The 226224-nt window shown below is 73.3% G+C and carries 210 protein-coding genes, 2 tRNA genes and 3 pseudogenes (2 of these 215 cut by a window edge); 96 read left to right on the forward strand and 119 right to left on the reverse strand.

The genetic code is table 11. The features are described from left to right. Together ACQPZO_RS25665 and ACQPZO_RS25670 are read right to left on the reverse strand one after the other, a co-directional pair. Positions 1-489 carry the start of a bifunctional polysaccharide deacetylase/glycosyltransferase family 2 protein gene (locus tag ACQPZO_RS25665; protein ID WP_433344515.1) on the reverse strand. The gene continues 1722 nt to the left of window position 1, outside the view, so 489 of the gene's 2211 nt are visible here — the first part of the coding sequence; it begins with the start codon at positions 487-489; the stop codon falls past the left edge of the window. Position 490: 1 nt separating this feature from the next. After that, entirely contained in the window at positions 491-1144 is a 654-nt protein-coding gene (locus ACQPZO_RS25670; RefSeq protein WP_433344516.1) for a hypothetical protein, read from the reverse strand. 124 nt (positions 1145-1268) lie between these two features. Between ACQPZO_RS25670 and pta the strand changes: the two genes are divergently transcribed. After that, positions 1269-3338 carry a phosphate acetyltransferase gene (pta, locus tag ACQPZO_RS25675; RefSeq protein ID WP_433344517.1) on the forward strand — a complete coding sequence of 690 codons (2070 nt, stop codon included), beginning with the start codon at positions 1269-1271 and terminating at the stop codon, positions 3336-3338. Further along, complete coding sequence (locus ACQPZO_RS25680; protein WP_433344518.1) at positions 3335-4453, forward strand: acetate/propionate family kinase; 1119 nt, start codon at positions 3335-3337, stop codon at positions 4451-4453. Before pta ends, ACQPZO_RS25680 begins: the two co-directional genes overlap by 4 nt. Positions 4454-4583: 130 nt before the next feature. Here ACQPZO_RS25680 and ACQPZO_RS25685 read toward each other — a convergent pair whose 3' ends face one another. Beyond that, the gene (locus ACQPZO_RS25685) at positions 4584-4760 is read right to left on the reverse strand and encodes a hypothetical protein (protein ID WP_433344519.1); all 177 of its coding nucleotides are present in this window, start codon (positions 4758-4760) and stop codon (positions 4584-4586) included. A gap of 187 nt (positions 4761-4947) precedes the next feature. Here ACQPZO_RS25685 and ACQPZO_RS25690 point away from each other — a divergent pair, with 187 nt between their 5' ends. The 3 genes from ACQPZO_RS25690 to ACQPZO_RS25700 all read left to right on the forward strand — a co-directional run bounded on the left by ACQPZO_RS25690 (position 4948) and on the right by ACQPZO_RS25700 (position 7600). Next, positions 4948-5808: an alpha/beta hydrolase family protein gene (locus tag ACQPZO_RS25690; RefSeq protein WP_433351254.1), complete on the forward strand. Its 861-nt coding sequence runs from the start codon at positions 4948-4950 to the stop codon at positions 5806-5808. A 216-nt stretch (positions 5809-6024) separates the two neighbouring features. Further along, entirely contained in the window at positions 6025-6567 is a 543-nt protein-coding gene (locus ACQPZO_RS25695) for a nucleotidyltransferase domain-containing protein (protein WP_433344520.1), read from the forward strand. Between the two features lie 64 nt (positions 6568-6631). Further along, positions 6632-7600 carry an alpha/beta hydrolase family protein gene (locus ACQPZO_RS25700; RefSeq protein ID WP_433344521.1) on the forward strand — a complete coding sequence of 323 codons (969 nt, stop codon included), beginning with the start codon at positions 6632-6634 and terminating at the stop codon, positions 7598-7600. A 69-nt stretch (positions 7601-7669) separates the two neighbouring features. Here ACQPZO_RS25700 and ACQPZO_RS25705 read toward each other — a convergent pair whose 3' ends face one another. The 3 genes from ACQPZO_RS25705 to ACQPZO_RS25715 form a co-directional block, all read right to left on the reverse strand. Then, positions 7670-8632: a zinc-binding dehydrogenase gene (locus ACQPZO_RS25705; RefSeq protein WP_433351256.1), complete on the reverse strand. Its 963-nt coding sequence runs from the start codon at positions 8630-8632 to the stop codon at positions 7670-7672. Between the two features lie 75 nt (positions 8633-8707). Beyond that, positions 8708-9886 (reverse strand): NAD(P)-dependent malic enzyme, encoded by a 1179-nt coding sequence (locus ACQPZO_RS25710; protein WP_433344522.1) that lies wholly within the window; start codon positions 9884-9886, stop codon positions 8708-8710. A 157-nt stretch (positions 9887-10043) separates the two neighbouring features. Then, positions 10044-10448 carry a S24/S26 family peptidase gene (locus ACQPZO_RS25715; protein WP_433344523.1) on the reverse strand — a complete coding sequence of 135 codons (405 nt, stop codon included), beginning with the start codon at positions 10446-10448 and terminating at the stop codon, positions 10044-10046. 25 nt (positions 10449-10473) lie between these two features. Here ACQPZO_RS25715 and sodN point away from each other — a divergent pair, with 25 nt between their 5' ends. Genes sodN through ACQPZO_RS25730 form a run of 3 tightly spaced genes read left to right on the forward strand, consistent with a single transcriptional unit; the run spans position 10474 to position 11859 of the window. Further along, a complete protein-coding gene (sodN, locus tag ACQPZO_RS25720; RefSeq protein ID WP_387015535.1) occupies positions 10474-10878 on the forward strand; it encodes a superoxide dismutase, Ni in 405 nt (134 codons plus the stop codon). Continuing rightward, positions 10875-11420, forward strand: coding sequence for an N-acetyltransferase family protein (locus ACQPZO_RS25725; protein ID WP_433344524.1), 546 nt, complete (start codon positions 10875-10877; stop codon positions 11418-11420). The genes sodN and ACQPZO_RS25725 overlap by 4 nt, the downstream gene beginning before the upstream one ends. Before the next feature lie 31 nt (positions 11421-11451). Beyond that, positions 11452-11859 carry an ATP-binding protein gene (locus ACQPZO_RS25730; protein WP_433344525.1) on the forward strand — a complete coding sequence of 136 codons (408 nt, stop codon included), beginning with the start codon at positions 11452-11454 and terminating at the stop codon, positions 11857-11859. A 15-nt stretch (positions 11860-11874) separates the two neighbouring features. On the opposite strand, the gene ACQPZO_RS25735 is transcribed toward ACQPZO_RS25730, so the two are convergent. Next, entirely contained in the window at positions 11875-12261 is a 387-nt protein-coding gene (locus ACQPZO_RS25735; RefSeq protein WP_433344526.1) for a hypothetical protein, read from the reverse strand. A 43-nt stretch (positions 12262-12304) separates the two neighbouring features. Between ACQPZO_RS25735 and ACQPZO_RS25740 the strand changes: the two genes are divergently transcribed. Both ACQPZO_RS25740 and ACQPZO_RS25745 read left to right on the forward strand, forming a co-directional pair. After that, positions 12305-13255, forward strand: coding sequence for a diacylglycerol/lipid kinase family protein (locus ACQPZO_RS25740; RefSeq protein ID WP_433344527.1), 951 nt, complete (start codon positions 12305-12307; stop codon positions 13253-13255). A 449-nt stretch (positions 13256-13704) separates the two neighbouring features. Then, positions 13705-13962 (forward strand): WhiB family transcriptional regulator, encoded by a 258-nt coding sequence (locus ACQPZO_RS25745; RefSeq protein ID WP_433344528.1) that lies wholly within the window; start codon positions 13705-13707, stop codon positions 13960-13962. A 159-nt stretch (positions 13963-14121) separates the two neighbouring features. Here ACQPZO_RS25745 and ACQPZO_RS25750 read toward each other — a convergent pair whose 3' ends face one another. The 4 genes from ACQPZO_RS25750 to ACQPZO_RS25765 all read right to left on the reverse strand — a co-directional run bounded on the left by ACQPZO_RS25750 (position 14122) and on the right by ACQPZO_RS25765 (position 17654). Continuing rightward, positions 14122-14883: a sirohydrochlorin chelatase gene (locus ACQPZO_RS25750; protein ID WP_433351258.1), complete on the reverse strand. Its 762-nt coding sequence runs from the start codon at positions 14881-14883 to the stop codon at positions 14122-14124. 65 nt (positions 14884-14948) lie between these two features. Further along, the gene (locus ACQPZO_RS25755) at positions 14949-15710 is read right to left on the reverse strand and encodes a phosphoadenylyl-sulfate reductase (protein ID WP_433344529.1); all 762 of its coding nucleotides are present in this window, start codon (positions 15708-15710) and stop codon (positions 14949-14951) included. After that, entirely contained in the window at positions 15707-15865 is a 159-nt protein-coding gene (locus ACQPZO_RS25760; RefSeq protein ID WP_433344530.1) for a hypothetical protein, read from the reverse strand. Before ACQPZO_RS25760 ends, ACQPZO_RS25755 begins: the two co-directional genes overlap by 4 nt. A gap of 76 nt (positions 15866-15941) precedes the next feature. After that, positions 15942-17654, reverse strand: coding sequence for a nitrite/sulfite reductase (locus ACQPZO_RS25765; protein ID WP_433344531.1), 1713 nt, complete (start codon positions 17652-17654; stop codon positions 15942-15944). 542 nt (positions 17655-18196) lie between these two features. Here ACQPZO_RS25765 and ACQPZO_RS25770 point away from each other — a divergent pair. Continuing rightward, the gene (locus ACQPZO_RS25770) at positions 18197-19798 is read left to right on the forward strand and encodes a glycosyltransferase family 39 protein (protein ID WP_433344532.1); all 1602 of its coding nucleotides are present in this window, start codon (positions 18197-18199) and stop codon (positions 19796-19798) included. 78 nt (positions 19799-19876) lie between these two features. Here ACQPZO_RS25770 and ACQPZO_RS25775 read toward each other — a convergent pair whose 3' ends face one another. Together ACQPZO_RS25775 and ACQPZO_RS25780 are read right to left on the reverse strand one after the other, a co-directional pair. Then, the gene (locus ACQPZO_RS25775; protein ID WP_433344533.1) at positions 19877-21538 is read right to left on the reverse strand and encodes a histidine kinase N-terminal domain-containing protein; all 1662 of its coding nucleotides are present in this window, start codon (positions 21536-21538) and stop codon (positions 19877-19879) included. Positions 21539-21563: 25 nt separating this feature from the next. Next, positions 21564-22595 carry an SIS domain-containing protein gene (locus ACQPZO_RS25780; protein WP_433351260.1) on the reverse strand — a complete coding sequence of 344 codons (1032 nt, stop codon included), beginning with the start codon at positions 22593-22595 and terminating at the stop codon, positions 21564-21566. 258 nt (positions 22596-22853) lie between these two features. Here ACQPZO_RS25780 and ACQPZO_RS25785 point away from each other — a divergent pair, with 258 nt between their 5' ends. Next, positions 22854-24683 carry a tetratricopeptide repeat protein gene (locus ACQPZO_RS25785; protein ID WP_433344534.1) on the forward strand — a complete coding sequence of 610 codons (1830 nt, stop codon included), beginning with the start codon at positions 22854-22856 and terminating at the stop codon, positions 24681-24683. Positions 24684-24796: 113 nt separating this feature from the next. Here ACQPZO_RS25785 and ACQPZO_RS25790 read toward each other — a convergent pair whose 3' ends face one another. After that, positions 24797-26392, reverse strand: a complete 1596-nt coding sequence (locus ACQPZO_RS25790; RefSeq protein ID WP_433344535.1) for an MDR family MFS transporter — start codon at positions 26390-26392, stop codon at positions 24797-24799. Between the two features lie 78 nt (positions 26393-26470). Here ACQPZO_RS25790 and ACQPZO_RS25795 point away from each other — a divergent pair, with 78 nt between their 5' ends. After that, positions 26471-27067 (forward strand): TetR/AcrR family transcriptional regulator, encoded by a 597-nt coding sequence (locus ACQPZO_RS25795; protein ID WP_433344536.1) that lies wholly within the window; start codon positions 26471-26473, stop codon positions 27065-27067. 38 nt (positions 27068-27105) lie between these two features. On the opposite strand, the gene ACQPZO_RS25800 is transcribed toward ACQPZO_RS25795, so the two are convergent. Both ACQPZO_RS25800 and ACQPZO_RS25805 read right to left on the reverse strand, forming a co-directional pair. Beyond that, the gene (locus tag ACQPZO_RS25800; protein ID WP_433344537.1) at positions 27106-27627 is read right to left on the reverse strand and encodes a GNAT family N-acetyltransferase; all 522 of its coding nucleotides are present in this window, start codon (positions 27625-27627) and stop codon (positions 27106-27108) included. Further along, on the reverse strand, positions 27624-27839 hold the full coding sequence (locus tag ACQPZO_RS25805) for a biotin/lipoyl-binding carrier protein (RefSeq protein ID WP_161685399.1): 216 nt from the start codon (positions 27837-27839) through the stop codon (positions 27624-27626). Before ACQPZO_RS25805 ends, ACQPZO_RS25800 begins: the two co-directional genes overlap by 4 nt. 282 nt (positions 27840-28121) lie before the next feature. On the opposite strand from ACQPZO_RS25805, the gene ACQPZO_RS25810 reads away from it, so the two are divergent. Beyond that, positions 28122-28196, forward strand: coding sequence for a 50S ribosomal protein bL37 (locus ACQPZO_RS25810; protein ID WP_387016047.1), 75 nt, complete (start codon positions 28122-28124; stop codon positions 28194-28196). Positions 28197-28329: 133 nt separating this feature from the next. Here ACQPZO_RS25810 and rsrA read toward each other — a convergent pair whose 3' ends face one another. The 5 genes from rsrA to ACQPZO_RS25835 form a co-directional block, all read right to left on the reverse strand. After that, positions 28330-28617, reverse strand: a complete 288-nt coding sequence (gene rsrA / locus ACQPZO_RS25815) for a mycothiol system anti-sigma-R factor (RefSeq protein ID WP_387015500.1) — start codon at positions 28615-28617, stop codon at positions 28330-28332. A 1-nt stretch (position 28618) separates the two neighbouring features. Further along, positions 28619-29443, reverse strand: a complete 825-nt coding sequence (locus ACQPZO_RS25820; protein ID WP_433344538.1) for a sigma-70 family RNA polymerase sigma factor — start codon at positions 29441-29443, stop codon at positions 28619-28621. A gap of 249 nt (positions 29444-29692) precedes the next feature. Continuing rightward, positions 29693-30310, reverse strand: coding sequence for an alpha/beta hydrolase family protein (locus ACQPZO_RS25825; RefSeq protein WP_433344539.1), 618 nt, complete (start codon positions 30308-30310; stop codon positions 29693-29695). Positions 30311-30412: 102 nt separating this feature from the next. After that, a complete protein-coding gene (locus tag ACQPZO_RS25830) occupies positions 30413-30805 on the reverse strand; it encodes a WhiB family transcriptional regulator (protein WP_350886993.1) in 393 nt (130 codons plus the stop codon). 199 nt (positions 30806-31004) lie between these two features. Further along, on the reverse strand, positions 31005-31712 hold the full coding sequence (locus ACQPZO_RS25835) for an SOS response-associated peptidase (RefSeq protein ID WP_433344540.1): 708 nt from the start codon (positions 31710-31712) through the stop codon (positions 31005-31007). 103 nt (positions 31713-31815) lie between these two features. Between ACQPZO_RS25835 and aroA the strand changes: the two genes are divergently transcribed. The 4 genes from aroA to ACQPZO_RS25855 all read left to right on the forward strand — a co-directional run bounded on the left by aroA (position 31816) and on the right by ACQPZO_RS25855 (position 36045). Then, complete coding sequence (aroA, locus tag ACQPZO_RS25840) at positions 31816-33117, forward strand: 3-phosphoshikimate 1-carboxyvinyltransferase (protein ID WP_433344541.1); 1302 nt, start codon at positions 31816-31818, stop codon at positions 33115-33117. Then, the gene (rsgA, locus tag ACQPZO_RS25845) at positions 33087-34238 is read left to right on the forward strand and encodes a ribosome small subunit-dependent GTPase A (RefSeq protein WP_433344542.1); all 1152 of its coding nucleotides are present in this window, start codon (positions 33087-33089) and stop codon (positions 34236-34238) included. The genes aroA and rsgA overlap by 31 nt, the downstream gene beginning before the upstream one ends. Before the next feature lie 62 nt (positions 34239-34300). Then, on the forward strand, positions 34301-35119 hold the full coding sequence (gene hisN, locus ACQPZO_RS25850; RefSeq protein ID WP_433344543.1) for a histidinol-phosphatase: 819 nt from the start codon (positions 34301-34303) through the stop codon (positions 35117-35119). Between the two features lie 59 nt (positions 35120-35178). Next, a complete protein-coding gene (locus tag ACQPZO_RS25855) occupies positions 35179-36045 on the forward strand; it encodes a hypothetical protein (RefSeq protein WP_433351261.1) in 867 nt (288 codons plus the stop codon). Positions 36046-36123: 78 nt separating this feature from the next. Here ACQPZO_RS25855 and ACQPZO_RS25860 read toward each other — a convergent pair whose 3' ends face one another. Further along, positions 36124-37326, reverse strand: coding sequence for a glycosyltransferase (locus ACQPZO_RS25860; RefSeq protein WP_433344544.1), 1203 nt, complete (start codon positions 37324-37326; stop codon positions 36124-36126). A 191-nt stretch (positions 37327-37517) separates the two neighbouring features. Here ACQPZO_RS25860 and ACQPZO_RS25865 point away from each other — a divergent pair, with 191 nt between their 5' ends. From ACQPZO_RS25865 to ACQPZO_RS25875, 3 genes are all read left to right on the forward strand, one after another. Beyond that, a complete protein-coding gene (locus ACQPZO_RS25865; protein WP_433344545.1) occupies positions 37518-38516 on the forward strand; it encodes an SDR family oxidoreductase in 999 nt (332 codons plus the stop codon). Beyond that, positions 38516-39298: an ATP-binding protein gene (locus ACQPZO_RS25870; RefSeq protein WP_433344546.1), complete on the forward strand. Its 783-nt coding sequence runs from the start codon at positions 38516-38518 to the stop codon at positions 39296-39298. Before ACQPZO_RS25865 ends, ACQPZO_RS25870 begins: the two co-directional genes overlap by 1 nt. 114 nt (positions 39299-39412) lie before the next feature. Next, positions 39413-39982 carry a DUF5709 domain-containing protein gene (locus ACQPZO_RS25875; RefSeq protein ID WP_433344547.1) on the forward strand — a complete coding sequence of 190 codons (570 nt, stop codon included), beginning with the start codon at positions 39413-39415 and terminating at the stop codon, positions 39980-39982. A gap of 52 nt (positions 39983-40034) precedes the next feature. Here ACQPZO_RS25875 and ACQPZO_RS25880 read toward each other — a convergent pair whose 3' ends face one another. Further along, entirely contained in the window at positions 40035-40688 is a 654-nt protein-coding gene (locus tag ACQPZO_RS25880; RefSeq protein ID WP_433344548.1) for a response regulator, read from the reverse strand. Next, the gene (gene macS / locus ACQPZO_RS25885) at positions 40685-41812 is read right to left on the reverse strand and encodes a MacS family sensor histidine kinase (RefSeq protein ID WP_433344549.1); all 1128 of its coding nucleotides are present in this window, start codon (positions 41810-41812) and stop codon (positions 40685-40687) included. Before macS ends, ACQPZO_RS25880 begins: the two co-directional genes overlap by 4 nt. A gap of 121 nt (positions 41813-41933) precedes the next feature. Here macS and ACQPZO_RS25890 point away from each other — a divergent pair, with 121 nt between their 5' ends. Continuing rightward, positions 41934-42389: an ATP-binding protein gene (locus ACQPZO_RS25890; protein ID WP_433344550.1), complete on the forward strand. Its 456-nt coding sequence runs from the start codon at positions 41934-41936 to the stop codon at positions 42387-42389. Between the two features lie 114 nt (positions 42390-42503). On the opposite strand, the gene ACQPZO_RS25895 is transcribed toward ACQPZO_RS25890, so the two are convergent. Continuing rightward, positions 42504-43442 carry a ribose-phosphate diphosphokinase gene (locus ACQPZO_RS25895; protein WP_405104856.1) on the reverse strand — a complete coding sequence of 313 codons (939 nt, stop codon included), beginning with the start codon at positions 43440-43442 and terminating at the stop codon, positions 42504-42506. A gap of 63 nt (positions 43443-43505) precedes the next feature. On the opposite strand from ACQPZO_RS25895, the gene glpK reads away from it, so the two are divergent. After that, a complete protein-coding gene (gene glpK, locus ACQPZO_RS25900) occupies positions 43506-44990 on the forward strand; it encodes a glycerol kinase GlpK (protein WP_433344551.1) in 1485 nt (494 codons plus the stop codon). A gap of 36 nt (positions 44991-45026) precedes the next feature. Here the strand turns inward: glpK and ACQPZO_RS25905 are convergent, their stop codons facing one another. Beyond that, on the reverse strand, positions 45027-45860 hold the full coding sequence (locus tag ACQPZO_RS25905) for a phosphoribosylaminoimidazolesuccinocarboxamide synthase (protein WP_433344552.1): 834 nt from the start codon (positions 45858-45860) through the stop codon (positions 45027-45029). A gap of 296 nt (positions 45861-46156) precedes the next feature. On the opposite strand from ACQPZO_RS25905, the gene ACQPZO_RS25910 reads away from it, so the two are divergent. Continuing rightward, the gene (locus ACQPZO_RS25910; protein ID WP_433344553.1) at positions 46157-47485 is read left to right on the forward strand and encodes an ABC transporter substrate-binding protein; all 1329 of its coding nucleotides are present in this window, start codon (positions 46157-46159) and stop codon (positions 47483-47485) included. 56 nt (positions 47486-47541) lie between these two features. On the opposite strand, the gene ACQPZO_RS25915 is transcribed toward ACQPZO_RS25910, so the two are convergent. From ACQPZO_RS25915 to ACQPZO_RS25935, 5 genes are all read right to left on the reverse strand, one after another. After that, positions 47542-47787 carry a hypothetical protein gene (locus ACQPZO_RS25915; RefSeq protein ID WP_433344554.1) on the reverse strand — a complete coding sequence of 82 codons (246 nt, stop codon included), beginning with the start codon at positions 47785-47787 and terminating at the stop codon, positions 47542-47544. Positions 47788-48016: 229 nt separating this feature from the next. Then, positions 48017-48090 (reverse strand) — tRNA-Met (locus ACQPZO_RS25920). Between the two features lie 254 nt (positions 48091-48344). Continuing rightward, a tRNA-Met gene (locus tag ACQPZO_RS25925) sits at positions 48345-48418 on the reverse strand. Positions 48419-48489: 71 nt separating this feature from the next. Beyond that, the gene (locus tag ACQPZO_RS25930; RefSeq protein WP_433344555.1) at positions 48490-51462 is read right to left on the reverse strand and encodes a UPF0182 family membrane protein; all 2973 of its coding nucleotides are present in this window, start codon (positions 51460-51462) and stop codon (positions 48490-48492) included. A gap of 105 nt (positions 51463-51567) precedes the next feature. Continuing rightward, on the reverse strand, positions 51568-52581 hold the full coding sequence (locus ACQPZO_RS25935) for a YlbL family protein (RefSeq protein ID WP_433344556.1): 1014 nt from the start codon (positions 52579-52581) through the stop codon (positions 51568-51570). A gap of 182 nt (positions 52582-52763) precedes the next feature. On the opposite strand from ACQPZO_RS25935, the gene ACQPZO_RS25940 reads away from it, so the two are divergent. Then, positions 52764-53996 carry a zinc-dependent metalloprotease gene (locus ACQPZO_RS25940; protein WP_387015448.1) on the forward strand — a complete coding sequence of 411 codons (1233 nt, stop codon included), beginning with the start codon at positions 52764-52766 and terminating at the stop codon, positions 53994-53996. 60 nt (positions 53997-54056) lie between these two features. On the opposite strand, the gene ACQPZO_RS25945 is transcribed toward ACQPZO_RS25940, so the two are convergent. Further along, positions 54057-54656 carry a hypothetical protein gene (locus ACQPZO_RS25945; RefSeq protein WP_433344557.1) on the reverse strand — a complete coding sequence of 200 codons (600 nt, stop codon included), beginning with the start codon at positions 54654-54656 and terminating at the stop codon, positions 54057-54059. Between the two features lie 67 nt (positions 54657-54723). Beyond that, positions 54724-55254, reverse strand: a complete 531-nt coding sequence (locus tag ACQPZO_RS25950) for a M48 metallopeptidase family protein (RefSeq protein WP_433344558.1) — start codon at positions 55252-55254, stop codon at positions 54724-54726. Positions 55255-55768: 514 nt separating this feature from the next. On the opposite strand from ACQPZO_RS25950, the gene ACQPZO_RS25955 reads away from it, so the two are divergent. From ACQPZO_RS25955 to ACQPZO_RS25965, 3 genes are all read left to right on the forward strand, one after another. Continuing rightward, the gene (locus tag ACQPZO_RS25955) at positions 55769-55936 is read left to right on the forward strand and encodes a DUF5679 domain-containing protein (RefSeq protein WP_198347997.1); all 168 of its coding nucleotides are present in this window, start codon (positions 55769-55771) and stop codon (positions 55934-55936) included. A 205-nt stretch (positions 55937-56141) separates the two neighbouring features. Continuing rightward, positions 56142-57194: a hypothetical protein gene (locus ACQPZO_RS25960; protein WP_433344559.1), complete on the forward strand. Its 1053-nt coding sequence runs from the start codon at positions 56142-56144 to the stop codon at positions 57192-57194. A 122-nt stretch (positions 57195-57316) separates the two neighbouring features. Then, entirely contained in the window at positions 57317-58648 is a 1332-nt protein-coding gene (locus ACQPZO_RS25965; RefSeq protein ID WP_433344560.1) for an ABC1 kinase family protein, read from the forward strand. Positions 58649-59023: 375 nt separating this feature from the next. Here the strand turns inward: ACQPZO_RS25965 and ACQPZO_RS25970 are convergent, their stop codons facing one another. The 3 genes from ACQPZO_RS25970 to ACQPZO_RS25980 all read right to left on the reverse strand — a co-directional run bounded on the left by ACQPZO_RS25970 (position 59024) and on the right by ACQPZO_RS25980 (position 62068). Then, positions 59024-59389 (reverse strand): WhiB family transcriptional regulator, encoded by a 366-nt coding sequence (locus ACQPZO_RS25970; protein ID WP_433344561.1) that lies wholly within the window; start codon positions 59387-59389, stop codon positions 59024-59026. Positions 59390-59518: 129 nt separating this feature from the next. Continuing rightward, on the reverse strand, positions 59519-59773 hold the full coding sequence (locus ACQPZO_RS25975) for a hypothetical protein (protein ID WP_433344562.1): 255 nt from the start codon (positions 59771-59773) through the stop codon (positions 59519-59521). Between the two features lie 123 nt (positions 59774-59896). Continuing rightward, positions 59897-62068, reverse strand: coding sequence for an ATP-dependent DNA helicase UvrD2 (locus tag ACQPZO_RS25980; RefSeq protein WP_433344563.1), 2172 nt, complete (start codon positions 62066-62068; stop codon positions 59897-59899). Positions 62069-62158: 90 nt separating this feature from the next. Between ACQPZO_RS25980 and ACQPZO_RS25985 the strand changes: the two genes are divergently transcribed. Next, positions 62159-62401, forward strand: a complete 243-nt coding sequence (locus tag ACQPZO_RS25985) for a mycoredoxin (RefSeq protein ID WP_433344564.1) — start codon at positions 62159-62161, stop codon at positions 62399-62401. A gap of 106 nt (positions 62402-62507) precedes the next feature. On the opposite strand, the gene ACQPZO_RS25990 is transcribed toward ACQPZO_RS25985, so the two are convergent. Then, the gene (locus ACQPZO_RS25990) at positions 62508-63773 is read right to left on the reverse strand and encodes an MFS transporter (RefSeq protein WP_433344565.1); all 1266 of its coding nucleotides are present in this window, start codon (positions 63771-63773) and stop codon (positions 62508-62510) included. Between the two features lie 202 nt (positions 63774-63975). On the opposite strand from ACQPZO_RS25990, the gene ACQPZO_RS25995 reads away from it, so the two are divergent. The 3 genes from ACQPZO_RS25995 (at position 63976) to ACQPZO_RS26005 (ending at position 65783) form a co-directional block, all read left to right on the forward strand. Continuing rightward, positions 63976-64953: a helix-turn-helix domain-containing protein gene (locus ACQPZO_RS25995; RefSeq protein WP_433344566.1), complete on the forward strand. Its 978-nt coding sequence runs from the start codon at positions 63976-63978 to the stop codon at positions 64951-64953. Between the two features lie 76 nt (positions 64954-65029). After that, positions 65030-65269 carry a DUF397 domain-containing protein gene (locus ACQPZO_RS26000; protein ID WP_387015417.1) on the forward strand — a complete coding sequence of 80 codons (240 nt, stop codon included), beginning with the start codon at positions 65030-65032 and terminating at the stop codon, positions 65267-65269. A gap of 244 nt (positions 65270-65513) precedes the next feature. Continuing rightward, the gene (locus ACQPZO_RS26005) at positions 65514-65783 is read left to right on the forward strand and encodes a hypothetical protein (protein ID WP_433344567.1); all 270 of its coding nucleotides are present in this window, start codon (positions 65514-65516) and stop codon (positions 65781-65783) included. A gap of 156 nt (positions 65784-65939) precedes the next feature. On the opposite strand, the gene nudC is transcribed toward ACQPZO_RS26005, so the two are convergent. The 4 genes from nudC to ACQPZO_RS26025 all read right to left on the reverse strand — a co-directional run bounded on the left by nudC (position 65940) and on the right by ACQPZO_RS26025 (position 70899). Continuing rightward, positions 65940-66905, reverse strand: coding sequence for an NAD(+) diphosphatase (nudC, locus tag ACQPZO_RS26010; RefSeq protein ID WP_433351263.1), 966 nt, complete (start codon positions 66903-66905; stop codon positions 65940-65942). A gap of 14 nt (positions 66906-66919) precedes the next feature. Then, positions 66920-68263, reverse strand: coding sequence for a M16 family metallopeptidase (locus ACQPZO_RS26015; protein WP_433344568.1), 1344 nt, complete (start codon positions 68261-68263; stop codon positions 66920-66922). Between the two features lie 174 nt (positions 68264-68437). Continuing rightward, positions 68438-69748: a M16 family metallopeptidase gene (locus ACQPZO_RS26020; protein ID WP_433344569.1), complete on the reverse strand. Its 1311-nt coding sequence runs from the start codon at positions 69746-69748 to the stop codon at positions 68438-68440. A gap of 56 nt (positions 69749-69804) precedes the next feature. Then, complete coding sequence (locus ACQPZO_RS26025) at positions 69805-70899, reverse strand: LLM class flavin-dependent oxidoreductase (protein WP_433344570.1); 1095 nt, start codon at positions 70897-70899, stop codon at positions 69805-69807. Positions 70900-71083: 184 nt separating this feature from the next. Between ACQPZO_RS26025 and ACQPZO_RS26030 the strand changes: the two genes are divergently transcribed. The 4 genes from ACQPZO_RS26030 to ACQPZO_RS26045 are packed head-to-tail and all read left to right on the forward strand — an operon-like array spanning position 71084 to position 74318. Then, positions 71084-72148, forward strand: coding sequence for an ABC transporter substrate-binding protein (locus ACQPZO_RS26030; protein ID WP_350889414.1), 1065 nt, complete (start codon positions 71084-71086; stop codon positions 72146-72148). Then, positions 72145-72924, forward strand: a complete 780-nt coding sequence (locus tag ACQPZO_RS26035; RefSeq protein WP_161685524.1) for an ABC transporter ATP-binding protein — start codon at positions 72145-72147, stop codon at positions 72922-72924. Before ACQPZO_RS26030 ends, ACQPZO_RS26035 begins: the two co-directional genes overlap by 4 nt. Beyond that, positions 72914-73798: an ABC transporter permease gene (locus ACQPZO_RS26040; protein WP_433344571.1), complete on the forward strand. Its 885-nt coding sequence runs from the start codon at positions 72914-72916 to the stop codon at positions 73796-73798. The genes ACQPZO_RS26035 and ACQPZO_RS26040 overlap by 11 nt, the downstream gene beginning before the upstream one ends. A 1-nt stretch (position 73799) precedes the next feature. Next, entirely contained in the window at positions 73800-74318 is a 519-nt protein-coding gene (locus ACQPZO_RS26045; protein WP_433344572.1) for an RrF2 family transcriptional regulator, read from the forward strand. Between the two features lie 47 nt (positions 74319-74365). Here ACQPZO_RS26045 and ACQPZO_RS26050 read toward each other — a convergent pair whose 3' ends face one another. The 7 genes from ACQPZO_RS26050 to ACQPZO_RS26080 form a co-directional block, all read right to left on the reverse strand. After that, entirely contained in the window at positions 74366-74587 is a 222-nt protein-coding gene (locus tag ACQPZO_RS26050) for a hypothetical protein (RefSeq protein ID WP_387015396.1), read from the reverse strand. Between the two features lie 168 nt (positions 74588-74755). Further along, positions 74756-76129, reverse strand: coding sequence for a DEAD/DEAH box helicase (locus ACQPZO_RS26055; RefSeq protein WP_433344573.1), 1374 nt, complete (start codon positions 76127-76129; stop codon positions 74756-74758). Between the two features lie 230 nt (positions 76130-76359). Further along, entirely contained in the window at positions 76360-76563 is a 204-nt protein-coding gene (locus tag ACQPZO_RS26060) for a cold-shock protein (RefSeq protein ID WP_161685538.1), read from the reverse strand. A gap of 249 nt (positions 76564-76812) precedes the next feature. Then, positions 76813-80193, reverse strand: coding sequence for an ATP-dependent helicase (locus ACQPZO_RS26065; protein ID WP_433344574.1), 3381 nt, complete (start codon positions 80191-80193; stop codon positions 76813-76815). Further along, on the reverse strand, positions 80190-83945 hold the full coding sequence (locus tag ACQPZO_RS26070; protein WP_433344575.1) for an ATP-dependent helicase: 3756 nt from the start codon (positions 83943-83945) through the stop codon (positions 80190-80192). The genes ACQPZO_RS26065 and ACQPZO_RS26070 overlap by 4 nt, the downstream gene beginning before the upstream one ends. An 88-nt stretch (positions 83946-84033) precedes the next feature. Continuing rightward, positions 84034-84579 (reverse strand): TIGR00730 family Rossman fold protein, encoded by a 546-nt coding sequence (locus tag ACQPZO_RS26075; RefSeq protein WP_387015384.1) that lies wholly within the window; start codon positions 84577-84579, stop codon positions 84034-84036. Positions 84580-84583: 4 nt separating this feature from the next. Then, entirely contained in the window at positions 84584-85435 is an 852-nt protein-coding gene (locus ACQPZO_RS26080; RefSeq protein WP_433344576.1) for a TIGR00730 family Rossman fold protein, read from the reverse strand. Positions 85436-85613: 178 nt separating this feature from the next. Here ACQPZO_RS26080 and ACQPZO_RS26085 point away from each other — a divergent pair, with 178 nt between their 5' ends. Further along, positions 85614-85781 carry a hypothetical protein gene (locus ACQPZO_RS26085; RefSeq protein ID WP_433344577.1) on the forward strand — a complete coding sequence of 56 codons (168 nt, stop codon included), beginning with the start codon at positions 85614-85616 and terminating at the stop codon, positions 85779-85781. 167 nt (positions 85782-85948) lie between these two features. Here the strand turns inward: ACQPZO_RS26085 and dapE are convergent, their stop codons facing one another. Beyond that, positions 85949-87022 carry a succinyl-diaminopimelate desuccinylase gene (gene dapE / locus ACQPZO_RS26090; RefSeq protein WP_433344578.1) on the reverse strand — a complete coding sequence of 358 codons (1074 nt, stop codon included), beginning with the start codon at positions 87020-87022 and terminating at the stop codon, positions 85949-85951. 24 nt (positions 87023-87046) lie between these two features. Between dapE and dapD the strand changes: the two genes are divergently transcribed. Next, the gene (gene dapD, locus ACQPZO_RS26095; RefSeq protein WP_433344579.1) at positions 87047-88006 is read left to right on the forward strand and encodes a 2,3,4,5-tetrahydropyridine-2,6-dicarboxylate N-succinyltransferase; all 960 of its coding nucleotides are present in this window, start codon (positions 87047-87049) and stop codon (positions 88004-88006) included. 122 nt (positions 88007-88128) lie between these two features. On the opposite strand, the gene ACQPZO_RS26100 is transcribed toward dapD, so the two are convergent. Beyond that, the gene (locus ACQPZO_RS26100; RefSeq protein ID WP_433344580.1) at positions 88129-91506 is read right to left on the reverse strand and encodes a S8 family serine peptidase; all 3378 of its coding nucleotides are present in this window, start codon (positions 91504-91506) and stop codon (positions 88129-88131) included. A 142-nt stretch (positions 91507-91648) separates the two neighbouring features. On the opposite strand from ACQPZO_RS26100, the gene ACQPZO_RS26105 reads away from it, so the two are divergent. Continuing rightward, on the forward strand, positions 91649-92206 hold the full coding sequence (locus tag ACQPZO_RS26105) for a sugar O-acetyltransferase (RefSeq protein WP_433344581.1): 558 nt from the start codon (positions 91649-91651) through the stop codon (positions 92204-92206). Positions 92207-92275: 69 nt separating this feature from the next. On the opposite strand, the gene ACQPZO_RS26110 is transcribed toward ACQPZO_RS26105, so the two are convergent. From ACQPZO_RS26110 to ACQPZO_RS26120, 3 genes are read right to left on the reverse strand one after another with little or no spacing between them, the layout of a single operon-like run. Continuing rightward, positions 92276-92920: a nucleoside/nucleotide kinase family protein gene (locus tag ACQPZO_RS26110; protein WP_433344582.1), complete on the reverse strand. Its 645-nt coding sequence runs from the start codon at positions 92918-92920 to the stop codon at positions 92276-92278. Continuing rightward, the gene (locus ACQPZO_RS26115; protein WP_433344583.1) at positions 92920-93564 is read right to left on the reverse strand and encodes an SIMPL domain-containing protein; all 645 of its coding nucleotides are present in this window, start codon (positions 93562-93564) and stop codon (positions 92920-92922) included. Before ACQPZO_RS26115 ends, ACQPZO_RS26110 begins: the two co-directional genes overlap by 1 nt. A 9-nt stretch (positions 93565-93573) precedes the next feature. Next, positions 93574-94581: a prephenate dehydrogenase gene (locus ACQPZO_RS26120; protein WP_433344584.1), complete on the reverse strand. Its 1008-nt coding sequence runs from the start codon at positions 94579-94581 to the stop codon at positions 93574-93576. A gap of 213 nt (positions 94582-94794) precedes the next feature. On the opposite strand from ACQPZO_RS26120, the gene ACQPZO_RS26125 reads away from it, so the two are divergent. Next, the gene (locus ACQPZO_RS26125) at positions 94795-96678 is read left to right on the forward strand and encodes a M48 family metallopeptidase (protein WP_433344585.1); all 1884 of its coding nucleotides are present in this window, start codon (positions 94795-94797) and stop codon (positions 96676-96678) included. A 48-nt stretch (positions 96679-96726) separates the two neighbouring features. On the opposite strand, the gene dapC is transcribed toward ACQPZO_RS26125, so the two are convergent. Continuing rightward, the gene (gene dapC / locus ACQPZO_RS26130; protein WP_433351265.1) at positions 96727-97842 is read right to left on the reverse strand and encodes a succinyldiaminopimelate transaminase; all 1116 of its coding nucleotides are present in this window, start codon (positions 97840-97842) and stop codon (positions 96727-96729) included. Further along, positions 97839-98165 (reverse strand): ferredoxin, encoded by a 327-nt coding sequence (gene fdxA / locus ACQPZO_RS26135; protein ID WP_387015356.1) that lies wholly within the window; start codon positions 98163-98165, stop codon positions 97839-97841. The genes dapC and fdxA overlap by 4 nt, the downstream gene beginning before the upstream one ends. A gap of 79 nt (positions 98166-98244) precedes the next feature. Here fdxA and ACQPZO_RS26140 point away from each other — a divergent pair, with 79 nt between their 5' ends. Beyond that, positions 98245-99192: a GNAT family N-acetyltransferase gene (locus ACQPZO_RS26140; protein ID WP_433344586.1), complete on the forward strand. Its 948-nt coding sequence runs from the start codon at positions 98245-98247 to the stop codon at positions 99190-99192. Positions 99193-99702: 510 nt separating this feature from the next. Here ACQPZO_RS26140 and ACQPZO_RS26145 read toward each other — a convergent pair. The 3 genes from ACQPZO_RS26145 to mshB form a co-directional block, all read right to left on the reverse strand. Continuing rightward, positions 99703-100167, reverse strand: coding sequence for a hypothetical protein (locus ACQPZO_RS26145; protein WP_433344587.1), 465 nt, complete (start codon positions 100165-100167; stop codon positions 99703-99705). 81 nt (positions 100168-100248) lie between these two features. Then, positions 100249-100689 carry a hypothetical protein gene (locus tag ACQPZO_RS26150; protein ID WP_433344588.1) on the reverse strand — a complete coding sequence of 147 codons (441 nt, stop codon included), beginning with the start codon at positions 100687-100689 and terminating at the stop codon, positions 100249-100251. 17 nt (positions 100690-100706) lie between these two features. Further along, positions 100707-101636, reverse strand: coding sequence for an N-acetyl-1-D-myo-inositol-2-amino-2-deoxy-alpha-D-glucopyranoside deacetylase (gene mshB, locus ACQPZO_RS26155; RefSeq protein WP_433344589.1), 930 nt, complete (start codon positions 101634-101636; stop codon positions 100707-100709). Positions 101637-101723: 87 nt separating this feature from the next. Here mshB and ACQPZO_RS26160 point away from each other — a divergent pair, with 87 nt between their 5' ends. Together ACQPZO_RS26160 and ACQPZO_RS26165 are read left to right on the forward strand one after the other, a co-directional pair. Further along, positions 101724-103868, forward strand: coding sequence for a prolyl oligopeptidase family serine peptidase (locus ACQPZO_RS26160; protein WP_433344590.1), 2145 nt, complete (start codon positions 101724-101726; stop codon positions 103866-103868). Between the two features lie 250 nt (positions 103869-104118). Then, positions 104119-104433, forward strand: coding sequence for a hypothetical protein (locus tag ACQPZO_RS26165; protein WP_433344591.1), 315 nt, complete (start codon positions 104119-104121; stop codon positions 104431-104433). A gap of 150 nt (positions 104434-104583) precedes the next feature. Here ACQPZO_RS26165 and ACQPZO_RS26170 read toward each other — a convergent pair whose 3' ends face one another. The 5 genes from ACQPZO_RS26170 to ACQPZO_RS26190 form a co-directional block, all read right to left on the reverse strand. Next, on the reverse strand, positions 104584-106326 hold the full coding sequence (locus tag ACQPZO_RS26170; RefSeq protein ID WP_433344592.1) for an ABC transporter substrate-binding protein: 1743 nt from the start codon (positions 106324-106326) through the stop codon (positions 104584-104586). Positions 106327-106460: 134 nt separating this feature from the next. Beyond that, positions 106461-107447 (reverse strand): ABC transporter permease, encoded by a 987-nt coding sequence (locus tag ACQPZO_RS26175; RefSeq protein WP_433344593.1) that lies wholly within the window; start codon positions 107445-107447, stop codon positions 106461-106463. Positions 107448-107456: 9 nt separating this feature from the next. Then, positions 107457-108464: an ABC transporter permease gene (locus tag ACQPZO_RS26180; RefSeq protein ID WP_433344594.1), complete on the reverse strand. Its 1008-nt coding sequence runs from the start codon at positions 108462-108464 to the stop codon at positions 107457-107459. Further along, a complete protein-coding gene (locus tag ACQPZO_RS26185; RefSeq protein ID WP_433351267.1) occupies positions 108461-109462 on the reverse strand; it encodes an ABC transporter ATP-binding protein in 1002 nt (333 codons plus the stop codon). The genes ACQPZO_RS26180 and ACQPZO_RS26185 overlap by 4 nt, the downstream gene beginning before the upstream one ends. Before the next feature lie 56 nt (positions 109463-109518). Continuing rightward, positions 109519-110571 (reverse strand): ABC transporter ATP-binding protein, encoded by a 1053-nt coding sequence (locus ACQPZO_RS26190; protein ID WP_396670742.1) that lies wholly within the window; start codon positions 110569-110571, stop codon positions 109519-109521. Between the two features lie 276 nt (positions 110572-110847). Here ACQPZO_RS26190 and ACQPZO_RS26195 point away from each other — a divergent pair, with 276 nt between their 5' ends. The 6 genes from ACQPZO_RS26195 (at position 110848) to ACQPZO_RS26220 (ending at position 118481) form a co-directional block, all read left to right on the forward strand. Beyond that, positions 110848-111396 (forward strand): Uma2 family endonuclease, encoded by a 549-nt coding sequence (locus ACQPZO_RS26195; RefSeq protein WP_433344595.1) that lies wholly within the window; start codon positions 110848-110850, stop codon positions 111394-111396. Positions 111397-111428: 32 nt separating this feature from the next. After that, a complete protein-coding gene (locus ACQPZO_RS26200) occupies positions 111429-112865 on the forward strand; it encodes a TldD/PmbA family protein (protein WP_433344596.1) in 1437 nt (478 codons plus the stop codon). Next, positions 112862-114382, forward strand: coding sequence for a TldD/PmbA family protein (locus ACQPZO_RS26205; RefSeq protein WP_433344597.1), 1521 nt, complete (start codon positions 112862-112864; stop codon positions 114380-114382). The genes ACQPZO_RS26200 and ACQPZO_RS26205 overlap by 4 nt, the downstream gene beginning before the upstream one ends. A 286-nt stretch (positions 114383-114668) precedes the next feature. Then, positions 114669-115475, forward strand: a complete 807-nt coding sequence (locus ACQPZO_RS26210; protein WP_433344598.1) for a hypothetical protein — start codon at positions 114669-114671, stop codon at positions 115473-115475. A gap of 10 nt (positions 115476-115485) precedes the next feature. Continuing rightward, positions 115486-117417: a fumarate reductase/succinate dehydrogenase flavoprotein subunit gene (locus ACQPZO_RS26215; RefSeq protein WP_433344599.1), complete on the forward strand. Its 1932-nt coding sequence runs from the start codon at positions 115486-115488 to the stop codon at positions 117415-117417. Beyond that, positions 117417-118481, forward strand: coding sequence for a succinate dehydrogenase/fumarate reductase iron-sulfur subunit (locus ACQPZO_RS26220; protein ID WP_433344600.1), 1065 nt, complete (start codon positions 117417-117419; stop codon positions 118479-118481). The genes ACQPZO_RS26215 and ACQPZO_RS26220 overlap by 1 nt, the downstream gene beginning before the upstream one ends. Before the next feature lie 79 nt (positions 118482-118560). On the opposite strand, the gene ACQPZO_RS26225 is transcribed toward ACQPZO_RS26220, so the two are convergent. Beyond that, positions 118561-119001 carry a (deoxy)nucleoside triphosphate pyrophosphohydrolase gene (locus ACQPZO_RS26225; protein ID WP_433344601.1) on the reverse strand — a complete coding sequence of 147 codons (441 nt, stop codon included), beginning with the start codon at positions 118999-119001 and terminating at the stop codon, positions 118561-118563. A 183-nt stretch (positions 119002-119184) separates the two neighbouring features. Here ACQPZO_RS26225 and ACQPZO_RS26230 point away from each other — a divergent pair, with 183 nt between their 5' ends. From ACQPZO_RS26230 to ACQPZO_RS26240, 3 genes are all read left to right on the forward strand, one after another. Continuing rightward, positions 119185-119493: a 4a-hydroxytetrahydrobiopterin dehydratase gene (locus tag ACQPZO_RS26230; RefSeq protein WP_433344602.1), complete on the forward strand. Its 309-nt coding sequence runs from the start codon at positions 119185-119187 to the stop codon at positions 119491-119493. A gap of 118 nt (positions 119494-119611) precedes the next feature. Next, complete coding sequence (locus ACQPZO_RS26235; protein ID WP_433344603.1) at positions 119612-119941, forward strand: hypothetical protein; 330 nt, start codon at positions 119612-119614, stop codon at positions 119939-119941. Between the two features lie 139 nt (positions 119942-120080). Beyond that, the gene (locus ACQPZO_RS26240; RefSeq protein WP_387015306.1) at positions 120081-120443 is read left to right on the forward strand and encodes a PH domain-containing protein; all 363 of its coding nucleotides are present in this window, start codon (positions 120081-120083) and stop codon (positions 120441-120443) included. A 301-nt stretch (positions 120444-120744) separates the two neighbouring features. Here the strand turns inward: ACQPZO_RS26240 and ACQPZO_RS26245 are convergent, their stop codons facing one another. Then, positions 120745-121188, reverse strand: coding sequence for a hypothetical protein (locus ACQPZO_RS26245; protein WP_433344604.1), 444 nt, complete (start codon positions 121186-121188; stop codon positions 120745-120747). A 142-nt stretch (positions 121189-121330) separates the two neighbouring features. Here ACQPZO_RS26245 and ACQPZO_RS26250 point away from each other — a divergent pair, with 142 nt between their 5' ends. Further along, complete coding sequence (locus ACQPZO_RS26250; protein WP_433344605.1) at positions 121331-121540, forward strand: hypothetical protein; 210 nt, start codon at positions 121331-121333, stop codon at positions 121538-121540. A gap of 90 nt (positions 121541-121630) precedes the next feature. Here ACQPZO_RS26250 and ACQPZO_RS26255 read toward each other — a convergent pair whose 3' ends face one another. Further along, positions 121631-121888, reverse strand: a complete 258-nt coding sequence (locus tag ACQPZO_RS26255) for a hypothetical protein (RefSeq protein WP_433344606.1) — start codon at positions 121886-121888, stop codon at positions 121631-121633. Further along, positions 121888-122118: a DivIVA domain-containing protein gene (locus ACQPZO_RS26260; protein WP_433344607.1), complete on the reverse strand. Its 231-nt coding sequence runs from the start codon at positions 122116-122118 to the stop codon at positions 121888-121890. Before ACQPZO_RS26260 ends, ACQPZO_RS26255 begins: the two co-directional genes overlap by 1 nt. A gap of 269 nt (positions 122119-122387) precedes the next feature. On the opposite strand from ACQPZO_RS26260, the gene ACQPZO_RS26265 reads away from it, so the two are divergent. Both ACQPZO_RS26265 and ACQPZO_RS26270 read left to right on the forward strand, forming a co-directional pair. Further along, positions 122388-122801, forward strand: a complete 414-nt coding sequence (locus ACQPZO_RS26265; RefSeq protein ID WP_433344608.1) for a GntR family transcriptional regulator — start codon at positions 122388-122390, stop codon at positions 122799-122801. A gap of 251 nt (positions 122802-123052) precedes the next feature. Beyond that, positions 123053-123772, forward strand: a complete 720-nt coding sequence (locus ACQPZO_RS26270; RefSeq protein ID WP_433344609.1) for a SanA/YdcF family protein — start codon at positions 123053-123055, stop codon at positions 123770-123772. A gap of 273 nt (positions 123773-124045) precedes the next feature. On the opposite strand, the gene ACQPZO_RS26275 is transcribed toward ACQPZO_RS26270, so the two are convergent. Together ACQPZO_RS26275 and ACQPZO_RS26280 are read right to left on the reverse strand one after the other, a co-directional pair. Beyond that, a complete protein-coding gene (locus ACQPZO_RS26275) occupies positions 124046-125032 on the reverse strand; it encodes an alpha/beta hydrolase (protein WP_433344610.1) in 987 nt (328 codons plus the stop codon). Between the two features lie 191 nt (positions 125033-125223). Next, positions 125224-125850, reverse strand: coding sequence for a histidine phosphatase family protein (locus ACQPZO_RS26280; protein ID WP_405104737.1), 627 nt, complete (start codon positions 125848-125850; stop codon positions 125224-125226). A 171-nt stretch (positions 125851-126021) separates the two neighbouring features. On the opposite strand from ACQPZO_RS26280, the gene ACQPZO_RS26285 reads away from it, so the two are divergent. Both ACQPZO_RS26285 and ACQPZO_RS26290 read left to right on the forward strand, forming a co-directional pair. Then, positions 126022-126453 (forward strand): DUF6234 family protein, encoded by a 432-nt coding sequence (locus ACQPZO_RS26285; protein ID WP_433344611.1) that lies wholly within the window; start codon positions 126022-126024, stop codon positions 126451-126453. A gap of 131 nt (positions 126454-126584) precedes the next feature. Continuing rightward, positions 126585-126914: a hypothetical protein gene (locus ACQPZO_RS26290; RefSeq protein WP_433344612.1), complete on the forward strand. Its 330-nt coding sequence runs from the start codon at positions 126585-126587 to the stop codon at positions 126912-126914. Between the two features lie 349 nt (positions 126915-127263). On the opposite strand, the gene ACQPZO_RS26295 is transcribed toward ACQPZO_RS26290, so the two are convergent. From ACQPZO_RS26295 to ACQPZO_RS26310, 4 genes are all read right to left on the reverse strand, one after another. Beyond that, a complete protein-coding gene (locus ACQPZO_RS26295; RefSeq protein WP_433344613.1) occupies positions 127264-127617 on the reverse strand; it encodes a hypothetical protein in 354 nt (117 codons plus the stop codon). Between the two features lie 66 nt (positions 127618-127683). Then, on the reverse strand, positions 127684-128769 hold the full coding sequence (ychF, locus tag ACQPZO_RS26300; protein WP_433344614.1) for a redox-regulated ATPase YchF: 1086 nt from the start codon (positions 128767-128769) through the stop codon (positions 127684-127686). Positions 128770-128808: 39 nt separating this feature from the next. Next, a complete protein-coding gene (locus tag ACQPZO_RS26305) occupies positions 128809-129543 on the reverse strand; it encodes a Type 1 glutamine amidotransferase-like domain-containing protein (protein WP_433351270.1) in 735 nt (244 codons plus the stop codon). A gap of 81 nt (positions 129544-129624) precedes the next feature. Then, positions 129625-130077 (reverse strand): hypothetical protein, encoded by a 453-nt coding sequence (locus ACQPZO_RS26310; RefSeq protein ID WP_433344615.1) that lies wholly within the window; start codon positions 130075-130077, stop codon positions 129625-129627. Positions 130078-130299: 222 nt separating this feature from the next. On the opposite strand from ACQPZO_RS26310, the pseudogene ACQPZO_RS26315 reads away from it, so the two are divergent. From ACQPZO_RS26315 to ACQPZO_RS26340, 6 genes and pseudogenes are all read left to right on the forward strand, one after another. Next, positions 130300-131329 (forward strand): annotated as a pseudogene (locus tag ACQPZO_RS26315) (bifunctional transcriptional activator/DNA repair enzyme AdaA); the annotation flags it as partial. A gap of 113 nt (positions 131330-131442) precedes the next feature. After that, positions 131443-131811, forward strand: a pseudogene (locus ACQPZO_RS26320) (DNA-3-methyladenine glycosylase family protein); the annotation flags it as partial. Continuing rightward, complete coding sequence (locus tag ACQPZO_RS26325; protein WP_433344616.1) at positions 131808-132320, forward strand: methylated-DNA--[protein]-cysteine S-methyltransferase; 513 nt, start codon at positions 131808-131810, stop codon at positions 132318-132320. The pseudogene ACQPZO_RS26320 and the gene ACQPZO_RS26325, both read left to right, overlap by 4 nt. 116 nt (positions 132321-132436) lie before the next feature. Further along, on the forward strand, positions 132437-134317 hold the full coding sequence (locus ACQPZO_RS26330) for an ABC transporter ATP-binding protein (RefSeq protein ID WP_433344617.1): 1881 nt from the start codon (positions 132437-132439) through the stop codon (positions 134315-134317). 149 nt (positions 134318-134466) lie between these two features. Further along, on the forward strand, positions 134467-136299 hold the full coding sequence (locus ACQPZO_RS26335; RefSeq protein ID WP_433351272.1) for an ABC transporter ATP-binding protein: 1833 nt from the start codon (positions 134467-134469) through the stop codon (positions 136297-136299). Between the two features lie 141 nt (positions 136300-136440). Further along, positions 136441-136815, forward strand: coding sequence for a hypothetical protein (locus ACQPZO_RS26340; protein ID WP_433344618.1), 375 nt, complete (start codon positions 136441-136443; stop codon positions 136813-136815). A 39-nt stretch (positions 136816-136854) separates the two neighbouring features. On the opposite strand, the gene ACQPZO_RS26345 is transcribed toward ACQPZO_RS26340, so the two are convergent. Continuing rightward, positions 136855-138393 (reverse strand): hypothetical protein, encoded by a 1539-nt coding sequence (locus ACQPZO_RS26345; RefSeq protein ID WP_433344619.1) that lies wholly within the window; start codon positions 138391-138393, stop codon positions 136855-136857. A 139-nt stretch (positions 138394-138532) separates the two neighbouring features. Between ACQPZO_RS26345 and valS the strand changes: the two genes are divergently transcribed. Further along, positions 138533-141202, forward strand: coding sequence for a valine--tRNA ligase (valS, locus tag ACQPZO_RS26350; protein WP_433344620.1), 2670 nt, complete (start codon positions 138533-138535; stop codon positions 141200-141202). A 13-nt stretch (positions 141203-141215) separates the two neighbouring features. Here the strand turns inward: valS and ACQPZO_RS26355 are convergent, their stop codons facing one another. The 4 genes from ACQPZO_RS26355 to ACQPZO_RS26370 form a co-directional block, all read right to left on the reverse strand. Next, positions 141216-141863 (reverse strand): hypothetical protein, encoded by a 648-nt coding sequence (locus tag ACQPZO_RS26355; RefSeq protein ID WP_433344621.1) that lies wholly within the window; start codon positions 141861-141863, stop codon positions 141216-141218. Positions 141864-142033: 170 nt separating this feature from the next. Continuing rightward, a complete protein-coding gene (locus ACQPZO_RS26360; protein ID WP_433344622.1) occupies positions 142034-143764 on the reverse strand; it encodes a CotH kinase family protein in 1731 nt (576 codons plus the stop codon). Next, entirely contained in the window at positions 143764-144441 is a 678-nt protein-coding gene (locus ACQPZO_RS26365) for a DUF4956 domain-containing protein (protein WP_433344623.1), read from the reverse strand. The genes ACQPZO_RS26360 and ACQPZO_RS26365 overlap by 1 nt, the downstream gene beginning before the upstream one ends. A 6-nt stretch (positions 144442-144447) precedes the next feature. Then, positions 144448-145371: a polyphosphate polymerase domain-containing protein gene (locus tag ACQPZO_RS26370; RefSeq protein WP_433344624.1), complete on the reverse strand. Its 924-nt coding sequence runs from the start codon at positions 145369-145371 to the stop codon at positions 144448-144450. Between the two features lie 302 nt (positions 145372-145673). Between ACQPZO_RS26370 and cysC the strand changes: the two genes are divergently transcribed. Continuing rightward, positions 145674-147203, forward strand: coding sequence for an adenylyl-sulfate kinase (gene cysC, locus ACQPZO_RS26375; RefSeq protein ID WP_433344625.1), 1530 nt, complete (start codon positions 145674-145676; stop codon positions 147201-147203). A gap of 35 nt (positions 147204-147238) precedes the next feature. Further along, positions 147239-148315 carry a galactose-1-phosphate uridylyltransferase gene (gene galT, locus ACQPZO_RS26380; protein ID WP_433344626.1) on the forward strand — a complete coding sequence of 359 codons (1077 nt, stop codon included), beginning with the start codon at positions 147239-147241 and terminating at the stop codon, positions 148313-148315. 320 nt (positions 148316-148635) lie between these two features. On the opposite strand, the gene ACQPZO_RS26385 is transcribed toward galT, so the two are convergent. Continuing rightward, positions 148636-149853 (reverse strand): NADP-dependent isocitrate dehydrogenase, encoded by a 1218-nt coding sequence (locus tag ACQPZO_RS26385; RefSeq protein WP_396670245.1) that lies wholly within the window; start codon positions 149851-149853, stop codon positions 148636-148638. A gap of 137 nt (positions 149854-149990) precedes the next feature. Here ACQPZO_RS26385 and ACQPZO_RS26390 point away from each other — a divergent pair, with 137 nt between their 5' ends. Next, a complete protein-coding gene (locus ACQPZO_RS26390; RefSeq protein ID WP_433344627.1) occupies positions 149991-150812 on the forward strand; it encodes an MBL fold metallo-hydrolase in 822 nt (273 codons plus the stop codon). Positions 150813-150872: 60 nt separating this feature from the next. Here the strand turns inward: ACQPZO_RS26390 and mdh are convergent, their stop codons facing one another. Next, on the reverse strand, positions 150873-151823 hold the full coding sequence (gene mdh / locus ACQPZO_RS26395; protein WP_433344628.1) for a malate dehydrogenase: 951 nt from the start codon (positions 151821-151823) through the stop codon (positions 150873-150875). A 165-nt stretch (positions 151824-151988) separates the two neighbouring features. Beyond that, positions 151989-152849 carry a bifunctional methylenetetrahydrofolate dehydrogenase/methenyltetrahydrofolate cyclohydrolase gene (locus tag ACQPZO_RS26400; RefSeq protein ID WP_433344629.1) on the reverse strand — a complete coding sequence of 287 codons (861 nt, stop codon included), beginning with the start codon at positions 152847-152849 and terminating at the stop codon, positions 151989-151991. A gap of 466 nt (positions 152850-153315) precedes the next feature. Here ACQPZO_RS26400 and ACQPZO_RS26405 point away from each other — a divergent pair, with 466 nt between their 5' ends. The 5 genes from ACQPZO_RS26405 to ACQPZO_RS26425 all read left to right on the forward strand — a co-directional run bounded on the left by ACQPZO_RS26405 (position 153316) and on the right by ACQPZO_RS26425 (position 158995). Further along, positions 153316-154920: a peptide ABC transporter substrate-binding protein gene (locus ACQPZO_RS26405; RefSeq protein ID WP_433344630.1), complete on the forward strand. Its 1605-nt coding sequence runs from the start codon at positions 153316-153318 to the stop codon at positions 154918-154920. A gap of 83 nt (positions 154921-155003) precedes the next feature. Then, the gene (locus ACQPZO_RS26410) at positions 155004-155942 is read left to right on the forward strand and encodes an ABC transporter permease (RefSeq protein WP_350881764.1); all 939 of its coding nucleotides are present in this window, start codon (positions 155004-155006) and stop codon (positions 155940-155942) included. A gap of 36 nt (positions 155943-155978) precedes the next feature. Next, complete coding sequence (locus ACQPZO_RS26415) at positions 155979-156935, forward strand: ABC transporter permease (protein ID WP_387015239.1); 957 nt, start codon at positions 155979-155981, stop codon at positions 156933-156935. A 7-nt stretch (positions 156936-156942) separates the two neighbouring features. Beyond that, positions 156943-157980, forward strand: a complete 1038-nt coding sequence (locus ACQPZO_RS26420; protein WP_433344631.1) for an ABC transporter ATP-binding protein — start codon at positions 156943-156945, stop codon at positions 157978-157980. Next, positions 157964-158995: an ABC transporter ATP-binding protein gene (locus ACQPZO_RS26425; protein ID WP_433344632.1), complete on the forward strand. Its 1032-nt coding sequence runs from the start codon at positions 157964-157966 to the stop codon at positions 158993-158995. Before ACQPZO_RS26420 ends, ACQPZO_RS26425 begins: the two co-directional genes overlap by 17 nt. Before the next feature lie 43 nt (positions 158996-159038). On the opposite strand, the gene purH is transcribed toward ACQPZO_RS26425, so the two are convergent. Beyond that, entirely contained in the window at positions 159039-160610 is a 1572-nt protein-coding gene (gene purH, locus ACQPZO_RS26430; RefSeq protein WP_433344633.1) for a bifunctional phosphoribosylaminoimidazolecarboxamide formyltransferase/IMP cyclohydrolase, read from the reverse strand. Then, positions 160607-161227 (reverse strand): phosphoribosylglycinamide formyltransferase, encoded by a 621-nt coding sequence (purN, locus tag ACQPZO_RS26435; RefSeq protein ID WP_433344634.1) that lies wholly within the window; start codon positions 161225-161227, stop codon positions 160607-160609. The genes purH and purN overlap by 4 nt, the downstream gene beginning before the upstream one ends. 274 nt (positions 161228-161501) lie before the next feature. On the opposite strand from purN, the gene ACQPZO_RS26440 reads away from it, so the two are divergent. Further along, on the forward strand, positions 161502-161756 hold the full coding sequence (locus ACQPZO_RS26440) for a CD225/dispanin family protein (protein ID WP_433344635.1): 255 nt from the start codon (positions 161502-161504) through the stop codon (positions 161754-161756). A gap of 26 nt (positions 161757-161782) precedes the next feature. Next, positions 161783-162397 (forward strand): DUF4190 domain-containing protein, encoded by a 615-nt coding sequence (locus ACQPZO_RS26445; protein ID WP_433344636.1) that lies wholly within the window; start codon positions 161783-161785, stop codon positions 162395-162397. Between the two features lie 60 nt (positions 162398-162457). On the opposite strand, the gene ACQPZO_RS26450 is transcribed toward ACQPZO_RS26445, so the two are convergent. Next, a complete protein-coding gene (locus tag ACQPZO_RS26450) occupies positions 162458-163750 on the reverse strand; it encodes a cell division protein PerM (protein ID WP_433344637.1) in 1293 nt (430 codons plus the stop codon). Between the two features lie 204 nt (positions 163751-163954). Between ACQPZO_RS26450 and ACQPZO_RS26455 the strand changes: the two genes are divergently transcribed. Continuing rightward, the gene (locus tag ACQPZO_RS26455) at positions 163955-164215 is read left to right on the forward strand and encodes a DUF4190 domain-containing protein (protein ID WP_433344638.1); all 261 of its coding nucleotides are present in this window, start codon (positions 163955-163957) and stop codon (positions 164213-164215) included. Between the two features lie 57 nt (positions 164216-164272). Here ACQPZO_RS26455 and sucD read toward each other — a convergent pair whose 3' ends face one another. From sucD to ACQPZO_RS26470, 3 genes are all read right to left on the reverse strand, one after another. After that, a complete protein-coding gene (gene sucD, locus ACQPZO_RS26460) occupies positions 164273-165160 on the reverse strand; it encodes a succinate--CoA ligase subunit alpha (RefSeq protein ID WP_433344639.1) in 888 nt (295 codons plus the stop codon). 2 nt (positions 165161-165162) lie between these two features. Further along, positions 165163-166341: an ADP-forming succinate--CoA ligase subunit beta gene (gene sucC, locus ACQPZO_RS26465; protein ID WP_433344640.1), complete on the reverse strand. Its 1179-nt coding sequence runs from the start codon at positions 166339-166341 to the stop codon at positions 165163-165165. A 491-nt stretch (positions 166342-166832) separates the two neighbouring features. After that, on the reverse strand, positions 166833-167237 hold the full coding sequence (locus tag ACQPZO_RS26470) for a cobalamin B12-binding domain-containing protein (RefSeq protein ID WP_433344641.1): 405 nt from the start codon (positions 167235-167237) through the stop codon (positions 166833-166835). A gap of 389 nt (positions 167238-167626) precedes the next feature. Between ACQPZO_RS26470 and ACQPZO_RS26475 the strand changes: the two genes are divergently transcribed. Continuing rightward, a complete protein-coding gene (locus tag ACQPZO_RS26475) occupies positions 167627-168340 on the forward strand; it encodes a M23 family metallopeptidase (protein WP_433344642.1) in 714 nt (237 codons plus the stop codon). Positions 168341-168613: 273 nt separating this feature from the next. Beyond that, positions 168614-169405: a M23 family metallopeptidase gene (locus ACQPZO_RS26480; protein WP_433344643.1), complete on the forward strand. Its 792-nt coding sequence runs from the start codon at positions 168614-168616 to the stop codon at positions 169403-169405. A gap of 105 nt (positions 169406-169510) precedes the next feature. Here the strand turns inward: ACQPZO_RS26480 and pcrA are convergent, their stop codons facing one another. After that, positions 169511-171907 carry a DNA helicase PcrA gene (pcrA, locus tag ACQPZO_RS26485; RefSeq protein ID WP_433344644.1) on the reverse strand — a complete coding sequence of 799 codons (2397 nt, stop codon included), beginning with the start codon at positions 171905-171907 and terminating at the stop codon, positions 169511-169513. Positions 171908-172101: 194 nt separating this feature from the next. Here pcrA and ACQPZO_RS26490 point away from each other — a divergent pair, with 194 nt between their 5' ends. Together ACQPZO_RS26490 and ACQPZO_RS26495 are read left to right on the forward strand one after the other, a co-directional pair. Then, positions 172102-173952 carry a bifunctional metallophosphatase/5'-nucleotidase gene (locus ACQPZO_RS26490; protein ID WP_433344645.1) on the forward strand — a complete coding sequence of 617 codons (1851 nt, stop codon included), beginning with the start codon at positions 172102-172104 and terminating at the stop codon, positions 173950-173952. A 290-nt stretch (positions 173953-174242) separates the two neighbouring features. Further along, positions 174243-174635, forward strand: coding sequence for a chorismate mutase (locus ACQPZO_RS26495; protein WP_433344646.1), 393 nt, complete (start codon positions 174243-174245; stop codon positions 174633-174635). Positions 174636-174757: 122 nt separating this feature from the next. Here ACQPZO_RS26495 and ACQPZO_RS26500 read toward each other — a convergent pair whose 3' ends face one another. The 5 genes from ACQPZO_RS26500 to ACQPZO_RS26520 all read right to left on the reverse strand — a co-directional run bounded on the left by ACQPZO_RS26500 (position 174758) and on the right by ACQPZO_RS26520 (position 180594). After that, entirely contained in the window at positions 174758-175771 is a 1014-nt protein-coding gene (locus ACQPZO_RS26500) for an ABC transporter ATP-binding protein (protein ID WP_433344647.1), read from the reverse strand. Then, positions 175764-176792 carry an ABC transporter ATP-binding protein gene (locus tag ACQPZO_RS26505; protein WP_433351274.1) on the reverse strand — a complete coding sequence of 343 codons (1029 nt, stop codon included), beginning with the start codon at positions 176790-176792 and terminating at the stop codon, positions 175764-175766. Before ACQPZO_RS26505 ends, ACQPZO_RS26500 begins: the two co-directional genes overlap by 8 nt. A gap of 26 nt (positions 176793-176818) precedes the next feature. Continuing rightward, positions 176819-177802 carry an ABC transporter permease gene (locus tag ACQPZO_RS26510; protein ID WP_433344648.1) on the reverse strand — a complete coding sequence of 328 codons (984 nt, stop codon included), beginning with the start codon at positions 177800-177802 and terminating at the stop codon, positions 176819-176821. 75 nt (positions 177803-177877) lie between these two features. Further along, entirely contained in the window at positions 177878-178804 is a 927-nt protein-coding gene (locus tag ACQPZO_RS26515; protein ID WP_433344649.1) for an ABC transporter permease, read from the reverse strand. A 149-nt stretch (positions 178805-178953) separates the two neighbouring features. After that, positions 178954-180594 (reverse strand): peptide ABC transporter substrate-binding protein, encoded by a 1641-nt coding sequence (locus tag ACQPZO_RS26520; RefSeq protein WP_433344650.1) that lies wholly within the window; start codon positions 180592-180594, stop codon positions 178954-178956. 435 nt (positions 180595-181029) lie between these two features. Here ACQPZO_RS26520 and ACQPZO_RS26525 point away from each other — a divergent pair, with 435 nt between their 5' ends. Further along, positions 181030-181365 carry a PIG-L deacetylase family protein gene (locus ACQPZO_RS26525; protein WP_433344651.1) on the forward strand — a complete coding sequence of 112 codons (336 nt, stop codon included), beginning with the start codon at positions 181030-181032 and terminating at the stop codon, positions 181363-181365. Here ACQPZO_RS26525 and ACQPZO_RS26530 read toward each other — a convergent pair. Together ACQPZO_RS26530 and ACQPZO_RS26535 are read right to left on the reverse strand one after the other, a co-directional pair. Further along, positions 181265-181945, reverse strand: a complete 681-nt coding sequence (locus ACQPZO_RS26530) for a response regulator transcription factor (protein ID WP_350882108.1) — start codon at positions 181943-181945, stop codon at positions 181265-181267. The two genes, ACQPZO_RS26525 and ACQPZO_RS26530, sit on opposite strands and share 101 nt — an antisense overlap. 2 nt (positions 181946-181947) lie before the next feature. Continuing rightward, positions 181948-183144, reverse strand: coding sequence for a PspC domain-containing protein (locus tag ACQPZO_RS26535; RefSeq protein ID WP_433351276.1), 1197 nt, complete (start codon positions 183142-183144; stop codon positions 181948-181950). A gap of 234 nt (positions 183145-183378) precedes the next feature. Here ACQPZO_RS26535 and ACQPZO_RS26540 point away from each other — a divergent pair, with 234 nt between their 5' ends. From ACQPZO_RS26540 to ACQPZO_RS26550, 3 genes and pseudogenes are all read left to right on the forward strand, one after another. Further along, positions 183379-185223, forward strand: a complete 1845-nt coding sequence (locus ACQPZO_RS26540) for a PspC domain-containing protein (protein WP_433344652.1) — start codon at positions 183379-183381, stop codon at positions 185221-185223. Beyond that, a pseudogene (locus ACQPZO_RS26545) lies at positions 185220-185498 on the forward strand (hypothetical protein); the annotation flags it as partial. The gene ACQPZO_RS26540 and the pseudogene ACQPZO_RS26545, both read left to right, overlap by 4 nt. Positions 185499-186032: 534 nt before the next feature. After that, positions 186033-187286 carry a phosphatidylserine decarboxylase gene (locus tag ACQPZO_RS26550; protein WP_433344653.1) on the forward strand — a complete coding sequence of 418 codons (1254 nt, stop codon included), beginning with the start codon at positions 186033-186035 and terminating at the stop codon, positions 187284-187286. Between the two features lie 60 nt (positions 187287-187346). Here the strand turns inward: ACQPZO_RS26550 and ACQPZO_RS26555 are convergent, their stop codons facing one another. The 3 genes from ACQPZO_RS26555 to ACQPZO_RS26565 all read right to left on the reverse strand — a co-directional run bounded on the left by ACQPZO_RS26555 (position 187347) and on the right by ACQPZO_RS26565 (position 190666). After that, positions 187347-188267: a CDP-alcohol phosphatidyltransferase family protein gene (locus tag ACQPZO_RS26555; RefSeq protein WP_433344654.1), complete on the reverse strand. Its 921-nt coding sequence runs from the start codon at positions 188265-188267 to the stop codon at positions 187347-187349. A 345-nt stretch (positions 188268-188612) separates the two neighbouring features. Beyond that, positions 188613-189527, reverse strand: coding sequence for an NUDIX hydrolase (locus tag ACQPZO_RS26560; protein WP_433344655.1), 915 nt, complete (start codon positions 189525-189527; stop codon positions 188613-188615). Positions 189528-189718: 191 nt separating this feature from the next. Then, positions 189719-190666 carry an NUDIX domain-containing protein gene (locus tag ACQPZO_RS26565; RefSeq protein ID WP_433344656.1) on the reverse strand — a complete coding sequence of 316 codons (948 nt, stop codon included), beginning with the start codon at positions 190664-190666 and terminating at the stop codon, positions 189719-189721. Positions 190667-190810: 144 nt separating this feature from the next. Between ACQPZO_RS26565 and ACQPZO_RS26570 the strand changes: the two genes are divergently transcribed. After that, positions 190811-191182: a PspC domain-containing protein gene (locus ACQPZO_RS26570; protein WP_350881819.1), complete on the forward strand. Its 372-nt coding sequence runs from the start codon at positions 190811-190813 to the stop codon at positions 191180-191182. A gap of 7 nt (positions 191183-191189) precedes the next feature. On the opposite strand, the gene guaA is transcribed toward ACQPZO_RS26570, so the two are convergent. Both guaA and ACQPZO_RS26580 read right to left on the reverse strand, forming a co-directional pair. Then, entirely contained in the window at positions 191190-192746 is a 1557-nt protein-coding gene (gene guaA / locus ACQPZO_RS26575) for a glutamine-hydrolyzing GMP synthase (protein WP_433344657.1), read from the reverse strand. 120 nt (positions 192747-192866) lie between these two features. After that, positions 192867-194564, reverse strand: a complete 1698-nt coding sequence (locus ACQPZO_RS26580) for an FAD-dependent oxidoreductase (protein ID WP_433344658.1) — start codon at positions 194562-194564, stop codon at positions 192867-192869. 138 nt (positions 194565-194702) lie between these two features. Between ACQPZO_RS26580 and ACQPZO_RS26585 the strand changes: the two genes are divergently transcribed. Then, positions 194703-195821, forward strand: coding sequence for an LCP family protein (locus tag ACQPZO_RS26585; RefSeq protein ID WP_433344659.1), 1119 nt, complete (start codon positions 194703-194705; stop codon positions 195819-195821). 49 nt (positions 195822-195870) lie between these two features. Here ACQPZO_RS26585 and ACQPZO_RS26590 read toward each other — a convergent pair whose 3' ends face one another. The 4 genes from ACQPZO_RS26590 to guaB all read right to left on the reverse strand — a co-directional run bounded on the left by ACQPZO_RS26590 (position 195871) and on the right by guaB (position 202196). Continuing rightward, on the reverse strand, positions 195871-197331 hold the full coding sequence (locus ACQPZO_RS26590) for a M1 family metallopeptidase (RefSeq protein WP_433344660.1): 1461 nt from the start codon (positions 197329-197331) through the stop codon (positions 195871-195873). Positions 197332-197458: 127 nt separating this feature from the next. Next, positions 197459-198832: a M1 family metallopeptidase gene (locus tag ACQPZO_RS26595; RefSeq protein ID WP_433351278.1), complete on the reverse strand. Its 1374-nt coding sequence runs from the start codon at positions 198830-198832 to the stop codon at positions 197459-197461. Positions 198833-199484: 652 nt separating this feature from the next. Further along, positions 199485-200603 carry a GuaB3 family IMP dehydrogenase-related protein gene (locus ACQPZO_RS26600; RefSeq protein WP_433344661.1) on the reverse strand — a complete coding sequence of 373 codons (1119 nt, stop codon included), beginning with the start codon at positions 200601-200603 and terminating at the stop codon, positions 199485-199487. A gap of 30 nt (positions 200604-200633) precedes the next feature. Next, positions 200634-202196, reverse strand: coding sequence for an IMP dehydrogenase (guaB, locus tag ACQPZO_RS26605; RefSeq protein ID WP_433344662.1), 1563 nt, complete (start codon positions 202194-202196; stop codon positions 200634-200636). A 237-nt stretch (positions 202197-202433) separates the two neighbouring features. On the opposite strand from guaB, the gene ACQPZO_RS26610 reads away from it, so the two are divergent. After that, a complete protein-coding gene (locus ACQPZO_RS26610) occupies positions 202434-202844 on the forward strand; it encodes a DUF5319 domain-containing protein (protein ID WP_387015152.1) in 411 nt (136 codons plus the stop codon). Positions 202845-202990: 146 nt separating this feature from the next. Here the strand turns inward: ACQPZO_RS26610 and ACQPZO_RS26615 are convergent, their stop codons facing one another. After that, entirely contained in the window at positions 202991-203809 is an 819-nt protein-coding gene (locus tag ACQPZO_RS26615) for a response regulator transcription factor (RefSeq protein WP_433344663.1), read from the reverse strand. 253 nt (positions 203810-204062) lie between these two features. Here ACQPZO_RS26615 and ACQPZO_RS26620 point away from each other — a divergent pair, with 253 nt between their 5' ends. Both ACQPZO_RS26620 and ACQPZO_RS26625 read left to right on the forward strand, forming a co-directional pair. Then, a complete protein-coding gene (locus tag ACQPZO_RS26620) occupies positions 204063-204446 on the forward strand; it encodes a WhiB family transcriptional regulator (protein WP_350881838.1) in 384 nt (127 codons plus the stop codon). A gap of 107 nt (positions 204447-204553) precedes the next feature. Beyond that, positions 204554-205786: a hypothetical protein gene (locus ACQPZO_RS26625; protein WP_433344664.1), complete on the forward strand. Its 1233-nt coding sequence runs from the start codon at positions 204554-204556 to the stop codon at positions 205784-205786. 102 nt (positions 205787-205888) lie between these two features. Here the strand turns inward: ACQPZO_RS26625 and groL are convergent, their stop codons facing one another. Both groL and groES read right to left on the reverse strand, forming a co-directional pair. Next, positions 205889-207532: a chaperonin GroEL gene (gene groL, locus ACQPZO_RS26630; protein WP_433344665.1), complete on the reverse strand. Its 1644-nt coding sequence runs from the start codon at positions 207530-207532 to the stop codon at positions 205889-205891. A gap of 70 nt (positions 207533-207602) precedes the next feature. Next, positions 207603-207917 carry a co-chaperone GroES gene (gene groES, locus ACQPZO_RS26635; protein ID WP_350881844.1) on the reverse strand — a complete coding sequence of 105 codons (315 nt, stop codon included), beginning with the start codon at positions 207915-207917 and terminating at the stop codon, positions 207603-207605. Between the two features lie 410 nt (positions 207918-208327). On the opposite strand from groES, the gene ACQPZO_RS26640 reads away from it, so the two are divergent. Both ACQPZO_RS26640 and ybaK read left to right on the forward strand, forming a co-directional pair. Beyond that, positions 208328-209539, forward strand: coding sequence for a THUMP-like domain-containing protein (locus tag ACQPZO_RS26640; protein WP_433344666.1), 1212 nt, complete (start codon positions 208328-208330; stop codon positions 209537-209539). 75 nt (positions 209540-209614) lie between these two features. Continuing rightward, positions 209615-210094, forward strand: coding sequence for a Cys-tRNA(Pro) deacylase (ybaK, locus tag ACQPZO_RS26645; RefSeq protein ID WP_433344667.1), 480 nt, complete (start codon positions 209615-209617; stop codon positions 210092-210094). A 96-nt stretch (positions 210095-210190) separates the two neighbouring features. On the opposite strand, the gene ACQPZO_RS26650 is transcribed toward ybaK, so the two are convergent. The 7 genes from ACQPZO_RS26650 to ACQPZO_RS26680 form a co-directional block, all read right to left on the reverse strand. Beyond that, on the reverse strand, positions 210191-210448 hold the full coding sequence (locus ACQPZO_RS26650; RefSeq protein ID WP_433344668.1) for a hypothetical protein: 258 nt from the start codon (positions 210446-210448) through the stop codon (positions 210191-210193). An 89-nt stretch (positions 210449-210537) separates the two neighbouring features. After that, a complete protein-coding gene (locus ACQPZO_RS26655) occupies positions 210538-210852 on the reverse strand; it encodes a hypothetical protein (RefSeq protein ID WP_433344669.1) in 315 nt (104 codons plus the stop codon). After that, positions 210849-211391 (reverse strand): hypothetical protein, encoded by a 543-nt coding sequence (locus tag ACQPZO_RS26660; protein ID WP_433344670.1) that lies wholly within the window; start codon positions 211389-211391, stop codon positions 210849-210851. The genes ACQPZO_RS26655 and ACQPZO_RS26660 overlap by 4 nt, the downstream gene beginning before the upstream one ends. A 13-nt stretch (positions 211392-211404) precedes the next feature. After that, on the reverse strand, positions 211405-211833 hold the full coding sequence (locus tag ACQPZO_RS26665; protein ID WP_433344671.1) for a hypothetical protein: 429 nt from the start codon (positions 211831-211833) through the stop codon (positions 211405-211407). Next, positions 211830-212402: a hypothetical protein gene (locus tag ACQPZO_RS26670; protein WP_433344672.1), complete on the reverse strand. Its 573-nt coding sequence runs from the start codon at positions 212400-212402 to the stop codon at positions 211830-211832. Before ACQPZO_RS26670 ends, ACQPZO_RS26665 begins: the two co-directional genes overlap by 4 nt. Before the next feature lie 125 nt (positions 212403-212527). Then, on the reverse strand, positions 212528-213055 hold the full coding sequence (locus tag ACQPZO_RS26675; RefSeq protein WP_433344673.1) for a hypothetical protein: 528 nt from the start codon (positions 213053-213055) through the stop codon (positions 212528-212530). 11 nt (positions 213056-213066) lie between these two features. Then, the gene (locus ACQPZO_RS26680) at positions 213067-213606 is read right to left on the reverse strand and encodes a MauE/DoxX family redox-associated membrane protein (protein WP_433344674.1); all 540 of its coding nucleotides are present in this window, start codon (positions 213604-213606) and stop codon (positions 213067-213069) included. A 422-nt stretch (positions 213607-214028) separates the two neighbouring features. On the opposite strand from ACQPZO_RS26680, the gene ACQPZO_RS26685 reads away from it, so the two are divergent. From ACQPZO_RS26685 to ACQPZO_RS26705, 5 genes are all read left to right on the forward strand, one after another. After that, on the forward strand, positions 214029-215117 hold the full coding sequence (locus tag ACQPZO_RS26685) for a sugar ABC transporter substrate-binding protein (RefSeq protein ID WP_433344675.1): 1089 nt from the start codon (positions 214029-214031) through the stop codon (positions 215115-215117). A 122-nt stretch (positions 215118-215239) separates the two neighbouring features. Next, a complete protein-coding gene (locus tag ACQPZO_RS26690; protein ID WP_433344676.1) occupies positions 215240-216046 on the forward strand; it encodes an ATP-binding cassette domain-containing protein in 807 nt (268 codons plus the stop codon). Next, on the forward strand, positions 216043-217305 hold the full coding sequence (locus tag ACQPZO_RS26695; protein WP_433344677.1) for a sugar ABC transporter permease: 1263 nt from the start codon (positions 216043-216045) through the stop codon (positions 217303-217305). Before ACQPZO_RS26690 ends, ACQPZO_RS26695 begins: the two co-directional genes overlap by 4 nt. A 7-nt stretch (positions 217306-217312) precedes the next feature. Further along, positions 217313-218494 (forward strand): ROK family protein, encoded by a 1182-nt coding sequence (locus ACQPZO_RS26700; RefSeq protein ID WP_433344678.1) that lies wholly within the window; start codon positions 217313-217315, stop codon positions 218492-218494. 54 nt (positions 218495-218548) lie between these two features. After that, entirely contained in the window at positions 218549-218839 is a 291-nt protein-coding gene (locus ACQPZO_RS26705) for a DUF1707 SHOCT-like domain-containing protein (RefSeq protein ID WP_433344679.1), read from the forward strand. Between the two features lie 27 nt (positions 218840-218866). Here ACQPZO_RS26705 and ACQPZO_RS26710 read toward each other — a convergent pair whose 3' ends face one another. From ACQPZO_RS26710 to ACQPZO_RS26725, 4 genes are all read right to left on the reverse strand, one after another. Then, positions 218867-220630 (reverse strand): ABC transporter ATP-binding protein, encoded by a 1764-nt coding sequence (locus ACQPZO_RS26710; protein ID WP_433344680.1) that lies wholly within the window; start codon positions 220628-220630, stop codon positions 218867-218869. Next, a complete protein-coding gene (locus ACQPZO_RS26715) occupies positions 220630-222333 on the reverse strand; it encodes an ABC transporter ATP-binding protein (protein WP_433344681.1) in 1704 nt (567 codons plus the stop codon). Before ACQPZO_RS26715 ends, ACQPZO_RS26710 begins: the two co-directional genes overlap by 1 nt. Before the next feature lie 316 nt (positions 222334-222649). Beyond that, a complete protein-coding gene (locus ACQPZO_RS26720) occupies positions 222650-223798 on the reverse strand; it encodes a helix-turn-helix domain-containing protein (RefSeq protein ID WP_433344682.1) in 1149 nt (382 codons plus the stop codon). Between the two features lie 129 nt (positions 223799-223927). After that, the gene (locus tag ACQPZO_RS26725) at positions 223928-224248 is read right to left on the reverse strand and encodes a hypothetical protein (protein WP_433344683.1); all 321 of its coding nucleotides are present in this window, start codon (positions 224246-224248) and stop codon (positions 223928-223930) included. Between the two features lie 112 nt (positions 224249-224360). Here ACQPZO_RS26725 and ACQPZO_RS26730 point away from each other — a divergent pair, with 112 nt between their 5' ends. After that, positions 224361-225803 carry a helix-turn-helix domain-containing protein gene (locus ACQPZO_RS26730; RefSeq protein WP_433344684.1) on the forward strand — a complete coding sequence of 481 codons (1443 nt, stop codon included), beginning with the start codon at positions 224361-224363 and terminating at the stop codon, positions 225801-225803. Here ACQPZO_RS26730 and ACQPZO_RS26735 read toward each other — a convergent pair. Then, positions 225782-226224, reverse strand: partial view of an NUDIX hydrolase gene (locus ACQPZO_RS26735; RefSeq protein ID WP_433344685.1) — the 3' portion only. Its footprint extends 124 nt past the window's final position; the window shows 443 of its 567 coding nt (coding positions 125-567); its start codon lies off the right edge, out of view; it ends in the stop codon at positions 225782-225784. The genes ACQPZO_RS26730 and ACQPZO_RS26735 overlap by 22 nt on opposite strands.

A 226224-nucleotide genomic window follows, 5' to 3' on the forward strand; every position in this document is an offset into this window, starting at 1 on the left:
CAGGTCGGGATGGGTGAAGGTGTGCACGCCGACCTCGTGCCCGCCGGCGACCAACTCCCGCACCAACTCGGGGTGCCGGGCGGCCTGCGACCCGACCACGAAGAAGGTGCCCTTCACCTGGTGGGCGTCGAGGACCCGCAGCACCTCGCGGGTCCACTTCGGGTCGGGACCGTCGTCGAAGGTGAGCGCGACGGTGCGTGCGGGCAGTCGGTAGGAGCGGTTCTGGCCGTCGGCGGCGTTGATGATCGGGCCGCCGTTGACCACTTCGGCGGGCACCCGGTCCTGGCCGTCGTCGTGCTGCGCGCGGTCGGGGACGAAGGCGGCGTTCGCGTACGCCCCGACGACGAGCACGCCGGCCAGGACGACGAACAGGACGCCCAGCAGGGCCCAGCTCGGCGGCGGCGCGGACCGGCGGGCCCGCCGGGTGCGGCGGGTGCGGCGGGCCGGCGGCGGGGGCCGACCGGTGGACGGGTTGGCGGCTGTCCGCACGCTACTCGCCCTGTTCCGGTAGGCCCGGTGGGTCGACGACCGGGGGCGGGACGGCCGTGGGCGGCGCGGTGCTGGGCGGCACGGTCGTCGGAGGCGCGGTGGTGCCCGGGGGCGACGCCGCGCTCCGGCTGGGACTCGGGCTGCCGGCCGACGGGGACGACGGCCGGGGCGAGGACGTGGCGGCGGGCGCGCTCCGGGTCGCCGTGGCACGGGTCGGGCCGGGGGTCGGCGTGGTGGGTTTCGCGGTCGTCGGGGTGGGGGCGGGGGCCGGGGCGGCTGGCGGCACGGGCGCTTTCCAGGGGCGCTGCGTCGACTCGACGAAGGGCAGCACGTTCTCCGGGCGCACCGGCCCACCGGCGAAGCTCACCCCGACCAGCGCGGTGTACGCGAGCCCGGCCAGCCCGGCGACGTACGCGATCCGCCGCAGCCGGGTCCCGCGCCGCCCGCTCGGGTCGACGAAGACCGGCGGCAGGTCGGGAACCGCGGCCAGGAGGGCCGTCGGACCGTCGGTGACGGCCGGCACCACGACCGTCGGACCGTCCGTCACGGAGAGTGGAACCGTCGGACCGTCGGTCACGGGCCGCACGACGGCCGGCTGCTCGGTCGGCTGCTCGGGCAGGGGCGAGGGCGGGACGATGGTCCGACGGTCGGTCACGAGTGGCGAGTCTAGGAGCGAGGAAAACTGAAGTGCCTGGTCAGAGGCCTGAGTGAGACGAGGATCCCCCAAGGTCGGAGAGGGGACGGCGGCACCGCAGGCAGCGATCTTGTAGCGTGGAGGCGTGGCCCGGAGCGTGTATCTGACCAGTGTGGGTTCCGGCGGGGGGAAGTCGACCATCGCGCTCGGCCTCGCCGAACTCCTTTCCCGACAGGTCGAGCGGATCGGCGCGTTCCGGCCCCTGGTCGCCGGGCGGGGCCCCGACCCGATCCTCACCCTGCTCACCGACCGCTACCGGATCGACCTGCCGATGGCCGACCTGCACGGCGCCACCTACGCGGAGGCCACCGAGCTGGTCGCCGACGGCCGACGCGAGGAGCTGATCTCCCGGCTCGTCGAGCGGTACCGGGACGTCGAACGGCGCTGCCCGGCGATGGTGGTGGTGGGCAGCGACTTCGCCGACGGCGGGGACGGCGCGGGCCCCCGCGAGCTGGCCTTCAACGCCCGGCTGGCCACCGAGTTCGGCAGCGTGGTGGTGCCGGTGATCGACGGCTTCGGGCAGGAGCCGGAGGCGATCGCGGCAGCCGCGCGCGGGGCGTACCACGACCTGGAGGACCTGGGCGCGACGGTGCTGGCGGTGATCGCCAACCGGGTGCCGGGGGCGATGACGATGCCCGAGCTGCCCGTCCCCGCGTACGCCATCCCGGAGGTGCCGACCGTGTCGGCGCCGACGGTGGCCGAGGTGGCAGCGGCGCTCGGTGCCACCCTGCTGGCCGGCGACGACGCCGCGCTCGGCCGCGACGTGTTGGACTACGTGGTCGGCGCGGCACACGTGCCGACGCTGCTCGACCACCTGACCGAGGGCGCGCTGGTGATCACCCCGGGTGACCGGGCGGATCTGCTGGTGGCGGCGTGCGCCGCGCACGTGGCCGGCCAGGTCTCCGTAGCCGGGGTGGTGCTCACCCTCGGGGAGCGGCCCGACCCCAGGGCGATGCGCCTGGTCGAGGGGCTGAACACCGGCCTCGCGGTGCTGTCGGTGCCCAGCGACAGCTACGACACGGTGGCCGCGTCCAGCCGGATCGAGGGGCGGCCAAGCGTCGCGAACCCGCGCAAGGTGGAGGCCGCGCTCGGCGCGTTCGAGGCCAACGTCGACACCGACGACCTGGCCCGCCGGCTGCGGGTCAGCCGCTCCGAGCGGGTCACCCCGCTGATGTTCGAGTACGACCTGATCGACCGGGCCCGGGCCACCCGCCGGCACCTGGTGCTGCCCGAGGGCACGGAGGAGCGGATCCTGCGCGCGGCGGAGATCCTGCTGCGCCGGGGCGTGGTCGACCTGACGCTGCTCGGCCGCACCGACGACGTCGCCCGGCGCACCCGGGAGCTCGGCATCGACATCACCGGGGCGACCGTGGTCGACCCGGCGGCCAGCGAGTGGCGCGACGAGTTCGCCGAGGCGTACGCGAAGCTGCGCGCCCACCGGGGCATGACCGCCGAGCTGGCGCACGACGTGGTCGCCCAGCCGAACTACTTCGGCACGATGATGGTGCACACCGGGCACGCCGACGGGATGGTCTCCGGGGCCACCCACACCACCGCCGCGACCATCCGCCCCGCCTTCGAGATCATCCGCACGGTGCCCGGGCTCTCGGTGGCCTCCAGCGTCTTCTTCATGCTGCTCGCCGACCGGGTGCTGGTGTACGGCGACTGCGCGGTGAACCCCGACCCGGACGCCGCCCAGCTCGCCGACATCGCCATCTCCTCGGCCGACACCGCCGCCCGGTTCGGCATCGAGCCGCGGGTGGCGATGCTGTCGTACTCGACCGGGGACTCCGGGGCGGGGGCGGACGTGGAGAAGGTCGCGGCGGCCACCCGGCTGGTCCGCGAGCGCCGCCCCGAGCTGCTGGTAGAGGGCCCGATCCAGTACGACGCGGCGATCGACCCGAAGGTCGCGGCCACCAAGCTGCCCGACAGCGCGGTCGCCGGGCGGTCCACGGTGTTCATCTTCCCGGACCTGAACACGGGCAACAACACGTACAAGGCGGTGCAGCGCTCGGCCGGAGCGGTGGCCGTCGGCCCGGTGATGCAGGGCCTGCGCCGGCCCGTCAACGACCTGTCCCGGGGCGCCACCGTTCCGGACATCGTCAACACCGTCGCGATCACCGCCATCCAGGCCGCCGCCGGGGAGTCGTCATGAGTCGGGTGCTCGTCCTCAACTGCGGCTCGTCGTCGGTCAAGTACCGGCTGTACGACGGCGACGAGGTGCGCGCCTCCGGGACGGTGGAGCGGGTCGGCGAGCCGGAGGGCGGCCCGGCCGACCACGAGACGGCGGTCCGGGAGATCCTCGGCCGGCTGGACCTGGCCGGGCTGGTCGCGGTCGGGCACCGGGTGGTGCACGGCGGGCGGCGCTTCGCCGAGCCGGTGCTCATCGACGACGCGGTGTTCGCGGCGATCGAGGAACTCGTGCCGCTCGCCCCGCTGCACAACCCGGCGAACCTGGCCGGCATCCGGGTGGCCCGCGAGGCGCTGCCCGGCGTGCCACAGGTCGCCGTCTTCGACACCGCGTTCCACCACACCCTGCCCGAGGCCGCCGCGACCTACGCGATCGACCGGGACACCGCCCAGCGGTACGACATCCGCCGGTACGGCTTCCACGGCACCTCGCACGCGTACGTCTCCCGGCGCACCGCCGAGCTGCTGGGCCGGCCGTACGAGGAGCTGAACACGATCACCCTGCACCTGGGCAACGGGGCGAGCGCCTGCGCCGTGCAGGGCGGGCGCAGCGTGGCCACCTCGATGGGGATGTCCCCGCTGGAGGGCCTGGTGATGGGCACCCGCAGCGGCGACCTCGACCCGACGATCATCTTCCACCTGCGCCGGGAGGCCGGGATGGGGGTGGACGAGATCGACGACCTGCTCAACCACCGCAGCGGCCTGCTCGGCCTGACCGGGGTCAACGACATGCGCGAGGTGCTGTCCCGCCGCGACGCCGGGGACCCGGCCGCCGCGCTCGCCTTCGACGTCTACCGCCGCCGGATCACCGGGTACGTCGGGGCGTACTACGCCCTGCTCGGGCGGGTGGACGCGGTCACCTTCACCGCCGGGGTGGGCGAGCACGCCGCGGCGGTGCGGACCGCCGCGCTGGCCGGACTGGACCGGCTCGGCATCGCCGTCGACCCGGGGCGCAACGCCGGCAGCGGTGACCGGGTGATCTCCCCGGACGGCGCGGAGGTCGCCGTCTGCGTGATCGGCACCGACGAGGAGCGCGAGATCGCCCGGGAGACCCGCGCGGTGGTCGAAACGACCCACTGACCCCGACCGGCCAGGCCCAGCCTCCGCTGGACCGGCTCGCTTGAGATCGGCTCGCTCAAGGCCGCTCGAGGCCGGCTCGCTTGAGGCCGGCTCGTTTGAGGCCGCTTGAGGCCGGCTCGCTTCAGGCCGGTCAGGCCAGGGCAAGCCAGGCGACCAGGGCCACCAGCACCACTGCGACGGCTGCGGCGCCGACGGCCAGGGGCGCCCGGGACGCTGCCGTGGTGGTCGGGGCGCCGGCCTCCGGGGCATGGGCGAACGCCCGGAACTGCTCTGTGTTGCCGCTCGGGTCCAGGTACTTGTCAGACATGGGCCAGACCATAGCCAAGGTGGTCCGGCCGAACCGCCCCCACGCGGGCGAAACGCCGCAGGACCGCCCGATGGGGGGAGCCGCCCCTCCGGGTGGCTTCGCCGACCGATCCGGACGGCGGGGCCGCGCCGGTCCCGGGCCGCCTAACGTAGGTGGCGTGGGGGTTCGACGGCTGGTCGCCGTGCTGATGACGGCGCTGCTGGCCGGCTGCGGCCCGGCCACCGCCGCCGCTGGCGGCGGGGAACCGCCCGCCCGGTCCGCGCCCGCCGGGGCGTACCCGGTCGGGATGCGGACGTTCACGCTCGACCCGGCCGGCGCACGCCCACTGCCGGTGACCGTCTGGTATCCGGCCGGCCCCGGCGGGGTCGCCCGGGGCCGGTTCCCGGTCGTCGTGTTCAGTCACGGGCTGCACAGTCTCCCCGAGCTGCACGCCCCGCTGACCACCCGGTGGGCCGCCGCCGGGTTCGTGGTGGCCGCTCCGGCGTACCCGCACACCCGGCGCGGTGCGGTCCGGTTCACCCGGGCGGACGTGCGCAACCAGCCGGCCGACGGCTGGCGGCTGATCCGACACCTGGTCCGCCTCGACACCCGCCGGGGCGACCCGCTCGCCGGCCACCTGGACGTCGCCCGGTTCGCCGCGGCCGGGCACTCGGCGGGCGGTTTCACCACCGCCGGGATGCTCACCTCCGGGCACTCCCCCCGGCTGCGGGCGGGCGTCGTGATCGCCGGGGGCGGCCTGGCCGGCGCGTTCGCCGGTCCCGCCGCACCGGTGCTGTTCGTGCACGGCAGCGCCGACCCGGTGGTGCCGGTGACCGTCGGCCGGGCCGCGTACGCCCGGACGCCCGGCCCGGCCGCGTTCCTCACCGTCACCGGCCAGGGCCACGGCGCGTACCTGACCCCCGGCCACCCTGGATTCCCCCAGGCCCTCGCCGTCACCACGGACTTCCTCCGCTGGACCCTCTACGGCGACCCCACCGCCCTCCACCGCCTCCCCACCCTCGCCCGCTCCCCCGACACCACCTGGCTCTCCCGCCTCCCCACCCCCTGACCCACCCACCGCCCCACCCACCCGCAGCCCCGCCTCGCCCGCGATCTTGCAGTTGGGGCCCCGGCATTTAGGGCCGAGGGTGCATTTCCCGGGCCCTAAGTGCAAGATCGCGGCGAGCGGGAGCAGGGTGGGAGCGGGAGCGGGGGCAGGGTGGGAGCGGGAGCGGGGGCAGGGTGGGGTGGGGCGACGGGAGGGGTGGGTGTGGAGGGGCGGCAGGTGAGGGCTATCGGCGAGGTGCTGGAGGTGGCGCTGGAGGGTGGGATGGGGGTGTGGCTGCGGGGTGGGTGGGCGATGGACTTCCACCTCGGCGAGGTGACCCGGCCGCACCTCGACGTCGACTGGTACTGCTGGCGCGACGACGTCGACCGGCTGTCCGCCGCGCTGCTCGGGCGGGGCTGGCGGGTGGATCCCCGGGTGCCCGTCGACACGCAGCTCGACCTGCTGCGGAACGACGTCGAGCTGAGCTTCGCGTACCTGGCTCGGGACGCGTCGGGGCGGGTGGTCGTGGGCGGCGGGCCCTGGGCGGGGACGCCGCTGCCGGAAGGCATGCTCGACGGGCCGCCCGGCCGGATCGGCGACCTGACCGCGCCGATCATCTCCGTGGCCGCCCAGATCGAGTTCAAGGAGATGTACCCGATCTGGATGCCGCAGCGGCCCCGTCGCGCGAAGGACGTCGTCGACATCGCCCGCCTCCGCGCCGCCGCCACGCGCCCGGCGGGACCGACCGGCCCGGCGGCCCCGCCCCCGCACCCCGGGTGATCGTCCGCTCGCCTGCGTTGCGATGCCGGCCGACGGCCCCGCTCCGCGAGGCACAATCGGGTTCATGCCCCGCCGTCGCACCGCCGGCCTGCTGGCCGCCGCCCTGCTCGCCGCAGTCCTGAGCGGCTGCTCGGGCGACGCCGGGCCGGCCGGGCGCGGCGTTGATCCGGTGGTGCCGCCGAAGGCCACCACCCCGGCGCCGAGCGTGCCCGCCGGCACCGCGCCGAGCGGGTCCTTCGCGGTCGGCGTACGCCAGCTCAAGCTCAACCGCGGCGGCGACCGGCCGCTGCCGGTGACCATCTGGTACCCGGCCCGGGGCGCAGCCGGCGGGACGCCCGACCGGTCCACGCCCGCCGCCACCGGCCGGTTCCCCGTGGTGATGTTCAGCCACGGCCTCAACGGCCGGCCGGACGACTACGCCACCCTGCTCGCCCGGTGGGCGGCGGCCGGTCTCGTGGTGGCCGCGCCGGCCTTCCCGCACACCGCCCGGGGCGGCGACGGCAACGTGCTGGACGTGCTCAACCAGCCCGCCGACGTGTCGTACGCGCTGACCCGGGTGCTCGCCCTGGACGCGAAGGCGGGCGACCCGCTGCGCGGCCGGCTCGCCACCGACCGGGTGGCCGCGGCGGGGCACTCGGCCGGCGGGGTGACCACGATCGGCCTGTTCACCGCCGGGCGGGACGACCGGCTGGACGCCGGGGTGGTCTTCGCCGGCACCGCCCTGGGCGTGGGCACGGCGTTCGCCGGGGCCGCCGCGCCGCAGCTGTTCGTGCACGGCGAGGCCGACGAGGTGGTCGGCTACGCGTCGGGCCGGGCGGCGTACGACAGGGTGCCCTGGCCCAAGGCGATGCTGAGCCTGCCGAAGGGCGACCACGGCCGCGCCCTGCTCACCGACGGCGCGGCCCTGCGGGTGGTCTCGGACACCACCGTCGAGTTTCTCCGCTGGACCCTGTACGGCGACGCGGCGGCCAGGGGCCGGCTGCCGGCCGAGGCCGTCCGGGGTGGCCTCGCCACCCTCGACGACCGGCTGTGAGGCCCCTGCTGGCTGCGAGGCCAGTCGTTCGCCCCCGGGTGCCCGGGCCCGTCCCGGCCGGAGGGCCGATCAGGCCGTGTGGTCGATGACGATCTTGCCGAAGACGTCGCCCGAGTGCAGTCGGGCGAAGGCGTCCTCGACCCGGCTGAACGGCACCACGCTGTCCACCACCGGGCGCACGTCGTGCTCGGCACAGAAGGCCAGCAGCTCGGTCAGCTCGCCCGGGGTGCCCATCGAGGTGCCGAGGATCTCCAGTTGCATGGCGAAGACCCGGCGCAGGTTGACCTTCGGCTCGTGCCCGGCGGTCGCCCCGGAGACCACGATCCGGGCCATCGGCGCGGCCGACTTCAGCGAGTGGTCGAAGGTGGCCGCCCCGACCGTCTCGACCACCACGTCGACCCGCTCCGGGAGCCGGGCGCCGGGCTCCAGCGCGGTCGCCCCCAGTTCGGTGATCCGTTCCCGCTTGCCGGGGTGGCGGCTGGTCGCGTACACCCGCTTGCCGAGCGCGACGGCGAGCGCGACGGCCGCCGTGGCGACGCCGCCGCCCGCGCCCTGGACCAGCACCGACTCGGCGTCCTCCACCCGGCCCTTGGTGGTCAGCATCCGCCAGGCGGTGAGCCACGCGGTGGGCAGGCAGGCGGCGTCCGTCGCGGACACGCCGCCCGGCAGGGGCAGCAGGTTCATCCGGGGTACGGCCACCCGCTCGGCGAGGGTCCCCTGAAAGTGCTCGGAGAGGATGGAAATGCCGCGCGGGTCGTCCGGGTCGGCGACCAGCGGGTAGACCACGACCTCGTTGCCGTCCGGGTCGGTGCCGACGGCGTCGCAGCCGAGGATCATCGGCAGCCGGTCCGCGCCGAGCCCCACCCCGCGCAGCGACCACAGGTCGTGGTGGTTGAGCGAGCTGGCCCGCAGCTGCACGGTGACCCAGTCGTCCTCGGGGTGGATCGGCTCGGGACGCTCGCCGACGGTCAGCACGGAGAGCGGATTGTCGGCGTCGAAGCTCGACGCGAAGGCGGCACGCATGATCCGCACCGTAGCAAGGAGCGGGGGTGTCAAGAAGGGCCCCTTCTCAGACCGGACGGCGGCGAAGGGGCCCGTCGTCCCGTCTCAGGCGCGGGCGACGCCGTCGCGGCGGGCGGCCTCGGCGACGGCCTCGGCCACCGCGGGGGCGACCCGCGGGTCCAGCGGGGACGGCACGATCGCGTCGGCGGTCAGCGCCTCGGCGACCACGCCGGCGATCGCGTCGGCGGCGGCCACCTTCATCCCCTCGGTGATCCGGGTGGCCCGGGCGTCCAGCGCGCCCCGGAACACCCCGGGGAAGGCCAGCACGTTGTTGATCTGGTTGGGGTAGTCGCTGCGGCCGGTCGCGACCACCGCGACGTGCCGGGCGGCCACCTCGGGGTGCACCTCGGGGGTCGGGTTGGCCAGCGCGAAGACGATGCCGCCGGGCGCCATTGCGGCCACCGCCTCCTCCGGGATCTGCCCGCCGGAGACGCCGATCAGCACGTCCGCGCCGCGCAGGGCCTCGGTGACGTCGCCCCGGCGGCCCGCGGCGTTGGTGTCGGCCGCGAGGGCGGCCTTGGTGCCGGTGAGCTCGGTCCGGTGCCGGCCGATGATCCCCTTCGAGTCGCAGACCACCACCCGCGCCGGGTCCACTCCCCCGGCGATCAGCATCCGGGTCACCGCCACCCCGGCCGCGCCCGCGCCGCTGACCGTCACCCGAAGGTCGCCGAGCTTGCGGTTGAGCAGGGTCGCCGCGTTGCGCAGCGCGGCGAGAACGACGATCGCGGTGCCGTGCTGGTCGTCGTGGAAGACCGGGATGGGCAGCGCCTCGTCGAGCCGGCGCTCCACCTCGAAGCAACGCGGCGCGCTGATGTCCTCCAGGTTGATCCCGCCGAACGAGGGGGCCAGGGCCTTCACCACCGCGACGATCTCGTCCACGTCCTGGGTGTCCAGGCAGATGGGCACCGCGTCCACGCCGCCGAACTGCTTGAACAGCACCGCCTTGCCCTCCATCACCGGCAGCGCCGCGCGCGGGCCGATGTTGCCCAGCCCGAGCACGGCCGATCCGTCGGTGACGACCGCGACGGTGTGCCCCACCCAGGTGTAGTCGTCAACCAGGGCCGGGTCGGCGGCGATCGCCTCGCACACCCGGGCCACCCCGGGGGTGTACGCGAGGGAGAGGTCCTCCCGGCTGGTCAGCGGGACGGTGGAGGCGACGGCCATCTTGCCGCCGGCGTGCAGTCGGAAGACGGGATCGGCGGGATCCACGATGGACGAAGACATGGTGACTCCAGGATCTGTCGAGCAGATGGAGCGTCCGGCTCGGCGCGAGGTGAGGCGACAAGCGGCGGTACGCGGTGCGGGGGGTCACCCGGGCACCCGCCGAGCATAGTGTCGGCGATGTACCCCTGATGTGAGTAGGGTCATACTCAGGAGTAGCTCAGCGACGGCTCAGACGGCCCGGCCGGGGCCAGTACCGGGCCACCACCCGGCCCTGCACATCGGCCACGCCGTAGGCCCGGGAGTCGTCGGTGATCAGGTCGTTGTCGCCACGTACCCACCAGCCGCCGTCCTGCGGACGGACCGCGCGCTTGACCACCAGCAGCTCCGGGCGACTGCGGAAGACGGCGACCACGACGTCGCCGGCGCGGACCGGGCGGCCTCCCCGGCGGACCAGCACCGCGTCGCCGTGACGCAGGGTGGGGACCATCGACGGGCCGACCACCAGCACGGCGGCGAGCGGCCCGCGCAGGCGGTCCACGGCCCGGGGTTCGTCGGGGCGCACCCGGGTTTCACCTCCGCCCCGCTGGGGAGCATGTCCAGGAGTAATGTCGTCTTGGATCATCGCAAACTTCACATGGAGGATCCCGATGCGACTTCTGCGCATCTTCACGCCGAGCGTCACCGCCAGCGCCCACTGCGACCTGCCGTGCGGCATCTACGACCCGGCCCAGGCCCGGATCGAGGCCGAGTCGGTCAAGGCGATCGCCGAGAAGTACCAGGCGAACACCGACGCCGAGTTCCGCACCCGGGCGCTGATCATCAAGGAGCAGCGCGCCGAGCTGGTCAAGCACCACCTGTGGGTGCTGTGGACGGACTACTTCAAGCCGGCCCACTTCGAGAAGTACCCGAACCTGCACACCCTGTTCAACGAGGCAACCAAGCTGGCCGGTGCCAGCGGCGCCAAGGGCAGCGTGGACCCGGCCAAGGCCGACGAGCTGCTGACGAAGATCGACGAGATCTCGAAGATCTTCTGGGAGACCAAGCAGGCGTGACCGCCGGCCTCACCCCGACAGTACGGCCGGCACGTCCTCGGGACGTGCCGGCCGTCGTCGCAATGGTGCACGAGCTGGCCGAGTACGAGCGGGCGCCCGACCAGTGCCAGCTGAGCGCCGAGCAGCTCGACGCGGCCCTCTTCGGCCCGACACCGGCGCTGTTCGGTCACGTGGCGGTGGACGACGCCGACCGGCCGCTCGGCTTCACGCTCTGGTTCCTCAACTTCTCCACCTGGGCCGGCGTGCACGGCATCCACCTGGAGGACCTGTACGTCCGCCCGGAGGCTCGGGGCAGCGGCGCGGGCCGGCGGCTGCTGGCCACCCTGGCCGCGATCTGCGTGGAGCGGGGCTACCGGCGGCTCGACTGGTCGATGATCGACTGGAATCCGGCCGCCCGGTTCTACGCCGCGGTCGGCGCCGCGCCGCTGGCGCAGTGGGTGCCGTACCGGCTGACCGGGCCCGCCCTGCACGCGCTCGCGGCGCAGGCGGGCGGCGGGGCCCCGGACGCCACCGGCGGCGCGCCCACGCGCCCGTCGGCCTGACGGGGTAGAGTCCCCGCCGGGGGGATGAGGCGTGACTCAACTGACCGGCCAGCCAGCGACTGACGACGATGTGGTGCACCTGACCGTGCCCGCCGACGGCGGCTACCTCGGCGTGCTCCGTACTGCCACGGCCGGCCTCGCCGCCCGTCTCCAGTTCGCCCTCGACGAGATCGAGGACCTGCGGATCGCCGTGGACGAGGCGTGCGCCATGCTGCTCGCGATCGCCACCCGGGACGCCGATCTGGAGTGCCGGTTCGCGGTGACCGACGACGCGCTCACCGTCGAGGTGACCGTGCCGACGGTGCGCGGCGCGACACTGCCCTCCGAGTCGTCCTTCGCCTGGAAGGTGCTGACCGCGCTGACCACGGCTGCGGCGGCGAACGCGGCGAACGGCCGGGCCACCATCTCCCTGCTCACCCGGCGCGCGTCCCGCTACTGACCCGCCGCCGGCCGGCTAGAAGCCGAGGGCCCGCGTGGTGGGCGGGCTGACCAGCAGGGCGGACACCCCGAGGCCGAGCGCCATCAGCGGGAGGCCCAGCCACCCCAGGCCGCCCTGAATCATGTACCAACCGACCGGCAGCAGCATGAGCTCCAGGACGATCGCCGGGGCACGGGCCCCGGCCCGGCGCCGGCTCAGGGCGCCGCCGAGCATCCACAGCGCCGCCGTGCCGCCGAGGGCGAACGCGGTCACCAGCAGCGCCGACGGCAGGTCGGTGGTCTCGGCGGTGAGATCGGCCCAGACCAGCCAGGCGGCCACCAGGGCCAGCGCGACCGCCTCCGCCCGGAGCAGCCGGACCGCCCATTGCAGCGGGGTCGGATTCCGGTCCGAGTCGATGGTCACGCGCGACACGATACCCGTGGGGGATCGCGGTACAGTGCCGCCCATGCGGGCCGTCCTGGTCGTCAATCCGAAGGCCACCACCACCAGCGAGCGCAGCCGGGACGTCCTGGTCCGGGCGTTGCGCAGCGAAGTCGACCTGTCGGTGCGGTACACCCGCCGGCGGGGCCATGCCACCGACCTCGCCCGGGAGGCGGCCGAGGAGGGCGTCGACCTGGTGGTCACGCTCGGTGGTGACGGCACGGTCAACGAGGTGGTGAACGGCCTGATGACGGCCGACCCGCCGACCATCCGCACCGGGGAGACGCCCGCCGAGCGCCTACCGGCGCTGGCCACCGTCCCCGGCGGCTCGACGAACGTGTTCGCCCGGGCGCTGGGCCTGCCCCGGGAGTGGCCCGAGGGCACCAGCATGATCCTCGAAGGGCTGCGGCTGGGCCGGTCCCGGACGGTCGGGCTGGGGCGGGCCGACGACCGCTACTTCACCTTCTGCGCCGGCTTCGGCATCGACGCGGCGGTCATCCACCGCGTGGAGCAGGCCCGCCGGCGGGGCCGGGTCTCCACCCCGGCGCTCTACCTGCGGTCGACGGTGAACCAGTACTTCCTCCGCTCGGACCGGCGCCACCCCGCGATCACCCTGGAGCGGCCCGGGGAGGCCCCCGAGGGCGAGCTGGCCACCGTCATCATCCAGAACACCGCGCCGTGGACGTACCTGGGCGAGCGGGAGATCAACCCGAACCCGGAGGCGTCCTTCGATCTCGGGCTGGACGTGCTGGCGATGCGTCAGCTCCGCGTGGCGAGCACCGCACGCACAGTGACCCAGGCGTTCTCGCGGGCTCCGGATCCTCGGGGCCGCCAGGTGCTGCGGCTGCACGACGTGAATGAGTTCACCCTGTTCACGAGCCGCCCGCAGGCCTTCCAGCTGGACGGGGACTACCTCGGCGAACGAGAGAAAGTTAGATTTGCATCCGTTCCGGCCGCACTGAGAGTAATCTGTTAGGTCTCGGGTACAGCCCTTGGTCAAGCGGTCCCCCACACCGTGCCGACACGGTGGCCGCACACCGAGGGCGAGGTGCCGGAAATGTCAGCAATGTCACGCGGACTGTACTATATTGATCCTCGACTGTGGTACGGCGGGTATCTGGATCACCTCTAGAACCCGGACAAAAGGGTCGTGAGCTTGCTCACCCGCTCGGAGTTTTTCCGAGCGTCACCCTTGACATCGCGTAAGTTCGTGAAAGTATTCACAAGCGAACTTGAGCTATCGGAACATTGCCTGGATACGCTCGCCGTGTTGAGCTGTTCCAGCAGGTCCCAAGGGCAACAAGAGCCTGCTCACGCAGCGCCGAATTGATGGACGCGAACCGTAACCATTCGGCGTGCGGACGTTTATAGGAAAAGCACCAAAAGCAAATCTGCCACCCATCCAGAATGAGGAGTGTTGCCGCCATGGACTGGCGTCACCATGCTGTCTGCCGCGATGAGGACCCGGAGCTGTTCTTCCCGATCGGGACGTCCGGTCCGGCTCTCCTGCAGGTCGAGCAGGCCAAGGCCATCTGCCAGCGCTGCTCCGTGACCGACCAGTGCCTCCAGTGGGCGCTCGAGTCCGGTCAGGACGCTGGAGTCTGGGGCGGAATGAGCGAGGAGGAGCGGCGCGCCGTCAAGCGCCGCGGTGGCCTCCGGGTGCTGCGCGCTCACTCCGCCTGACCACACAGAACCAAAGGCTTCACGCCCCGGCAGGGCAACCCCTGCCGGGGCGTTCTGCCGTCCGGGCCGGGCCAGCCGAGGCCGAAAGCCAACGGGCCGCGCCGGTCAGGGCCGAAAGCCGACGGGCCGCGCCGGCGGTGGGCGTCGAGCCCCGGCCGGTCACCGCGCCGCGGCGTCCACCCGGCGCAGCACCAGCGCGGCCAGCTCCGGGGCGTCGGCGAGCGGCCCGGACACCGTCACGGCACCGGCCGACCGGGCCCCCGCCAGCACGGCGTCGTGGAAGAGGCCGGCGGCCAGGAAGTACGCCGACACGGCCACCCGGCGGGCGCCCGCCGCGCGCAGCCGGGCCACCGCCGCGCCCGTGAGCGGCGGGGCTGCCGAGGCGTACGACACCCGGCAGGGCACCCCGAGTTCGGCGCCGAGCGCTGCCGCGACCCGCCCCACCGACCCGCGCGCCCGGGGATCCCGGGTGCCCGCCGCCGCCAGCACCAGCGCGTCGAACCGCCCTGGCTCCGCCTCGGCCAGCCGGCGCCGCAGCCCGGCCAGCAGCGCGGCGTCGACCACGCCGTCGGCGGGGCCCAGCACGTCGGAGACGCGTACGTTGATCGGCGGGCCCGAGTCCCGGGCCGCCGCGACCGCCGCCGGGATGTCGACCCGCCGGTGGTAGGCGGCGGTGAGCAGCAGCGGCACCAGCACCGCCCGGGGATGACCGGCCGCCGCCAGCGACCGCAGCACGGCCGCCGGCCCCGGTTCGGTGTGGTCCAGCCAGCTTGTCGACACGGACAGGCCGGGACGGGCGGCGGCGACCGCCCGGGCCAGCGCCCGGGTCGCCGCTGCCGCCCGGGGATCCCGGCTGCCGTGCGCGACCAGGACGACCGGGGCCGGGGCCAGCGGTGCGGGGGCCAGCGGGGCCGGGGCCAGCGGGGCCAGGACCGGGACAGCCAGGGTCGGGGGCGCGGGCGACAGCCCCGCGATCCCGGCGACGGTCAGCCGTGCAGCCCGCACTCGGTCTTCTCGAACATCGCCCACCGGCCCGCCCGGGGGTCCTCCCCCGCCGTGGTCCGACGGGTGCAGGGCCAGCAGCCGACCGAGCCGTAGCCCCGCTTGAACAGCTCGTTGACCGGGATGTCGTGGCGGGCGACATAGGCGTCCACGTCCGCCTGGGTCCAGGCGGCGATCGGGTTGACCTTCACCTTGCCGCGCCGGGCGTCGAAGGTCACCACCGGCGTGTTGGCCCGGGTCGGCGACTCGTCGCGGCGCAGCCCGGCGGCCCAGGCGTCGTACCCGCTCAGCGCACGCTCCAGCGGCTCGACCTTGCGGAGCTGGCAGCAGTCGTCCGGGGACCGGTTGAACAGCCGGGGACCGTACTCGCCGTCCTGCTGGCCCACGGTGAGCCGCGGACGGATCGAGCGGACGTTGACGGGCAGCCGTCGGGCCACCTCGTCGCGGACCCGCAGCGTCTCCGGGAAGTGCAGGCCGGTGTCGAGGAAGACCACGTCGACCCCGGGGGCGACGCGGGAGACCAGGTGGGCCAGGACGGCGTCGGCCATCGAACTGGTGACGCAGAGCCGTTCACCGAACGTATCGGCCGCCCAGCGGGCGATCTCCAGCGCCGGCGCGCCCTCCAGCTCCCGCCCGGCCCGCCCGGCCAGGGCGCGCAGCTCCTCCGGGCCGCGCCGGGCCGGGTCGGCGGGTGCCGCGCCGCCGAGCCCGACCAGCCCGAGGCCCGCCGCCGACACGACGCTCACCGGGTCACCGCCCGGCCGAGCAGCCCGGTGAACTTCACCGCGAAGACCCGGGCGCAGGCGTGGCACTCCCAGGCGCCGTGGCCGGCCTCGCTCGGCCGCAGGTTCTCCTCGCCGCAGTACGGGCAGTACAGGGGTGCCGATCGGGTCTCGCTCATCGCGACACCTCGCCGCGCTCGGCATCGCGACGAGGCTCGACCGCACTGGGCCTGCCGGTTCGCTCGCTGTGCTCGCTCATCGCAGTTCCTCCTCGTCGGCCCTGATCACCCAGTTGGCGAACGTCTCGCCCTGGGTCCGGCCGGCCAGGTAGCGGCGGGCCAGTCGCTCCACGTACTCGGGAAGCTCGTCGGCGGTGGTCTTCAGGCCACGCAGCTTGCGGCCGAAGCCGGCGGTCTGCCCCTGAGCCATGCCCAGGCCACCGCCCAGGTGCACCTGGAAGCCCTCCACCTGGCGGCCGTCCGGGCCGACCACGAGCTGGCCCTTGAGCCCGATGTCGGCGACCTGGGTGCGGGCGCAGGCGTTCGGGCAGCCGTTGATGTGGATGGAGATGTCCGCGTCGAAGTCGCGCAGCCGCTCCTCCAGCCGGGCCACCAGCTCCTCGCCGCGCGCCTTGGTCTCGACGATGGCGAGCTTGCAGTACTCGATCCCGGTGCACGCCATGGTGCCGCGCCGCCAGGCCGACGGCCGGGCCGCCAGGCCGATCCCGCGCAGCTGCGCCACCAGCGAGTCGGTCCGCTCCGCCGCCACGTCCAGCACCAGCAGTTTCTGGTACGGCGTGAGCCGTACCCGGTCGCTGCCGTGCGCCTCGACCACGTCGGCCAGCCGGGCGAGCTGTGGACCGGAGACCCGGCCGACCACCGGGGCGGCCCCGACGTAGTAGCGGCCGTCGCGCTGCGGTTGCACCCCGATGTGGTCGACCGGCCGCTCGGGCAGCTCGGGGGCGGGACCGTCGAGCAGCGTACGACCCAGGTACTCCTTCTCCAGCACCTCGCGGAAGCGCTCCACGCCCCAGTCGGCGACCAGGAACTTCAGCCGGGCCCGGTTGCGCAGCCGGCGGTAGCCGTAGTCGCGGAAGATGCCCACCACGCCGGCCCAGACATCCGGGATCTCGGCCAGTGGCACCCAGACGCCGAGCCGCTTGGCCAGCATCGGGTTGGTGGACAGGCCGCCACCAACCCAGACGTCGAAGCCAGGGCCGTGCTCGGGGTGGTCGACGCCGAGCAACGCGAGGTCGTTCGTCTCGTACGGGGTGTCCACCAGCCAGGAGATCGACGTCTTGAACTTGCGCGGCAGGTTGGAGTACTGCTTGTCGCCGACGTACCGCCGGACGATCTCGTCGATCGCCGGGGTCGGGTCGAGCAGCTCGGCCTCGGCCACCCCGGCGACCGGGCTGCCGAGCACGATCCGCGGGCAGTCGCCACACGCCTCGGTGGTCTGCAGGCCGACAGCCTCCAGCCGACGCCAGATCTCCGGCATGTCCTCGACCCGGATCCAGTGGAACTGGATGTTCTGCCGGTCGGTGATGTCGGCGGTGTCCCGGGCGAACTCCCGGGAGATGTCGGCGATGACCCGCAGCTGGGCCAGGTTGAGCTGCCCGCCGTCGATCCGGACCCGGAGCATGAAGAACTCGTCCTCCAGCTCGTGCGGCTCCAGCACGGCGGTGCGCCCGCCGTCGATGCCCGCCTTGCGCTGGGTGTAGAGCCCCCACCAGCGGAACCGGCCGCGCAGGTCCAAGGGGTCGATCGAGGCGAAGCCCCGGTGGGCGTAGATGTTCTCGATCCGGGCCCGGACGTTCAGCGGGTCGTCGTCCTTCTTGATCCGCTCGTTGGGGTTGAGCGGCTCGCGGTGGCCGAGCGCCCACTGCCCCTCCCCACGCGGACGGCGGGGGGCCCGGGCGGCGGGTGCCGCGGGAGCGTCGGGCCGGGCGGGGGTGCTGCTGACCGCCATCGCGGCGTCCTCCGTTGTCTGCTGTGCCTCAGTGCGCGGGCGCGCGGCCGGCCCGTGGGACGGGGCCATGGACAGCGGTGTCGGACGGCCGGCGCGGGAACGCGCGCCCGAGACGAGTGGTCGGGCGTCGTCAGTAGGCCGGACAGATGGCGCTGCGCACGCGGCCGTAGTCGACGTGGCGACGGGCCACGAAGCGACGGACGACAGCGGCAAGCATGCAGCCATGCTCCCACATGCTCAGGGGCCCTACCAATGACAGCGTGGGTGATCCCACATCACGGGCCGCCGATGCGAGCGGAAGCCAAGATCGCCCTCGATCAGGGAAACTGTCCCCTCCCCGCACGCCGAGGCAACTATTTCCGTGTTCGAGCGTGCCCCTCCCAGCGGGCGGGCCGGGCCGGGGCAGGCCGAGCCGGGCGGGCCGAGCCGGGGCAGGCCGAGCCGAGCGGGCGGGTCGGGCGGGGCGGGCCCGGCTTCCGGGGCGGCCCGGGAGCGACCCTGACGCGTCCCCGGGGCGGCCGACGTGTGGAAGGCTCGACGGCGTGGACGAATTGCCCGGAAGGCGGCATTCACCGGGGTGGTTCGGTGCGGTCTGGGGGTGGCCGGCGCTGGTGGCCCTGGCGGTGACCGGCGCGGGGGTGGGCTCCGCCCAGCCGTGGCGGGACGAGTTGGCCACCTGGAGCGCGGCCACCCGCCCGCTCGGCGCCCTGGCCCGGATGGCCAGCGTCATCGACGCGGCGAGCTGGCCGTACTACCTGCTCATGCACGGCTGGGTGGCGGCGTTCGGCGACTCCCCCACGGCACTGCGGCTGCCGTCGGTGCTGGCCACGGCCGGGACAGCCGGGCTGACCGCCGCACTCGGGTGCCGGCTGTTCGGCCGGCGGGCGGGGCTGCTGGGCGGGCTGCTGTTCGCGGTCCTGCCCGGCACGTCCCGGTACGCCCAGGAGGCCCGCCCGTACGCGTTCGTCGCCCTTTTCGCCGTGCTGGCGACGCTGCTGCTGACCTGGGCCCTGGACCGGCCGGGGTGGCGTCGCTGGGCCGGGTACGCCGCTGCCGTCGCCGGGCTCGGCCTGGCCCACCTGGTCGCCCTCACCCTGCTCGCCGCCCACGCCGCGACCGCGCCGTACGCCCACCGGGCCGCCGCCGCCCCGCACCCGGTCGGGGCGCCACGGTCAGCCCCCGCGCGCGCCCGTCGACGCTGGCCGCCATGGGGCTGGCTGGTCGCGGTGCTGGCCGCGCTGGCCGCGCTGACCCCTCTGGTGCTGCTGGCCGTCGGCCAGCGTGGCAGGCAGCTCGACTGGGTCGACCGCGCCCGACCGGCCGACCTGGCCGCCCTGCCGGGCGCGCTGGCCCAGAGCGGCGAGGTGGGCGGGCTGCTGCTGGGGCTCGCCGCGCTCGGGGCCGCCCGGTTGGGGCGGCGCGCCCTGCTCCCGGCCGCGTGCGTGGTGCTGCCGGTGCTGCTGGTGTTCCTGGCCGGGCTGGCCGGGCCGCTCTGGGTGCCGCGCTACCTGTTCTTCACCGTCCCGTTCGCCTGCGTCCTGGCCGGCGCGGCACTGGGCGCAACGGACCCGGCGGCAAAATCGGGCCCGGCGGCGCGGACGCCGGAAAGGGGCGAGGCGGCGCGGACGCCGGAAAGGGGCGAGGCGGCGCGGACGCCGGAAAGGGGCGAGGCGGCGCTGCCAGCGGCGCTGGGCGTGGTGCTCCTCGCCGGCCTGCTCGGCCTGCCCGACCAGGCCGCGCTGCGGCGCAGCCACGAGTGGCCGCGCGGCGCGCTGGTCGACTACCGGGGCGCGGCCCAGGTCGTCGACGAGGGACGCCGCCCCGGGGACGTGATCGTCTTCTCCCCCCGGGACGGCTGGCTCTTCCTCGATCTCGGCGTCCGCTACCGCCTCGGCGACCGGCAGCCCCGGGACGCCCTGGTCGTCCGGGACCGGGACGCGCGCGGGGACTACTGGGCCGACGAATGCCCGCACCCGGCCGAGTGCCTGGCCGGCGTCGACCGGGTCTGGCTGGTGGTCGCCGGCCGGCGGACCGACCCGGTCGACGCCGTGTCCGGCGCAGCCGGGGACGCGCTGCGCGACGACTTCACCGTCGAGCGGGTCCACCCGCGACCGGGCCTGACCGTGGCGCTGCTCACCCGGTGACCCGGGAAAGACCCGGTCCCCGCGTCGTGGGCCTCCCAGGGCCGGTCGCGGTTACCCCGTGGCCGGCGAGCCGGCCGGTCAGGAGCGGGCCAGGGGGACCACCAAAACCGCCTCGGTGCCACCCTCGGCGCCGTTGCGCAGCTCGATGGTGCCGCGCAGCTCCCCGGTCACCAGCGCCCGGACGATCTGAAGGCCGAGCCGGCCGCCGCGCTCGGCGTCGAACTCGGCCGGTAGACCGCGCCCGTTGTCCGCGACGGTGACGTGCAGTTGCTTGCGGAACCGGTGCGCCGAGACGACCACCAGCGGCGCGGCCACGGGGCCGGGCCCCGAGACGGCCGGCAGGACACGGTCCGCCTCGGGCCGAGCGGTCCCGGCCGCCGACGGGGTACCGGCCGCCGACGGGGTACCGGCCGCCGACGGGGTACCGGCCGCCGACGGGGTACCGGCCAGCGGGGCGGGACCGGCCGAAGGGGCCTCCGTGGTCGGCGGAAAGCCGTGCTCGACCGCGTTGAGCAGCAGCTCGTTGAGGACCATCACCAGCGAGGTGGCGATCTCGGCGGGCAGCACCCCGAAGCTGCCCCGGCGGCGCATCCCGACGGTCTGCTCGGTCGCCGCGACCTCGGTCGCCGCGCTGGCCACCCGGTCGACGATGCCGTCGAACTCGACCGCCTCGTCGCTGGACATGGAGAGCGTCTCGTGCACCAGGGCGATGGAGGCGACCCGGCGTACCGACTCCTCCAGGGCGACCCGGGCCTCCGGCATCGCGACCCGGCGGGCCTGGAGTCGCAGCAGCGCGGCGACGGTCTGCAGGTTGTTCTTCACCCGGTGGTGGATCTCCCGGATGGTGGCGTCCTTGGTGATCAGGGCGCGGTCGCGGCGGCGTACCTCGGTGATGTCGCGGACCAGGACCAGCGCGCCGATCGGCACCCCGGCGGGCATCAGCGGCAGTGCCCGGGTGAGCATGGTCGCGCCCCGGGCGTCGATCTCCCGCCGGGGCGGCGCCTCGCCGCGCAGCGCGGCCAGGATGGCGTTTCCGGCGTCGGTGCCCTCCAGCGGGTCGCCGGCCAGCCGGCGGTGCAGCTCGGCCAGGTCCTCCCCGCCCAGGTGCGAGGCGTAGCCGAGGCGCCGGTACGCGGACTGGGCGTTCGGGCTGGCGTAGGTGACCTTGCCGCCCGCGTCCAGCCGGACCAGGCCGTCGCCGACCCGGGGCGCGGAGGTGGTCTCCCCCGGATGCCGGGGCGGCGGGAACGTGCCATCGGCGATCATCTGGGCCAGATCGTCGGCGGTGGTGAGGTAGTTCAGTTCGAGCTGGCTGGGCGTGCGGGCGGTGGAGAGGTTGGTGTCCCGGCCGACCACCGCGATCACCTCGCCGGACTCCCCGTCGGCGGTGCGCAGCCGGACCGGGATCGCCTCGTGCCGGGCCGGCACGTCGCCGTACCAGACCGGGTCGCCCTCCCGCCAGATCCGGCCCTGCACATACGCGACGTCCAGGTGGGACACCTCCGGCCCGCCGACGATCCGCCCCACCTGGTCGTCCTGGTACGCGGTGGGGGCGGTCGTCGGGCGGACCTGGGCCACGCAGAGGAAGCTGCCCTCGGCATCCACCGGCACCCAGAGCAGCAGGTCGGCGAAGGACAGGTCGGACAGCAGCTGCCAGTCTCCGGCGATCCGGTGCAGGTGGTCGATGTCGGCGGGGCGGAGCTGGGTGTGCTCCTCGGCGAGGTCGCGCAGCGTGGACACGCTGACCAGCCTGCCACGCCGGATCTCACATCGTCGCGGTGACCTTCTTCAGGCCGCGCGGGGCGTCCGGGTTTTCGCCCCGAGCCAGCGCCAGCGCCAGCGCGAGCCGCTGCAACGGCAGGATGTCCAGCAGCGGGGCGTACCGCTCGTCGACCTCGGGGACGGCCATCCGGGTGGCCCCCTCCACCTCGGCGGAGCCGACCACCACCACGTCGGCGCGGCGCTCGCCGAGCCGGGGCAGCACCTCCCCCATGGACCGACCGCCGGGGCCGGAGCCGACCACGGCCAGCACCGGGACGTCCGGGTCGGTCATGGCGAGCGGGCCGTGCAGCAGGTCCGCGCCGGAGAAGGCGAGCGCCGGCAGGTACGACGTCTCCATCAGCTTCAGCGCCGCCTCCCGGGCGGTCGGGTACGCGTACCCCCGGCCGGTGGTGACGAGCTGGGCGGCGAACCGGTAGCGCGGGGCGAGCTGGGCCGGGGTGGTGTCGTCCAGGGTGCGGGCGGCCAGCTCGGGCAGGGCGGCCAGCGCCGACCGCTCCTCGGCGGGCAGCACGCCGTCACCGGCCCGGATGCCCTCCACGAGCAGCAGCAGGGCGAGCAGCTCGGCGGTGTACGTCTTGGTGGCGGCCACCGCCCGCTCGTGCCCGGCGGCGATGTCGACGCTCAGCTCGGCCACCTCGGCCAGCGGGGAGTCCGGGTTGTTGGTGAGGGCGAGGGTCAGCGCGCCGGAGGCGCGGGCGCTGCGCAGCACCTCTGCCAGGTCGGGTGAGCCGCCGCTCTGGCTGACCCCGACGACGAGCGCGTCGGACAGGTCGGGCCGGGCGCCGAAGAGGGTGACCGCGCTGGGCGAGGCGAGCCCGGCGGGCAGGCCGAGCCGGATCTCGGTCAGGTACGCCGCGTAGAGGGCGGCGTGGTCGGAGGTGCCCCGGGCGGTGAAGACCACATGCCGGGGGCGGCGCTCGGCGACGGCGGCGGCCACCCGGGCGATCGCCCCGGTGTGCTCGGCGGAGAGCAGCCGCTCGTAGCCGGCCGGCTGCTCGTTGATGTCGGCGGCCATCCCGGCCCCTGAATGTGTCACGGACACCCCTTTCCCTGCGCGATAGCCGCGCATTTCCTGCTCAGTCTTGCACTCTTCTTCCACCACCAGCAATCTAGCGAGCAGGATTGCGCAGCGGATCACCATGTCGCCGCAACATCACCTACGCTTGCCCGGCCCGGCGCCGCACCGGCGAGCGGGGCCCGCCCGCCTCTGGCGAGCGCCCTTCGCGCGGACGATCCCGCCGGCGGGCGAGGCACCTACGAGCGGGAGGCCCACGTGTCCGAGGGAAGGGACGATCCCCCGCTGTCGGCGGAGGAGGAGCTGACCCTGGCCCGGCTCGCGCTGGACGAGGGCGACCTGTCGCACGCCGCCGGGCACGTCGCCGGCGCGCTGACCCGGGCGCCCACCCTGCCCGAGGTGCACGAGACGCTGGCCCGGCTCGCCGCCGCCAGCGGCGGGGGCGTCGACCTGTTCCCGCTGCACCAGCGCGCCTTCGTCGGCGTCGTGGTGGCCCGCGCGCACCTGCTCGCCGCGACCGGGCGGCCCGACGACGGGCTGGAGCTGCTGGCCGCCGCCACCGGGCACGACCCCCACGCCGACTGGGCCGGGGTGCCCTGGGTGACCTCCCCCGAGCTGCCCGAACGGCTCGACCCCGAGCGCATCGCCCGGGTGCTGATGCAGGTCTGCGCCACCGTGGGCGACCCGGTGCCGCGCGCCGACCGGGGGCCGCTGTCGCCGTACCTCGCGCTGGCCCGCAACGCGGTCACCGTCCACCCCGACCACGGCCTGCTGCTCGGGGCGGCGTCCGCGCTGGCCCGGCGCCTCGGCGAGGTCACGCTGGCGATCCACTGGGCCAGCCGGGGGGTACGCGTCGCGCCGTCGAAGCTCGGCGAGGTCTGGCTCGGGTACGCCTACCGCAGCGCCGGTCGGACCCGGGACGCCCTCGCGGCGCTCGGCCGGGCCGTCGAGCACGACCCGACGGATCTCGCCGTGTACGCCGACCTCGCCGGCACGCTGGCCGACAACGGCCGGCTCGACGAGGCCCTGGACTGGATCGACCGGGCCCTGGCCCGGGACCCCACCTTCGACTGCGCCGTGCACACCGCGCACCGGCTGCGCTTCCAGCGCGACGGCGACGTGGCGCACCTGGTGGCGCTCGCCGACTTCGTCCGCGACCACCCCGACGACTCGCACGAACACGGCGACCTCGCCGAGGGCTGCCGCAGCCGGCCCTGGCTCGGGCAGGTCACCCCGGCCGCCGGGGCGGCGGTGGCCGTGCTGCGCCACGCCCTGACCGAGGAGAACCGCGGCCGCGGCGCGACCGTACGGCTGGAGACGCTGGAGACGCCGAGCGCCATGCGTACCGTGGCGACGGCCGCGCCCGGGCTGCGGGTCGAGGTGGCCGCGGTCGGCGACCCGGACCCGCGCGAGCCCCGCTGGGCCAGCGACCGGCCGCTGTGGCGCTGGGAAGGCACTGTCCCCGCCCCGACGGTGCCGGCGCCCTCGGCCGAGGCCGCGGACCGGATCCGGCAGCTCGCCCACCCGGCCTGGCCGCACCCCCCGGCGGCGTACGACGCGGCGGTCGGCCTGGCCACCCTGAGCCTGACCGACCTGCTCGGGCTGCTGGTGCACCCGCCCGCGGCGCCCGCCACCGGGATGGGCCGGCTGCTGGCCGGCCAGGACCCGTCGCTGTGGGTGCGCTGCGTGCAGGTCTGGGCGTGCCTGGGCCTGCTGCACCACCGCACCGACGAGCCGTGGCCGGAGTCCACCCGCCGTCGGGTGCTGGTCGACCTGGTCTGGGGGGTGGAGGACTGGATCACCGAGGCGGCCCTGTTCGCCCTGGTGACCGCCGCCTGGGTGGACCCGCTCGTCCGGGCCGACGTGGCCCGGGTGGTGGCCGAGCGGCTCGCCGACGCGGCGGCGGTGGCCCGGGAGCGGCCGGTGCCGATCGCTGTGTCCCTGGCGTACCTGGCGCTGGCCACCCCGGCCCTCGACGCGGGCACGGCCACGCTCGCCGGGGAGCTGATCTCCGGGCCGGGACCGCGCCGGCCGGGACCGCTGCGCCGGCTCTGGGCCCGGCTCACCCGTTCCCGACGCCGCCCCTGACCGACCCGGCTCACCGCCGAACCAGCGCCCCCGGCACCGACCCGGAGCGCAGCGACCGCGACCGGCCGCGCCGCACCCCGGAAGGTGGGCGCGGCCGGCGGGGCTGGCGGCGGTCAGGCCGTGGGGGCCCGGCCGAGGGCGACCTCCGCCTGCTCCTCCCCGACGGCCCCGGCGGGCGGGGCGTCGTTGGTCGAGCGCAGCGGGACCTCCCGGATGAACCAGGCGAGCACCGGCACCAGGACGGTGAACAGCACCGCCCACCAGAAGACGTGCGAGATCGCGTCGGAGAGGCCACCGAGCACCAACTCCCGGGCCTGCGCCGGCAACTCCTGGAGCTTGTCCAGGTCGAGCTGGCCACCCTCGCCGCCCCCGCCACTGAACGCGGGCCCGGCGGACGAGTCGGCGAGCCGGTTGGCGAAGATCGCGCCGAACAGCGAGATGCCGAACGAGCCGCCGATGGAGCGGAAGAAGGTGGCCGCGCCGCTGGCCGCGCCGAGGTCCTTCTGCTCGACGCTGTTCTGCGCGACCAGCATCGAGGTCTGCATGAGGAAGCCCATGCCGACGCCGAGGACGATCATGTAGAGCGAGGACTCCACCTTGCCGGTGCCGACGTCCAGGCGGGTCAGCAGCGCCATGCCGGCGGTCATCACCACGCCGCCGACGATCGGGAACATCCGGTACCGGCCGGTCTTCGTGATCGCCCGGCCGACCACCAGCGAGACCACCAGCATGCCGAACATCAACGGGAGCAGCAGCAGGCCGCTGTTGGTGGCCGAGGCCCCCTGGACGGTCTGCTGGTACAGCGGCAGGAAGTTCATCGCGCCGAACATGGCGAAGCCGAGCAGGAAACCGATCGCCGAGATCAGCGCGAAGTTGCGGTTGGCGAAGAGCCTCAGGGGCAGGATCGGCTCGGGGGCGCGCCGCTCGACGAGGCCGAACACGACGAGGGTGACCAGGGCCAGCGCCGCCAGGCCGAGGATCTGCGGGGAGACCCAGTCGTAGGAGTTCCCGCCCCAGGTGGTGATCAACACGATCGCGGTGATGCCGACCGAGAGCAGCCCCGCGCCGAGCCAGTCGATCCGGTGCTCGGTGCGGTACTTCGGCAGGTGCATGGTGGTGGCGAGCAGCACCAGCGCGACGCCGCCGAGCGGCAGGTTGACGTAGAACGCCCAGCGCCAGGAGAGGTTGTCCGTGATGAACCCGCCGACCAGCGGGCCGGCGACCATGGCGATGGCCATGATGCCGGCGATCATGCCCTGGTAGCGGCCCCGCTCCCGGGGCGGGACCAGGTCGCCGATGATCGCCATCACGCCGACCATCAGCCCGCCCGCGCCGAGGCCCTGGACCGCCCGGAAGGCGATCAGCTCGACCATGCCGCTGTCCGCCCCGCCGAACAGCCCGGAGCCGGCCATGCCGCACAGCGCCGAGCCGACCAGGAAGACGACCACCGAGGTCAGGAAGACGACCTTGCGGCCGTAGATGTCGCCGAGCTTGCCCCAGATCGGGGTGGAGACCGTGGTGCCCAGCACGTACGCGGTGACCACCCAGGTGAAGTGGTCCACCCCGCCGAACTCGCCAACGATCCGCGGCAGCGCGGTGCTGACGATCATGTTGTCGAGCATCGCGAGCATCATCGCGATCATCAGGCCGAAGAGCACCACCCGGATGTTGGGTCGTCGCTCCACAGTCTGCTGTTGCGCCTGAGTCATCAGTAGGCTCCCCGAGGTTTGACTGGCTTACTTGCCGGCCGGTCAGCTTACTAGCCGCACGGTAGGTTGGACAGCAAGATGACGTCAAGCGAGTTGGGTGGCAAAACGGTGACAGAGAGCACAGGCGGCACGCGGGAGCGAATCAAGACCGTGGCCCTGGAACTCTTCACCGAACACGGGTACGAGAAGACGTCGCTGCGCGAGATCGCCGAACGACTCAACGTGACCAAGGCCGCGCTCTACTACCACTTCAAGAGCAAGGACGAGATCGTCAGCAGCTTCGCCCACGACCGGCTGGACCGGATGGACGCGCTGATCGCCTGGGCCGAGGGGCGGCCGACCACGCTGGCGACCCGGCGGGAGCTGATCACCCGGTACGCCGACACGATGTTCGCCACCGAGGAGCACTCGGTGATGCGCTTCTTCGAGCAGAACCAGACCGTGCTGAAGAGCCTCACCGCAGGGCAGCGGATGCGCGACCGGATGATGCGGCTGGCCCTGGCGCTGGCCCGGGGCGACGACTCACCGGGCGCCCAGCTACGCGCCGCGCTGGCCCTGTACGCCGTACACAGCAGTTGGTTCGGGATCCGCAGCCCGCAGGTCACCGACGCCGAGCGGCGCAAGCTCGCCCTGGAGGTGGCCGACGAGTTGCTCGCCAAGATCGGCGAGGGCTGAGCGCGCGGCCCCGGGCCTGCCGGGCGGACAGTCGCGGATCAACCCCCAGGGGTCGCCACGGGCAGTTCCCGGCGCATGCCGAGCAGTTCCACCCCGGGCAGCGGGGACCAGTCCCGCTCCGGCGTGCGGACGAAGCCCAGCCGCTCGTAGAGCCGCCGGCCGACCTCGGCGAACCCGTCGCGGACGCAGATCACCACCGCCGAGCAGCCCAGCTCGGCGGCCCGGGACAGGCAGGCCCGCGCCAGCGCCGCGCCGGCGCCCCGGCCCTGCGCGGCCGGGTCCACCGCGAGCATCCGGAACTCGGCCTCGCCGGGACCGCACAGCTCGGCGTACGGGGTGCCGGGCAGCACGAACGTGACCGACCCGAGCAGCTCGCCGGTAACCTCGTCCACGGCGACCAGCACCTCGCCGCTCATCGCCCGGCTCGCCACGTCGGCGAGCGCGACGGCGTAGCCGTTCTCCCCCTTGAGCTGCCCGTCGGCCTCGTACGCGGCCACGGTGATCCGGGCCACCGCCGCGAAGTCGACCGCGGCGGCCCGCCGGACCAGCAGGCCGCTCAACCGATCACCGCGATCAGGTCGCCATCCTGCACCACATCGCCCTCGTTGACCGCGAGCTGTTCGATGACGCCGTCGGACTCGGCGACGACCGGGATCTCCATCTTCATCGACTCAAGGATCACCAGCGTGTCCCCCTCGGAGACGGCGTCCCCGGCCGACACGACGATCTTCCACACGTTGGCCACCATCTCGGCGCGGATCTCCTCGGCCATGTCGGCCCTCCCTCTCCACCGGCGTCTCTGCGATCGGTATCCAATCATGCTCCGGCCCGTCCCGGGCCCGGAGCGGGCGTGAGCGTGCGACACGCGGCACGCCGAGTCGACGAAACAGGGGGCAGCCCGGGTGGGCGCGGCGCCAGCACCGCCCCGGCGGACCACGGCGGACGCCGCCCGCACTAGCATCAGCGGGTCGGCCCGCGTGCGCCCGAGGGCCGGTAGCCGACCACCGCCGCGCTCTCGCGCGGGCGGAAGTGACCAGCACCTGAGGAGGTCGACATGGCGAAGAAGTCCCGGAAGAAGAAGGCCCGGAAGAAGAACAAGGCGAACCACGGCAAGCGCCCCAACTCCTGACCGGCGCGGCGGCCTGCCCGCCGACCGTCCAGCGGCCCGGTCCACCCGCCCAGCGGGGGCCGGAGAACGACGGTGGCCCGGGTCGATCGACCCGGGCCACCGTCGTTTCGTTGCGGCGCGTAACCCCGCCGGGTCAGTCCGCCAGCTCGCGCGACTCCCTCGTCTCGAAGACGACCAGCTCGGTGAGGCGGACCCGCAGCCGTTCGCGCAGCTGCTCCGGCGCGGTCTCGTTGCCGCAGCACCGGGCCACCAGCGCCTTCACCTCCTGCTCGAGGCCGTACTCACGCAGGCAGGGCCCACACTCGTCGAGGTGGTGCCTGATCAGCAGGCGACGCTCCTCGGCACACTCCAGGTCGAGGTAGAGGTAGACCTCGGCGAGCACCTCGCGGCAATCCGTCCTGTGCGGCTTCCCACAGCTCACGTCACACCTCCCGGCCGGCGGCGGCGGTCGAACCCTTGGCCGGCTGCGCGGCGGAGAAGCCGCGCTCGGCGGCGTACCGTTCGAGCAGCTTGCGCAGATTACGTCGGCCGCGGTGCAACCGCGACATCACCGTGCCAATGGGGGTGCCCATTATGTCGGCCACCTCCTTGTAGGAGAAGCCCTCGACATCGGTGAGGTAGACGGCCATCCGGAACTCCTCCGGCAACTGCTGGAGGGCCTCCTTGACGTCGCTGTCGGGCAGTTTGTCCAGCGCCTCGGTCTCGGCCGAGCGGAGCCCGCTGGAGGTGTGCGACTCGACCGCGGCGAGCTGCCAGTCGGTGATCTCCTCAGTGGGCGCCTGAATCGGCTGGCGCTGCCGCTTGCGGTAGGAGTTGATGTAGGTGTTGGTCAGGATCCGATACAGCCAGGCCTTCAGGTTGGTGCCCTGTTCGAACTGGTGGAAGGCCGCGTACGCCTTCAGGTACGTCTCCTGGACCAGGTCCTCCGCGTCCGCCGGATTGCGCGTCATGCGCAGCCCGGCGGCGTAGAGCTGATCGACGAAGGGCATCGCGTCCCGCTCGAAACGGGCCCTGCGTTCGTCCGTCTTCTCGGTGGTCAACCGCACATCCCCTCGCGTCGGATGCTTTCCCGCCGAGGATACGCGCCAGAACCCCGGCGCAGATTCGGTTCCGGCCGGTGTGCTGGTCCTCACCGCCGCCGGCCCGTCCGGCCGCGCCCCGGCGGGCCAATCCGGTGCGTCGAGCAGCCGTCTGAGCTGCCCCGCCTCCCGTTCGTCCCGTTCCCGGCTCCGTGTCTCGGTCGGCACCGGTCACACCCCCCCTGAAGCAGAAATTTCGTCCATGGGGGGTAACGCGGACCGCCAGGCCCGGCATTCCGGCCGACCGGCCCCCGTTCCTGGCCCCGGCCCCGGCGGACGCCGGCGCTGGGACCAGGAAGGGCCTGGGCGGGACGGCGCCGGTCGCCCGGATCGGCACCCGACACCAACGGAGACAACGACGCGTGCCGTGCCCCGGTCACGGCCGCGCCGGCCCCGCCCGCCGCGACGGGGCGCGGGTCAGGGCGACGCCCAGCCCCGCCCGCGCAGCCAGTCGACCACCACGCCGGCCGTGCCGGCCGGATCGTCGCGCAGGTCGTGCCGCTCGCCGGGGCGGACCACCACCCGGACCGGCGGGCCCGCAGCGGGCACGCCGAAGGGATCGCGGTCGCCGTTGACAACCAGCGTCGGCAGCCCGGTGGCCAACTCCGCCGCCCGGGAGCGCTCCGGCCGACCCGGCGGGTGCAGCGGGAAGGCCAGCGCAAGCACCGCGTCGGCGCCGACGGCCACGGCGGTACGGCAGGCCACCCGGGCACCGCTGGACCGGCCGCCGACCACCAGCGCGGGCCCCGCGGGGTGCCGTCGGCGCACCTCGGCCACGACCGCCGTCCACGCCTCGTCGAGGTGCCCGGCGGGGGCCGGGGCGCGCCGGCCGGCGACCCGGTACGGCTGGGTCACCCGGACCACCGCCACCCCGGCGGCCACCGCCGCATCCCGGACCGCGACCAAATCGGGCGCGTCGACGTCGCCGCCCGCCCCGTGCCCGAGCACCAGCAGGGCGAACGGCGGACCGGCCGGCAGGTCGGTGTCGACCCGGGCCGGCCCGCGTGGTGTCCCGATCTCCTCGTCATGGCGCACGGGCCCATTCTGCGGGTCGGCCGAGCGCGGCCCGGGGACCGCCCCGGCCCGTACGCCGAGCGCGGCCGTCCTCCCGTCCGGACGGGAGGACGGCCGGCTGGGTCAGCTCAACGGGACCAGCGTGAGCAGCCGGTCCCGCACCGGAGGGCCGGCCTCGTCGGCCGCACCCGGGTCCGGGTCCACCTCGCTGCGCCAGGCCACCAGCATCGCCCGGCGTTCGCGCGGCGTGGTGCCGCCCCAGACGCCGTGGCAGTCGCCGACATCCAACGCCCAGGCCAGGCAGGGCCCCTGCACATCGCAACTGCGACAGAGAGCCACGGCCGCGTCGGCCGGTTCGTTGGGTGCCGGAAAGAATGTCTCCGGGTCCACGCTCTGGCAGGTCCCTCTGGTTCGCCAGGCTTCGTCCTGTTGCCGTTCACGCAGCGCCCGCAGCAGTCGCGGATCTCGTCGTGCGGCGGCCACCTCATGCGGGCGGGGCATACGCGCCCGTGTCATCCACCCACCTCCCCCGTGGGACCGGCATGATCGATGGACGTCGTTCGCACCGTGCGAATCGTCGTCCACTACCGGCGCTGTGTTGTATCGCACTTTGGGACACGGAGACAAGAGCCTCGCAAGAAGAATCCCTAAACAGCGGGCGACGATTCACCGCAACCCTGGCGAATCAGTGCGCGACAATGCGCTTCGTCGGCTGTCAGAAAAGCGTCATGTCTCCGGTCGGCGCGGCCTGTGCCGGCACCCGGGCGGTCAGTTCCGGCCCGTCATTGCGCACGTTGCCGACCGCCGCCCCGACCGGGCGGATCTCCAGGCCGGCCAGCCACCCGGCGGCGGGCGGGGCAAGCAGCGCGGCCGGGTCGTCCACCGGGCCCAGCCAGGACGCCCAGCGCTCCCGGGGCAGCAGCAGCGGCATCCGCTCGTGCACCTCGGCCAGTTCACCGACGGCTGCGGTGGTCAGCACGCTGAACGTCAGCACCGGACCGGCCGGGCCCTCCCAGGTCGTCCAGATGCCTGCCAGGGCGAGCACCGAGGCGTCGGCCGGGGTCATGTAGTAGGCCTGCCGGCCGCCCTCCGGCCGCCGGACCCACTCGTACCAGCCGTCGGCGGGGACCAGGCAGCGGCGGCGGGCGAACGCGGGCGCGTACGCCCGACTGGTGGCCACCGTCTCGGCCCGCGCATTGATCATCCGGGCCCCCTCGCCCGGCGAGCGCGACCAGGGCGGCAGGAACCCCCAGCGGCCGGCGGACAGGGCACGGTGCCCCTCGGCGGAGAGCCGGACCATCGGCACGGCGGAGGTGGGCGCCACGTTGTGGCTCGACCGGACGCGGTCGTCGGTCTCGTCGGACGACTCGAACAGCCCGCTCAGGTCACCCGCGCTCCGGGTCGTCGCGTACCTCCCGCACATGCGGCACACGCTAACGTCCCGCGGCGCGTTCGGCTGTCCCGCCAACCGGGAGCGGACCCGCCGGCCCGTCGCATCGGGGCCGGGAGGCGGCAGAATGTGAGCCGTGGGGATTCCGACCGCGACCCGGCCGCTGAGGCCGTGGACCGCTCCGACCGCGTCCGACCCGGTGGTGGCCACGCTGCGGCTGCCCGGCTCCAAGTCGATGACCGCCCGCGCGCTGGTGCTCAGCGCGCTGGCCAGCGGTCCATCCACGCTGGCCGGGCCACTGCGGGCGCGGGACACCGAGCTGATGGCCGGCGGGCTACGGGCACTCGGCGCGCACATGTCGATCGCGGACGACGACCGGTGGCTGGTCCGGCCGCACCCGCTCGCCGGCCCGGCGCACGTCGACGTCGGCCTGGCCGGCACCATCATGCGGTTCGTGCCGCCCGTCGCCGGTCTCGCCGACGGGCGGGTCACCTTCGACGGCGACCCGCACGCCCGCACCCGGCCGCTCGGCCCGCTGATCGGGGCGCTGCGCGCCCTCGGGGTGCGGGTCGACACCCCGGCCAGCGGCAGCCTGCCGCTGACCGTGTTCGGCGCCGGCCGGGTGACCGGCGGCGAGGTGGTGATCGACGCCTCCGCCTCCAGCCAGCTCGTCTCCGGCCTGCTGCTCGCCGCTCCCCGCTTCGACCGGGGTGTGGTGGTCCGGCACGTCGGCCCGCCGGTCCCGTCCGCGCCGCACCTGCGGATGACCGTGCAGATGCTCCGGGCCGCCGGGGCGGCCGTCGACGACAGCGTCGCAGACGTCTGGGCCGTCGAACCGGGACCGCTGACCGGGCGGGGCTGGGAGATCGAGCCGGACCTCTCGGGTGCGGTGCCGTTCTTCGCCGCCGCGCTGATCACCGGCGGTGAGGTGACGCTGCGGGGCTGGCCACGCAGCAGCGCCCAGCCGGTCGAGCAGCTCCGCGCCCTGCTGTCCCGGATGGGCGGCGAGGTGACCCTCACCACCACCGGCCTGACCGTACGCGGCACCGGCACGGTGCACGGGATCGACGCCGACCTCTCCGACGTCAGCGAGCTGACCCCGGCGCTGACCGCGCTCGCCATGCTCGCCGACTCGCCGTCCCGATTCACCGGCGTCGCGCACATCCGGGGGCACGAGACCGACCGCATCGCCGCGCTCGCCCGCGAGTTCGCCGGCCTCGGCGCGGACATCGCCGAGTCCGCCGACGGGCTGGAGATCCGCCCCCGCCCGTTGCACGGCGGAATGTTCCGCACGTACCACGACCACCGGATGGCGCACGCCGCCGCGGTGACCGGGCTCGCCGTCCCCGGCGTCGAACTTGACGACGTGTCGTGCACCTCGAAGACCATGCCGGAGTTCCCGGCGCTATGGTCGGCGATGGTGACCGGAAAGAGCTGACACGGCGGGGGGACGTCCTGACGACCAAACGGCGGGAGTACGACGAGGACGACGTGCGGGTCCGGCCCGGAAAGTCCTCGCGCCCACGCACCCGGACGAGGCCCCAACACGCCGACGCCGTCGACGGTTTCGTGATCGCCGTCGACCGGGGCCGTTACACCTGCGTGCTGCCCGACCCCGGCCCGGACGCCCCGCTCGTCACCGCGATGCGGGCCCGGGAGCTGGGCCGCAAGTCCGTGGTGGTGGGCGACCGGGTGGGCCTGGTCGGCGACACCTCCGGGGCGGCCGGGGCGCTGGCGCGGATCGTCCGGATCGCCGAGCGCAGCTCGGTGCTGCGGCGCACCGCCGACGACGACGAGACCACCGCCGAGGGGCGGCTGGAGCGGGTCGTGGTGGCCAACGCCGACCAACTCGTGATCGTCAGCGCGCTGGCCGACCCGCCGCCGCGCACCGGGTTCATCGACCGCTGCCTGGTGGCCGCGTACGACGCGGACATCGAGCCGCTGCTCTGCCTGACCAAGGCCGACCTGGCCGGCCCCGAGCAGGTGCTCGGGTACTACGCCGAGCTGGAGCTGCCGTACGTGCTGATCCGGCCCGACTCCGACCTCGACGCGCTGCGCGATTTGCTGGCCGGCCGGGTGTCGGTCATGGTCGGACACTCCGGGGTGGGCAAGTCGACGCTGGTCAACCGCCTCGTCCCGGACGCCGACCGGGCGGTGGGCGTGGTCAGCGCGATCGGCCGGGGCCGGCACACCTCGACCAGCGCGGTGGTCCTGCGGCTGCCGCCCCGCCCGGGCGCACTCCGGTCCGGCGCGGCCGGCGCCGACCCGGGCTGGATCGTCGACACCCCCGGGGTACGCAGCTTCGGGCTGGCGCACGTCTCGGCGAACAGCCTGCTGCACGGCTTCCCCGACCTGGTGGAGGGGACGGTCGACTGCCCGGTGAACTGCCAGCACACCGCCGACGAGGCCGACTGCGCGCTGGCCGCCTGGGTGGCCGCCGGCAAGGCCGACACCCGCCGACTGGCCTCGTACCGCAGGCTGTTGGCCTCCCGGTCCGGGGAGGGCGACGCGCGCGAGCCCGACCAGCGCAACCCCGGCGACCCGCTCGCCGGATCGTGAGCCGCGAGCCGGGCGCGACCCGCGCGACGGGGCACGACCCGGCCGCCGTTACCGTCTCCGGCATGACCGGGTACGCCGACGACCTCGCCCTCGCCCACCTGCTCGCCGACCGGGCGGACACCATCTCAGCGGCCCGGTTCCGCGCCCTCGACCTGCGGGTCGAGACGAAGCCGGACCTGACCCCGGTCTCCGACGCCGACACGGCCGTCGAGCGGGAGATCCGCGCGGTGCTGGCCGAGCGGCGCCCCGGCGACGGCCTGCTCGGCGAGGAGTACGGCGAGCAGCCCGCCGCCGGGCCCGACGGGCGGCGCTGGGTGCTCGACCCGATCGACGGGACCAAGAACTTCGTCCGGGGGGTGCCGATCTGGGCCACCCTGATCGCCCTGCTGGAGGGGGACCGGCCGGTGCTCGGGCTGGTCTCCGCCCCGGCCCTGGGCCGGCGCTGGTGGGGTGCGGTCGGCGAGGGCGCGTACGCCGGCCCAGACGCCGCGCACGGCACCCCGATCCGGGTCTCCGGGGTGGGCCGGCTCGCCGATGCCAGCTTCTGCTACTCGTCCCTGTCCGGCTGGGAGGACGCCGGCCTGCTGGAGCCGGTGCTCCAGCTCATGCGGGACACCTGGCGCAGCCGGGCGTACGGCGACTTCTACGGCTACATGCTGCTGGCCGAGGGGGCGCTGGACGTGATGGTCGAGCCGGAGCTGTCCCTGTGGGACGTCGCCGCGCTGGTGCCGATCGTCACCGAGGCGGGTGGGACGATCACCGACCTGACCGGCCGGCCCGCGCCCGGTGGCGAGGCATCCGGGGAGCACAGCGCGGTGGCCAGCAATGGGTCGCTGCACGCCGACGTCCTCGCGAGGCTGGGTCGGCCCCCCGCGCGCTGAGCGCCGTCAGCCTCTATCCTCGCCAGGTGGTGTCCTCCGGTTGGTGCTTCCTCGCGGCGATGATCGTCGCGTACGGCATCGCCAACCTCCTGCAGTCCGTCGCCGCGGCGCGGACCACCCTGCACCACAACTTCGATCCCGGGCTGCTGCTGCGGCTGGCCGGCCACCGCACGTACCTGATCGGCGTGGCCTGCCAGGTGGGCGGCTTCGTGCTGGCCTTCCTGGCCCGGCGGGACCTGCCGCTGTTCCTGGTCCAGGCGAGCGTGGCGGCCGGGCTGGGGGTGACCGCCATCCTCGGCGTGCTGGTGCTGAAGTGGCGGCTGCCCACCGCCGAGGTGGGGCTGCTGGTGTTGCTCTTCGCCGGGATCGCGGGGCTGGTCCTGTCGGCGCAGCCGGCCCAGTCCGGGCCGCTCGGCACCGCCGGCCTGGCCGCGCTGGCCGTGGCCCTGGCGGTGATCGCCGTGGTCAGCTTCTTCGCGGTACGGCTGCACGGCGCACCCGGGTCGGTGGCGCTCGGCTCGCTGGCCGGGCTGGCCTTCTCGGCCGCCGCGGTGGCCGCCCGCCCGCTGGCCGCCGTGACGAGCGTGGAGGGGTTCGTCCGCGACCCGCTGCTCTACCTGCTGGTGGCCCACTCGGTGGTCGGCCAACTGCTGCTCGGCCTGGCCATGCAGCGCGGCTCGACCACGGCGGCGGTCGCCGCGATGGACGCGGCCGGGGCGGTGCCCGCCGCGATCGTGGGGCTGCTGCTGCTCAACGACAAGATCTGGCCCGGCCGGGAGTGGCTGGCCGCGCTCGGCTTCCTGACCACGCTGGCCGCGGTGATCGGCCTGACCAGGTACGCCGAGCCACAGCACCACCACAAGGTGGTTCGGGAACGCGACCGGGCGATACTGCCCGCTGCCGCCCCGGTCCACCCCCGCCGCTGAGCAGCAGCGCCCCGGCCCGGCCCCCGCCGCTGAGCCAGCCACGCCCCGGCCCCCGCCGCTGAGCAGCCGCCCTGGCCGCTACGCCGCCTCGACCGGCCGGCGTCGGCCGACGACCCGCTCGTAGAGCCGCTCCAGCGCGCCGGCCGTCCGCTCCCAGGTGTAGCTGCACCGCACCCGGTCCACCGCGGCGTGCCCGTAGGCGAACCTGCCGGCGTTGTCGGCGAGCAGACGGCGCAGGGTCACCCCCAGGGCCCGGACGTCGCCGGGCGGCACCAGCTTCCCGGTGACCTCGTCGACCACGGCGTCGGCGATGCCGCCCATGGCGTACCCGACGACCGGCACGCCGCACGCCATCGCCTCCAGCGACACCCGGCCGGCCGAGGAGTAGCGCGGGGTGCAGGCCACCACGTCGGCCGAGCGGTACCAGGTGGCCATCTGGTCGTGCGGCACCGCGCCGACGAGCTTCACCTGGTCGGCCACGCCGGTGCGCTCGGCCAGCTCACGCAGGCGGCGGGCCTCGGCGTGGTGCGTGAGCTGGTCGACCGGCGGCCCACCGGCGATCACCAGCTCGGCGTCGCCGACCAGCCGCATCGCGCGGATCAGGTCCTCCTGCCCGTGCCCGGGCGACAGGCCGCCGACGGAGAGGATCCGGGGGCGCTGGTCGCGCGGGGCCGCCTCCCCGTCGGGGTGGAAGTGCTCGATGTCCACCCCGGCGGGCACCATCGCCACCGAGGTGCGTTGCAGCCCCATCCGGGTCAGCTCGTCGACCTCGTCGTTGCACTGGGCGACCGCGATGTCCACCGCCCGGGTCAGGGCCCGCTCCAGCGGGATCCGGGTGCCCGGGCCGTCGTACTGGGGGCCGAGGTGGCGAAGCTGCTCCACGCCGAGGGAGTGGAAGGTCTGCACGACCGGGATGTCGGTCTCCCGTACGGCCTGCGCGGCGGCCAGCCCGCCGACCCAGTAGTGCCCGTGCACCACGTCGGGGGCCCACTCGCCGGACCACCGGTCGGCCAGCCAGCGGCCGAACTCGGCCACGTGCGGAACCAACTCGGCGGTGGGCGTCAGGGCGGCCGGGCCGACGGCGGCCCGCTCCACCCGGTAGCCGTCCCGCTCCAGCGTCGCCGGCAGCGCCGGATCGTCGAGGCGCTCGTACACGTGCACGTCGTGGCCCCGGCCGGCCAGTTCGGCGGCGACCCGCGCGATGTGCTCGCGCGTGCCGACGACCGGACCGTCGACGGCCCGCGACGGTCCGGAATGCGCGCACACTAGGCCGACGCGCATGGGTCACCTCCACGCGTTTCCCGAGCTGGTGGGTCCTCCCGGTCAGAGGGTCCCATTAACCGCGACCCCCGGGTGCGAAACCTGGCAAGTCGGAAACGTACGACCGGTCGGGCCGGGGTCGGGCCAGGGCGTGGCCGCTATTCGACCAGGCTCGGCGGCATGAGCGGGCCCGCCGAGGGTACGGGCGAGGAATGCCTCTCACCCGCAGTCTCGATGACGCGAGCGTCGTGCTCACCGGCGCCTCCAGCGGCATCGGCACGGCGACCGCGTACGCGCTGGCCCGTCGCGGCGCGGCCGTGGTGCTGGCGGCCCGCAGCGAGGAGGCGCTGGAGCGGGTGGCGTCCCGCTGCCGCGCGTTGGGCGGCCGGGCGCTGGCCGTACCCACGGACGTCACGGACCCGGTGGCCGTCGAACGCCTCGCGGCCCGCGCGGCGGAGGAGTTCGGCCGCATCGACGCCTGGGTCAACAACGCGGCGGTCAGCGCGGTGGGCCTCTTCGACGAGATTCCCGTCCGGGAGTTCAGCCGGGTGCTGGAGGTGAACCTGCTCGGGGCCGTGTACGGGATGAAGGCCGCCCTGCCGTACCTCGATGCGGCCGGCGGCGGGGTGCTGGTCAACAACGCCTCCGTGCTGGCCGAGGTGGCGATGCCCTACCAGTCGGCGTACAACGCCACCAAGCACGGGATCCGAGGGCTGGCTGACACGGTCCGGCAGGAGCTCCGGGTCACCGGGCGGGGCAACATCTCGGTCTGTACGGTGCTGCCGGCCACCATCGACACCCCGTTCTTCCGGCACGCCGCCAACCACACCGGCCGGGAGCTGGTGCCGCCGCCACCGGTGTACCCACCCGAGGTGGTGGCCGAGACCATCGTGCGGGTGCTGCGCCGGCCCCGCCGGGAGGCGTACGCCGGGGGCGCCGCCCGGCTGATCGGCGCGCAGTGGCGGCTCGCCCCGGCGCTGGCCGAGCGGGTCCTCGGCTGGTACGCCCACCGCACCCAGTTCGGGCCCGCCGGCCGGCTGGACAGCACCGGCAACGTCTTCACCGCCGACGCGGCGGCCGAGCGGGACGGCGGGTGGCACGGCCGGCGGCGGCAACTCGTCCGGATGACCGCCGCGTTCGGGCTCGCCGCCGCCGGCACCGCGGTCGGCACGATGGCGGCGATGAACCGCCGGGCCCGGACGGATCGCTGATGAACCGCCCCGACCGACCGGATGCGCGCGACACCACCGACGTGCAGAATGGGGCGGTCATGCCGACCGACGTGCGCTGCCTGGTGGAGACGGACGAGTCGTCCGGCTTGCTCCGGCTGTCCGGCGTGCTCGATTCGGCCGCCACCGGCGCCGTGCGCGACGCGCTGCTCCTGCGGCTCTGCGAGCGGCCCGGCCCGGTGGTGGTCGACCTGTCCCGGCTGCGGGTGGCCGATCCCGCCGCCCGACGGGTCTTCGCCGAGGTACGCCGCGAGATCGCCGACTGGCCGGCGGCGGACGTGCTGGTCCTCGACCCCGGCGAGGCGACGGCCGGCGACGGGCTGGCGGTGTGCTCGACCCTCGACGAGGCGATGGCGGCGCTGGCCCGGGCCCCGATGACCGCGGCGGCCACCACGGAACTGGCCCCGGTCGTCGGGGCCGCGCGGCAGGTCCGGATGCTGGTGACCAACGGCTGCGCCCGATGGGGGATCGACGCCCTGGCCGAGGTGGGCTGCATCGCGGCGACCGAGATGGTCAACAACGTGGTCGCACACGCCCGCACCGGGATGACCGTCCGGCTGGCACCCCACGGCGACACGTTGCACATCGGCGTACGCGACCACTCCCGGCAGCAGCCGTCGTACCGCGGGTTCGCCCCGGTGGACACGGCGGGCGGCCGGGGCATGCTGCTGATCGACACCGTGGCCCAGCGCTGGGGCAGCACCCTCCTGCCCGACGGCAAGCTCGTCTGGGCCGTCCTGCATCCCCCCATCTACACCGTTTAGCGGCTTTTGCAGGGGCGATTCGACTCCGTGATCGACGGGTGCGGGGCGGGCCTGGCAGGGGAGATCGGGCGGGGGCGTCGGTTACGGGCGGTGGGCAGCGGGTAGTGATCAGCCATGCGCGACAACGAGTACCCGACCCCCGTTTCCGATCCCGAGGCCGAGGGCCTGCCCGACACCGCCGACGACGACTCGACGGCCAACGACGACGTCCTGACCGGCCGGGAGGCGGACGGCCCGGAGCCGGCCCAGCTGCCCGGGGACCGCACGCCGGTGGCGGTGGACCGGTTCGGCACCACCGCCGAGGAGCAGCTCGACGGCGAGTCGCTGGACTACAAGCTCCAGCGGGAGAGCTACGAGCGCCCCGCCGACGACCCGCTGGCGGCCCCGGTCGACCCGGGCATCGCGGCCGAGGCGGACAGCGAGGAGCAGGCCGCCCAGGCGCAGCTCGACGCCGACGTGCTCAACCCGGGGCCCACCTCGGACCCGCACTCCCCCGTCTCCCTGTACGACCACGGCCAGCTCGGCGCCGCCGACGCCCAGGTCGGCCGGCTGGTCGAACCGGACGAGGGGTCGCACACCGACCTGGAGCCCGACAACGTCGCGTACGACGCCGGGTCGGCCGGCGGCGGGGCGACGGCCGAGGAGCTGGCGGTCCACGAGACCCGCCCGCCCGACTCGCACTAGCGCGGACCGCCGGAACGCGCCGGCGGGACCGCACTGCCGCGGCCTCGGGCAGTCAGTCGTCCAGCCCCCGCTCGATGGCGTAGCGGGTCAGCTCGACGCGGTTGTGGAGTTGGAGCTTGCCGAGCGTGCTCTGCACGTGGTTCTGCACCGTCCGGTGGGAAAGCCGGAGCCGCTCGGCGATCTGCTTGTACGACATCCCCTTGGCGACCAGCCGCAGCACCTCGGTCTCCCGGTCGGTCAGCCGGGGCGCGGCGGCGTCCGGGGTCGCCGGTCCGACCGCCAGCCGCCGGTACTCCCCCAGCACCAGCCCCGCCAGGCCTGGCGTGAAGACCGGTTCGCCGGCCGCCGTCCGGCGCACCGCGTCCAGGAACTCGGCCGGGGCGGCCGACTTGACCAGGTAGCCGGTGGCGCCGGCCTTCACCGCGTCCAGCACGCTCTGCGGCTCGCCGCTGGCCGACAGCATCAGCACGCGCACCTCGGGCAGCACGGCGCGCAGGCCGCGGATCACCTCGACGCCGGAGATGTCCGGGAGTTGCAGGTCGAGCACGACCACGTCGGGCCGGGCCGCGGCGGCCACGCGGACGGCCTGCCGCCCCTCCCCGCTGGTCGCGACCACCAGGTGCCCGGCCTCGGTGAGGTCGCGGGCCACCCCCTCACGCCACATCGGGTGGTCGTCGACCACCATCACCCGGACGCCGGTGCTCATCGCCCACTCCTCGGCACGCTCAGTTCGATCTCGGTCCCCGCACCGGCGGTGGAGACGATCCGCGCCTCGCCCCCCAGGTCGGCTAGCCGTCCCCGGATGGACTGCGCCACTCCCAGCCGCCCCTGCGCCGCAGCCTCGGCCAGCCGGCCCGCCGAGATCCCCGGCCCCTCGTCGCGTACCGAGACGGTCACCTTCTCCCCCTCGTCCTCGATCAGCACCCAGGCCCGCCCGCCGGCGTGCCGGGTCACGTTGTCCAGCGCCGCGCCGACGGCGGCTGCCAGCTCGGCGGCCACCCACCCGGGCAGCGGCACCGGAGTGGCCGGCGCGGAGACCGCGACCGTCGCCGAGGCGTACCGGTCGAGCATGGCCCGCAGGTCGCGGGTGTTCCCGTCCCCGGCCGGACCGACGACGCCCGCCCGCCCGATCAGGGCACGCAGGGCGGCCTCCTGCTCCCCGGCCAGCCGGGCCAGCTCGCCGGCCTCCCCGTCGAGGTGCGCGCCGCGCCGCTGCACCAGCGCGAGCACCTGGAGCACCGAGTCGTGGATGTCCCGGGCCAGTCGCTCCCGTTCCCGGGTGGCCGCCTCCAGCTCCACCGCCCGGTGCAGCCGCTGCTCGGCCGTCACCGCGAGCCGGGCGACGTGGCCGACCACCGCGCCGGCCAGCAGCAGCAGGATCGCCCCGGTGAAGGTGGACTGGCCGATCCGGTCCCGGGTCGCCAGGTCGACCCCGCCGACCAGCAGCGCGGCCACCGTGCCCCGGCGCCGGCCGCCGGAGACCGCCCAGGCGAGCACCGGACCGGCCAGCCAGACCACCGCGAGGCTGGGCGCGCCGGTGGCGAGCGCCGACCGCCCCTGCACCCACGGGCTGACCAGCAGGACCCCGAGCACGACCGCGAGGTCGGCCACCAGCAGCGGCCAGCGCCGCCGGGCCGGGCGGGCGTAGCCGTACGCGGTGGTCACCGTCCAGCCGAGCATCGCGAGCAGGAGCACCCCGGCCGGCACCGGGTGCGCGTACCGGTCGGCGTCGCGCAGGGCCAGCAGGCCGACGTACGCCAGGGCCGCGAACCGGAACACCGCTACGGCCCGCCAGAGCGGGACCTCGAATCCACCGGGCGGCGACGGCACGCCCGTCACGATGCCACAGCCCGGCACGGGGCCCGCAGAGGTGGCGGATGCGCGACCACCAATCCTGGCGTACGGTGGAAAAGCCGCAAATCAGGTCCGCGACCCACCCCCGGACGGGGCCATGACGAACGTAGAACTGCCCGCACCGCGTACGGTTGTGCCCATCGACACTTCCCCCCTGATCGCCGAGGCCTTCGAGCAGGCACAGGTGACCGAGCTGCGTCACTCGGTCACCTCCTGCGCGCACGCGGCCGGCCTGGACGGGCAGCGCCTCGACGACTTCGTGCTGGCGGTCAACGAGCTGATCACCAACGCGGTACGCCACGGCGGCGGGCAGGGCTGGCTGCGGATGTGGCGCCACCCGGAGCGGCTGGTCTGCGAGGTCGCCGACCACGGGCGGGGAATCAGCGTCCGACGGCTCGACGACCGCGACCGCCCCGCGCCCGACACCGCCGGTGGCTGGGGCCTCTGGCTGGCCCGCGAGCTGAGCGACGCCATGGAGGTCGAGACCGGCACGGCCGGCACCACGGTCCGGATCAGCGCCACCCTCGGCGCCCTCCGGCGCGCCGGGGGCTGACCCGCGCCGGCACGCCACCGGGCCGGGCCGGGCCGGGCCGGGCGGACGCCGGGCCTGGCCCCGGGACCGGCGGACGCCGGGGCCGCGACGGGACGGCCCGGACGCCGCGCCGGCTCAGCCGAAGAGCGCGCTGACCGACTCCCCGTTGTGAATCCGACGCATCGCCTCGGCCAGCGCCGGCGCGACCGAGAGCACCTCCAGCTTGGGCACCCGCTTCTCCGCCGGGATCGGCACCGTGTTCGTGCAGACGATCTCCAGCACCCCGTCCTGCCCGCTGAGCCGGTCCAACGCGCCGCTGGAGAAGAGGCCGTGGGTGCAGGCCAGCCGGATCGAGCGGACCTTCAGCTCGCGCAGGTGGGCCATCAGCTCGATCACCGTGCTGCCCTTGGCGATCTCGTCGTCGAGCACGATCACGTCCCGGTCCGCCACCTCACCGATCACGGTGCTGATCTTGACCAGGTCGTCGCTGAACCGCTGCTTCGCGCCGGCCGCGACCGGGGTGCCGAGCATCCGGGCGAAGGCGGCGGCCTCCTTCGCGTTGCCCAGGTCGGGCGAGACCACCACGGTGTTGCTCAGGTCGTACCGCTGGAAGTGGCCGGCCAGCTCGCGCAGCGCGTGCAGGTGGTCCACCGGGACGCTGAAGAACCCGTGCACCTGCGGCGAGTGCAGGGTCATCGCCAGCACCCGGTTCGCGCCGGCCGAGGTGAGCAGGTCCGCGACCAGCCGACCGCCGATCGAGATGCGCGGCGCGTCCTTCTTGTCCGACCGGGCGTACGCGTAGTGCGGCAGCACCACCGTGATCCGGCCGGCCGACGCGCCCCGGGCCGCGTCGATCATGAGCAGCAGCTCGACCAGGTTCTCCTGCACCGGCGGCACCAGAGGCTGGATCAGGAAGACGTCCCGTTCCCGGCAGTTCGCCTGCAGCTGCACCTCCAGGCAGTCGTTGGCGAACCGGGACACCCGCACGGGGTGCAGCGGCACCCCGAGATGGGCACAGATCTCGGCGGCGAGGTCGGGATGGGCAGTTCCACTGAAAACGGCGATGTCGCGCACGTTGACTGATCGTACGGCCGGTGGTGGCCGGCGGACGCGCGGCCGGCCGGGTACGGTGCTGCCGTGACCGGAGAGTACGTCGCCGCCATCGACCAGGGCACCACCTCCTCGCGGTGCATCGTGTTCGACCGGGCCGGGGAGATCGTCGCCGTGGCCCAGCGCGAGCACCGGCAGATCTTCCCCCGGCCCGGCTGGGTGGAGCACGACGCCGAGGAGATCTGGGACAACGTCCAGCTCGTGGTGCAGGAGGCGCTGGACGCCGCCGGCATTGGCCCGGAGGGGCTGGCGGCGGTCGGCATCACCAACCAGCGGGAGACCACCGTGGTCTGGGACCGGGCCACCGGCCGCCCGGTCGCGCACGCCATCGTCTGGCAGGACACCCGCACCGGGCCGCAGCTGCGCGCGCTGGCCGACGCGTACGGCGAGGAGCGGCTGCGCGCCCGCACCGGGCTCACCCTGGCCACCTACTTCGCCGGCCCGAAGCTGCGCTGGCTGCTCGACCACGTCGACGGGCTGCGTGAGCGCGCCGAGCGGGGCGAGGTGCTGTTCGGCACCATGGACAGCTGGCTGATCTGGAAGCTGACCGGCCGGCACGTCACCGACGTGACCAACGCGAGCCGGACCATGCTGATGGACCTTGCGACCCTCGACTGGGATCCGGAGTTGCTCGACGCGCTCGGCGTGCCGGCGGCGATGCTGCCGGAGATCCGCTCCTCGGCCGAGGTGTACGGCACCGCCGACGGGCTGCTCGCCGGGGTGCCGGTGGCCAGCGCCCTCGGCGACCAGCAGGCCGCCCTGTTCGGGCAGACCTGCTTCCAGCCGGGCGAGGCGAAGTGCACCTACGGCACCGGCAGCTTCCTGCTGCTGAACACCGGGGCCAGCCCGGTCACCTCGACGCACGGCCTGCTGACCACGGTGGCGTACCGGATCGACGGCCAGCCGGCCGCGTACGCCCTGGAGGGGGCGATCGCGGTCACCGGCTCGCTGGTGCAGTGGCTGCGGGACAACCTCGGGCTGATCGCCACCGCCGCGGAGGTGGAGGACCTGGCCCGCACGGTCGACGACAACGGCGGCTGCTACGTGGTGCCGGCGTTCTCCGGGCTGTTCGCCCCGCACTGGCGCAGCGACGCGCGCGGGGTGATCGCCGGGCTGACCGGCTACATCACCAAGGGGCACCTGGCCCGGGCGGCGCTGGAGGCGTCCGCCTGGCAGACCCGCGAGGTGGTCGACGCGATGAACGCCGACTCGGACGTGGCGCTGCGCCGGCTGCGGGTGGACGGCGGCATGACCGCGAACGGCCTGCTGATGCAGTTCCTCGCCGACGTGCTGGACGTGCCGGTGGTCCGCTCCCGGATCACCGAGACCACCTGCCTCGGCGCCGCGTACGCGGCCGGGCTCGCCGTCGGCTTCTGGCCGGACCTGGCCACCCTGCGTGCCCAGTGGCGCTCCGACGCCCAGTGGACCTCCGCCATGGACGCGGAGCACCGCGAGCGGGAGCTGCGCCAGTGGCGCAAGGCCGTACAGCGCACCCTCGACTGGGAAGACTGACCGAGCAGGAGCGGCGGAACGGGCTCCGGGTCGCCGTCAGGCCCAGGTGCTACCGGTGAGCTTCTCGTAGACCTCGACGTAGCGGGCCCGGGTCGCCTCGATCACCTCGGCGGGCACCTCGGGGGCCGGCGGCTGCCTGTCCCAGCCGCCGCCGGTCGCCCAGTCCCGGACGTACTGCTTGTCGTAGGAGAACTGCGCCCGGCCCGGCTGGTACGACTCGGCCGGCCAGAACCGGGACGAGTCGGAGGTGAGCACCTCGTCGCCGAGGACCAGCGTGCCGTCCGCCGCCCAGCCCAGCTCGATCTTGGTGTCGGCGACCAGGATGCCCCGCTCGGCGGCGAGCTCGGCACCACGGCAGTAGACGTCGATGGTGATCTGCCGCAGCCGCCCGGCGGTCTCCGCGCCGACCTTGTCCGCCACCTGCTGGTAGGTGATCGGCTCGTCGTGCTCGCCCTTGGGCGCCTTCGTCGACGGGGTGAAGATCGGCTCGGGCAGGATCGACGCCTCGACCAGCCCGCGGGGCAGCTCGACGCCGGAGACCGCGCCGGTGCGCTCGTACTCGGTGAGGCCGCCGCCGGTCAGGTACCCCCGGGCGACGCACTCGACCGGGACCATCTCCAGCCGCCGGCAGCGGATCGCCCGGCCGGCGAACTCCGCCGGCACGTCGGTGGCGGAGACGACGTGGTTCGGCACCAGGTCGGCGAGCTGCTCGAACCACCACAGCGACAGCGCGGTCAGCAACCGGCCCTTGTCCGGTACGGGGGTCGGCAGCACCACGTCGTAGATCGAGATCCGGTCCGAGGCGACCAGGATCAGGTCGTCGCCGTCGGCGTAGACGTCCCGGACCTTGCCCGAGTGCAGAAGTTCCACGCGGCCTAGTACACCACGGCCCCCGAAACGGCCGGGCCGGCCACCCGGGAGGGTCCACCGGCCGCAGCCGGCCGGCCCGGGATCTCGGGCCGTCCGCGCGAGCCCTGGCCCTGGTCTCCCGGGCGATGCAACCGCACGCCGAGGGACGCCGGGCGGAACGGGCCGACGAGCCGCCCGGCGATGCCGGTCGATCTCCGGGTCGCCTCGGCCCGATCCCGGCCGGACGGCCGTTGACACCCGCCCGCGCCGGCTGTGTAAATGGTCCGACCGCCCGCCGGACGCCCAGGAGAATCCCCGTGCCCACCGCCCGTCCCCCGCTCCCCCACGCCGGCGCCGACCCGGGCCGCCGGCGACTGCTGGGGGCGCTGTTCGGGGCGCCGCTCGCGGCGACCGGCCTGACCGGGTGCGGCGACGCGGAGGAGACACCCGTCGACGACGGGCTGATCGAGCTCTCCGTCTTCTGGTACGGCAGCACGAAGCGGGCCGAGCTGACCGAGAAGGCGCTACGGCTCTACTCCGCGCGCAACCCCCGGGTCAGTTTCCGGGTCACCTGGCAGGGCCTCGACGGCTACTACGACCGGCTGGCCACCCAGGCGGCCGGCGGGAACGTGCCCGACCTGATCCAGGTCGACGACACCGTCCTCACCGAGTACGCCCGGCGGGGCATCCTGCTCGACCTCGGCGGGTACGTCGCCGACAACCGGCTCGACCTGCGCGGGCTCTCCCCGGGCCTGGTCCGCTACGGCGAGGTCGACGGCCGCACCGTGGGCGTGGCGGCGGCCCAGACCACCGCCGCCGTGGTCTACAACCGCGCCCTGCTGCGCCGGCTGAAGGTCCCGGAGCCCCGCACCGGGATGTCCTGGCAGGAGTACGTCGACTGGGCTGCGCGGGTCACCCGGGCGGCCGACGACCGGGTGGCCGGCACGATGGACCCGTCCGGGGACCACCGGGCGCTCTGGCTCTGGCTGCGGTCCCGGGGTGGCGAGCTGTACCAGGGCCGGCAGCTCGGCTTCACCGCGGCCGACCTGGTCGACTGGTTCGAGCTGTGGCAGACCGCCCGGACCCGTCGGGCCACCCCGAGCGCCGCCCTGGTCGACCAGGCCGACAGCGGCGAGCCGAGCCGCCAGTTGGTGGTGACCGGGCACACGGCCGCCTCGTTCGCGTGGGCCCACCAGCTTCCCGAGCTTCAGCGCTACACCGACGACGAGCTGGCCCTGGCCGCGTTCCCCGGCCCGCCTGGCGCGCAGTGGGCCCGGGCGTCGATGTACTGGGCGGCGTTCCGTGGCACGCGGCGACCCGACGTGGTGGCGGAAGTGATCAACTTCCTCACCACGAACATGGAGGCGGGCGTGGCCCTGGGCCAGGAGCGGGGGGTCAACCCGAACCTCGCCAACCGCCGGTACGTCAAGGAGAGCGTCACCGACGCCGGACAGCAGCGGGCCGCCGCCCTCGCCGAGTCCCTCGCCGACGCCCTCGGCCCCGCGCCCAGCCCACCCCCGAAGGGGCACGCCCGGGTGCGGGCCCTGCTCGTCGCCACGGCTGAAGGGGTCCTCTCCGGCCGCTCCGGCATCCGCACGGCAACGTCCCGGTTCATCGCCCAGGCCAACGCCGCGCTGGCCGAGTGACCCGACCCGCCGCCCCGAGCGTGACGGGTCGGCCCCACCCGATCAGCGCGAACCGGTCAGCGTGGCGGCCGGTTGCGCCGGTTGCGCATCAGCATCAGCACCAGTAACACGATTCCGCCGACGACGACGAGGCAGCAGAGCAGCCCCAGGAAGCCGCCACCGCCACGGCGTTTCCTGGCGGCCTCGACCACCAGCTCACCGGGACCGGTGGACGCCCAGGCCGCGACCGGGACGAAGACCGACAACACGACCGCACCGAGGACCGCGCTCAGCCGGCCCCACCACTTGTTCAATGAAGACATGCCCCCCATCCTCGCCGAGCGGCGCAACAGCGGCACCCGGACGGACCGGATTCACCGGCATCCTCCGGACGCGCCGCCCCAGGACGGGGGAGACCGGTCGCGAACAGGAACCGGAACCCGGGCGGGACCAGGAAGGCCGACCCGGACAGCGACGCCGGAAGCCGGCCGGCGGGCGGGAGAATGGGAAAAGCAGAAGGGCCCGGAGTTTCCTCCGGGCCCTTCTGGCTCGTAGCGGGGACAGGATTTGAACCTGCGACCTCTGGGTTATGAGCCCAGCGAGCTACCGAGCTGCTCCACCCCGCGTCGGCTTCTAAAGCTTAGCGCACCCCCTGGGCGGAGATCAGCCGGCCCCCCGGGTCGGGCGGATGAGACCACCCACGGGGGCGTCGCGTCACACCTCCGGGCGCCGGGCAGCCCTCCACATCCGGCACGGTGCCGAACAGCGCAGCCGCCGTGCCGGGCATCGCAGGCGGAGGAGCCCGGGTCGAGCGCCGAGGCCCGAACCCTCCCGGCAACGCGAAAGGCCCCGGAGTAACCTCCGGGGCCTTTCCGACGAGTAGCGGGGACAGGATTTGAACCTGCGACCTCTGGGTTATGAGCCCAGCGAGCTACCGAGCTGCTCCACCCCGCGTCGACTGGTTAACCCTAGCGCACCGCCCGGGCGGACCGCAAAACGGCCCCACCCGGGCGGCTCCGCGCAGGTCAGCCGCCCGCCGAGGGCGACGGGGCGGGACTGCCGCTCGGCGAGACGCCCGGCGCCGGCGAGGCCGGCGTGGCCGCCTGCTGCGCCCGCTGGAACGCGGTCATCGCGTCGTCCAGGGCCTTGAGCGCCCGGCCGTACCGCTCGAAGTCACCGGACGTCTGCGCGGCCTTGACCTCGGCGATGGCCGCCTGCACCTTGCCCGCGGCCTCGGCCAGCTCGCCCGTCAGCGGCGGCGCGTTGCTCCCGCCGCTGGGCGGCGGCGTGCCGCCGGACGGCGGGGTGCCACCCTGGGCGGCCTCCTTGCCCTGCTCGACGAGCTGCTTGATGCCGTCGGTGATGTTGTTGGCCAGCACCACGTACGAACCGCCGTCGCCGTACGACAGCAGCACCTTCTGCAGCAGCGGGTACGCGTCCTGCTGGTTGCTCTTCACGTACACCGGCTCGACGTAGAGCATCCCGTTGCCGAACGGCAGCGAGAGCAGGTTGCCGTACTGCACCTGGGCCTGGTTCGAGGAGAGCAGGTTGAGCTGCTGCCGGATGTTGGCGTTGTTGGTCATCTGCTGGTGCACCTGCACCGGGCCGGAGATCCGGGTCTGGTCCGGCAGCTCCAGCACCTCCAACTGCGGCTTGCCGTCCACGTACGAGCCGGAGATCAGCGCGGCGAGGTTCTGCCGGCCGTTCGGGGTGACCGCCGAGGTGAGCTGGAAGCGCGGCGCGTCCTGGCCGGGGAACTGGGTCCACAGGTAGAACGGCGGCTGCTTCTGCCCGCCGTCCGGGTTGTCCGGCACGTTCGGCACCTGCCAGAAGTCCTGCGCCGAGTAGAAGTCGCCCGGGGCGGTGACGTGGAACTTGGTCAGCAGGTTGCGCTGCACCTTGAACAGGTCGGCCGGGTAGCGGAGGTGCTCCCGCAGCTCGGCCGGGATCTTGTCGTTGGGCAGCACCAGGTCACCGCCGAACGCCTTGTTCCACGCCTTCAGCACCGGGTCCGTCTGGTCGAACTCGTACAGCCGGACCGTGCCGTCGTACGCGTCGACCGTGGCCTTGACCGAGTTGCGGATGTAGTTGACGTTCTCCCGGGCGAGCTGGAACGTGCCCCGTCCGGTCAGCTCGTCGGTCGTCTCGGCCTGGAGGTTCACCCGCTCGGCGTACGGGTAGGTCGCGGCCGTCGTGTAGCCGTCGACGATCCACTGCACCCGGCCACCGACCACCGCCGGGTACGGGTCGCCGTCGACGGTGAGGAACGGCGCGACCTTCTCCACCCGGTCCCGGGGGTTACGCACGTAGAGCAGCTTCGAGTTGTCGTTGACCGCCTCGGAGAGCAAGAAGTTCGACTCCTGCTGCTTGATCGCGTACAGCAGCCGGCGGGTGAACGAGCCGATCTCGACGCCACCCTCACCGGTGTAGGTGTAGTACTGCTCGCCGCCGGTCTGGGTCGGCCGGTCGAACTCCGCGTTCCGCTCCGGGTTCGCCTGCCCGACGATCGCGTAGTCGTCCGGGCCCATCCGCTCGCCGTAGTAGATGCGCGGCTGGCTGGCCGGGATCTGCTCGACCTGCGAGGAGCACGCCTCCTGGGTCTTCTCGCCGAGGAAGCCCGAGACGAAGTACGGCTGACCGCCGCAGACCACCTGGTTGGCCGGAGCGGCGACCAGGCCGTAGCCGTGGGTGTAGACGGTGTGCCGGTTGATCCAGGTGTTCTGCTGGTCGGTCAGCTCGTTGTAGTTGACCTCCCGGACCCCGACCACGTAGTCGGAGGTCTTGCCGGACACGGCGTACCGGTCGATGTCCAGTTTGGGGCCGAAGTCGTAGAAGCCCCGGACCTGCTGGAGCTGGGTGTACGTCTCGGAGACGAGCTGCGGGTCGAGCAGCCGCACGTTCGGCACCACGGAGGTGTCGGTGGCCAGGGTCCCCGGTGGAACGAGGTTGCTCGCCGCGTACGGCGAGTTCTTCGTGTCGGCCAGCCCGAACGCCGACCGGGTGGCCCCGATGGCGCGCTCGATGTACCGGGCCTCCTTGTCCTTGGCGCTCGGCTTGACCTCGAAGGTCTGCACCGCCCAGGGGTAGATGCCGCCGATGGCGACCGCGGAGACGCCGAGCAGGGCCAGCGAGATGCCCGGCCAGACCAGGTTCCGCATCACCGCGTTGGAGAACACGATGATCGCGATGGCCACCACGACCGAGATGTAGGCGAGGATCTCCTTGGCCGGCAGCAGGGCGTTGATGTCGGCGTACCCGGCGCCGTAGAGCTTCGCCCCCTCGTTGTAGTCCAGCAGCATGGAGCGCCGGTCCAGCACGTACGCGACGGCCTTGAGCAGGACGAAGACCGCCACGAGCGTGCTCAGGTGGGCCCGCGCGGCGTTGGTCATCCGGTCCCCGACGCCCTGCAGCCGCACGCCGCCGAAGATGTAGTGCACGGCCAGCGCGCCGAGCAGGGCGAGCACGACGGCGGTGAAGCCGACGCCGAGCACGTAGCGCCAGAACGGCAACTGGAAGACGTAGAAGCCGATGTCGATGCCGAACTCGGGGTCCTTGACGCCGAAGTCGCCGCCGTTGCGGAACAGCAGCCACTGGTTCCACCGGCTCTGCGCCGAGAGCCCGGCGAAGAGCCCGACCACCACGGCGACCAGGCTGATCCACAGGCCGAGCCGGGGGCCGAGCACCATCCGGTACCGCTCCAGGGTGGCCTGCTCCAGCGAGTGCGGGCGCAGCCGGGGCCGCAGCCGGTGGGCCAGCCACAGGTTGCCGCCGACGATCACCGCCATGGCGAGGCCGACGACGAGGAAGAGCAGCACCCGGGTGGTGAGCACCCCGGTGAACACCTGGGTGTAGCGGACCTCGTCGAACCAGAGCCAGTCGGTCCAGGCCTGCACCCCCCAGCCCAACAGGGTGAAGAGCACGAACACCCCGATCAGCACCCCGATCGTGACGCGTCCGCGTCGGCTCATCCTCGGCAGGGGGCTGCTACGCATGACCACTCTTGGCTCCGCACGCTCGATGTGATCGGCTCCGACCAGGCACCCAGCGTACGGGGTGTTCCTGAAAGCGGCGGCCCACGGTCACGCCGGGCAGCGGCGGATCGGTCAGCAGCGGGTCGGCTCACCGCCCTCGCGCAGCGCCGCCAGGGCCGTCAGCGCGTCGTCGATCGTGCCCACCTTGAGCAGCGGAAGGCCGGGCTGCGGGTTGCGGACCGCCTCGGCGCAGTTGGCCTCCGGCACCAGGAACACCTTGGCCCCGGCCTGCTTCGCGCCGACCAGCTTCTGGGCGATCCCGCCGATCGGGCCGACCCGCCCCTCGTCGTCGATCGTGCCGGTGCCGGCGATGATCTTCCCGCCGGTCAGGTCGGCCGGCTCCAGCTTGTCCACAATCCCCAGGGCGAACATCAGGCCGGCGCTCGGGCCGCCGATGTCGTTCAGGTCGATGGAGAGGGTGAACGGGTGCGGCTGCTGCTGGTCGATCTCGACCCCGATACGCGGCCGGCCGTCCTGCTCCCGGCTGGTGACCTGCGCCGTGGCGGCGGCGCCGTCGCGGGTGTAGCCGATGGTCAGCACGGTGCCCGCCGACTTGGCCCGGATCAGCTCGGTGAGCCGGCCGGCGCTGGTCACCGGCGTGCCGTCGACCGAGGTGACGACGTCGCCGACCCGCAGCGCCCCGGCCGACGGGCCGCCCGCCGTCACGGTCTTCACCTGCACCTGGACCGGGTACCCCAGCTCCCGCAGGGCCGCCGTCTCGGCGCTGGTCTGGGAGTTGCGGAAGTCCTCCTCGTTGCGCTGCTCCACCTCCTGCTGGCTCTCCCCCGGCGGGTAGACCAGCTCGCGCGGCACCACGGCCTCGTCGGAGGAGAACCAGCCGGACAGCGCCGAGCGCAGCCGGACGGTGGGCTGCACGCCGACCGTGGTCAGCCGGAGCTGGCCGGCGGAGGTGGACGTCGCCCGCCCGGACACCTGGATGACCTCCTTGCCGTCCGAGGTGCCCAGCGTGTTCACCGTCGGCCCGGGGCCGAGCACCACGTACGGGATGGGCGCGTTGAGCACACCGAAGCTCAGCAGGGTGGTCAGCAGGGCACCCAGGAGGACGGTCACGCCACGACGTCTCATGGCGCAGAGCGTACCGACCGGTCCGGCGAGGCCCCGGACGGTGACGACGACTTCGCCCTCAGCGCAACGCCGGTGGCGGCTACCTGGGGCGCAGCCCGCGTACCGTAGACGTCGTGCCTGATATTCCGTTCGGTTTCGCGCTCCCGGGTGGGCAACCACCAGATCCCAACGATCCCGCGCAGATGCAGCAGTTCATGTCGCAGCTGCAGCACCTGCTCTCCGCGCCGGGCAGCGGGCCGGTCAACTGGGACCTGGCCCGGCAGGTGGCCGCCAGCCAGCTCGCCGCAGCGGGCGACCCGGCGGTCTCGCCGCACGAGCGGCACTCGGTCGAGGAGGCGCTACGCCTCGCCGACCTCTGGCTCGAGCCGGTCACCGCCTGGCCGACGGGCATCCGCACCTCGCTGGCGTGGAACCGCAACGAGTGGATCTACAAGACCCTGGACGTCTGGCGCAAGCTCTGCGACCCGGTGGCCAGCCGGATGGTCGGCGCGATGGGTGACCTGGTGCCGCCGGAGGCGCGGGCCCAGCTCGGCCCGATGCAGTCGATGATGGCCACCCTCGGCGGCGCGCTGTTCGGCGGGCAGCTCGGGCAGGCCCTCGGCTCGCTCGCCGCGGAGGTGCTCTCCGCCGGCGACATCGGGCTCCCGCTCGGCCCGGCCGGCACCGCCGCGCTGATCCCGGCCAACATCCGGGCGTACGGGCAGGGCCTGGAGCTGCCCGAGGACGAGGTACGCCTCTACGTGGCCCTGCGCGAGGCGGCCCACCAGCGGCTCTTCGAGCACGTGCCGTGGCTGCGCGGGCACGTGTTCAACGCCGTTGAGACGTACGCGTCGGGCATCCGGGTCAACCGGGAGGCGATCGAGGAGGCCATGGGTCGGGTCGACCCGACCGACCCGGAGTCCATGCAGGCGATCGCCCTGGAGGGCATCTTCACCCCGGAGGACACTCCGGCGCAGAAGGCGTCGCTGGCCCGGCTGGAGACCGCGCTCGCCCTGGTGGAGGGCTGGGTCTGCCACGTGGTCGACAACGCCGCCGGCGAGCGGCTGCCCAACGTCGTCCGCCTCGGCGAGGCGTTCCGGCGGCGGCGGGCGGCCGGCGGGCCGGCCGAGCAGACGTTCGCGGCGCTGGTCGGGCTGGAGCTGCGCCCGCGCCGGCTTCGCGAGGCGGCGGCCCTGTGGGCGGCGCTGACCGAGCACCGGGGCATCTCCGGCCGGGACGCCGTCTGGGGCCACCCGGACCTGCTCCCCTCCGACGACGACTTCGCCGACCCGGCGGCGTTCGCCACGGCCCGGCTCGACCTCGACGACGAGCTGGCCAACTTCGACTTCAGCGCGCCGGGCGGCCCGGAGGAGCAGGCCCCGGGCTCCCCCCGTCCGCGCCCCGAGGGCACCGGGGACGACGCCGAGGAGTCCTGACCCCGTTCTCCTGAGCACACCCGAGGGCCGCCGGCGCACCGCGTCGGCGGCCCTCGGGTGTCAGCGGCGGCCGGAGAGCAGGGCGCGGGTCGTCTCCCAGCCCTCGACGGCGGGGTCGAGGGTGGCCAGGTCGGCTGGGCCGCGCAGCCGTCGCCAGGCGGCGGTGACAGCCACGTCCCCGGGTTGCGGGGCGACCCGCCGCACGTCTGCCGGGAGCGCGGTGTCCAGGTCGATCTCCGGCAGCCATCCCGGCACGGGCAGCCGGGACGCGACGCCGAGCAGGCCGGGGCCGACCCCCTCGGCGGGGGCCACCGCCACCGACCGGGTGGTCAGCGGGCGGAGCAGCTTGCCGACGGTCAGGCCGGGCAGGTCCGGGGCGTCGGCGGCGACGACGGCCGCCTGGTCGTAGCCGGTCAGCGCAGCCAGGACGGCGGTGACGGTGGCCTCGGGCACCTCGTACACGGCCATCCCCGGCCAGACGACGGCCTCGGCCAGCGACCTGTCCTGCGGGGTGGCCGCGATCGCCGTCTCCACCTCCTGGAGCGTGGCGAGCAGGTCCACCACGTCCTCGGCGAGCGCGGCCCGCCAAGCCACCGGGTCGATCCCCGGCGGCGCCCACGCCACCGGTCCGAGCAACGCCACCACCACACGTCGGGCCACGCCCCGACCCTAGGCCGTCGGCCACACCACCGCGCGCCCGGTGCCGGGCCGTGGCTGACCGACCCGGTCAGTCGGTCAGCGGGCCGCCGGAGGCGGCGGCGACGCCCTCCAGGTACCCACGGGCCCGCTCGGCCTTGGGATAACGCCCGACCAGCGCCCAGAACCGGGCGTTGTGGCTGGGCACGATGAGGTGGGCCAGCTCGTGCAGCAGGACGTAGTCGATCACCCAGTCGGGCATGTCCTGGATCCGGTGCGAGAGGCGGATGGTCCGGTCGGCCGGGGTGCAGGAGCCCCAGCGGCCGTTCTGGTTGGTCACCCAGCGGACGCTCGACGGCACCGCCCGGTCGCCGTACTCGGCGAGGTAGAGGCTGCGCAACCGGGTGGCGCGGTCGAAGAGCTCGTCGTCGGAGCGGGCGAGGCGCCCTTCCCGGGCCTCCAGCCGGGCCAGCATCCGGTCGACCCACTCGGTCTCCTCGGCCCGGGAGAACTGGTCGGGGATGAGCACCACGACCCGTTCACCGTCGCGGTAGGCGGACACCGTGCGTCGCCGGCGCTGGCTGCGCCGTACTTCGACGACGGGCTTCCGCACCCCTGCCATCAGTGGGCCGCGCAGCCTCGTTTTGCTGTCACGAAGGAAAGCTAATGGGTACTGACCAGGGGTCCGCAAGAGTCAACACCACGACACGCGCCTGGAAAGTCATGGTTGGTGGTCAGAAGTCCCGAAAAAAAACCTTGCAGACTGTCACGAAGACGCTCCGTCACGGTCCTGAGGACCGTGACGGGCAGCCCGAGGGCTCGATCCCCACCGTAGATGATCACCGTCCCGAACGCCTCCCCAGGGCCTCCTCGTGGGGCATCTGGGTGCTTTCACCCGGCGTGTCCCCGCCAAACTGACTTATCCGACCTAATTCGGCATGCACACTCTCGACGTCGACTTGCTCACAGTGTCGAAGCACAGCTGACATGGAACCGCCCGTACCTGGGTAGGGTCCGCGGACCAGCGGTCACGAGGGTGGCCGCGGAGAAAGACCCAGCGTCGGCGCCCCGCGTGGCCCGCCGCCGGGCAACCGCCGGAGCCAGATCGACCGGCGGACGAGACGAGGAGGGCACCCGTGGCCGACAAGGCCCAGACCTACAACGGTTACTGCGTCAAGTGCAAGGAGAAGCGGGACTTCGAGGGGCACGTCGAGGTCTCGAAGACCGGGATGAACATGGCCAAGGGCAAGTGTCCGGTATGCGGCACAACAGTGAACCGCATCCTGGGCAAGGCGAAGGTCTGACCCGTACGGGTCCGGTACGGGGGAGGGCGGCTGCGGCCGCCCTCCCCCGTACCGTTTCGGTGCCCGCCCGGGTGTCGGCTGACCGACACGGTTACCGGCCGGTTGTGGATAACCCGGCTTTTTCTGTGGAAAACCCCGGGCAGGGCGGTGCGCACCTGTGGACAACGATCGACGGACAGCGGGGACTCGGTGACGATTCGTCATCATGAGCCGTCCCGCGCTGCCCCGGCCCGTTCTGCTTCCCGGCCTGACCCGCCTGTGGCGGGACCGGCACACCCTCCAGCTCGGGCTGGGGTCGAGCCGCGCCGTCCTCGTCGAGGTGGCCAACCCCCGCGCCGTTCGGGTGCTCGACCTGCTCGACGGCTCCCGCAGCGAACGCCTCGTCCTGGCGCACGCCGCCGGCGTCGACGTGCGCCAGGACGAGGCGCGCGGGCTGCTCGACGCGCTGCGCGACGCCGGGCTGGTCGTACCAGCGCACACGCTGCTCCCCCGCGACCTCGCCGGCCCGGCGCGGCACCGCCTCGCCGCGGAGGCCGGGGCGCTGGCCCTGGCCGCGCCCGACCTGCCCGGCACGCCGGCCCAGGTGCTGCGGCGACGCCGGGCCGCGCGGGTGCTGGTGACCGGCGGTGGCCGGCTCGGCGCTCCCGTCGCCGTCGCGCTCGCCCAGGCCGGGGTGGGACACGTACACGCGAACCTCGCCGGGTCGGTGCGCCCGGCCGACCTGGTCGGCACGGGGCTGGCCGCCACCGACCTGGGGCACCCGCTCGCCCCGGCGGTACGCGCCGCGGTGGACCGGGCCGCCCCCGGCACCGCCACCCGCCCGCTGCCCCGTAACCGGCCCGACCTCGTGCTCCAGCTCGGCATCGACCGGCCGGCAGCCCTGCTCGCGGCCGGCTTCGCCCAGCGTCGCCAGCCGCACCTGCTGCTCACCCTGCGCGAGGGGGTGCCGACGATCGGCCCGCTCGTCCGGCCGCCCGTCGGGCCCTGCCTGCGCTGCGTCGACCTGTACCGCACCGAGCGGGACCCGGGCTGGCCGGCGCTCGCGGCCCAGCTCGCCGCCGATGCCTCGGACCAGTCCTGCGGCACGGCCACCCTGCTCTCGGCAGTCGGGTACGCCGTCGCCGAGGCGCTGGCCCACCTCGACGGCGGCACGCCGGAGACCCTGGGCTGCGCCGTGGAGGTGACCAGCCCCGGCCGACTACGCCGGCGCACCTGGCCGCCCCACCCGTCCTGCCGCTGTGCCGGACAGGGCCGCTGACAGGCCACGACGGCTCCCTGGGGGATCGGCGGGCAGGCACGGCGGCCGCCGATCCGGGGGTCGGGCGACCCGGCCCGGCCACGGAGCAGCCGCGAGGCCGCCGAGTCGGTCACAATGGCCGAGTGACCGACATCCCGCGCCGGGCCGTGTCCCGGACCGCCAAGCTCGCCGCTCTGCCGCTCGGCTTCGCCGGCCGGACCGTCCTCGGCATGGGTAAGCGCGTCACCGGGCTGGCCTCCGACGTGATCTCCGCCGAGATCCAGCAACGCACGGCCGAGCAGCTGTTCAGCGTCCTCGGGCAGCTCAAGGGCGGGGCGATGAAGTTCGGCCAGGCGCTGTCGGTGTTCGAGGCGGCCCTGCCCGAGGAGGTCGCCGCCCCCTACCGGCAGGCCCTCACCAAGCTCCAGGAGGCGGCGCCGCCGCTGCCCGCGGCCACCGTGCACAGGGTGCTCGCCGAGCAGCTCGGTCCGGCCTGGCGGGAGCGCTTCGACAGGTTCGACGACACCCCCGCCGCCGCGGCCAGCATCGGGCAGGTGCACCGGGCCGTGTGGCGGGACCCGGACGGTGGGGCGTCCCGCGACGCGGCCGTCAAGATCCAGTACCCGGGGGCCGGCGACGCGCTGCTCACCGATCTCAAGCAGCTCTCCCGCCTCGGCGGGATGTTCCGGGCGATCCAGCCGGGGCTGGACGTCAAGCCGCTGCTGGTCGAGCTGCGCGAGCGGATCACCGAGGAACTGGACTACGAGCTGGAGGCCGAGTCGCAGCGCGCCTTCGCCGCCGCGTACGCGGACGACAGGGAGATCTTCATCCCGGCGGTGCTCGCGGCCACCCCCCGGGTTCTGGTCACCGAGTGGATCGAGGGTACCCCGCTGGCCGAGATCATCCGGGCGGGCACCGAGGAGCAGCGCGACGAGGCCGGGCGGCTGATGGCCATCCTGCACCTGTCCGCGCCGGCCCGGGCCGGCCTGCTGCACGCCGACCCGCACCCGGGCAACTTCCGGCTACTGCCGGACGGCCGGCTCGGCGTGATCGACTTCGGGGCGGTGGCCCGGATGCCGGAGGGCACGCCCGAGCCGATCGGCCGGCTCGCCGGGCTGGCCCTACGCGGCGAGGCCGCCGGCGTGGTCGAGGGGCTGCGCGAGGAGGGCTTCGTCAGCCCCACCGAGCCGATCGACGCCCAGGCCGTACTGGACTTCATCCGGCCCATGCTGACCCCGGTCGCGGAGGAGGAGTTCCGGTTCACCCGGGCCTGGCTGCGGGCCGAGGCGACCCGGCTGGCCAGCCCCCGCTCACCGGCGTACCAGCTCAGCCGGCAGCTCAACCTGCCCCCGTCGTACCTGCTGATCCACCGGGTGACGCTCGGCTCGATCGGGGTGCTCTGCCAACTCGAGGCCAAGGCGCCGTACCGGTCGATCCTGGAACGCTGGCTGCCGGGCTTCGCCCCGGTGGCCTGAACCGGCCGCGCAAACGAGCGCCCGGAGCCGGCGACGCGAACCACAGGCCGGAATCCGCGGGCCGGGCCGGACCGGCCGACGACGCGGGGGCGTGTCGGCCGGTCGGCCGACACGCCCCCGCGTGTGTCGTGTTCGGTTACAGAACGCCCAGGTCGCGAGCCGACTGGCTGCGGCTGCTGATCGCGACGGTACGGGCGGATCGGGTTGCCTCAGTGCTCGTGGTGGTGCGACCGGCCTGAGGCCGGGGCATTCGGGCCCGGGACAACGCTTCGGGAAGTAGTTGCATCTCGACGGCTCCAATGGACAGGTGCATCATGCGTCTCAACTCTCTCGTGGCCGGTGTGGCACCGGCGGGGATGGTGCGGATCGGGTGTGTCAGGCAGCAAGCCGGACGGTGTTGCGCGACGAGGACAGCCCACTGGCCGCCAGGCGCGCCTCGGCCTCGACCTTCAACGCGGCGTCACGGGCGACATCCTCCTTGCGCGGGCGGCCCCGGGGCCGCTTGCGCGGAACGACCGCGCCACGCTCGAAGATCTCGCCGCCCCAGACGCCCCAGGGCTCGGCCCGCTCCACCGCCCCGGCGAGGCACTCGACGCGCAGCGGGCAGTCCCCGCAGAGCGACTTGGCCACCTCAAGCTCGGTGGGTGAGTCGGAAAACCACAGGTCGGGGTCGAACTTCCGGCAGGACAGGTTCGCCTCCACTTCGACGTTCACGTCGATGGGGGCCAACGCCAGACTCATCTCCCGGTCACCTCTCTCTCACATCGATCTCGTGGATCGGACTTCCGACGTACTACGGCAGGCAAAAAACTGAGGCCGCGGATCCCAGTAGCGGGTTCCGCGGCCTCGAGGTGAGCCGGTGTCTGAGGATCAGACCGGTCTACCTCGAGGTGGAACGCCGCGGACATCCGTGCGCTTCTTGGCGCCATCGATATCCATGCCCGTGAATCCACTGGCCCCCTCGACTCCGGTCAGCGGCACGACGGTCAGATTCAGCTCGGCCTGAACCCGGACCTGGTGCGCTTGCGGAGCCGACGGTCGAGCGGCAAGGGCCACCCGGACAGCCGACAGCGGGGCAACGGTTGCGGGCATCCCCGCCGGGGGCTCATAGGTGAAGATCTCCATTGGTGACACCTCCCTCACGTTCCTCGAAGCCGACTGGTCTCTACCCCCTGAGCAGCCGGAATGGCGCTGCTCGCGAGGTGTGTCCCGAGGCTATTCCTCGCCCGGGGGCGAGGGCAAACGATTTTACGGCTCGATTTCGAAAGTTTTCTCAGGGCAGACGTCGTCGACCGCCGCGCCCTCCACGAGGGCCAGCACCGGCTCGCCGTACAGGCCGAGTTTGCGGGGGCCGATGCCGGCGATCGCGATCAGCTCCTCGGGCCGGCCTGGTCGCCGTTCCGCCAGCGCGACGAGGGTGGCGTCGGTGAACACCACGTACGCCGGGACCTTCTGCGACCCGGCCACCCGCGCCCGCCAGTCGTGCAGCCGCTCGTACAGGCCCTGGTCGATGTCGGACGGGCAGGTCGGGCAGCGGCCGAGCTTGCGGTCCGGGCCGGCGAGCAGGGTCGCGCCGCAGATCCGGCAGGGGACCATCTGGGGACGGCGGCGCTCGACCCGCCGGGTCGCCGGGCCGGCCCCGGCCCCGGCCCGCTCGGTCCCGCCGCCGGAGCGGTCGAGCTGGGGCAGGAACCGCGACGGCCGCCGGGCCCGCCCACCGGGCGAGCGGGCCACCGCGTACGACAGCCAGAGCCACTCACGGGCCCGGGTGATCCCGACGTAGAGCAGGCGGCGCTCCTCCTCCACCTGCTCGGCGGTGCGGGCGTACGTGGTGGGCAGGGTGCCCTCGGAGAGCCCGACCAGGAAGACCGCGTCCCACTCCAGGCCCTTGGCCGAGTGCAGGGACGCCAGGGTCACCCCCTCCACCGTCGGCACGTGCTGCTGGGCGACCCGGCGGGCCAGCTCGTCGTTGAAGTCGGCCAGCGTCACCGGGCGCTCCACGGCGGCGGCCTCGCCGATCGGCAGCACCGGCGGGCTGGCCCCGTACTCCTCGGCGAGCTGGACCAGCGCGGCCAGGGCCTCCCACCGCTCCCGCGCCGCGCCGCCGGCCGGGGCGGCGTCCGGGGCCCAGCCGACCGCCGACAGGCCCTCCACCACGGCGTCACGCAACGGGGTATCGCCGGGAATCGAACGGGTCGCGGCCCGCAGCGCCACCATCGCCTGGCGCACCTCGGGCCGCTCGAAGAAGCGCTCGGCGCCCTGCACCACGTACGGCACCTCGGCGTCGGTGAGCGCCTTCTCGTACGCCTCGGACTGGGCGTTGGTGCGGAACAGCACGGCGATCTCCCGGGCCGGGGTGCCGGCGTCGACCAGCGCCCGACAGCGGGTCGCCACGGCGGCGGCCTCGGCCGGCTCGTCGGTGAAGATCCGCAGCTCCGGTTCGGGGCCGGTCGGGCGCTGCCCGCGCAGCTCCAACCGCAGCCGGGCCTCGGTGCCCCGGGCCTGGGAGATGACGGCGTTGGCCAGCCCGACCACCTGCGGGGTGGAACGGTAGTCCCGGACCAACCGGACCACGGTGGCACCGCGGTGCCGGCGGGGGAAATCGACCAGGTACGCCGAGGTGGCCCCGGTGAACGAGTAGATCGTCTGGCTGGCGTCGCCGACCACGGTCAGGTCGTCCCGGCCGCCGAGCCACGTCTCCAGCAGCCGCTGCTGCAACGGGTTGACGTCCTGGTACTCGTCGACCACGAAGTGCCGGTACTGGCCGCGAACCTGCTCGGCCACGTCTGGATGCTCCTCGATGCCCCACACGGCGGCGCGCAGCATGTCCTCGAAGTCGATCACCCCGTTGGACCGCTTGAGCCTCTCGTACGCGGCGAACACCTCGGCCACCTTCGCCGGCTCGTGCGGCGTGTCGCGCAGCGCCTTGGCCGCTGCGACGACGTACTCCCCTGGCTCGACCAGGGACGACTTGGCCCACTCGATCTCGCCGGCCAGGTCCCGGGCGGCGGCCCGGTCGGTCCGCAGGCCGACCCGGGCGGCGGCGAGCGTGACCACCCGGGCCTTGCTGTCCAGCAGCTCGGGCATCGCCCGGCCCGCCAGCAGCCGGGGGGCGAAGTAGCGCACCTGGCGCAGCGCGGCGGCGTGGAAGGTGCGCGCCTGCACGCCCTGCGCCCCGAGGGCGGTGAGCCGGGCCCGCATCTCGGCGGCGGCGCGGGCGGTGAAGGTGACCGCGAGCACGTGCCGGGGGGACACCTCGCCGGTCAGCGCCCGGTGGGCGATGCGCGAGGTGACCGCCCGGGTCTTGCCGGTGCCGGCGCCGGCCAGGACGCAGACCGGGCCGGCGGGGGCGGTCACCGCGGCGCGCTGCTCCGGGTCCAGCCCGGCGAGCACCAGTTCCGACGCTGAGTGAACCCCCACAGCGAGGAATCATCTCAGCTCCATCTGATGTTGCAACGGTTAGCCTGGCCTGACCGGACGGGCTGAACGGACCTTGGAGGACACCCGATCATGTTGACGATGTACTCGACCCCGTGGTGCGGCTACTGTCACCGGCTCAAGTCGCAGCTCGACCGGGAGGGCATCGCGTACCAGGTGGTCGACATCGAGCAGGACACGAAGGCCGCCGAGTTCGTGATGAAGGTCAACGGTGGCAACCAGACCGTCCCGACGCTGCACTTCGCCGACGGGAGCGCCCTCACGAACCCGTCCATCACCCAGGTGAAGCAGCACCTGGCCGCCCTACCCAGCTGACCATCACACCGCGCCCCTCCGATGGGACGCGCGCACTTTCCCGGCAAGAGTGGCCGTTCCTCCTGGAACGGCCACTCTTGCCGCATATTTGCCGGGTGGGTGGGGGTCAGGGAGTGAGGCGGCGGTCGGGGGTGGCTGGCGCGGGCGGGCGGCGTTGGAGCGGGATGCGGGCCATGGGGGCGGGAGTGGGGGTGGGGGTGGAGAGGCGACGGCCTCGCCACAGGAAGACGCCGGCTGCCGTGGTGGTCAGGCCGACCAGCGCGAACAGCAGCCGGTAGTCGAACACGCCGACGAGCAGTGCGCCGGTGCCGATGGAGACCGCCTGAGGGCCGCTGACCAGGGCCTCCGACGCCGCCGAGACCCGACCGAGCAGGCCCGTCGGGGTACGCCGTTGGATGAGCGTGTTCAGCCCCACCGTGATCAGCGGAAGCGCGGCTCCGGCCAGCAGCAGCGCCGCGCAGCCCAGCCAGAGGGTCGGGTACGCCAGGGCCAACGCGGCCGGGCCGAACAGGGTCACCCCGGCGGCCAGCGTGCCCACCTCGCCCGCGCGGCGTACCACGGCGGCGGAGAACAGGCCACCGACCAGCCCGCCGACGCCCTGCACGGTGACCAGCACGCCGACGAACGCGGCGTCGCGGCGCAGCCCGTGGTCGACGTACGCGAAGATCAGTGACTCGGTGAAGCCCATCACCAGCGAACCGAGGCCGTAGCCGAGCAGCGCCCGACGCAGCGCCGGCTCGCCGGCCAGGTGGCGCAGTCCGGCCCCCAGCTCGGCCGACCACCGCAGCTCGCCGCCGGCCGACGGCGTCTCGGGCACCCGGAGCAGGACGACCACGGCGGCGGCCACGACGAACCCGGTCATCGCCAGCGCGGTCAGCAGCCAGCCGCCGACGGCGGCGTAGAGCGCGGCCCCGGCGAGCGGCCCGATCAGCCGCAGCCCCTGGCGCACGGTCTGCAGCACGCCGTTGGCGTCGGCGAGCAGCTCGACGGGGACCAGTTGCCGGATCAGGCCGCTGACCAGCGCGCTCAGCGTCAGGTACGACAGCCCGTACAGGGCCGCCACCACGTAGATGATCCGGACGTCGGCGCTCTCGGAGACGGTGAACAGCGGGGTGAGCAGGGCGGCGGTGGCGAGGTTCGCGACGATGAAGAAGGGCCGCCGGGGGTACCGGTCCACCGCCCAGCCGACCAGCGGCGCGAGCACCATCGGCGCGATGATCGCGAAGATCGTCGCCCCGGCCAGCCCGTCGGAGCCGGTCAGGTCCTTCACCCAGATGGCGAGGGCGAGCAGCAGGATCGACTCGGCTGCCATGCTGGCCAGCAACCCGCCGAACAGCAGGCGGAACTCGGGGCGGCGCAGGACGGTGCGCATCGGGTTTCCTCTCGGAGGGTGGCCGGGGGCCACGGGGGTCGACGGCGACGTCGTCGGGATCGCTCGTCTGCGGTCCTCTTTTCTGCGAGACACGCCCCTGTCGGGGCGTCCGACTCCAGTCGCGCCGTCCATACTGACCGTGGGGGGCGAGTTTCATACAGTTACCGTCGCGTCTGCGGCGGTCGACGGAAAAGAGGACACCGTGCCTCCAGCCGGATTCAGCCCGATCATGCGTCGCCGCAGGTTGGGCAATGCGCTGCACCAACTGCGCGAAGCCACGGGCCTCACCGGGGACCAGGTCATCGCGCGAATCGGCTGGGCCTCCGCGTCCAAGCTGTCCCGCTTGGAGAACGGCCGCAGCCGTCCCGACCCCGACGACGTCCTCGCTCTGCTGGATCTCTACGGCGCCGACGGCGAGTCACGCGCGGAGCTGCTGGGCATCGCCCGGGAGGCCGGTGACATGCGGGGCTGGCTGAAGAAGTACCCGGTGATGACACCGCAGCAGCGCACCTTCGCCGAGTTGGAGGCGGGCTGCACCGAGATCCAGGAATACAACCCGGTGCTGGTCCCGGGTTTGTTGCAGACCCAGGGGTACGCCCGGCTGCGAATCGTCTCGGCCCAGCAGGTCGAGTCCGGTGCGGGGGCCCCGGAGCCCGGCGAGGCCCCGGAGACCGAGGTGGCCGCCCGGTTGGCCCGCCAGTCGCTGTTGGACCGCACCGACGCGCCGCGCTACACGGCGGTGTTGGAGGAGGCGGCGTTGGGCCTGCGGGCCGGACCGCCGGACGTGCTGTGGGAGCAGCTCCGGCAGCTCTGCGAGCTGGCCATGCAGCCGCACGTCACCCTGCACGTGCTGCCGCGGGACACCCCGATCGGCGACTGGTACCTCCCGCCGACCGCTTTCTCGATCTACCTGTTCGCCGACCCGCTCGACCCGGAGACGCTGGCCATAGAAGGTGGCTTCACCAACGTCATGTCCACCGAGGTAAACGTACTAAATCGCTATAAAGTGGTCTTCGAGTGGTTGCGCTCGGCCGCGCTCTCCGAATCGGACACCATCACCTGGCTCTTCGAGGCTGCGGGGCGGCTGGCCGAGGCGGTGGGCCCGTCCGCAGTCGGCCACGGGCCGGCAACGGCGCCGGCCCAGCGCCGCCGACACTCCGGACGACTGACGGAGCGGTGACCCACCGCGGGACCCGCCCCGTCCGGGCGTGCGGCGCCACTCGTCCCGTCGGAGCAGTTCCAGTCAGGAGCAGACCATGAACGACATCCGCAACACGCCGTCCGCACTCGCCGGGCAGCTGGCCGATCTGCCGTGGCGGACCAGCACCCGCAGCCAGACGTCGAACTGCGTCGAGGTGGCCCCGCTGAGCGTGGGCCCGGCCGCGGTCGCCCTGCGCGACAGCAAGGACCGCGGCGGCCCGGTGCTGCTGTTCGACCGCGCCGGCTGGCGGGGGTTCATCGCCGGGACAAGGGCCGGGCAGTTCGATCTGACCTGATCCGGTGATCTGTCGGGGCCGTCGGCGGTGTGCCGGCGGCCCCGACGCGTACCCGGCGTGCCCGGCGGCCCCGACGCGTATCCGGCATGCCACCCCTGCTGAGCAGGGTTCATCCGATCGGGCGACCCTGCGGACCGATCGGCGGGTTTCACTTGCTGGGACGCCGTCCGGGCGTAACATGTCGACAGAGTGACGTGGAACTTCCACGGAGTACCGTCCGTCACGGTCGCATCCGGAGTTACCCATGCGGTTCCTGATCGTTCGCACCGACATCCGCGCCGCCGCCGACATCGACATCGCCGCGGCCTGGGCCGGCGGGGGTCGGGTCCGGGACGAGACGACCAGCCCGGAGCCGCGCCGCCAAGTGGTACACGCCGAGGACCGGGACGCCGCCCTGATGCTGGCCCGGGCCCTGTCGACGGTGGGCGCGGTCCGCTACGGCAGGCAACGGGTGAAGGTGCTTCCCCTCAACGACTCCGCTCCCCGCCGCCGCCGGCTCGGCTCCGGCGGCTGACCCACCCGACGTCCGTCGTGGTCGGATCGGCTCCCCCGCCGTTTCCTTGCCTCACCCGACCAGGGCGGCCCGTGTTCCCGGCCCGAGACCCGTCGCGGCAACGGCGGTCCCGGGCCGGGACCGTGTCCGGCACCGGCCGGAGCCGGGCCGGGATGGTCAGCAGTGGCCGTCGAGCCAGCGGTGGATCAGGAAGAGCGCGATCGACGAGGGCGGGGGCAGCGCCAGCCGGTCGCCGCCGCCCACGCCCACCGGCCGCCCGGCCAGCGCCGCGCCGATCTCCCGCCGGGTGAACCAGCGGGCGTGCGCGATCTCGGCCGGGTCCAGGTGCACGGGGTGCTCCGGATCGGCCAGGGCGAGGAAGCCGAGCATCAGCGAGCCGGGGAACGGCCAGGACTGGCTGCCCGCGTACACGATCTCCTCGACCGCGACGCCGACCTCCTCGCCGACCTCACGCAGCACGGCGGCCTCGGCCGACTCGCCCGGCTCGACGTACCCGGCGAGGCAGGAGTACCGACGCTCGCCCGGGATACTCGCCCAGGCGGCGTTGCTGCCGAGCAGGCAGCGCCCCTGGAGCCCGGCGACCCCGTCGTGCACCAGGACGATCATCGCCGGGTCGGTACGCGGCCAGACCCGGTCGCCGTCCGGGTCGGTCCGGGACCAGCCGGCCTCGTCGACCCGGGTGGGGTGGCCGGTGGCCGAGGAGTAGCCGTGCCGGACATGCCAGTTGGTCAGCGCCAGCGCGGTGGTGAAGATGCCGGCGTCCCGGTCGAGCAGCAGGTGGCCGACGTCGTGCAGGCGCACCGCCCGGGTGCCCGGCAGCTCGGGCAGCGGGCTGTCCACGGCGAACACCGGCACCCCGTCCGGCTCGACGCCCAGGAACATCGGGACCGAGCGGGGCACCTCGGGCAGCTCGCCGGGGCCGAGCAGCACCAACTCCGGCGGGGAGGCGTCGGCCCGGACCAGGGTCCGCCCGTCGCTGGCCGAGTCGAGCACCAGCACCCGGGCCCGTTCCCAGGCCTCGGCCAGCCACGCCGGATCGGCCCGCCGGTGCGCGGCCCGGTCGAGGGTGGACCGGGCCAGCGGCGGGGCGGTCTCCCCGCTCGTGCCGGAGCCCCGGACCAGCCCTCGCCCGGCGGTCACGGCCTGGCCGGCTCGGTGCGCACCGGGGCGAGCGCGGACAGGGCGGGGGCGATCCGCTCGGCGTCGCCGAGCACCACGGTGACCGCCCGCGCCGGGGCCAGGTAGCGCCGGGCCGCCTCGGCCACGTCGGCGACGGTGGCCTTCGCCAGTCGGGCGGCGTGCTCGGTGAGGAAGTCCAGGCGCAGCCCGTTGGCCGCGAACACGCTGGTCAGCGACGCCAGCCCGGCCTGGGTGGACATGCCGAGCTGGAGGGTGCCGAGGGCGTACTGGCGGGCCTGCTCCAGCTCGTCCGGCTTCGGCGGCAGGGAGGCCAGCCGACCCAACTCGTACGTCGTCTCCAGCAACGCCGGACCGGTGACCTCGGTGGCCACCTCGGCGGCGGCGATCAGCACCGACCCGGCCACCGAGTGCTCGACCAGGGAGTGCGGGCCGTACGTGTAGCCCTTGTCCTCGCGGATGTTCTCCACCCAGCGGGAGGAGAAGTAGCCGCCGAAGATCAGGTTGGCCAGTTGCAGCGCGGCGTGGTCGGGGTGGGTGCGGGGCACCGCCGGCAGGGCGATACGCAGCGAGGACTGCACCGAGCCGGGCCGGTCGACCAGCAGCAGCGGGCCGGGCTCCAGCGGCGGGGCGGGCGGCAACTCGCCGTCGTGCCCGGCGCCGCTCCAGCCCGACAGGGCCTTGTCGGCGGCGTCCAGCGCCCGCTCCGGCTGCATGTCGCCGACCAGCACCAGCACCGCGTCGGCCGGGTGCACCCGCTCGGCGTGCAGCCGGCGCAGCGCCGCCGGCCGGACCGCGTGCACCTGCTCCGGCTCGGGCGTCTGCACGGCGTACGGGTGCTTGCCGTAGACCCGCCGGAGCAGGGCGTTGCGGGCCAGGTGGGCCGGCTGGCTCTGGGCCACCTGGATCCGGTCGACCAGCCGGTCCCGCTCGGTGCCGACCTCCTCGCCCGGGTACGTCGCCCCGGTCAGCACCTCGGCGAGGATCTCCAGCATCCGGTCCAGCCCGGTGACCAGGCCGGCGCCGGAGAGCATCAACCTGTCCGGGTCGATGCCGGCGGAGAGCCCGCCGCCGACCGCCTGGAGTTCGGCGGCGATCTGCACGCTGGTCATCGACGCCGTGCCGGAGAGCATGGTCTGCGCGAGCATCGCGCCCCGGGCCAGGGGTATCCGGCCGGCCGGCATCCACAGCCGCAGCTCGACCAGGGGGATGGTCGGCCGGCGGACCGCGATGACGGTCAGGCCGTTGCCGAGCCGGCGCTCGACCTGCTTGGGCACCTTGAACCTGCGGTTCGGGCCGAGCGGCGGCAGCACCCGCGCCCCGGCCTGGGCGGTTGCCGTCATCTGACCCTCCCTCGTTCGCGACTGCGGGCTCGCAGACCCGGCTCACTCCTCGCGCTCACATGTCCACCTTCGTTCGCGGACTGCGGGGCTCGCAAACCCGGCTCACTCCTCGCCCTCACAGGTCCACCTTCGTTCGCGACTGCGGGGCTCGCAAACCCGGCTCACTCCTCGCCCTCACCGAGCCCCTCCTGCAATGACCTCGACCGACGCCCGGCGCTCCGGCCGCAGGGTGGCGGCGGCGGCCCGGACCTGCTCGTCGGTGACCTCGCCGACCAGTCGGGGCAGCTCGTTGAGCAGGCCAGGCTCGCCGCGCTGCTGTTCCAGCACCGCCATCTGCAGCGCCCGGCCGAGCACCGCGTCGGTGTCGCGCAGCAGGTGGGTGGCCATCCGGGCCTGGGTACGGGCCAGCTCACCGTCGGTGGGACCGTCGGCGGCCAGCCGGTCCAACTCCTCGTCGACGGTGCGCAGCACCTTGTCCACGTCGCCGCCCGGTGGCAGGTGCGCCTGGAGCAGCAGCGCGGTGGGGCCACGCACGTCGAACGGGTCGCCCATGAAACCGACGTACCCGCCGAGGCTGGTCACCGCGCGGTCCCGCTGGACCAGCCGCTCGACCAGCCGGGACGCGTCGCCGTCGGTGAGCACCTCGGCGAGCACCACGTACGGCAGGTAGCCGGCGAAGTCGGTGATCGGGTCGGGCACCCGCCAGGCGGCGGCCACCGCGGGCAGCGGGGCCAGCGCGTCGGTGTACGACGAGCGCCGCTCGGCGGTCAGGTCGGGCTCGTCGAAGTCGGGGCGCTGCGGGGCGGGGCGGGCCGGCACGTCGCCGAAGTGCCGCTCGATCAGCGCGGTGGCCTCGGCCACGTCGACGTCCCCGCTGACCGCGAGCACGGCGTTGCCGCTGGCGTAGTAGCGGCGGAAGAAGTCCGCCGCGTCGGCGACGGTGGCCGACTCCAGGTCGTCGAAGGAGCCGTAGCCGTCGTGCGCGTTGGGGAAGGTGTCGAACATGACCGGCGGCAGGGTCAGCCACGGGAACCCGCCGTACGGGCGGTTGAGCACGTTGACCCGGATCTCCTCCTTGACCACGTCGACCTGGTTGCGCAGGTTCTCCTCGGTCAGCCGGGGGCCGCGCATCCGGTCGGCCTCCAGGAACAGCGCCCGTTCCAGGGCGTTGCTCGGCAGGGTCTCGTAGTAGTCGGTGTAGTCGTGATGGGTGGAGCCGTTGAAGGTGCCGCCCGCCCCCTGCACGTGCCGGAAGTGGGCCAACTTCTCCAGGTTCTCCGAGCCCTGGAACATCAGGTGCTCGAAGAGGTGGGCGAAGCCGGTACGCCCCTCGGGCTCGGACCGGATGCCGACGTCGTAGATCACCGCCACCCCGATCACGGGAGCGCTGCGGTCGGGGGTGAGCACCACCCGCAGGCCGTTGTCGAGGGTGAACCGCTCGACCGGATACTTCGTCGCTGGAATTCTCGATCTCCGCGCCGCCACGGAACCGACCCTAGCGCGTCGACGCCCCCGACGGCGGCGACCTCCCGCAGGGCGGCTCAGCCCACCGGGGCCGGGGCGACGGCGAGGGGCGCGGTCACCCGGGGCAGCACCTCCGCGCCGACCCGTTCCGCCTCCTCCCGGTGCGGCCAGCCGGAGAGGACGAACTCGTCGACGCCGTGCGCGGCGTACTCGTCGATCCGGGCCGCGACCTCGGCGTAGCTGCCGACGAGCGCGGTGCCGGCGCCCTCGCGGACCAGGCCGACCCCGGCCCAGAGATTCGGCGCGACGGTGAGCCCGTCGGCGCTCCCGCCGTGCAGGGCGGCCATCCGGGACTGGCCGACCGAGTCCATCCGGCGGTACCGCGCCTGCGCGGCGGCGATCCGCTCAGGACTCATCCCGGCCAGCAGGCGGTCCGCCTCCGCCCACGCCTGCGCGGCGGTCGGGCGGGCGATGACGTGCAGCCGGATCCCGGTGCGCAGGGTTCGCCCCTCCTCGGCGGCCCGGCCGCGGACGCGGTCCACCCGGGCGGCGATCGCGGCGGTCGGCTCGCCCCACATCAGGTACGTGTCGGCCTGTCGGGCGGCCACCGCCTCGGCGGCTGGGGACGCACCGCCGAAGTAGACCGGGGGCGGGGCCACGAGCGGGGCGGCCAGCCCGCCGCCGGTGACCTGGTAGTGCTCGCCGGCGAAGTCGAACGGGCTCCCGCGCCAGGCCCGGCGGAGCACCTCGACGAACTCGCCGGTCCGCGCGTAGCGGGCGTCGTGGTCCAGGAAGTCGCCGTACGCCCGCTGCTCGGCCGGGTCGCCGCCGGTGACGACGTTGAGCGCGAGGCGTCCCCCGGACACCGACTGGAACGCCTCGGCCTGCTGGGCGATCAGGGTGGGCAGCGCGAATCCGGCCCGCACGGCGACCAGCATGCCGATCCGGACGGTGTGCTGGGCGACGGCCGCGCAGACGATCCAGGGGTCGGGGCAGCCGGAGCCGACAGGGGTGAGCAGCGCGGCGAAGCCGGCCGCCTCGGCGACCCGGGCCACCTCGGTCAGGTAGCCGACGGTGGCCGCCCGGTCGTGCCGCGCCGCGCCGGCCGCGACGGTGGCGGCGCCGGCCTGATGTCCGTCGCCGGAGGTGGGAAGGAACCAGTGGAAGGTCATGCCGACCGCCTCTCCGCCGCCCCCGCCACCCGGCCGAGGGACGCCGGAGAACCTACCAAGAAGGTAGGAAAACCGGGAATAACTTCGAGCGCGAATCCCGCGATGTGGACGGGTCTTGACGCCGCCCGAACGCTGCCCCACTCTTCCTACCAACTCAGTAGGAATACTTCGGATTGGACAGACGATGAGACGGCTCCCCTTCCGTCGGATGCTCTCCCTGGCCACCCTCGCCGTGGTGGGCACGGCGACGCTGGGCGTCACCGCCGCGTGCGGCGAGGACGACGGCGCGGCCGGGGGCGACTCCGGCCCGGTGACGCTGCGGCTGGGCTACTTCCCCAACATCACCCATGCCCCGGCCGTGGTCGGGGTGGAGAAGGGCATCTTCGCCGAGAAGCTCGGCGGCGACGTCAAGCTGGACACCAAGACCTTCAACGCCGGCCCGGCGGCGATCGAGGCGATCTTCTCCGGCGCGCTCGACGCGACGTACATCGGTCCGAACCCGACGGTGAACGCCTTCTCCAAGTCCAAGGGCGAGGCGGTCCGGGTCATCTCGGGCGCGGCGTCCGGCGGCGTCGCGCTCGTCGTCAAGCCCGGGATCACCTCGGTCGAGCAGCTGCGCGGCAAGAAGATCGCCACCCCGCAGCTCGGCAACACCCAGGACGTCGCGCTGCGCTACTGGCTCAAGGAGAAGGGCCTGACCGCCACCAAGGAGGGCGGCGGCGACGTCAAGGTGGTCCCGCAGGAGAACGCCCAGACCGTGGAGACGTTCAACAGCGGGGCGATCGACGGCGCGTGGGTGCCCGAGCCGTTCGTCTCCCGGCTGGTCAACGCCGGCGGCAAGGTGCTCATCGACGAGCGCGACCTGTGGCCGGACAAGAAGTTCGTGATCACCAACCTGATCGTCTCCACCAAGTTCCTCAAGGCCCACCCCGATGTGGTGAAGAAGCTGGTCGAGGGTCAGGTCGCGGCGAACGAGTTCGTCAACACCAAGCCCGACGAGTCGCAGCAGGCCATCTCCGAGCACATCGGCAAGATCAGCGGTAAGCCGCTGGACGTGAAGCTGATCAAGCAGGCGTGGCCGACGTTGGAGTTCACCAACGACCCGATCGCCTCGTCGCTGAAGACCGGCCTGGACCACGCGGTCGCCGTCGAGCTGACCCAGCCGGTCAGCCTGGACGGCCTCTACGACCTGAAGTACCTCAACGAGGTGCTCAAGGCCCAGGGCAAGCCCGAGGTCGCCCAGCCATGACGTCGACCACGACGACGCCACGCAGCGCGACCGGCTCGGTCGCGCTGCACGGCGTCACCAAGGTGTACGGGCACGGCGAGAGCGCCGTCCTCGCCCTGGACGGGGTCTCCCTCGACGTCGCGCCCGGCGAATTCGTCTGCCTCGTCGGCGCCTCCGGCTGCGGCAAGAGCACCCTGCTCAACCTGGTCGCCGGCCTGGACCGGATCAGCGGCGGGCGGATCGAGCTCGGCGACGGGGTCAACCCGGGGCTGATGTTCCAGGAGTCCGCCCTGTTCCCCTGGCTCACCGTCGAGGGCAACGTGGAGGTGCCGCTGAAGCTGCGCGGCATGCCCCGGTCCGCGCGCCGGGAGCGGGTCGCCGAACTGCTGCGCACGGTGCACCTGGCCGACTTCGCCCGCAAGCGCCCGCACGAGCTGTCCGGTGGCATGCGGCAACGGGTGGCGCTGGCCCGCACCCTCGCGCTGGACACGCCGGTGCTGCTGATGGACGAGCCGTTCGGCGCGCTCGACGCGATGACCCGGGACCTCCTGCACGACGAGCTGGAGCGGATCTGGACCGAGCGCAAGCTCACCGTCCTCTTCGTGACCCACAACGTCCGGGAGGCCGCGCGGCTCGCCGACCGGATCATCCTGCTCTCCAGCCGGCCCGGCCGGATCATCTACTCCACCCGGGTCGACGTACCCCGGCCGCGACGCATCGACAGCCCGGAGATCGCGTCCATCGCCGCCGAGGTCACCGACAAGCTCCGTACGGAGGTGGGCCGCCATGGCCAGTGACACGATCGCCGGCACCCCGCGCGCCGACGCGGAGATCTCCGGGCTCGACGCGCTGGAGATCGCCGGCCGGCAGAAGACGACGACCCGGGCCGCGACGATCTGGGCGTCCACCTGGCCGAAGCTGGCGGCGCTCGCCATCGCCATCGGCACCTGGCAGGCCGTGGTGTGGGCCGGGTTCTGGCCACCGTACTCGCTGCCCGGGCCGGCCGCCGTCGGGCAGGAGCTGCTCCGACAGGTCAGCGGTCCGCAACTCTGGGAGGGGATGGCCACCACCCTGCGCCGGGCGGCCCTCGGCTACATCTTCTCCGTCGGAGTCGGCCTGCTGCTGGGGCTCGCCGTGGCCCGGTCCCGGGTGCTGCGGGCGGCCATCGGCTCGATGATCACCGCGTTGCAGACCATGCCGTCGATCGCCTGGTTCCCGCTGGCGATCCTGCTGTTCGAGCTGAGCGAGAAGGCCATCTTCTTCGTCGTGGTGCTCGGCGCGGCGCCGTCGATCGCCAACGGGGTGATCAGCGGCGTGGACTACGTCCCGCCGCTGCTGCTGCGCGCCGGGCGCAACCTCGGTGCCCGGGGGCTGAACCTCTACCGGTACGTGATCGCCCCGGCCGCCCTGCCCGCCATCGTCGCCGGGCTCAAGCAGGGCTGGGCCTTCTCCTGGCGCAGCCTGATGGCCGGCGAGCTGATCGTGGTGGGCATCTCGCAGACCTCGCTCGGCGCGCAGCTCACCTACTCGCGGGAGCTGTCCGACGCGCCCTGGCTGCTCGCCACGATGATCGTGATCCTGGTCGTCGGCCTGGTGGTCGACGCCGCGTTCGGGGTGGCGGACCGGACGATCCGCCGCCGCTGGGGCGTGCTGGACCAGGCCGGGCAGTGACGTGTACGTCTCCGCGCGCAGCGACTACGCGCTCCGGGCCATGCTCGCCGTCGCCGCCGCCGCGACCGACGGCGACCGGCGGGCCGACGGCTCGGGCGGCCCTCCCGAGCCGGGCGGCGAGCTGGTCAAGGCGGCGGCCCTGGCCGAGAGCCAGGCCATTCCTCTGAGCTTCCTCCAGGGCATCCTGCTGGACCTGCGCCGGGCCGGGCTGCTGCACAGCCACCGGGGCACCGAGGGCGGCTACGCCCTGGCCCGCCAGGCCGCCGAGATCAGCGTCGGGGACGTGCTCCGCGCGGCCGGCGGGTCACTCACCTCGGTACGGGGCCTACCGGCCGGGCACTCCGGCTACCACGGGGTGGCCACCGGGCTGCGCGACGTGTGGCTGGCGGTGGACGGGGCCATCGCCCTGGTGGTGGACCGGACCACCTTGGCCGACCTGCTCACCCGCGAAGGCCGCGCCGACGGGCCGAACCGGGACAGGCCGGACGCACTGAGGGCCCGCCCCGTCGGCGGCCCCTGACCGACCCTGGTTGGCCCGACAGAGTCCGCCGGCTGAGCGATGCGGGCTCAGCCGGCGGACTCGTCGGTCGTCTCAACGATGGAGGCGGTGAGGTCGCTGCCCGTTCCCCCCGGAACGTGCAGCCCCACCACCCCCGCCGGTGTCCGGCCGTTGCGGGTGGGATGCCACGGCGAGAACGCCGCGACCGTGGCGAGCGCCAGCCCCGCCCCCGCAACCGCCAGCACCACCGTCAGCTCCCGCAGCGCCCCCGACTCGGCGTTGCACGCCATGGTCAACCCCTCCCCCAGTGGGCCGACCCGCCGACCCGCGTTCCCCCCACGGGCAAGCATCGACTACATCGGGGCCGCCGAACAGTCACCGATCGGACCCCACCCTGCCTGATTCCCGACTCAGCGAAGGGCCGGCGCAGGTGCCGATCGGTGACCGTGGAGAGCCGTTCAGGCCATCCGGGGACGACGCGGCCGGCGCGACCGACCCGAGGCGCGGTGCCCGTCCTCGGACGGGCGGGCGGCGCGCGCACCCCCGGTCGCGGCGGTCCCCGCAGCGTGGGACTGGCCGGCGCCGCGGGACGAGCGCGGGCCCCGGCCACCGCCCGAGGCGGACCGCTCCGGAGCCGGGACGGCGATGGTCACCGGCACCCCGGACGGTTCCCGGGCCCCGGTGACCCGGGCCAACGCCCCGTCGCCCGGCCGGACCTGGGTGGACTGCGGCCGGATTCCGGCGGTCGCCATCAGCCGGGACACCTCGCGGCGCTGCTCGGGCAGGACCAGGGTGACCACGGTGCCCGACTCGCCGGCCCGTGCGGTACGCCCACCCCGGTGCAGGTAGTCCTTCGCCTCCGTCGGCGGGTCGACGTTGACCACCATGTCGAGGCCGTCCACGTGGATGCCCCGGGCCGCCACATCGGTGGCGACCAGCGCGGTCACCTGGCCGGTGCGGAACTGCTCCAGGATCCGGGTGCGCTGCGGCTGGGACTTGCCGCCGTGCAGCGCCGCAGCGCGCACCCCCTTGGACAGCAGCTGGCGGGCCAGCCGGTCGGCGCGGTGCTTGGTGCCCATGAACAGGATGGTGCGGCCCTCCCGGGCCGCGATCTGGGTCAGCGCGTTCGGCTTGTCCTCCGCGTCGACGTGCAGCACGTGGTGCGTCATCGCGGTCACCGTGGCGGTGCCGGGGTCGACGGAGTGCGAGACCGGGTTGGTGAGGAAGCGGCGGACCAGCTTGTCGACGCCGCCGTCCAGGGTCGCGGAGAAGAGCATCCGCTGGCCGTCGCCGGCCACCTGCTCCAGCAGCTTGGTGACCTGCGGCAGGAAGCCCATGTCGGCCATCTGGTCGGCCTCGTCGAGCACGGTCACGGCGACCTGGTCGAGCCGGGCGTCCCCGCGGTTGATCAGGTCGTGCAGCCGGCCGGGGGTGGCCACGACCACCTCGGCGCCGGCGCGCAGCGCGTCCGCCTGCCGCTGCAGGGACAGGCCGCCGACCACGGTGGTGACGCGCAGCCCGACCGCCCGGGCGTACGGGGCCAGTGCGGTGGTCACCTGCTGGGCCAGCTCCCGGGTCGGCACGAGCACCAGGGCCAGCGGACGCCCCGGGCGGGCCCGGCGGCCGACGGTGCGGTGCACCAGCGGCAGCCCGAACGCGAGGGTCTTGCCCGAGCCGGTGCGGCCCCGGCCGAGGACGTCCCGGCCGGCCAGCGAGTCCGGCAGCGTCGCCGACTGGATCGGGAACGGCTCGGTGATGCCCTGCGCGGTCAGCTCGGCGAGCAGCTCCGGCGCGAGGCCGGTGGTGGAGAACGAGGGAATGACAGTGGTCATGCGAAAGCCTTCCTCGACGCGGCACGTGTCGAGGAGGCGCCAGAGTGGCGCTGCACCGGCGGCAGGGCCGCGGTGGTCACAAGCACGAACCGAAGGTGGGGTGCGGCCGGCCCGCACGGGGCGGACCGGCCGCGACACCGCGCCTGAGGCGCGATGGGGTGTTCCGAAGAACGGTGGTGCCTGTTCAGATGAACAGTCGTGCCTGTTCCGAGGAACAGTGCTGCCGACGATCAGATCGGGCGGATGTTCTCCGCCTGCGGGCCCTTCTGGCCCTGGGTGATCTCGAACTCGACCCGCTGGTTCTCGTCCAGGCTCCGGTAGCCGGAGGACTGGATCGCCGAGAAGTGGGCGAAGACGTCAGCGCCGCCGCCGTCCGGGGTGATGAAGCCGAAACCCTTGTCAGCGTTGAACCACTTAACGGTGCCAATTGCCATGTGTTCTGTCTCCTTGACGGAACGTTCGGCCTCGCACTTGTTGCGAGCCGAAGAGGGAGGAGCGGACCGCGCCCGGTATGCGCGGACCACCTGTCGCTTCTGGTCGCCCCGCCCGGAGAGCCCCGGACACAACAAAGAGCGCCTGGGGCTACAATCCGCCAGGCGCACACAGAGTCTCTGGTAACCAAAACTGCAACCCGGTTACCGTACCACGGTTTCGGCCCGCGGGAACCCCAACGCCGGAAATTCTCATCGCCCGGGGCGCCGGACCGCAGGCGGCACCTCCGGCACTCCCGCGATCAACGCGGTGAGCCCGTCGGCGTCGAGCAGGTCCGCCGGGCGGACCGTCGCCCCGTCCCGCACGTAGTGGAAGGCCGCGCCGACCTGGTCGACCGGCACCCGGGCCAGTTCCGCCCAGGCCAGCCGGTAGACGGCAAGCTGCACCGCCGCCGCCTCGGCCTCCTCGCCGACGGGCTGCCGCCCGGTCTTCCAGTCGACCACGTCATACCGGCCGCCGGGCCGGGCGAAGACCGCGTCCATCCGGCCGCGCACCACCACCCCGGCGATAACTGTGGCGAACGGCACTTCCACCTCCACCGGCACCCGGTCGGCCCACTCCCCGGCCAGGAAGCGCGCCTGGAGTTCGGCCAGCGCCTCGTCGGGCGCCGCGTCGGCGTCGGCCGCGCCCGGCAACTCGTCGACGTCGAGCAGCCGGTCCGCGCCGAAGCGCCCCTCCAGCCAGGTGTGGAACGCGGTGCCGCGCCGGGCGTACGGGTTCGGCTCGATGGGCATCGGGCGGCGCAGGGCGCGGGCGAGCTCCTCCGGGTCGCGGCGCAGCGCCACGAGCTGGGTGACCGAGAGCTGGCCGGGCAGGGACACCTCGACCGCACCCGCCCCGGCGGCCAGCTCGGCCCGCTCGGCGAGCAGCAGGTCGGACTCCCGCCGCCAGCGTGTCACCTCCGGATCCTCGACCTCGGCCACCCCGACGGCCGAGGCCGGAGGATCCTCGGCGAGGAAGCGGCGAACCAGCGCGGCGGCCTCGGCCAGCGCCGGGCGGCGCCCGCCCAGCGGGTCGGCCGGCCACTCGGCGCGCAGCACCACCTCGGTGGTGGGGTTGGTGGCGTCACCGGCCGGCTCGGGGGTCCACCGGTCGACCAGGTGCCCGGCGTCGCCGTCCAGGCACACGTCGTGCACCTCGCGCAGGAACACCGACGGCCCGCGCGGGCGCTTCGTCCCCTCGCCCCACCAGTAGCCGGAGCAGAGCAGCAGCCGCCGGGGGCGGGTCACCGCCACGTACGCCAGCCGGCGCTCCTCCCGTTCGTCGTGCGCCCGCCAGTCGTCGACGAAGTCGGTCAGCGCCCGGGCCACCGCGCGCTGGTCGGCCGCCTCGGCCAGGCCCAGCTCCGGCAGCCCGTCGGCGTCCCCGCGCAGCGGGAAAGGCAGCACGCCCAGCCCGCCGAGCCAGTGGTCGGAGTTGCGCACCGGCCCCGGCCAGCCGCCCCGGCTCAGGCCGGCGACCGCGACCACGTCCCACTCCAGGCCCTTCGCGGCGTGCGCGGTGAGGATCTGCACCGCGCCGGAGACCACCTCCACCTCGCCCGGGGCGAGTCCGCGCTCCTCGTCCTCGGCCGCGGTGAGGTAGGCCAGGAACCCCGACAGGGTGGCCGCCGGGGACTCCCCGCTGAACCGGGCCGCCACGTCGCCGAGGGCGTCCAGGTGGCCCCGGGCGAGGCCGGCGTCGCCGGTGCCGTCCCGACCGGCCCGGACCGCCACCTCCACGTCCAGGCCGATGGTCCGCTCGACGTCCGCGATCAGCTCCGGCAGCGTCTGGTCCAGCCGGTAGCGGAGCAGGGCCAGCTCCTCGCCGTACGCGCGCAGCCGGGCATAGCCCTGGACCGAGTACGCCTGGGCGGGCCCCAGGTCCGCCAGCGCCTCCACCAGGGTGGCCTCGTCGAGCAGGTCGACGGCGATCTGCGGCTCCTCGTCGGCGGCGAGCCGGCGGCGGCCGGCGGCGATCGCCCGGGCCCGGCGGTGCAGGGCCACCAGGTCACGCGGCCCGATCCGCCAACGCGCCCCGGTGAGCAGCCGCAGCAACGCCGCCCCGTCGGTCGGGTCGGCGAGCACCCGCAGGGTGCACACCACGTCCCGCACCTCGGGGGTGTCCAGCAGGCCACCCAGGCCCACCACCTCTACCGGCAGTCCCCAGGCCCGCAGCGCGGTCGAGAGCGCCGGGATCTGGCTGCGCAGCCGGACCAGCACGGCGGTGGTGGGCCGCTGCGGCACCGGGATGTGCTCGGGCAGCGCCTCCGGCATCCGGGCCGCCCCGCGCCAGGCGGCCAGCACGCTGTCGGCGATCCAGTCCGCCTCGTCCGCGTACGTCGGCAGGAGCGCGCAGTGCACGGTGCCGGCTGCCAGGCCACCCGGGGTGCGGTGCGGGATCGGGTCGGCGACGCTCAGCGCGGCGCGCAGCTCGGGCACCCGGGCACCGGCCGCCCGCAGCGGGGTGGCCAGGGCGTTCGCCACGCCGAGGATCTCCGGCCGGTTGCGCCAGCTCGTGGTGAGGCCGAGCACCGCCGCCGGCTCGCCGTCGGGGCGGGCGAACTCGGCGGGGAAGCGGTCCAGGGTGCCGGCGCTGGCCCCGCGCCAGCCGTAGATGGACTGGCAGGGGTCGCCGACGGCGGCCACCGGATGGCCGCCCCCGAACAGCGCGTTGAGCAGCACCACCTGCGCGTGGCTGGTGTCCTGGTACTCGTCGAGCAGCACCACCCGGTAACGGTCCCGCTCGATCGCGCCGACCGCCGGGTGATCCCGGGCCACCCGGGCCGCCCGGGCGAGCTGGTCGGCGAAGTCCATCGCCTCGAAGTCCGCCTTGCGCCGGGCGTACGCGCGGACCAGCGGCAGCAGCTTCAGCCGGGTCTGCTGCAGGGCGAGGGACTTCCGCACGTCGGCGTAGACCCGGCCGGGGCGGGACTGCACGTCGGCGAAGAACCGGCCGGTCCAGGCGGCCAGGGCGTCCGGGGCGACCAGGTGCTCGTCCAGCTCGCCGGCCAGGGCCAGCACGGCGTCGGTGATGGTGCTGGGCATCCGGTCGACGCTGGTCATGTCGCCGTCGTAGTTGCGCACCAGCAGGTCGACGAGCTGCCAGCGGGACGCCTCGGTGAGCAGCCGGGTGGACGGCTCGTACCCGGCGCGCAGCCCGTGCTCGGTGACGATCCGCCCGGCGTACGAGTGGTAGGTGGACACGGTCGGCTCGCCCGCGAACGGGTCGTCGAGCGGGTCCCGCCCTCGCCGCCCGACCCGGCGCACGAGCTGGTCGAGCCGGGTACGCACCCGGTGGCCCAGCTCGCCGGCCGCCTTGCGGGTGAAGGTCAGCCCGAGGATCTGCTCCGGCCGGACGTACGCGTTGGCGACCAGCCAGACCACCCGGGCCGCCATCGTCTCGGTCTTGCCGGACCCGGCGCCCGCGACCACCAGCAGCGGCTCGACCGGCGCGGCGATGATCGCCGCCTGCTCCCGGGTGGGCGCGGGCAGCCGGAGCAGCTTCGCCAGCTCGACCGGCGTGTACCGGGGGCCGGAGTCGGCGGCCCGGGGCGCCGGGGTCGCGGCGCTGAACAGGGCGGGCTGCGTCACGGGTTCTCGTTCTCCGGGCGGCGGGGAATCGGCGGCTCGACGACCTGGCGCCCCTGCCCGGACACCGGGCAGCTCGTACGCACCGGGCAGACCCGGCACTTCGAGTTGGCGACCGCGGCGAAGGTGGCGGCGGCCATCGTATCGGCGGTGCGCCGCACCAGCGCGGTCGCCCAGCCCGCCTCCGGCCCCTGCCCCGCTGCCGACTGGCTCTGCTCCTTGGCGTCCTTCGCGCCGGTGCCGAGCTGTACCAGGGCCGCGCCCCCGGACTCGTCGCCGAACTCCGGGAACGCCCCCGACTCCACCGCCGCCTGGTACGCCCCGAGCTGCGGATGCTCGCCGATCTCCTGCTCGGTGACGGCGGTGGACTTGCCGGTCTTCAGGTCGACCACCACCAGCCGGCCGGCGTCGTCCACCTCCAGCCGGTCCACCCGGCCGGTCAACTCGACCGGCCGGTGCGGGTCGTCGAGCCGGACCGCGAACTCGTGCTCGATGGCGAGCAGCCGGCGCGGGTTGCCCGCCAACCAGCGCAGCAGCTTGTCCACCATGGCCTCGGCCCGCTCCCGCTCCGGACCGACCATCCACCGGGCGGCCAGCTCGATCGCGTCGAACCGGGCGGCCACGTACTCCAGCAGGGCGGAACGGTCCGCGCTGGCGTCCTCGGCGAGCATCGCGGCGGCGTGCACCAGGTTGCCCACCCCCTGCGCGGCGCTGGCCGGGCCGCTGCCGCCGTGCCGCTCCAGCAGCCAGCGCAGGCTGCACCGTAGGGCGCTCTCCATCGCCGACGGGGTGACCTTCACCGGCTGCCCCTCGTCGACCAGCGGCCGGTCGTCGGAGAGGCCGCGCAGCCCCCACCAGTCGTCGGGGTGCGCGCCGGGCACCCCGGCGGCGGACAGGCGGGCCAGCTCAGCCGCCGCCGCGCGCCGCCGGTGGTGCGGCGCCGCCGGGTCGGCCACGGCGGTACGCAGCTCCGCGACCAGGGCCGGCAGAGTCAGCGCCCGGGGCGGCCCAGCCACCGGCAGGGTGATGGGCCGGTACTCGCCCCCGCCCTCCGGGTCACCGCCCTCCGGGTCACCGCCCTCCGGGTCACCGCCCTCCGGGGCTGCCGGCCCGGCGTCGCCGGTCGGGCCGGCACCGGGACCGTCCACCGAGCCTCCACCGGGACCACCGGTCGGCTCGGCGGGGGCCGGGTCGACGTCGACCGGGCCGGGCGGCTCGGTCGGATCCAGCTCGTACAGGAACCGGCTGGGCTGCTCCTCGTGGTCGTCGCCGCCGACCGCGGCCGAGGCGACCGCGCTGACCAGCAGCCGGCGACGGGCCCGGGTCACCGCCACGTGGAAGAGCCGGCGCTCCTCGTCCAGCAGCGCGGACGTCTGCCCGATCAGGACCGCCCGCCCGCCGTCGCCCTGGCCGCGGCCGGCAAGCACATCGACCAGCCGCTCGGAGCCGAGCAGGCTGCCGCGCAGCCGCAGGTCCGGCCAGACGCCCTCCTGCACCCCGACGATCGCCACCAGGTCCCACTCCAGCCCCTTGGCTGCGTGCGCGGTGAGCAGCCGGACGGCCTCGCCCCGGTCGGCCGTCGCGGCCAGGGTGTCCGCCGGCAGGTCCTGGCCGAGCACGTGGTCGAGGAAGACCTCGGTACGGGCGCCGGGCAGCCGGTCGGCGAACCGGGCCGCCGCGTCGAAGAGCACCAGCACGGCGTCCAGGTCCCGGTCGGCGGCCTCGGCCCGCCAACGCCGTGCGGTCTCGTGCTCGCCGGTCGCCGCCTGCCCCCGGGTGATCGCCCCGGCCCAGCGCTCGGCCAGGCCGCTGGCGTTCCACACCTCCCAGAGCACGTCCTCGGCGGTCGCCCCGGGCCGATCGGCCGCCTCCCGGGCGATGGCGAGCAGGCCCGCCACCGCCTGCGCCGGCTCCGCCCAGCGCCGGTCGATGGCCGCCAGTTCCTCCGGGTCGCGCAGCGCGTCGACGATCAGCTCGCCGGAGGGACGGCGGTCCCCACCGGCCAGGGCGAGGGCGCGCAGCCCCTGGCGTAGCCGCCGCTCGGCTAGCGGATCGGCCCCGCCCAGCGGCGAGTGCAGCAGCGCCACCGCCGCCTCCTCGTCCAGCCGCTCCGGCTCGAGCGCGCAGCGCAGCAGGAGCAGCAGTGGGGCCACCGCCGGCTGCAGATGCAGCGGCAGGTCCTCGCCGTGCACCACGGTCGGCACCCCGGCGGTGTGCAGCGCCCGGCGTAGCACCGGAAGCTGCCGCGCGGTCGAGCGGACCAGCACCGCCATCGCCGACCAGGGCACGCCGCCGAGCAGGTGCGCCGCGCGCAGGGCCTGGGCCAACCAGGCGGCCTCGCTGGTGGCCGAGCGGAAGGTACGCACCTCGACCGAGCCGGCCGGGGCTGCCGGCATCGGATGCAGCCGGCGGTGGGCCGCCGGGCCGCGCAGCCGGCCGGTGAGCCGCCGGGTCGCGGTGAGCAGCCCCGCACCGGCCCGGTACGACGTACTCAGCACGACCTGCGCGGCCGGCGCCCCGGAGACGGTGCGGAACCGGTGCGGGAAGGCGCTCACCCCGGCCGGGTCCGTGCCCCGGAAGGCGTACGTGGCGGAGTCCGGGTCGGCGAAGGCGACGAGGGACTTTCCCCCGCCGGCCACCACGGCGAGCAGGTCGAGCTGGGCCGGGTCGGTGTCGGCCAGTTCGTCGACGTACACATGGGCGAGGCGGCGGCGCTCGGCCTCCAACAGCTCCGGGTCGTCGAGCAGCAGCCCGGTGGCGGCCCGGACCAGCTCCGCCGGGTCGTACGCGATCGAGCCGCGGTTGCTGACGTCACGCAGGGCGAGCACGGCGACGTACTCGCGGAGGAAGCGGGCGGCGGCCGGCCAGTCCGCGCGGCCCAGCCTCTCCCCCAGCCGGGCCAGCTCCACCGGACCCACCCCGCGCTCCGCGGCCCGCATCAGCAGGTCGCGGAGCTGGGCCGCGAACGCCCGGGTACGCAGGGCGGGGCGCAGGTCCTCCGGCCAGCCGACCGGGTCGTCGTCGGGCTCCTCGCCGACGACGTCGAGCAACTCCCGAATGATCAGATCCTGCTCGGGGCCGGTGAGCAGCCGCGGGGACGGCTCCCCCCGCTCGGTGGCGGCCCGGCGCAGCAGCCCGTACGCGTACGCCGGGAAGGTGCGCACCAACGGCTCGCGCAGCACGCGGTGCCCGTCACCGGCCACCCGGGCCTCGATCTGGCGGCGCAGGTCGGTGGCCTGCCGGCGGCCGAAGGTGAGCACCAGGACCCGCTCGGGGTCGACGCCCTCGGCCACCCGCGCGGCGACCGCCTCGACCAGCGTGCTGGTCTTCCCGGTGCCCGGCCCGCCGACGACGAGCATCGGCCCACGGGTGTGCGCCACGACCTCGGCCTGGAGCGAGTCGTCCCGCCACCCCCGGCCCCGCCCGGTTCCCTCGGCAGGCCCAGCCCCTTCGGCGGGCTCAGCCCTCTCGGCCGGCTCAGCCCTCTCTGCCGGCTCCGCAGGCGGCTCCTCGGCGTGCGCCCGCCCGGCGGGAGGCTCCTCGGCGCGCGTCAGACCGCCGACAGGCTCGTCGGCGTACTTCTCATCGCCCCCGCGGCCCTCACCAGCCTGCGCGTCATCGCCGCCCGGCCCTCCGGCCCGATGATCCCGCCCGGTCGCGCCCTCGGGCCGACCGTCCCCCCGCGCCGCCCCACCCGACCCGCGGTCCCCCCGGACCGCCTCGGCAGGCCGACGCACCAGCCGGTACGCCTGCATCCCCCCATCCCACCACGCCCCTGCGACACCCCACCCACCCCACACCCCCGCCCTGGGGGTGGGGCGCGGGGTGTGGCTGGGGTGGGGGTCAGGGGAGGTTGGGGGTGAGGGCGTCCAGGGCGGCGGGGATGCTGTCGACGACCGTGAGGAGGCCCAGGCCGGCCGGCTTGAGGAAGTTGCGGTCGGCGAGGCCGGCCAGCCAGTCGATCAGGGGGCGGTAGAAGCCGTCCACGTCGACCAGCACCATCGGTTTGGTGTGCAGGGCGAGGGTGGCCGTGGTCCAGACCTCGAACAGCTCGTCCAGGGTGCCCAACCCGCCGGGCAGGGTGAGGAACGCGTCCGACTTGTCGATCATGAGAGTCTTGCGGTCGGCCATGCTGCCGGTGACCAGCAGCTCGTCCGAGGCGAGGTCGGCCACCTCCAGGTCGACCAGGGACTGCGGGATCACCCCCAGGGTGGTCCCGCCGGCGGACCGGGCCCCGTCCGCCACCGCACCCATCATCCCGACGCAGCCGCCGCCGCTGACCAGCGTGTGGCCGCGGCGGGCGATCTCCGCGCCCGCCTCGGCGGCGAGGTCGAGCCAACGCCGGTCGAGGGTACGGGACGACGCGCAGAACACGCAGATCGCCGCCACCGGCTCAGCGCTCCCGGCCCTGCTCGGCGGCGGCCTGCTGGTCCGCCGCAGTCTGGGCGACGGACTCCTCGCGGACCGCCTCCTGCTCGGCGGAGAGCGCGGCCTCGGCCTCAACGATGTGCCGGACCGCCGCGTCGACGTCGTCGGTGAGGCAGATCAGCTCCAGGTCGACCGGCCCGATCTTGCCCTCGACCGCCATCGTGTCGCGCAGCCAGTCGAGCAGCCCGTGCCAGTAGTCCGTCCCCATCAGCACCACCGGGAACCGGGTGACCTTGCCGGTCTGCACCAGGGTCAGCGCCTCGAACAGCTCGTCCATGGTGCCGAAGCCGCCGGGCAGCACCACGAACGCCTGGGCGTACTTGACGAACATGGTCTTGCGGGCGAAGAAGTACCGGAAGTCGATGGCCAGGTCGACCCAGTCGTTGAGGCCCTGCTCGAACGGCAGCTCGATGCCGAGCCCGACGGAAAGCCCGCCGGCGTCGCTGGCGCCCCGGTTGGCCGCCTCCATCACGCCGGGCCCGCCGCCGGTGATCACCGCGTACCCGGCCCGGGCCAGGGCGGCGCCCAGTTCCTCGGCCATCCGGCACTCCGGGCTGTCCGGCTTGCTCCGGGCCGAGCCGAAGACGCTGACCGCCGGCGGCAGGTCGGCCAGGGTGTCGAAACCCTCCACGAACTCCGACAGGATGCGCAGGGCCCGCCAGGCGTCCTTGGTCTTCCAGTCGCCGCGCCCCCGGGAGTCCAGCAGCCGCTGGTCGGCGGTGCTCGTCGGGATGGCCTGGCGGCGCAGCGTGACGGCGCCCCGGTGCCGTTCCCGCCCCCGCTCGCGGCCCGGGTCTCGTCCGTTGCTGTCGCTCATGGGAGCAACCGTAGTGGAGGGGCACCCCATCGGGTGTGGCACCTGTACCGGGTGGCGGCAGGACAGCGGCGGGGCGGACAGATTTTCCACGACCGGGGCAACTAATTCGGTCGCACGCACGTCTTACTATTCACATACCGGGTATGCCCCGGCACGCGCCTTCGGGGGAGGAGCCAGCGTGATCAGCAACAGCGAGATGATCCGGATCCGTCGGCAGATGCAGCGACGGATCCACGACGTGGTGGCCGAGCGCCGCCGCGCCCGGCAGGTGGAAGCCACCACCGCCGACCTCACGGGCGACCCGGCCGACACCCGCGCCGAGTCGTCCCTGTCCCCGACCGCCTGACCGACCGTTCGGCGGCCGGGCGGGCGGGCCGCCCGCCCCGGCCGCCGAACCAGGGTGGCGGGCCGCCGGGCCGGACCACACGCCCGGCCGAATCATGCCCCCGGCCAGACCATGCCCCGGCCAGACCGAGCCCCCGGCCAGGCCGTCAAGCCCTGGGCGCGGCGGGTTCAGGCGGGGGTGAGCCAGCGGTGCAGGGTGGCCGCCCCGTCGCGGATCTTGCTGATCTCGACGTGCTCGTCCGGGTGGTGGGCCAGGTTGGGATCCCCCGGGCCGAAGTTCAGCGCCGGGATGCCCATCGCGGCGAACCGGGCCACGTCCGTCCAGCCCAGCTTGCCGATCGGCGCGGCACCGACCGCCGCCAGGAACTCCTTCGCCGGGGGCGCGTCCAGCCCGGGTGCCGCCCCGGCCGCCATGTCGGTCACCCGCAGCTCGAAGCCCGCGAACACCTCACGCAGGTGCGCCTCGGCCTCGGCCGGCGTCCGGTCGGGCGCGAACCGGTAGTTCACCTCGATCTCGCAGTGGTCCGGCACCACGTTGCCGGCGACCCCCCCGCCGACCCGGACCGCGTTCATGCCCTCGCGGTAGTCGCAGCCGTCGATGGTGACCCGCCGCGCCTCGTACCCGGACAGGCGGCGCAGCACCTCGCCGGCGGCGTGGATGGCGTTCACCCCGTGCCAGGAGCGCGCCGAGTGGGCCCGGACGCCGGTGGTGGTCACCACCGCACGCATGGTGCCCTGGCAGCCGGCCTCCACGATCCCGTGCGTCGGCTCCAGCAGCAGCGCGAAGTCCGCCTGGAGCCACTCCGGGTACGCCTCGGCGACCAGGAAGAGGCCGTTGTACTTCGACTCGATCTCCTCGGCCTCGTAGAAGAAGTACGTCACGTCGTACTTCGGCTCGGGCAGGGTCACCGCCAGGTGCAGCGCGTACGCCACGCCGGACTTCATGTCCGAGGTGCCGCAGCCGTACATCAGGTCGCCGCGCGTGGTCGACGGGAAGTTGTTGTTCAGCGGAACGGTGTCCAGGTGCCCCGCGAGCACCACCCGGGAGTCCCTCCCGAGGTCGGTACGCGCCATCACGGTGTTGCCGTGCCGGAACGTGGTCAGGTGCGGCACCCGACGCAGCACCTCCTCGACGAAGTCGGCGATCACCTTCTCGTTGAGGGAGACGGACTCGATGTCGACCAGTACGCGGGTCAGCTCCACCGGATCGGCGAGGACCTCGGGGGTCAGCGGGTTCTCCATGGTTCGCACGGTACCGTCACAGAGGTGACGACTGCACAGCCTGCGTGGGGCATCGGCCTGGCCACCATCACCGCTGACGAGCAGGTGCTCGACACCTGGTACCCGACGGGCAAGCTGGGGCTCGGCGAGCTGCCGCTGGTCGCCGGCGAGGACGAGGCGGACGTGCTGGACCTGCCGCCGGGGGCGGTCGGCGAGCGGGCGCTGCCCGGCCTGCGTACGGTCCAGGTGGTCACCGTGCTCGGCTCGCTGGACGACCCGATCAAGGATGCGGCCGACGCGTACCTGAGGTTGCACCTGCTCTCCCACCGCCTGGTGCGCCCCAACGAGCTGAACCTCGACGGCATCTTCGGCCAGCTGGCGAACGTGGCCTGGACGTCGGCGGGGCCGTGCCCGCCGGAGCGGGTGGACGAGCTGCGGGTGATCGAGCGGGCCGCCGGCCGCCACCTGAGCGTGTACGGGGTGGACAAGTTCCCCCGGATGACCGACTACGTGGTCCCCGCCGGGGTGCGGATCGCCGACGCGGACCGGGTCCGGCTCGGTGCCCACCTCGCCGCCGGCACCACCGTGATGCACGAGGGCTTCGTCAACTTCAACGCCGGCACGCTCGGCACCTCGATGGTCGAGGGGCGCATCGTGCAGGGCGTACTGGTCGGCGACGGCTCCGACATCGGCGGCGGCGCGTCGATCATGGGCACCCTGTCCGGCGGCGGCACCGAGAAGATCAGCATCGGCGAGCGCAGCCTGATCGGCGCGAACGCCGGCGTCGGCATCTCCCTCGGCGACGACTGCGTGGTCGAGGCCGGCTGCTACGTCACCGCCGCCTCGAAGATCGCCCTCCCGGACGGCCGGGTGGTCAAGGCCCGCGACCTGTCCGGCGTCGACGGCCTGCTGTTCTGGCGCAACTCGGTCACCGGCGCGCTGGAGGCCCGCCCCCGCACCGGCCGGGGCATCGAGCTGAACGCCGCCCTGCACGCCAACGACTGACGACCGTCGGCGGTGCCGCGCGGCCCGGCCCCCGGGTCACGGAGGCCGGGCGACGGCACCGCCGACGGAGGACAACACGGGTCCGGGCCCGGCGGGACGTGCCGCCGGGCCCGGACGCCGGTTCAGCGCAGCCGGTACGCCTGGATGATCCGCGTGGTCACCGTGTTTCCGGCGGTGTCCTTCGCGGTGGCCCGCAGCGAGACGTGACCGGCGTCGGCCGGGTGTCTCAGCGTGGCCGCCCAGCCGGAGCCCTGGCGGCGCAGCTCCGCCTTGTGCCAGGTCTTCCCGCCGTCGTACGAGGCGTCGACGGTCAGCGCGGCGACCTTGGCCGCCGGTGCCCCGTCCTGCCGCTCCACCCGCACCGGAACGGTGAAGGACCGCCCGGCGGGGGCGCTGTTGTCGACGCGCAGCGCCGGGGCGAAGCGCACCGCCATCGCCGGCAGCGCCGCGAAGTCCTCGCCGGGTACGTGCCGGGACCGGAACGTCCAGGCGCTGGTGACCTCGGTGCTCAGGTCGGTGAAGCCGCGCTTCGCCGAGGTCTCAAGCCGGTAGTTTGCCGCGCCCGCCGGCACCTCGAACTCCCCGTACCCGGCGTACTCGCCCTCCCCGACCAGCTTGCCCTCGCGGTACAGCCTGGTCCACTGGGGGTCGTTGAGCGACCCGCCGGCGTGCCCGGCCGCGTCGCTGTGCACGGGCAGGTCGACCACGACGGTGTCGCCCGTGCGGGTGATCCCCTCGTGCGGCCAGCGCCGCGCCGGGAAGGACGGCGCGAACGGGGCCTCGCCCCAGGTCTCGTGGTGCGTCCGGCCGCCCCGGTACGCCGTCGTCGGCGTGCGCAGCATTGCCTGCGTCTCCAGCCAGCCCTCGGGGGTGCGGGCGCCGAAGTCCAGCTCGCTCCCCCACCGCACGTGGTTGGTGCTGTAGTGCTCGACCCGGCGGCCGGGCGTCGCGGTGCGCAGGATCAGGGCGGAGCCGCCCGTGTTGTACTCCACCTCGCCCATGACCATCCGCTCGGCCTCCAGCCCCGGGTAGGCGTCCCGGAAGGTGTGCACGACGGTGGCCAGGTCCCGGCTGCGGTAGTGCTTGACGAAGCCGGTCGGCATCCGGCCGGGGAACGCCTCCAGCAGCGCGTACAGGTACGGGCTGCTGGCCGCCTGCCTGTCGGCCCACTGGCTGCCGATCGTGGCGACGAACCGCTCGGGAGTGCTGGCCGGGCCGACCTGCCCGCTGGTCAGCCCCTCGAAGCCGTCGCTCCACAGGCCGAACGAGTACACGCTCGTGTCCTCTGCGAAGAAGATCGCGCTGACGTCCACCAGCAGCGGGGTCGCGCCGCGCTGCGGCACCGTGTTCAGCACCGGCTTCGCGGTGCGGGCGTCGAGGGTGAGCCGGAGCGCCCGGTCGACGACCAGCTCGGGCCGGGCGAGCATGGTGGCCCCGGCGGGCTCGCCGTTCGCATCCGTGGCGAACAGGTAGCTGGCCAGCCCGTACCGCCCCTTCGGGACGCGCACGGTCGCCGTGCCGTCGGCGTCGTAGACGTCCGTGGGAAACTCGAAGGTTTCCAGGTCGACCAGGCTGGTGCCGTACTCGGTGGCGGGCCTGCCGTCCCGGCCGACGTGGGCGATGGTGACCTCGTAGCTCTCCACCTCGCGGTGCACCGCGATCGGGGTGACCGCCACCGTCGCGCCGGACCGGGCGACGACCCGGCCGGTGTAGTAGCCGTCCGCGCCCTGCACCCGGGTGTCGGCGGTGACGGTGGCCTGCGCCTGGCCGCCGGCCGGCACGGTGACCTGGGTCGCGCCGAGCCGGAACAGGCCGGCCGGGGCCGGCACGCCACCGGGCCCGGTGGCCTCGACGGCGAGGTCGAGGGTGACCGGTGCGGACCCGGAGTTGCGCCAGGTCACCGTGCGGGCGAGCGTGGGGTCGTCGCCGTGCGGCCACTGCGCCCGGCCGAAGGACACGCTCGCCGGGTCACTGGTGACCTGCTGGCCGATCGCCCGGGCCACGTCGACCCGGCCCGCGCCCTGCTGGTAAGCGGTCTGCCCGGGATGCGGCTTGGCCGAGGCCATCAGGGTCGACTTGAGCGCGCCGGCCTGCCAGTCGGGGTGCCGCTGGGCGAGCAGTGCCGCCGAGCCGGCGACGTGCGGGGTGGCCATCGAGGTGCCGGAGAGCGTCATGTAGTTCTCGCCGACCGGCTCGCCGAGGTCGCTGCCGGCCGCCCGAGCCGCGACGATCTCCACGCCGGGGGCGGTGATGTCCGGCTTGAGGGCGTCGTCGCCGACCCGGGGGCCCCGGCTGGAGAAGTTGGCCAGTTCGTCGTCGCGGTCGACCGCGCCGACCGCCAGGGCGGCGTCCGCGCTGGCCGGGGAGCCGACCGAGCCGTCGGAGCCGTCGTTGCCGGCGGCGATGACGAAGAGGGTGCCGGTCTGCGCGGTGAGGGTCTGCACCGCCTGCTCCAGCGGATCCACCTCGGGGGTGTCCATTCCGCCGAGGCTCAGGTTGACCACGGTGGCGTGCTTCTCCGCCGCCGCCCACTGCATGCCGGCGAGGATCGCCGAGTCGGTGCAGCTGGAGCTCTCGCAGACCTTGCCGGAGAGCAGCGTGGCGTCCGGGGCCACCCCCCGGTACTTCCCGCCGGAGGCGGCGCCGCTGCCCGCTATGGTCGAGGCGACGTGGGTGCCGTGGCCGACCGTGTCGCCCGGCTCGGGCGCCTCGCTGAAGTTGCGCGACTCGGCGAGCCGGCCGGCGAAGTCGGGGTGGTCGGGGTCGACGCCGGTGTCCAGCACCGCGACGGTGACGCCCTTGCCGGTGATCCCGGCCGCGTGGGCGGCGGGCGCGCCGATCTGGGGCACGCTGTGGTCCAGGGTCACCTTGCGCTGGCCGTCCAGCCAGAGCCGGTCGACACCCTCCGCCGTGTCGACCCGGGCGGACGCCCGGCCGATGGTCATCGCGCCCCACACCGCGCCGGCGCGGGCCTTCTCGGCCGTCACCGCCGCGCCGCCGATCGCGGGCAGATCGCGGGTCACCCGGGTGCCGGCGATGCCGGCGACGGCCCGGCGGGCCTCACCCGAGCGGTACGAGACCAGCAGCGGGAGGCTGTCCCGGTGGGCGTCGTCGTAGCCGGCCTCGATCAGCCCGGTGACGTCGAAGAGCCGCCGGTCCACCTTGCCTGAGCGGAGCAGGGGCAGCGCGTCCTGGGGCAGCACGGTGACGTGGCCCCGGTCCCGCTGGACCAGGAACCGCAGGTCGTCGCGGCCGGAGCCGGGCCGGACGGACACCGCGCCGGAGGCCGCGACGGTGACCCGGTCACCGGTGACCAGCGTGACCGTGGCCGGGCGTCCGGCGGCCCGGCCGGCAGGCTCGGCCCCGGCGGTCGCGGAGGCGGGGGTGGCGGAGGCGGGGGACGTGGCCGGGGCGGCCCCGGCCGGGGCGGTCAGCGGCGCGGCGAGCACCAGACCGAGGGCCAGCGCCAGGCCGGCCGATTTTCTTCCTGTTCGATGCAACGGATTCCTCCTTGTGAGGCGTCATCACTGACAGAGGTCACACAGGCACAGAGAAGAATTGCATACTCGGTATGCGGAAGAGAAGTCAGTAAAGTGACAAACTTGGCACAAAGTGGAGGCCCGGCCGGGGGATGATCGGCCCATGACCTCCATGAAGGACCGCATGCTCGCCGGCGAGTTGTACCGCGCCGACACCCCGGAGATCCTGGCCGACCTGGACCGGGCGGCCCGCCTCAACGAGGCGTTCAACCGCAGCTCGGCGGCCGACCCCGAGGCCCGGCTGGCCGCGCTGCGCGAGCTGCTCGGCTCGGTCGGCGAGGGCGCCTGGGTCCGCCCGCCGTTCCACTGCGACTACGGCTGGAACATCCACCTGGGGCCGCGCGGATTCGTCAACTTCAACGCGGTCTTCCTCGACGTCGCCCGGATCACCGTCGGCGCGGACGTCCAGATGGGACCGAACGTGCAACTCCTGACGGCCACCCACCCGGTCGACCCGGAGCCCCGGCGGGAGAAGTGGGAGGCGGCGCAGCCGATCACGATCGGGGACAACGTCTGGCTCGGCGGTGGGGTGATCGTGCTGGCCGGGGTGAGCATCGGCGACAACACGGTGGTCGGTGCGGGCGCCGTGGTGAACCGCGATCTGCCGGCGAACGTCGTCGCGGTGGGCAACCCCGCGCGGGTCGTACGCGAGATCGCCTGACCCGTCGACCCGGGCCGTGGCTCGCGGTGCGGGACGCCGCCCACGGGGCACCGCCGCCGGCCCCGTGCCTCAGGCGGGCGGATCGGCCAGCCGGACCACCAGATCGGCGCGCACGGCGGTGCCTGCCACCAGAGCCGCGTTGGCCTCGTCGCTGCCCAGCGCCCAGGCCCGCGCCTGCTCCGGCGACCTCCCGTACGACTGGTGCCGGGCGGTCAGCCGGCGGTGCCGCAGCTCGGCGTCCAGGTCGAGGAACCACACCTCGTGCAGCAACTGCCGCACCTCGTCCCACAGGTCCCCGGACAGCAGCAGGTAGTTGCCCTCGGTCACCACCAACCGCACCTCGGGCGGCACCTCGACCGCACCGGCGACCGGCTCCTCCAGGTCCCGACGGAACCCCGGGGCCCAGACCGAGATCGGCTCCAGCCGGTGCAACCGGCGCAGCAGCGCGACGTACCCACCGACGTCGAAGGTGTCCACCGCGCCCTTGCGCGCGTCCCGGCCGAGCCGGCGCAGCTCCGCCTGGGCCAGGTGGAAGCCGTCCATCGGCACCAGCCGGGCGGTCGCACCCACCTCGGCGACGACCCGCTCGGCCAGGGTGGACTTGCCCGCCCCCGGCGCTCCGGCGATGCCGAGGAGCTGACGGGGCCCGGCCTCGGCCAGGGCCCGGGCGCGGGCCACCAGCTCTCCGAGGGAAAGGACCCGGGCGTCCGGCATCAGCCGAGGACCGGCGCGGTGATCGTGAACCGGGCCTCCACCGCCGCGTGCACGCTCTGCGGCTGCGGGTCCAGTTCCAGCTCCGGCGGGGCGTCCGCGAGCCCGCCGGACTTGAACGCGGCGCGGGTCATCATCGGCTGCGGGGCCAGCCCGTTGTCGGCCAGCTCCAGCAGCGCGGTCACCCGGGAGCCCAGCGCCTCGGCGTACTCCCGGGCGCGGGCCAGCGCGTCGGCGATGGCGGCGTGCCGCGCCTCCCGGTACGCCGGGCTGTCCGGCCGCAGCGACCACCACGGGCCGGCGACCTCGACCTGGTCCTGATCGGCCAGGCGGAGCATCAGCTCGCCCAGCGCGGTGAAGTCGGTGACGGTGACAGTCGTGGCGACGCTGCCGTGCCAGGCCACCACCCGCTCGCCGGAGCGCTTCGTCTCCGGCCAGACCCGCAGGTCGCCGGTCTCCCGGCGGTCCACGGCCGGGTCGGCGGCGTCGAGCAGCACCCGCACGGCGGCGGCCCGCTCGGCGAGCCGGGCCAGAACGGCCTCCCGGTCCCGGTCCCGCGCCGTCGCGGTCACCGTGAACCGGGCCAGCTCGGGAGCTACTTCCCGGTACGCCTCGCCGCGTACCGCAACGACCGGTCCGTCCACCATGCCCTCACCCTACGGGAGGTGGCCGGTGTAGGTCACCGTCCCCGCCGCCACCCGGCAGCCGGTCAGGTGCCCGCCGGCAGCGCCGAGCGACAGCAGGTACGCCAGTTCGCCGTCGACATCCCCACCGAGCGAGAAGTCACGGACGACCGGGGGCAGCTCGCGGTCGAGCAGGGCCAGCCTCAGCCCTCGCGCCCGCTCGTAGTGCCCCACGAGGGCCGCCGCGTCGCCGGACCGCAGCGCGGCGGCGAGTTGGTCGAGGTACCCGGTCACCCGGCCGAGCTGGGCGAGCACCTGGTCGCGGTTGTTCAGCAGCATGTCCGCCGTCCGGGCAGCCGGGGTGCCGGCGACCCGGGTGCCGTCCCGGAAGCTGCCGGCGGCCAGGCCCAGCACGGCGTCCCGCAGGTCGGCGTCCGCCACCGCGCCGGCCAGGCTGCCGGCCAGCAGGTGCGGAATGTGCGACGCGAGGGCCGCCGCCGCGTCGTGCGCGTCCGGCGCCATCGGGACGACCCGCGCGTCGAAGACGTCGATGATCAGGGCGGCGAGCGTACGGAACCGCTCGATGCCCTGCGCCGTGGGGCAGAGCACCCAGGCCGCGCCGTCGAACAACTCGGAGACGGCGGCGGTCAGCCCGGCGCGCTCCGCCCCGGCCATCGGGTGCCCCGGGACGAAGCGGTCGGTCAGGCCGTGCGCCGCGGCGAACCCGGCGATCCCGCCCTTGGTGCTGCCCACGTCGGTGAGCACGCAGTCGGGACCGGTTTGCCTGGCGACGATGAGGAGGGTCTCCGGCAGGCTGGACAGCGGGCCGCAGAGGAACACCACGTCCCGGTCGCGGACGGCGTCGGCCAGTTCGTCGGGGAAGGTAATGCCCCGGGTGCGTCCCTCCGCGCGGGTGGCGGCGTCCGGGTCCCAGCCGGTGACGTCGGTCCCGCGCTCGTGCAGGCGGAGCAGGACCGAGCCGCCGATGAGCCCGGTGCCCACCACCGCGGCCCGCGGGTTGCCACCGGGCCTGTCCACCATCACCCACCTCGGCGTCTCGGTCGGTACGCGTCGAGGTCACCTCGGCCCGTTCGGCCCCGAGGATATCGCCCGCCCGACCCCGGCCCCCTCGTGTGCCCGTCTCCCGGAACGAGCGCCCGGCGTCCTGGATCTCAGGCCGCCCGGCGCTGACCGGACGGGGGATGCTCAACGAAGATCGACGAAGTACGGTCCCTCCCGCCGGATACCACATCGGTGTCCGTACGGGGAAAGGGCAACATCATGTCCGCCGCGACGTACCGGGCTCTCGCCTCGGTGCTCATGCTGATCGGCTTCTACGTCGTCGCGCTGCTCCAGCTCGCCGCCGTCGTCGCATTCGGCTTCTGGATCCACCAGTGGGCCAGCGGTCTCGCCACCGCCAAGCTCATAATCCCGCTCTTGCTGGCGCTCGGCGCCGTACTGGTCGGGCTCTGGCGAGCCGTCCGCACCAAGAGCGAGCCCGCGCCGGGCCTGGTCCTCGACGAGCGGGCCGCCCCTGCGCTCTGGGCCGCCGTGCGTGAGCTGGCCGCCGAGGTCGGCACCCGCGCCCCGGACGAGATCCGGCTGGTGCCCGAGGTGAACGCGGCCGTCGCCGAACAGAGCAGCATGCTCGGACTGGTGGGCGGCCGGCGGACCATGTACGTCGGGTTGCCGCTGCTCCAGGCGATGCGGGTCGACCAGTTCCGCGCGGTGCTGGCACACGAGCTGGGCCACTACTCGGGCCGGCACACCCGGCTCGGCGCAGTGGCGTACCGGGGGCGGCTGGCGATCGCCGAGACCATCGGTCGGATCGGCGGGCGCAACCCGATCGGCTGGGTCTTCCGGGGGTACGCGAAGCTCTACCTGCTGGTGGACAACGCCGCGTCGCGCCGCCAGGAGCTGGAGGCCGACCGCTCCGCGGTGCGGCTGGCCGGCCGGGAGGCAGCCACGTCCGCGCTGCGCACCCTGCCGGCGCTGGGCGCCGCCTGGTCGTTCTACATGGGCCGGTACGTCGAGCCGGGCTGGTCGGCGGGGCTCGCCCCGGACGACCTGTTCGGCGGCTTCGGCCAGCTGCTCGCCGCCCGCCGGGACGAGATCACCGCGCTGCGGGAGAACGCGCCCGACGAGAAGCCGTCCCGCTGGGACACCCACCCGCCCGTCGGTATTCGGGTGGCCGCGATGGCCGACGCGCCGGCCGACGCGATGGCCGACGCGCCCGCGCCGGACGAGCGGCCGGCCGCCGGCCTGCTGGCCGATATCGGCGCGGCGGGTCTGGCGTTGCAGGCGGACGTGATCGCGCACGAGGGACGGCAGGTCCTGGCCTGGCCCGAGTTCATCGCGGCGACGATCGCCGCCGGCGGGCAGCGCGAGGCCGACGCCGTCTACCGGGCTGCGGGCCGGTTCACCGGCGCGGCGGAGCCCGGCCTGCCCACGGTGCTGGACCTGGTCCGCGCGGGTCGGCTCGGCGAGTTCGCCGAGCAGTTCTACCCGGACTCCTCCCACGAGGAGGCCGCCGCCCGCTTCGCCGGCCCGATGAATTCGCTGCTGGTCAACGCCGCGATTCGCGCCGGCCAGGCGCACTGGCAGCTGTCCTGGTCCGCCCCCGCCCGGCTGGTCGGCCCGGACGGCGAGCCGTGGGACCTGACCGAGGTCGCCAAGCTCGCGGTCGACCCCGAGACCCTGGACGAGGCGCTGGCCCGCCTCGCCGAGGCCGGCGTCGACCCGGCCGGCGCGACGGTGGTGCAGCGGCGGGTCTCCGGACGAGACGCCGACCTCGTCGGCGCGTTGGCCAACATCAAGGTCGACGGCGCCGAGCACGACGTGCTGGTCCTGGACCGTGGGCTGGTGCTGATCGCCGACCCGGGCAAGGCGAGCAAGGGCGAGGAGCGGCTGCGGGCGCTGCTCGGATCGGTGCCGGTGGCCGAGCTCGCGGCCCGACACACCTTCCTGCCGTACGAGGAGATGACCTCGGTCGCGGTGAAGCGGGAGGTGCCGCTGAAGGCCGAGCTCACCCTGCACGACGGGCGGACGATGGCGATGCAGGAGCTGTTCTCCAGCGAGCTGCTGGGGAAGCACAGCCGGGACGCGCTGCTGACGGTGTTCCGCCGGATCGGCGGGTGACCTCCGCCGGTGCCCCGGCCGGCCGGGGCACCGGCGCACCCGCTCGACTCAGGGCAGGGCGAGGCGCGCGGCGACCGCCGCGATGTGCTCGTCGGACTCGGTCAGCGCCGCCCGGACGTGCCGCGCGCCGCCCGGGCCGTAGAAGACGCCGGCAGCGACCAGGATCCCCCGGCGGGCCAGCCAGTCCACCGTCGCCCAGCAGTCCTCGCCCCGGGTCATCCACAGGTAGAGCCCGGCCTCGGAGTGCTCGACCGTGAACCCGGCCCCGGTGAACGCGGCCAGCAGCCGCTCCCGCCGGGCCCGGTAGCGCTCCCGCTGGGCGTCGGCGTGCTCCTGGTCGCCGAGCGCGGCGATCATCGCCGCCTGCACCGGGGCGGGCACGATCATGCCGGCGTGCTTGCGCACCTTCAGCAGCTCGGCGACCAGGGCGGGGTCGCCGGCGACGAGGCCCGCCCGGTACCCGGCGAGGTTGGAGCGCTTGGACAGCGAGTGCACCGCCAGCAGCCCGTCGTACGACCCGCCGCAGACCTCGGGCGCGAGCACGGAGACCGGCTCGGCGGCGGCCGACCAGCCCAGCGGCAGGTAGCACTCGTCGCTGGCCACCACGGCACCCCGCTCGCGGGCCCAGTCGACCACCTTGCGCAGGTGGTTGGCGGGTAGCACCCGGCCGGTCGGGTTGCCGGGCGAATTCACCCAGACCAGTCGGACCCGGGGGTCGGGGCCGAGCGCGGTCAGCGAGTCGGTGCGCACGGTGATGGCACCGGCGAGCCGCACCCCGTCCTCGTACGTCGGGTAGCAGACCGACGGCACCACGACGACGTCACCGGGGCCGAGGCCGAGCAGGGTGGGCAGCCACGCCACCAGCTCCTTGGAGCCGATGGTGGGCAGCACCCCGAGGCCGTCGACGCCCGCGCCGCAGACCCGGGCCACCCAGTCCGCGATGGCGGCCCGCAGGGCGGGCGTGCCGGCGGTCAGCGGGTAGCCGGGGGCGTCGGACGCGTCGACCAGGGCCTGCCGGATGACCGGGGGCACCGGGTCGACCGGGGTGCCGATCGAGAGGTTGATCAGGCCGTCCGGGTGGGCCGCGGCCACTGCGGCCGCGGCTTCCAGGGTGTCCCAGGTGAAGTCGGGCAGCCGTGACGAGATCGGCTCGGGCCGGTTCAGTGGCCTTCTCCGCGTGGCGGCTGGCCCGCGACGAAGGTCGCGTCCTTCTCCACCTTGCCGATCTTCGAGGCGCCACCGGGCGAGCCCAGGTCCTCGAAGAACTCGTAGTTCGCCCCGGTGAAGTCCTTCCACTGCTCCGGGACGTCGTCCTCGTAGAAGATCGCCTCGACCGGGCACACCGGCTCGCAGGCACCACAGTCGACGCACTCGTCGGGGTGGATGTAGAGCATCCGGTTTCCCTCGTAGATGCAGTCGACCGGGCATTCCTCGATGCATGCCTTGTCGAGCACATCCACGCATGGCTCGGCGATGATGTAGGTCACCGGTCTTCTCCTCCGCAAGACACGCCGCGATCACCCGCGACGGTTAGAGCCTAGTATCTCGCCGGGGAGGGGGTCGATCGTGCTCCGACAGCAGGATGTGGGACACCGGATCGTGGTTCGCCGGATTGTGGGGATTCGCGAAGGCCGGCCGCTCTTCTCGGACGCCCTCGGCGAGCTGGTCGAGCTGACCGAGACCCATCTCACCCTGACCACCGCGCAGGGTCGGCTCCAGGTTCCGGTGGGCGAGGTGCACCGGGCCAAGCGGGTGCCGCCGGCCCGCCGGCCGACGGCCGCCGCGGTGGTGGCGCTGGAGCTGGCCGCCGACGCGGCGTGGCCGGCCCCGACCCGGGGGCGGCTCGGCGACTGGCTGCTGCGCAGCGCCGAGGGCTGGACCGGCCGGGCGAACTCGGCCCTGCCGGTCGGCGACCCGGACCGGCCGCTGCCGGCCGCACTGAACGCCGTCGAGCGCTGGTACGCCGACCTCGGGCAGCCCGCCATGGTCAACACGCCGCTGCCGCTCGCCGCGCCCGTCGGCGCCGAGCTGGACGCGCGGGGCTGGGGCGCCCGACCGCCGGTGCTGGTGCAGACCGTGCCGCTGGCCACGCTGCGGGCGGACCACGCCGGACTGCCGCCGGTCGAGCTGACCGCCGCGCCGTCCGACGACTGGCTCGCCGTCGCCGCCGGGCGCAAAGGCAGCCTCCCGGACGCCGCCCGGCACGTGCTCACCGCCGTGGAGCAGGTCCGCTTCGCCCGGGTGTACGCCGACGGCGAACTACTCGCCGTCGGCCGCGGCACGGTCACCGGTGCGCGGCGGCTGCTCGGCCTGACCCTGATCGAGGTCGTCCCGCACGCCCACCGGCAGGGCCTGGCCACCCGGATCATCCGGGCCCTGGCCGACTGGGGCGCGGCCCTGGGCGGCACCGACGCCTTCCTCCAAGTGGAGCAGAGCAACGCCCCGGCGGTGGCCCTCTACCGCTCGCTGGGCTTCACCACCCACCACACCTACCTCACCCGCGTCGCCCCCTGACCAATCCGGCTCCGGGCCCGACAGGTCCGACCGGCGCGGGCCCTAGCCTGTGTCGAGGTCATCGACGCAGCCCCCTTGGGGGTGGCGACGATGTGCGCGGGTGGCGTCGGGTGCACGGCAGCCTGTCGCGGCGTGATCGTCTGCTGATTTGTGAGACGACACTCCGAGCGAGTTCTCCAGAATCAGCAGACGATCATGAATTCCCACCCCAGGGGGCGGGGGCGAAAACGCCGACGCTGACGTCGTCGCCGACCGGCGGGCAACCCCGCAGCGCCCCTTTTGCTCTGCTGCCCCCGGCGCAACGCTCGCGAAGCGTGACGATTCTGCCGACCTCTCGTGCCGGCACCGAGGCAACGCGGCTGCGCAACGCTGATGCTGGTGTTGCACGGCAGTGCTGGTGTTGCGGTGACGGCAGCAGAGCAAAGGGGCGAGGTGGCATTACCCGCCCGGCACCCCAGCCGCTCGGACGGCCGGCCCGCTGCCCGGGGCGGGGCCCGAGGGGGCGGGTGGTCAGCGGCGGACCGGGCGGTGCGGCTTCGCCGCCTTGATCTCGGCGTACCGCTTGAGCATCAGGGAGCGGTGGTCGCGGCCCAGCGTGGTGAGGGTCAGGTAGCCGATGAGCACGCCGGCGGCGGCGGCCAGCAGGTAGAGCCCGGCCTGGGCCAGCAGGGTGCCCACGTCGCCGTCGAACGGGTTCTGCCCGACCAGCAGCGGCCCGACCAGGACGGTCAGCAGCACCGCGATCCCCACGGCGGCGGCCATGTCGCCGGCCCAGCGGGCCACCGGGCGCTCCTGCCCCCAGCGGAACGCCAGCACCGCGAGGATCGCCCCGATCACCAGGAACATCGCCAGCGAGACCCGGTCGGCCGCCGCGTCGTCGGCGTCGAAGCCGAACTTGATGACCACCCGGGCGATCACGTTGACCACGAACAGCGCCGCCGCGAGCACCCCGACCGACAGCCATCGATTCTTCATCGCACGCCTCTCGCCGCACCGCCCGCCGCGACGGCGGGCCTCCTGGCAGGAATATCTACCACCGGAAGCTGAGCGCTGTCATCAACCGTCCCGGCGGACCGGCGGCGGAGCCAGGACCTGCCGGAACCCCATCACCGCGAAGGTCATCGCCCCCACCACGATCATCGCGAGCCCGACCCAGTTGTCCCCGGCGAGCAGCAGGTCCCCCTCGCTGGTCCGGACGGCCGCCGCGCCCATCAGCACGAACCACGGCGTCGCCGGCAGGACCACCGCCCACCGGCGGCCGACCGCCGCGTACGCGAACCAGCCCAGCGCGATGTTGGCGACGATGGCCACCAGCACGGACACCCCGATCAGCTGCCCGCCGACCCGGACGGTCGACAGCATCAGCTCCAGCAGGCCGGTCGCCACCGCACCGACCACGGCCACCAGGCCGCCGACGACCCGCAGGGCGACGTCGAGCAGCCGCCGCGCCCGGCGCGGCGGGGGCGGGGTGGGGGCCTGCGGCGGGAGGACCGACATCGGCGCGGCGGGCAGGGTCACCGGACGCCGGCCGCCGAGACCGGGGCGCGGCCGGACCCGCCGTCGTCGGGGCCGAGCCCGGCGAAGAGGTCGTCCTCCCAGCCGTACGGGCCGGCACCCGGCCCTTTCTCCCCCACCGCCAGGGTGAAGTACTCGACCCCCATGAACTCGGCGCCGAAGTTGCCGGCGATCGAGTAGAGCCAGGAGGTGTCCGGGATCTGGGTGGCGTGCGCCCGCATCGCCGCCTCCTTGGCGGCGTGCTGCTCGGTGGCGTCGATCCGGGCCGCGATCTCCGGATCGGGGGTGCCGAAGGGCAGGTCCTCGATGTTCTCGATGCCGTCGAAGGGGTTGTCCGACGACTCGGTGAAGTGGCTCAGGCCGGCCTCCAGCACGCTGCGCGGCATGGCCGTCCAGTAGACCTTGGCCGGGGCGATCCCCTCCGCGGCGGCCAGCTCCACCGCCCGCATCGCCACCCGGTGCGCCTGAATGTGGTCGGGGTGGCCGTAGAAGCCGTTCGGGTCGTACGTGATCAGCACCTGCGGGCGGATCTCCCGCATGATCTCCACCAGGTACCCGGCGGCGGTGTCGAGGTCGGCCTGCCAGAACGCCCGGGGGTGCTCGTTGGTGGCCAGGCCCATCATCCCGGAGTCGCGGTAGCGACCCGCGCCGCCGAGGAAGCGGTGATCGGCGACGCCGAGCGCGGCGCAGGCGGCGGCCAGCTCACCGATCCGGAACCCGCCGAGCTGGTCGGCCTCGGCGGCGGCGAGCTGGGCCAGCTCCGGCACGTGGATCTCGCCCTCCTCGCCGAGGGTGCAGGTCACCAGCGTGACGTGGGCGCCGGTGGCTGCGTAGTGGGCCATCGTCGAGCCGGTGCCGATGGACTCGTCGTCGGGGTGCGCGTGGACCAGCAGGAGGCGGTGGTCGGGCAGCGTCGTCACGACGGTCACTCTAACCGGCGGTGGATTCCCCGCCGTTCCCGACGCGTCCGTGCAGGTCGGCCACATCATCGCCGGCCCCGCTCTACGATCCGACGTGTGGACTTTCCGGAGCTGGCCGCCCGTACCCGCCGGTTCTCTCACGGGGCACCGCGTGCCGTCTCGGTGGCCGACGACGGCGCCCGGGTGATCTTCCTGCGCTCGGCCGGTCCGGAGGATCCCGCCGACGCGCTCTGGCTACTCGATCCGGCCAGCGGCGAGGAGCGGCTGGTCGCCGACCCGGCGAGGCTGCTCGGCGCCGGCGTCGACCCGTCGGCCCTCTCCCCCGGGGAGCGGGCGCTGCGCGAGCGGCTGCGGCTCAGCGCCGCCGGCATCGGCTCGTACGCCCTGGACGGGGCCGGCCGGGTGGCGGTGTTCGCGCTGGCCGGCCGGCTGTTCCGGGCCGACCTGGTGCACGGGGACGTGGTCGAGGTGGCCGTCGCCGGCCCGGTCATCGACCCGCGGCCGGACCCGACCGGCGAACGCCTGGCATACGTCACCGACGCCGCCGACGGGGTACGCCGGGGCGAGCTGCGGGTGGTGTCGCCCGACGGCACCGACACCCTGCTGGCCGGCGAGGACGCCGGGGTCACCTGGGGGCTGGCCGAGCACGTGGCGGCCGAGGAGTTCCACCGGTTCCGGGGCTACTGGTGGGCGCCGGACGGGCGTGCCGTGCTGGCCGCCCGGGTCGACGAGTCCCGGCTGCCCCGCTGGCACCTGCACGACCCGGCCGACCCGGCGAGCCCCCCGACCAGCATCGCGTACCCGCAGGCCGGCGGGCCGAACGCCGAGGTCAGCCTGCACCTGCTCGACCTCGACGGCGGCTGGGTCGACGTGCACTGGGACCGGGAGACCTACCCGTACCTGACGTCGGTCGACTGGGCCGACGGCAACCCGCTGATCACGGTGCTGCGCCGCTCCCAGCAGCACGGCCTGGTGCTCGCGGTGGACCCGCGCACCGGGGAGACCCAGGTGCACGCGGAGCTGGCCGATCCCCGCTGGGTGGAGCCGATCCCCGGCACCCCGGCGCACCTGCCGGACGGCCGGGTGCTGGTCGGCGGCGAGCTGGCCCACGACGGGTACGACGCCCGCTGCCTGTTCGCCGACGGCACCCTGCTCACCCCACCCTCGCTGTACGTGCGCCGGGTGGTGGGCCGGCTCCCCGCCGGCAACGGCCCGGCCGATCTGCTGGTCGAGGCGAGTGATGGGGAGCCGAGCCAGCGGCACCTGTACCGGGTCCGGACGCTGATCGGCGGCGGGGTGGACGCCCGTCGGATGAGCGGCACCCCCGGCTGGCACACCGGCGCGGTGGGCGGGGACACGCTGGTGGTCGGCACCGCCTCGCTGGACCAGCCGGGGACCACCTGGTCGGTGTGGCGCGGCGACCGGGAGGTGGCGCAGCTGCGCTCGTTGGCCGCGACCCCGCCGTACGCGCCCCGGCCGACGATGGTCCGGGTGACCGACCGGCGGCTGCCGAGCGCGGTGCTCTACCCGACCGACCACGTCAAGGGCACCCGGCTGCCGGTGCTGCTGGATGTCTACGGCGGCCCGGGGCACCAGGAAGTGGTGGCGGCCCGGTCGGCCTGGCTGGAGCGGCAGTGGTGGGCCGACTCCGGCTTCGCGGTGGTGACGGTCGACAACCGGGGCACCCCCGGGGTGGCCCCGTCCTTCGAGAAGGCGGTGCACCGGCGGGTGGCCGACGTGGTGCTGACCGACCAGATCGACGCGCTGACCGCGCTCGCCGGCAAGCACCCCGACCTGGACCTGGGACGGGTCGGCGTGCGGGGCTGGTCGTTCGGCGGCTGGCTGGCCGGGTTGGCGGTGCTGCGGCACCCGGAGCTGTTCCGGTGTGGGATCGTCGGCGCCCCGGTCACCGACTGGGCGCTGTACGACACCGCGTACAGCGAGCGCTACCTGGGGATGCCGGAGGACGGGGTGGACATCTACGCGCACCACTCGCTGCTGGAACTGGCCGCCGAGCGGCCGGTGTCCGGCGAGCCGGCCCGGCCGATGCTGCTGCTGCACGGCCTGGTCGACGACAACGTGGTGCCCGCGCACACGCTGCGGCTGTCGGCGGCGCTGCTGGGCGCGGGCCGGCCGCACTCGGTGCTGCCGCTGACCGGGGCCACCCACCTGGCCGCGGGCGGCCTGTCGGAGCGCCTGCTCCGCCTGGAGTTGGACTTCCTCCGCACCCACCTGGCATGAACGGCGCGGCCACGGGCCCGAGAACTTGTGGTGATGAACAATCTTCGATCACACTTCCCTGTCACCCCGCCGCCCCGACCTCCACCGGAGAGACGACATGCAGCCGTTGCATCCAGCGCCGACCGCACGGCGTCCGGTCTGGATGTGGGCCGGCGCTGCCGCCGGGCTCGCACTCGCCGTCAGCATGTTCCTGAACAGCAGTAAGCCCCGCACTCCTGCTGCAGCGGGCCGACCGCCAACGGAGACGTTCGTGGTCTCCGGCGCGGTGTTGCTGGGCGACGGCGCGTCCTTCATCAGGGACGACCACGGCGGCTGCGCCGGCACGGGCGACCACGCCGGCATCAAGGACGGCGCACCGGTGATCATCACGACCGGCGACTCGTTCGCTGGTGGGAAGCTGACCGACGCCCGCGCGCTCACCGATGGCACCTGCCAGTTCCGGTTCTCCGTGCCGGGGGTCCCGACCCGGCAGGACACCTACTTGCTCATGGTCGCCGACCGAGGCCCCCGTCAGTACATCGAACACGAGCTCAAGAGCGCCCTGCTGGCCTTGCGAGTCGATTGAACGTCGGCGAGCCGGCAGATCGCGGGCGACCTGGGCGACGGACGGCGGGGCCCGGACAGACAGGGGGCCGCGCGACCAGAAGGAGCCCCTCTCCACGCCGTTGTGGAGAGGGGCTCCTTCTCTAACCGCGGGCTGGGGCCCGCGGAGGCGTCACGGCTTGACGTGCGCGTTCACGAAGGACGGGTACCCGAAGACGCTGGAGACGAAGACCCCGCCGGCCTTCGAGCCGTGCACGAGGAAGGCCACGTCGACGTAGAGCGGCACCACCGGGGCCTGCTCCTTCATGATCCGCTCGTCGAGCTTGGCCCACTCCGGCCCCTGCTTGGCCGGCTCCAGGGCGAGGATCCGGTCGAACTCGGCGTTGATCGCCGGGTCGTTCAGGTACGACTGGTTGCTGTTGCCCGAGGCCTTGATGGTCCGGCCGTCGTAGAGCACCGGCAGGATCGACGCGCCGCTGGGCCAGTCCGCCGCCCAGTTACCGATGTACAGGTCCCAGGGGTTGTCCTTCTTCTTGATCTCGTCGAGCTTCGCGTCGTCCGGGATGTTCCGGACGGTGATCTTGAAGCCGGCCCGCTCCAGGTTGCCCTTGAGCTGGATCGCGATCTTCTGCTCGCCCGTGTTGTCGGCCACCCCGAGGACCAGCTCCGGGGTCTGGCCGCCCAGCAGTTCCTTGACCTTTTCGACGTTGCCGTTGGCCCCGGCCGGGTACGCGTCGAACGCCTTGAAGCCGATGGTGGACGACGGCATCAGCGTGGTCATCGGCTGGGCCGCGCTCTGCCCGCCGACCGCCTTGATCAGGCCCTCCCGGTCGATGGCGTAGTTCAGCGCCTGGCGGATCTTCAGGTCCTTGACCCGCTGATTGTTGATCACGAGCTGGTTGGCGCTCGGCGTCGGGGAGATGATCGTCCGCGACTTCAGCGCCGCGTCCTGGGCCACCTTGGCGACCAGCGAGGACGGCACGTAGTTGAAGGCGACCGCGCTCTGGTCGGCGCCGTTGTCGGCGATCACCCGGTTGTTCGCGGCGTCGGCGGTGGGGCCGAAGCTCCAGACGAACTGGTCCGGGTACTGGTGGCGCACCGGGTCGGTGTTGGCGTCCCAGTGGGGGTTGCGGTCCAGGGTGAGCTGCACGCCGGCCTGGTTCTTGGCGACCTTGTACGGGCCGGAGGAGAACGGCCGCTGGTCCAGGTTGACCCCGGTGTCCTTGTCGGCCTTCAGCGGCGCGCTGGTCGGCAGCGACACCGCGAACGGCAGGTCGCAGCGGGCCTTGGCGAACTCGAAGCGCAGGGTCTTCGCGTCCGGGGCGGTCAGCCCCGGCGGCAGCGAGGTCTTGTTCTTCTTGAAGTCCCACTTCGTGTCGAACTCCGGGCTGTCGGCCAGCCACTCCTGCACGTAGGTCGGGCCGCCGGCGAGGTCCGGGTCGAAGGACCGGGCGATGCCGTACGCGATCTCCTTGGAGGTGATCGGGGTGCCGTCCTCGAACTTCACCCCGTCCTTGATCTTGAACTCCCAGACCTTGCAGTCGGAGTTGACGTTGGTGCCCGGGGTCTCGGCCAGGTCGCCGACCAGGACCAGGCCACCCTTGCCGTCGTCCTTCCAGGTGGTCAGGTAGCGGGCGAAGAGCGGGTTGGCCATCAGGCCCGCGAACGAGTACGTCCGCTGCGGGTCCAGGTGGGAGATCGGGGTCTCCCGGATGATGGTGAAGGTGCCACCCTTCTGCGCCCCGCTCACCTCGGCCGCCGGGCCCTTCGAGTCCTTCGGGTCGGTGGCGATGACCCCGCTCTGCTGCCGGGTGGTGTCCACCGTGGTGCCCTCGCCCGTGTTCTCCGAGCACGCCCCCAACGTCACCACCAGTGCGATGGCGCCGCCTGCGGCGACCGCTGCGCGTGGTCTCATCTGCTATCCCCTCCACCCGGTGCCGCCGGGCGGAAACGCCGACGTCCCGAGGATCGTAAAGAAGAAAAACTTCGAATTGTGTAACGGTTTTCGATAAATTCCGTCGCCGGTCGGGGAAGCCGCCCGTCGGCGGGTCAGCGCAGCCGCACCCGGGGGTCGATCACGGCGTAGAGCAGGTCCACCAGGACGTTGGCCAGCACCACGAAGACCGCGGCGATGAGCACGGTGGCCATGATGGTGGGCAGGTCGCCGTCGCTGACCGCGTTCACCGCGGTACGCCCCAGCCCCTGGATGCCGAAGGTGGTCTCGGTGATCACGGTCCCGCCCAGCGCCCCACCGACGTCCAGCCCCGCGATGGTCACCACCGGGGTGATCGCCGCGCGCAGCGCGTGCCGCCCGTACACCTTGGGTTTGGTCAGGCCCTTGGCCCGCGCGGTGCGGACGTAGTCCTCGGAGAGCGTCTCCAGCATCTGCGCCCGGGACAGCCTCGCGTAGATGGCGGAGTAGAGGAAGGCCAGCGCGACCCAGGCGAGCACCAGCCCGCTGGCCCACTTCACTGGACTCTCGAACAACGATGTGTAGCTCGGCACCGGCAGCCACCGCAGGTTGTAGACGAAGACCAGCAGCAGCAGCGCGCCGACGAAGTAGAGCTGCAACGACGCGCCGGTCAGCGAGAAGCCGATGGCCACCCGGTCCAGCCAGGTGCCCCGGCGCAGCGCCGAGACCATGCCGAGGCCGACGCCGAGCAGCAGCCAGAGGATCGCCGCCGGGATCACGATGCTCAGGGTCACCGGCAGCACCCGGGCGATGGTGTCGCTGACCGCCTCGTTGTTCACGTACGACCAGCCCAGGCAGGGGGCGTCGCACCGGCCGCCCTGGGCGCTGCCCAGGTCCCGACCGGTCACGATGCCCTTCATGTAACCGGCGTACTGGCTGATCAACGGATCGCGCAGGCCCAGCTCCTGACGGACCCGCTCCAGTCGCTCCGGGTTGCAGTTCTTCGGGCACATGCCGGTGACCGGGTCCCGGGGCAGGGCGAAGAACATCAGGAAGCTGAGCACGCTCACCGCGAACAGCGTGACCACGGCGGAGAGCAGCCGCTTGACCAGGAATCGCGCCATGGTAAACCCCTACCGGGACGACTTCGGGTCGAGCGCGTCGCGCAGCGCGTCCCCGAAGAGGTTGAAGGCGAGCACCAGCGCGAAGATCGTGATGCCGGGAAAGAAGACGTACGCCGCGTCGGTCTGGAGGTAGTCCAGGCTGCGGTAGATCATCCGGCCGAAGCTCGGCGTCTCGTCGGTGAGGCCGACGCCGATGAACGACAGCGCCGCCTCGCTGGTGATGTACGAGGGCACCGCGAGGGAGAACGACACCAGGATCGGCGCCCAGATGTTCGGCAGGAGCTGGCGGAAGAGCATGTGTCCCAGCCCGGCCCCGCTGGCCCGGGCCGCCTCCACGAACTCCCGCTCGCGCAGCGCGATGACCTGCCCCCGGACCAGCCGGGCGGTGCTGGTCCAGCCGAACAGGGCGAAGATGGCGATCAGCACGCCGATCTGGAACGCGGGCGGCACCGCCTCGCGCTGGCCGTAGAAGCGCAGGGCGATGGTCGGGGTCAGGGCCAGCGCGATGATCAGGAACGGCATGGCCAGCGTCAGGTCGGTGACCCAGTTGATCACCGCGTCGATCCAGCCGCCCAGGTAGCCGGCGAGGGTGCCCAACAGGATGCCGAACGCGGCGGTGATCACGGCGGCGGAGAACGCGATGAACAGCGACGTCCGCAGGCCGTGCACCATCCGGATGAAGATGTCCCGGCCCAGGCCCGGCTCCAGCCCGAACCAGTGCTCACCGGTGATGCCCCCGGCGTAGCCCAGCGGCATGCCGAAGCCGTCGAGCCGGTCCTGGAACTGCTCGCGCGGGCCCACCCCGTACAGCGCCTCGATCAGCGGCACGGCGAATGCGAGCAACACGAAGAAGATCAGCATCGCGGCACTGATCATGGCCGTGCGGTCCCGCCGCAGCCGGGCCCAGGCGAGCTGGCCGGGCGATCGGCCGACGAAGCCCTTCGCCTTCGGCGCGTCGCCGTCGCCGGTGGACTCGATCTCCGCCAGCGCCACACCCTCGACCGGGGACAGGCTCACCTCGTCACCTCCGCACCACTCACGCCGGCCCGCTCGGACTCCGGGAAGTGGCAGGCCGTCGACTGGGCGCCGCCGTCCCGGGGCTTCAGGGCCGGCTCCTCGGTGGCGCAGACGTCCTGCGCCTTCCAGCAGCGGGTGCGGAACCGGCAGCCCGACGGCGGGTTCAGCGGGGTCGGCACGTCGCCGGTCAGCCGGATCCGGCCGCCCGGCCCGAGCGTCGTCACGTCCGGGATCGCCGACAGCAGGGCCCGGGTGTACGGGTGCTGCGGGCGCTCGTAGATGTCCGCCCGGTCGCCGATCTCGACGATCCGGCCCAGGTACATCACGGCGACCCGCTGGCAGAAGTGCCGCACCACGGCCAGGTCGTGGGCGATGAAGACGAACGCCAGCCCGAGGTCCCGTTGCAGGTCCCGCAGCAGGTTGACCACCTGCGCCTGGATCGAGACGTCCAGGGCGGAGACCGGCTCGTCGGCGACGATCAGCTTCGGTCGCAGGGCCAGCGCCCGGGCGATGCCGATGCGCTGCCGCTGCCCACCGGAGAACTCGTGCGGGTAGCGGTTGTAGTGCTCGGGATTGAGCCCGACCAGCTCCAGCAGCTCCTGGACCCGCTTACGCACCCCGCCCGGCGGGTTGATCCCGTTGACCTGCAACGGCATCGCCACGATCCGGCCCACGGTGTGCCGGGGGTTCAGCGAGGCGTACGGGTCCTGGAAGATGATCTGGAGGTCCTGCCGCAGCGGGCGCAGCTCGCGCCGCCCGGCGTGGGTGATGTCCCGCCCGGCGAACTCGATCTTCCCGGCGGTCGGCTCCAGCAGCCGCACCAGCATCCGGCCGGTGGTGGTCTTGCCGCAGCCGGACTCCCCCACCAGGCCCAGCGTCTCGCCGGGGCGCACCTCGAAGTCCAGGCCGTCGACCGCCTGGACCAGGCCGGTGCTCCGGAACCCGTCGCGCACCGGGAAGTGCTTGGTCAGCCCGCTGACCCGCAGCAACGGCTCAATCGCTGAGCCACCTTCGCTCGCGACTGCGGGACTCCGCTCCGCTACGTTCCTCGCGCTCACCGTGCCACCCCCACATGTGCGACGTCCTCGCGGTACAGCTGGGTGCGCTCCCGCGCGGACAGGTGGCAGGCGACCAGGTGACCTGCCTCGCCGGCCGGGCCCAGCGTCGGGACCTCGGTGCGGGAGCGGTCGCCGTTGCGGTCGGCGTACCGGCAGCGGGGGTGGAAGGCGCAGCCCGACGGGAGGTTGACCAGGCTGGGCGGGTTGCCCGGGATGGGGACCAGGTCCGCGTCCGAGTCGCCGTGCAGCGACGGCACGCTGGAGAGCAGACCCCAGGTGTACGGGTGCTGCGGGCGCCGGAGCACCTGCTCCACGGCGCCGTGCTCGACGGCCCGTCCGCCGTACATCACCAGCACCTCGTCGGCGACCTGGCTGACCACGCCGAGGTCGTGGGTGATCAGGATGATCGCGGAGTGGAACTCGGCCTGGAGGTCGGCGAGCAGGTCGAGGATCTGCGCCTGCACGGTGACGTCGAGCGCGGTGGTCGGCTCGTCGGCGATCAGCAGGTCCGGGTCGTTGACCAGGGCCATGGCGATCATCGCCCGCTGCCTCATGCCGCCGGAAAACTCGTGCGGGTACTGGTCGTACCGCTTCGCCGGTTGCGGGATGCCGACCCGGCCGAGCATGTCCACGGCCCGCCGCCGGGCCTCCCGCCTGCCGGCCCCCGGATGGTGCACCCGGTACGCCTCGGCGATCTGCTTCCCCACGGTGTAGTACGGGTGCAGCGCGGACAGCGGGTCCTGGAAGATCATCGCCATGTCCCGGCCGCGCAGTTGGCGCACGTCCTCCTCCGGCAGGCCGATGAGCTGCCGGCCGCCGACGGAGATCCCACCGGTGATGGTGGCGCGCTTCGGATCGTGCAGGCCGAGGATCGCCAGCGAGGTGACGCTCTTGCCCGAGCCGGACTCGCCGACGATGCCGAGGGTGCGCCCGCGCTCGACGGCGAAGGAGACCCCGTCCACCGCGCGGACCGTGCCGTCGGAGGTGGCGAACCGCACCCGCAGGTCGCTCACCCTCAGGTACGGGCCGTCTCCGCGCTGCTCCGGCACGCCGGGACGGTCGCCCGGTTGCCCGGACGGCGCCGGTGCTGGCTTGTCCACGACCGCCTCCCTCAGTGACGAAGAGAACCTACAACAGATCACTGAGGCTGAAAATAAGCTACAAAACGGGAGCTGTCAGCGGGGGTCAGCGTAACGACTCGGCATCTACCTCCGGTACCCCCCACCAGGACATCGACACTACGCGCACCCCCGGTCGCACCTCGGGTGCGACCATGGTGGCGGCAACCGGGAGACGATCCGCGCCGGATCGAGGTGGAGGTGACCATGACCGCGGCGGTGTTCGACCACGACGGCCCGTGGACCGAGGAGGAGTACCTCGCCCTCGGCGAGACGTCCCAACGGGTCGAACTGTTCGACGGGAGCCTTCACGTGACCCCAGCCCCCACCCCCCGGCACCAGCGAATCTCACGCAAGCTGGGCAACATCCTCGAACCGGCCGCCGAGGCCGTCGGGCTGGAACTGCTGGAGGCGGTGAACGTCCGGCTCAGGCCCGGACGGGTCCCCATTCCCGATCTCGTCGTCACGAACCCGGTCGACCTCGACGATCCCAACGTGGAGGCGCACGAGGTCCGGCTGGTCTGCGAGATCATCTCGCCGAGCAACGCGGCCACCGACAAGGTGCTCAAAATGCACTACTACGCCGCCGCCGGCATCGACTGGTACCTGCTGATCGAGCAGGACACCGGCGCGCTGCGCCTGTACCACCGTCGACACGCCCACTACGTGGAGCACTCGGCGGTCAAACGGGGCGAGGTGCTGGAGCTGACCGAGCCCGTCGTGGCGACGGTCCGGCCGGAGGATCTCGTCCCCTGACGGATGTCGGTCCCGTCACCTAGGGTCGGGCCATGACCGGATTCGACGCGGCGTCCGCGGCCGTACAGGCCGCCCTGGACGCGGGGGCCCGGTACGCCGACGCCCGGGTGATGCACCGTCGGTACGAGTCGATGTCGGCCCGCAACGGCGACGTCGAGGAGCTGACCCAGGACGAGAGCCTCGGGCTGGGCGTCCGGGCGCTGGTCGGGTCGAGCTGGGGATTCCACGCCGTGCCCGACCTGTCCGACGCGGCGGCCCGCGACTCCGGCCGGCGGGCCGCGCGGATCGCCGCCGCGAGCGCGCGGGTCCCCGGCCCGCCGATCGACCTGGTGCCGGCCGAGCCGACCGTCGCGAGCTGGTCCTCGCAGTGCGAGGTGGACCCGCTCGGGGTGGCCCTGTCCGACAAGGGCGACCTGCTGGTCGGCGCGACCGCCACGATGGCCGCCCACGGCGCGGACGTGGCCGAGGGGCTCTACCAGGTCTGGGACACCACGAAGTGGTTCGTCTCCAGCGAGGGCCACCGCATCGACCAGCACATCCGAGAGTGCGGCGGTGGCATCTCGGCCACCTCGATCGGCGACGGCGAGACCCAGCGCCGGTCGTACCCGAGCTACCGGGGCCAGTACGGCACCACCGGTTGGGAGCTGGTCACCTCGCTCGACCTGGCCGCGCACGCCGCCCGGATCGCCGAGGAGAGCCGGGCGCTGCTCACCGCCCCGCGGTGCCCGGCCGGCGAGACCGACCTGATCCTCGGCGGCGAGCAGCTCGCGTTGCAGATCCACGAGTCGGTCGGGCACGCCATCGAGCTGGACCGCATCCTCGGCTGGGAGGCCGCCTTCGCCGGCACGTCCTGGCTGGACCTGGCCCAGCTCGGCTCGCTGCGCTACGGCTCCGAGCTGATGAACGTCACCATCGACCCGACCATCCCCGGCGCGCTGGGCAGCTTCGGCTTCGACGACGAGGGCTCCCCGGCGGTGCGGCGGGACGCGGTGCGCGAGGGCCGGTGGGTCGGGGTGCTCGCCGGCCGGGACTCGGCCGCCGTCGCCGGCCTGGACCACGGCGGCAGCGTACGGGCCGACGGCTGGGCCCGGCTGCCGATGGTGCGGATGACCAATGTGGGCCTGGAGCCCGGCCCGCACACCCTCGACGAGATCGTCGCGGCCACCGACGACGGCGTCCTGATGGACGTCAACCGCTCCTGGTCCATCGACGACAAGCGGCTCAACTTCCAGTTCGGCTGCGAGATCGGCTGGGAGGTGAAGCGGGGCCGGCGGGGCCGGATGCTGCGCAATCCCACCTACACCGGCATCGGGCCGCTGTTCTGGCGCTCGATGGACATGCTCTCCTCGGAGACCGTCGCGTGGGGCACGCCGAACTGCGGCAAGGGCCAGCCCGGCCAGACCGGCCACACCGGCCACCCGGCCGCGCCGGCCCGATTCCGCAACGTCCGAGTGGGGGTCCGCGCATGAGTGAGCGCAGCGGTGGTCGCACGAACCACGACGCCGAGCGGCACGCGCTCGACCTCGCCGGCCGGGTGGTCGACCTGGTCCGCCGGCTGGGCGGGCCGGGGGCCGAGGCCGAGGTGGTGGTCACCCGGTCCGAGCTGGCGCTGACCCGGTTCGCCAACTCCTTCATCCACCAGAACGTGGCCGAGTCGGGCGTCGAGGTGCGGCTGCGGCTGCACGCCGACGGGCGTACGGCCGCCGGCAGCGGCAGCGTGGTCACCCCGGACGGGCTGGCCGCCCTGGTCGAGCGGACCCTGACCGCGGCCCGACTCTGCCCGCCCGACCCGGCCTGGCCGGGGCTGGCCCCACCGATGTCGGTGCCGGCCGTCCCGGCATGGGACGAGGCCACCGCGTTCGCCGAGCCCGACGAGCGGGCCGAGCGGGTGCGCGCGTTCGTGGCCGCCGTCGGCGGGCTGGAGGCCGCCGGTTACTGCCGCACCGCGTACCGGGCGGCGGCGTTCGCCAACTCGGCCGGCCACTCGGCGCAGGGCAGCGCGGCCGAGGCGGCGATGGACGGCATCGCCCGGGCCGGCGCGGCGGACGGGGTGGCCCGGCTCTGCGCGGACCGGCTCGCCGACCTCGACGGGGCGGCGCTGGGGCTCCGGGCCGCCACGAAGGCCCGCGCCGCCGTGGACCCGGTCGAGCTGCCGCCGGGCCCGTACGAGGTGGTGCTGGAGCCGGCCGCCGTGGCCGACCTGCTGCACAACTTCGCCATGTGGGGCTTCAACGGCAAGCGGTTCGCCGAGCGGCAGTCGTTCGCCGAGCCGGGCATCGCCCAGTTCGATCCGGCGGTGACGCTCGTCGACGACCCGCTCGGCGGCTCCGGGCTGCCGTTCGACGCCGAGGGCACCGGCCGACGGGCACTGACCCTGGTGGACGCGGGCACCACGGTCGCCGTGGCGCACGACCGGCGCAGCGGCGCGCAGGCCGGCGCGGGCTCCACCGGGCACGCGGAGCCGGGGGCGACCACCTTCGGCCCGACCCCCGGCAACCTGCGGCTCACCGGCGCCGCAGGGGTGGCCGCCGCCGGGGCCACCCGGGAAACGGGCACCCCTGTGGCGGGTGTCACTGCGGCTGGCGGTGGGCCGGAGACGCCGGGCGGGCCGGTGGGCGGGGCGCTGGGCGGGGCGGAGACGCCGGGCGGGCCGGTGCTCGACGCCGAGACCGCCGCCCTGGTCGCCGGGATGGAACGTGGACTGCTGGTCAGCGACCTCTGGTACACCCGGGTGCTGGACACCAAGAGCCTGGTGATCACCGGGCTGACCCGCAACGGGGTCTGGCTGGTGGAGGGCGGTGTGCCGGTCCGGGCGGTACGGGACTTCCGCTTCACCGAGTCGTACCCAAGGGCGCTGAGGCCCGGCGCGGTGCTCGGGATCGGCCGCCGCCCGGTCCGGCAGCCGGACCGGGTCGACGGCGTCTGGTGGGACGCCCCGGCCCTGCGGCTGGCCGCCTGGAACTTCACCGGCGGCGCCTCCGGCTGAGCCCACGCCGCGACCGGTCAGTCCCCGGCCGGCCTGCGCGGGGAGGTTCTCGATACCCGGAAATCGAACGTGTTGCGAGGGCTTTTCGGGGGACCGGACACCCGGGACACTCCCTTGCGCGGACGGCCAGCGGAGATCGGCGTAACGTGTGTCACTTAGCTGCGCCGGCACACCGGTGCGGTCGTTGGCTTGCGCGTGACGTGGCAGCGGGTACGAGGTTCGCCGGTCCGCGTGCCGGCCGGAACATGATGCCGCCCGTCAGGGCCCCGTCAGGGAGACGACTCGAATGACATCAACGGCAACGAGGCCGCGGGGCGCGCGAGCACGCGCCGCCATAGCGGCGAAGACGTTGCGGACGGACCGCTGGTGGTTGGCTCCGCTGATCACCGTCGTCGGGCTCAGCGCCTGGATCGCGTACGCGACGGTCCGGGTCTTCATGCACGACAGGTACTGGGTGGAGCAGTACCACTACCTGACCCCGTTCTACTCCCCCTGCGTCACGGAGCGGTGTGTCGAGGGGGCCGCGCACTTCGGGCGCTTCCTGCCCGACTGGTGGATCATCCCGGACGCCGCGCTGACGCTGCCGTTCCTGCTGCTGTTCCGGCTCACCTGCTACTACTACCGCAAGGCGTACTACCGGTCGTTCTGGCTGTCGCCGCCGGCCTGCGCGGTCCCGGACGGGCACAAGACCTACTCCGGCGAGACCCGGTTCCCGCTGCTCGGCCAGAACCTGCACCGCTACTTCTTCTACGCCGCCGCGGTCATCTCGCTGATCAACACCTGGGACGCGATCCTGGCCTTCCACTCGCCCAAGGGCTTCGGCTTCGGGCTGGGCAACATCGTCCTGCTGGTCAACGTGATCATGCTGTGGGCGTACACGATCTCCTGCCACTCCTGCCGGCACATCATCGGCGGGCGGCTCAAGCACTTCTCCAAGCACCCGGTGCGGTACAAGGCCTGGACGTTCATCTCCACGCTGAACGCCAAGCACATGCAGCTCGCCTGGATCACCCTCGGCACCCTGGCGCTGACCGACTTCTACGTCATGGCGGTCGCGTCCAACTGGATCAACGACCTGCGGTTCATCAACTAGAGGGCCTGACATGACCACCACGAATCGCATCGAACGACACCACTACGACGTCGTCGTGATCGGGGCCGGTGGCGCCGGCCTGCGCGCGGCGATCGAGGCCCGGCTCGCCGGCAAGAAGACCGCGATCATCTCCAAGTCGCTGTTCGGCAAGGCGCACACGGTGATGGCCGAGGGCGGCGCCGCCGCCGCCATGGGCAACGTGAACAGCCGGGACAACTGGCAGGTGCACTTCCGCGACACCATGCGCGGCGGCAAGTTCCTCAACAACTTCCGGATGGCCGAGCTGCACGCGAAGGAGTCGCCGCAGCGGATCTGGGAGCTGGAGACGTACGGGGCGCTCTTCGACCGCACCAAGGACGGGAAGATCTCCCAGCGCAACTTCGGCGGCCACGAGTACCCGCGACTGGCGCACGTCGGCGACCGGACCGGCCTGGAGCTGATCCGCACCCTCCAGCAGAAGATCGTCTCCCTCCAGCAGGAGGACAAGGCGGAACTGGGCTCGTACGACGCCCGGATCAAGGTGTTCGACGAGACCACCATCACCGAGCTGCTGCTCGACGGCGAGAAGGTCGCCGGGGCGTTCGGCTACTACCGGGAGTCCGGCGAGTTCATCCTGTTCGAGGCTCCGGCGGTGGTGCTGGCCACCGGCGGCGTCGGCCGGTCGTACAAGGTCACCTCGAACTCCTGGGAGTACACCGGGGACGGGCACGCGTTGGCGCTGCGCGCCGGGGCGACGCTGATCAACATGGAGTTCCTCCAGTTCCACCCGACCGGCATGGTCTGGCCGCCCTCGGTGAAGGGCATCCTGGTCACCGAGTCGGTGCGCGGCGACGGCGGCGTGCTGAAGAACTCCGACGGCAAGCGGTTCATGTTCGACTACGTCCCCGACGTCTTCCGCAAGCAGTACGCGGAGACCGAGGAGGAGGCGGACCGCTGGTACACCGACCCGGACAACAACCGGCGCCCGCCGGAGCTGCTGCCCCGCGACGAGGTCGCCCGGGCGATCAACAGCGAGGTCAAGGCCGGTCGGGGTACGCCGGCCGGCGGCGTCTACCTGGACATCGCCTCCCGGCGCTCGGCCGAGGAGATCCGCCGTCGCCTGCCGTCGATGTACCACCAGTTCAAGGAGCTGGCTGACGTCGACATCACCAAGGAGCCGATGGAGGTCGGCCCGACCTGTCACTACGTGATGGGCGGCGTCGAGGTGGACCCGGACTCCGGAGCCGCGTTCGGCAGCGTGCGCGGGCTGTTCGCCGCGGGTGAGGTCTCCGGCGGCATGCACGGGTCGAACCGCCTCGGCGGCAACTCGTTGTCCGACCTGCTGGTCTTCGGCAAGCGGGCGGGCGGCCACGCCGCGTCGTACACCGATCAGCTCACCGCGCGCCCGAAGGTGGCGATCAGCGCGGTGGAGGCCGCGGTGGAGACGGCGCTCGCGCCGTTGCAGCGCGACACCGGGGAGAGCCCCTACCACCTCCAGCAGGACCTCCAGGCGGTGATGGGCGACCTGGTCGGCATCATCCGGCGTGAGGGCGAGCTGGCCGACGCGCTGGGGCGGCTGGCCGAGCTGCGCGAGCGGGTGGCGAAGGTCAGCGCGGTGGGCGGCCGGCGGTACAACCCGGGCTGGCACCTGGCGCTGGACCTGCGCAACATGCTGGTGGTCTCGGAGTGCACCGCGAAGGCGGCGCTGGAGCGGCAGGAGTCGCGCGGCGGGCACACCCGGGAGGACTTCCCGGCGATGGACCCGATGTGGCGGCGGGTGAACCTGGTCTGCTCGTTGAACGGCGACGCCGTGCGGCTGACCCACAAGCCGCTGCCGAAGATGCGGTCGGAGCTGATCGGCCTCTTCGACCGCGCGGAACTGGCCAAATACCTGACCGACGAGGAGCTGGCAGACTTCGACGCCCTCGTCTCGGACGCCGACGCCGAGGAGGCGGGGAACTGATGGGCACCAAGCGTCACTTCAGGGTCTGGCGCGGCGACGAGAGCGGCGGCGACCTGCAGGACTACCAGGTCGAGGTCAACGAGGGCGAGGTGGTCCTCGACATCATCCACCGGCTCCAGGCCACCGACGCGCCGGACCTGGCCTGCCGGTGGAACTGCAAGGCCGGCAAGTGCGGCTCCTGCTCCATGGAGATCAACGGGATGCCCAAGCTGGGCTGCATGACCCGGATGTCGACCTTCGAGGAGACCGAGACCGTCACGGTCACTCCGCTGCGCACCTTCCCGATCATCCGGGACCTGGTCACCGACGTCTCGTTCAACTACGAGAAGGCTCGGGAGACCCCGGCGTTCGCACCGCCGGCCGGGGTCGCCCCGGGCGACTACCGGATGCAGCAGGTGGACGTCGAGCGCTCGCAGGAGTTCCGCAAGTGCATCGAGTGCTTCCTGTGCCAGAACACCTGCCACGTGATCCGGGACCACGACGAGAACAAGCACGCCTTCGCCGGCCCCCGGTACTTCATCCGGGCCGCCGAGCTGGACATGCACCCGCTCGACGCGCGGACCGACCGCAGGGAGTACACGCAGGCGGAGCAGGGGCTCGGCTTCTGCAACATCACCAAGTGCTGCACCGAGGTCTGCCCCGAGCACATCAAGATCACGGACAACGGGATCATCCCCATGAAGGAGCGGGTCGTCGACCGCAGGTACGATCCCCTTGTGTGGCTCGGTAACAAGATCTTTCGGAGGGGTCAGGTGCCTCAGACCTTCGTGACCAGCGCGAAGCACGGCGACGCGGTGCACTCCCACGCCACGCAAGGCGGGGTGCACTCCCACGCGGGCGACTCGCACGACCCGGCAGCCGAGGCCCAGGCCCAGGCCGGCGTCAACTGGCACCGCGAGGTGCCGAGGCCGACCGCCCCGGCCGTGGACGACAACGGCAGGCTCCCGCTGACGGAGCTCACCTTCGACCGGGCCGCCGCGCCGTCGCCGTTCGGCGACGACGTGACGTTCCCACTGCCCCCGGAGCACCTGAACTTCGCCCACCCGGAGCAGGACAAGCACTGAGCACGGCGACGCGGACGGGGGCCACGGCACACGCCGGCGGCCCCCGTCCGCATTTCGCCCGTACGCCCGCTTCCGCCGGTCAGTCGGCGGTGAGCATCGGGCGCAGGGCGGCGACGATCGGGGCGTCGGCGGGGAGCCAGGTGACCGAGTCGAGCTCGTGGGCGGCCAGCCAGCGCAGGGCGGAGTGTTCCAGCGCCTGCGGCTGGTCGCCGTGCAGCAGGCTGGCGGCGTACACCTTGAGCACGGAGCGGCCGTGGGCCATCCGCACGTTGCGGCCCACCCGGTCGCCTACCGCCACGCGTACGGCCAGTTCCTCGGCGCACTCGCGGACCAGCGCGGCGGTCTCGCTCTCCCCCGGCTCCACCTTGCCGCCCGGGAACTCCCACATTCCGGCGACCTCGGGCGGGGCGGACCGGGCGCAGGCGAGCACCCGCCCGTCCGCGATGATCGCCGCGCCGACGATCACCTTTGGTTCCTGTCGTTCGGTCTGTCCGCTCTCGCTGGCCCGTTCGGTCTGCACGGGCGTCCAGGGTGCCAGATCAATCGGCGGTTTGGGTACCGTGACCGTCCGCCAGGCCAGTAGAAGTAGGAAGTGTGGGCGTGGACACACCCTCGGTCGGACGACAGACTTGAGCCACCGGCATAGACACGGGACGGCGACGATTTGGCCACAAGCCGGCAACGACGCCTGGGAGGTGCGGTGATGCGCGTGCTGTTCAGGGGACGGACGAAGCACGACTACCTAAGCGACGCACTGACTCTGTTGACCGGATGGACCCGGGAGGGTGAGGAACTCCGGCGCACGCTGGTGATGGACGACGCCCAGCACGCCGCGCTCACCGAGCGGGTCAAGGTGGTCGCCGACGCCCTGCACCTGCGCCCCGAGATCACCCGCCGGGACGACCGGACCCAGATCCGGGTCGGGCACGGCGACGACGAGCCGCTCACCGAGGGCGAGGTCTTGCTGGCGGCCCGCATCGAGGACGTGTACCGGGCCGTCACCAGCGTCTGAGAGCTTCCTGAGAATCTTTGTTTTGCCCGAAGGGTGCAGGGGTACTGAATCGGTGCGGGACGAGACAACTTTCCCGCAAAGGTTCAACCTGACGAATCGCATTTATTCGGGAGCTGACATGACTGCGCCGACCACCAGCACCAAGCACGTGACAGACCACGCCGACCGCCACCCGGGCCACGACGTCCACCACGTGGCCCGGCACGGCGACGAGACAAAGCCGTCGTGGAAGACCACCGAGCTGGCCGTCTACCTGCTGGCGGTCATCGGCGTGCTGATCGCCTCGCAGACCGTCGGTGACGGCGCGGCCAACAACGGCGCGGACTACTTCGCGGCCGACAAGGCCTGGTGGTACATCACCCTGCTGACCATCGGTTACCTGGTCAGCCGTGGCCTGGCGAAGTCCGGCAGCCGCACCCACGACAACGACCCGCGCACCAACCGGTAAGCGCATTCGCGACGGAGCCCCGCCGACGCATCGACGATGCCCGGCGGGGCTCCGTCGCGTCCAGGGCCCCACCATGCTGTGCCGCCTCGACCGGGTCCGACCGGCTGGGCGTTGGCGCGGCCGACCTACCGTGGGACGCATGGCCAACGCGACGTACGACCGCAAGGAGCAGTTCCAGCAGATCCAGAGCGGCCTCCTCGACGGTGAGCAGATCATCTCCGTCTACGACGCCGTGGGCACCGGCACCGGGTTCATCGGCCTCACCGACCGGCGCGTGATCATCCAGGACCGGTCCTTTGTCGGCAAGCGGTACGCGATCACCAGTATCCCGTACTCGAAGATCACCAGCGTGAGCGTGGTGAGCAACAAGTCGTGGGGCGGGTCGTTCTTCTCCACCGGCGCGATCGCGATCCACGTCGGCACCCACACGTACGAGGTCGAGTTCCGGGGCGCGGAGAAGAGCCACCACGTGCACAACGTGATCCTGCACTACATCTCCTGACGATGTCGCCCTAGGCCCAACGGGAGACGCACGGCCACGTCTTCGGCGGCAGGCAAGCGCGTGCGCCTCCCGGGAACCGCCGGCGTCGGCCAGGCGTACAAGATCGTGCTCGATCCCGGAAAGGGTGGCCTCCTCCCCGCAACGAGGCCACGCTTTCCCTGATCGAGCACGATTTTGTTTCCCGATCCAGCGCGATCGTGGGGCTCGTGTGCACTCATACGGACCCAGGCCCCGTCAGGGGTTCGCCGGCGCCCACCCGCGCAGGGAACAAGCCTGAACGCGATGCCTGTCGACGGTCGCGCTAGGCCTCGTCGGTGAGGCGTAGTTCCCGGCACACACGACACCTGCCGCCCCACTCATCCCGGTCCCAGTCGTGCTCGGTCCGGACCTGGGTGACCTCGTCACAGACCTCGCAGACCTGGGCGTAGTCGCAGGGCTCGGGAGAATGAAACCGTCGCTGAGGTGCGGGCAGGTCGGCCACCAGCACGGAACGAGTCCGGTTGTGCTGGCGCCACCTCGACTCGTGCCCGCACCGGACGCAGTCGGCAACCCGCTCGCAGGGATCCGTCGTCCTACGGCCCCGGCCGTACGTGTGGATGACCTTGGCGGAGAAGAACTGCCCGCAGTGCCGGCACCGCCGCTCGCAGCGGCACGGGTCGTCGGAGTCGGTGAACTCGGACGGGATGTGCAGCCTGAACCGGCAGAGGGCCCGTCGAATCTTGCCCGTCCGCTGCGGAACTGGCATCGCGCGTCCTAACCTCGGCTGCGACAGGTGTCGATGACACTACGCCCCGCCATTCCCCTCCGCTACCGAGCGCGACGCCCCGGCCACCGCCAAGCCGCGCACGGGTCGGCGGCCCTCGCCCGAGGGCCCTACCGTCGTGGACATGACGACAGTGATGGTTATCTTCGGATTGGCCCTGGTGCTGGGCGGGGCCGCGTTCATCGTGGTCGCCTGGCGGGACCGGCGGCGGCAGCCCACCCCGGAGGACTCGGCGGCGGCCCGCGAGGCGGCCAGCACCCAGGAGCGGTACGCGGCCGAGCGGCACGGCGTCCAGGGCGACGTGTGGCAGCGGGGGCAGAACTCCCAGGGCTGACCGGGCGCGGCCCGACCCGCCGCCGGCCGCCCGCCTGGTTGGCTGGCTGGCTGGCTGCTGCGCGCTGCCGGCGCACCGGTCCGCCGAGGGTCAGCGGCTCGGCCGACGGGTGCAGGATCCGTCGTGGTCGGCCCGGAGCAGGCAGCGCCGGCCGCCCGGCAGGCGCAGGTCGCAGAAGACCCGATGCCGTACGCCCTGCTCGTCCTCGGCCGACACGGTGGTCTCCCCCGGGTCCGCCGAGGAGAGCACGCCCGCCCAGCGCGCCACCACCCGGGCGAGCCGCACCGCGCCGACCAGGTCCGGGGCGAGGACGGGCAGGTGGATGACGAACCGCCCCCGGGCCGCCATCAGTGCCGGCCCGCGTTGGGTCGGCGAGCCTGCTCGGCCCGCAGTCGCCGCAACTCGGAGCCGAGCCGCGCCGTCTCCAGCCGGGCCGCCCGCAGCGCGTCGTAGTGCACGGCCAACTCGGTGGCCAGCCGGTCCAGGAACGCCTGCACCTCCCCCGGGTCCAGGCCACGTCGGCCGAACCGGGCCGACCGGAACCGCTGCGTCCGCACCTGCCAGGGCAGCAGCGACACGAATGCCGAGGAGCGCGGGCAGGAGGACGAAGCCCTGCGCCTCCACGACGCCCGCCCGGGCCCGCCGGACCACCTGAAGAAACCGCGCACCACCGATCACCCCTCCCCGCATCGGACCAGCCTCATTCGGTAGAACCCGGTGCACCTCAGCGTTTCCGCCCAGACACCGAATGCAACTGGGACTATAAGCATGAGGCCCCTAAGGCATCAAGCCCTTATGGCCACATAGCCACAAGCCACCCTGGCCACGAGGCCACCACGCTGATGCCATGACCATCGATCCGCGTTCTCATACGCCCGTCTACCTGCAGCTCGCCGACCTGCTGCGGGAGCGGATCGAATCCGGTGCCCTGCCGGCGGGTTCGGCCGTCGGCAGCGAAACCCGGCTGACGCAGGAGTACGGCATCGGCCGCGACGCCGTCCGCATGGCGATCTCGGTCCTTCGCTCCGAGGGACTCGTCACCACCAGTCGCGGCAGGGGCACCGTCGTCCGGGAGGCACCGGAGCGGCGGCGGGTGGAGCTGCCGCCGGGGGCTTCCGTGATCGCGCGGGTGCCCAGCGTGGACGAGCGCCGGGTCATGAAGCTCGACGAGGGCGTGCCGATCCTTGAGGTACGCGGCCCGGAGGGCGACGTGGAGGTCCTGCCAGGCGACGAGGTCGAGCTGACCCGCCCACAGTCCTGACCCGCCGGCGGCACCGCCGCCACAGGGAGAATCAGCGATCACCCTCGTCGGAGCCCGGAGGTCGGTAGCGGTCGAACACGGACGGCTCGGCGACCAACCGCTTGCCGTTGCGGTGGCTGAGGTAGTCCTCCGCGTCGACCCGGCGCGTGGGCGGTGCCCGGCAGCTTCGACCCGGGCGGCCTGCTCGGCGGCTGGCCGGGCACGATCGGCAGGCAAGATCAGTTGTTGGGCGACCCTGAGATACTTGCCCAATGCGGGGTCGACTCTCCACTCTGGTCCAAAGGCTGCGCCCGGCCGACGGCAGGCGTACGCGCTGGCTGCGCCGCGCCGTCGTCGCGGCCGTCGTCTTCGCGGCGCTCCTGGCCGGTGGCACCGTGGCCAGCGTGCAGTGGATCCGCGGCGGTGCGGAGGGGCACATCTTCGCCGAGCAGGACGTCCCCGACGCGCCGGTCGCCCTGGTGCTGGGCACCAAGGTCCACCCCGACGGGACCCCCTCGCCGTTCCTCACCGCCCGCCTGGAGATCGCGCGGCGGCTGCTCACCGCCGGCAAGGTGCGCGCCGTCCTGCTCTCCGGCGACAACATGAACCCGGACTACGACGAGCCGACCGCGATGCGGCGCTGGCTGCTCGACCACGGCGTGCCGGCGGAGCGGGTGGTGCTGGACTACGCCGGCTTCGACACGTACGACTCGTGTGCCCGCGCGAAGCGGATCTTCGGGGTGGATCGGGCGACGGTGGTGACCCAGGCCTTCCACCTGCCCCGCGCCGTGGCGGTGTGCCGGCAGCTGGGCGTCGACGCCAGCGGCGTGGGCGACGAGACCGCCCGCGAGTACGACCGGACGTGGCGGATCAGCTCCACCCGCGAGTACGGCGCCTGCGTGAAGGCCGCCGTGGACCTGCTGTCGGGCCGCGACCCGGCCCACCTCGGCAGCCGGGAGACCGGCGTCGAGGACGCGCTGCGCCGCGCGTGACCCCAGCCGCTGGAGCCTGTGTCGAAGTCGGCCCACCTCGGCTCGGCGCTGTCGGCGTGGTCTGGGTCCGTACGAGCGCACACGATCGCGCTGGATCGCGCTGGACCCGGAACAAGATCGTGCTCGATCAGGGAAAGCGTGGCCCCGTTACGGGTAGGAGACCACGCTTTCCGGGATCGAGCACGATCTTGCACGCCTCGCCGATCGCCGGCGGTTCCCCGGGAGGCCGCCCAGCCCCGGAGTGGTCCGGAACTGATAGATCTCCGCTCATCGTCAGGGCAGCGGTCGGTTTCGGTTGATGGTGATCGAGTTTGCATTCCGCTGGAGACATGGCCCTGCGTCTCCAGAGCTTTCGACACCCGCCCCAACCGCGGCGGACAGCAGGGCGTCGAGCCAGCTCAGCATCGTGGCGGCGTACTGCGGGCTGATGCTGTCGAGGTCCTCGCCCTCGCCGAGGGTGGGATAGTGGTCGCAGCCGTCGAGCCGGCAGACGGTGGGCGGGGTGGCGGCTCCGGCGGTGGCCCGCCGCCAGGCGGCGACGCTGGCGTCGATCGGGACCCACGCGTCAGTCGTACCGTAGAAGAGCAGCACCGGGCAGGTCACCCGGGCGAACAACGGAACCGGGTCGAAGTCCATGTCCCGCCAGGTGCCCGGCTCGTCGGGTAGCTCGCGCGGCAGGTAGACCAGCGGGAACCAGGGACGCTCGGCGGCCCGGTCGATGGCCGCCTGCGCGGTCGCGCGGTCGAGGTCGCCCCGCAGGTACGCCTCCATCGTGGCCCGCACCCGGCCCAGCTCGGTCAGGTCGACGTCGCCGTAGCCGTGCAGGCGGAGCTGCTCGGCGGTGCCGTAGCGCATCTGGGCGGCGGGGCTCACCCCGCTGGAGGAGACCAGCACCAGGAAGGCGACCAGGTCCGGACGGAGCGCGGCGGTCAGCGGCGCCGACCACGCGCCCTGGCTCAGCCCCCACAGCCCGACCGGCACGTCGCCGACCTGCCGACGCAGGACACCGATGGCCGCTGCCGCGTCGGCGGCCTGGTCTGCCAGGGGTACGTCGTGGTTATCCACCCGGGGCCGACGGTCGAAGCGCAGCACCGCGATCCCCGCGCCGGGCAGCACCCGGGCCAGGTGCTCGTAGCAGAAGTACGACCGGTACCCGGCCTCGGCGGCGTGCAGGACCACGATCCCGCCCCGGACCGGGCCGGCCGGCAGGTCCAGCGTGCCCGCCAACCGCACCCCGCCACCGTCGAACTCAAGCTCCACGCCGACACCCAACCACGCCCCGCCGCCCTCCGCCGCCCCCGGCCGCCCCCGCCGCCCCGCCACCTCCCGCCGCCCCGGCCGCTCCCGCCGCCTCCCGCCGCCTCTGCCGGAGACCTTGGACGGTTACCGTCGTCACGCGACGACAACTGTCCAACATCGCGACTCGGCGGGTGGGTGGGTGGGCTCAGGCGTCAGGAGACGTCGCTGAAGCGGCGCAGGGTCCACCGGGCCGGCGGCCAGCCGGTGGGGTCGTCGTCGGTGGTCCACTCAGTGGTCGAGGCCGGGGCCACCGCCACGTCGAACGCCCTGAACATCGGCTGGGCGGCGAGGGCGTGGAAGGAGCCCTCGACCGTCTCGGTGTGCCCGACCAGCACGACCGTGCCGCCCCGGTGCCGGTGCGCGATGTCCATGATCGCGCGGCTGACCCTCACGGTCAGCTCCGCCCAGGTCTCGTTGCCCTCCTCGAACGGCCGAAACACCCCACCGCCTGCCGTCGCGTGGTCGGTCTGGAATCGGGTCGTCGACAGCCCGTCGGCGTACGGCGGCGTGTGCCAGGCGCACAGCCCGCAGTCCGCCACCGGGCTGACGCCCAGCGCCGAGGCGATGGGCCAGGCGGTCTCGACCGCCCGGCGCAGCACGGAGGAGTAGACGGCCACGGGGCCGGAGACCGCGAGTTCGTCGGCGAGCCGCCCGGCCAGCCTGCGCGCCTGCTGGTGGCCCACCTCGGTCAGTCCCCGGCAGCCGTGCGGGCCGCCCACCACCCCCTCGACCTGGTGTACCGACTCACCGTGTCGGACGAAGAGCAGCCGAGTTCGCATCAGGTCATCATGCAGCGCGTTCGCTGACCTGTCGATCAACGAATGCGTATCGGTCGGAGTCGGACATCGAAGCGGACCGGGCCGGCGGCCCCGACGACGCCGAAGCCCGGGCTCGTCCGCTGAGTACGCCGACTCATGCCCTTGGGGACGCTCCGGTGCAGGCTGGGCACCATGGCGTCCTCCACCTCCGCCCCGACCGCGCGGCACGGCGGTCCCGTCGTCGGGCTCCTGACGCTGCTCTGGGTCGGGGGCCTGCTCGCGCTCGTCTGCCGGTGGTTCGCCATCGGCATGGAACACTGGGCCGCCTCGTACTCCGTCTCGAGCAGCGAGACGGAGTACCTGGGCCGCCAGGTGTCCCAGGTGGTGTTGGCCACGCTCCTCCTGGCGGCGGCCGGGCCGGCGGTGATCGCCGCAGTGGCGTACAGGATGCGGCTGGCCCGCACCGCGATCGTCTTCCTGGTGCTGGCCGTCGTCGGCGGCGTCCCGGCGCTGACGCTGGCCGCGTACGTCTACCGCGACCTGGACCCGCCGCCCCCACCGCCGGCACCGGTGTCCGGATGCCGCGAACACAGCGGGGGCGACAGCCGTTGCCCGGGCGGCTGAATCGCCGCCGGCCACCTCGCCACCGGCCGGCCCCGAAGGCCCCCACGCTCACCGGTAGGGACGCCAGCCGGCCCGGAGCCCGGCCCGAGTGCGGGCGCGAGGCGCAGGTCGGTGTCCAGGACCATGACCTCATGGATGAAGCTCAACGGCGGCGGTGGCACCAGCAGCACGTAGCGTCCTGGCTCCAGCTCGCCGCCACCCTGCGGACCGAGGGCTGGGAGGCACAGGTGACGTGTTCGGCAGCTCCAGTTCAGATAGAAGGGTCTCTGCTGAACGGCGACCGGTTCTACTTCCGCGCCCGGCATAGTGACGTGTCGTTGAGCATCGGAGGCGACGACCCAGCAGACATCCCCGAGTGGGAAGACAGCGAGTCACATCAAGAAGCCAGCTACCTGCCCGCCGCCGCCGGCGAGGCCATCATCAGACGGCTTGCTCGCCGCTACCTGAGCGATGTCTCGTAACTCGGTGCGGGCGTTGCCCACGGCAGGGTGAGCGCCCCCAGGGCCGGCCTGGTCGCTCCTCGTCCGGTGCGCTGCTCGTGTTATCGATCATCTTGGTGCTGTTGCGGGGCGAGACAGGCACCAGTGACCGGTAGAGCGAGCATGGACGGGCGAGCACCCTCAATTTGTACGGGCACCTGATGCCGGACTCGGAGGAGCGCACCCGCCGGCGGTCGACGAGGCGTAGGGTTGTGCCCCCGATGCGCCCCGGGCGAGGGCGCGACCTCCTGAGCTGCGCGAACGGCTTGGATTCAGATGTTGAAGCGGAACTCCACCCGGTTGGGTAACCATGCAACGTCACGGCGCATGACTAGCGGCTGCACGGCCAGTCCGGAGTTGGCGGTGGCGAGATGCTCATCGGTCCGTGCCGGTCACGGACGTAGGTGCCGTAGTCCGCGAAGTGGCGGCGCCGACTCAGGTAGTGAGAGTAGTGCTCGAAGTGCCACCGGCAGGCCTCGATGAACTCCGCGTGATCGCTCAATCCGAGACGGTCGCAGACCCTTGCGAACTCGTCCAGACCGTCCAGCAGTTCCGCGCACTGCTCTGCGGTCGCGCCATGCGGACCCCACAGCACCCCGGCCGGAAGTTCATGCAACGCATATCCGATCCAGTCACGGTCGCGCTGGTATCGGGCTCGATCGTCAGGCTGCTGTTCGGATCCCACACGGAATGGTGACCCGCCGGGCTTCGTCACGAAAGCGAATTGGATCAGGCAGACGTTGAACCGGAACTAGACATTAAACCTGAATTCGACGACGTCGCCGTCCTGCATGACGTACTCCTTGCCCTCGATGCGGACCTTGCCGGCCGCCTTCGCCGCCGCCATCGATCCGGCCGCGACCAGGTCGCCGTAGGAGACCACCTCGGCCTTGATGAAACCGCGCTGGAAGTCGGAGTGGATGGCCCCCGCGGCCTCCGGGGCGGTCGCGCCGACCGGGACGGTCCAGGCCCGCGCCTCCTTGGGCCCCGCCGTCAGGTACGTCTGGAGCCCGAGCGTGCGGAAGCCGATGCGGACGAGCTGGTTGAGGCCGGGCTCGGCCTGACCGATCGACTCCAGCAGCTCGCGGGCCTCCTCCTCGGGCAGGTCCACCAGCTCGGACTCGATCTTGGCATCCATGAAGATGGCCTCGGCCGGGGCGACCAGCGCACGCAGCTCGTCGAGGAACTCGGCGTTGGCCAGCTCGGCCTCGTCGACGTTGAAGACGTACAGGAAGGGCTTGGTGGTGAGCAGGTGCAGCTCGCGGAGGTGCTCCAGCTCGATCTTGGCGGCGGCGGCGCCCGCGTACAGCGTGGTGCCGCCGTCGAGGACCTGGACCGCCTGCTGCGCCGCGGCCACGGCGGCGGCCCGGTCCTTGCGGAGCTTGGCCTCCTTCTCCAGCCGGGGCAGCGCCTTCTCCAGGGTCTGGAGGTCGGCCAGGATCAGCTCGGTGTTGATCGTCTCGATGTCGTCGGCCGGGGAGACCTTGCCGTCGACGTGCACCACGTTCGGGTCGGAGAAGGCCCGCACCACCTGGCAGATCGCGGACGCGTCGCGGATGTTCGCCAGGAACGCGTTGCCCCGGCCCTGCCCCTTCGAGGCGCCCCGGACCAGGCCGGCGATGTCGACGAACGACACCGGCGCCGGCAGCACCTTCTGCGAGGAGAAGATCTCGGCCAGCTTGTTCAGCCGCTCGTCCGGCAGCCCGACGACGCCGACGTTGGGCTCGATCGTGGCGAACGGATAGTTCGCCGCGAGCACGTCGTTCTTGGTCAGCGCGTTGAACAGGGTGCTCTTGCCGACGTTGGGCAGGCCGACGATCCCGATGGTGAGGCTCACGGGCGGCCAGTCTACGCGGCCGGCACCGGCCGTCTGCGGTCAGCTCAGCAGACGCGGCTCGATCCGGGTCTCCCGGACCCCGCCGTCCCCGGACCGGGCGACCTCGTACGCCGCGACGCCCTCGCGGTCGGCGACCGCCTCGACCAGCCGGGTGCCCCGGTAGACCAGCCCGACCCCGTCGTCGGTGCAGTGGCTGGTCGGGAGCGTGCCGTCGGCGACCAGCCCGTGCATCAGCGGTCGCCGCTGGTCCTCGCTGTCGTAGTGCACCCCGTTGCCGTACGGCAGCCAGCCCAGGCCGTCGGTGAAGCCGCGCAGCCGGGGGCCGAAGCTGTCGGTGGCACCGCCGAGGTGCCAGCAGATCGAGCCGGCGGAGACCCCGGCCAGCACCACCCCGGCCTGCCAGCACTCGTGCAGGATCTCGTCGAGGCCGTGCACCCGCCACACCGCGCACAGGTTGACCACGCTGCCGCCGCCGACCCAGATCACGTCCTGGGCGAGCAGGTGGGCCCGGACGTCGTCGACGTTCGGCATGGGGAACAACGCCAGGTGCGACGCCCGGAACCGGGTGCCGGCGAACGCCGCGTGGACGGCGGCGATCGAGGCGTCCCGGTCGCCGACGGCCTGGCCGAGATAGCACAGCCGCGGCTCGGGGCCGGCCTGGGCCAGCTCGGCGGCCAGCGCGAAGACCGGCCCGGGGCGCAGGTCGTTCGGGCCGCGACGGCGGCTGAAGAAGCCCATGCTGGTGGCGATGATGGTCGGCTCGCTGGCGGGCACGGCGGTCCTCTCCTCGGGGTCCTGTCCCGGCATTGTGCCCCACCTCGCACCGACGCGGTTCCCTCAGCGCTCAGCCCTCAGCTACGCTCCCGATCGCGACACCCAGCGCCGCTCGCCGGCCCGCTCACCGCAGGCCGCCGGCGGCAGCTCGCGGGCCGCCGCGGCCGGCAGCGTGAACCGGTACGCCGCGGACGGGCCGGCCGCCGCTGACTCGCCGAGCATCCAACGCACCTCGTCGACCGTCCAGCCCAGCCCGGAGCGGCCGGCGATCTCCCGGACCAGGCGCAGCCCCACCCGCGTGTCGTCGTCGTAGAAGCGCATGCACCAGTGGTGCGCCCACATGCCAAGGGCACGCAGGCCCGCGGCGTCGAGCGACGCGGCGAGCCGGCCGCAGGCCGTGTCCCGGAACGCCCGCCCCGGGTCACCGGCCCGATCCCGCTCGATCGCGCCATACGCCGCCGGGGCGACCGCCCGCATCCGGTCGTAGAAGCCCTGAACCACCGTGCGGTCGAGCCGCGCCCGCCCCGACCGCATCAGCGGACACCTCGCCCGGCCACGCTCGCCATCGCCGCACCCTTCTTGAGTTGGTGGCGGAGACCGTACCGGCACCTACCGACACTTTCGGCCCGGATATCCGTTCCCGGTCGGACGGGCCGGCTGAGGTGGAGCGATGCCGCGAGGCCCCCTGCCCACCCCCCACGGCCAGGTCCGATTTCCGCGAGCCGGAGGGCCGGGCGGCGGGGCAGTATCGGTGTCGTGGAATTGGACTTCGAGCGGTGCTACCGGGCGGTCGACAGCCGTGACCAGCGATTCGACGGCTGGTTCTACACGGGCGTGACGTCGACCGGGATCTACTGCCGGCCGTCCTGCCCGGCAATGACGCCCATGCGGCGCAACGTCCGGTTCTTCCCGTCGGCCGCCGCCGCGCAGGGAGCCGGGCTGCGGGCCTGCCGCCGCTGCCACCCGGACGCCGCCCCGGGCTCGCCCCAGTGGGACGTCCGGGCGGACGTGGTGGGGCGGGCCATGCGGCTGATCGCCGACGGGGTGGTCGACCGGGACGGCGTGCCGGGGCTGGCCGCCCGGCTCGGCTACACCGAACGTCACCTGCACCGGATGCTGCGTGCCGAGCTGGGCGCCGGGCCCCTGGCGCTCGCCCGGGCACAGCGCGCGCAGACCGCCCGGATCCTGATCGAGACGACCGGGCTCGGGATGGCCGAGGTCGCGTTCGCGGCCGGGTTCGGCAGCGTCCGGCAGTTCAACGACACGGTCCGCGAGGTCTATGCCGCCGCCCCGTCGGAGCTGCGCGACGCCCGGGGGCGGGCACCGGTGGCCGGGGGGCCGGGCACGATCGCGCTGCGGTTGGCGTACCGGCCGCCGTTGCACGCGGCGGCGCTGCTGGACTTCCTCGCGCTGCGGGCCCTGCCCGGGGTGGAGGAGGTGCGCGACGGGACGTACCGCCGGGGGTTGCGGCTGCCGCACGGCGGCGCGGAGGTGGCCCTGACCCCGGGGGCCGGGCACGTGGCGGCCACGCTGCGGCTGGCCGACATGCGCGACCTGGCCCCGGCGGTGGCCCGCTGCCGCCGGCTGCTCGACCTCGACGCCGACCCGGCCGCCGTCGACGGCACACTCGCCGCCGACCCCGCCCTCGCCCCGCTGGTGGCGGCGGAGCCCGGGATCCGCGTCCCGCGTGCCGTCGACGGCTTCGAGATGCTCGTCCGCGCGATCGTCGGCCAACAGGTCTCGGTCACCTCGGCCCGAACCACCCTCACCCACCTCCTCCCCCTCACCCCGGCCCCCAGGTCGGTTGATCAAGAGGGCTGCGTCGCCGAACCCGCTCCGCCAGGACACGAACTTCTTGATCAACGTGGGGGGACCGGTTGGGTGGGGTGGGGGCGGGGGTTTCCTACGGCGGAGGAGGTGTTGGGGATCGCCGACGGCGGATTCCGGATGCCGGTGGGGCGGCGGGAGACGATCCGGGCGGCGGCGCGGGCCGTCGTCGACGGGGAGTTGGACCTCGACCCCGGCGGGGACCGAGAGGAGACCGTTCGGCGGCTGCTCGCCGTCCCCGGGATCGGCGCGTGGACGGCCGGCTACGTGGCCATGCGCGCCCTCGGTGACCCCGACGTTGCGCTCCACACCGACCTGGCCGTGCGGCGCGGTGCCGCCGCGCTCGGCCTCCCCGACGCCCCGTTGACCCTCGACGCGTACGCGGAACGCTGGCGCCCCTGGCGCTCGTACGCGGTGATCAGACTCTGGAGAGCAGCATGAACGTCACCCTCGACGGCACGGTCACGAACACCCCCGCCGGCCCGCTGAGCATCCTGACCGGTCCCGACGGCGCGGTCCGGGCCGCCGGTTTCACCCCCGAACCGGAGACGCTGCTGCCGCTGGTGCACTCCGGCCTGCGGGGGCCGGTCCGGCGGCGGACGGAGCTCGGCCCGGTCACCGCGGCGGTCGCCGCGTACCTGGACGGGGAGCTGACCGCGATCGACACGGTGCCGGTGGAGCAGCACACCGGCGGCGCGTTCATGGCGCACGCGTGGCAGGTGCTGCGCGAGGTCGGTCCCGGCCGGCCGGTCACCTACACCGGGTACGCCGGGCTGGCCGGCCGGCCGGCGGCGGTCCGTGCCGCGGCGGCTGCCTGCGCGCGCAACGCCGCCGCCCTGTTCGTCCCGTGTCACCGGGTGCTGCGCACCGACGGCGGCCTCGGCGGCTACCGCTGGGGGCTGGACGTGAAGCGGTGGCTGCTCGCCCACGAGGCACCCGCCGGGCGCTGAGCGCGCCGGGCACGACCGAACCGGCCGGGGCCGGGGGCGGGCAGGGTTCAGACGTGCCGAAGGACGTGCTGAAAGTTGACAGCGGCGACAGTCCCATTTGACGCTACCGTCGGGAAGTGCCTGCCGAGAGCGACGGCGACCCGGCCCAACCGGCCGACCGCGCTCGCCCGCTGCGCAACCTCTGGCGGTTACGCCCCTACCTGCGCCCGTACGCCGTCCAGTTCTGCTGGTTGCTGGCGGCGGCGCTGGCCGGCACCGGCGCGAGCCTCGCCGTGCCGCTCGTGGTGCAGCGGGTGGTCGACGGCCCGATCGCCCGGCACGACCCGGCCGGCCTGGTCCGGCTCGGCGGCCTGGCCCTGCTGCTCGGCCTGGCCGAGGCGCTGCTGATCTTCATCCGCCGGTGGACGCAGTCCTCGTCGTCGGTGGGCATGGAGGCGGCGATCCGCGCCGACGTCTACGCCCACCTGCAACGACTGCCGCCCGGCTTCCACGACCGGTGGCAGACCGGGCAGTTGCTCTCGCGGGTCACCAGCGACCTGTCGGTGATCCGCCGGTTCCTCTCCTTCGGCCTGCTGTTCCTGGTGCTCAACCTGGTGACGTACGCCGCCGTGGTGGTGCTGCTGATCCGGCTGCATCCCGCGCTGGGGGCGCTGGTCGCGGCCAGCGCCGTACCGCTGTTCCTGATCAGCCGCCGGTTCGGGCGGTACTACCACGACACGTCGCGCCGGATGCAGGACCAGCAGGGCGACGTGGCAACGCTGGTCGAGGAGACCGCGCAGGGGCTACGCACCATGAAGGCGTACGGCCGGGGGCCCGAGCTGGCCAGCCGGTTCGCGGCCGGCGCGCGGGCGTTGCACGACACCGGGGTCGCCAAGGGGCGGCTGCTGGCCCGTACCTCCGCGCTGTTCGACCTGGTGCCGAACCTGACCCTCGGCGTGGTACTGGTCGCCGGCGCGATGGCCGCCGCCCGGGGCGCGCTCACCATCGGCGAGCTGGTCGCCTTCGTCAGCCTGCAACTGATGCTGATCTGGCCGGTGCAGTCGCTCGGCTGGATCATCGCCAACGGCCAGGAGGCGGCGACCGCCGCCGACCGCATCCAGGAGGTGCTGGACACCCGCCCGTCCATCGTGGACGCGCCGGACGCGGTCGCCCTGGCCCGGCCTGCGGTGCACGGCCGGCTGGTCTTCGACCGGGTGTCGTTCCGCTACCCGGGCACCCCCGCGCCGGTGCTGCGGGAGATCGACCTGACCGTCGAGCCGGGCGAGACCCTGGCCCTGGTCGGCGCGACCGGCACCGGCAAGAGCACCCTGCTCTCCCTGGTCCCCCGGCTGCACGAGGTGACCGGCGGGCGGATCACCCTGGACGGCCACGACCTGCGCGAGCTGCGGCTGGCCTCGCTGCGCCGGCTCGTCGGGGTGGCCTTCGAGGAGCCGACGCTGTTCTCGATGTCGGTGTGGGAGAACCTCACCCTGGGCCGCCCGGACGCCGACGAGGACGACGTCCGGGCGGCGCTCGCGCTGGCCCAGGCCGACTTCGTGCACGAGTTGCCGTGGGGGTTGGCCACCCGGGTCGGCGAGCAGGGGCTCACCCTCTCCGGCGGGCAGCGGCAGCGGCTGGCGCTGGCCCGGGCGGTGCTCGGCCGGCCCGCGCTGCTGGTGCTCGACGACCCGCTGTCCGCCCTCGACGTGCACACCGAGGCACTGGTGGAGACGGCGCTGCGGCGGGTGCTGCGGAACACCACCGCGCTGCTCGTGGTGCACCGGCCGTCGACCGTGGCGCTGGCCGACCGGGTCGCGCTGCTGGAACGGGGCCGGATCACGGCGATCGGCACCCACTCGCGGCTGCTGGCCGAGGTGCCGGCGTACCGGGCGGTCCTCTCCGCCGCCCCGACCACTCCCTCCGGGGCCGCGACCGTCCCGACCGGCCCGGCGGTGTCGGCTGCGGGCCCGGCCGGGCCGGCGGCCGGACCGGACGAGCGGGGGCTGGTGCTGTCGTGACCGCCGTCGACCCCACGGTCCGCCATCCCGAGGACGAGCCCGCCGACGGGCCGGGCAGCCCGCCGGGCGCAACCGGCCGGCGCGGCCGGGGCGCAGCGGGCCGGCAGGCACGGGGCGCGCCGGACCGGCCGGCGCGGGGCGCGGCGGACCTGGACCGGTGGCGGGGGCGGGCCACCGACCCGGAGGCCGACCGCAGCCGGGCGGAGGAGGCCACGCCCGAGGCGCTCGCCCGGCTGCGCGTCCGCAGCCGGGCGCTGCTGCGGGACCTGCTGCGCCCGCACCGACGCCGGCTCGGGGCGTCCGTCGGGCTGCTGCTGGCGCAGAACGCCGCCGCCATGTCCGGGCCGTACCTGGTGATGCTCGGCATCGACCGGGCGATCGTTCCGCTGCGGTCCGGAAACAGCGGGCCACTCGTCGCGATCGCGGGGGCCTTCGCCGCCGCCGCGCTGACCGAGTACGCGGCCCGGCGCGGCTTCCTCGCCCTCTCCACCCGGATCGGCCAGGCCGTCCTGCTGGAGCTGCGGCAGCGGGTGTACGGCCACTTCCTGCGGCTGTCCGTCGGCTTCCACGAGCGCTACACCTCGGGCCGGATGATCTCCCGGCTCACCAGCGACCTGGACTCCATCGCCGAACTGGTCAACGGCGGCGTGGACAGCCTCCTCCTCGCCGCCCTGTCCATCCTCTCCGTGGCCGGCATCCTGCTCTGGCTGGACCCGCCGCTGGCCGCGGTGACCCTGCTGGCGTTCCCGTTCCTGTTCTGGCTGTCCCGCTGGTTCGCCCGCGCGTCGGCCGGGGCGTACCGGCGGACCCGGGAGGCGGTGGCGCTGCTGATCGTCCACTTCGTGGAGTCGCTGGGCGGCATCCGCGCGGTGCAGGCGTACCGGCGGGAGCCGCGCAACCAGCGGATCTTCGCCGCCGTCAACGACGACTACCGGCGGACCAGCCTGCACGCGTTCCGGCTGATCGCCACGTACTCGCCGGGGATCAAGATCATCGGCAACGTGACCGTGGCGGTGGTGCTCGGCTACGGCGGGACCCGGGTGCTCGGCGGCGGGATGGAGGTGGGGGTGCTCGCCGCGTTCCTGCTGTACCTGCGCCGGTTCTTCGAGCCGATGCAGGAGCTGAGCCAGTTCTACAACTCGCTCCAGTCGGCGACGGCGGCGCTGGAGAAGCTGGCCGGGGTACTCGACGAGCGGCCGGCGGTGGCCGAGCCGGCCCGCCCGACGCCGTTGCCCGACGGCCCGGGGCGGGGGGCGGTGGAGCTCCGGTCGGTCTCGTTCGGGTACCGGGCCGACGCGCCGATCCTGACCGGCCTGGACCTGGCGGTGCCGGCCGGACAGACCATCGCGCTGGTCGGCCCGACGGGCGCGGGCAAGTCGACGGTCGCCAAGCTGTTGGCCCGCTTCCACGACCCGGACGCCGGCACGGTCCACCTGGACGGGGTCGACCTGCGGGACCTGGCCGACGCCGAGCTGCGCCGGGCGGTCGTGCTGGTCACCCAGGAGAACCACCTGTTCAGCGGCTCGGTGGCGGAGAACATCCGGTTCGGCCGGCCGGGCGCGGACGACGAGGCGGTGCGGGCCGCGGCCCGGGCGATCGGCGCGCACGACTTCATCGCCGCCCTGCCCGACGGGTACGACACTCAGGTGCGCCGGCGCGGCGGCCGGCTCTCGGCCGGGCAACGCCAGCTCGTGGCGTTCGCCCGGGCGTTCCTCGCCGACCCCCGGGTGCTGGTCCTGGACGAGGCGACGTCATCGCTCGACGTGCCCACGGAGCGGATGGTGCAGCAGGCGCTCGCCACCGTGCTGCGGGACCGGACGGCGCTGGTGATCGCGCACCGGCTGTCCACCGTGGAGACCGCCGACCGGGTGCTGGTCCTCGACGGCGGCCGGATCGTGGAGGACGGCCCACCGGACCGACTGGCCGGCACCGACGGCCGGTACGCGGCGCTGCACCGGCAGTGGCGTGACTCCCTGGTCTGATGGCACGACTCGGCACCGCACCGGCTGGGTGGTCTGTGCGACGGGACCCGCGTACACCCCGAACGCCGACGGATCGCGGTGGCTTCCCGGCTCGGCCGGCCGGGCAGCCGGCCCGGACCGTCCGGCTGGGAGGATCGGGCCATGGTGGAGACCTGGACGTTCCACGGTGCGACGGTGCCGGTGACGGCCGACGACGCGGTCCGACAGCTCGGCGAGCGGGTCACCGCCGGCCGGCTCGAATCGTGGCTGAGTAGTTCGTCGGGGCGCTCGCTGGCGGTGGTGAGCAACACCGAGCGGGCGATGGTGCTGCTGCTCGACGGGCCGGGCGACCCGGGCGCGCACGCGACCGACCCCGGGGCGGGCGGCTGGAGCGACGGCTTCGTCCTCGGCAACGGGCAGGACGACGAGTATCCCGACGAGGACACCGTGCCGCTGGAGGAGGCGCTGCGGATCGTCCGGCACATCGTCGCCGAGGGCGGCCCGCCGCCCGACGCCGCGTGGCGGGTCGACCGCTGAGCGGCCGGCCCGCTTGAGGGAGGCGTGGACGGGTGCCCGTCAGGGCCGGCCGGGGGACGCCGCCTCGGCGCGCAGGTCCTGGCGGAGCCGGTCCACCGCGCGGCCGAACCCGAACAACAGTGCCAGCAGCAGGGCGGCCACCCCGGCGAAGACCGGGACGGTGAGCGAGGGGGCCTGGTAGGGGCCGTCGAACTGGGCCCGCGCCACGACCGGCGCGAGGGCCTGCCCGGAGAGCACCAGCGCGGCGGGCCCCAGCACCAGCAGCGCGACCCGCCCCCCGATGTCCGGGCGGGTGACCGACGGCCCGGCGGGTGGGGTGGGGGCGTCCGAGGCAGGCGCGGCCGGGGTGGGGGCAGGGGCGACCGGGGCGACCTTGGCCGGGGCGGAGCCGGTGGACGCGGTGGCGGCGAAGGCGAGGCCGAAACCGAGCGCGAGGCCGAGCCCGAGGACGGTCAGCAGCGGCCGGACGGTGTCCACCGAGGGCAGCTCGGAGCGCACCGCCGGGGCCGCCAGCGGCAACGCGACGGCGGCCACCAACAGGCCGAGCGCGTCCCACGGCAGCAGCCGGGCCGCGTGCCGGGCCAGCGCCGCGCCGGCCGCCAGCGCCGCGACGCCAACCGCCGTGACCAGGAACGCCCGTCCCGGCGCGGCGGTGAAGCTCAACGGGACCCCGTACAGGGCGATCGGCCCGACGGCGGCGCAGAGCACCACCCACCGCGCCCCGACCGCCCGGCCGACCCGATACGCGTACCAGAGCAGGGTCAGCGCGACGACGACGGCGAGCACGACGGTGGCGGCGTGGCCGAACGCCTCGACGGCCCGCTCCCGGCGCGGCCCGGCCAGCCCGTCGGGGCTGAGCTGGAACAGCCGCACGATCCACCAGCGCAGGGTCAGCCCGACCAGGGTGAGCAGCGCGGCGGCCCCGACGACCAGCAGCGGGCCGGGACGGAACCGGCCGGGCCGCGCGGGCCGTCCCGGGCGGGCCCGCCGCCGGGCGACCGCCGCCGCTGCGACGGTGAGCGCGACGGGAAGCCAGAGCTGCGCGTCCGGCCGGACCACGTCGGACTCGGTGGTGGGCAGCACGGCGTACGACAGTGCGCTGCCCACCGGGTGCAGCACCAGGCCCGTGGCCAGACCGGCGGCGACGAGTCGACGGCCCGGCCGGGACGCCTGCCCGACGGCCAGCAGGGCGGCGCCCAGCGCCAGCCCCATCCCCGCAGCGCCGGCGAGGGCGGCCAGCACCAGCCCCGGCGACGGCGTCGAGGTGGGCAGGAGGTGCACCCCGCCCTCGACCGCCAGCTCGGTCAGGAAGGTCAGCGCCAGCCCGCCGGCGGCGACCGGCCAGCCGGGCAGCGCCGGCAGCAGCGCCGCGAGGGCCACCGCCACGGCCACCACCACGCAGGCGAACGCGGCGGGGCGCAGCGGCTGACCGTCCCGGACGAGCTCGGTGAAGCCGGACTGGGCGACCAGCGGCAGCTCCCGCGCCGCGAAGACCGCCCCGACGGCGAGCGCCGCCGCCGCGTCGACCAGCGTCGTCCAGTCGCGCCCGGCCGGACGCGCTTCCGTCATCTCGCCCATGGATGGCCTCCCCCGCGTCCCGGACGCGGCGATGCTGTCACACGTTCCACCCGGCGGCTGCCCCGTCGAGGGCAGGTGAGCGGGACGGCAGCCGAACAAAGCCGTGGCTCGGCGCACCGCCGCTGCCTAGGATCGACGGATGACTGATACGGCGAGGACGGCCCGCGCCGGCGTCCCCGAGCGGCCCACGTTGGACGGGCTCGAGGAGACCTGGGCCCGCCGCTGGCAGGAGGACGGCACGTACGCGTTCGACCGTGCCGAGGCGACTGTTCCGGATCGCGGCGCGGCGTCGGACGCGCCGAACCGGAATGGTCGTAGGGCGGACGTGTTCTCCATCGACACCCCGCCGCCGACCGTATCGGGCGAGCTGCACATGGGGCACGTCTTCTCGTACACGCACACCGACACGGTGGCCCGCTTCCAGCGGATGCGCGGCCGGACGGTGTTCTACCCGATGGGCTGGGACGACAACGGCCTGCCCACCGAGCGCCGGGTGCAGAACGTGTACGGGGTGCGCTGCGACCCGACGCTGCCGTACGACCCGGACTGGCAGCCGCCGGCCGCCCCGGTCGACGAGGCGGCCCGCAAGGATCCGACGCCGATCTCCCGGCGCAACTTCGTCGAGCTGTGCGGGACGCTGACCGCCGACGACGAGAAGATCTTCGAGGCGCTGTGGCGGCGGCTCGGGCTGTCGGTGGACTGGTCGCTGACGTACACCACGATCGGGCGGGCAGCCCGGGCGACATCGCAGCGGGCGTTCCTGCGCAACTTGGCCCGGGGCGAGGCGTACCAGGCTGAGGCGCCGACGCTGTGGGACGTCGGGTTCGCCACCGCCGTGGCGCAGGCGGAGCTGGAGGACCGGGAGCGGCCGGGGGCGTACCACCGGCTGCGGTTCGCCGGGCCGGGCGGGCGGGAGGTGCTGATCGACACCACCCGGCCGGAGCTGCTGCCGGCCTGCGTAGCGCTGGTCTGCCACCCCGACGACGAGCGGTACCGGGACCTGGTCGGCTCGTCGGTGCGTACCCCCGTCTTCGGGGTCGAGGTGCCGGTGCGCGCGCACCCGCTGGCGGACCCGGCGAAGGGCACCGGCATCGCGATGGTCTGCACGTTCGGCGACCTGACCGACGTGACCTGGTGGCGGGAGTTGGCGCTCGACACCCGGGTGGTGGTCGGCCGGGACGGGCGGCTGCTGCCGGAGCCGCCGGCCGGCGTGCCTGCGGAGCCGTACGCGGCGCTGGCCGGGCAGACCGTGAACGGTGCCCGGCGGACGCTGGTGGGGCTGCTGGGCGACGCGGGCGACCTGGTCGGCGACCCGCGCCCGATCACGCACCCGGTGAAGTTCTACGAGCGGGGCGACCGGCCGCTGGAGATCGTCTCCACCCGGCAGTGGTACCTGCGCAACGGCGGGCGGGACACCGGCCTGCGCGCGGAACTGCTGGCCCGGGGCGGGGAGCTGCGCTGGGTGCCGGAGCACATGAAGCACCGCTACGACCACTGGGTGGGCGGCCTGACCGGTGACTGGCTGGTCAGCCGGCAGCGCTTCTTCGGCGTGCCGGTGCCGGTGTGGTACCGGCTCGACGGCACTGGCGAGCCGGACCTTTCCCACCCTCTCACACCCGACGAGGCGATGCTGCCGGTCGACCCGTCCAGCGAGCCGCCGCCCGGGTACGACGAGTCCCGGCGCGGCCGGCCCGGTGGTTTCGCCGGCGACCCGGACGTGCTGGACACCTGGGCCACCTCGTCACTGACCCCGCAGATCGTGGGCGGCTGGGAGACCGACCCGGAGCTGTTCCGGCAGGTCTTCCCGATGGACCTGCGCCCGCAGGGGCAGGAGATCATCCGCACCTGGCTGTTCGCCACGATCGTCCGCGCCCACCTGGAGCACGGCGTGCTGCCCTGGCGGGACGCGGTGCTCTCCGGCTGGATCCTCGACCCGGACCGCAAGAAAATGTCCAAGTCCAAGGGGAATGTCACCACCCCGATGGCGCTGCTTGAGCAGTACGGCTCCGACGCGGTCCGGTACTGGGCGGCCAGCGGCCGGCCCGGCATGGACCTGGCCTTCGACCCGGCGCAGATCAAGGTGGGCCGGCGGCTGGCCACCAAGCTGCTCAACGCGTCGAGGTTCGCCCTCGGGCTGGGCGCGGCCGACGCGTTGCGCGCCCCGTACGACAACTCCAGCTCGGCGCGTCTGACGCCGCGCCGCGACCTGGAGCTGTCGGCCACCGAGCCGCTGGACACCGCCATGCTCGCCGAACTGTCCGGCGTGGTCGCCGCCGCGACGGCCGCCTTCGACGGGTACGACCACACGGCCGCCCTGCAGGTGGCGGAGGCGTTCTTCTGGCGGTTCTGCGACGACTACATCGAGCTGGTGAAGGAGCGCGCCTACGGCACCGGGCCGGGGGCCGACTCGGCCCGCGCGGCGCTGGCGACCGCCCTGTCGGTGCAGTTGCGGCTGTTCGCGCCGGTGCTGCCGTTCGCCACCGAGGAGGTCTGGTCCTGGTGGCGGTACGGGTCGGTGCACCGCGCCACCTGGCCGACGACGCACGAGGTCGGGCGGGCGATCCAGGGCGACGGCGACCCGGAGCTGCTGCGGCTGGCCGGGAACGCCCTGAGCCAGGTGCGCCGGGCCAAGTCCGAGCGGAAGCTGTCGATGCGGGCGGAGGTGCCGCTGGCCGAGGCGCTCGGCCCGGCCGCCCTGCTCGACCGGCTGACGCTGGTCGCCGACGACCTGCGGGCCGCCGGCCGGATCGACAAGCTCGACCTGTTGCCGGGCCGCACCCCGGAGCTGGTCGTCGCCTGCGCCTTCTGAGCCCCGGCGGGCATCACCAGCCGCGCAGCATGCGGACGCCGAGCAGGGCGGCGACCACGGCGGGCCCGACCAGCAGGGTGACCGCCTGGAGCCGGTACGGCATCCGGTGCCGGGCCAGCTCGACGGCGTTGCCGCAGACCACCACCCCGGCGAGCAGCACGTACCCGCCCCACCAGTGGGTCTGCCCCGGGTCCACCAGCCGGGCGCGGATGAGGAACAGGGTCACCCCGACCAGGGCGCCGGCCAGGGCGAGCAGGGCGACCGTCCGGTGCAGCCCCCGGGCCAGCGGGTCGGCGGACCGCCACAGGTAGGTGCCGGCGACCGCCAGGCAGGGCAGCGTGACCAGGGCCGGCCAGCCCCGGCCGGTCGTGCCGGTCATCAGCAGCGCCCCGACCGTGAAGATCAGCAGGCCGACGCAGGCCACGACGTACCCGACGAACGCCCGCCCGCCCCCGCGGGCCAGCAGCACCCCGCCGCCCGCGGCGGTCAGCGCCCCGGGGACCAGGACGAAGCCGGCCCACCAGTGGTAGTCGCCGATCGACTGGGCCACCGTGGTGGTCGCCGCCGCGGCCGTCCCGGCGATCGCCAGGCTGGCCGCCCAGTGCCGGGTGCTCCTCGGGTACGACCGCCGGGGCGTCGCCCGGCCTGTGTCCGCCACCATGGCCCCAGCCTGCCGTAGCGGGCCCGGCCGGGTCCATCCGGCCAGCCCTACCATTCTGCGACCAGTCCTACCATTCCGACCGCCTTCGGGAATGCCGACGGACGGGGACGGCCCGGGTACGACGAGGGGCGGGGCCGGCGTGCTGCCTGCCGGACCCCGCCCCGCCGGGTTCAGCCGCGGGTGATCACCTCGTTGTCCCGGAGGCTCTCCGTCCGCTGCTTCACGAGGGTGCGCAGCCGGTCCGCGTCGGTGTCCACGGCCGTCGCGTCGGCCCCGTCCACCGTCTTGAGGACCGTGGTGATCGCGTCGAGCGAGCCGGCGGCCCGCCCGTCGGCGTACACCTGCTGGTAGAGCGCGCGGTACGCGTCCTCGTAGACGCCCTTGAAGGCGTCGCTGGCCAGGAAGCGCTCCTTGAGCTTGTGGCCCGGCATCATGCCGCCCGGCCGGCCGCGCTCGGCGGTTCCGCCCTCCCGCCCGGCGTCTGCGCCGCCCGGCGGCTGGACGCCATCGGGGAGCCCCACCCCACCGGGCGGCCCGGCCCCCTCAGGAGCCTGCGTGCCCTCAGGAGCCTGCGCCCCCTCAGGAGCCTGTGCGCCCTCAGGAGCCTGCGCGCCCTCGGGCATCCGCATCCCGCCCGGCATGCCGGGGCTGCCGCTGTCGTGCGGCCCCTGGGCGGCGTCGCCGCTGAAGGTGAGGTTGTGGTCCCAACTGATCACGCTGAACTTCTTCGTCTCCAGGTCGTACCAGAGGTAGTAGTTCTTCCCCGGTCCGGCCATGTCGTCGAAGTTGAGCAGCAGGTTCTGAAGTGCGACGTAGCGGGCGAACGACTCGACGTCGACCCGGTCGGCGAGCTGGGTGTCGAACTCCTCGTCGCTCGCCGAGTTCACCCACTTGATCAGGTTGATCACGGGTTGCAGGTCCTGGCTGCCCTGCATGGTGATCTGCTTGAAGTCGTCCTGGTAGTCGGTCTGGTCGTCACCCTGGTCGGTGAAGCTGCTGCTGGCCAGGGACTTGTAGAGCACCCCCGTGCCGTCCATCTGGTCGGCGAAGTGCTCGTCGGGGTGCTCGACCAGCAGCCGGGCCGTGGTCGGCCGGCCGTTCACCGTGAACGAGGAGTACGCGTACCGCTGGGCCGCCTCGCCGACGCCGGCGAGCAGGGACAGCGACAGCGCCTCGTTCAGCACGGTGGAGCCGCCGCCCATGCCGGAAACCCGGACGGCCACCTCGCGGTGCCCCTGGTACCGGCGGCCGTCGACGAACTCGTCGAAGCTGATCAGCCAGGGCAACGTCTCCGGCTCCTCGGCCTTCAGCGAGGTCCGGGCCATCCCCCCGCCGGGAAACCCACCCCGACCCGGCTGCTGCTGGCCCTGGCCCGGCTGGCCCTGGCCCGGCTGCTGGCCGACACCCGGGGCGGGGCGTCCGCCGCCGCCGGGGACGGCACCCCCGCCGGGGACGGCACCCCCGCCCTGTCGCGGCTTGCTCTCACCCTTCCAGGTCAGCGCGCTCAGCGTCGAGTTGCCCTTGAGCCGGATGCCGACGCTGGGGATCGTGGTGCCGTCGACGGTCAGGTCCGCCTCGACGTACTCCTTCTCCCCCTCCTTCCAGTAGGTGTCGAGCATCCGCTCGTAATCGGCGTCCCGGAAGGTGAGCCGGATCGAGTGGGCGGTGGTCGCGGCGAAGAGGTCCGTCGTGCCGGCGATGTCCGCGGTCACCGCGTCCGCCCCGGTGTCGCTGGCGCTGGTGACGTACGGGCGGATCCGCGCCGTGCCCAGCACCAGGGTCAGGACGGCGACGAACGCCACGCAGGTGGTCAGCAGCTTCCAGTTCTGCCGCACCCGCACCGGCAGGCGTCGCCGCAGGGCGCGGGGCAGCAGGGACCGGGTGCGCAGCGGCTCGGACATCACAGGTCCGTCTGGTCGTAGCCGGTCAGCACCGTCACCCGCTGGCCGGAGGTCCGCTCGCCGAGCGCCGAGATCAGTTCGCCCGGCTCGCTGCCCTTCTTGAGCCGGACCGTGTACATCAGTTCGGTGAGCGCGCCGGCCCGGATCGTCTCCAGGCTGACCAGCTCGAACTCCGTGGTGTAGCGGACCAGCACGTCCTGGATGTCGGCGGTGTGGTTGCCGCCGGCCGGGACCTGGACCTTGACCACCTGCCGCTGCACGTTCAGGGCGAACCAGTTGAACCGGTGCATCACCACGATGATCAGGCTGATCGCGACGGCGGCGACGACGGCCAGGGTGTAGAACCGGGTGCCGCAGGCCATCCCGACGCCCATCACCAGGAAGATGAACCCGACGTCCCGGGTCTCCTTGATCGCGTTGCGGAACCGCACCACCGACAGCGCCCCGACCAGGGCGAACGCCCGCGCGATGTTGGAGCCCACCACCAGCATGATCAGCGAGATCAGCATGCCGAGGATGATCAACGTCTGCACGTACGACTGGCTGTACGACACGTTGCGGTGGGTGGCCCGGTAGACCCAGCCGATCATGGCGCTCAACAGGAACGACAGCGACAACACGATGGCGATGTCGCCGACGCTGAACGTGCCGGACAGGTCCTGGAAGGTGATGTCCATCGGTGCTCAGGCCTCACTTCTCTTGGGGGTGACCGCCGCCAGGCCGGCGGCGGGGTCGTCGTCCTGGACGTGGAAGACCGAACGCGGCGCCCGACCGAACGCCTCGACGCTCTGGCAGTACTTGGAGACCCGCACCACCTGAAGCTCGGCGCGGGCGGCGAGGTCGGTGAGCCAGTACGGGACCCGCTCGTTGGCCTTGATCTCGACGATCGACAGCCCGGCCGGGACGATGAGCCGGTTCTCGGCGTCGGCCCCGAGGTGGAAGTCGCGGTCCCGGCCCCGGATCCGGTGGTCGAGGGTGACCCGCAGCCCGAGGTCGGCATCCTGGCCGACGAACGCCTCGCGCTGGTAGCCGGTCATCGCCACCGGGCGCAGATCGAGGCCGGCGACGAGTTCGAGCACCTCCTCGACGAACGCCCGCTGGGCGGGGTCGTGCTCGACCGCCACCCGCTCGTCGCAGAGCCGCCGGGCCAGCCGGTACGGCAGGGCGATCCGGCGCTTCTGGGTGACCCGGTTGACCCGCTGCTTGATCTCGACGTACACGGTGGTGTCGTCGTCGATGGTGGAGCGGTCGCCGTAGTGGCGTACCCGCAGCTTGCGGCGGAACCGCAGCCCCTCGATCTTCTCCCAGTAGAACCGCAGGTCGGTGGTGTCGTAGTAGACGCTCCACACCCCGTACCCGCCGTCGTCGCCGTGGCTGTCCGGGGCGAGCCGGCCGGCCAGTTCGCGCCGGAGCGCGGCCACCCTCGTGGTCGCGACCAGGTACTTGATCTCGTACCGGTTGAAGGCGTGCAGTTTGCTCGGCGCCCGCAGGGCGTGGCCCGCGTGGTCCGGTCCGGCCGTCGAGGGGCCGGGATCCGGTGCCGGGTCGCCTCGGTGGTCAGCAGCCGGGTCTGGGGGACGGGCTCGGCGGTTGAACCGTAGACGCATGGACACGCTTCCTCCGGTCGGGTTCCTCGGGTTGACGGAACGGCTGGAGGCCAAGGAAAGCGAACGGTCATGGAAACGGCGTATGAACAAGCTGTGGATGAGCTTTGGACCGCAGGTGAACGGCAGCGGAGAAACGCCGCCCCGCCCGCCTCGCGCCGCCCGTGGCCGACGACGCCTCGGCGCTTCGCCGGAGCCGCCGGCCGACCGGTCCCGGCAACTCCATCCCCGGTAGGGGGAATGGCGCTCTCGACCGATCGCCGGTCGACTGAGAAACTGTGTGCCGGCCAGTAGTGGGGGATGCGATGAGTAACGGGTGGGTGCTGCCCGAAGACGTGCTGCGGGACGCTCCGGCGTACACGCCGCGGCCCGGGGAACTGGCCGATCTGCAGTTGCTGCTGACCGGGGCGTACGCGCCGCTCGCTGGCTTCATGACCAGGGCTGACCTGGTCGGCGTCGGCCGGCGGGGTCGGCTCGCCGACGGCACGCCCTGGCAGGTGCCGGTGACCCTCCAGGTGCCCGCGGCGCTCGCCGACGGCCTGGACCCGGCCGACCCGCAGCGCCGGGCGCTGGTGCTGACCGACGGCGAGGGCGCCCCGATCGCCGCGCTGGAGGTCACCGACGTCTGGCCGGCCCGGGACGGCGTCGCCGGAATCGGCGGCCCGGTACGGCGGCTCGGCGACGGCGGCCACGGCCCGTTCCAGCGGCTGCGGCGCAGCCCGGAGGAGATCCGGGCGCTGCTGCCCCCGGGCCGGGTGCTCGGCGTCCTCGCCGACCGGCCCCTGCACCGCCCGCAGCTCGCCCAGATCGCCCACGCGGTCCGCACCCTGGGGGCGCACCTGCTGGTGATGATTCCGGTGGGCGAGGGAACGACCAACGGGCTGCCCTCCGAGGCGCTGGTCCGGGCGGTCTTCGCCGCCCGGGACCGGATGCCCCCGGCGACCCTGGTCGCGGTGCCGCTGTCCCGCCGCCGCGACGAGATCAGCGACGCGCTGCTCCAGGCCCGGGTGGCCGCCGCGTACGGGGTGACCCACCTGCTCTCCACCGGCGAGATGCTCTCCGGCGCCGGCCTGCGGGTGCTGGTCCCCCGCGATCTGGCCTACGACAACCGGGACGGACAGTGGCGCTGGCGGGAGGACATCCCGCCGCGCAACCGGCGGCTGGCGCTCAGCCAGGCGGAGCTCGAAGACCTGCTCGACCGGGGTTTCCCGCTGCCGGAGTGGCACACCCCCCCGGCGGTGGCCAAGGAACTCGCCCGGGCCCGCCCGGCCCGGCGGCACCGGGGGCTCGTGGTCTTCCTGACCGGCTTCTCCGGCTCCGGCAAGTCGACCATCGCCCGGGGCCTGACGGACGTGCTGCGCGAGGGCGGGGACCGGACGGTGACCCTGCTCGACGGCGACGTGGTGCGTCGGGAACTCTCCGCCGGGCTGACCTTCAGCAAGGCGGACCGGGATCTCAACATCCGGCGGATCGGCTGGGTGGCGGCCGAGATCGCCCGGCACCGTGGCGTCGGCGTCTGCTGCCCGATCGCCCCGTACGCGGCGGCGCGGGCGACCGCCCGGGAGATGGCCCACGCAGCCGGGGCGGGCTTCGTGCTGGTGCACGTGGCGACCCCGATCGAGGTCTGCGAGCAGCGCGACCGCAAGGGCCTGTACGCCCGGGCCCGAGCCGGCCTGCTCACCGGGATGACCGGCATCGACGACCCGTACGAGGTGCCGGCGGACGCCGACGTGGTGGTCGACACCACCGACCTGTCGATCGACGAGGCGGTGCACGCGGTGATGCATCACCTGACCGAGACCGGGTGGGTGGAGCCCCGCCTCCAGTCCACCTGACGCCGGCCGCGCCGACGAGAAGAGGAAACGGCGGAGTGAAGCGTACGGCGATCGAGCTGGCCGACGGTCGGGAGCTGATCTACTTCGACGAGCGGGACGACGCGGTCCGCGACCAGCCGGACCGGCGGGAACTGCCGCCGCCCCCGCCCGCGTCCCAGCTCCGGTACGACCCGCTGACCGACGAGTGGGTGACCGTCGCCGTGCACCGGCAGACCCGCACCTTCCTGCCCCCGGCCGACGAGTGCCCGCTCTGCCCGTCCCGGGGCGACCAGCTCAGCGAGATCCCGGCGCCGGACTACGACGTCGCCGTGTTCGAGAACCGGTTCCCGTCGCTGAGCCAGCGGATCGCCGAGGAACCTGCGGAGATCACCCCTTTCACCCCGGTCCGGCCCGGCCAGGGGCGGTGCGAGGTGGTGTGCTTCACCGACGACCACAACGCGTCGTTCGCCGGCCTCCCGCCGCACCGGGTCCGCACCGTGCTGGACGCCCTCGCCGACCGCACGGCGGCGCTGGCCGAGCTGCCCGGGGTGGAGCAGGTGTTCTGCTTCGAGAACCGGGGCGTGGAGATCGGGGTGACCCTGCACCACCCGCACGGCCAGATCTACGCGTACCCGTTCGTCACGCCACGCACCCGGGCGATGCTCGGCGCGGCCCGTCGGCACGCCGGGCGCACCGGCGGCGGCAACCTCTACGCCGACGTCCTCGCCGCCGAGCGCGCCGCCGGGACGCGCGTGGTCACGAGCAACGAGCACTGGACGGCGTACGTGCCGGCGGCGGCCCGATGGCCGTTCGAGGTGCACGTCGCCCCGCACCGGCCGGTGCCGGACATCCCCGCCCTGACCGACGAGGAGCGGGACGCCTTCGGCCCGCTCCACCTGGACGTGCTGCGCCGCTTCGACGGGCTGTTCGACCTGCCGATGCCCTACATCGCCGCCTGGCACCAGGCCCCGGTACGGATCGACCGCGAGCTGGGGCACCTGCACCTTGAGCTGTTCAGCATCCGGCGTGCCGCGGACAAGCTGAAGTACCTGGCCGGCTCGGAGTCGGGCATGGGGGTGTTCATCAACGACATCGCCCCGGAACGCGCCGCCGAGCTGCTCCGCGCCGCCTGACCCGGAGATCCGGCAGGGATACAGGGCGCGGGGGGCCCGGAACGGGCCCCCCGCAGGGAAGGGACGGCTGGCTGTGTGCGACAGCCGGGAAGGCTGGCTTATCGGCACTCGCGCCGCGAGGCGACCCGCGGTCAACCTTCCTGGACGCGACTGGCACCACGTCCACCAGACTCAACGAGCAATCTCACGCACGGTGACGGCAGACGCACAGGGAAGGCCACCGCCTGGACACCCCCGAGGCCGGACATGACGGAGCCCGCCGGCACGGGGCCGGCGGGCTCGGTCGGTGACGCACTCCCCGCGCGGGGACGGACCGACGGTCAGGCGGCGAGCCGACGCGCCAGGTTCTCGTCCAGCGCGTTCATGAACTCGTCGGTGGTCAGCCACGGGGCGTCCCGCGAGATGAGCAGCGAGAGGTCCTTGGTCATCTGGCCGCCCTCGACGGTGTCGACGATGACCTGCTCCAGGGTGTTGGCGAACTCGGTGACCGCCGGGGTGCCGTCCAGCTTGCCCCGGTGGGCCAGGCCCCGGGTCCAGGCGTAGATGGAGGCGATCGGGTTGGTCGAGGTCTTCTCGCCCTTCTGGTACTGCCGGTAGTGCCGGGTGACGGTGCCGTGCGCAGCCTCCGCCTCGACGGTGCGGCCGTCCGGGGAGAGCAGCACCGAGGTCATCAGGCCGAGCGAGCCGAAGCCCTGCGCGACGGTGTCGGACTGCACGTCACCGTCGTAGTTCTTGCAGGCCCAGACGTAACCGCCCTCCCACTTGAGGGCGGCGGCGACCATGTCGTCGATCAGCCGGTGCTCGTAGGTGATGCCGGCGGCCGCGAACTCCGACTTGAACTCGTTCTCGAACACCTCGGCGAAGAGGTCCTTGAAGCGGCCGTCGTACGCCTTGAGGATGGTGTTCTTGGTCGACAGGTAGACCGGGTAGTTGCGGTCCAGGCCGTACCGGAACGAGGCGCGGGCGAAGTCCCGGATCGACTCGTCGTAGTTGTACATGCCCATGGCGATGCCGCCGCCGGGGAAGTTGGCGACCTCCATCTCCACGGGCGCGGAGCCGTCGGCCGGGGTGTAGGTGATGGTCACCGTGCCCGGGCCGGGGACGACGAAGTCGGTGGCCTTGTACTGGTCACCGTGGGCGTGCCGGCCGATGATGATCGGCTTGGTCCAGCCCGGGACCAGCCGCGGCACGTTGGACATGATGATCGGCTCGCGGAAGACGACGCCGCCGAGGATGTTGCGGATGGTGCCGTTCGGCGAGCGCCACATCTTCTTCAGGCCGAACTCCTCCACCCGGGCCTCGTCCGGGGTGATGGTGGCGCACTTGACGCCGACGCCGTGCTCCTTGATGGCGTTGGCGGCGTCGATCGTGACCTGGTCGTCGGTCTCGTCGCGGTGCTGGATCGAGAGGTCGTAGTAGTGCAGGTCGACGTCGAGGTAGGGCAGGATCAGCTGCTCCCGGATCTGCTTCCAGATGATCCGGGTCATCTCGTCGCCGTCGATCTCCACGACCGGGTTGTTTACCTTGATCTTCGCCATCGACCGGCGCTCCTCTCAGGGGACACGTGCTCAAGCAGTACGAGCGTACTGGAAACTGGCCGGCAGTCCCCAGCCGGCCTCGGTGGGCCGGTGAAAATGGGGTGCACGACACGGGAGATCGCTGGCACCATCACCGGATGCCGCCGCGCCGCACCCTCGGGTCTATCACGGTCACCGCGCTGGCCGACGGGGAGGGCCCGTTCTTCCAGCCCCGCGAGGAGGCGTTCCCGAGCGCCACGGCCGAGCACTGGCGCGCGGCCGACGAGCGGGACCCGGCCGCGGTCACCGACGACGGGCGGTGGTGGCTGCAGTTCCGCTGCTTCGCCCTGCGCGCCGGGGACGGCCCGGTCACCCTGGTCGACGCCGGCATCGGCCCGGCCGGCTCCCCCGCCGCGAGCTGGGCCCCGGTGCCGGGGCGGCTACCGGCCGAGCTGGCCGCCGCCGGCATCGACCCCGCCGACGTCCGCACGGTGGTGCTGACCCATTTGCACACCGATCACGTCGGCTGGGCTGTCACCGGCACGGCCGGCACGCCTTGGTTCGGCAACGCCGACTACCTGGTGCAACGTGCCGAGCTGGACGCCCTGGGGTCGGTCAATCCGGGGCTGGGCGCCGGGCTGATCGCGCCGTTGCGCGCCGCCGGCCAGCTCCGGGTCCTCGACGGCGACACCCCACTGACCCCGGGGGTACGCGTGCTGAGCACGCCGGGGCACACCCCCGGTCACCAGTCGATGCTGGTGGACGCGGGCGACGAGCGGCTGCTGGTCACCGGCGACCTGCTGGTGCACGCGGTCCAGCTCGTCGACCCCGGCCTGGCTTACGCCCACGACGAGCAGCCGGCCACGGCCCGCGACAGCCGCACGGCCCTGCTGCACACCCTGCTCGCGCACCCCCCAGCCACCCTGGCCACCCCGCACCTGGGCGAGCCCTTCCTGGCGCTGCCCCACCGACAGCGTTGATCAAGAAGTTTCCGCGTGCCGCGAACTTCTTGATCAACAGGGAAAGGGGCTCCGGGTGGGTTACATGTCAGTTATGTCGGACTGTTTGGTGCGGACGGCTTCGGCGGCGGACTTGAGGCTGGCCAGTTCGTCGGGGTCCAGGTCGGTCTCGACGATTCGCCGGACGCCCCCGGCACCGATCTCGGCCTCGACGCCGAGGTAGACGCCGGAGATGCCGTACTCGCCATCGACCCAGGCGCAGACCGGCATCACCTCCCCGGAGTCCTCCGCGACGGCCCTGGCCATCCGGGCGGCGGCGGCCGACGGGGCGTAGTACGCCGAGCCGGTCTTCAGCAGCGCGACCACCTCGGCACCGCCGTTGCGGGTCTTGACGACCAACTCCTCGATCTGCTCGGCCGGCATCGCCTCGCGCAGCGGCCTGCCGTCGACGGTGCTCCTCGACGGGACCGGCACCATGGTGTCGCCGTGTGAGCCGAGGGTCAGGGTCTGCACCGACCGGACCGGCACGGCCAGGGCCTCGGCGACGAAGTTGGTGAACCGGGCGGAGTCGAGCATGCCGGCCTGGCCGAGCACCCGGTTCTTCGGGAACCCGGTGGCGAGCTGGGCCAGCGCGGTCATCTCGTCCAGCGGGTTGGACACGACGATGACCACGGCGTCCGGGGCGTGCCGGGCCACGTTCTCGGCGACCTGGCGGACGATCTTGGCGTTGGTCTCCAGGAGGTCCATCCGGCTCATGCCCGGCTTGCGCGGCAGGCCGGCGGTGACCACCACTACGTCCGAGCCCGCGATGGCCTCGTACCCCTCGCCGTCCGGGCCGGTGGTGACGCCGACGACCGTGGTCTCGAAGCCCTCGACGGGACGCGACTGGTTGAGGTCCAGGGCGAGGCCGGCCGGCTTGCCCTCCACGATGTCGGTGATCACCACGGTGTCGAAGACGTCGTACTCGGCCAGGCGCTGCGCGGTGGTCGAGCCGTAGAAGCCCGCCCCGACGACAGTGACCTTCTTACCCATGGTCGTCCCACTCCCTGATACCCGGCGGATTTACCGGCCCGTATCAGTCATCCTGGCACCGATCGGGGCATAACCGGCGAACTTTCGACAGGATGGGTCGAGGCCCCGCCGCCGGCCCCGGCCGGCAACCACAGACCGGACGGCAGCCACGGACCGGACGGTGGGTCAGTTGCCCTCGGCGCGCTCGACGACGTTGGTGAGCAGCATGGCGCGGGTCATCGGGCCGACGCCGCCGGGCATCGGGACCAGTTTCCCGGCCACCTCGGCCACCTCGGGGGCGACGTCGCCGGTGTAGCGGCCCTTGCCGTCCTCGCCGATCACCCGGGTGATGCCGACGTCGACCACCGTCGCGCCGGGGGTGACCATGTCCGCGGTGAGCAGCCCCGGCACCCCGGCCGCGACGATGACGACGTCCGCCCCCCGGGTGTGCGAGGCCAGGTCGAGGGTGCCGGTGTGGCACAGGGTCACCGTGGCGTTCTCGCTGCGCCGGGTGAGCAGCAGGCCGAGCGGGCGACCCACGGTGTTGCCCCGGCCGACGACGGCGACATTGGCGCCGCGCAGCGCCACGTCGTGCCGGCGGAGCAGCTCGACGATGCCGCGCGGGGTGCAGGGCAGCGGGCCGGGGTAGCCGAGGACCAGCCGACCGAGGTTGACCGGATGCAGCCCGTCGGCGTCCTTGTCCGGGTCGATCATCTCCAGCGCGCGCTGGGTGTCGAGGTGACCCGGCAGCGGGAGCTGGACGATGTACCCGTGGCAGGCCGGGTCGGCGTTCAGCTCGGCCAGCGCGTCGTCGACCTGCTGCTGGGTGGCGTCGGCGGGCAGCTCGCGACGAAGCGAGGCGACGCCCACCTCGGCGCAGTCGCGGTGCTTGCCGTTGACGTACGCCTGGGAGCCGGGGTCCGCCCCGACCAGGACGGTGCCCAGTCCCGGGGTGATGCCGCGTTCCGCCAGTGCCTTGACCCGCGTCCGCAGCTCGTCCTTGATCTCCGCCGCGGTCGCCTTGCCGTCCAGGATCGTCGCCGTCACGTTTAGATCGTCTCACGCCCCGGGCACGTCGATCCGGGGACCCGCGCCCGCCGCGACGGGCGGCCGGCCCGACCGGGGGCCGGGTCCACCCCACCACAGTCCGTGACTATCAGCCCACGTGGGCATTGTCACTGATTGTGACGATCTGTGGACCGCGTCACCGGCCGATCCGGGCGTCCGGCCCGCCGGGGCCGCAAACCGGACTCCCGGCGGTCGACGGACGCGGGTCGCGTATTGGTGCCATCTCGGCTCGATCCGCGCCCCCGAGGGCTGCTGAGAGCCCATTTCCCCGACAGGACGTAGCAGGGCGGGCGGCTGCGGGCAAGGCCGGAGACCCCGCTCCGTCACCGGTTCGCCACGGCCTCGTTGCCGATCACCACTCCCGCGACCTACCGTTACCGATCGTTGCGCAGCGTTACCCAGCGCCGGGCCTGACCGCGCAGCGTAATGGAGATGAGGAGACCGAATGCGTGTTCGTAGGCTTGCCGCCTGGACCGCCCTCCCGCTCGCGGTGACCCTGGGCCTGGTGGCCTGCGGCTCGGGCGGCGACGGCGGATCCGGCGAGAGCGACCCCAACGCGGCCGTGCGGATCGAGATCGCCGAGCCGCAGCACCTGGTGCCGACCAACACCAACGAGACCAGCGGCTCGCAGGTGCTCAGCGCCCTGTTCAGCCCGCTCGTCGACTACGACGAGGCGAACAAGCCGTACGAGGTGGCCGCCGAGTCCGTGACGTCGTCGGACAACAAGGTCTGGACGGTCAAGCTCAAGGACGGCTACACCTTCCACAACGGCGAGAAGGTCACGGCCGAGAACTACATCGACGCCTGGAACCACGGCGCGTACGCCCCCAACGGGCAGAACTCCAGCTACTTCTTCGAGAAGATCGCCGGCTACGACGCCCTCCAGGGCGAGCAGCCGAAGGCGAAGACGCTGACCGGTCTGGAGAAGGTCGACGACCTGACCTTCACCGTGACGCTGGCCCAGCCGTACAGCGAGTTCCGGACGATGCTCGGCTACACGGCGTTCTACCCGCTGCCGAAGGCCGCGTTCTCCGCCCCCGGCGTGCTCGCCGAGGGGTACGAGCAGTCCCCGATCGGCCAGGGCCCGTTCCGGATGAAGGGCTCGTGGCAGCACGACGCCAAGGTCGAGGTGGAGAAGTACGACGCCTTCCCCGGCCAGCAGCCGAAGGTGGCCGGCGTCGAGTTCCGGATCTACCAGCAGCCGACCGCCGCGTACGCGGACGTGCTGTCGGACAACCTCGACGTGATCAAGACGATCCCGACCGAGAACCTGTCGACCGCCGGCACCGACCTCGGCGACCGGTTCAAGCAGAGCCCGGCTTCGTCGCTCCAGGTGCTGGCCTTCCCGACGTTCCAGGAGGAGTTCAGCAAGCCCGAGGTGCGCAAGGCGATCTCCATGGCGATCGACCGGGACGAGATCACCAGGTCGATCTTCAAGGACTCGCAGCAGCCGGCCCGCTCGTTCGTCTCGCCGGTCGTCGCGGGCTACCGGGAGGACACCATCGGCGCCGCCGGCGAGTTCGACCCGGCCAAGGCCAAGGCGGCGTACGAGGCCGCGGGCGGCCCGAAGAAGATCGAGCTGTCGTACAACGGCGACGGCGGGCACAAGGACTGGATCGACGCGACCTGCAACCAGCTCAAGGCCAACCTGGGCGTGGATTGCGTGGGCAACGCCGAGCCGAAGTTCGCGGACCTGCTGACCAAGGTCAAGGCCAAGCAGCCGGTCGGCCTGTTCCGGATGGGCTGGGTCATGGACTACCCGTCGATGGAGAACTACCTGGGCCCGCTGTACAGCACCAACGGTTCGTCGAACTACTACGGCTACAGCAACCCCGAGTTCGACAAGCTGCTCGCCGAGGGCGCCACGGCCGCGAACGAGGAGGAGGCGGTCAAGAAGTACCAGGCCGCGGAGGACCTGCTGGCCGAGGACATGCCGGTGATCCCGCTCCGGTACGGCCAGAACAACTTCGGCCACTCGACCAAGGTCACGAACGTGGAGATGGACCTCTTCGACCGCATCGACCTGCTGAAGATCGAAGCCATCAAGTAGCTCCCCCCGGGAAGACGGGTCGGGTCACCGCGAGGTGACCCGACCCGCCACCGCTTTGCCCCTTTTCAGGAAGACTGCTCAGTATGCTCCGCTTCATTCTGCGGCGACTGCTCCAGATGGTCCTCGCCTTCTTCGGGACCACGCTGATCGTCTACGCGCTGATGTTCGCCGGTCAGGGCGACCCGATCCAGGCGCTCGCGGGGGAACGCCCGGTCACTGCCGCCCAGCGGGCATACCTGACGGAGAAGTTCCACCTCGACCGGACCGGTGTCGGCGGCTTCTTCTACCGCTACTTCGACTACCTGAAGAACCTGCTCCAGGGCGATCTGGGACAGTCGCTGACCGGCCGGCAGATCGGCGACATCCTCGCCGCCGCCTGGCCGGTCACCGTCAAGCTCGCCCTGATCGCCATGGCGGTGACGATCGTTTTCGGGGTCACCGCCGGGGTGATCGCCGGCATCCGGCGGGGCAGCGTCTTCGACAACGCGACGCTGGTGCTCACCCTGTTGGTGCTCGGCATCCCCACGATCGTGCTGGCCCCGCTCGCCCAGTACCTCCTCGGCGTCAAGTGGCAGCTCTTCCCGGCCACCGCCGGCGCCGATCCCGACCTGTACGCGCTGCTGCTGCCCGGCATCGTCCTCGGCTCGCTGTCGCTGGCCACCGCGCTGCGGCTGACCCGGACCTCGGTCGCGGAGAACCTGCGCGCCGACTACGTCCGCACCGCCCGGTCGAAAGGCCTGGTCAAGCGGCGGATCGTGGGCGTGCACGTGCTGCGCAACTCGCTCATCCCGGTGATCACCTTCCTCGGCGTCGAGCTGGGCAACCTGATGAGCGGCGCGATCATCACCGAGGGCGTGTTCAACATCCCCGGCGTCGGGTTCAACCTGTTCCGCGGCATCCGCACCGAGGACGGCCCGCTGGTGGTGGGCATCGTCAGCGTGCTCGTCGTGGTCTACCTCGTCTCCAACCTGGTGGTGGACGTCCTGTACGCCGTACTCGATCCGAGGATCCGCTATGAGTGAAGCAGCGTGCGCGAGTGAGCGCGGCGAGGTGGCGGCATGAGCGACTTCGAGACCGTGGCGGCCACCGAGAACCAGGCCGCACGACGGGGGCCGTCGGGCGAGCCCGGGGCACCCAACCAGGTCGGCGTGCCGCGGAAGCCGCGCAGCCTGGCCGGCGACGCCTGGCGGGACCTGCGCCGCAAACCGATCTTCTGGATCAGCCTGTTCCTGGTCGTCCTGATCGCCGCGATGGCGGTCGTCCCGGCGCTGTTCACCGCCAACGACCCGCGCGACTGCGTGCTCTCCCGCCAGCACGCCGGGCCGTCCGGCGGGGCCATCTTCGGGTACGACTTCCAGGGCTGCGACACGTACGCCCGGGCGGTCTACGGCGCACGCGCGTCGCTGCTGGTCGGCGCGCTCTCGGCGCTGTTCACCGGGCTGATCGCGGTGGTCGTCGGGATGCTCGCCGGGTACTTCGGCCGGTGGGTCGACGCGGTGCTCTCCCGGGTGATCGACATCGTGCTCGGCATTCCGCTGCTGCTCGCCGCGATCGTGCTGCTCAAGCGGGTGAGCGCCAGCAGCGACAACGTCCGGCTGCTCGCGGTGATCTTCGTGCTGGCGGTGCTCGGCTGGACCACGGCGGCCCGGGTGATCCGCTCCTCGGTGATCACCGCCAAGGAGCAGGACTACGTCGCCGCCGCCCGGATGCTCGGTGCCGGCAACGGCCGGATCATGTGGCGGCACATCCTGCCGAACGCGCTCGCCCCGGCGATCGTGGTGCTCACCATCGCGCTCGGCTCGTTCATCTCCGCCGAGGCGACGCTGAGCTTCCTCGGCATCGGCCTCAAGGCGCCGACCATCTCCTGGGGCATCGACATCGACGCCGGCCGGGTGCACATGCGGGAGTCCGCCACCCCGCTGGTGGTGCCCTCGACCTTCCTCGCGCTGACCGTGCTGGCCTTCATCATGCTCGGCGACGCGATCCGTGACGCCTTCGACCCGAAGCTGCGGTGATCCCCTCATGAGCCACTCCGCCGTCAGGCCGACGCCGGCCTCTCCGACGCCCGAGGGCGGCCACCTCCTGGAGGTCCGGGACCTGCACGTCGAGTTCCGTACCGGCGAGGGGGTGGCCCGGGTGATCAACGGCGTCTCGTACCACCTGGACGCCGGCGAGACCCTGGCCGTGCTCGGCGAGTCCGGGTCCGGCAAGTCCGTCACCGCGCAGGCGATCATGGGCATCCTGGACACTCCCCCGGCGCACGTCCGCTCCGGGCAGATCCTCTACCGGGGCCAGGACCTGCTCGGCCAGTCGGAGGAACAGCGTCGCCAGGTGCGCGGCAAGGAGATCGCGATGATCTTCCAGGACGCCCTGTCCGCGCTGAACCCGGTCTTCCCGGTCGGCTGGCAGATCGGCGAGACGCTGCGCCACCGGGAGGGGATGTCCCGGGGCGACGCCAAGGCCCGGACCGTCGAGCTGATGGACCTGGTACGGATCCCGGCGGCGGCCAGCCGGCTCGGCGACCACCCGCACCAGTTCTCCGGCGGGATGCGGCAGCGCGTCATGATCGCGATGGCGCTGGCGCTGAACCCGAAGGTGCTGATCGCCGACGAGCCGACCACCGCGCTGGACGTCACCGTGCAGGCCCAGATCATGGACCTGCTCGCCGACCTGCGGCGGGACCTGGACATGGCGATGATCCTGATCACCCACGACCTCGGCGTGGTGGCCGGCGTCGCGGACCGGATCGCCGTCATGTACGCGGGCCGGATCATCGAGCACGCCGACGTCCGCTCGCTGTACCGGGCGCCGGCCCACCCGTACACGAAGGGGTTGCTGGAGTCGATCCCGCGCCTGGACGTGCGCGGCCAGGCCCTGTCGACGATCAGGGGGCTGCCGCCGAACCTGATGCGGATCCCCTCCGGCTGCCCCTTCCACCCCCGGTGCCCGTACGTGCAGCAGGTCTGCGTCGACGTGGTGCCGCACGACCTGGTCCTCGGCGACGGCCGGACCAGCGCGTGCCACTTCGCGCAGGAGGTCCGTGATGACAGCGCCCGCTAGCCCGGCCAAGGTGCGGGGCGAGACCGTCCTCGCCGTCGACAACCTGGTCAAGCACTTCCCGATCACCAAGGGGGTGCTGTTCCAGCGCCAGGTCGGCGCGGTGCGTGCCGTCGACGGGGTCAGCTTCGAGCTGCGCCGGGGCGAGACCCTCGGCGTGGTCGGCGAGTCCGGCTGCGGCAAGTCCACCCTGGCCCGCCTGCTGATGCGGCTGGAGACGCCCACCTCCGGCCGGGCCACGCTGGAGGGGAATGACCTGTTCAGGGCGTCCGGGGCGGAGCTGCGCCGGCTGCGACGCAACATGCAGATGGTGATGCAGGACCCGTACACCTCGCTGAACCCGCGGATGACGGTCGGCGACATCATCGGGGAGCCGTTCGACATCCACCCGGACGCCGCGCCGAAGGGCAGCAAGCGCAAGCGGGTGCAGGAGTTGCTGGACGTGGTCGGGTTGAACCCGGAGCACGTCAACCGGTACCCGCACCAGTTCTCCGGGGGCCAGCGTCAGCGCATCGGCATCGCCCGGGCGCTCGCCCTGCGCCCGGAGATCATCGTCTGCGACGAGCCGGTGTCGGCCCTGGACGTCTCCATCCAGGCGCAGGTCATCAACCTGTTGGAACAGCTCCAGGACGAGTTCGGCCTGTCCTACATCTTCATCGCCCACGACCTGTCCGTGGTGCGGCACATCTCCGACCGGGTCGCCGTGATGTACCTCGGCAAGATCGTCGAGGTCGGCACCGAGGACGAGATCTACGAGCGGGCCACCCACCCGTACACCCAGGCGCTGCTGTCGGCGGTGCCGGTGCCCGACCCGGACGCCCGCGACGACCGGACCATGATCCGACTCGTCGGCGACGTGCCCAGCCCGGCGGATCCGCCGAGCGGCTGCCGCTTCCGCACCCGCTGCTGGAAGGCCCAGGAGGTCTGCGCCCGCGAGGAACCCCACTCGGTCCCCCGGGCCGCCGACCCCCACCCGTCGGCCTGCCACTTCGCCGAGCTCCGCCCCACCACCACCTGACCCGCCGCCGCCCGGCTGCGGGCGGACGGCGGGCGGGCGGGGGTCAGTGGAAGAAGTGGCGGGTGGCCGTCAGGTACATGGTGATCCCGGCCTCCTTGCAGGCGGCGATCACCTCCTCGTCGCGGATCGAGCCGCCCGGCTGGACGATCGCCTTCACCCCGGCCTCGATGAGGATCTTCGGGCCGTCGGCGAAGGGAAAGAACGCGTCCGAGGCGGCGACCGAGCCCCCGGCCCGCTCGGCGCCGGCCCGGGTGACCGCGAGCTGCGCCGAGTCGACCCGGTTGACCTGGCCCATGCCGACCCCGACGGTCGCGCCGTCCTTGGCCAGCAGGATCGCGTTGCTCTTCACGGCGCGCACCGCCCGCCAGGCGAACGCCAGGTCGCGCAGCGTCGCCTCGTCGGCCGCCTCGCCGGTGGCCAGCCGCCAGTTGGCCGGGTCGTCGCCGTCGGCGTCGATCCGGTCGGCCAGCTGGACCAGGATGCCGCCGGTGACCTGCCGCCACTGGGCCGGCAGCGGGGCGTACGCCGGGGCGCGCAGCAGCCGGATGTTCTTCTTGCCCTGAAGGACCTCCACCGCACCGGGCTCGAACTCCGGCGCGACCAGCACCTCGGTGAAGATGTCGGCGACCTGCCGGGCCAGCTCCACGGAGACGGGCCGGTTGACCGCGATCACCCCGCCGTACGCCGACACCGGGTCGCAGGCGTGCGCCCGGCGGTGCGCCTCGGCCACGTCGCCGCCGACCGCGATCCCGCACGGGTTGGCGTGCTTGATGATCGCCACGGCCGGCTGGTCGGCGAAATCGTTCGCCGCCCGCCACGCGGCGTCCGCGTCGACGTAGTTGTTGTACGACATCTCCTTGCCGTGCAGCTGCTCGGCCTGGGCCAGGCCCGCCGGGCTGCTCGGGTCGGCGTAGAGCGCGGCGGCCTGGTGCGGGTTCTCGCCGTAGCGCAGCACCGATCCGCGGCGCAGCGCCAGCCCGGCGAACTCCGGCCACCCGCCGGCGTCCGGGGCCAGGGTGACGGCGCACCACTCGGCCACGGCCACGTCGTACTCGGCGATGGCGGCGAACGCGCGGGCGGCCAACGCCCGGCGCTGGGCCAGGGTGAACCCGCCCTCGCCGAGGGCCGCCAGCACGGCCGGGTATCCGGCCGGGTCGGTGACCACTGCCACCGAGGCGTGGTTCTTGGCGGCGGCGCGGACCATCGCCGGGCCGCCGATGTCGATCTGCTCCACGCACTCCTCGACGCCGGCGCCCGAGGCGACCGTGGCCTGGAACGGGTAGAGGTTGGACACCAGCAGGTCGATCCCGGCGATGCCGTGCTCGTCGAGCTGGGCGGCGTGCGAGTCCTTGCGCAGGTCGGCCAGGAGGCCGCCGTGGATCGCCGGGTGCAGGGTCTTCACCCGGCCGTCGAGGATCTCGGGGAAGCCGGTCACCGACTCGACCGGGGTCACCGGCACCCCGGCGTCGGCGATCCTCGACGCGGTGCTGCCGGTCGAGACGAGCTCCACGCCGGCCGCGTGCAGGGCCCGGGCCAGCTCGACCAGGCCGCTCTTGTCGTAGACGCTGACCAGCGCCCGCCGGATCGGGCGGCGCTCGGCCTCAGTGGCACTCACGGAAAGGTGACCTTTCTTCCGGTGATCGTCCAACCTTCGCGGACCAGCCGACCGACCTGCTCGACGAGCTGGCGCCGCTCGGCGGACTTGATGCGCTCGGTGAGCGCGTCCTCGTCGTCGTCGTCGAGCACCGGCACGGCGACCTGGGCGACGATCGGGCCGGTGTCCATCCCGGCGTCGACGAAGAAGAGGGTGGCCCCGGTGATCTTCACGCCGTAGGCGAGGGCGTCCCGGGGGCCGTGGATGCCGGGGAACGCCGGCAGCAGGGTGTTGTGCGTGTTGAGGTAGCGGTCGCCGAACGCGGCGAGGAAGTCGGGGCCGACCAGCTTGAGGAAGCCGGCGGAGACCACCAGGTCGGGGCGGTGCGCGGCGACCTGCGCGGTGAGCGCGGCGTCCCAGTCCGCCCGGGTCGGGTGGTCGGAGACCCGCTCGACGAAGGTCGGCACCCCGGCGGCGGTGGCCCGGTCCAGGCCGGCGATGCCGTCCCGGTCCGCGCCGACGGCGACCACCCTGCCCCCGTACGCCGGGTCGGCGGTGGCGTCGAGCAACGCCTGGAGGTTGCTGCCGGAGCCGGAGACGAGGACGACGATGCGGGCGACGGGCGCGGGCTCGGTCACGCCGCCACCCTATCGGGCAGGTCGGGGCCGCTCTCGTGTGGGCGGGCAGGCCGGACCGGCCGTCGGCGTGGGCAATCAGGATCCGGACAACGACGAATTGGTGACCGCCGTTGTCGTCCCCACCCTGTACTCTGCCGGTCGCTCGGTGCCAGGCACAAGCCTGGCTCCGCACCCGTCAGTGACCCGACATGCGCGTTGTGTCGATGGATTAGAGGAGTAGGCCGCGATGCAGCCCGACTACAAGTCCCCCCAACCGCAACAGATCAATAACAACATGACGATGTCCATCGTGGCCATCTTCCTCTTCTGGCCGCTGGCCATCCCGGCGATCATCAACGCCTCGAAGGTCAACCCGCTCATCCAGCAGGGTGACTACGCGGGGGCCCAGGCGGCGGCCGCCGAGTCGAAGAAGTGGTCCAAGTGGGCCCTGATCGTCGGCATCGCCTGGTACGTGATCACCATCGTGTGCTGCGCGCTGGGCGGCATTGGGGCGATCATGGGTACGGAGACCAGCACCAGCAGCTACTGACAGCCTCAGCCAAGGAGCACCAGCGCATGCAGCCCGGTCACGACCCGTACGGTCAGCAGCCCAACGACCCGAACCAGCCGCAGTACCACGACCCGCACGCCCAGCCCCCGCAGGCGCCTTACGGGCAGCAGCCCACATCGGGGCAGCCGTACGGGCAGGACCCGTACGGCCAGCAGCCGCAGGCACCGTACGGCCAGCAGCCGGCCGCCGGTCAGCCGTACGGGCAGCCGACGTCGGGTCAGCCGTACGGGCAGCCGACGTCGGGCCAGCCCTACGGCCAGCCCGCCTCGGGCCAGCCCTACGGGCAGGACCCGTACGCCCAGCAGCCCTACGGAGCCGCGCCGGGCTACCCGAACGCCGGCTACCCGCAGACGCAGGGCCAGCAGAACACCCTCGGCCTGGTGTCGATGATCCTCGGCATCGCGTCGATCCCGCTGGTCTGCTGCCTGTACCTGGGCGTCCCGGTCGGCATCGCCGCGATCGTCACCGGCTACCTCGGGCGGCAGAAGGCGAACCAGGGCCTGGCCAGCAACGACAGCCAGGCCAAGACCGGTCTGATCTGCGGTGCGGTGGGTGCCGGGCTCGGCATCGTGCTGTTCATCCTCGGCATCGTGGCGAACGTCAACCTGCCGACCACCTGAGTCGACAGCACCACCGAGGGGCGCTCCGGGCAGTTTCCGGGGCGCCCCTCGGCGCGGGCGTCAGGAGGGCGTCCGGCCCTTCGACAAAGAGCGGGTGGCGGCGGCGCCGAGCAGGGCGCCGGCCGCGATCACCGCCGTGGCCGTCCCGGCCACCTGCCACGGGACCGAGCCGATCTCGGCCAGCCGCCCCCCGCCGAGCGGCCCGCCGGAGGCCCCCGCGAGCACCCCGAGCAGCAGCCCGGCGACCGGGCCGGCGAGGGCCGCCGGGACCAGCAGGGCCCGCCAGGCCACCTCCGTCCGATCCTCGGCGGCCCGCCGCAGCAGCCGCCGGGCGAGCAGGCAGCCGGCGGCCATGCCGGCCAGCACCGGGATCGCGAGCAGGGCCGCCCCGAAGTTGTCCACCGGCCCGCTGGGCAGGCCGGCCAGCAACGGTACGGCCGGCAGCGCGCCGAGCGAGACCTCGCTGGTGCGTACGGCGGTGTCGGCACCTACGGCGAACCCGGGGCCGAGCAGATAGCTGGTGGACCAGACCGTGGCGTTCGGTGCGTAGGCGAGGCTGACCAAGGTGATCCCGGCCTGCCCGGCCACCCCCGTGCGGTACGCCCCGATCATGTCGGCGGCGTCCCCGCCGCCGGTGGCGATCGCCAGCCCGGCTACTCCCGCCCCCGCCCCGAGCAGCAGCAACCCGGCGACCAGGCCGGTACGCACCCCGTCCCGCACCGGGGCGGGCGCCCGCTCGACGAGCAGGCCGGCCACGCCGGTGGTGCGGGCCGCCCCGGCCAGGGCCGCGAACGCGCCGAAGACCGCGAAGGTCCCGCCGGCGCGGATCGGGGACACCGCCGGCCCGCCGACGCCGGCCAGCACCGCGGCGAGGGTGCCGAGCAACGCGTACCCGACGCCGACCGCGCCTGCGGCGGTGAGCGCCTGGCGCGGCGAGCGCCCGCCCCGGGCCCCGATCGCCCGGCTGGTGTGCACGCCGGCCCGGAACAGCCGCCAGACCGCCAGCACCGTGAGCGCCACCGGGGCCAGTCCGACCGGGCCGGCGTCGGTGGTCAGCGGGACCCCGTGGCCGAGCAGCCAGCCGCCCAGGCCGGCGCGCAGCGCCCCGGCGACGGAGCCGGCGTCCTCGCTGAGCTGGGCGAGCCCGAGCACCAGCGCGACCGGTAGGTACGACGTGAGCGCGGCCCAGGTGGCGGCGACCCCGGCGGCGACCGCGAGCGGGGCCCGGCTGCGGCGGGCCTCCCCGGCCCGGGGCGCGGGCACCCGGGGACCCGGTGGGCGGCCGGCGAGCCGGTCGTCGGCGCCCACCCCGGTGGCCGGACGGCGGGGCTGATCAGGGGTGACGGAGGACATCGCGTCTACTCTGGCACGCCGCGCCGCCGGGGGCAGTCCGATACCGCGCCCGATCGGCCGCAAGTTCGTGATCCACCGACTTGTCGGCCGCGATCCGGTCTAGCCTCGGCCCAGGACACGAACTTTTCCTGTCGCGGCCTCTTCCGGGTGCCGGCCAGCGTCGGCCGGCTGGAGCAGACCGACGCAGACCGCTCGGAGGTAGTCGTGAACGCTCCGTATCCACCGCCGCCACCGGCCGGCGGCCGGGACCGCACCACGCTGTGGGGCGTGCTCGGCATCGTCCTGGGCCTGATCTGCTGCGGCGTCCTCGGCATCGTCTTCGGGTACCTGTCTGTCCGGGACGCCAAACGGTACGGCCAGTCGCCGGTGCTGGGCTACCTCGCCATCGCGTTCGGCGTGATCAACATCATCGGCAGTCTGATCCTGCGGGCGAGCGGCAACTACCCGTTCTGGAACAACGACTGATCTACATGACGCGAGGGGGCCGACCGCCCGGTCGACCCCCTCGGCGGCTCAGGCGGCTCAGCCTTCGGACATGATCTCCCGCATCAGCTTGGCGGTCTCGGTCGGGGTCTTGCCGACCTTCACGCCGACGGCCTCCAGCGCCTCCTTCTTCGCCTCGGCGGTGCCCGCCGAGCCGGAGATGATCGCGCCGGCGTGGCCCATGGTCTTGCCGGGCGGGGCGGTGAAGCCGGCGATGTAGCCGACCACCGGCTTGGTCACGTTCGCCTTGATGAAGTCGGCGGCCCGCTCCTCGGCGTCGCCGCCGATCTCGCCGATCATCACGATCGCGTCGGTCTCCGGGTCGGCCTCGAACGCGGCCAGGGCGTCGATGTGGGTGGTCCCGATGATCGGGTCGCCGCCGATGCCGACGCAGGTCGAGAAGCCGATGTCGCGCAGCTCGTACATCATCTGGTAGGTCAGCGTGCCGCTCTTGCTGACCAGGCCGATCCGGCCGGTGCCGGTGATGTCGGCCGGGATGATGCCGGCGTTGGAGGCGCCCGGCGAGGCGATGCCCGGGCAGTTCGGCCCGATGATCCGGGTCCGCTCCCCCTTGGCCACGTTGTACGCCCAGAACGCGGCGGTGTCGTGCACCGGGACGCCCTCGGTGATCACCACGGCCAGCGGGATCTCCGCGTCGATCGCCTCGATCACGGCGGCCTTGGTGAACTGCGGCGGGACGAAGATCACCGTGACGTCGGCACCGGTCTGGGCCATGGCCTCGGCGACGGTCGCGAAGACCGGCAGCGCGGTGCCGTCGAAGTCCACGCTCTGGCCCGCCTTGCGCGGGTTGGTGCCGCCGACGACGTTGGTGCCGGCGGCAAGCATCCGCCGGGTGTGCTTGGAACCCTCGGAACCGGTCATCCCCTGCACGATGACCTTCGAGTCCTTGGTCAGCCAGATAGCCATGATCAGACCCCCGCAGCTGCCAGCTCGGCGGCCCGCTCGGCCGCGCCATCCATGGTGTCGACCCGCTGTACCAGCGGGTTGTTCGCGCCGTCGAGGATCGCCCGACCGGCCTCGGCGTTGTTGCCGTCGAGGCGGACCACGAGCGGCTTGGTGACCTTCTCGCCGCGCTGCTCCAACAGGGCGAGCGCCTGCACGATGCCGTTGGCGACCTCGTCGCAGGCGGTGATGCCGCCGAAGACGTTGACGAACACGCTGCGCACCGACGGGTCGGACAGGACGATCTCCAGCCCGTTCGCCATCACCGCGGCGCTGGCGCCGCCGCCGATGTCGAGGAAGTTGGCCGGCTTGACGCCGCCGTGCCGCTCGCCCGCGTAGGCGACCACGTCGAGGGTCGACATGACCAGGCCCGCGCCGTTGCCGATGATTCCGACCTCGCCGTCGAGCTTGACGTAGTTGAGGTCCTTCTCCTTGGCGGCCTGCTCCAGCGGGTCCACCGCGGCCTGGTCGATCAGGGCCTCGTGGTCGGGGTGCCGGAACGCGGCGTTCTCGTCCAGGGTCACCTTGGCGTCGAGCAGCAGCAGCTTGCCGTCGCTCGTCGTCGCCAGCGGGTTCACCTCGACCAGCGTGGCGTCCTCGGCGACGAACGCCTGCCACAGCCGGACGGCGACGTCGACGACCTGGTCGGCCACCCCGGCGGGGAACTTGGCGGCGGTGACGATCTCGCGCGCCTTCGCCTCGTCGACGCCCTTGACGGCGTCGATCGGGGCCTTGACGACCTTGTCCGGGGTCTCGGTGGCGACCTGCTCGATGTCCATGCCGCCGGCGACGCTGGCGATGCAGAGGAAGGTGCGGTTCGCCCGGTCGAGCAGGTACGAGAAGTAGTACTCCTCGGCCACGTCCGCGGTCACCGTGATCATGACCTTGTGGACCGTGTGACCCTTGATGTCCATGCCGAGGATGTCGGTGGCGCGGGCCACCGTCTCATCCGCGCCCTCGGCCAGCTTGACGCCGCCGGCCTTTCCTCGGCCGCCGACCTTCACCTGTGCCTTGACGACCACGCGACCGCCGAGGCGTTCGGCGATCGCGCGGGCCTCCTCCGGGGTGTTGGCGACGCCGCCAGCGAGCACGGGCAAGCCGTGCCGCTCGAACAGGTCCCGCCCCTGGTACTCGTACAGGTCCACGATTGCGCGTCCCGTCCCGTCTCCGCGGCGCGCCGTCGCGCCGCCACCAGCGTGTGAAAACAGTTTGATGCCTGTCATCAGTTGAAACAGGCCTTTGGGCGCAGCCTAGCGAGGTCGGCACGGCCGGCAACCGAGCGGGTGCACGGTGTGCCCTAATCCACAACCAGCCCAGCGTTCCCCCGTGCGCCCCAGATCCGGGCAGCCCCGCGCGGTCGGCCGGGTGGTTTCGTTCAATGGCCGGCGGGGCCGACGGGCGGGTGGGGGCCGGCCGTGGGATTCCTGTCGACGATGTTCGGCGGGCCGCGTAACCCCCTGGCCAGGGCCTCGTTGAGTCAGATGTCGGAGCGCTGCTGGTCAGCGCGACGGCGGGAGACGGCCGATGCCCTGTCGGTCGAGGGGTGGCGGCGGGGCATCGTGCATAGAGGGGCCGGACGTGTGAGGGGTGCGTCCGGCCCCTCCCCCGTGTCTGGGGGAGGGTGGCGACCGCCGGGTCAGGCGACCGGCTGGGCGACGTTGGCCCGGACCCACTCCACGATCGACCGGGTGGTCGCGCCCGGGGTGAAGACCTTCGCTACGCCGAGCCGCTCCAACTCGGGGAGGTCGGCGTTCGGGATGATGCCGCCGCCGAAGACGACGATGTCGCGCGCGTCCCGCTCACCGAGCAGCTCGATGACCCGCCGGAACAGCGTCATGTGTGCCCCGGACAGCACGGAGAGCCCGACGGCGTCGGCGTCCTCCTGGATGGCGGTCTCCACGATCTGCTCCGGGGTCTGGTGCAGGCCGGTGTAGATGACCTCCATGCCGGCGTCCCGCAGGGCACGGGCGACCACCTTGGCCCCGCGGTCGTGGCCGTCGAGGCCCGGCTTCGCGACGACGACCCGGATACGAGAGCTCATCAGCGGACACCTTTCGAGGCGCTACGACTGTCACCTGAACGAACGGTAACCCGACGGGCCGAGACCGGGGAATCCGGGCGTCCGAACCAGGAGAAGCGTAGGGGTGCGGGCCATGTTCGGACATTCGGTGGGCGACGTCACCCTGAGCGACGAACGGGCAGCTACGAGGGCATACGCCGACCGTGACGAGACATGACAATAGTGGACACAAACGGACGGATCGACACGCCAATTACCCCGTCTGGCTTGTGACCGGCGTGGTGGTTGGCTAACGTGACCACGGTTGTCATCAGGTCCACCGACGGGTGACGACGCGGCCAGCCGACGTTCACCACCGCTTCACGGGGCGCCGGCCGATCGCTTCGGAACCCCGACAACGGAGGGTGTGCGTGCGCCAGCGCCTGTCGTCTGAGCCCGATCGATATCGCGGACGCCGCCGCGTACCCACCCCCCCGCGTAGCCGCTACGCAGCCGTCGTCACCACCGCGTTCGTCGGTGCGGGCATGGTCGCGCTCGGCGCGGCCGCGCTGCCGGACGCCAAGAGCGTCAGCCCGTCGGTCCTCGACGAGCTCAAGCAGGCGTCCATCACCAGCCAGGACGTCGCGGCCCGCGCCGACTCCGCCGAACCGGCCTCCCGGGACAGCCGTACGGAGACGAAGGTCTCCACCGAGCAGGACGTCTGGCTCCTGCCCCTGCAGGACTACGACTTCAACACGCCCTACGGCATGCGCTGGGGCAAGTTGCACACCGGCGTCGACCTGGTGGCCCCGGAGGGCACCCCCTACGTCGCCATCCACGGCGGCACCGTCACCAAGGCCGGCTGGTTCGGCGGCTACGGCTACGCGGTCATCGTCAAGCACACCGACGGCAGCGAGGCCATCTACGGCCACTCCTCAACGGTGACCGTCAAGGAGGGCCAGCAGGTCAAGGCCGGGGAGCAGCTCGGCCTGGTCGGCAACACCGGCCACTCCTACGGCGCGCACCTGCACCTGGAGATCCATGTCAACGGGGAGCCGCGGGACCCGGTGCCGTGGCTACAGAGCCGCGAAGTGGACATCAAGATGCAAATCCAGGCGCTCTACAGCGACGTAACCACGCCCTGACCCTGAGCATCGCCCGTTGACCGCCCGGATCAGTCGATCCGGGCGGTTTTTTCGTCGTCCGGCGGGCCAAATGTCTGCTACGCCACACCGGTAGATGTGACCGGCGATACGTTGGCCATGATCACTTATCGGGATTAAGCCTGCCGGTACGGGACGGAACGGGCGGGAGTCGTGCGGGCGAGCCGCCCGAACCCCGCCCCCTACCCGCCGGCCACCAGCGGAAACACCAAGATTTCGAGGTCCCTGCCCCTCGAAGACGTGAAGGTCCCCGCCGTGCAGGAAGAGAACATCCGCAACGAGAACACCCCCGACGCGCCGATCCGCCGCCGACTGCGCCCCCGACGCGGCGGACGGGCCCTGGTGATCGCCACGGCGGCCCTGGTCGGGCTCGGCCTCGCCGGCGTCGCCGTCGCCACCACGGGCGGCGGGGACGAGCCGACCCCGGCCGCCGTGGCGATCGACGCACAGGCCCGCGCCGAGGCCGCCGAGCGCGCCGACCGGGCCGTCCGCGAGTCGGTCGCCCCGGTCACCCCGTCCGCCAGCCCCACCACCCCGTCGCCGAGCCCGTCGAGCGCCAGCGCCAGCGCCAGCGCCAGCCCGACGAAGCAGGTCACCACGAAGCCCAAGCCGAAGCCCACACCGAAGAAGACCAGCAAGCCCGCGCCGGCCTGGGTCATCCCGATGGCGGGAGCCCAGATCACCTCCTGCTACGGCCAACGGTGGGGCACCCTGCACGCCGGCATCGACTTCGCCCTACCCTCGGGCACCCCGATCCACGCCGCCGCCGCGGGCACCGTGGTCAAGGCCGGTGACGTCGGCGACGGGTACGGCATCTCCGTCTTCGTCGACCACGGCAACGGCTACCTGACCCACTACGCCCACCAGAGCCGCACCGCCGTCGGCGTCGGCGCGAAGGTCAAGGCGGGGCAGGTCATCGGCTACGAGGGCTCCACCGGCGACTCCACCGGCCCGCACCTGCACTTCGAGGTGCACCAGGGCGCGATGTGGAACCAGATCGACCCCGCGCCGTTCCTGCGCGCCCGGGGCATCGACGTGGCCTGCTGACAGCCCGCCGCCCGGGTGCGCCCGGGCACCCGGCCCGGGCCGGCCCGGCAGCGCAACCCGCCCGCCGGCCGGCCCGGCAGCACGCCGGCCGGGCGGGCCTGCGGGTCAGAGCTTGTCGACCGGGGCGTGCCGCAGCACCAGCCACATCGTCTGGTCGCCGAAGTCGATCTGCGCCCGCGCCCCGGGGCCGTGCCCCTCGACGGCGAGCACCCGGCCCAGGCCGTACCGCTGGTGGTTGACCCGGTCCCCGGCCGCCACCTTGGGCCCCTGGGGCAACTCGCTGGCCGTGGTCAGCCGGCTGCCGTCCACGCCGAGCCGCTTGGCCAGCTGGGCCGCCTTGGGCGTCCCCCCGGCGAAGCCGCCGGGGCGGTCCGCGCGACCCCCGACGCCGCCGCCACCCCCGGCCCACGAGGTGTACGTCCCCTCGGTGCGCTCCCAACGGACCAGCTCCGGCGGCAACTCCTCCAGGAACCGCGACGGCGGGTTGTAGGCCGGCTGCCCCCACGCCGAGCGGGTCACCGAGCGGGACAGGTAGAGCCGCTGGCGGGCCCGGGTGATGCCCACGTACGCCAGCCGACGCTCCTCCTCCAGCTCCCGGGTGTCGCCCAGTGAGCGCAGGTGCGGGAAGACGCCGTCCTCCAGCCCGGTGAGGAACACCACCGGGAACTCCAGTCCCTTGGCGGTGTGCAGGGTCATCAGGGTGACGACGCCCTGGTGGTCCGGGTCGTCGGAGGGGATCTGGTCCGCGTCCGCGACCAGCGCGACCTGCTCCAGGAAACCGGCCACGGTGGCCCGCTCGCCCTCGGCGCCCAGCGCCTCGATCCGCTCGGTGTACTCCCGGGCGACGCTGACCAGTTCCTGGAGGTTGTCCACCCGGCCGGCGTCCTGCGGGTCGAGGCTCTCCTCCAGCTCGGTGAGGTAGCCCGAGCGGGTGAGTAGCGCCTCCAGCACCTCCTCCGGGGTGCCGGTCTCGGCCAGCTTGCGCGCCCCGTCGAGCAGCGCGATGAAGTCGCCGATGCCGTTGGCGGCCCGGGTGGAGATGCCCGGGGCGTCCTTGGCCCGGCGCAGCGCCGCGCCGAAGGAGACCCGGTCCCGGCCGGAGAGCGCCTCGACGCACGCCTCCGCGCGGTCGCCGATGCCCCGGCGGGGGGTGTTCAGGACGCGGCGCAGGCTGACCGTGTCGTCGTCGTTGACCACCGCGCGCAGGTAGGCCAGCGCGTCGCGGACCTCCTTGCGTTCGTAGAAGCGCACCCCGCCGACCACCTTGTAGGGCAGGCCGATCCGGATGAACACCTCCTCGAAGACCCGGGACTGGGCGTTGGTGCGGTAGAAGACCGCCACGTCGCCGGGGCGGGCGGCCCCGTCGTCGACCAGGCGGTCGACCTCCCGGCTCACCCAGTCCGCCTCGGCGTGCTCGGTGTCGGCGACGTACCCGACGATCTGCTCGCCCGCCCCCGCGTCGCTCCACAGCCGCTTGGGCTTGCGGGAGGTGTTCCGGTCGATCACCGCGTTGGCGGCGTTCAGGATGGTCTGGGTGGAGCGGTAGTTCTGCTCCAGCAGGATCGTCCGGGCGTCGGTGAAGTCCCGCTCGAACTCCAGGATGTTGCGGATCGTCGCGCCCCGGAACGCGTAGATCGACTGATCGGCGTCGCCGACCACGCACAACTCGGCCGGCTCGATCCCCTCGGTGCCGGAGACCAGCTCCTTGATCAGGGTGTACTGGGCGTGGTTGGTGTCCTGGTACTCGTCGACCAGGACGTGCCGGAACCGGCGGCGGTAGCTCTCCGCGACGTGCGGGTGCGACTGGAACAGGTGCACCGTGGTCATGATCAGGTCGTCGAAGTCCAGCGCGTGCGCCTCGCGCAGCCGCCGCTGGTAGAGCGTGTACGCCTCGGCGAGCGCCCGCTCGTTGGGGCCCTTGGCCCGCCCGGCGAACTCCTCCGGGTCGACCAGCTCGTTCTTCAGGTTGGAGACCTGGGCGGCCAGCCCGCGCGCCGGGTAGCGCTTCGGGTCGAGGTCCAGCTCGCGGGCGACCATCTGCATCAGCCGGCGGGAGTCGTCGGCGTCGTAGATCGAGAAGGTCGACTTCAGGCCGGCGTGCTCGTGCTCGGCCCGCAGGATCCGCACGCAGGCCGAGTGGAACGTCGACACCCACATCAGCCGGGCGCGCGGGCCGACCAGGTGGGTCACCCGTTCCTTCATCTCACCGGCGGCCTTGTTGGTGAAGGTGATCGCGATGATCTCGCCGGGGTGCACGTCCCGGGCGGCGAGCAGGTACGCGATCCGGTGGGTGAGCACCCGGGTCTTGCCCGAGCCGGCGCCGGCCACGATCAGCAACGGCGAGCCGGCGTGGGTGACGGCGTCACGCTGAGGCCCGTTCAGGCCCTCCACCAACTGCTGTGGGTCGAGCCGGACCGCCGGGCCGGCGCGGCGCGGCGGGGCCGGCGCGGGCTCGGGCTCGGGCTCGGGCGGGGACGCGGGGATGTCGAAGAGAGGCTGCATCGCAGGGCGAGTCTATGCCGCCCGCCGGACACTTCCCGACTCACCGCCCCGTCCGCCGCCGTCCCCGCGGCCCGGCGCGGAGCCCGAAGAGACCAACCCGTCACCCGACCGGCTCTGGCGCCTCCGTCCCCGATCCACGACGATGACCGGGAAACCCCGGATCCCTCCCCCGTACACGATTTGGGAGAAAAACCATGAGTCAACCGCGCTCGCGCGGTCGGGCGGTGCTGCGTAACCTCGCCGCGCCGGCCCTCGCACTGGCCGTCGTCGCCACCCTGCCGGCCGCCACGCGGCCCGCGCCGGCCCCGGCCGCCGACCCCTGGGCGGCTCTCGCCCCGGTCTCGGTCTCCTACGCCAAGCCGCTCGGCGGCGAGGTCAAGGGCAACTTCCTCAGCTACAACGACTTCCACGGCGCCATCGACCCGCCCGCGGGCAGCGGCGCCACCGTCAACGGCACCCCGGCCGGCGGCGTGGAGTTCCTCGCCACCTGGCTGAAGAAGCTCCGCGCCGAGGCGAAGGCCGAGGGGCGGACCAGCACCACCGTCGGCGCCGGCGACCTGGTCGGCGCCTCGCCGCTGGTCAGCGCCGCGTTCCACGACGAGCCGACGATCGAGCTGATGGACGAGATCGGCCTCCAGGTCAGCTCGGTCGGCAACCACGAGTTCGACGAGGGTGTCAACGAGCTGATCCGGCTCAACAAGGGCGGCTGCCACCCGGTCGACGGCTGCCAGGACGGCGACGGCTTCGCCGGCGCGAAGTTCACCTACCTCGCGGCCAACACGGTCAGCAAGAAGACCGGCCTGCCGATCCTGCCCCCGGTCGACATCAAGTTCGTCAACGGCGTGCCGGTCGGCTTCGTCGGGGTCACCCTGGAGGGCACCCCGGGCATCGTCAACCCCGCCGGCATCACCTCGGTCACGTTCAAGGACGAGGTGGAGACCGCCAACAAGTGGGGCGGGCTGCTCAAGCTCTTCGGCGTCAAGGCGATGGTGCTGCTGGTGCACGAGGGCGGCGCGCAGTCCCCGCCGCCGAGCACCCCGGGCGTCTCCGACTGCGCCAACTTCTCCGGCCCGATCGTGGACATCGTGCGCGGCCTGCGGCCGGAGTTCGGCCTGGTCGTCTCCGGCCACACCCACCGCTTCTACTCCTGCTCGCTGCCGAACTCGGCCGGCCAGCAGAGCGTGGTCACCAGCGCCGGCACCAACGGCCAGTTGATCACCGACGTGGACTACTCGCTGGACCGCCGCTCCGGCCGGTTCACCGGGATCTCCGCCCGCAACGTGGTCGTCGAGAACGGCGTCCGCAACGCCGACGGCACCTGGCAGCAGAGCGCCCCCGGCGTGTTCGCCCGCAACCCCGCGCTGGTCGACGCGCGCGCGAAGGCGCTGTCCGACAAGTACCGCACGGCGGTCGCCCCGATCGCCAACCGGGTGGTCGGGAGGATCAGCTCGGACATCGTCCGGGACGTCCGGCCCAACGGCGAGAGCCCGCTCGGCGACGTGATCGCCGACGCGCAGCTCGCGTACACGGCCGGCGACGGGGCGCAGATCGCCCTGATGAACCCGGGCGGCGTTCGGGCCTCCCTGTCGTACGGGGCGTCGGCCGGCGGCGAGGCACCGGGTGAGGTGACCTACGGCGAGGCGTTCAGCGTGCAGCCGTTCAACAACCTGGTGGTCACCCAGACGTTCACCGGGGCCCAGCTCAAGAACGTGCTGGAACAGCAGTTCCCGGGCTTCAACGGGCAGACCGCCCAGCGGATCCTCCAGGTCTCGGCCGGGCTGACCTACTCGTACGACAGCACCGCCCCGGCGGGCTCCCGGGTGAGCGCCCTGGCGCTGAACGGGACCCCGGTCGACCCGGCGGCCAGCTACCGGGTCACCACGAACGACTTCCTGGCCAACGGCGGCGACGGCTTCACCGAGCTGGCGGGCGGCGCCGGCCGTACCACCGCCCCAGGCTTCGACGTCGACGCCCTGGTGTCGTACGTGGGCGCGGGCGCCCCCGTGGCGCCTGGCCCCGCCGATCGGATCACCCGCCTCGGCTGAGGTACGCGCAGGGACCCCTTCTCCCCGCCTGACGCAGGCATGGAGAAGGGGTCCCCGCACCGCGGATCCCCGTGGACCCGGCGCGAATCCTTGCGGATCGGGTCGGCGGGTGGGCATACTCGACGACGTGTTCGGTCAGCGCTTCTACTTTTACTACGGCACCGGGAGTCCGGCAGCCGTGGGTCGCGCCTGATCAGATCAGACCTACGAAAAGCCCCGGGCTCTGGAGAGCCCGGGGCTTTTCCGTCCCGGGATCCGGGCACCGGGCCCGACGTCCGAGGGGTACGGCGATGATGGCAGACGTGGTGGAGCAGAGCGGCAGCGTGGCACAGTCCCGGCCGGACGACGAACACGAGGCCGGCGGGTCGGCCGGCGATGGCAGGGCGGAGCCCGCGTCGGCGGCCGGCGCGACACCCCGGACCGGGACCGACGACTCGGTGGCCGCGGCGCGGATCGTCGCCATCCGGGAGCGGATCGACGAGATCGACCGCACCCTGATCGAGCTGTGGCAGGAGCGGGCCGCCCTGTCCCAGGAGGTCGGGGCGACCCGGATGGCCTCCGGCGGCACCCGGCTCGTGCTCAGCCGGGAACGGGAGATCCTTGAGCGGTTCCGCCAAACCCTCGGTGCCGACGGCACCCAGCTCGCCCTGCTGCTGCTCCGCGCCGGCCGCGGCCCGCTGTAGCGGCCGTACCCCCGAGGCGCCCGCCCGCGACCACCGCCTGAATGGGCGGGACGAAAGACCGCCTGCCGGTGTCACTCGGACGCCGGCAGGCGGTCGGGGCGGAGGCGGTCAGCCCGGGAGGCTCAGGCCTCGTGGCTGGCGAGGATCTCGCGCTTCTCCGCGAAGTGGCAGGCGCTCGCGTGGTCCGAGCCGGAACGGATCTCCAGCAGCGGGACCTGCTCGGCGCAGACGTCCTGCGCCTTCCAGCACCGGGTGCGGAACCGGCAGCCCGAGGGCGGGCTGACCGGCGAGGGGACGTCACCGGTGAGCCGGATGATCGCCTTCTGGTCGCGCAGGGTCGGGTCCGGCACCGGCACCGCCGACAGCAGCGCCTGGGTGTACGGGTGGGTCGGCCGCTCGTAGATCTCGTCCTCGGTGCCGACCTCGACGATCTTGCCGAGGTACATCACGGCGACCCGGTCCGACAGGTGCCGGACCACTGACAGGTCGTGGGCGATGAAGACGTACGACAGGCCGAACTCGTTCTGGAGCTTCTCCAGCAGGTTCATCACCTGCGCCTGGATGGAGACGTCCAGGGCCGACACCGGCTCGTCGCAGACGATGATCTCCGGGCGCAGGGCGAGCGCCCGGGCGATGCCGATGCGCTGACGCTGGCCGCCGGAGAACTGGTGGGGGTACCGGTGGATGTGCTCCGGGTTCAACCCGACCAGGTCGAGAAGTTCCTTGACCTTCTGCCGCCGGCTGCCCTTCGGGGCCACCTCGGGGTGGATCTCGAACGGCTCACCGATCAGGTCGCCGACCGTCATCCGCGGGTTCAGCGAGGTGTACGGGTCCTGCATGACCAGCTGGATCTGCCGGCGAAGCCGGCGCAGCGCGCCACCGGACAGCTTGGAGATGTCCTGCCCCTTGTAGAGCACGCTGCCGGCGGTCGGCCGCTCCAGGTTCATCAGGACCCGGGCCAGCGTCGACTTGCCGCAGCCGGACTCGCCGACCAGGCCGAGCGTCTCGCCGGACTTCAGCTCGAACGAGACCCCGTCGACGGCCTTGACCTGACCGATGGTCTTCTTGAAGACGATGCCCTGGGTGACGGGGTAGTGCTTGACCAGGTCACGGACCTCGAGGATGTTCTCAGTCACGGTTAACCAGCTCCTCGGCGAAGTGGCAGGCGCTGGCCCGGTTGCTGCCGATCTGCAGCAGCGGCGGCACCTTCTCCCGGCAGACCGGCTGCGCCATGGGGCAGCGCGGGTTGAACGGGCAGCCCGGCGGGATGTTCATCAGGTTCGGCGGCAGGCCCTTGATGGTGCGGAGCTGCTGCCCCCGCTCGTCCATCCGCGGGATCGAGTCGATCAGGCCGATGGTGTACGGGTGCGCCGGCTTGCCGTACAGCTCGAAGACGTCGGCTTCCTCGACGATCCGCCCGGCGTACATGACGGCGATCCGGTCCGCGACGTCGGCGACCACGCCGAGGTCGTGGGTGATCAGGATCAGGCCCATCTGCCGCTCGCGCTGAAGCTCGGCGAGCAGGTCCATGATCTGGGCCTGCACGGTCACGTCGAGCGCGGTGGTCGGCTCGTCCGCGATCAGCACCTCCGGGTCGAGCGCCAGCGACATCGCGATCATCGCGCGCTGCCGCATGCCGCCGGAGAACTGGTGCGGATAGTTGCTGAACCGGCCCTTGGCGTTCGGGATCTTGACCTGGTCGAGCATCTCGATGGCACGCTTCTTGGCCTCGGCGCGGCCGAGGCCACGCCGGACCCGGAACTGCTCGGCGATCTGGAACCCGATGGTGAAGACCGGGTTCAGCGCGGAGAGCGCGTCCTGGAAGATCATCGCGATGCCCTCGCCGCGGATGCGGCGGCGCTGCTCGGGGGACATGGCGAGCATGTCCTTGCCGTGGAAGCGGACCTGGCCCCCGGTGACGAACCCGGGCGGCGTGTCGAGGATGCCCATGACGGCCTGAGCGGTGACGCTCTTGCCGGAGCCGGACTCGCCGAGCACGGCGAGGGTCTCCCCCGCGTCGACGTGGTAGGTGACCCCGTTGATGACCTTGGCGACGCCGTCCCGGGTGCGGAACTCCACCCGCAGGTCCTCGACCTCAAGGAGGCGGCCTGAGGGGCGGCCGGATCCGTCGGCGCCCGGCTGGAACTGCTCGGTCACGAGAATGTCGGACAACTCAATCTCCCCTAGCGCAGTTTCGGATCGAGGGCCTCGCGGACCGTCTCACCGAGCATCACGAAGCTGAGGACGGCGGTGACGAGGAACGCGGAGGGGAAGAAGAGCAGGAAGGGCGAGACCCGGATGTAGTTCTGCGCCTCGCTGATCATGATGCCCCACGAGACCACCGGGCTCTTCAGGCCGATGCCCAGGAAGGACAGCGTCGCCTCCGCGCCGATGAACGACCCGACCAGGATGGTGCCGTAGACCAGCAGCGGGGCCAGGCAGTTCGGCAGCAGGTGCTTGATGATGATCCGGCCGGTGCCGGCTCCCAGCGCCCGGGCCGCCACGATGTAGTCGGCCTCCCTGGTGGCCAGCACCGAGGAGCGCATCAGGCGCATCACGACCGGCCAGCTCAGCACGACCAGGGACATGATGACCAGACCCATGATGTACCACTCGTTGTTGCTCGACCCCGCCCCGTTGAAGGTGGTCAGGATGACGATCGCGCCGAGCACGAAAGGCAGGCCGAAGAAGATGTCGCCGAAGCGGGAGAGCAGGGAGTCCACCCAGCCGCCGCGGTAGCCCGCGATCATGCCGATCGTGCCGCCGATCAGCAGCGTGCCGATGGTGGAGACCAGGGCCACGATGATCGAGGCGCGGGCGCCGTAGATGACCCGGGCGAAGACGTCCCGGCCCTGCACGTCGTACCCGAACCAGGCGTCGCCCGACGGCTCGACCCGGCTGTTCGCCAGCGCGCCGTTGACCGCGTCGCCGTTGGTGAACAGCGACGGGAAGGCCGCCATCAGGATGAAGATCATGATGAACGTCGCCGAGATCCAGAACAGCGGCTTGCGGCGCAGGTCGCGCCAGGCGTCGCCGAGCAGGCCGCGGGGCTTCTCCCTGCGAACGTTCTCCGGCGGGTTGGCGCCGACGGGGGCGCCGGCCTCGGCCTCGGTGGCCGTGGTCGCCGACGGGGTCGAGACGATCGATGCGGTACTGGGGTCACTCATGCCGCCACCTCGCTCCGCTGGATGCCGGGACGGTGGTCACGGCACGCTGCGTTCAGAATTCGTTCGCCGCGCTGCTCACTCATAGCGGATCCTCGGGTCCAGGGCGGCGTAGAGCAGGTCCACCACTAGGTTCATCAGGAGGTAGACGAGCACGAGGACCACCACGATGGAGACAACGGTAGCGCTCTCCTTGGTGACGATCGCCCGGAGGACGGAGCGGCCGATGCCGTTGATGCTGAAGATGCCCTCGGTGACGATGGCACCGCCCATCAGCGCGCCGAGGTCGGTGCCGAGCAGGGTGACCACCGGGATCAGCGAGTTGCGCAACAGGTGCACGCCGACGACGCGGCGCATCGGCAGGCCCTTGGCGATCGCGGTCCGGACGTAGTCGGCCCGGCGGTTCTCCGCGATGCTCGTCCGCGCTACCCGGGCGACGTACGCCATGGACGCGCTGCCCAGGACGAAGCCCGGCATGATCAGCTCCGACAGCCGCATCTCGCTGGAGACGGTCGGGTTGACGATGCCCCACTTCACGCCGAGCAGCCACTGCAGGATGAAGCCGACGACGAACACCGGCAGCGCGATCAGGAACAGGGTGGAGACGAGGACCAGATTGTCGAGGAAGCCGTTGCGCCGCAGGCCGGTCAGGACACCGGCGGACAGGCCGATGACCGCCTCGATCGTCAGGGCCACCACCGCGAGCTTCAGCGTGTTCGGGTAGGCGGCGGCGATGATGTCGCCGACAGCGATGTTGTTGTATGTGACGCCGAAGTCCCCCTGGAACAGGTTCTTCATGTAGGTGGCGTACTGCACCCAGATCGACTCGTCGAGCTGGTACTTCTCGGTCATGAAGTTGATGTACGTATCCGGACACCGGCGGTCGCCGCACTTGCCGGCGAACGGGTCGCCCGGCACGGACCAGACGAGCCAGTAGATCAGGAAAGTCGTACCGATGAAGACCGGGACGAGTTGCAGTAGCCGTCTCAACAAATAACGGCCCATGGGGTGGTCCTCCTGACAGGGGGCGCGTCGGGCGAGGGGGCCGACACGGATGGCGTCAACGTGGCGAGGGCTGTTGTACACCCCTCGCGAGACGGCCCCGGGCCGGACCCACCGGTAGGTGAGCCCGACCCGGGGTCAGACCGAACGGATCAGAGCTCGACCGAGGTGATGTCGAGCTCGCCGACGTTGGTCAGCTCCATCTTCTTGATCTTGTCCGAGCGGCCGGACTGCTGGCCCGAGAAGTAGACCGGGATCGACGGGGCGTCAGCGTCGATCAGTTTGACGGCCTCGGCGAACTTGGCGTGCGAGGCGTCCAGGCTCGGCGCGGCGCTGGCCTCCTTGGCCAGGGCGTCGACCTGCTTGTTGCTGTACAGGCCGTCGTTCGAGGAGCCGCCGGTCACGTAGAGCGGGTTGACCCAGTTCTCGACGTCCGGGTAGTCCTGCTGCCAACCGGCGCGGTACGGGCCCTTCATCTTGTGGGCGTTGATGTTCTGCCGGAAAACCGCGAAGGTCGGCACGCCCTCGGCGCGGGCGTTGATGCCGAGGTTGGTCTTGACCTGCTGCGCGACGGCCTCCATCCACTCCTTGTGGCTGGCGTCCGCGTTGTAGTAGAAGACCATCTCGCCGCTGAAGCCACCGGCCTCGGTGAGGAGCTTCTTGGCCTCGTCAACGTTGAACTGGCAGGCGGTGCAGTTGCCCGGCGCCGCACCCGGGGCCAACGGGTTGGCCCAGCTGTCGGCCGGCTTGCGGTTGCCGAAGAAGATCTTGTCGGTGACCTCCTGCCGGTTGATCGACAGGGAGACGGCGCGACGCAGCTTCGGGTCGGCGAAGCGCTTGTCGTAGATCGGGAAGGCGATGATGCCGGTGACCGGGGCAACCGACGAGATGGCCCGCTCGCCAAGGTCGGTCTTCCACTTGTCACCCGCGAGGGAGGAGACCGGAACCTGCTGCTGGAAGTCGATGTTGTTGGAGACCAGCTCGCTGTAGACGGCGTCGTCGTTCTGCGAGAGCTTGACGTTGACGTCCTTGATCTTCATCTTGTCGCGCAGCTGGTAGTCCTCGAACCGCGTGAGCTTGATGAGGACGTTGTTCTCCCACGACACGAACTTGACCGGGCCGTTGCCGATCGGCTTCTTGCCGAAGTCCTCCGCGGTGCCCGCGAAGAACGCGTCCGGCAGCGGCATGAAGGTGCTGTAGCCGAGCTTGGTCGGGAACACGGCGGTCGGCGCGGCGAGGGTGACCTCGAAGTTCCAGTCGTCGACGACCTTCAGGCCGGACATGACCTTGGCCTTCGGCTCCGGGGCCTTCTGCGGGCCGTCCGCGCCGTCGGGGTCGGCGGTGTTGACCTCGTCGAAGCCCTGGATGTCCGCGAAGAAGCTGGAGTTCTGCGCGCCGTTCGGCGAGTGGGCGCCCCAGTTCCAGGCGTCCACGAAGTTCTTGGCCTTGACGGCGGTGCCGTCGTGGAACTTCGTGTCCTGCTTGATCTTGATCTTGTAGACCTTCGAGTCGGTCGTCTCGATCGACTCGGCGAGGGCGTTCCGCGGGGCGCCACCGTCATTGGGGTACTCGACCAGACCGGTCCACAACCAGTCGATGAGCTTGCCACCGTTGGTCTCGGTGGTGTTCGACGGGACCAGCGGGTTCTCCGGCTCGCCACCGTCGATCGTGATAACACCGTCCGCGCTATTGCCGGCGTCGCCGCCGTCGTCGCTGCTGGAGCAGCCGGACACGACGAGCGCGAAAGCCGCACCCAACGCGATCGCGCCACTCGCCCGCTTCGAGACTCTCATTCCGAGGGGCCTCCTCTTTCTAGCCTGGTTCCGTCGTGAGTTCTCACGCACGTATTGGGGTGACACCGCCGGCGACCGCAACCGCTCACCGCCGGTTTAACGCAGAAAAATCGGGACACCCCTGATGCACCGATCCGCCGGGCCACCACACCGCACCGGGCTCGGCTCCGCGCAGGGCCGGGCGGCCACGAACCGTGACTGCTCAGCGGCTTCCGTGGTCGCGGGACCATGCGTGGGTGCCTCACGCCGGGGGTGAGGTGCTGCAACTGTGACACCTACCGGCCCGTTACGTGAAGGTGCCGTTATCAAGCCGTTAGTTGGTCGCAGCGTTGCCGATACTTGAGAAAAGATCATGATTCGACCCGACAGCATCGCCCTGACCAGGGAAAACGTGGTCGACTCTCCTCGCCCAGGTCGGCGCGTAGGCTCGGCTCTGTGAGCTTCCCCGCCTCCGCCCCGGCGCTCGCCGGCATCCACCGTGCGCTGGCCGTATTTGCCCATCCGGACGATGTCGACTTCGGCTGTGCGGGCACCATAGCCGGCTGGGTGGACGAGGGGACGGGAGCGGCCTACCTCATTGTCACCCAGGGTGACGCCGGCGGATTCGTCGACGGCACCCTCGCCCCGACGACCGCGCTGCGCCGGGACATCACCGCGGCCCCGGCCGGCGTCAGACGAGGCGGCGGTCCGCCGCCCAGCGGGACAGCTCGTACCGGTTGGACATCTGGAGCTTGCGCAGCACGTTCGACACGTGCGTCTCGACCGTCTTGATCGAGATGTAGAGCTCCTTGGCGATCTCCTTGTACGCGTACCCCCGGGCGAGCAACCGGAGCACCTCGCGCTCCCGGTTGGTGAGCAGGTCCAGCTCCGGGTCGGCCACCGGGGCGTCCGGTCGGGCGGCGAAGGCGTCCAGCACGAACCCGGCCAGCCGAGGGCTGAACACGGCGTCCCCGTCGGCCACCCGGCGCACCGCCGCGGCCAGATCGTCCGGGGAGATGGTCTTGGTGACGTAACCCCGGGCGCCGGCCCGGATGAGGCCGATCACGTCCTCCGCCGCGTCGGAGACGCTCAGCGCCAGGAACCGCACCTGCGGGTGGGTCCGGCGCATCGCCTCCAGCACCGCCCGGCCGCCGCCGTCGGGCATGTGCACGTCCAGCAGCACGACGTCGGGACCGGTTGCGGCGATCCGCGCGACCGCCTCGGCCACCGTGCTGGCCTCGCCCACCACCTCGACATGGGCGCCCAACTCGGCGCGGACCCCCGCGCGGAACATGGCGTGGTCGTCGACGAGGAAGACGCGCAGCCGCTCGGGGCGGCCCTGTGCCCCCTCGACCGGCCCGTGCTCGGCCATGGTCATTTCTCCCTCTCCGTCGTGGACTGGTCGCGGGAGATCGGCAGGATCAACCGGACCTCGGTCCCCTCACCCGGCTCGGAGCGGATCTCCGCCCGGCCGCCGTGCCGCCTCATCCGTCCGATGATCGACCCCCGGACCCCGTGCCGGTGGTCTCCCACGGTATCCGGGTCGAAGCCCTTGCCCCGGTCCCGGACGAAGGCGCTCACCTGGTCCGGCTCCACCTCCGCGTACAGCGAGACGGTCCGCACCCCGGCGTGCCGGGCCGCGTTCACCAGCGCCTCCCGGGCCGCCGCGACCAGCGCGCCGATCCGCTCGTCGGTGTCCCGGTCGCCCACCACCACCGCTTCCACGGTGATCGCGAAGGTGTCCTCGACCTCGGCCGCGGCCTGCTCCAGGGCCGCCGCGAACCGTTCCGTGGGCGAGGCGGCCGGCTTGTAGAGCCAGTTGCGCAGCGAACGCTCCTGGCCACGCGCCAGCCGCTGCACGGTCGTCACGTCGGCGGCGTTGCGCTGGATCAGCGCGAGGGTGTGCAGCACCTGGTCGTGCACCATGGCGGCCAGCTCCGCCCGTTCCTGCTCACGGATGCGCCCCTCGCGCTCCGAGCGGAGCTGGTTGTACGTCCGCCAGAGCACCGGTGCCGCCACCACCCCCACGCCGGCCAGCCCGACCAGCGCGAAGATGACGCCGTTGAGCACCGCGTCGAAGTTCTGCACCGGCGAGTAGACCGCCACGACGCCGATGATGCCCACCGCGACCAGCACCCCGCCGCCGATGAACCGCAGCACGAAGGCCCGCCGGTCGCTCTCCTCCACCACCGCGCCCAGCCAGGGCACCGGCATCGACTCGCCCCACTGCCTGCGGCGCTCCGGCGCGGCCTGGTGCCAGATCACCCCAGCGCCGACCGCGATGATCGCGACCAGCCAGCCGGCGGTGCCCGCCGCGCCGACCGAGTCGAAGACCATCACCTGCACCAGCAGCACCCCGAGCCCGATCGCCACGAACGGCAGCAACTGCCCGATGTCCCGCCGGGGCGGGACGGCGGTGTCACCCGGCCGAAGCGGGACGACCGCCCAGAAGGCGGCATAGAGCAGCATCCCGAGCCCGCTGAGGCCGAGCAGCACCGTGAAGGCGATCCGTACCCGCACCACCGAGATGCCCAGGTGGTCGGCGATGCCGGCGGCGACACCGGCGGCCATCCGGTGCTCGGGCACCCGGTAGAGCCGGGGCGGCTGGATCACGGTGCTGATCGGATACTCCCTGTTCAGGTGCGACGAGGCGGACGCCGGACCGGCGTGCCCTTTCGATCGTCACACGCGGGGACCCCAACGGACCACGGGGACGCCCCCGACATCCCGGCCGCCCGGATCTCAGGGTGGGGTCAGGGTCGGGTCCTGAGGCCACCCGGCCGGTCGGGGCAGCAGGATCGAGGCATGACCGAGGAAGCTGCCCCGCCGCCCCGTCCCGGGGCGGCATGGCCGGACGGGCCGCCACCGGCGGATCCGGCGCCCACCACGCCCACCAGCTGGACCGCACCGACCGTCTTCGGTCCGGCGAGACCCGCCGGGCCGGGGCCGGGTGCGACCGGCTCCCCCGCGACACCGGGTGCCGCCGCGACCGGAACCCCGGCGGGACCGGGCACTCCCGGCGCCGCCGACCCGAGGGCGTCCGCGCCGGGCGGCTGGCCGCCGCCGACCGCCGGGGGCGACCCGGCCTGGTCGCCGCCGGCCGGGGAGACCCCCGGGCCCCACGGCCCGGGACCGGGCGGCCCGCCACCACCACCCCCCGGGGGGTACGCGGCACCGCCCCCGCCGCCCGAGGGCGCCGGCTTCACCTCCCGGTACGGGCTGGTCCGGCCCCGCGAGGGCCGCTACCTGGCCGGCGTCTGCGCGGCGATCGGCCGGGCCACCAACACCGACCCGGTGCTGTGGCGGGTGCTGCTGGCCGTGCTCGGCTTCTTCGGCGGCATCGGCATCCTGGTGTACGTCACGGCCTGGCTGATCATCCCGGGCGAGGGCGACAGCGCCTCCCCGGTCGAGTCGATGCTGGGCCGGGGCCGGTCCAGCATGTCCCCGCTCACCGTGATCGTGCTGAGCATCCTGGTGGCGGTGAGCTTCGGGTACATCGTCACCGACGCGTTCCGGGCGGTGCTGCTGGGCGCGGCCATCCTGGTCGGCGGCGCGCTGCTGCTCAACCGCGAGCGCGGGACGTTCGGCCGGGGCGGCCCGGCCGACCTGGGTCCGGTGCCCGGCGCGCCGGCCGCCACCCCGCCGGGCCCGGTGCCGCCGGTCGCGTGGCCCGCGCCCGGCCTCTTCACCCCGCCCGCCGGCCCTGGGCTGCCGCCGGTCGGGCCGGTGGTCGCCGGTCAGCCCTCCTGGGCGCCGTTCGCCGGGCAGCGGTCCGGGACGTCGGCGCCCGAGCAGCCCGCCGCCGCTTGGCCGGCCGCCCCGGCCAGGCCGACCGTCGGGCTCCCCGCCTGGCCGCCGGCAGGCACGTCGACCGGCGCCCTCCCCCCGGTCGGCGTGCCCGCGACGGGTTACCCGCCGATCGCCCCGCCCCAGCCGCCGGCCGGCTACCGGCCGCCGTTCGCCCCGCACGGCCCGTACGCCAGGGGCCCGCAGCCGGCTCCCCCACCGCCCCGCCCGGTCAAGCCCCCGAAGCAGCCCCGGGAACGCTCCCCGCTGGGCGCCGTGACCTTCTCGCTGGTCTTCCTGGCGCTCGGGGTGGTCGCCGTGCTCGACCTGCTGGACGTGATCCACGTGGGCGCGTCGGCGTACTTCGCGGCGGCCCTGGCGACGGTCGGGCTCGGCCTGCTCGTCGGCGCCTGGTTCGGCCGCGCCCGCTGGCTGATCGCCCTCGGGCTGGTCACTGCGGCGGCGCTCGGCATCGCGACCGTCGCCGAGTCCTACGACCGGATCCGGGGCATCGACGGGAACGTCACCTGGGCCCCCACCGACCGTCGTGACCTGGCCGACCGGTACGAGAACAACTTCGGCGACGCCGTGCTCGACCTGCGTGGGATCGACTTCGACAAGCAGGACACCCAGATCACCGTCGCGATCAAATTCGGGACGGCGACCGTGGTGGTGCCGGCGAACGTCGACGTCACGACGATCGCCGAGGTCAACGCCGGGGACGCCAAGGTCTTCGGCAAACGCTCCGGTGGGCTGGACGGCCGGCTCCGGGAGAGCACCGACCTCGGCGCGGACGGCGCCGGGGGCGGGAAGCTGCGCCTGTACGTCCACATCAACGCCGGCAACCTGGAGGTGACCCGGTGAAGGCCCACCGCACCGATGTCGTGTCGCTGGGCTTCGGCCTGGTCTTCGTCGCCCTGGCCGGGTGGTGGCTGCTCGCCCAGCTACTCGGCCTGGACCTCCCGCCGGTCGGCTGGTTCCTGGCCGGCGGGCTGATCCTGATCGGCGCGCTGGGCCTGGTCGGCGCGCTGCGCTCCGGCCGGGGCGACCGGCGCGACGCTAAACGGCCGGCACCGGCGGACGCCGTGGACGTGGGCTCCGGCGACCAGCGCGACGCCGAACGGCCCGCACCGGCGGACGCCGTGGACGCCGGCTTCGGCGACCGGCCGGGCTCCGAACGGCCGTTCACCGAGGCCGGGTCGCCCTCGGCCGACGAGTGGCCCACCGCGGCGGTCACCGACGAATGGCCGGGGGCGGTCGAGGACCGGCCGGTCAGCGACGGCGGGCCGGCCCGCTGGTCGCCGGCGGACCCGCTGGACGCCGACCCCGCCGGCGGGCCACCGCCCGGCCCGGCCGCCGAGCGGGTCACCGAGCCGCTGCCCCGGCTGACGGCCGATCCGACCGTCGTGGGGCCGACGGCCGACCCGGACGACCCGGCCGCACCGGACGCGTCGCGCCGCGGGTCGCAGCGGGCGGACGGCTGACCACGACGGTGCGGTCGCCCGCGCCGGGCGCATATGCTGGCCGGTGGAGAGCTCGCCTCCGCCGGCCGGCACGGGCCGCGCCCACGGCCGCTTCGACAGGTCGCCGGCCCGTTCTGCGGCCGACCCGACCGGGTCGCCGTGGGGGTCCCGCCGCGATTCCGTCTCTACCCCGTCAGGAGCCCGTCCGACATGACCCAGTCCCCCGCCGTGCGAACCTCCGGCCAGCCTGGTCCGGTCCGCATCGGCGAGCGCGCCGCCCGTACCCTCGTCACCGAGCTCGCCCGGCGCAACGACCCGAAGGGCGCCCTGCTGGTCGGCGCGACCCCGAAGTCCGCGGTGCTGGCCGCGGCGATCGACGCCCTGTTGCCCGGCGACTCCCTCACCGTGGTGCCGTCCGCGACGGCCACGCCCGCCGCGTTGCGCGAGCACGTGACGGCCCAGGGCCGTTGGGTCGCCGACCGGGTTCGGGTGGCCGACACCCTCGCCGAGGCCGACACCGCCGAGGTGGTGATCGCCGCCGAGCCGCTCACCGGCACCGCCGAGGAGGCCCGCTCGACCATCGACGGCCTGACCAAGTACCTCGCCGACGGCGCGGTGCTCAGCCTCGCCGCGCCCGCAGCCCCGGGGCGCACCGCCGGCGCCGCCGCCGAGATCGAGCGGCAGGGCGCGCTGCACGGTGTCGGGGCGGACCTGGTGCTGCGCAACTCCCCGCCGGTACGGGTGCACCGGCTCCGCTTCACCCCGGCCGGCACGGCCGTCGCCGCCCGGCTCGCCCCGGCCCACCGGCCGTCCAGCGTCCCGATGACCCGGAGCATGCACATCGACTCCAACGGCGTGGCTGCGGCCGGGATCGCCCTCGGGCTCGCCGCGCTGACCCGGGTCGTCCGGCCGAAGTCGAAGCTGTGGCTGCTGCCGGCGCTGGCCGCCGTCCCGGTGGCCGCGTTCTTCCGGGACCCGGAGCGGGACGTCCCCGAGGACCCGTCGGCCGTCGTCGCGGCCGCCGACGGGCAGGTGCTCTCGGTGCAGCGGCTGCACGACGAGCGCTTCGGCGACGGCGAGTGGCTGCGGGTCGCGGTCTTCCTCTCGGTGCTGGACGTGCACGTCAACCGGTCCCCGGTGGCCGGCAAGGTGGTCGACTACTTCGTCGCCGACGGCGGCTTCGTCAACGCGATGAAGCCGGACGCCGAGCACAACGTGGCGGCGTACACGGTGCTGGACACCGAGCACGGCACGGTGGTCGTCGCGCAGCGCACCGGGCTGATCGCCCGGCGGATCGTGCAGCGCGCGCCGATCGGGTCGCTGCTGGCCAGGGGCGAGCGGTTCGGCCTGATCCGGTTCGGCTCGCGGACCGACATCTACCTGCCGGCCGACGCGGCCGACCCGCTCGTCGGGCCGGGCGACAAGGTCATCGGCGGGTCCACGGTCATCGCCCGCTGGCGCTGACCGCGAGGACGACGAAAGGGGCGCCGCGGACAGCGGCGCCCCTTTCGGGTAGATCGTCGGTCAGGCGGTGCGGCGCTGGTGCAGCCAGAGCAGCGGGCCGCTGACCAGGTAGCCCATCACGACCAGGGCGAAGGTCAGCCGGACGTCGACGAGCCCGCCGATCACCGGGGCCAGCCAGAGCCACGGTGGCAGCTTGACCAGCCGGGCCAGCTTCGCGTAGGGGAAACTGGAGACCATCGCGACGGCCAACAGCGCGACCCCCGCGATCTGCACCAGGCCGGGCAGCGGCAGCCCGATGGCGACGGTCAGGGCGAGCACGGCTGCGGCCATCGTCGTCGGCACGCCGCAGAAGAAGCGGCCGTCCTTCGGCGAGACGTTGAACCGGGCGAGCCGGATCGCCGCGCAGGCGGCGACGAGCGCTGCGGCCACCGCGGCGGCGGCGGGCGGGGCCTCGCCGGCCAGCGATGCGTAGACCACCACCGGGGCGGCGAGGCCGAACGAGCACATGTCGGCCAGCGAGTCCATCTGGGCGCCGAACGGGCTGGCCACCCCGAACTTGCGGGCGAGCGCGCCGTCGAGCCCGTCGAACACGACGCAGGCGATGAGGAGGAGCGCGGCGATGCGCACCTCACCCTGCATGGCCAGGAAGATGGCGTTGATCCCGAGCACCAGGCTGGCCAGGGTGCAGGCGTTGACCAGCGCGAACTTGGCCCGGCGGGCCGCCGTCCGGTCGCCCGGCAGCAGCGGGATCGACATCGACGCTTCGTCGTCGACCGGGGCGCTGGGGGCGAGGGCCGGGCTCACCGGCACGATCGCCTGGACCTCGGTGCGCTCGTACCGGTCGAGGCCGTACCGGCGACGCTGCCGGTCGAGGTAGCGGTGCTCGGGCGAGGCCAGGTCGGTGCCCGCGGCGGCGACGCCGTCGCGGCGACCCACCCGGACGAGCAGCACCTGGCGGGCGAACGTGCTGCTGCGGCGCAACGGGCCCGCCCAGCGACGCCCTGCGGGGCGCGGACTGTCAGTCGTACGACGCCGGCGCCATGGGGCTCTCGGCACGTTTCCTCCATCACCGGATCGACTGGCCGCCACGGGGGCGGGCGTCCGGCTGTCTCGTGCCGGACCGCTTCTGGCCCGGCAGCCGTTCAAGCGGAGTACACCATTGCACAGGGGAGTGGGGCTTGGCGATAGCTGCCGGCGGTACTTGCATCTCGGTCAAACCGCGCGAAACGCCTTGTTATTCCTGTCTCGGGCTTCATCGCCCGTTCCTCCATCAACCCTGCTTCACAGACTACCGGAGCCGGTCGATGACGGCTGAGCGGGCGGGCGCTATACGACGTGATGTCCGGTTGCCAGGGCCGCGACCTCGGTCATGGGCAGCCCTTCGAGCCGGTCGGGTGGGAACCAGGCCGCCGCGGCCGTCGATCCCCCGGCCAGCTCGGTGACCCGCGCCTCGGTCGGATTCTCGACCTGCACCCGGTAGACCACCCGCACCCCGTGCCAGTCCAGGGGCCGACCCTCCGGCCCCAGCGCGGCGGGATTGTGCAGGTTGTGCACCATCAGCAGCTCCATTACCCGGCCGAGCTGCCCGGCCTCCTCGACCAACTCGCGGAGCAGCCCGCCGGCCGGCTGCTCGCCATGGTCGGTGCCGCCGCCGGGCAGGTGCCACCGCCCGGCGCCCGGGTATCCGTCCGCGATCATGGTGAGCAGCACCCGGCCGGCCGGGTCGGTGACCAGGCCGTACGCCGCGAAGCGCTGGCGTCGGTCGGCCGCCGGCGGCGGGTACGGCGCGCGCGGCGCGGCACCGGGCGCGGGCCGCCGCAGCGGGGTGACCGGCAGGCCGAGCGCCTCGGCGGTGAACGGCATCAGCGGCAGCCCGGCCGCCTCCTCGATGCTCGACCAGCGCACCAGGTCGGAGGTGCCGTCGGCCTCGTCCCGGAGCGCACCGCCGCTCACCTGGACGGCGAAGACGATCCGGTCGGTGTGCAGCTCGATGCCCGCGCCGGGTAGCGGTGTGACGTCCGCGACAGCGGCGAGCAGACCGGTCACCTCGACGGCGAGCCCGGTCTCCTCGGCGAACTCCCGCAGCGCGCCGGCCTCGGGGTGTTCCCCGTGCTCCAGGCCACCCCCGGGGAGCTGCCACACCCCCGGGTATTCGGCCCGGTCGGACCCCCGCACGAGCAGCACCCGCCCGGTCCGGTCCCGACAGACCCCGTACGCCCCGACCCGCCGCCGCTGCTCCATGCGCCCTCCCCGTCCGCCCCGGATCGCGTACCCGGTCGATCATGAAGCTATCGCCTACCGCGAGGGCGGGTCGCGGCGACAACCCGACGAGTGACCGGCCCGGGCGGGCGCGGCCAGGCGGCTGACCTCCGTCAGCGGGCGCGCAGCAGACGGACCGGGCCCGTGCGGGCGGGGACGGGCGGAGGGGACGCTCAGGTGAGCCGGGCGGCCTGGACCGCCTCGGCCGTGACCTCGGTGAGCCGGTCGGTGGGCAGGGCGCCGAGCTCCTCGCGGGCGAACCAGCGGGCCTCGCAGGTGGAGCCGCCGACATCGGTCACGGTGGGCGGGGCGGGCTGGTCGACCGCCACCCGGTAGAAGGCGCGTACGCCGTGCCAGTCGATCGGGTAGCCCTCGGGGCCGAGCGAGGCCGCGTCGCGGTGGCTGGCCACGCCGAGCAGCTCGACGAGGCGGCCCCGCTGGCCGGTCTCCTCGACCAGTTCCCGGATCAGCGCCGCGCCCGGCTGCTCGCCGTAGTCGGTGCCGCCGCCGGGCAGGTGCCAACAGCCGGCGCCCGGGTACCCGTCGGAGACCCGGGTGAGCAGCACCCGACCCTCGGGATCGGTCGCCACCGCGTACGCGGCGAAGCGCTGGGCCCGGTGCAGCCCGTCCGGGCCCGGGACCGCGTAGAAGGAGGGGAACTCCGGCGGCTCGTCGGGCACCACGTCGGCCGAGGAGGCGGGCAGGCCGAGGGCGCGCGCGGTGAACGCGCGTAGCGGCAGCTCGCGGGCCTCGGTGCGGGTGAACCAGCGGGCCAGGTCGGTGGGGCGGTCGACCCGGTCGGTGAGCGTGCCGCCCCGCACCGAGACCTGGTAGATGAGCCGGTCGGTGTGGATGGTGATGCCCCGCTCGGGCAGGGCCCGCATGTCCGCGAGCACGTCGTCCAGCCCGGCGACGGCGACCGAGAGCCCGGTCTCGGCGGCGGTCTCCCGGACGACGGTGTGGTTCGGGTCCTCCCCGTGGTCGACCGCCCCGCCGGGGAGGGACCACGTTCCAGGGGTGCCGGAGCGCTGCGATGCGCGGACCAGCAACAATCGGCCGACTGAATCAGCACAAACTGCGTATGCCGCGATCCTGCGGAGCGGCTCCAGCATGGTGGTCACGGGGGGGAATTCTCCTCGGCCGGCGTTACCTGGATCGAAAAGAGTCAGATTCCTGACTAATGACTGGATCATCAGGGATCGGTCAGGGTAGCGATCCGGGCCCTCACCGAGGTCGCCACGCCGCCCGGCGCGGACCGTGGGGACATGACCTCGACACCGCCGCACCAGGCCCCGTACAAGCAGCTCCGCCGCCCCACCACCGACCGGATGGTGGCCGGGGTGGCCAGCGGCGTCGGCCGCTACTTCGCCGTCGACCCCACCCTCGTCCGGGTGGCGTTCGCCGTCGCGACCGTGCTCACCGGCGGGCTCGCCGCGCTGGCGTACCCGATCATGTGGTTCCTGATGCCGGAGGAGCCGGCCGGCGCCCCGGCCTGGCCGCACCCGGCGGGCCCCGCGACGCCCGGCCCGTCGCCCACCCCGGGGTACGGCCCGCAGCCGACCTGGCCGCCGGCCCCGGCGACCGCGCCCGGGGCGGGCGGGGCACCGGACGGGCCGGTGCCGCCGACGGCCGGCTGAGCCGGCGTCACTCCCACTCGATGGTGCCCGGCGGCTTGCTGGTGACGTCCAGGACCACCCGGTTCACCTCGGCCACCTCGTTGGTGATCCGGGTGGAGATCCTGGCGACCACCTCGTAGGGCAGCCGGGACCAGTCGGCGGTCATCGCGTCCTCGCTGGAGACCGGGCGCAGCACCACGGGATGCCCGTAGGTGCGCCCGTCGCCCTGCACGCCGACGCTGCGCACGTCGGCCAGCAGCACCACCGGGAACTGCCAGACGCCCCGGTCCAGGCCGGCCGCGGTCAACTCCTCGCGGGCGATCAGGTCGGCCTGGCGCAGCAGGTCGAGCCGCTCCCGGTCGACCGCGCCGATGATCCGGATGGCCAGCCCGGGACCCGGGAACGGGTGCCGCCAGACCATCGCCTCGGGCAGGCCCAGCTCCAGGCCGAGCGCCCGGACCTCGTCCTTGAACAGCGTGCGCAGCGGCTCGACCAGGGCGAACTTCAGGTCCTCCGGGAGGCCGCCGACGTTGTGGTGGCTCTTGATGTTGGCGGTGCCGGTGCCGCCGCCGGACTCCACCACGTCCGGGTAGAGGGTGCCCTGGACCAGGAACTCGACGTCGCCGTGCGAGGCGATCTCCCGGGCGGCAGCCTCGAAGACCCGGATGAACTCCCGGCCGATGATCTTCCGCTTCTGCTCCGGGTCGATCACCCCGGCAAGCGCGCCGAGGAACCGGTCCTGCGCGTCGACCACCTTGAGTTTGATGCCGATGGCGGCGACGTAGTCCTTCTCCACCTGCTCGGCCTCACCGGCCCGCAGCAGGCCGTGGTCGACGAAGACGCAGGTGAGCTGGTCGCCGACGGCCTTGTGCACCAGCGCGGCGGCGACCGCCGAGTCCACCCCGCCGGACAGGCCGCAGATGACCTCCTTGTCGCCCACCTGCGCGCGGATCCGGGCGACCTGCTCGTCGATGATGTTCGCGGAGGTCCAGGTGGGCTCGATGCCGGCGATGTCGTACAGGAACCGGGTGAGCATCTCCTGGCCGTGCGCGGTGTGCCCGACCTCCGGGTGGAACTGCACCCCGGCCCGGCGGCCGGCCAGGTCCTCGAACGCGGCGACCGGTGCCCCCTCCGACTCGGCGGTGACCGTGAAGCCGGCCGGGGCCTCGGTGACGCAGTCGCCGTGGCTCATCCACACCGGCAGGTCGGCCGGCAGGTCGCGGAGCAACACACCGGGTTCGAGGAGGCGGGGGCGCAGCGGGGTGCCGCCGTACTCCCGGTTGCCGGTGCGTGCCACGGTGCCGCCGAGCGCCTGGGCCATCGCCTGGAAGCCGTAGCAGATGCCGAACACCGGGACGCCGGCATCGAACATCCCGGCGTCGATCTGCGGGGCGTCGGGGGCGTAGACGCTGGCCGGGCCGCCGGACAGGATGATCGCGGCCGGGTTCTTCGCCAGCATCTCGGCCACCGGCATCGAGTGCGGCACGATCTCCGAATAGACCCGCGCCTCACGCACCCGGCGCGCGATGAGCTGGGCGTACTGGGCTCCGAAGTCCACGACGAGGACGGGACGAGGCGTGCTCATGTGCAGGAAGCCTACCGACAGTCACCCCCGCTCCGGTGCGCGGGCGGCCCTTCCCGCGCGGATGTTCCGGCGACAGGGGAGCCATTCCCCGCCGGGGGCGTCGAGAAGGTGTCCTTCCGCTCACGCCCGCAGGGCGCCGGGGGCGTCCGCCGGGACCGCCGGGTGGGCCGGCGGCACCGGGTCGAGACGCCGGTACGGCTCCCCGAGCGGCGGGCGCGGATCGGCCTCGCCCTTGTTGGGCCAGAGGGACATCGCCCGTTCCGCCTGGGCCGTGATGGTCAGCGAGGGGTTCACCCCGAGGTTCGCCGAGACGGCCGCGCCGTCCACCACGTGCAGCCCGGGATGGCCGTGCACCCGGTGGTACGGGTCGATCACCCCGTCGGCCGGGGTGACGCCGATCACCGCCCCGCCGAGGATGTGCGCGGTCATCGGGATGTTGAACGGCTCGGTGAGCGCCCCGCCGGGCGTGCCGCCGATCTCCTCGGCGAGCAGCCGGGCGGCGGCGTTGCCGGCCGGGATCCAGGTCGGGCTGGGCTCGCCGTGGCCCGCGACGGCGGCCAGCCGCCGGCCGAACAGGCCGCGCCGCCAGCGGGTGGTCAGCGAGTTGTCGGCTGACTGCATGACCAGCGCGATGACGGTCCGCTCCGACCAGTTGCGGACGGTGAGCATCCGGGCGGCGGTCCCGGGCTGCCGCAGCAGGGTGGCCACCCAGCGCCGGGCCCGGTGCGGGCCGCCGTCGACCAGCAGCGACTGGAGCAGCCCCATCGCGTTCGAGCCGCGCCCGTAGCGGACCGGCTCGATGTGGGTCTGCGGGTCGGGGTGGAACGAGCTGGTGATCGCCACCCCCTCGGTGAAGTCCAGCCCCTCGGCGCGGGCCCGCGCGGGGGGCACCGACGCGCCGAGGATCGCCTCGGAGTTCGTCCGGGTCAGCTCGCCGAGGCGGGGCGACAGGGCGGGCAGCGCCCCGGTGGCCTTCATCTCGTGCAGCAGCCGCTGGGTGCCAAGCGACCCGGCGGCGAGGACCACCTGGTCGGCGTGGAACACCTGACGACGCTTGTGCAGCCAGGCCCCGGTGCGGACGGTCTCCACCCGGTAGCCGCCGCCGTCGGCCGGGCGGACGGCGGTGACCGTGGTCAGCGGGTGCACCCGCGCGCCGAGCCGTTCGGCCAGCCACAGGTAGTTCTTGACCAGGGTGTTCTTCGCCCCGTGCCGGCAGCCGGTCATGCACGCCCCGCAGTGCGTGCAGCCGGTGCGCTCCGGGCCGGCCCCGCCGAAGTACGGGTCGGCGACCCGCTCCCCCGGCCGGCCGATGTGCACCCCGACGGGGGTGGAGTGGTAGGTGTGGCCCACGCCCATCCGGTCGGCCACCGCCCGCATCGCCCGGTCCGCCGGGGTCTGCACCGGGTACGTGGTGACGCCGAGCATCCGCTTCGCCTGGTCGTAGTGGCGGGCCAGCTCGGCACGCCAGTCGGTGACGTCCCGCCACTGCGGGTCGGCGTAGAACGCGTCGAGCGGCTCGTAGAGGGTGTTCGCGTAGACCAGCGAACCGCCGCCCACCCCTGCCCCGGACAGCACCAGCACCCCGCCGCCGGCCCCGCGCCCGGCGGACCGGAGCAGGGTGATCCGTTGCAGCCCGTAGCAGCCGAGGCGCGGGGCCCAGAGGAACCGGCGCAGCCGCCACGAGGTCTCCGGGAACTCGTCGTCGGCGAAGCGCCGCCCGGCCTCCAGCACGCCGACCGAGTAGCCCTTCTCGGCCAGCCGGAGCGCGGTGACGCTGCCGCCGAAGCCGGACCCGATGACGAGCACGTCGTACCGCATGGACGCATCATTACCGACGGGTAGCTATCGCGCCAGCGCCCGTTTTCGCGGCATCATGCACCCCGCCGCCGGCGATCCGTCGCTCAGCGGCCGCAACCCGGCGACTCGGTCGGAGCGTTGTACGAACGGGGGTGTGACATGGCCGGACAGGCGGGAACCGGACGCCGGCGGTGGCGGGTGGTGCTGGCGGTCCTCGCGGCCCTGGTCCTGGTGGCGGGCGGCGCGACGGTGGCCGTCCGGCTGGTCGCGGACCGGCAGCCCGAGCGCGGGGCGGGTCGGGTCACCGCCGCGCCCACGCCGTCGGAGGCCACGCCGAGCCCCACCCCACCGCCGGGGGCCGACGTGACCGGGCCGTTGAACCTGCTCATGGTCGGTGTGGACACCCGGGTCAGCGTGCCCGGCTGGGAGCCGCACGGCGACGCCGTGCTGGTGGCGCACGTGACGAAGGAGCTGGACCGGGCGTACGTCTTCTCGCTCCCCCGCGACCTGCTGGTCGACATACCCGCCTTCCCGAAGGCCGGGTACAAGGGCGGAAAGACCAAGCTCACCCACGCGATGAGCTACGGCAGCCGGGTGCCCGGCAAGCCGAAGGAGCCGAGCGCCGCCCAGGGGTACGAGCTGCTGCGCAGCACCGTCAGCGGGTACACCGGGTTGCGCCTCGACGCCGGGGCGGTGGTCACCTTCCAGGGCTTCGAGAAGCTGGTGAACGCGGTCGGCGGCATCGACGTCTACATCGACCAGCGCACCGTCTCGCTGCACCGGCGGCCCGACGGTCGGCACCGCGAGCCGGCGCCGGGCGGCGGCGGCTACGTCGGCCCGCAGATGGTCTACGAGAAGGGCGAACGGCACCTGAACGGCTGGCAGGCGCTGGACTACTCCCGGCAGCGCTACGGCCTGGACGGCGGGGACTACGCCCGGCAGCGCCACCAGCAGCAGCTGATCCGGGCGCTGGTCCGCAAGATCCAGGGCGAGGACCTGGCCCGGCAGCCCGACCGGGTCGAGCAGGTCGTCGGCGCGCTCGGCGACACCCTGATCTACGCGGGCGGGCCGAGGATCGTCGACCTCGCGTACGCCCTCGGCGGGCTGCCCGCCGACCGGGTCGTCCTGGTCAGCCTGCCCGGCGAGGGAGTGGGCAAGGGCAGCGCCTACCGCGGCGAGCAGCTCAAGCCGGTCGGCCGGAAGTTCCTCACCGAGCTGAAGGCGGGCCGCGCCGAGCAGTACCTGGCCGCCCACCCCGAGCTGGTGGTGAAGAAGTGACCGGCGCCGGGACGGCCGGTGCAGCAGGAAGCCGAGCGGGCGACCCGGGTCAGCGGGCCGTGGGTCGCGCCGGCCGCTCCGTTCCGTAGAGCCACGCGTCGAAGAGCGCGTCGAGCTGCTTGCCGGAGACCTGCTCGGCGAGGGCGACGAACTCCGCGGTGGTGGCGTTGCCGTCGCGCTTGTCCGCCGCCCAGGTCTTCAGCAGCGCGAAGAACGCCCGGTCGCCGACGGCGACGCGCAGCGCGTGCACGGTCATCCCCCCGCGCTGGTACACCGACTCGCTGAACAGGTTCGCCGCCCCCGGCTTCCCCGGCGGGGTCCGCCAGACCTGACCGGACGCGCCGAGGTACGCCGCGTCGAACGACTGCCGCGCCGTCCGCCCGCCGCGGTGGTCCTCCCACAGCCACTCCGCGTACGTGGCGAGCCCCTCGTTGAGCCAGATGTCCTGCCACCTGGCCAGCGCCACACTGTTGCCGAACCACTGGTGGGCCAGCTCGTGCGCGACCACCCCGGTGTTCTCGCCCCCGCGGAAGAAGCTGGCCGAGTAGACCGGCCGGCTCTGCGTCTCCAGCGCGTACCCGATGCCCGGCTCCGAGACGACCACCCCGCCGTACGCGCCGAACGGGTACGGCCCGAAGACGCCCTCCAGATAGTCGGCCACCTCGACGGTGCGGGCGATCGACGCGTCCGCGGCCCCCTTCGGCAGCTTCGTGGTGACCGCGCTGAACACCGGCCGGCCCTTGTGCTCGGCGCGGGTCACCCGGAACTCGCCGATCGCCAGGGTGCTCAGGTAGCTGGCCATGGGCGAGCGCTCCGCCCACTTCCAGGTGGTCCAGCCGGCCCGGGTGGTCTTCCCCAGCGGCACCCCGTTGCTGACCGCGGTCAGCCCGTCCGGCACGGTGATCTCGAAGTCGTACGTGGCCTTGTCCAGGGGGTGGTCGTTGACCGGGTACCAGGTGCTCGCCGACTCGGGCTGGCCGAGGGCCACCGCGCCGTCGGAGGTGGCCCGGAACCCGCCCTCGCCGAGGGCCTCGTTGCGCAGCAGCTTCGGCTCGCCGTCGTAGCCGATCTCGGCGGTGAAGCCGTTGCCCGAGGTCAGCCCGACGGTGGGGGTGATCACCAGCTCGTCGCCGGTGCGGGCGTGCCGGGCGGGGACGCCGTCCACGGTCACCTTCCGCACGGTCAGCCCGGCGAGGTCCAGGTTGAACGAGGACAGGTCGGCGGTGGCCGTGGCCTGCACGACGGTGGTGCCGGTCAGCCGGTCCTTCGCCGGGTCGTAGCGGACCCGCACGGTGTACCGGGTCACGTCGTACCCGGCGTTGCCGTACCCGGGGAAGTAGTCGTCGCCCACCCCGGCCGCGCCGGGCCTGAACTGCCGGGCCGAGGTCGCCGACGCGGCTGCCTCCGGCGCGGACGGCTCGGTCGGCGTCGAGGAGCAGCCGGCCAGCCCGAGCGCAACGGCCAGCAGCAGCCCGGTGCCGGGGCGCAGGCCCCGCAGGGTCAGGGTCATCACGTCGTCCCTCCCGGCGGAGGTCCCCGGACCGCCCGACCCCGGCCGGCCGCTCCGCCCGCGGCAGCCTACCGAGCGCCGGCCACGGTGCGGTCACGCCGGGTGGGATCAGGGCAGGGCGGGTGGATCAGGGCGGGGCGGGAGCAGTGCCGCCGACGAGCCAGGCGTCGAAGAACGCGCCGAGCCGCCGGCCGGAGACCCGCTCGGCGAGGGCGACGAAGTCCGCGGTGGTGGCGTTGCCGCCGCGCCGCTCGGCGGTCCAGGTGCGCAGGGTCCGGAAGAACACCTCGTCGCCGACGGTACGCCGCAGCGCGTGCACCGCGAGCGCGCCCCGCTGGTAGACGGCGGCACCGAACATGTCCGCCCGGCCCGGGTCCACCGACGGTCGCGACCAGTCGGTCGCGGCGTGACGCAGCTCGAAGGTGCGCTGCGCGGTCCGGCCGCCGCCGTGCTCCGTCCAGAGCCACTCGGCGTACGTCGCGAAGCCCTCGTTGAGCCAGATGTCGCCCCACCGGTCCAGCGAGACGCTGTCGCCGAACCACTGGTGGGCCAGCTCGTGTGCGACCACCTCGGTGTTCGGGCCGGCGAGGAAGAACCCCGGCCCGTAGACCGGGCGGGACTGGGTCTCCAGCGCGTACGAGATCCGCCCGTCGGCGAGCGCGATCCCGCCGTACGAGTCGAACGGGTACGGCCCGAAGCGGTCGGCCAGGAAGTCGGCGATCTCCCCGGTGCGGGCGATCGAGGTGGCGGCCGGACCGTCCGCCGGCAGGCCCACCGCGACGGCGGTGACCATCGGCTTGCCGGCGTGGGTGCTCGTGGTCACCCGGTAGTCGCCGATCACCAGCGTGCACAGGTAGCTGGCCATCGGCGCCCGCTCGGCCCAGCGCCAGGTGGTCCAGCCGCCGCTGCTGCTCCGCCCCGCCGGCACCCCGTTGCTCAGCGCGGCGAGCCCGTCCGGCACGGTCACCTCGACGTCGTAGGTGGCCTTGTCGGACGGGTGGTCGTTGACCGGGAACCAGGTGGCCGCCGAGTCGGGCTGGCCGAGGGCCACCGCGCCGTCCGGGGTGGCCAGGAAGCCGCCGACGCCCAGCTCGCTCTCGACCGGCGTGGGCACCCCGGCGTACTCCACGTCGACGGCGAACCGGGCGCCCCTCGCCAGGCCACGCGCCGGGGTGACCACCAGCTCGCGCCCGTCCCGGGCGTGCCGGGCGGGAGTCCCGTCGACGCGGACCGCGGTGACGGTCAGACCGGCGAGGTCCAGGTTGAACCGGGACAGGACGGCGTCCGCCGTGGCGGTGACCGTGGCGTGGCCGGTGAGCCGGTCGTCGGCCGGGTCGTAGCGGACCCGCAGCCGGTACGCGGCCACGTCGTAGCCGCCGTTGCCATGGCCGGGGACGTACGGGTCGCCGACGTCGACCTGGCCGGGGCGGGGGCGGTCGGGATCCGGGGGCGCCCCGGTGCAGCCGGCGAGGGCTGCCACGGCGAGACACCCGGCCAACAGCCCCCGCCCCGGCCACCCGGTGTGGACGCCCCGACGGGAAACTCCCAGGCCCGGTCGCCCTCCTGTTCGGGACATCGCTCACCTCGCCACGCTCCGGAGAAAGCGTACCCGCCCCAAAGCCCCCCCACCCCACCAAAACCACCCAACACTCACCGTCCCACCCACCGGCCCTCGCCCGCCCCCACCCGCCCCCACCGCCCCAGGGCTCCGGCATGGTCGCGGAGGGTCCGGCGCTGCGCAGATGGAAGCCAAGTGTGTGAATGTCGCCGGTGCGGGCGGTCACCGTGCAGCGGCCACCCTGCTCCGCCGCCGGTCTCGCCTCCCGGAAGTCTGTCCCGCACCCGGATAGCCCGATGGCGGCCTGGCCGATGCCCGCCCTCCTCACGAGGTACATGCCCTTTGGCTCCTATGGAGCTGCCCCGTCTACGCTCCCGCATCCCCGGTAGCACAGACGGGGCAGCTCCATAGGAGCCAAAGGAGGCTAGGCCGACCCGGCGGAGACCGATTCGGCAGAGAAGCTGCCCTACGCCGATGGCGATGGCGATGGCGTCTTCACCCACCCCCCCACCGCCCTAATTCGCGGAAAGAGTGGCCATCCCGGCCGGAATGACCACTCTTTCCGCGAAGATGCGTGCGGGTGCGGGTGCGGGGGTCAGCGGTCTAGGACGAGGCCCACCTTTTGGAATTCCTTGAGGTCGCGGTAGCCGCACTTGGCCATCGCGCGGCGTAGGCCGCCGAACAGGTTGAGCTGGCCGTCCGGTTCGTCGGCCGGGCCGAACAGCAGTCGCTCCATCTCGCCGAGCGGCTCGCCAGCCACCTCGAACGCCCCGCGCGGCAGGGACGGGTGGCTGGCCGCCGAGTGCCACCACGCGCCGCCGGCCGGGGCCTCCTCGCACAGCGTCAGTGGCTCGCCGAGCATCACCGCGTCCGCGCCGCAGCCCAGCGCCTTGGCGATGTCGCCGGAGGTCTGGATGTCGCCGTCGGCGATGAGGTGCACGTACCGGCCGCCGGTCTCGTCCAGGTAGTCGCGGCGGGCCGCGGCGGCGTCGGCGATCGCGGTGGCCATCGGCACCCGGATGCCGAGCACCGACTCGGTGGTCGACCAGTCGTCGCCGCCGATGCCGACGATCACGCCGGCCGCGCCGGTGCGCATGAGGTGCAGCGCGGTCTTGTAGTCGGTGCAACCGCCGACGATGACCGGGAGGTCGAGGTCGGCGATGAACTCCTTGAGGTTCAACGGCTCGTCGGTGGTGGAGACGTGCTCGGCCGACACGATGGTCCCCTGGATCACCAGGATGTCCACGCCCGCGTCGAGGATCACCGGGGCCAGCGCCAGGGTGTGCTGCGGGGAGACCCGGACCGCCACGGTGCCGCCGCCGGCCCGCAGCTCGCGGACCCGCTCGGCGATCAGGTCCGGGCGGATCGGCTCGGCGTACACCTCCTGGAGCCGCTTGGTGGCGCGGGCGTCCTCGCCCAGCGCGGCCAGCTCCTCCAGGATCTTGGTCGGGTTCTCGTACCGGGTCCACAGGCCCTCGACGTTGAGCACGCCGAGCCCACCGAGCTGGCCGAGCCGCACGGCCGACTGCGGGCTCATCGTCGCGTCCGAGGGGTGCCCCACGCACGGGATGTCGAACGGGTACGCGTCGAGCTGCCAGGCGGTGGAGACGTCGTCGACGTCCCGGGTGCGGCGGCTCGGCACGATGGCGATGTCGTCCAGGTGGTAACCGCGCTGCGCGGTCTTACCCAGGCCGATCTCGACCACGTCACGCATGGGGGCTCCAGGTGTCTCGGGGGGTGGTGGTCAGCGGGAGTGGTAGTTCGGCGCCTCGACGGTCATCTGGATGTCGTGCGGGTGGCTCTCCTTGAGCCCGGCCGCGGTGATCCGGATGAGCTGGCCGCGCCGGTGCAGCTCGGGGATGCTCTCCGCGCCGACGTACCCCATGGCGGCCCGCAGCCCGCCGGTGAGCTGGTGGGCGACGGCGGAAAGCAGGCCCCGGTAGGGCACCTGACCCTCCACGCCCTCCGGGACCAGTTTGTCCTCGGCGAGCACGTCCTGCTGGAAGTAGCGGTCCTTGCTGTAGGACTTGGCCTGGCCCCGGGACTGCATCGCGCCGAGCGAGCCCATCCCCCGGTACGCCTTGTACTGCTTGCCGTTGATGAAGATCAACTCGCCGGGGCTCTCCTCGCAGCCGGCCAGCAGGCTGCCGAGCATCACCGTGTCGGCACCGGCCACCAACGCCTTGGCGATGTCGCCGGAGTACTGGATGCCGCCGTCGCCGATCACCGGGACGCCGGCCGGGCGGGCGGCCCGGGCCGCCTCCATGATCGCGGTGATCTGCGGGACGCCGACGCCGGCCACGATCCGGGTGGTGCAGATCGCGCCCGGCCCCACTCCGACCTTCACCCCGTCGGCGCCGGCCTCGACCAGGGCCTTCGCCCCGGCGTACGTGGCCACGTTTCCGCCGACAATGTCGATCTTGACGTCCTTCTTGAGCTGGCGCACCATGTCCAGCACCGCCCGCTGGTGGCCGTGCGCGGTGTCCACGATGATCACGTCCACGCCCGCGTCGACCAGGGTCCGGGCCCGCTTGTACGAGTCCTCGCCCACCCCGACGGCGGCGGCCACCCGGAGCCGGCCGGCGTCGTCCTTGGTGGCGTTCGGGTACTGCTCGCTCTTGGTGAAGTCCTTGACGGTGATCAGCCCGCGCAGCCGGCCCGAGTCGTCGACGATCGGCAGCTTCTCCACCTTGTGCTGACGCAGCAGCGCCAGCGCCTCGTCCTTGCTCACCCCGACGGGCGCGGTGACCAGCGGCGGGCGGGTCATGATCTCGTGGACCGGGGTGGCCGGCTCGGAGACGAAGCGCATGTCCCGGTTGGTGACGATGCCGACGAGCTGGCCGTCGCCGTCGACCACGGGCACCCCGGAGATCCGGTACCGGCCGCAGAGCGCGTCGACGTCGCGCAGGGTGTCCTGCGGGCTGGCCGTCACCGGATTGGTGATCATGCCGGACTCGGAGCGCTTGACCAGGTCGACCTGGAGCGCCTGGTCCTCCAGGGAGAGGTTGCGGTGCAGCACGCCGATGCCGCCCTGGCGGGCCATCGCGATCGCCATCCGCGCCTCGGTGACCGTGTCCATCGCGCTGGACAGCAGCGGGACGGCCAGCTCGACGTTGCGGGTCAGCCGGGTGCGGGTGTTGACCCGGCTGGGCACCACGTCCGACTCGCCCGGCTGGAGCAGCACGTCGTCGAAGGTGAGGCCGAGCGGGACCACGCGGGCCGAGCCGGCGGGCAGCTCCGGCAGGTGGCCGCCCAGCTCGCCGCGGTCGGCGTCGGTCGGAAGATCGATGCTGGGCGAATTGTCCACGAAAGGCTCTCCTGAGCTGGTCGGGCGCGGGGCTTCAGCGAGGCGGCGCGCGCGGGCATCCGGCGCACGCCGGGTAGCTGACACGTCGGTGCCATCGTACCCATCGGCCCGGGCCGACCCCGCCCGAGCCGGCCCGGTCGTCGACGCTGCGTGACGGCCGCCCCCGTCAGCCCCGACGCCGGGTGACCGGGCGGACGGGGGCGGGCGGCACGTGGTCGCGGGGTCTACGGTGAGGGGGTGCACGACGAGCCCATCGACCCGTTCAACGGCGACCCGGCCGATCCGGCGGCGGAGCTGCACGACCCGGACGGCGACGCCGCACTCGACCCCCTGACCGAGGTCGAGCGGCAGGACGTGCTTGAGGACCTCGCCGACCTGGAGATCTACCAGGCCCTGCTGGCCCCCGTCGGGGTGCGTGGGCTGGTGATCGAGTGCGAGGACTGCCGGGAGCCGCACTACTTCGACTGGGACCTGCTCCGGGGCAACCTGCGTCACCTGCTCAGCTCCGGCCGGCCCCGGGTGCACGAGCCGGCCTACGACCCGGACCCGGACCACTACGTCACCTGGGATTACGCGCGCGGCTACGCCGACGGCGTGCACGACACCCTGACCGAGGGCACCGAGGACGACACCGAGCCGGGCAACTGAGCTGCCCCGCGGGTCCTGCGCGTTGTTGACGTACGGGTAGCGGCTCGCGGCGCTTGTCCGGACAGCACGGCGTCGCACCAGGCCGGGTCGCACCGGGCGTGACCTGCGGGACCGAGCCCGGCCGGGCAGCGGGCCCGACGGCGCGCTCAGGCGACCAGGCCGGCGCGGAAGCCGGCGGCCACCGCGTGCGCGCGGTCGCGGGCGCCGAGCTTGCGGAACAGCCGGCGGGCGTGCGTCTTGACGGTGTCCTCCGAGACGAACAACTCCCGGCCGATCTCGGCGTTGCTCTTGCCCTCGGCCATCCCGAGCAGCACCTGGAGCTCCCGCTCGGTCAGGCCGACCGCCCCCCGGGCGCCCCTGGCCGGGGCGGCCCGCCGGGGGTTCGCCGGCTCCTCGGTCTCGCCGCCGGCCGGCTCCGGCTCGTCGTCGCCCCGCTGCACGGGCACCACCGACGGCACACCGCCCGGCCCATCCTGGGCCGCCGACCAGGCCGGGCCTGGATTGTTCGGGGCGCGGCCGGCCGGGGCGGGGCGCTTCTGGCCGCCGACGGCCGCGGCGTCCCGGGCCGGGTCGGCCACCCGGTGCCGGGTCGCCCGGCCCGGCGCGGAGAGCAGCAGCAGGGCCTTGGCCACCGCGCTGGTCAGGTCGTGGTCGGTGCCCTGGATCAGGCCCCGGGCCCCGGCGCCGATGCTGGCCGCAGCCGCGTCGGACTCCTCGGCCCCGAGCAGCAGCACCGCGGCCTGCGGGGCGCGGGCCAGCACCCGACGCACGAAGCCGGCGCTGTCCGGCCGGGTGAGCGTCGTGTCGGCGAGCACCACGTCGGGCGGGCCCTCCGCCAGCCGCAACATCACCTCGGGATCGGAGACGGCGGTACGGACGGCGGCGGACAGTCCGAGCCGAGCCGCCGCGGAGTTCAGCTGCTGCGCGGCGAGCGGCGTCCGAACGCACACGAGAACAGTACGCACTGTGGTCTCCTCTCCGACCCGAAGCAGACCACGGCGGGGTGTGGTCGGGTGGGCGTTCCCAGCAATCCTCCGAACTTTTCCGACAGATGGGGCATAAGCCGCGCAATGTCCGAGGTTTTCGATCACAGAAGTGTGAGCCCGCGCGAGCCGGGGTACCGGAAGCCCGAGCCGGAAATCGGTGCGCCAGCGCGGCCGCCGCCCGGACATCCGGTCAACTGAGAGTCTCCGCGGTGCCGCGGGAGGAGGGGTGCTGATGTCGAACGTACGCAGGCTGCCCGGACCCATCGTCGACCTCTGGGACTGGCAGCGGCTCGGTGCCTGCCGGGGCCGCGACAGCGCCCAGTTCTTCCACCCGGACGGGGAGCGCGGCTCCTCCCGTCTGCGCCGCGAGTCCGGCGCCAAGGCGGTCTGCCGGGCCTGCCCCGTACGCGCCGAGTGCGCCGCGCACGCGCTGTCCGTCCGTGAGCCGTACGGCGTCTGGGGCGGCTTCAGCGAGGCGGAGCGGCTGCGGCTGCTCGCGGTCGGCTGGGAGGACCTGGCCGACCGCCGGCACAGCCGCGTCGACGTGGCCCGCCTGGAGTCCCGCCTCGGCCGCCCGCACAAGTCCGCGATGTCCGCCCAGCGCAGCGTCGCCTGACGACCGCGCCCACCGCACGCCGACGCCGCGCCCCGGCCGCCCGGGGCGCGGCGTCGTTGTCACGTCCCGGCCAGGCGGATGTCCCACCGTTCTGCCAGGATCCTCGGATGCTGATCGACATCGCGGATCCGGACACGCTCTGGGCGCGGTGGGGCGCGCTCGCCTCGGCGCTCGCCACCCTCGGCCACGACGACGTCTACTGGTGCGACGCGGGCGGCGCCCACCACGACGACCACGGGGGCAACTGGGCGCGGCTGGTGCGTGTCGAGGGCGGTCGGGCGGTGCTCTTCGGCTACGACCACGAGTACAGCGACACCGTCGACGTCAGCCCGCCGCTCGACCTGCTCGCCGGGGCCCCCGCCTGGCTGCCCTGGCCGGAGCTGATCCGGCATGCCGAGGCCGACCAACTCGGCTACGCCTACTGGTACGACGGCGGCTGGTCCCGGGTGCCGTACCCGGAGCCGCTGCTGCCCGACGGGCTGCGGGCGACTGCCGGGGCGGTGCTTGACGACGACCGGGCCCGGCGGGAGCTGGGCGAGGTGGTCTTCGAGTGGGGCGGATACCAGCCTGCGGACGAGGCGACGGAGCGGGCCGAGGTGGCGGAGGCCGCCGGCCGGTTGCTCGCCGCCGCTGCCGACCGCGCCCTCGACGCGGGCGCGCTGGACGGGCTGCTCGGCCGGCTCCGGCCCGGCCCGGTCGACGTACCCGCCGGCCTGGCGGTGGCGGCCCGGGCCGGGCTGGCCCCGGGCGGGAGACCACCGGCGGTGGCGGCGGCGGCAGGGGCTCCGCCCCGGCGGGTCCGGGTGCTCAGCGACGACCAGCACGACCGGCTGGTCTGGACGGCGATGCGGCGGGCCACGGAGGCGCCCCGCCCGGCCCCGGCACCCACCCCCGAGCTGACCGAGCTCGTCGACTGGGCACGCGGCCGGGCCCCGGCCGGCGACGGCCGCTGCTCGCTGCTCATGCAGGTCACCGACACCGCGCTCAGCCAGCACCCGGGCGAGTCTCCCCCGGCCAACCGCCCGGGCGAGGACGGCTGGGCGGCCTTCCGCCAGGCTGGTGACCTGGTCCGCCGGCTCCGGGCGGCCGAGGCCGACCCGGCGCACGGGCAGTGGATCTTCCTACGGCTGGAGACGACCGCCGGCGGTTTCACCCTCGAACGACGCTACGACTCGTGGCCCGGTTGGCTGCCCGACGGGCACGGGCCCTGGCGCAGCCACCTCCAGCCGGAGCTGGACCGCCGGGCACCGGCGTTCCGGCCCGCGTGGGCGGTGCTGCTGGCGCCGGAGGTCGCCTACCTCGGCCCGCCGCCACCCTTCGACACGCCCACGATCGGGTAACGGGCCTCCCGGCGCGCGCCCGCCACCATCAGGGGGCAGGAAGGGCGGCAGGGCACGCCGTCGGGGTGAAGGCGTGCCCTGCGCGGTGTCGTACGGCGTCGGTCAGAAGCCCGGGCCGTGCTGGTGGCCGTGGCCGTGCGAGTGGCCGTGGCCCCCGGCGGCCGGCTCGGCCTTCTCCGGCTTCTCCACCACCAGGCTCTCGGTGGTGAGCAGCAGGCCGGCGATCGAAGCGGCGTTGGAGACCGCGCTGCGGGTCACCTTCACCGGGTCGATGATGCCGGCCTTCACCATGTCGACGTACTCGCCGGTGGCGGCGTTGAGGCCGGTGCCCCACTCCTGGTCGGCGACCTTCTGCACCACGACGTAGCCGTCGTGGCCGGCGTTCTGCGCGATCCAGCGCAGCGGCTCGACCAGCGCCTTGCGCACGATCGAGACGCCGATCTTCTCCTCGCCGGTCAGGCCGAGGCCGTCGTCGAGAACCGACCGGATCTGCGCGAGGGCGGCACCACCACCGGGCACCGTGCCCTCCTCGACAGCGGCCTTGGTCGCGGCGATCGCGTCCTCGATGCGGTGCTTGCGCTCCTTCATCTCGACCTCGGTCGCCGCGCCCACCTTGATGACCGCGATGCCGCCGGAGAGCTTCGCCAGCCGCTCCGCCAGCTTCTCCCGGTCCCACTCGGAGTCCGAGGCCTCGATCTCCTTGCGGATCTGGGCGACCCGGTCGGCGACCTCGCTGGACTGCCCGCCACCGTCGACGACGGTGGTGTTCTCCTTGTCGACCACGACGCGCCGGGCGGTGCCGAGCACCTCCAGGCCGACCTGGTCCAGCTTGTAGCCCAGCTCCGGGGCGACCAGCTCGGCGCCGGTGAGGATCGCCATGTCCTGAAGCATCGCCTTGCGGCGGTCGCCGAATCCGGGGGCCTTCACCGCGCAGACCTTGAGGGTCTTGCGGATCGAGTTGACCACCAGGGTGGACAGGGCCTGGCCCTCGACGTCCTCGGCGATGATCAGCAGCGGCTTGCTGTTCTGGAGGACCTTCTCCAGCAGCGGCAGCAGCTCCTCGATCGCCGAGATCTTCTGCGTGGTGATCAGGATGTACGGGTCCTCCAGGACCGCCTCCTGCCCCTCCACGTCGGTGACGAAGTTCGGCGAGATGAAGCCCTTGTCGAACTGGAGACCCTCGGTCACGTCCAGCTCGGTGGCGAGGGTGGAGCCCTCCTCGACGGTGATGACACCGTCGCGGCCGACCCGCTCCATCGCCTCGGCGATCAGCTCGCCGATCGTGGCGTCCTGCGCGGAGATCGTCGCCACGTGCGCGATCGACTCCTTGCTGGCGACCTCGACGGCCCGTTCGAGCAGGGCCTCGGAGACCTTGTTGGCGGCCACGTCGATGCCGCGCTTGAGGCCGGCCGGGTTGGTGCCGGCGGTCACGTTGCGCAGGCCCTCGCGGACCATCGCCTGGGCCAGCACGGTCGCGGTGGTGGTCCCGTCGCCGGCGACGTCGTTGGTCTTGGTCGCCACCTCCTTGACCAACTGCGCGCCGAGGTTCTCGTACGGGTTGGTGAGCTCGATCTCCTTGGCGATGGTCACGCCGTCGTTGGTGATCGTGGGCACACCGAACTTCTTGTCCAGGACGACGTTGCGCCCGCGCGGGCCGAGAGTGACCTTGACCACGTCCGCGAGGGCGTTGACACCGTGTTCCAGCAGGTGCCGGGCGTCATCCGAAAAGCTAAGGATCTTCGCCATTAATGTCCCTTCGAAGCGGCACTGCCCCGGCCCGGCGAACCGGACCGGGGCAGTGACACTGATCGGTTGCCTACTTCTCGATGACCGCGAGAACGTCGCGGGCGGAGAGCACCAGGTACTCCTCGCCGGCGTACTTGATCTCGGTGCCGCCGTACTTCGAGTAGATGACGGTGTCGCCGACGGCGACGTCAACCGGGATCCGGTTGCCCTTGTCGTCGATCCGGCCCGGGCCGACAGCGAGGACAGTGCCCTCCTGCGGCTTCTCCTTGGCGGTGTCGGGGATCACGATGCCCGACGCCGTGGTGGTCTCAGCCTCGTTCGCCTGGACCAGGATCCGGTCCTCGAGCGGCTTGATCGCAACCTTGGTCGCGGTAGTCACGGGCATACCCTCCTGGGGTATTGGTTTCGTTGCTGGCCGACGGGGCCGACCAGCGTCAATCTGCCACATGCCACCGGGCGGGGCCGTCGTCGCGGGTGCCGGTCCGCCTGGCGTTCAGCGCCCGGGCACGGGCCCGGAAGCTGGCACCCTCGATGGGAGAGTGCTAATCGCAGGTTAGGCCGTGGCTAGCACTCCGTCAAGGAGAGTGCCAGCGCGCCACCCGTCGTGTCGCCACAAGTTCCGCCACTCGTAACCGCGACACGCCGACGACACCTCGCCACACCGTGCTCGGCTCCCAACCGTCGGTGGTCCCCATCGCCGCCGCTCCCGCCCGCTGACACCACCGTCCGGCCGCCGGGCGGACCCCTGATGGCCCGCAGCCGAACAGCCCGGCCGGGGCCCGGGACAATGGGCGGGTGGATCTCGACCAGTTCGCCGCCCTGCGTACCCCCGAGGGGTCGGCCGCGCTCGACGCGGCGACCGAGAGGGCCGGCGGCGACCCGCTGGCCGCGGCGGGCGCGCTCCGCTCTGCCGGAATCCCGGCCGGGCTCGCGGCGGCGGCGCTGACCCAGGCGGAGCTGCGCCGCCGGGCGGTCGGCAAGTTCGGGCCGGAGGCCGCCGGCATGTTCCTCACCCGCCCCGGGCTGGAGCAGGCCACCCGCCGGGTGGTTGCCGACCGACGGGCCGACCGGCTGCGCGCGGCCGGGGTGCGCACCCTCGCCGACCTGGGCTGCGGCCTCGGGGCCGACGCGCTCGCCGCCGCCCGCGCCGGCATCCGGGTGTACGGGGTGGAGGCCGACCCGGTGACCGCCGAGATGGCCGCCGCGAACGCCGAGGCCGCCGGGCTGGCCGACGCGTTCACCGTGGAGTGCGGCGACGCCACGGCGTTCGACGTGGACCGGGTCGACGCGGTTTTCTGCGACCCGGCACGGCGCAGGGCCGGCACCGGGCGGCGGATCTTCGACCCGAACGCCTACTCGCCGCCGTGGGACTTCGTCACCGGCCTGGCCGAACGGGTGCCGCACACCGTGGTCAAGGTGGCCCCCGGCCTCGACCACGCGCTGATCCCGGCCGGAGCCGAGGCCGAGTGGGTGAGCGTGGCCGGTGACCTGGTCGAGGCCGCCCTGTGGTGCGGCCGGCTCGCCGAGGTCCCCCGCCGCGCCACCCTGCTGCGGGAGCCGGCCCCCACCGTCGCCGCCGCGCCGGTCGCCCACCACCAGCTCACCGGCTCCGGCGCGGTCGAGGCCACGGTCGGCCCGGTCCGCCGGTACGTCCACGACCCCGACCCGGCGGTGGTCCGCGCCCACCTGGTCGCGGAGCTGGCCGACGTCCTGGGCGCCACGCTCGCCGACCCGAGCATCGCCTACCTGTACGCCGACGCGCCGGGTGCGACGCCGTTCGCCCGCTGCCTGGAGATCACCGACGTGCTGCCGTTCTCGTTGAAGCGGCTGCGCGCCCTGCTGCGCGAGCGCCGGGTGGGCCGGGTCGAGATCCTCAAGCGCGGCTCGGCGCTGGAGCCGGAGAAGCTGCGGCGGGACCTGCGGCTGGCCGGCCCGGAGGCGGCGAGCCTGGTGCTGACCCGGGTCGCCGGCGCACCCACCGTGCTGCTGTGTCGGCCGGTGGGCTGACCCGGATCGCCTGCCGCGGCGCCGATCCGCCGTTTCCGGTGGCCCGCCGGGCAACGCCGGGTTAGCTTGTCGGGCATGGCGGGACAGGGCACTCCGGCGACGGCGCTGCTGAACAGGCGGAAGATCCGGCACAGCACCCACCCGTACGACGTCTCGCCGGACGCGCCGGACTACGGCGCGCTCGTCGCGGCGGCCCTGGGCGTACCCCCGGAGCGGGTGTTCAAGTCGCTGGTCACCGAGGTCGACGGCGCGCTCGCCGTGGCGGTGGTGCCGGTGACCGGCGAGCTGGACCTCAAGGCGCTGGCCGCCGCGCTCGGCGGCAAGCGGGCGACGATGGCGGACCGGGCGGTCGCCGAGCGGGCCACCGGCTACGTGCGCGGCGGGATCAGCCCGATCGGCCAGCGCAAGCGCCTGCCCACGGTGCTGGACGCCTCCGCCCTCGGCCACGAGACCGTCTACGTCTCGGCCGGCCGGCGCGGCCTCCAGGTCGAGCTGGCCCCGGCCGACCTGATCGCCCTCACCGATGCCGCGACGGCCCCGATCGCCGCCCACTGACCCCACCGCCCACGCGCCGGCAGTGGGCCGTCGGCCCGCCGCGGAAAACGGGAACCGCCGGGTGGGCCGACGTCGGCCCACCCGGCGGCCGTCTGGTCAGCGGCGGGTGCTGACCCGCTGGATGTTGACCACACCCTCCTCGTCGAAGACCTCAAGGATCTGCGTGGAGAAGCTGCGGTGACCGCGTCGGGTCAACGCCACGCCCTCCTGGATGCTCACCCGGCCGGCCCGGGTGTGCGTGGCGAAGACCTCGACGGGCTCACCGTTGCGGACGTCCGCGCAGATGTGGACGGTCTGCGTGCCGTCGGCCTCGTCGTCCACGACGACGAGGCCGCGGTCGATGGGTAGTTTCACTACAGGACCCCTTTCCTCTTAGCGGTAGCAGTTTGCGGGGTTACCGATGGGTGCGACGGCCCAGCCGCGACGGGCGAGGCCGGGGCCCGTCAGCCGTACTGGCAGGAGGCGGCCGACCCCACGGTCGTGTTGCCGGACTTCTTCTCGCAGCACTGGCACCAGAGGAAGCCGCCGGAGGTGGTGCACGACCAGGTGTAGTTCGTGGCCGCGCGGCAGTTGCTGAAACTGACGTTCGGCGGGACGAAGACCAGGCTGCAGCACTGGTAGTTGGCCGCCATCGCGGGAGTCGACCGGGCGAAGACGGCGCCCGAGGTGACCAGGCCCACCGCGCCCAGCTTGGCGAGGAACCCCCGCCGGGACCCGCCGCCGCGGGACCGGGGTGCCTCGCGTTCGTCGTCGCTCATACAGCCTCCTTAGCTGCCTGTACCGCGGCACGGACTGCCACGACATCGGTGAACAACAATGCGGAAACCAGCCGTCCCTCTTTGATCACCAGAGCGGAAGGGCTGATCTTGACGCCGAATTGGGTGGCGACCCAGTCGCCGCCTTCGTCTATGTGGTGGGGCAGTCGGCCGATTCCATGGCGGTCGATGAACTCCATTGCTTCGTCGCGGTGGGCGGTCGTCACGATGACGCCGAGGTCGTCTGGATCGGGCTGGCCGGCGAGCTGCGCGGCCACGTCGTCGCAGCTCGCGCAGCGCGTGCTGAGGACCAGCACCAGGCGTGGCCCGCCGCTGCCGAAGCCGGCCAGCGGAGCGGGCCAACCGCTCGGGCGCTCGCCGAACCGGGCCTGTTCGAGCGGCCGGACCCCGGTGCCGCCAGCGGCGGAGTCCGGCGAGCCTTCCAAGCCGCCGCTCCGCGCGTACAGCTCGCCGGCCATGGCGAAGAGAAGAACGATCACTCCCGCGAGCAGCACGGTCACGAACATGGTCAGATAGCTCATTCCGGCCCTTTCCTCATCCCGTCGTGGCGGCGGTCCGTCGCGCCGCCGGATCGACGACTGGGGTGGCTGGGTGCAGCGGCGACTCGGCCCTGGCCGCTCCGCCGAACATGACCCGCGTCCACCCGCCGGCGTAGCAGAAGACGCCGCAGGTGGTGGTGATGCCGAACCTGCCCGGCGCCCGGGAGGCCCCGACGTGCCGCGGGATCCCGCCCATCGAGTAGACGCTGTCCAGGTCCCGCCACAGCGAGATGCTCAGCACCACCCGCTGCCGCCAGTCGACCAACACCTTGATGCCGAGGTAGCCCTTCGCCTGCCGGCGGACGTGCCGCTTGAGCCGCAGGTGCATCAGCAGGATGAGCAGGACCTTGGGCAGGGTGCGGCAGGTGAACCGGGTGACCACCACCTGCCCCTTGGTCGGGTCCGGCTCCAGCATCGGCGTCATGCCTGGACCACCGCCACGACGAGGGACAGCGCCACGGCCAGGATCGTCGCGCCCGAGGCCCGTCTCGCCCGAACCACCCATTTCCGACTCCTCCTTTCCGGTAGGTCGGCGTGCTTGGACATGCTCCAGAGCGAGACCAGCAGGCTCGCGACGAGCACGACGCAGAAGAGGAGGAGCGGCGCCGAGGCCGGATCGACCAGCAGGACGGCCGCCAGCGCGAGCCAGATCAGGGACACGGTCTTCTGCGTGGTGAAGAGCAGCCCCAGGTCGATGCCCCAGACCACGCCGAGCGTCCCGCCGGGGAGCGTGCGGACCAGCCGCTGGGGCACCTGCCGCCAGATGTGCGGCGTACGGTCACGCAGATCGGCGACGCCGAGCCAGCCGGCGACCGCGGCCAACAGCGCCAGCCGCAGCGGTTCGGGCAGCAACTGCTGGAGCAGTGTGCCCGCGAGAAACACCGGGATCGCGAGGACGACGCCGGCGATCACCCCGCCGACCGCGAGGCCGACCAGGAACCGGACGCCCTCGAACGGGTTCCGACGCAACATGGGACCGGCGACCCCGGCCATGGACACGCCTCAAGGGCTGAGGGCCTGCAGCATGGCTCCTGTTATGCCGAGAACGATCCAGACGATCATGGCGGCGCTCCTTCTCGACGTGCGGACGGTCGATTGCGCGGCGGGGCGCCTGTCGCTCAGACCCGCTGCCGGGTGGGGGACACGGTGGCCCGCAACATGGCGAAGTCGGTGAACGCCAGGGCGGAGATGAGTGTCCCGTCGCGGAAGACGAGCGCGACGGGGCTCATGGCGATGCCGAACTCCCCCCGCACCCAGTCACCGCCCTCGTCGACGTGGTGGGGAAGCCGGGCCAGCCCGTTGTCCGCGACGAACTCCGCGCCGACGATGGCGTCGCCCGTGGAGATGACCACCGCGACGTCGGCCACGTCGGACCCGCCGATGAGCTGAGCGGCGACCGTCCGGCAACTGGAGCAGGCCGTGCTCAACACGAGGACGATCCGCAGCGGCCCCTCGCCGGCCCCGGACAGGCCGGCCGGCCAACTGGACGGAGTGGTGCCGATCCGGGCCTCCTCCAACAGGCGTACCCCGCTGGTCCCGGCGGCGGCCCCGCCGCCGGATCGGGTCGAGAGCTGGCCCAGCATCGCGAAGAGCACCACCACTGCCCCGGCCAGGACCAGGAGGGCGAACCCGAACACGTAACCCATCGATGTACTCCTCAGTCGCGGGTGGCCGGGGTCGGCCGGGCGCGGATCAGGTCGCGGGCCAGGTCCCGCCAGGTCCAGAGGACAATGGCCACCGCGAGGCCGGCGGTGCCGACCGGCAGCAGGTCGGGGTGCGGGACGCCGCGCGGCCCGTACCGCAGGACGATGATCGCGGCGGCGACGAGCGCGAGCCCGCTGAGCACGGAGCCGGCCCCCAGCGGGCGGCTCTCCGGCCGGCCGAAGCAGCCGCACGGCGCACGCAGGCCCCGGGCCCGACCGAGCAGACCCGCCCCGGCGAAGGCCAGGCCGAGAACGCCGGCGAGCAGGGCACCGGTCGGGCGCAGGACCGGGACGAGCAGGGCGACCGCGACGAACGTCTCCACCAGGGCCAGCAGGCGGACGACCCGTCGCGCCACCGGGTCGGCCAGCCGCAGCAGCCCCGCGACCGCCTCGCGGGCGTGCTCGGGGGCGACGAGCTTGCCGAGCCCGGCGCAGAGGTGGACGGCGGCGGTGGTGCAGGCGACGACGCCCACGACAAGGGTGGCCGTCGTCATGACGGCGGGATCGTGCTCAGGGCGCAGTTCATCGACATCTGATGACCCCCGTTCGCTGCCCGGCGTCCCGTGCCGGCACCGGCGACAATGTCCACCATGGACAGTTACTGCAAGTGGCAACAGTCTTACGCATCGAATTGCACGTGGTCAACATTCCATCGATGGATATTAATTAAATTTCGCGCACCTTCCACGGCGGCGACCGCCCGGGTCGCGCCGATTACGGAGCGTGCCGAGCGTGTTCCCGAATCGTTACCGTCCGCGATGAACTCTCCACCTCTGCGGCCTTGTGCGACGGATCGACCGAACAATAGGTTGCCGGAGACAACAAAGGTCGTCGTCGGCAACCACCACCCGGTCCTGTCGCGCGCGTCACCACCAGGCACCCTCGAGTTCCGTCCCCCTCGAAAGGACCCGTGCACATGCGCAGAGGGATCCTCACCATCGCCGCGGTCGGCCTGCTGACCGCCGGAAACCTCACCGCCTGCGGCGGCAACTCCGACGACACCGTCAGGCGGCCGAAGCCGAAGATCGGCGTGATCCTGCCGGACAGCGCCTCGTCGAACCGCTGGGAGGCCGCGGATCGCAAGTACCTGGCGGCCGCCTTCGAGGCCGCCGGGGTGGAGTACGACATCCAGAACGCGCAGAACGACAAGGCACGCTTCGTCACCATCGCCGAGCAGATGATCACCAACGGGGTCACCGCCCTGATGATCACCAACCTCGACTCGGGCACCGGCAAGGCGGTCCTGGACAAGGCCACCCAGCGGGGTGTCGCCACGATCGACTACGACCGGCCGACCCTGGGCGGCTCCGCGCAGTACTACGTCAGCTTCGACAACGTCTCCGTGGGCAGACTCCAGGGCGAGGGCCTGGTCAGGTGCCTGGCGGAGAAGGGCGGGCGGAAGCCGGTGGTGGTCGAGCTGAACGGCGCGCCGACCGACAACAACGCGGCCCAGCTCAAGGCGGGCTACGACTCCGTCCTCAAGCCGAGATACGACGCGCAGGAGTACGTCAAGGGGCCGGACCAGTCGGTGCCCGAGTGGAACAACACCACCGGCGGCACCATCTTCGAGCAGATGCTGACCCAGACCGGTGGCAAGATCGACGGCGTGCTCGCCGCCAACGACGGGCTGGCCAACGCGGTCATCGCCGTTCTGACCAAGAACAAGCTCAACGGCAGGGTTCCGGTCACCGGCCAGGACGCCGACGCGCAGGCCCTCCAGCACATCCTGGCCGGGGACCAGTGCATGACCGTGTACAAGCCGATCAAGGCGGAGGCCGAGGCCGCAGCCGCGCTGGCCATCGCGCTGGCCAGGGGCGAGAAGAGGAAGACCGACCAGAGCTTCCGGGACACCGAGGGCAACCGGGACGTCCCGGCCGTGCTGCTCGCGGCCCAGCCGATAACCAGGGAGACGGTGAAGAACGTCATCGCGGACGGCTTCGTCGACAGAAGCGCCGTCTGCACCGAAAAGTACGCCGCGCTCTGCGCCGCGAACGGCTTGAGTTGACCGGTCGAACCCGGCCCGGGCCGGATGTGACACCCTCTTGCCGGCCGTCGGACACCTCCGTCGTGTCGGACGGCCCGGCCGGTGACATCCGACAGTCGGACACCTACGCGAAGGAGACCACCGTGTCCGGGACCCCCCTGCTGGAACTGCGTGGAGTCGACAAGAGCTTCGGCCCCGTGCAGGTCCTTCGCGACGTCGCCCTCTCGGTTCATCCGGGCGAGGTGACCGCCCTCGTCGGCGACAACGGCGCCGGAAAGTCGACGCTGGTCAAGTGCATCAGCGGCATCCACGGCACCGACGCCGGCGAGTACCTGTTCGAGGGCCGGCCGGTGACCATCAACGGCCCCCGGGACGCCGCAGCCCTGGGCATCGAGGTCGTCTACCAGGACCTCGCTCTCTGCGACAACCTCGACATCGTGCAGAACATGTTCCTCGGCCGGGAGCGACGCTCGGGCCTGGTGCTCGACGAGGCAGCCATGGAGGAAGAGGCGGCCCGGACCCTCGCCTTGCTGTCGGTGAAGACGATCAGCTCGCTGCGGCAGCACGTCTCCAGCCTTTCCGGCGGCCAGCGCCAGACGGTGGCGATCACCAAGGCGGTGCTCTGGAACAGCAGGCTGGTCATCCTCGACGAGCCGACGGCTGCGCTCGGCCTGGCCCAGACCGCCCAGGTGCTCGAACTGCTCCGGCGGCTGGCCGACAACGGGCTGGCCGTCGTCCTCATCTCGCACAACATGAACGACGTCTTCGCGGTGTCGGACCGGATCGCGACGCTCTACCTCGGCCAGATGGTCGCCCAGATCAGGACGACCGACGTCACACACGCCCAGGTGGTCGAGCTGATCACCTCGGGGCGTAGTGGGAGGCTCGGCACGGCCACCGAGACCGACAACGCCTACCCCAGCACCAGAATGGCGGGAGCTGCGGAATGACCACCCGGACGAAGACGATCCACACCGAACCGGTGGCCGCCGTCGGGCAGCCCACCCTCCGCGGTCACGTCCAGAGCTACCTGGCCCGCCTGCGCGGGGGCGACATGGGCGCTCTGCCGGCCATCCTCGGCCTGGTCGTGCTCTACGCGTTCTTCTCGGTCCTGCGGCCCAACTTCCTCACCGCCGGCAACTTCGCCAACCTGTTCACCCAGGGAGCGGCCGTCGTGCTGATCGCGATGGGCCTGGTATTCGTCCTGCTGCTGGGCGAAATCGACTTGTCCGCCGGCTTCGCCAGCGGGGTCTGCGCGGCGGTGCTGGCCAACCTGCTGACCATCCAGGGTTACCCCTGGTACGTGGCCACCCTCGCCGCCCTCGGCACGGGCGCGCTGATCGGGCTGGCGCTCGGCTTCCTCGTGACGAAAGTCGGCATCCCGTCCTTCGTGGTCACGCTGGCGGGCTTCCTCGCCTTCCAGGGCCTCATGCTGATGCTGATCAAGGGTGGCACGAGCGTCCCGGTCCAGGCCGAACCCCTCGTCGCCATCGAGAACAACAACCTTCCGCCGCTGGTCGGCTGGCTGCTGGCCGCCGTGGCGGTCACCGGGTACGCCGCCGCGCAGCTACTGCGGTACCGCGACCGTTCCGTCCGTGGGCTCGTCACGGACCCCCTGCCGGTGGTGCTGGTCCGAATCGGCACGCTCGGCGTCGGCGTCGGCCTCACCGTTCACGTGCTCAACCTCGAACGCAGCCTCAACAGCGTGATCAGCTCGAACCGGGGGATGCCGGTGGTCGTACCGTTGATCGCCGTGCTGTTCGTCGCGCTGACCTTCGTCCTGTCCCGCACCGCCTACGGACGGCACGTGTACGCGGTCGGCGGCAACCGGGAGGCCGCCCGCCGCGCCGGCATCAGCGTCGACCGCATCCGCATCTCGGTCTTCGTGGTCTGCTCGTCCATGGCGGCGGTCGGCGGCGTCGTGGCCGCCAGCCGGTTCAGCTCAGTGGACGCCAACACCGGCGGCAGCGACGTGCTGCTGTACGCCGTCGGCGCGGCCGTGATCGGCGGCACCAGCCTCTTCGGCGGCAAGGGCCGCGTGGTGGACGCGATACTCGGCGGCGCGGTGGTCGCGGTGATCGACAACGGCATGGGCCTGATGAACGCGAGCTCCGGAGTGAAGTACCTGTTCACCGGGCTGGTGCTGCTGCTGGCCGCCGGCGTCGACGCGCTCTCCCGCCGCCGGGCCGTCGCTACCGGGAACCGCTGAACAGCCGATGCGTGCGGGCCCGAGCCAGGAGGAGATTCGCCGGCAGAATCTCGGTGCGCTGCTGCGCCACGTCCACGTCCACGGGGCGACGTCGCGCGCCACGCTCACCACCGCGTTGGGGCTCAACCGCAGCACCATCGGCGCGCTGACCACCGACCTCGTCAACGCGGGCCTGGTCAGCGAGGAGACGCCGAGGGAGACCCGGCGGGCGGGACGACCGTCGCTGGTCGTCCGGCCCGAGTCGGCCCGGGTCTACGCCTGGGCGTTCAGCATCGAGGTGGACCGGCTGCGGATCGCCCGGATCGGGCTCGGCGGCGTCGTGCTCGACCGTCACGCGCTGGAGCGTCCGCGCGGCCTGATGGCCGCGGAGACCGCGCCGCTGCTGGCCGGGGAGCTCAAGAGGATGCAGCAGGTGGTACAGCCCGGAACGGTCTGTATCGGCGCGGGCATCGCGGTCTCCGGCATGGTCCGCCGCGACGACGGCATGGTCCGACTGGGCCCGCACACCGGCTGGGTGGACGAGCCGATCGCGGATGCCCTGGCCGCCGAGCTCGGCACCGGCACGCCGCCCAGGGTGGGCAACGTGGCCGACGTCTGCGCCTTCGCCGAGTACACCCGCGGCGCCGCCGCCGGCTGCAACAACGTCATCTACCTGTACGGCGACGTGGGAGTGGGCGCCGGCATCATCGCGGGCGGCCGCCGGCTGACCGGACACGGCGGCTACGGCGGCGAGGTGGGCCACATGGTCGTCAACCGGGACGGCGTCCGCTGCGCGTGCGGATCGCGCGGCTGCTGGGAATCCGAGATCGGCGAGTACGCCCTCCTGCGCGCCGCGGGCCGGTCGGAGGACCAGGGCAGGGAGGCGGTGCTCGCGGTCTTCGACGCCGCCGACCGCGGCGACGCGCGGGCCCAGGCGGCGGTCCGGCAGATCGGCGACTGGCTCGGCTTCGGCGTGGGCAACCTGGTCAACATCTTCAACCCCGAGATGGTGATCTTCGGGGGGACGATGCGGGACCTGTACCTCGCGGCGGCGGCCCAGATACGCAGCCGGCTCAACTCGATCGGGCTGTCGGCCTGCCTCGAACACGTCCGGCTCCGTACGCCGAAGCTGGGCGACGACGCCGCCCTGATCGGCGCGGCCGAGCTGGCCTTCGAGCGGTTGCTGGCCGACCCGCTCGACGCCGCCTGACAGCCACCTCCGGCGGGGCGGACCCGGCGAGCGCGGCTGCGTACCCTGTCCTCCGTGGACGTCGAGCTGCGCGCCTCTGACGACGACCGGCACCGGGTGGTCGCCGAGCTGCAACGGCACACCTCGGCGGGCCGGCTCAGCCTGGACGAGTTCTCCGAGCGGGTCGGGGTGGTCTGGTCCGCCCGTACCCTCAACGACCTGGCCGCGGTGACCCGGGACCTGCCGGTCGAGTCGACCCCCGCCGGGCCGGCCGCCGACCACGGCCGGCGGGACCTGCTGGTCGTCTTCGCCGTCGCCGTCGCCACCCTGGTCCTGCTCGGCCTGCTGATGGCCCTCACCCGCTGACCCGGCCGCCGGCCCCCACCCCCGGACTCAGCCGTGCCAGGAACGCCACAGTGCGGCGTAGGGGCCGCCGGCCGCGACCAGCTCGTCGTGCGAGCCCAGCTCGGTGATCCGGCCGTCCTCCACCACGGCCACCCGGTCGGCGTCGTGCGCGGAGAAGAGCCGGTGCGCGATGGCGATCACCGTCCGGCCCGCCAGCACGGCGGCCAGCGAGCGCTCCAGGTGCCGGGCCGCCCGGGGGTCGATCAGCGAGGTCGCCTCGTCCAGGACCAGGGTGTGCGGGTCGGCCAGCACCAGCCGGGCCAGCGCGAGCTGCTGGGCCTGCGCCGGGGAGAGCGCGTGCCCGCCCGCGCCGACCACCGTGTCGAGGCCCTGCGGCAGCGCGTCCGCCCAGTCCAGGGCGTCCACCGCCCCCAGCGCCGACCGGACCCGGGCCGGGTCGGCGTCGGGGCGGACCATCGCCACGTTGTCGGCGAGCGTGCCGATGAAGACGTGGTGCTCCTGGGTGACCAGCGCGACGTGGGTGCGCAGCTCCGCCAGGGGCAGCCCGTCCAGCGGCCGGCCGTCCACGGTCACCGACCCGGTGCGCGGGGAGTGCACCCCGGCCAGCAGCCGGCCCAGGGTGGACTTGCCCGCCCCGGACGGCCCGACCATGGCCAGCTTCTCCCCCGGCTCGGGCACCAGGGTCACGCCGTGCAGCACGTCCCGGCCCTTGCGGTAGGCGTACCGGACGTCGCGGGCGGCGAGCCGGGGAGCGGCCGGGCCGCCGCCCGCCGAAGGCCGCGGGGACCCGACGGCCGGGGCAGGGCCCGCGTCGTCGGCGGCGGCCACCCCGAGCAGCCGGGCCATCGAGGCGCCACCCACCTGCAACTCGTCCAGCCAGGAGAGCAGCCGGTTGACCGGGTCCACGAGCTGCTGGGCGTAGAGGGTGGCCGCGGTGACCTGACCGAGGCTGACCCAGCCCTTTAGGTAGAACCAGCCGCCGACGACCAGGGTGGCGACGACCGGCACCACGTATCCGAGCTCGGCGACCGGGAAGAAGACGGTGCGCAGCCCGAGGGTGTACCGCTCGGCCGCGTACGACCGGCGGATGTCGGCGGCACTGCGGGCCTGGCGGCGGGCCTGCTGGCGCAGCGCCTCCGTGGTTCGCGCCCCCTCGACGGTCTCGCTGATCCCGTCGGTGATGTCGGAGTACGCGGCGTTCTCCCGCAGGTAGCCGTCCGGGGCGCGACGCAGGTACCACCGGGTGCCGGCCCACAGGATCGGCACCGCGAGCAGGCTCGGCAGCACGAGCAGCGGCCCGGTGAGCAGCAACGCGACGACGACGAACACGACGGTGACCAGCGCGATCAGGGTCTCCGGCACCGCGAACCGGACCGTCCTGGACAGCGCGGAGACGTCCCGGGACGCCCGGGTGAGCAGGTCGCCGGTGCCGGCCCGCTCCACCGTGGACAACGGCAGGGCGAGCAGCCGGTCGACGAACTCCTCGCGCAGCTCGGCGAGCACCCCCTCGCCGAGCCGGGCCGACGCCAGGTGGGCGAACCGCACCAGCACCGACTGGGCCGCCACGAAACCGCCGATGGCCAGCGCAATCCGGTCCACCGAGAGGGTCGAGGTGCCCCGGGAGATGCCCTCCACCAGGTCCCCGAGCAGCCGCGGCGCGACCAGCCCGGCCGCCGCGGCCAGCGCGTGCAGGCCGAGCGCGACGGCCAGGGCGCGGGGGTGACGGCGGACCAGAGCGCGGGCGTACCGGCGGACCTGGCCGGCGTCGGCGATCGGCAGCGCGGTGGTCATCAGCTCTCCCCCCGGCTCACCGTGGCCGCGTAGCGCGGCTCGGTGCGCAGCAGTTCCTCGTGCGGCCCCTCGGCCACCACCTTGCCGTCCTCGACGAAGACCACGTGCTCGGCGCGGCCCAGCACCAGCGGGCTGGTGGTGCAGACCAGGGTGGTCCGGCCCCGCCGGGCCGGGCCGAGCCGCGCGGCGATCCGCGCCTCGGTGTGCGCGTCCACCGCGCTCGTCGGCTCGACCAGCACCAGTGTCTCCGGGTCGGCGACCAGCGCCCGGGCCAGCCGCAGTCGCTGCTGCTGGCCGCCGGAGAACTCCCGGCCCTGCTCGGCGACCCGGCCGTCCAGCCCGTCGGACAGGGCGTCGACGATGTCGGTCGCGCTCGCCGCGTCCAGCGCCGCGAGGATCGTCGCCGGCTCGGCCGCGTCGTGCGGGTCCAGCTCCGCCCGCAGCGGGCCGGTGAACAGGTGCGCGTCGTTGTCGGCCACCAGGATCCGCCCGCGCACCGCCGCCAGCGCCACCTCCCGCAGCGGTACGCCGTGCAGCGTCACCTCCGCGTCGACGTACCGGCCGAGCCGGTCGGCGATCGCGGTGGCGTCCTCGGGTACGGCGGCGACCAGCGCGGTGAGCCGGCCGGCCGGCACGACCAGCCCCGACTCGGCGTCCACCAGCTCGCCGGGGCCGGCCGGCAGGGTCACCGGGCGGGCCGGGTCGACCAGCTCGGGGGTGAGCCGGAGCAGCCGGACCACCCGGCGGGCCGCCACGTGCCCCCGGATCAGCCGGTCCACCGCCTCGGTGAGGTTACGCAGCGGGCTGACCAGGAACGCGGTGTAGCCGTAGAAGGCGACGAACTGGCCGGCGGTGATCTCGCCGCGCAGCGCGAACCGGGCGCCCAGCCAGGTGACCAGCACCAGGAACGCGCCGGGCAGCAGGATCTGGGTCGCCTCCAGCAGCGACTCCACCCGGGCCACCCGCAGCCCGTCGCCGCGCAACGCCTGGGACCGAGCCCGGTACCGGGCCGACAGCATCGGCTCGCCGCCGACGCCGCGCACCACCCGCAGCCCGGAGACGATGTCGCCGGCCCGGGCGGTCAGCTCCCCCTCCGAGTCCCGGTACGCCTGCTGCCGGTGGTGCAGCGGCCGGATGAGCAGCCCCACCACGGCCATCAGCAGCGGCACCCCGAGCACCACGACGAGGCCGAGCGGCACCGACGCGGAGAGCAGGATCACCGCCACCGTGGCGATGGCGACCAGCGATCCGGTGCCCCGGGCGGTGATGTCGATCGCGTGGCCGATCTGGCCGATGTCGGCCGTACCGATGCTGACCACCTCGCCCCCCGCGACCCGGCGGGACAGCGCGGCCCCCAGCCGGTTCGCCGCGCCGACGGTGACCTGCACCGTCCGGTAGGCGCCGCCCAGCCAGTTGTGCACCGCGCACCGGTGCCGCAGCAGACCCGCGCCGGCCTGGAGCACGCCCAGCCCGAGCAGGGCCAGCCCCCAGGCGACCAGGGCGCCCTGGTCACGGTGGGTGAGGCCGGCGTCCACGGCCCGGCCGACGGTGGCCGGCATCAGGGCCTGGGCGACCATCGAGACCACGCCGAGGCCAATGGCGGCGGAGAAGAGCACCGGTTGCCGACCGGCCAGCCAAACCAGGTAGCGGGTCGCCGAGCGGTCGTCGGGTACGCCGGGATCGCCGGCCGGTTCGAATCGCATGACCCGCCGACGCTAGGCGGTGGAAAACCGATTGCGCCACCGCATTGCCGCTGCTCAGACTCGCCCCAGCCGAAGGGTCGGACTCGCGCCCGCCCCTCCGCAGGAACGAGGCAGGCCTTCCGGACCGGAAGTACAGCCCGTCACCGGTCTCGCCCGATTGCGGCGAGGAAGTCCCGTGCGACGGTGCCCACCGGGCAACGCGGAATTCGGCAGACCCGGCAGCAGCCGTCCGGGCCAGGCCTGTGGTGACGCAGGACCGTGCGAGCGGTCAGGACGAGGCGGTTACGGATCTGGGCCAGGGACAGGAACGGCGCGGTCACCGGGTCAGCCCGACCAACGAGGCCAGGCGCGCCACCCCGGCCGGGACCGGGCCAGCAGAAGCCACGGCCTCGATCACGGTACGGGCCGTCGGACGGTGACGAATCTCGGCCGGCGCGGTCCGTTCGGCGTCGACCAGGGCACGCCCCGCCCGAAGCAGGTCACCGACGTGCAGGTACGCCCGTGCGGCGTCCACCAGGTGAGCGGCCCGGTCCTCGACCGGCAGCAGCGCCCATCCGCTCGCGCTGACGGCCTTCTCGTGCCCGGTGACCGCCGCACCGCCGTCGCCCAGATCGACCGCCGCTGCCACCCGCGCCAACTCGACGCTCGTGGGTCCGAAGCTCGTCCGGTGATGGTCCTGGCCGTCGCCGACCCACTCGGCGATGTCGCCGGCCTGGTCGAGCAACTCCCCCACGCTGCGCGCGTCACCACAGCTCGCAGCGGCGAGGGCAGCCCCGACCAAAAGCGTCCCGCACAGCGCCAGCTCCTGCGGCGGACCGTCATGGGGCACCGCTGGTGCGATCCGGTGTGCGGCGGCGATCGTCGCCGCCATAGCCAAACGGCCCCGCCCGGCGGCGCGCAGCGCCTGCCCCAGGGGGATCGCGGCGACCGCTGCCAGTGGCGGGTCACCGGCGGCCACCGCCATCGCCCGGTCGGCGGCCAACCAGGCCAGGTCAGCTTCCCCCAGCTTCACCAGCATCGACGCCGTGATCCGGTACACCTGGACCAGCGGGCCCCCCGCATCCGCCGCCTCGCCCTCGGTCGCGTGGGCGCGCTGGGCGTCGCCGAGCAGGCCCGGCAGCATCCGCACCAACTGCGGGTAGTGCGCGTGCTGGTAGCTCAGCCAGGCGTGCGCCGCCTGTCGACCCAGATCGGCGACCGGCGGCGCCGGCCGAGCATCCGGTCCGGTCAGGAGGGTGTCGTAACGGGCGAGCGCACTCCGCACCCTGTCCACGCCCTCGTCGAGCGCACCGACCGCCGCTGCGGGCCGGGCGTCTCCACCGGCCAGCACCGACGCGTCCACCCGCAGCACCCCGGCGACGTCCTGGATGACGGAGAACCGGTCCAGTGCGCGGACGCCCCGCTCTATCTTGTCCACCCAGCTCTTCGACTTGCCGAGCCGGTCGGCCAACATCTGCTGCGTCATCCGCCGTCGCACCCGCCACCGTGCCACCCGCCGGCCTATCGGCTCATCATCCGGTCGCAGATCACTCATCGTGCCCAGCCCAAAAACGGCGGCACAGCGCACCGATGGGTGCCCACATCGGCAGGGTCGTCACAAAGCATCACCGACGATCTGTGCGTAGTAACCACGTCTCTCGACTCCCTGCCGGCGCTCGTCACACGGGTGCGGTCGACCGCAGCGACACAGGCCCAGCTCCGCAGCCTCGTGGGCCGCCAGCAGCACATCAGCCGTCTCGACCTGCTCGCGGGCGTACTCGGTCAGCGCCTTGAGGTCACGAATCGCGCCCATGGTCATGCGGCCGGGGGGAGCCACACCGGCAGGTGACGACGCCAGCAGAGTGCGTCGGACGGCAGATTCTCGAAGGCGGAAAGCATGCCCGCAGAATTGCGCCAGCGCCCCCTCGGCAGCCATGTCGACGGCTCATGTCACGGCGACATGAACCGGCTCGACCTGCGCCGTTCCCCGCCCTAAGCTGCGGGTCGAGCACAATGAGTAGTTGGATCACCACGTTGGGAGCTCGCCGTTGCTCGATCCGCTTCATATTCCGGGCCACCTGTGGGCGGACAGGACGGTGCGGGCAGCTCTCGATGCCCGAGACATCGGAGCGTTGTTCCGACACGTCAGCCGCTTGACCCACGCGAGTCAGACCCGCATCGGCGCCGCCGTCGGACTTGAGCAGGGCTACATCAGCCGCATCATGGCCGGACGGAAGGTGACATCCATCGACGTGCTGGAACGCATCGCCGATGGTTGCCGAATGCCCGACGAGGCACGCATGGCATTGGGACTGGCACCCCGCCAACGCTCGCTTCCCCAAGACATGGCCAGTTTTATCCACCAGCAGCAGAGTGATCCGCCGGTCAACCCGTCCTGGCGCGCGGACGTCAGCGCAGCCGCACAGCTCTGGGAAGGCGAAGTGAACCGTCGAGACGTAATCCGCCAGGTGGCCTTCGGCTCCGCCGGCTACACGCTGCCAGCGCTCCGGTGGTTCACCGTGCCCCCACCGCAGGATGTGGGCCAATCTGGTCGCCGCAGCGTCGGTCAGCCCGACATCGACACCATCCGGGAGATGACCGCGACCTACCGGCGACTGGACAACCAGTACGGAGGCGGCCACGCGCGCAAGACAGTGACCCGCTACCTGCACCAGGAGATCACTCCGCTGCTGACCGAGGGCAACTACGATCCCCCCACAGGTCGGCGGCTGCTCAGCGCCGTCGCGGAGTTGACCCAGCTCGCCGGCTGGCAGGCGTACGACACGGCCGATCACGGGGCCGCCCAGCGACACCTCACCCTCGCGCTGAATCTCGCCCACGCGGCGGGTGATTCGGTTCTCGGAGCGGAGATCCTCGCCGCCATGAGTCACCAGGCGACCTACCTCGGTCACACCGGGGCCGGCGTCGATCTCGCCCGTGCGGCGGGACAGACCGCAAACCTCGCCGGCGTCACGGTCCTGACCGCCGAGGCATTCGTCATGGAGGCACACGCCCACGCGTCCGCGCACAACGAAAGCGCCTGCGCCCACGCACTGCACCAGGCGGAACGAACCCTCGACCGGGCTGACCGCAGCAGCGCCCCTCGGTGGTTGGGCTACTTCGACGAGGCATACCTGTCGGCCAAGTTCGGCCACTGCTTCACTGCGCTCGGCAAGCCCACCCAGGCAGAGCGCTTCGCCGTCCGGTCGCTGAGGATGGACGAGAGCTACGTACGCGGCAAAGCCTTCAACCTCGCCCTGCTCGCCACCGTTCAGGTACAGCGAAACGAACCGGACCGTGCCTGCGCCATCGGCGCGGAAGCACTGACCTTGACCTCGCAGCTCCGGTCGGCCCGCGCCGCCGGTTATCTGTACGACCTACGAACCCAACTCGCGCCCCATCGCTGCAGGCCCGCCGTACGCCACTTCATCCACCAGGTCGACGCCACCCTCGGACCTCGGCGGGACGGCTACAACTCACCCCGCGCCTGACGTGCCGTCAACTCCAGCACGGCGATCACGGTGCCGGCTCCGACAATCTCCCCCTGCTCCACGAGCACCCGGGCCTCGACCAGCGGCATCCAGGCGACCCGTTCCGCTTCGTTCACATCCACCGGAGCTCCCGTGTACTCCGCCCCTCGGGCGAGGAACAGCAGGTTCTTCGCATCCGCCGTGGCGACCCAAGGCTGGAACGACAGCAGCGGCTCGACCTCATGCGGCCGCCAGCCGGTCTCCTCCTCGACCTCGCGCACCGCGCACCGCGCCGGCTCCTCCTCGCCGTCGACATACCCGCCGGGAAGCTCCCACACCCACTGGTCGAACACGAACCGGTGCCGCCGCATCAACAACAGCCGCTGCTGGTCGTCCAGGACGGCGACCATCGCAGACAGGGGAGCCCGGATCACGTACTGCT

It is taken from the genome of Micromonospora sp. CA-111912, from assembly GCF_050948415.1.
GTDB lineage: Bacteria > Actinomycetota > Actinomycetes > Mycobacteriales > Micromonosporaceae > Micromonospora.

Coding starts and splice junctions, on each gene's coding strand:
- ACQPZO_RS26050 (WP_387015396.1), bottom strand. CDS start 74,587: ATGGCGTGCAACGCCGAGTCGGGGGCGCTGCGGGAGCTGACGGTGGTG.
- ACQPZO_RS26340 (WP_433344618.1), top strand. CDS start 136,441: ATGGTGGAGACCTGGACGTTCCACGGTGCGACGGTGCCGGTGACGGCC.
- sucD (WP_433344639.1), bottom strand. CDS start 165,160: ATGGCTATCTGGCTGACCAAGGACTCGAAGGTCATCGTGCAGGGGATG.
- ACQPZO_RS26515 (WP_433344649.1), bottom strand. CDS start 178,804: ATGGGCCGTTATTTGTTGAGACGGCTACTGCAACTCGTCCCGGTCTTC.
- ACQPZO_RS26520 (WP_433344650.1), bottom strand. CDS start 180,594: ATGAGAGTCTCGAAGCGGGCGAGTGGCGCGATCGCGTTGGGTGCGGCT.
- ACQPZO_RS26680 (WP_433344674.1), bottom strand. CDS start 213,606: ATGACGACGGCCACCCTTGTCGTGGGCGTCGTCGCCTGCACCACCGCC.
- ACQPZO_RS26255 (WP_433344606.1), bottom strand. CDS start 121,888: ATGGCGGCCCGGGGGCGGTTCGTCATCCACCTGCCCGTCCTCGCCCCG.
- ACQPZO_RS26445 (WP_433344636.1), top strand. CDS start 161,783: ATGCAGCCCGGTCACGACCCGTACGGTCAGCAGCCCAACGACCCGAAC.
- ACQPZO_RS26210 (WP_433344598.1), top strand. CDS start 114,669: ATGACATCAACGGCAACGAGGCCGCGGGGCGCGCGAGCACGCGCCGCC.
- guaA (WP_433344657.1), bottom strand. CDS start 192,746: ATGAGCACGCCTCGTCCCGTCCTCGTCGTGGACTTCGGAGCCCAGTAC.
- ACQPZO_RS25975 (WP_433344562.1), bottom strand. CDS start 59,773: ATGGAGATCTTCACCTATGAGCCCCCGGCGGGGATGCCCGCAACCGTT.
- ACQPZO_RS26280 (WP_405104737.1), bottom strand. CDS start 125,850: ATGCGAACTCGGCTGCTCTTCGTCCGACACGGTGAGTCGGTACACCAG.
- ACQPZO_RS26285 (WP_433344611.1), top strand. CDS start 126,022: ATGGCGTCCTCCACCTCCGCCCCGACCGCGCGGCACGGCGGTCCCGTC.
- cysC (WP_433344625.1), top strand. CDS start 145,674: ATGAGTAACGGGTGGGTGCTGCCCGAAGACGTGCTGCGGGACGCTCCG.
- ACQPZO_RS26015 (WP_433344568.1), bottom strand. CDS start 68,263: ATGACGGCAACCGCCCAGGCCGGGGCGCGGGTGCTGCCGCCGCTCGGC.
- ACQPZO_RS26345 (WP_433344619.1), bottom strand. CDS start 138,393: ATGGGCGAGATGACGGAAGCGCGTCCGGCCGGGCGCGACTGGACGACG.
- ACQPZO_RS26220 (WP_433344600.1), top strand. CDS start 117,417: ATGGGCACCAAGCGTCACTTCAGGGTCTGGCGCGGCGACGAGAGCGGC.
- ACQPZO_RS26195 (WP_433344595.1), top strand. CDS start 110,848: ATGACCGCGGCGGTGTTCGACCACGACGGCCCGTGGACCGAGGAGGAG.
- ACQPZO_RS26360 (WP_433344622.1), bottom strand. CDS start 143,764: ATGTCCGAGCCGCTGCGCACCCGGTCCCTGCTGCCCCGCGCCCTGCGG.
- ACQPZO_RS26540 (WP_433344652.1), top strand. CDS start 183,379: ATGACCGAGGAAGCTGCCCCGCCGCCCCGTCCCGGGGCGGCATGGCCG.
- ACQPZO_RS26420 (WP_433344631.1), top strand. CDS start 156,943: ATGAGCCACTCCGCCGTCAGGCCGACGCCGGCCTCTCCGACGCCCGAG.
- ACQPZO_RS26425 (WP_433344632.1), top strand. CDS start 157,964: ATGACAGCGCCCGCTAGCCCGGCCAAGGTGCGGGGCGAGACCGTCCTC.
- ACQPZO_RS26385 (WP_396670245.1), bottom strand. CDS start 149,853: ATGGCGAAGATCAAGGTAAACAACCCGGTCGTGGAGATCGACGGCGAC.
- ACQPZO_RS26625 (WP_433344664.1), top strand. CDS start 204,554: ATGCTGATCGACATCGCGGATCCGGACACGCTCTGGGCGCGGTGGGGC.
- ACQPZO_RS26115 (WP_433344583.1), bottom strand. CDS start 93,564: ATGGTGGACGGACCGGTCGTTGCGGTACGCGGCGAGGCGTACCGGGAA.
- groL (WP_433344665.1), bottom strand. CDS start 207,532: ATGGCGAAGATCCTTAGCTTTTCGGATGACGCCCGGCACCTGCTGGAA.
- ACQPZO_RS26405 (WP_433344630.1), top strand. CDS start 153,316: ATGCGTGTTCGTAGGCTTGCCGCCTGGACCGCCCTCCCGCTCGCGGTG.
- ACQPZO_RS26120 (WP_433344584.1), bottom strand. CDS start 94,581: ATGGTGGACAGGCCCGGTGGCAACCCGCGGGCCGCGGTGGTGGGCACC.
- mdh (WP_433344628.1), bottom strand. CDS start 151,823: ATGGGTAAGAAGGTCACTGTCGTCGGGGCGGGCTTCTACGGCTCGACC.
- ACQPZO_RS26490 (WP_433344645.1), top strand. CDS start 172,102: ATGAGTCAACCGCGCTCGCGCGGTCGGGCGGTGCTGCGTAACCTCGCC.
- ACQPZO_RS26390 (WP_433344627.1), top strand. CDS start 149,991: ATGCCGCCGCGCCGCACCCTCGGGTCTATCACGGTCACCGCGCTGGCC.
- ACQPZO_RS25745 (WP_433344528.1), top strand. CDS start 13,705: ATGGACTGGCGTCACCATGCTGTCTGCCGCGATGAGGACCCGGAGCTG.
- ACQPZO_RS26510 (WP_433344648.1), bottom strand. CDS start 177,802: ATGAGTGACCCCAGTACCGCATCGATCGTCTCGACCCCGTCGGCGACC.
- valS (WP_433344620.1), top strand. CDS start 138,533: ATGACTGATACGGCGAGGACGGCCCGCGCCGGCGTCCCCGAGCGGCCC.
- ACQPZO_RS26535 (WP_433351276.1), bottom strand. CDS start 183,144: ATGGCCGCCGGTGTCGCCGCCGGCATCGCCGACCACCTGGGCATCTCG.
- ACQPZO_RS26080 (WP_433344576.1), bottom strand. CDS start 85,435: ATGAGCGACAGCAACGGACGAGACCCGGGCCGCGAGCGGGGGCGGGAA.
- ACQPZO_RS25685 (WP_433344519.1), bottom strand. CDS start 4,760: ATGTCTGACAAGTACCTGGACCCGAGCGGCAACACAGAGCAGTTCCGG.
- ACQPZO_RS26035 (WP_161685524.1), top strand. CDS start 72,145: ATGACGTCGACCACGACGACGCCACGCAGCGCGACCGGCTCGGTCGCG.
- ACQPZO_RS26355 (WP_433344621.1), bottom strand. CDS start 141,863: ATGGTGGCGGACACAGGCCGGGCGACGCCCCGGCGGTCGTACCCGAGG.
- ACQPZO_RS26415 (WP_387015239.1), top strand. CDS start 155,979: ATGAGCGACTTCGAGACCGTGGCGGCCACCGAGAACCAGGCCGCACGA.
- ACQPZO_RS25855 (WP_433351261.1), top strand. CDS start 35,179: ATGATCGTCGCGTACGGCATCGCCAACCTCCTGCAGTCCGTCGCCGCG.
- ACQPZO_RS26025 (WP_433344570.1), bottom strand. CDS start 70,899: ATGACCTTCCACTGGTTCCTTCCCACCTCCGGCGACGGACATCAGGCC.
- ACQPZO_RS25835 (WP_433344540.1), bottom strand. CDS start 31,712: ATGTGCGGGAGGTACGCGACGACCCGGAGCGCGGGTGACCTGAGCGGG.
- ACQPZO_RS26215 (WP_433344599.1), top strand. CDS start 115,486: ATGACCACCACGAATCGCATCGAACGACACCACTACGACGTCGTCGTG.
- ACQPZO_RS25875 (WP_433344547.1), top strand. CDS start 39,413: ATGCGCGACAACGAGTACCCGACCCCCGTTTCCGATCCCGAGGCCGAG.
- dapE (WP_433344578.1), bottom strand. CDS start 87,022: ATGGAGAACCCGCTGACCCCCGAGGTCCTCGCCGATCCGGTGGAGCTG.
- ACQPZO_RS26105 (WP_433344581.1), top strand. CDS start 91,649: ATGACCTCCATGAAGGACCGCATGCTCGCCGGCGAGTTGTACCGCGCC.
- ACQPZO_RS26040 (WP_433344571.1), top strand. CDS start 72,914: ATGGCCAGTGACACGATCGCCGGCACCCCGCGCGCCGACGCGGAGATC.
- ACQPZO_RS26440 (WP_433344635.1), top strand. CDS start 161,502: ATGACGATGTCCATCGTGGCCATCTTCCTCTTCTGGCCGCTGGCCATC.
- ACQPZO_RS26060 (WP_161685538.1), bottom strand. CDS start 76,563: ATGGCAATTGGCACCGTTAAGTGGTTCAACGCTGACAAGGGTTTCGGC.
- ACQPZO_RS25780 (WP_433351260.1), bottom strand. CDS start 22,595: ATGGCCGCCGACATCAACGAGCAGCCGGCCGGCTACGAGCGGCTGCTC.
- ACQPZO_RS25985 (WP_433344564.1), top strand. CDS start 62,159: ATGTTGACGATGTACTCGACCCCGTGGTGCGGCTACTGTCACCGGCTC.
- ACQPZO_RS26695 (WP_433344677.1), top strand. CDS start 216,043: ATGACCACCCGGACGAAGACGATCCACACCGAACCGGTGGCCGCCGTC.
- ACQPZO_RS25760 (WP_433344530.1), bottom strand. CDS start 15,865: ATGAGCGAGACCCGATCGGCACCCCTGTACTGCCCGTACTGCGGCGAG.
- ACQPZO_RS26580 (WP_433344658.1), bottom strand. CDS start 194,564: ATGCGGTACGACGTGCTCGTCATCGGGTCCGGCTTCGGCGGCAGCGTC.
- ACQPZO_RS25710 (WP_433344522.1), bottom strand. CDS start 9,886: ATGTCTTCGTCCATCGTGGATCCCGCCGATCCCGTCTTCCGACTGCAC.
- ACQPZO_RS26470 (WP_433344641.1), bottom strand. CDS start 167,237: ATGAGCTCTCGTATCCGGGTCGTCGTCGCGAAGCCGGGCCTCGACGGC.
- ACQPZO_RS25700 (WP_433344521.1), top strand. CDS start 6,632: ATGCCCCGCCGTCGCACCGCCGGCCTGCTGGCCGCCGCCCTGCTCGCC.
- ACQPZO_RS26710 (WP_433344680.1), bottom strand. CDS start 220,630: ATGACCACCGCGCTGCCGATCGCCGACGCCGGCCAGGTCCGCCGGTAC.
- ACQPZO_RS26170 (WP_433344592.1), bottom strand. CDS start 106,326: ATGAGACCACGCGCAGCGGTCGCCGCAGGCGGCGCCATCGCACTGGTG.
- ACQPZO_RS25890 (WP_433344550.1), top strand. CDS start 41,934: ATGACGAACGTAGAACTGCCCGCACCGCGTACGGTTGTGCCCATCGAC.
- ACQPZO_RS26240 (WP_387015306.1), top strand. CDS start 120,081: ATGGCCAACGCGACGTACGACCGCAAGGAGCAGTTCCAGCAGATCCAG.
- ACQPZO_RS25865 (WP_433344545.1), top strand. CDS start 37,518: ATGCCTCTCACCCGCAGTCTCGATGACGCGAGCGTCGTGCTCACCGGC.
- ACQPZO_RS26715 (WP_433344681.1), bottom strand. CDS start 222,333: ATGCGATTCGAACCGGCCGGCGATCCCGGCGTACCCGACGACCGCTCG.
- hisN (WP_433344543.1), top strand. CDS start 34,301: ATGACCGGGTACGCCGACGACCTCGCCCTCGCCCACCTGCTCGCCGAC.
- ACQPZO_RS25950 (WP_433344558.1), bottom strand. CDS start 55,254: ATGGCAGGGGTGCGGAAGCCCGTCGTCGAAGTACGGCGCAGCCAGCGC.
- ACQPZO_RS25915 (WP_433344554.1), bottom strand. CDS start 47,787: ATGTCTTCATTGAACAAGTGGTGGGGCCGGCTGAGCGCGGTCCTCGGT.
- ACQPZO_RS26570 (WP_350881819.1), top strand. CDS start 190,811: ATGACCTCGACACCGCCGCACCAGGCCCCGTACAAGCAGCTCCGCCGC.
- ACQPZO_RS26530 (WP_350882108.1), bottom strand. CDS start 181,945: ATGGCCGAGCACGGGCCGGTCGAGGGGGCACAGGGCCGCCCCGAGCGG.
- ACQPZO_RS25970 (WP_433344561.1), bottom strand. CDS start 59,389: ATGAGTCTGGCGTTGGCCCCCATCGACGTGAACGTCGAAGTGGAGGCG.
- ACQPZO_RS26110 (WP_433344582.1), bottom strand. CDS start 92,920: ATGCCGGACGCCCGGGTCCTTTCCCTCGGAGAGCTGGTGGCCCGCGCC.
- ACQPZO_RS26070 (WP_433344575.1), bottom strand. CDS start 83,945: ATGCAGGCGTACCGGCTGGTGCGTCGGCCTGCCGAGGCGGTCCGGGGG.
- ACQPZO_RS25880 (WP_433344548.1), bottom strand. CDS start 40,688: ATGAGCACCGGCGTCCGGGTGATGGTGGTCGACGACCACCCGATGTGG.
- ACQPZO_RS26205 (WP_433344597.1), top strand. CDS start 112,862: ATGAGTGAGCGCAGCGGTGGTCGCACGAACCACGACGCCGAGCGGCAC.
- ybaK (WP_433344667.1), top strand. CDS start 209,615: ATGGCGGGACAGGGCACTCCGGCGACGGCGCTGCTGAACAGGCGGAAG.
- ACQPZO_RS26270 (WP_433344609.1), top strand. CDS start 123,053: ATGCGGGGTCGACTCTCCACTCTGGTCCAAAGGCTGCGCCCGGCCGAC.
- ACQPZO_RS26290 (WP_433344612.1), top strand. CDS start 126,585: ATGGATGAAGCTCAACGGCGGCGGTGGCACCAGCAGCACGTAGCGTCC.
- pcrA (WP_433344644.1), bottom strand. CDS start 171,907: ATGCAGCCTCTCTTCGACATCCCCGCGTCCCCGCCCGAGCCCGAGCCC.
- ACQPZO_RS26685 (WP_433344675.1), top strand. CDS start 214,029: ATGCGCAGAGGGATCCTCACCATCGCCGCGGTCGGCCTGCTGACCGCC.
- ACQPZO_RS26450 (WP_433344637.1), bottom strand. CDS start 163,750: ATGTCCTCCGTCACCCCTGATCAGCCCCGCCGTCCGGCCACCGGGGTG.
- ACQPZO_RS26410 (WP_350881764.1), top strand. CDS start 155,004: ATGCTCCGCTTCATTCTGCGGCGACTGCTCCAGATGGTCCTCGCCTTC.
- ACQPZO_RS26265 (WP_433344608.1), top strand. CDS start 122,388: ATGACCATCGATCCGCGTTCTCATACGCCCGTCTACCTGCAGCTCGCC.
- ACQPZO_RS26365 (WP_433344623.1), bottom strand. CDS start 144,441: ATGGACATCACCTTCCAGGACCTGTCCGGCACGTTCAGCGTCGGCGAC.
- ACQPZO_RS26055 (WP_433344573.1), bottom strand. CDS start 76,129: ATGACCACTGTCATTCCCTCGTTCTCCACCACCGGCCTCGCGCCGGAG.
- ACQPZO_RS26675 (WP_433344673.1), bottom strand. CDS start 213,055: ATGGGTTACGTGTTCGGGTTCGCCCTCCTGGTCCTGGCCGGGGCAGTG.
- ACQPZO_RS26550 (WP_433344653.1), top strand. CDS start 186,033: ATGACCCAGTCCCCCGCCGTGCGAACCTCCGGCCAGCCTGGTCCGGTC.
- ACQPZO_RS26250 (WP_433344605.1), top strand. CDS start 121,331: ATGACGACAGTGATGGTTATCTTCGGATTGGCCCTGGTGCTGGGCGGG.
- groES (WP_350881844.1), bottom strand. CDS start 207,917: ATGCCCGTGACTACCGCGACCAAGGTTGCGATCAAGCCGCTCGAGGAC.
- ACQPZO_RS26150 (WP_433344588.1), bottom strand. CDS start 100,689: ATGTCGGTCCTCCCGCCGCAGGCCCCCACCCCGCCCCCGCCGCGCCGG.
- ACQPZO_RS25795 (WP_433344536.1), top strand. CDS start 26,471: ATGACGTCAAGCGAGTTGGGTGGCAAAACGGTGACAGAGAGCACAGGC.
- ACQPZO_RS25805 (WP_161685399.1), bottom strand. CDS start 27,839: ATGGCCGAGGAGATCCGCGCCGAGATGGTGGCCAACGTGTGGAAGATC.
- ACQPZO_RS25740 (WP_433344527.1), top strand. CDS start 12,305: ATGCGGGCCGTCCTGGTCGTCAATCCGAAGGCCACCACCACCAGCGAG.
- ACQPZO_RS26030 (WP_350889414.1), top strand. CDS start 71,084: ATGAGACGGCTCCCCTTCCGTCGGATGCTCTCCCTGGCCACCCTCGCC.
- ACQPZO_RS25960 (WP_433344559.1), top strand. CDS start 56,142: ATGAGCCGTCCCGCGCTGCCCCGGCCCGTTCTGCTTCCCGGCCTGACC.
- sodN (WP_387015535.1), top strand. CDS start 10,474: ATGCGACTTCTGCGCATCTTCACGCCGAGCGTCACCGCCAGCGCCCAC.
- ACQPZO_RS26620 (WP_350881838.1), top strand. CDS start 204,063: ATGTCGAACGTACGCAGGCTGCCCGGACCCATCGTCGACCTCTGGGAC.
- ACQPZO_RS25870 (WP_433344546.1), top strand. CDS start 38,516: ATGAACCGCCCCGACCGACCGGATGCGCGCGACACCACCGACGTGCAG.
- ACQPZO_RS26600 (WP_433344661.1), bottom strand. CDS start 200,603: ATGCGTGACGTGGTCGAGATCGGCCTGGGTAAGACCGCGCAGCGCGGT.
- ACQPZO_RS26175 (WP_433344593.1), bottom strand. CDS start 107,447: ATGGCGCGATTCCTGGTCAAGCGGCTGCTCTCCGCCGTGGTCACGCTG.
- ACQPZO_RS25680 (WP_433344518.1), top strand. CDS start 3,335: ATGAGTCGGGTGCTCGTCCTCAACTGCGGCTCGTCGTCGGTCAAGTAC.
- ACQPZO_RS26000 (WP_387015417.1), top strand. CDS start 65,030: ATGAACGACATCCGCAACACGCCGTCCGCACTCGCCGGGCAGCTGGCC.
- ACQPZO_RS26325 (WP_433344616.1), top strand. CDS start 131,808: ATGAACGTCACCCTCGACGGCACGGTCACGAACACCCCCGCCGGCCCG.
- ACQPZO_RS26590 (WP_433344660.1), bottom strand. CDS start 197,331: ATGACCCTGACCCTGCGGGGCCTGCGCCCCGGCACCGGGCTGCTGCTG.
- ACQPZO_RS26670 (WP_433344672.1), bottom strand. CDS start 212,402: ATGGCCGGGGTCGCCGGTCCCATGTTGCGTCGGAACCCGTTCGAGGGC.
- rsgA (WP_433344542.1), top strand. CDS start 33,087: ATGGTCGGCGATGGTGACCGGAAAGAGCTGACACGGCGGGGGGACGTC.
- ACQPZO_RS26370 (WP_433344624.1), bottom strand. CDS start 145,371: ATGCGTCTACGGTTCAACCGCCGAGCCCGTCCCCCAGACCCGGCTGCT.
- ACQPZO_RS26310 (WP_433344615.1), bottom strand. CDS start 130,077: ATGCGGTCGGGGCGGGCGCGGCTCGACCGCACGGTGGTTCAGGGCTTC.
- ACQPZO_RS25715 (WP_433344523.1), bottom strand. CDS start 10,448: ATGATCCAAGACGACATTACTCCTGGACATGCTCCCCAGCGGGGCGGA.
- ACQPZO_RS25935 (WP_433344556.1), bottom strand. CDS start 52,581: ATGAGACGTCGTGGCGTGACCGTCCTCCTGGGTGCCCTGCTGACCACC.
- ACQPZO_RS26665 (WP_433344671.1), bottom strand. CDS start 211,833: ATGACGCCGATGCTGGAGCCGGACCCGACCAAGGGGCAGGTGGTGGTC.
- ACQPZO_RS25830 (WP_350886993.1), bottom strand. CDS start 30,805: ATGACACGGGCGCGTATGCCCCGCCCGCATGAGGTGGCCGCCGCACGA.
- ACQPZO_RS25860 (WP_433344544.1), bottom strand. CDS start 37,326: ATGCGCGTCGGCCTAGTGTGCGCGCATTCCGGACCGTCGCGGGCCGTC.
- ACQPZO_RS25765 (WP_433344531.1), bottom strand. CDS start 17,654: ATGGCGGTCAGCAGCACCCCCGCCCGGCCCGACGCTCCCGCGGCACCC.
- ACQPZO_RS26700 (WP_433344678.1), top strand. CDS start 217,313: ATGCGTGCGGGCCCGAGCCAGGAGGAGATTCGCCGGCAGAATCTCGGT.
- ACQPZO_RS26005 (WP_433344567.1), top strand. CDS start 65,514: ATGCGGTTCCTGATCGTTCGCACCGACATCCGCGCCGCCGCCGACATC.
- ACQPZO_RS25790 (WP_433344535.1), bottom strand. CDS start 26,392: ATGACTCAGGCGCAACAGCAGACTGTGGAGCGACGACCCAACATCCGG.
- ACQPZO_RS26200 (WP_433344596.1), top strand. CDS start 111,429: ATGACCGGATTCGACGCGGCGTCCGCGGCCGTACAGGCCGCCCTGGAC.
- ACQPZO_RS26655 (WP_433344669.1), bottom strand. CDS start 210,852: ATGAGCGACGACGAACGCGAGGCACCCCGGTCCCGCGGCGGCGGGTCC.
- ACQPZO_RS26495 (WP_433344646.1), top strand. CDS start 174,243: ATGATGGCAGACGTGGTGGAGCAGAGCGGCAGCGTGGCACAGTCCCGG.
- ACQPZO_RS26720 (WP_433344682.1), bottom strand. CDS start 223,798: ATGACGCAGCAGATGTTGGCCGACCGGCTCGGCAAGTCGAAGAGCTGG.
- ACQPZO_RS26235 (WP_433344603.1), top strand. CDS start 119,612: ATGACTGCGCCGACCACCAGCACCAAGCACGTGACAGACCACGCCGAC.
- ACQPZO_RS26230 (WP_433344602.1), top strand. CDS start 119,185: ATGCGCGTGCTGTTCAGGGGACGGACGAAGCACGACTACCTAAGCGAC.
- ACQPZO_RS25940 (WP_387015448.1), top strand. CDS start 52,764: ATGCAGCAGTTCATGTCGCAGCTGCAGCACCTGCTCTCCGCGCCGGGC.
- ACQPZO_RS26585 (WP_433344659.1), top strand. CDS start 194,703: ATGGCCGGACAGGCGGGAACCGGACGCCGGCGGTGGCGGGTGGTGCTG.
- ACQPZO_RS26725 (WP_433344683.1), bottom strand. CDS start 224,248: ATGGCTGCCGAGGGGGCGCTGGCGCAATTCTGCGGGCATGCTTTCCGC.
- ACQPZO_RS25990 (WP_433344565.1), bottom strand. CDS start 63,773: ATGCGCACCGTCCTGCGCCGCCCCGAGTTCCGCCTGCTGTTCGGCGGG.
- ACQPZO_RS26660 (WP_433344670.1), bottom strand. CDS start 211,391: ATGAGCTATCTGACCATGTTCGTGACCGTGCTGCTCGCGGGAGTGATC.
- ACQPZO_RS26560 (WP_433344655.1), bottom strand. CDS start 189,527: ATGGAGCAGCGGCGGCGGGTCGGGGCGTACGGGGTCTGTCGGGACCGG.
- ACQPZO_RS25690 (WP_433351254.1), top strand. CDS start 4,948: ATGACGGCGCTGCTGGCCGGCTGCGGCCCGGCCACCGCCGCCGCTGGC.
- ACQPZO_RS26145 (WP_433344587.1), bottom strand. CDS start 100,167: ATGAAGAATCGATGGCTGTCGGTCGGGGTGCTCGCGGCGGCGCTGTTC.
- ACQPZO_RS26245 (WP_433344604.1), bottom strand. CDS start 121,188: ATGCCAGTTCCGCAGCGGACGGGCAAGATTCGACGGGCCCTCTGCCGG.